This is a genomic window from Hoeflea sp. TYP-13, from assembly GCF_040932035.1.
Taxonomy (GTDB): Bacteria; Pseudomonadota; Alphaproteobacteria; order Rhizobiales; family Rhizobiaceae; genus Hoeflea_A.
Window position 1 is genome coordinate 1 of sequence record NZ_JBFRBB010000006.1, and the last position, 168,550, is coordinate 168,550.

The 168,550-nt window shown below is 57.6% G+C and carries 162 protein-coding genes, 1 tRNA gene and 2 pseudogenes; 87 read left to right on the plus strand and 78 right to left on the minus strand.

Going from position 1 to position 168,550, the window contains the following annotated elements; translation table 11 throughout:
• Positions 1-211 precede the first annotated feature (211 nt).
• Positions 212-1,462 (minus strand): NAD(P)/FAD-dependent oxidoreductase, encoded by a 1,251-nt coding sequence (locus ABVT35_RS25670; protein ID WP_368470459.1) that lies wholly within the window; start codon positions 1,460-1,462, stop codon positions 212-214.
• Between the two features lie 97 nt (positions 1,463-1,559).
• Here ABVT35_RS25670 and ABVT35_RS25675 point away from each other — a divergent pair, with 97 nt between their 5' ends.
• Entirely contained in the window at positions 1,560-2,465 is a 906-nt protein-coding gene (locus ABVT35_RS25675) for a LysR family transcriptional regulator (RefSeq protein ID WP_368470460.1), read from the plus strand.
• A gap of 71 nt (positions 2,466-2,536) precedes the next feature.
• On the opposite strand, the gene ABVT35_RS25680 is transcribed toward ABVT35_RS25675, so the two are convergent.
• Positions 2,537-4,228 carry a thiamine pyrophosphate-binding protein gene (locus ABVT35_RS25680; protein WP_368470461.1) on the minus strand — a complete coding sequence of 564 codons (1,692 nt, stop codon included), beginning with the start codon at positions 4,226-4,228 and terminating at the stop codon, positions 2,537-2,539.
• Positions 4,229-4,406: 178 nt separating this feature from the next.
• On the opposite strand from ABVT35_RS25680, the gene ABVT35_RS25685 reads away from it, so the two are divergent.
• From ABVT35_RS25685 to proC (ABVT35_RS25695), 3 genes are read left to right on the plus strand one after another with little or no spacing between them, the layout of a single operon-like run.
• Positions 4,407-5,105, plus strand: coding sequence for a GntR family transcriptional regulator (locus tag ABVT35_RS25685; protein ID WP_368470462.1), 699 nt, complete (start codon positions 4,407-4,409; stop codon positions 5,103-5,105).
• A gap of 27 nt (positions 5,106-5,132) precedes the next feature.
• Entirely contained in the window at positions 5,133-5,891 is a 759-nt protein-coding gene (locus tag ABVT35_RS25690) for an aspartate/glutamate racemase family protein (RefSeq protein ID WP_368470463.1), read from the plus strand.
• Between the two features lie 4 nt (positions 5,892-5,895).
• Positions 5,896-6,726, plus strand: a complete 831-nt coding sequence (gene proC, locus ABVT35_RS25695; protein WP_368470464.1) for a pyrroline-5-carboxylate reductase — start codon at positions 5,896-5,898, stop codon at positions 6,724-6,726.
• Between the two features lie 7 nt (positions 6,727-6,733).
• On the opposite strand, the gene denD is transcribed toward proC (ABVT35_RS25695), so the two are convergent.
• Positions 6,734-7,705, minus strand: a complete 972-nt coding sequence (denD, locus tag ABVT35_RS25700; RefSeq protein WP_368470465.1) for a D-erythronate dehydrogenase — start codon at positions 7,703-7,705, stop codon at positions 6,734-6,736.
• Positions 7,706-7,786: 81 nt separating this feature from the next.
• Between denD and ABVT35_RS25705 the strand changes: the two genes are divergently transcribed.
• The 7 genes from ABVT35_RS25705 (at position 7,787) to ABVT35_RS25735 (ending at position 13,713) form a co-directional block, all read left to right on the plus strand.
• On the plus strand, positions 7,787-8,323 hold the full coding sequence (locus ABVT35_RS25705; protein WP_368470466.1) for a TlpA family protein disulfide reductase: 537 nt from the start codon (positions 7,787-7,789) through the stop codon (positions 8,321-8,323).
• Between the two features lie 330 nt (positions 8,324-8,653).
• Positions 8,654-9,187, plus strand: coding sequence for an Lrp/AsnC family transcriptional regulator (locus ABVT35_RS25710; RefSeq protein ID WP_368470467.1), 534 nt, complete (start codon positions 8,654-8,656; stop codon positions 9,185-9,187).
• On the plus strand, positions 9,177-10,289 hold the full coding sequence (locus ABVT35_RS25715; protein WP_368470468.1) for an aromatic ring-hydroxylating dioxygenase subunit alpha: 1,113 nt from the start codon (positions 9,177-9,179) through the stop codon (positions 10,287-10,289). Before ABVT35_RS25710 ends, ABVT35_RS25715 begins: the two co-directional genes overlap by 11 nt.
• A gap of 13 nt (positions 10,290-10,302) precedes the next feature.
• On the plus strand, positions 10,303-10,728 hold the full coding sequence (gene gloA / locus ABVT35_RS25720; protein ID WP_368470469.1) for a lactoylglutathione lyase: 426 nt from the start codon (positions 10,303-10,305) through the stop codon (positions 10,726-10,728).
• Between the two features lie 13 nt (positions 10,729-10,741).
• Positions 10,742-11,143 (plus strand): cupin domain-containing protein, encoded by a 402-nt coding sequence (locus ABVT35_RS25725; RefSeq protein ID WP_368470470.1) that lies wholly within the window; start codon positions 10,742-10,744, stop codon positions 11,141-11,143.
• A gap of 55 nt (positions 11,144-11,198) precedes the next feature.
• The gene (locus ABVT35_RS25730) at positions 11,199-12,665 is read left to right on the plus strand and encodes a glutamine synthetase family protein (RefSeq protein WP_368470471.1); all 1,467 of its coding nucleotides are present in this window, start codon (positions 11,199-11,201) and stop codon (positions 12,663-12,665) included.
• Positions 12,666-12,699: 34 nt separating this feature from the next.
• Complete coding sequence (locus tag ABVT35_RS25735) at positions 12,700-13,713, plus strand: alpha/beta fold hydrolase (RefSeq protein WP_368470472.1); 1,014 nt, start codon at positions 12,700-12,702, stop codon at positions 13,711-13,713.
• Between the two features lie 40 nt (positions 13,714-13,753).
• Here the strand turns inward: ABVT35_RS25735 and ABVT35_RS25740 are convergent, their stop codons facing one another.
• The gene (locus ABVT35_RS25740) at positions 13,754-14,185 is read right to left on the minus strand and encodes a MerR family DNA-binding transcriptional regulator (protein WP_368470473.1); all 432 of its coding nucleotides are present in this window, start codon (positions 14,183-14,185) and stop codon (positions 13,754-13,756) included.
• A gap of 76 nt (positions 14,186-14,261) precedes the next feature.
• Here ABVT35_RS25740 and tmpT point away from each other — a divergent pair, with 76 nt between their 5' ends.
• Positions 14,262-14,933, plus strand: a complete 672-nt coding sequence (tmpT, locus tag ABVT35_RS25745; protein ID WP_368470474.1) for a thiopurine S-methyltransferase — start codon at positions 14,262-14,264, stop codon at positions 14,931-14,933.
• Positions 14,934-14,978: 45 nt separating this feature from the next.
• On the opposite strand, the gene ABVT35_RS25750 is transcribed toward tmpT, so the two are convergent.
• The 3 genes from ABVT35_RS25750 to ABVT35_RS25760 all read right to left on the minus strand — a co-directional run bounded on the left by ABVT35_RS25750 (position 14,979) and on the right by ABVT35_RS25760 (position 17,707).
• The gene (locus ABVT35_RS25750; protein ID WP_368470475.1) at positions 14,979-15,326 is read right to left on the minus strand and encodes a 2Fe-2S iron-sulfur cluster-binding protein; all 348 of its coding nucleotides are present in this window, start codon (positions 15,324-15,326) and stop codon (positions 14,979-14,981) included.
• Positions 15,327-15,363: 37 nt separating this feature from the next.
• Positions 15,364-16,719, minus strand: coding sequence for a selenium-binding family protein (locus ABVT35_RS25755; RefSeq protein WP_368470476.1), 1,356 nt, complete (start codon positions 16,717-16,719; stop codon positions 15,364-15,366).
• A gap of 106 nt (positions 16,720-16,825) precedes the next feature.
• Complete coding sequence (locus ABVT35_RS25760) at positions 16,826-17,707, minus strand: enoyl-CoA hydratase/isomerase family protein (protein ID WP_368470477.1); 882 nt, start codon at positions 17,705-17,707, stop codon at positions 16,826-16,828.
• A 92-nt stretch (positions 17,708-17,799) separates the two neighbouring features.
• Between ABVT35_RS25760 and ABVT35_RS25765 the strand changes: the two genes are divergently transcribed.
• Positions 17,800-18,540: an SDR family oxidoreductase gene (locus ABVT35_RS25765; RefSeq protein ID WP_368470478.1), complete on the plus strand. Its 741-nt coding sequence runs from the start codon at positions 17,800-17,802 to the stop codon at positions 18,538-18,540.
• A gap of 133 nt (positions 18,541-18,673) precedes the next feature.
• Here ABVT35_RS25765 and ABVT35_RS25770 read toward each other — a convergent pair whose 3' ends face one another.
• Complete coding sequence (locus ABVT35_RS25770; protein ID WP_368470479.1) at positions 18,674-19,201, minus strand: YHS domain-containing (seleno)protein; 528 nt, start codon at positions 19,199-19,201, stop codon at positions 18,674-18,676.
• A gap of 251 nt (positions 19,202-19,452) precedes the next feature.
• Between ABVT35_RS25770 and ggt the strand changes: the two genes are divergently transcribed.
• From ggt to cydB, 5 genes are all read left to right on the plus strand, one after another.
• Positions 19,453-21,048 carry a gamma-glutamyltransferase gene (gene ggt, locus ABVT35_RS25775; RefSeq protein ID WP_368470480.1) on the plus strand — a complete coding sequence of 532 codons (1,596 nt, stop codon included), beginning with the start codon at positions 19,453-19,455 and terminating at the stop codon, positions 21,046-21,048.
• The gene (locus ABVT35_RS25780) at positions 21,038-22,516 is read left to right on the plus strand and encodes a hypothetical protein (RefSeq protein ID WP_368470482.1); all 1,479 of its coding nucleotides are present in this window, start codon (positions 21,038-21,040) and stop codon (positions 22,514-22,516) included. Before ggt ends, ABVT35_RS25780 begins: the two co-directional genes overlap by 11 nt.
• A gap of 136 nt (positions 22,517-22,652) precedes the next feature.
• Positions 22,653-23,801 (plus strand): calcium:proton antiporter, encoded by a 1,149-nt coding sequence (locus tag ABVT35_RS25785; RefSeq protein WP_368470484.1) that lies wholly within the window; start codon positions 22,653-22,655, stop codon positions 23,799-23,801.
• Positions 23,802-23,946: 145 nt separating this feature from the next.
• A complete protein-coding gene (locus ABVT35_RS25790) occupies positions 23,947-25,359 on the plus strand; it encodes a cytochrome ubiquinol oxidase subunit I (RefSeq protein ID WP_368470485.1) in 1,413 nt (470 codons plus the stop codon).
• Entirely contained in the window at positions 25,359-26,357 is a 999-nt protein-coding gene (gene cydB / locus ABVT35_RS25795) for a cytochrome d ubiquinol oxidase subunit II (protein ID WP_368470487.1), read from the plus strand. The genes ABVT35_RS25790 and cydB overlap by 1 nt, the downstream gene beginning before the upstream one ends.
• 161 nt (positions 26,358-26,518) lie before the next feature.
• Here the strand turns inward: cydB and ABVT35_RS25800 are convergent, their stop codons facing one another.
• From ABVT35_RS25800 to ABVT35_RS25810, 3 genes are all read right to left on the minus strand, one after another.
• Entirely contained in the window at positions 26,519-29,671 is a 3,153-nt protein-coding gene (locus ABVT35_RS25800) for a hypothetical protein (protein ID WP_368470488.1), read from the minus strand.
• Positions 29,672-29,869: 198 nt separating this feature from the next.
• On the minus strand, positions 29,870-31,471 hold the full coding sequence (locus ABVT35_RS25805) for a PDZ domain-containing protein (RefSeq protein ID WP_368470489.1): 1,602 nt from the start codon (positions 31,469-31,471) through the stop codon (positions 29,870-29,872).
• Between the two features lie 162 nt (positions 31,472-31,633).
• Positions 31,634-32,164, minus strand: coding sequence for a hypothetical protein (locus ABVT35_RS25810; protein WP_368470490.1), 531 nt, complete (start codon positions 32,162-32,164; stop codon positions 31,634-31,636).
• 143 nt (positions 32,165-32,307) lie between these two features.
• Here ABVT35_RS25810 and ABVT35_RS25815 point away from each other — a divergent pair, with 143 nt between their 5' ends.
• Both ABVT35_RS25815 and ABVT35_RS25820 read left to right on the plus strand, forming a co-directional pair.
• Positions 32,308-33,048 (plus strand): STAS/SEC14 domain-containing protein, encoded by a 741-nt coding sequence (locus tag ABVT35_RS25815; protein WP_368470491.1) that lies wholly within the window; start codon positions 32,308-32,310, stop codon positions 33,046-33,048.
• A 104-nt stretch (positions 33,049-33,152) separates the two neighbouring features.
• Entirely contained in the window at positions 33,153-34,043 is an 891-nt protein-coding gene (locus tag ABVT35_RS25820) for an MBL fold metallo-hydrolase (protein WP_368470492.1), read from the plus strand.
• Here the strand turns inward: ABVT35_RS25820 and ABVT35_RS25825 are convergent.
• Positions 34,040-35,341 carry an NAD(P)/FAD-dependent oxidoreductase gene (locus tag ABVT35_RS25825; RefSeq protein WP_368470494.1) on the minus strand — a complete coding sequence of 434 codons (1,302 nt, stop codon included), beginning with the start codon at positions 35,339-35,341 and terminating at the stop codon, positions 34,040-34,042. The genes ABVT35_RS25820 and ABVT35_RS25825 overlap by 4 nt on opposite strands.
• Positions 35,342-35,619: 278 nt before the next feature.
• Here ABVT35_RS25825 and ABVT35_RS25830 point away from each other — a divergent pair, with 278 nt between their 5' ends.
• The 4 genes and pseudogenes from ABVT35_RS25830 to ABVT35_RS25845 all read left to right on the plus strand — a co-directional run bounded on the left by ABVT35_RS25830 (position 35,620) and on the right by ABVT35_RS25845 (position 39,404).
• Positions 35,620-36,444 (plus strand): SDR family oxidoreductase, encoded by an 825-nt coding sequence (locus ABVT35_RS25830; protein ID WP_368470495.1) that lies wholly within the window; start codon positions 35,620-35,622, stop codon positions 36,442-36,444.
• Between the two features lie 81 nt (positions 36,445-36,525).
• Positions 36,526-37,557: a phosphotransferase family protein gene (locus ABVT35_RS25835; RefSeq protein WP_368470496.1), complete on the plus strand. Its 1,032-nt coding sequence runs from the start codon at positions 36,526-36,528 to the stop codon at positions 37,555-37,557.
• Position 37,558: 1 nt separating this feature from the next.
• On the plus strand, positions 37,559-38,353 hold the full coding sequence (locus ABVT35_RS25840; RefSeq protein WP_368470497.1) for an SDR family NAD(P)-dependent oxidoreductase: 795 nt from the start codon (positions 37,559-37,561) through the stop codon (positions 38,351-38,353).
• 84 nt (positions 38,354-38,437) lie between these two features.
• Positions 38,438-39,404, plus strand: a pseudogene (locus tag ABVT35_RS25845) (IS481 family transposase).
• Positions 39,405-39,487: 83 nt separating this feature from the next.
• Here the strand turns inward: ABVT35_RS25845 and ABVT35_RS25850 are convergent.
• A complete protein-coding gene (locus tag ABVT35_RS25850) occupies positions 39,488-39,781 on the minus strand; it encodes a GYD domain-containing protein (RefSeq protein WP_368470498.1) in 294 nt (97 codons plus the stop codon).
• A gap of 257 nt (positions 39,782-40,038) precedes the next feature.
• On the minus strand, positions 40,039-41,010 hold the full coding sequence (locus ABVT35_RS25855) for a nucleoside hydrolase (protein ID WP_368470499.1): 972 nt from the start codon (positions 41,008-41,010) through the stop codon (positions 40,039-40,041).
• A gap of 120 nt (positions 41,011-41,130) precedes the next feature.
• Here ABVT35_RS25855 and ABVT35_RS25860 point away from each other — a divergent pair, with 120 nt between their 5' ends.
• Entirely contained in the window at positions 41,131-42,504 is a 1,374-nt protein-coding gene (locus ABVT35_RS25860) for an MFS transporter (RefSeq protein ID WP_368470500.1), read from the plus strand.
• On the opposite strand, the gene ABVT35_RS25865 is transcribed toward ABVT35_RS25860, so the two are convergent.
• Together ABVT35_RS25865 and ABVT35_RS25870 are read right to left on the minus strand one after the other, a co-directional pair.
• Entirely contained in the window at positions 42,501-43,583 is a 1,083-nt protein-coding gene (locus ABVT35_RS25865) for an NAD(P)/FAD-dependent oxidoreductase (protein ID WP_368470501.1), read from the minus strand. The genes ABVT35_RS25860 and ABVT35_RS25865 overlap by 4 nt on opposite strands.
• Positions 43,584-43,590: 7 nt before the next feature.
• The gene (locus ABVT35_RS25870; RefSeq protein WP_368470502.1) at positions 43,591-43,923 is read right to left on the minus strand and encodes an ArsR/SmtB family transcription factor; all 333 of its coding nucleotides are present in this window, start codon (positions 43,921-43,923) and stop codon (positions 43,591-43,593) included.
• A gap of 268 nt (positions 43,924-44,191) precedes the next feature.
• On the opposite strand from ABVT35_RS25870, the gene ABVT35_RS25875 reads away from it, so the two are divergent.
• A complete protein-coding gene (locus tag ABVT35_RS25875; protein ID WP_368470503.1) occupies positions 44,192-45,247 on the plus strand; it encodes an agmatine deiminase family protein in 1,056 nt (351 codons plus the stop codon).
• A 60-nt stretch (positions 45,248-45,307) separates the two neighbouring features.
• Here ABVT35_RS25875 and ABVT35_RS25880 read toward each other — a convergent pair whose 3' ends face one another.
• From ABVT35_RS25880 to ABVT35_RS25905, 6 genes are all read right to left on the minus strand, one after another.
• Positions 45,308-46,069: a HugZ family protein gene (locus tag ABVT35_RS25880; RefSeq protein WP_368470504.1), complete on the minus strand. Its 762-nt coding sequence runs from the start codon at positions 46,067-46,069 to the stop codon at positions 45,308-45,310.
• A 22-nt stretch (positions 46,070-46,091) separates the two neighbouring features.
• On the minus strand, positions 46,092-47,117 hold the full coding sequence (locus ABVT35_RS25885) for a CaiB/BaiF CoA transferase family protein (RefSeq protein ID WP_368470505.1): 1,026 nt from the start codon (positions 47,115-47,117) through the stop codon (positions 46,092-46,094).
• 6 nt (positions 47,118-47,123) lie between these two features.
• Positions 47,124-47,885 carry an SDR family NAD(P)-dependent oxidoreductase gene (locus ABVT35_RS25890; RefSeq protein WP_368470506.1) on the minus strand — a complete coding sequence of 254 codons (762 nt, stop codon included), beginning with the start codon at positions 47,883-47,885 and terminating at the stop codon, positions 47,124-47,126.
• 114 nt (positions 47,886-47,999) lie between these two features.
• Positions 48,000-49,061, minus strand: a complete 1,062-nt coding sequence (gene choV, locus ABVT35_RS25895) for a choline ABC transporter ATP-binding protein (RefSeq protein WP_368470507.1) — start codon at positions 49,059-49,061, stop codon at positions 48,000-48,002.
• Positions 49,058-49,894, minus strand: coding sequence for a choline ABC transporter permease subunit (gene choW, locus ABVT35_RS25900; RefSeq protein ID WP_368470508.1), 837 nt, complete (start codon positions 49,892-49,894; stop codon positions 49,058-49,060). The genes choV and choW overlap by 4 nt, the downstream gene beginning before the upstream one ends.
• A 130-nt stretch (positions 49,895-50,024) precedes the next feature.
• Positions 50,025-50,969, minus strand: a complete 945-nt coding sequence (locus ABVT35_RS25905; RefSeq protein ID WP_368470509.1) for a choline ABC transporter substrate-binding protein — start codon at positions 50,967-50,969, stop codon at positions 50,025-50,027.
• 166 nt (positions 50,970-51,135) lie between these two features.
• Here ABVT35_RS25905 and betI point away from each other — a divergent pair, with 166 nt between their 5' ends.
• The 8 genes from betI to ABVT35_RS25945 all read left to right on the plus strand — a co-directional run bounded on the left by betI (position 51,136) and on the right by ABVT35_RS25945 (position 59,866).
• Entirely contained in the window at positions 51,136-51,714 is a 579-nt protein-coding gene (betI, locus tag ABVT35_RS25910; protein ID WP_368470510.1) for a transcriptional regulator BetI, read from the plus strand.
• A 75-nt stretch (positions 51,715-51,789) separates the two neighbouring features.
• The gene (locus tag ABVT35_RS25915) at positions 51,790-52,377 is read left to right on the plus strand and encodes a thymidine kinase (RefSeq protein ID WP_368470511.1); all 588 of its coding nucleotides are present in this window, start codon (positions 51,790-51,792) and stop codon (positions 52,375-52,377) included.
• A 131-nt stretch (positions 52,378-52,508) separates the two neighbouring features.
• The gene (locus tag ABVT35_RS25920) at positions 52,509-52,901 is read left to right on the plus strand and encodes a cytochrome c family protein (protein WP_368470512.1); all 393 of its coding nucleotides are present in this window, start codon (positions 52,509-52,511) and stop codon (positions 52,899-52,901) included.
• Positions 52,902-53,281: 380 nt separating this feature from the next.
• A complete protein-coding gene (locus tag ABVT35_RS25925) occupies positions 53,282-54,370 on the plus strand; it encodes a hypothetical protein (RefSeq protein ID WP_368470513.1) in 1,089 nt (362 codons plus the stop codon).
• Positions 54,371-54,382: 12 nt separating this feature from the next.
• Positions 54,383-55,528, plus strand: coding sequence for a hypothetical protein (locus ABVT35_RS25930; RefSeq protein WP_368470514.1), 1,146 nt, complete (start codon positions 54,383-54,385; stop codon positions 55,526-55,528).
• Positions 55,529-55,531: 3 nt separating this feature from the next.
• A complete protein-coding gene (locus ABVT35_RS25935; RefSeq protein ID WP_368470515.1) occupies positions 55,532-57,448 on the plus strand; it encodes an AAA family ATPase in 1,917 nt (638 codons plus the stop codon).
• Positions 57,448-58,749, plus strand: coding sequence for a DUF6638 family protein (locus ABVT35_RS25940; protein ID WP_368470516.1), 1,302 nt, complete (start codon positions 57,448-57,450; stop codon positions 58,747-58,749). Before ABVT35_RS25935 ends, ABVT35_RS25940 begins: the two co-directional genes overlap by 1 nt.
• Complete coding sequence (locus tag ABVT35_RS25945; protein ID WP_368470517.1) at positions 58,742-59,866, plus strand: DUF2333 family protein; 1,125 nt, start codon at positions 58,742-58,744, stop codon at positions 59,864-59,866. Before ABVT35_RS25940 ends, ABVT35_RS25945 begins: the two co-directional genes overlap by 8 nt.
• Here the strand turns inward: ABVT35_RS25945 and ABVT35_RS25950 are convergent.
• Together ABVT35_RS25950 and ABVT35_RS25955 are read right to left on the minus strand one after the other, a co-directional pair.
• A complete protein-coding gene (locus tag ABVT35_RS25950; RefSeq protein WP_368470519.1) occupies positions 59,850-60,617 on the minus strand; it encodes a YoaK family protein in 768 nt (255 codons plus the stop codon). The genes ABVT35_RS25945 and ABVT35_RS25950 overlap by 17 nt on opposite strands.
• A 70-nt stretch (positions 60,618-60,687) precedes the next feature.
• Positions 60,688-61,149: an Lrp/AsnC ligand binding domain-containing protein gene (locus ABVT35_RS25955; protein ID WP_368470520.1), complete on the minus strand. Its 462-nt coding sequence runs from the start codon at positions 61,147-61,149 to the stop codon at positions 60,688-60,690.
• 112 nt (positions 61,150-61,261) lie between these two features.
• Here ABVT35_RS25955 and putA point away from each other — a divergent pair, with 112 nt between their 5' ends.
• Together putA and ABVT35_RS25965 are read left to right on the plus strand one after the other, a co-directional pair.
• Complete coding sequence (putA, locus tag ABVT35_RS25960) at positions 61,262-64,369, plus strand: bifunctional proline dehydrogenase/L-glutamate gamma-semialdehyde dehydrogenase PutA (RefSeq protein ID WP_368470521.1); 3,108 nt, start codon at positions 61,262-61,264, stop codon at positions 64,367-64,369.
• Positions 64,370-64,570: 201 nt separating this feature from the next.
• Positions 64,571-66,250 carry a formate--tetrahydrofolate ligase gene (locus ABVT35_RS25965; RefSeq protein WP_368470522.1) on the plus strand — a complete coding sequence of 560 codons (1,680 nt, stop codon included), beginning with the start codon at positions 64,571-64,573 and terminating at the stop codon, positions 66,248-66,250.
• Positions 66,251-66,367: 117 nt separating this feature from the next.
• Here ABVT35_RS25965 and ABVT35_RS25970 read toward each other — a convergent pair whose 3' ends face one another.
• The 3 genes from ABVT35_RS25970 to ABVT35_RS25980 all read right to left on the minus strand — a co-directional run bounded on the left by ABVT35_RS25970 (position 66,368) and on the right by ABVT35_RS25980 (position 70,054).
• Positions 66,368-68,227: an ABC transporter ATP-binding protein gene (locus tag ABVT35_RS25970; RefSeq protein WP_368470523.1), complete on the minus strand. Its 1,860-nt coding sequence runs from the start codon at positions 68,225-68,227 to the stop codon at positions 66,368-66,370.
• Positions 68,228-68,421: 194 nt separating this feature from the next.
• A complete protein-coding gene (locus ABVT35_RS25975) occupies positions 68,422-69,585 on the minus strand; it encodes an adenosylhomocysteinase (RefSeq protein ID WP_368470524.1) in 1,164 nt (387 codons plus the stop codon).
• Positions 69,586-69,736: 151 nt separating this feature from the next.
• Complete coding sequence (locus ABVT35_RS25980) at positions 69,737-70,054, minus strand: hypothetical protein (protein ID WP_368470525.1); 318 nt, start codon at positions 70,052-70,054, stop codon at positions 69,737-69,739.
• 157 nt (positions 70,055-70,211) lie between these two features.
• Between ABVT35_RS25980 and ABVT35_RS25985 the strand changes: the two genes are divergently transcribed.
• The 7 genes from ABVT35_RS25985 (at position 70,212) to ABVT35_RS26015 (ending at position 78,220) form a co-directional block, all read left to right on the plus strand.
• Positions 70,212-70,682, plus strand: coding sequence for a MarR family winged helix-turn-helix transcriptional regulator (locus ABVT35_RS25985; RefSeq protein ID WP_368470526.1), 471 nt, complete (start codon positions 70,212-70,214; stop codon positions 70,680-70,682).
• Positions 70,683-70,882: 200 nt separating this feature from the next.
• Positions 70,883-73,060 carry an anthranilate synthase gene (locus ABVT35_RS25990; RefSeq protein ID WP_368470527.1) on the plus strand — a complete coding sequence of 726 codons (2,178 nt, stop codon included), beginning with the start codon at positions 70,883-70,885 and terminating at the stop codon, positions 73,058-73,060.
• A 349-nt stretch (positions 73,061-73,409) separates the two neighbouring features.
• Positions 73,410-75,125, plus strand: coding sequence for a 2-isopropylmalate synthase (leuA, locus tag ABVT35_RS25995; protein ID WP_368470528.1), 1,716 nt, complete (start codon positions 73,410-73,412; stop codon positions 75,123-75,125).
• A gap of 45 nt (positions 75,126-75,170) precedes the next feature.
• Positions 75,171-75,968, plus strand: a complete 798-nt coding sequence (locus ABVT35_RS26000) for an alpha/beta fold hydrolase (RefSeq protein ID WP_368470529.1) — start codon at positions 75,171-75,173, stop codon at positions 75,966-75,968.
• A gap of 140 nt (positions 75,969-76,108) precedes the next feature.
• Positions 76,109-76,864, plus strand: a complete 756-nt coding sequence (locus ABVT35_RS26005; RefSeq protein WP_368470530.1) for a TetR/AcrR family transcriptional regulator — start codon at positions 76,109-76,111, stop codon at positions 76,862-76,864.
• 42 nt (positions 76,865-76,906) lie between these two features.
• Positions 76,907-77,407, plus strand: a complete 501-nt coding sequence (locus ABVT35_RS26010; RefSeq protein WP_368470531.1) for a permease — start codon at positions 76,907-76,909, stop codon at positions 77,405-77,407.
• 153 nt (positions 77,408-77,560) lie between these two features.
• Complete coding sequence (locus ABVT35_RS26015) at positions 77,561-78,220, plus strand: hypothetical protein (RefSeq protein WP_368470532.1); 660 nt, start codon at positions 77,561-77,563, stop codon at positions 78,218-78,220.
• A gap of 13 nt (positions 78,221-78,233) precedes the next feature.
• On the opposite strand, the gene ABVT35_RS26020 is transcribed toward ABVT35_RS26015, so the two are convergent.
• From ABVT35_RS26020 to ABVT35_RS26040, 5 genes are all read right to left on the minus strand, one after another.
• Positions 78,234-78,596, minus strand: a complete 363-nt coding sequence (locus tag ABVT35_RS26020) for a hypothetical protein (protein WP_368470533.1) — start codon at positions 78,594-78,596, stop codon at positions 78,234-78,236.
• Positions 78,597-78,901: 305 nt separating this feature from the next.
• The gene (gene minE, locus ABVT35_RS26025) at positions 78,902-79,165 is read right to left on the minus strand and encodes a cell division topological specificity factor MinE (protein WP_368470534.1); all 264 of its coding nucleotides are present in this window, start codon (positions 79,163-79,165) and stop codon (positions 78,902-78,904) included.
• Positions 79,162-79,977, minus strand: coding sequence for a septum site-determining protein MinD (gene minD / locus ABVT35_RS26030; protein ID WP_368470535.1), 816 nt, complete (start codon positions 79,975-79,977; stop codon positions 79,162-79,164). The genes minE and minD overlap by 4 nt, the downstream gene beginning before the upstream one ends.
• A gap of 30 nt (positions 79,978-80,007) precedes the next feature.
• A complete protein-coding gene (gene minC, locus ABVT35_RS26035) occupies positions 80,008-80,718 on the minus strand; it encodes a septum site-determining protein MinC (RefSeq protein WP_368470536.1) in 711 nt (236 codons plus the stop codon).
• Positions 80,719-80,975: 257 nt separating this feature from the next.
• Entirely contained in the window at positions 80,976-81,872 is an 897-nt protein-coding gene (locus ABVT35_RS26040; protein ID WP_368470635.1) for a metallophosphoesterase, read from the minus strand.
• 138 nt (positions 81,873-82,010) lie between these two features.
• On the opposite strand from ABVT35_RS26040, the gene ABVT35_RS26045 reads away from it, so the two are divergent.
• The gene (locus ABVT35_RS26045; protein WP_368470537.1) at positions 82,011-82,424 is read left to right on the plus strand and encodes an NUDIX domain-containing protein; all 414 of its coding nucleotides are present in this window, start codon (positions 82,011-82,013) and stop codon (positions 82,422-82,424) included.
• 2 nt (positions 82,425-82,426) lie between these two features.
• Here ABVT35_RS26045 and ABVT35_RS26050 read toward each other — a convergent pair whose 3' ends face one another.
• The gene (locus ABVT35_RS26050; RefSeq protein ID WP_368470538.1) at positions 82,427-83,410 is read right to left on the minus strand and encodes a glutathione S-transferase family protein; all 984 of its coding nucleotides are present in this window, start codon (positions 83,408-83,410) and stop codon (positions 82,427-82,429) included.
• Between the two features lie 233 nt (positions 83,411-83,643).
• Here ABVT35_RS26050 and ABVT35_RS26055 point away from each other — a divergent pair, with 233 nt between their 5' ends.
• Positions 83,644-84,159 carry a GNAT family N-acetyltransferase gene (locus ABVT35_RS26055; RefSeq protein WP_368470540.1) on the plus strand — a complete coding sequence of 172 codons (516 nt, stop codon included), beginning with the start codon at positions 83,644-83,646 and terminating at the stop codon, positions 84,157-84,159.
• 20 nt (positions 84,160-84,179) lie between these two features.
• Here ABVT35_RS26055 and ABVT35_RS26060 read toward each other — a convergent pair whose 3' ends face one another.
• The 4 genes from ABVT35_RS26060 to ABVT35_RS26075 are packed head-to-tail and all read right to left on the minus strand — an operon-like array spanning position 84,180 to position 91,008.
• A complete protein-coding gene (locus tag ABVT35_RS26060; RefSeq protein WP_368470541.1) occupies positions 84,180-86,246 on the minus strand; it encodes a hypothetical protein in 2,067 nt (688 codons plus the stop codon).
• A gap of 2 nt (positions 86,247-86,248) precedes the next feature.
• Entirely contained in the window at positions 86,249-89,068 is a 2,820-nt protein-coding gene (locus ABVT35_RS26065) for a DUF4159 domain-containing protein (RefSeq protein ID WP_368470542.1), read from the minus strand.
• Positions 89,065-89,985 (minus strand): DUF58 domain-containing protein, encoded by a 921-nt coding sequence (locus ABVT35_RS26070; protein ID WP_368470543.1) that lies wholly within the window; start codon positions 89,983-89,985, stop codon positions 89,065-89,067. The genes ABVT35_RS26065 and ABVT35_RS26070 overlap by 4 nt, the downstream gene beginning before the upstream one ends.
• A gap of 6 nt (positions 89,986-89,991) precedes the next feature.
• Positions 89,992-91,008, minus strand: coding sequence for an AAA family ATPase (locus ABVT35_RS26075; RefSeq protein ID WP_368470544.1), 1,017 nt, complete (start codon positions 91,006-91,008; stop codon positions 89,992-89,994).
• 181 nt (positions 91,009-91,189) lie between these two features.
• Between ABVT35_RS26075 and ABVT35_RS26080 the strand changes: the two genes are divergently transcribed.
• Genes ABVT35_RS26080 through ABVT35_RS26090 form a run of 3 tightly spaced genes read left to right on the plus strand, consistent with a single transcriptional unit; the run spans position 91,190 to position 93,698 of the window.
• Positions 91,190-91,801 (plus strand): DUF1285 domain-containing protein, encoded by a 612-nt coding sequence (locus ABVT35_RS26080; protein ID WP_368470545.1) that lies wholly within the window; start codon positions 91,190-91,192, stop codon positions 91,799-91,801.
• Positions 91,798-92,430, plus strand: a complete 633-nt coding sequence (locus ABVT35_RS26085; RefSeq protein WP_368470546.1) for a CoA pyrophosphatase — start codon at positions 91,798-91,800, stop codon at positions 92,428-92,430. Before ABVT35_RS26080 ends, ABVT35_RS26085 begins: the two co-directional genes overlap by 4 nt.
• Positions 92,427-93,698, plus strand: a complete 1,272-nt coding sequence (locus ABVT35_RS26090; RefSeq protein WP_368470547.1) for a CCA tRNA nucleotidyltransferase — start codon at positions 92,427-92,429, stop codon at positions 93,696-93,698. Before ABVT35_RS26085 ends, ABVT35_RS26090 begins: the two co-directional genes overlap by 4 nt.
• Positions 93,699-93,703: 5 nt before the next feature.
• Here ABVT35_RS26090 and ABVT35_RS26095 read toward each other — a convergent pair whose 3' ends face one another.
• Both ABVT35_RS26095 and ABVT35_RS26100 read right to left on the minus strand, forming a co-directional pair.
• Positions 93,704-94,114: a hypothetical protein gene (locus ABVT35_RS26095; RefSeq protein WP_368470549.1), complete on the minus strand. Its 411-nt coding sequence runs from the start codon at positions 94,112-94,114 to the stop codon at positions 93,704-93,706.
• A gap of 78 nt (positions 94,115-94,192) precedes the next feature.
• A complete protein-coding gene (locus tag ABVT35_RS26100) occupies positions 94,193-94,612 on the minus strand; it encodes a PaaI family thioesterase (RefSeq protein WP_368470550.1) in 420 nt (139 codons plus the stop codon).
• Between the two features lie 129 nt (positions 94,613-94,741).
• On the opposite strand from ABVT35_RS26100, the gene ABVT35_RS26105 reads away from it, so the two are divergent.
• Positions 94,742-95,251, plus strand: a complete 510-nt coding sequence (locus ABVT35_RS26105; protein WP_368470551.1) for a phosphatase — start codon at positions 94,742-94,744, stop codon at positions 95,249-95,251.
• Positions 95,252-95,278: 27 nt separating this feature from the next.
• Here ABVT35_RS26105 and ABVT35_RS26110 read toward each other — a convergent pair whose 3' ends face one another.
• Together ABVT35_RS26110 and hemF are read right to left on the minus strand one after the other, a co-directional pair.
• Positions 95,279-95,632, minus strand: coding sequence for a carboxymuconolactone decarboxylase family protein (locus ABVT35_RS26110; RefSeq protein ID WP_368470552.1), 354 nt, complete (start codon positions 95,630-95,632; stop codon positions 95,279-95,281).
• Between the two features lie 234 nt (positions 95,633-95,866).
• Positions 95,867-96,778 carry an oxygen-dependent coproporphyrinogen oxidase gene (gene hemF / locus ABVT35_RS26115; RefSeq protein WP_368470553.1) on the minus strand — a complete coding sequence of 304 codons (912 nt, stop codon included), beginning with the start codon at positions 96,776-96,778 and terminating at the stop codon, positions 95,867-95,869.
• A gap of 170 nt (positions 96,779-96,948) precedes the next feature.
• Between hemF and ABVT35_RS26120 the strand changes: the two genes are divergently transcribed.
• Entirely contained in the window at positions 96,949-97,209 is a 261-nt protein-coding gene (locus ABVT35_RS26120; protein ID WP_368470554.1) for a hypothetical protein, read from the plus strand.
• Between the two features lie 6 nt (positions 97,210-97,215).
• Here the strand turns inward: ABVT35_RS26120 and ABVT35_RS26125 are convergent, their stop codons facing one another.
• Positions 97,216-97,680 carry a tRNA (cytidine(34)-2'-O)-methyltransferase gene (locus tag ABVT35_RS26125; RefSeq protein WP_368470555.1) on the minus strand — a complete coding sequence of 155 codons (465 nt, stop codon included), beginning with the start codon at positions 97,678-97,680 and terminating at the stop codon, positions 97,216-97,218.
• A 472-nt stretch (positions 97,681-98,152) separates the two neighbouring features.
• On the opposite strand from ABVT35_RS26125, the gene ABVT35_RS26130 reads away from it, so the two are divergent.
• The 8 genes from ABVT35_RS26130 (at position 98,153) to ABVT35_RS26165 (ending at position 109,068) form a co-directional block, all read left to right on the plus strand.
• Positions 98,153-100,012, plus strand: coding sequence for an ABC transporter ATP-binding protein (locus tag ABVT35_RS26130; protein ID WP_368470556.1), 1,860 nt, complete (start codon positions 98,153-98,155; stop codon positions 100,010-100,012).
• 201 nt (positions 100,013-100,213) lie between these two features.
• On the plus strand, positions 100,214-102,529 hold the full coding sequence (locus ABVT35_RS26135; protein WP_368470557.1) for a mechanosensitive ion channel family protein: 2,316 nt from the start codon (positions 100,214-100,216) through the stop codon (positions 102,527-102,529).
• 40 nt (positions 102,530-102,569) lie between these two features.
• The gene (locus ABVT35_RS26140; RefSeq protein ID WP_368470558.1) at positions 102,570-104,441 is read left to right on the plus strand and encodes an ABC transporter ATP-binding protein; all 1,872 of its coding nucleotides are present in this window, start codon (positions 102,570-102,572) and stop codon (positions 104,439-104,441) included.
• Between the two features lie 175 nt (positions 104,442-104,616).
• The gene (petA, locus tag ABVT35_RS26145) at positions 104,617-105,183 is read left to right on the plus strand and encodes a ubiquinol-cytochrome c reductase iron-sulfur subunit (protein ID WP_368470559.1); all 567 of its coding nucleotides are present in this window, start codon (positions 104,617-104,619) and stop codon (positions 105,181-105,183) included.
• A 14-nt stretch (positions 105,184-105,197) separates the two neighbouring features.
• Positions 105,198-106,493, plus strand: coding sequence for a cytochrome bc complex cytochrome b subunit (locus tag ABVT35_RS26150; RefSeq protein WP_368470560.1), 1,296 nt, complete (start codon positions 105,198-105,200; stop codon positions 106,491-106,493).
• A gap of 26 nt (positions 106,494-106,519) precedes the next feature.
• On the plus strand, positions 106,520-107,356 hold the full coding sequence (locus tag ABVT35_RS26155; protein WP_368470561.1) for a cytochrome c1: 837 nt from the start codon (positions 106,520-106,522) through the stop codon (positions 107,354-107,356).
• Positions 107,357-107,447: 91 nt separating this feature from the next.
• Positions 107,448-107,993: an adenine phosphoribosyltransferase gene (locus ABVT35_RS26160; RefSeq protein ID WP_368470562.1), complete on the plus strand. Its 546-nt coding sequence runs from the start codon at positions 107,448-107,450 to the stop codon at positions 107,991-107,993.
• Between the two features lie 58 nt (positions 107,994-108,051).
• On the plus strand, positions 108,052-109,068 hold the full coding sequence (locus ABVT35_RS26165; protein WP_368470563.1) for a hypothetical protein: 1,017 nt from the start codon (positions 108,052-108,054) through the stop codon (positions 109,066-109,068).
• Between the two features lie 72 nt (positions 109,069-109,140).
• On the opposite strand, the gene ABVT35_RS26170 is transcribed toward ABVT35_RS26165, so the two are convergent.
• The 6 genes from ABVT35_RS26170 to ABVT35_RS26195 form a co-directional block, all read right to left on the minus strand.
• The gene (locus ABVT35_RS26170) at positions 109,141-109,608 is read right to left on the minus strand and encodes a MaoC family dehydratase (RefSeq protein ID WP_368470564.1); all 468 of its coding nucleotides are present in this window, start codon (positions 109,606-109,608) and stop codon (positions 109,141-109,143) included.
• A complete protein-coding gene (locus tag ABVT35_RS26175) occupies positions 109,605-110,087 on the minus strand; it encodes a MaoC family dehydratase (RefSeq protein ID WP_368470565.1) in 483 nt (160 codons plus the stop codon). The genes ABVT35_RS26170 and ABVT35_RS26175 overlap by 4 nt, the downstream gene beginning before the upstream one ends.
• 214 nt (positions 110,088-110,301) lie before the next feature.
• Positions 110,302-111,405, minus strand: a complete 1,104-nt coding sequence (gene ychF, locus ABVT35_RS26180) for a redox-regulated ATPase YchF (protein WP_368470567.1) — start codon at positions 111,403-111,405, stop codon at positions 110,302-110,304.
• A gap of 4 nt (positions 111,406-111,409) precedes the next feature.
• On the minus strand, positions 111,410-112,123 hold the full coding sequence (gene pth, locus ABVT35_RS26185; RefSeq protein WP_368470568.1) for an aminoacyl-tRNA hydrolase: 714 nt from the start codon (positions 112,121-112,123) through the stop codon (positions 111,410-111,412).
• A gap of 27 nt (positions 112,124-112,150) precedes the next feature.
• Positions 112,151-112,831: a 50S ribosomal protein L25/general stress protein Ctc gene (locus ABVT35_RS26190; protein WP_368470569.1), complete on the minus strand. Its 681-nt coding sequence runs from the start codon at positions 112,829-112,831 to the stop codon at positions 112,151-112,153.
• A gap of 257 nt (positions 112,832-113,088) precedes the next feature.
• The gene (locus tag ABVT35_RS26195) at positions 113,089-113,568 is read right to left on the minus strand and encodes a YHS domain-containing (seleno)protein (protein ID WP_368470570.1); all 480 of its coding nucleotides are present in this window, start codon (positions 113,566-113,568) and stop codon (positions 113,089-113,091) included.
• A 237-nt stretch (positions 113,569-113,805) separates the two neighbouring features.
• Between ABVT35_RS26195 and ABVT35_RS26200 the strand changes: the two genes are divergently transcribed.
• Positions 113,806-114,387 carry a TetR/AcrR family transcriptional regulator gene (locus ABVT35_RS26200; protein WP_368470571.1) on the plus strand — a complete coding sequence of 194 codons (582 nt, stop codon included), beginning with the start codon at positions 113,806-113,808 and terminating at the stop codon, positions 114,385-114,387.
• Between the two features lie 47 nt (positions 114,388-114,434).
• On the opposite strand, the gene ABVT35_RS26205 is transcribed toward ABVT35_RS26200, so the two are convergent.
• From ABVT35_RS26205 to lgt, 7 genes and pseudogenes are all read right to left on the minus strand, one after another.
• Positions 114,435-115,529, minus strand: a complete 1,095-nt coding sequence (locus ABVT35_RS26205; protein ID WP_368470572.1) for a hypothetical protein — start codon at positions 115,527-115,529, stop codon at positions 114,435-114,437.
• 138 nt (positions 115,530-115,667) lie between these two features.
• A complete protein-coding gene (locus ABVT35_RS26210) occupies positions 115,668-116,600 on the minus strand; it encodes a ribose-phosphate pyrophosphokinase (protein WP_368470573.1) in 933 nt (310 codons plus the stop codon).
• Positions 116,601-116,788: 188 nt separating this feature from the next.
• Positions 116,789-117,151, minus strand: a pseudogene (locus tag ABVT35_RS26215) (hypothetical protein); the annotation flags it as partial.
• Positions 117,152-117,462: 311 nt separating this feature from the next.
• Positions 117,463-118,614, minus strand: a complete 1,152-nt coding sequence (locus ABVT35_RS26220; RefSeq protein WP_368470574.1) for a M24 family metallopeptidase — start codon at positions 118,612-118,614, stop codon at positions 117,463-117,465.
• On the minus strand, positions 118,598-119,416 hold the full coding sequence (pgeF, locus tag ABVT35_RS26225; protein WP_368470575.1) for a peptidoglycan editing factor PgeF: 819 nt from the start codon (positions 119,414-119,416) through the stop codon (positions 118,598-118,600). The genes ABVT35_RS26220 and pgeF overlap by 17 nt, the downstream gene beginning before the upstream one ends.
• A 97-nt stretch (positions 119,417-119,513) precedes the next feature.
• Complete coding sequence (locus ABVT35_RS26230; RefSeq protein ID WP_368470636.1) at positions 119,514-120,554, minus strand: class I SAM-dependent methyltransferase; 1,041 nt, start codon at positions 120,552-120,554, stop codon at positions 119,514-119,516.
• A gap of 53 nt (positions 120,555-120,607) precedes the next feature.
• Positions 120,608-121,462, minus strand: a complete 855-nt coding sequence (gene lgt, locus ABVT35_RS26235; RefSeq protein ID WP_368470577.1) for a prolipoprotein diacylglyceryl transferase — start codon at positions 121,460-121,462, stop codon at positions 120,608-120,610.
• A gap of 142 nt (positions 121,463-121,604) precedes the next feature.
• Between lgt and ABVT35_RS26240 the strand changes: the two genes are divergently transcribed.
• The 4 genes from ABVT35_RS26240 (at position 121,605) to ABVT35_RS26255 (ending at position 123,930) form a co-directional block, all read left to right on the plus strand.
• Positions 121,605-121,919: an accessory factor UbiK family protein gene (locus ABVT35_RS26240; protein ID WP_368470578.1), complete on the plus strand. Its 315-nt coding sequence runs from the start codon at positions 121,605-121,607 to the stop codon at positions 121,917-121,919.
• Between the two features lie 330 nt (positions 121,920-122,249).
• The gene (locus ABVT35_RS26245; RefSeq protein ID WP_368470579.1) at positions 122,250-122,750 is read left to right on the plus strand and encodes a YbjN domain-containing protein; all 501 of its coding nucleotides are present in this window, start codon (positions 122,250-122,252) and stop codon (positions 122,748-122,750) included.
• Between the two features lie 19 nt (positions 122,751-122,769).
• Positions 122,770-123,585: a pyrroline-5-carboxylate reductase gene (proC, locus tag ABVT35_RS26250; RefSeq protein ID WP_368470580.1), complete on the plus strand. Its 816-nt coding sequence runs from the start codon at positions 122,770-122,772 to the stop codon at positions 123,583-123,585.
• Between the two features lie 3 nt (positions 123,586-123,588).
• Positions 123,589-123,930, plus strand: coding sequence for a tRNA-binding protein (locus ABVT35_RS26255; RefSeq protein WP_368470581.1), 342 nt, complete (start codon positions 123,589-123,591; stop codon positions 123,928-123,930).
• 172 nt (positions 123,931-124,102) lie between these two features.
• Here ABVT35_RS26255 and ABVT35_RS26260 read toward each other — a convergent pair whose 3' ends face one another.
• Positions 124,103-125,128: an adenosine deaminase gene (locus tag ABVT35_RS26260; protein ID WP_368470582.1), complete on the minus strand. Its 1,026-nt coding sequence runs from the start codon at positions 125,126-125,128 to the stop codon at positions 124,103-124,105.
• A gap of 99 nt (positions 125,129-125,227) precedes the next feature.
• Between ABVT35_RS26260 and ABVT35_RS26265 the strand changes: the two genes are divergently transcribed.
• Entirely contained in the window at positions 125,228-125,737 is a 510-nt protein-coding gene (locus ABVT35_RS26265; RefSeq protein WP_368470584.1) for a MarR family winged helix-turn-helix transcriptional regulator, read from the plus strand.
• Positions 125,738-125,920: 183 nt separating this feature from the next.
• Here the strand turns inward: ABVT35_RS26265 and ABVT35_RS26270 are convergent, their stop codons facing one another.
• The 3 genes from ABVT35_RS26270 to ABVT35_RS26280 form a co-directional block, all read right to left on the minus strand.
• Complete coding sequence (locus ABVT35_RS26270) at positions 125,921-127,303, minus strand: ATP-binding protein (protein WP_368470586.1); 1,383 nt, start codon at positions 127,301-127,303, stop codon at positions 125,921-125,923.
• A 65-nt stretch (positions 127,304-127,368) separates the two neighbouring features.
• Positions 127,369-128,067 carry a response regulator gene (locus ABVT35_RS26275; RefSeq protein WP_368470588.1) on the minus strand — a complete coding sequence of 233 codons (699 nt, stop codon included), beginning with the start codon at positions 128,065-128,067 and terminating at the stop codon, positions 127,369-127,371.
• A 55-nt stretch (positions 128,068-128,122) separates the two neighbouring features.
• A complete protein-coding gene (locus ABVT35_RS26280; RefSeq protein WP_368470590.1) occupies positions 128,123-128,605 on the minus strand; it encodes a MarR family winged helix-turn-helix transcriptional regulator in 483 nt (160 codons plus the stop codon).
• 219 nt (positions 128,606-128,824) lie between these two features.
• Between ABVT35_RS26280 and ABVT35_RS26285 the strand changes: the two genes are divergently transcribed.
• Together ABVT35_RS26285 and ABVT35_RS26290 are read left to right on the plus strand one after the other, a co-directional pair.
• On the plus strand, positions 128,825-129,715 hold the full coding sequence (locus ABVT35_RS26285) for a branched-chain amino acid aminotransferase (RefSeq protein ID WP_368470591.1): 891 nt from the start codon (positions 128,825-128,827) through the stop codon (positions 129,713-129,715).
• Positions 129,716-129,843: 128 nt separating this feature from the next.
• On the plus strand, positions 129,844-130,497 hold the full coding sequence (locus ABVT35_RS26290; RefSeq protein WP_368470592.1) for an MBL fold metallo-hydrolase: 654 nt from the start codon (positions 129,844-129,846) through the stop codon (positions 130,495-130,497).
• Between the two features lie 15 nt (positions 130,498-130,512).
• Here the strand turns inward: ABVT35_RS26290 and ABVT35_RS26295 are convergent, their stop codons facing one another.
• The 8 genes from ABVT35_RS26295 to ABVT35_RS26330 form a co-directional block, all read right to left on the minus strand.
• Positions 130,513-131,001 carry a BA14K family protein gene (locus ABVT35_RS26295; protein WP_368470593.1) on the minus strand — a complete coding sequence of 163 codons (489 nt, stop codon included), beginning with the start codon at positions 130,999-131,001 and terminating at the stop codon, positions 130,513-130,515.
• A gap of 168 nt (positions 131,002-131,169) precedes the next feature.
• Positions 131,170-131,469 (minus strand): hypothetical protein, encoded by a 300-nt coding sequence (locus tag ABVT35_RS26300; protein WP_368470595.1) that lies wholly within the window; start codon positions 131,467-131,469, stop codon positions 131,170-131,172.
• Positions 131,470-131,666: 197 nt separating this feature from the next.
• Entirely contained in the window at positions 131,667-131,882 is a 216-nt protein-coding gene (locus ABVT35_RS26305) for a cold-shock protein (protein WP_368470596.1), read from the minus strand.
• 421 nt (positions 131,883-132,303) lie between these two features.
• Positions 132,304-133,203, minus strand: a complete 900-nt coding sequence (locus tag ABVT35_RS26310; protein ID WP_368470598.1) for a DMT family transporter — start codon at positions 133,201-133,203, stop codon at positions 132,304-132,306.
• 129 nt (positions 133,204-133,332) lie between these two features.
• On the minus strand, positions 133,333-133,830 hold the full coding sequence (locus ABVT35_RS26315; protein WP_368470599.1) for a DUF1499 domain-containing protein: 498 nt from the start codon (positions 133,828-133,830) through the stop codon (positions 133,333-133,335).
• Positions 133,831-133,843: 13 nt separating this feature from the next.
• Positions 133,844-134,977: a PQQ-dependent sugar dehydrogenase gene (locus tag ABVT35_RS26320; RefSeq protein ID WP_368470601.1), complete on the minus strand. Its 1,134-nt coding sequence runs from the start codon at positions 134,975-134,977 to the stop codon at positions 133,844-133,846.
• Positions 134,978-135,001: 24 nt separating this feature from the next.
• The gene (locus tag ABVT35_RS26325; protein WP_368470602.1) at positions 135,002-135,286 is read right to left on the minus strand and encodes a hypothetical protein; all 285 of its coding nucleotides are present in this window, start codon (positions 135,284-135,286) and stop codon (positions 135,002-135,004) included.
• A 253-nt stretch (positions 135,287-135,539) separates the two neighbouring features.
• Entirely contained in the window at positions 135,540-136,346 is an 807-nt protein-coding gene (locus ABVT35_RS26330) for an EAL domain-containing protein (protein ID WP_368470603.1), read from the minus strand.
• A 153-nt stretch (positions 136,347-136,499) separates the two neighbouring features.
• On the opposite strand from ABVT35_RS26330, the gene ABVT35_RS26335 reads away from it, so the two are divergent.
• The 3 genes from ABVT35_RS26335 to msrP all read left to right on the plus strand — a co-directional run bounded on the left by ABVT35_RS26335 (position 136,500) and on the right by msrP (position 139,387).
• The gene (locus ABVT35_RS26335; RefSeq protein WP_368470604.1) at positions 136,500-137,702 is read left to right on the plus strand and encodes a pyridoxal phosphate-dependent aminotransferase; all 1,203 of its coding nucleotides are present in this window, start codon (positions 136,500-136,502) and stop codon (positions 137,700-137,702) included.
• Positions 137,703-137,871: 169 nt separating this feature from the next.
• Positions 137,872-138,183 carry a YciI family protein gene (locus tag ABVT35_RS26340; protein WP_368470605.1) on the plus strand — a complete coding sequence of 104 codons (312 nt, stop codon included), beginning with the start codon at positions 137,872-137,874 and terminating at the stop codon, positions 138,181-138,183.
• A gap of 232 nt (positions 138,184-138,415) precedes the next feature.
• The gene (msrP, locus tag ABVT35_RS26345) at positions 138,416-139,387 is read left to right on the plus strand and encodes a protein-methionine-sulfoxide reductase catalytic subunit MsrP (protein ID WP_368470606.1); all 972 of its coding nucleotides are present in this window, start codon (positions 138,416-138,418) and stop codon (positions 139,385-139,387) included.
• Positions 139,388-139,706: 319 nt separating this feature from the next.
• On the opposite strand, the gene ABVT35_RS26350 is transcribed toward msrP, so the two are convergent.
• Genes ABVT35_RS26350 through trxB form a run of 3 tightly spaced genes read right to left on the minus strand, consistent with a single transcriptional unit; the run spans position 139,707 to position 142,153 of the window.
• The gene (locus ABVT35_RS26350) at positions 139,707-140,183 is read right to left on the minus strand and encodes an acyl-CoA thioesterase (RefSeq protein ID WP_368470607.1); all 477 of its coding nucleotides are present in this window, start codon (positions 140,181-140,183) and stop codon (positions 139,707-139,709) included.
• Positions 140,184-140,234: 51 nt separating this feature from the next.
• Complete coding sequence (locus ABVT35_RS26355; protein ID WP_368470608.1) at positions 140,235-141,131, minus strand: LysR family transcriptional regulator; 897 nt, start codon at positions 141,129-141,131, stop codon at positions 140,235-140,237.
• A 56-nt stretch (positions 141,132-141,187) separates the two neighbouring features.
• Positions 141,188-142,153 carry a thioredoxin-disulfide reductase gene (gene trxB / locus ABVT35_RS26360; protein ID WP_368470609.1) on the minus strand — a complete coding sequence of 322 codons (966 nt, stop codon included), beginning with the start codon at positions 142,151-142,153 and terminating at the stop codon, positions 141,188-141,190.
• 290 nt (positions 142,154-142,443) lie between these two features.
• Between trxB and ABVT35_RS26365 the strand changes: the two genes are divergently transcribed.
• The gene (locus ABVT35_RS26365; protein ID WP_368470610.1) at positions 142,444-142,935 is read left to right on the plus strand and encodes an Lrp/AsnC family transcriptional regulator; all 492 of its coding nucleotides are present in this window, start codon (positions 142,444-142,446) and stop codon (positions 142,933-142,935) included.
• Here the strand turns inward: ABVT35_RS26365 and ABVT35_RS26370 are convergent.
• The 5 genes from ABVT35_RS26370 to ABVT35_RS26390 all read right to left on the minus strand — a co-directional run bounded on the left by ABVT35_RS26370 (position 142,932) and on the right by ABVT35_RS26390 (position 150,478).
• Positions 142,932-144,017, minus strand: a complete 1,086-nt coding sequence (locus ABVT35_RS26370; protein WP_368470611.1) for a glycosyltransferase family 4 protein — start codon at positions 144,015-144,017, stop codon at positions 142,932-142,934. The genes ABVT35_RS26365 and ABVT35_RS26370 overlap by 4 nt on opposite strands.
• Before the next feature lie 62 nt (positions 144,018-144,079).
• Entirely contained in the window at positions 144,080-144,556 is a 477-nt protein-coding gene (gene greA / locus ABVT35_RS26375) for a transcription elongation factor GreA (RefSeq protein WP_368470612.1), read from the minus strand.
• A 187-nt stretch (positions 144,557-144,743) separates the two neighbouring features.
• Complete coding sequence (locus ABVT35_RS26380) at positions 144,744-146,276, minus strand: MFS transporter (protein ID WP_368470613.1); 1,533 nt, start codon at positions 146,274-146,276, stop codon at positions 144,744-144,746.
• A 292-nt stretch (positions 146,277-146,568) separates the two neighbouring features.
• Positions 146,569-150,057, minus strand: a complete 3,489-nt coding sequence (carB, locus tag ABVT35_RS26385) for a carbamoyl-phosphate synthase large subunit (protein WP_368470614.1) — start codon at positions 150,055-150,057, stop codon at positions 146,569-146,571.
• Positions 150,058-150,256: 199 nt separating this feature from the next.
• Positions 150,257-150,478, minus strand: coding sequence for a helix-turn-helix domain-containing protein (locus tag ABVT35_RS26390; RefSeq protein ID WP_368470615.1), 222 nt, complete (start codon positions 150,476-150,478; stop codon positions 150,257-150,259).
• Between the two features lie 162 nt (positions 150,479-150,640).
• Here ABVT35_RS26390 and ABVT35_RS26395 point away from each other — a divergent pair, with 162 nt between their 5' ends.
• Complete coding sequence (locus ABVT35_RS26395; protein WP_368470616.1) at positions 150,641-151,576, plus strand: neutral zinc metallopeptidase; 936 nt, start codon at positions 150,641-150,643, stop codon at positions 151,574-151,576.
• A gap of 27 nt (positions 151,577-151,603) precedes the next feature.
• Here the strand turns inward: ABVT35_RS26395 and carA are convergent, their stop codons facing one another.
• Positions 151,604-152,806, minus strand: coding sequence for a glutamine-hydrolyzing carbamoyl-phosphate synthase small subunit (gene carA, locus ABVT35_RS26400; RefSeq protein ID WP_368470617.1), 1,203 nt, complete (start codon positions 152,804-152,806; stop codon positions 151,604-151,606).
• Between the two features lie 301 nt (positions 152,807-153,107).
• Here carA and ABVT35_RS26405 point away from each other — a divergent pair, with 301 nt between their 5' ends.
• The 14 genes from ABVT35_RS26405 to ABVT35_RS26470 all read left to right on the plus strand — a co-directional run bounded on the left by ABVT35_RS26405 (position 153,108) and on the right by ABVT35_RS26470 (position 165,938).
• Positions 153,108-153,563 (plus strand): GatB/YqeY domain-containing protein, encoded by a 456-nt coding sequence (locus ABVT35_RS26405; protein ID WP_368470618.1) that lies wholly within the window; start codon positions 153,108-153,110, stop codon positions 153,561-153,563.
• A 431-nt stretch (positions 153,564-153,994) separates the two neighbouring features.
• A complete protein-coding gene (locus tag ABVT35_RS26410) occupies positions 153,995-154,714 on the plus strand; it encodes an autoinducer binding domain-containing protein (RefSeq protein WP_368470619.1) in 720 nt (239 codons plus the stop codon).
• A 216-nt stretch (positions 154,715-154,930) separates the two neighbouring features.
• The gene (dnaG, locus tag ABVT35_RS26415) at positions 154,931-156,916 is read left to right on the plus strand and encodes a DNA primase (RefSeq protein WP_368470620.1); all 1,986 of its coding nucleotides are present in this window, start codon (positions 154,931-154,933) and stop codon (positions 156,914-156,916) included.
• 506 nt (positions 156,917-157,422) lie between these two features.
• Positions 157,423-159,447, plus strand: a complete 2,025-nt coding sequence (rpoD, locus tag ABVT35_RS26420; protein WP_368470621.1) for an RNA polymerase sigma factor RpoD — start codon at positions 157,423-157,425, stop codon at positions 159,445-159,447.
• A gap of 57 nt (positions 159,448-159,504) precedes the next feature.
• A complete protein-coding gene (locus ABVT35_RS26425; RefSeq protein ID WP_368470622.1) occupies positions 159,505-159,912 on the plus strand; it encodes a secondary thiamine-phosphate synthase enzyme YjbQ in 408 nt (135 codons plus the stop codon).
• A 44-nt stretch (positions 159,913-159,956) separates the two neighbouring features.
• Complete coding sequence (locus ABVT35_RS26430) at positions 159,957-160,607, plus strand: glutathione S-transferase (protein ID WP_368470623.1); 651 nt, start codon at positions 159,957-159,959, stop codon at positions 160,605-160,607.
• 108 nt (positions 160,608-160,715) lie between these two features.
• Entirely contained in the window at positions 160,716-161,135 is a 420-nt protein-coding gene (locus tag ABVT35_RS26435; RefSeq protein WP_368470624.1) for a ketosteroid isomerase-related protein, read from the plus strand.
• A complete protein-coding gene (locus ABVT35_RS26440; RefSeq protein ID WP_368470625.1) occupies positions 161,128-161,730 on the plus strand; it encodes a GNAT family N-acetyltransferase in 603 nt (200 codons plus the stop codon). Before ABVT35_RS26435 ends, ABVT35_RS26440 begins: the two co-directional genes overlap by 8 nt.
• Positions 161,731-162,057: 327 nt before the next feature.
• Complete coding sequence (locus ABVT35_RS26445; RefSeq protein ID WP_368470626.1) at positions 162,058-162,747, plus strand: hypothetical protein; 690 nt, start codon at positions 162,058-162,060, stop codon at positions 162,745-162,747.
• A 165-nt stretch (positions 162,748-162,912) separates the two neighbouring features.
• Complete coding sequence (locus ABVT35_RS26450; protein ID WP_368470627.1) at positions 162,913-163,497, plus strand: hypothetical protein; 585 nt, start codon at positions 162,913-162,915, stop codon at positions 163,495-163,497.
• A 338-nt stretch (positions 163,498-163,835) separates the two neighbouring features.
• Complete coding sequence (locus ABVT35_RS26455) at positions 163,836-164,564, plus strand: hypothetical protein (protein ID WP_368470628.1); 729 nt, start codon at positions 163,836-163,838, stop codon at positions 164,562-164,564.
• Positions 164,561-164,920 (plus strand): hypothetical protein, encoded by a 360-nt coding sequence (locus ABVT35_RS26460; protein ID WP_368470629.1) that lies wholly within the window; start codon positions 164,561-164,563, stop codon positions 164,918-164,920. Before ABVT35_RS26455 ends, ABVT35_RS26460 begins: the two co-directional genes overlap by 4 nt.
• Entirely contained in the window at positions 164,917-165,603 is a 687-nt protein-coding gene (locus ABVT35_RS26465; protein ID WP_368470630.1) for a hypothetical protein, read from the plus strand. The genes ABVT35_RS26460 and ABVT35_RS26465 overlap by 4 nt, the downstream gene beginning before the upstream one ends.
• Positions 165,600-165,938, plus strand: coding sequence for a hypothetical protein (locus tag ABVT35_RS26470; RefSeq protein WP_368470631.1), 339 nt, complete (start codon positions 165,600-165,602; stop codon positions 165,936-165,938). Before ABVT35_RS26465 ends, ABVT35_RS26470 begins: the two co-directional genes overlap by 4 nt.
• 12 nt (positions 165,939-165,950) lie before the next feature.
• Here ABVT35_RS26470 and ABVT35_RS26475 read toward each other — a convergent pair whose 3' ends face one another.
• Positions 165,951-166,535 (minus strand): DUF4329 domain-containing protein, encoded by a 585-nt coding sequence (locus tag ABVT35_RS26475; protein WP_368470632.1) that lies wholly within the window; start codon positions 166,533-166,535, stop codon positions 165,951-165,953.
• 199 nt (positions 166,536-166,734) lie between these two features.
• Between ABVT35_RS26475 and ABVT35_RS26480 the strand changes: the two genes are divergently transcribed.
• Entirely contained in the window at positions 166,735-167,100 is a 366-nt protein-coding gene (locus tag ABVT35_RS26480) for a hypothetical protein (RefSeq protein ID WP_368470633.1), read from the plus strand.
• A 376-nt stretch (positions 167,101-167,476) separates the two neighbouring features.
• Here the strand turns inward: ABVT35_RS26480 and ABVT35_RS26485 are convergent, their stop codons facing one another.
• On the minus strand, positions 167,477-168,199 hold the full coding sequence (locus tag ABVT35_RS26485) for an SIMPL domain-containing protein (protein ID WP_368470634.1): 723 nt from the start codon (positions 168,197-168,199) through the stop codon (positions 167,477-167,479).
• A 153-nt stretch (positions 168,200-168,352) separates the two neighbouring features.
• Between ABVT35_RS26485 and ABVT35_RS26490 the strand changes: the two genes are divergently transcribed.
• Positions 168,353-168,429, plus strand: a tRNA-Ile gene (locus ABVT35_RS26490).
• The last annotated feature ends 121 nt before the right edge of the window (positions 168,430-168,550 follow it).

Sequence of the window (168,550 nt, forward strand, 5' to 3'; positions counted from 1 at the left end):
CGCCACCGGTGCCGGTGGTGATGCATTTGGCAAACTCGGCCGCCGTCGCCGAGTGGAAGTTCGTCGCAGAATAGGCCAAAGGCATATCCCACTTCTCAGCAAAGGCGGCGCTGGCACTGACTGCCAGTGACGCCGTTATCATCAGCGTGGCTGTGTGTTTTGCGATTGATGCTTTCATTTGGTCCTCCCGGTTTGAAGCATTTGGTGGTTGTTAAAACCTGTTCGGGTCATAAGCGGAGAGGTCGAGATTCGGCCTTTCTCCATTGATGAGTCCGGCGATCAGCCGGCCTGTCTTGGGCCCACCCGTCAGCCCAATATGATGGTGCCCGAAGGCAGAAAACACGCCGGTATTTTTTATCTCGCCGATGAGGGGCAGGCTGTCCGACGGTGCCGGACGGTGACCGAGCCACTCTTCTTCGCTGGCGTAGGTCAGATCGGGAAATGTCTCTTTGACCTTTTTCTTCAACAGCTTGACCGGCGCCTTGGACGGTCCGGCTTCAATTCCGCCGAACTCCACCACACCGGCACATCGAAGGCCCATATCCATGGGTGTCGCGACGAACTTTCCGGCAGCGACCATGACCGGAGCCTTCAGATTAAAGGAAGGGTTCTTGAAGACGATATGATAGCCGCGTTCTGATTCCAGCGGCACTTTCAGTCCCAGTTTCCCGGCAAGTTCCTTGGACCAGACACCGGTGCTGAGTACGGCCTTGTCGCATTCGAACCGCCCGTTATTCGTCAGCACGGCGCTGATTTCGCCGCCGGTCAGCTCGAAGTCGGTCACCTCGGCGGTCACCAGTTTGCCGCCCATGCCCTCGAGCGTTTCGGCAAGCGCAGCGACGTAGCCGCCCGGATTGGTTACGTATCCGTGGTCGCGCATAACGGCAAGCAGCCCGACTGCCGGTCCAAATGCCGGTTCCTTTTCCCTGACGGCTTCGCCTTCGATCAGTTCGGGTTCGAACCCGGCGACCTTGCGCAATTCCCAGACATAGGCGTCATCCTCGAAAGCCGCCCTGTCCGTGTAGGCGAAGCTGTAGTCCGATGTTTTCACGTAGCGGGCTGCAGGGCCGTCTTCGACAAGCGATCTGTGTTGTTCGATGCTGTCGGACACAATCGGTGTCAGCCCATCCGCGATCCGGCGCGTGTCCTTGTCCGTGGCGTGGCTGAGATAGCGCAGAAGCCATGGTGCGAGCTTGGGAAGATAGGACCAGCGCAGGAACAGCGGAAAGTTCGGGTCAAGCAGAAATTTCGGCCCCTTGAACATCAGACCCGGCGTCGTGACGGGAACGACCGAGCAGGAAGCCAAAACGCCGGCATTGCCGAAGGACGTGCCGAGACCGGGCTTGGAACGGTCGATCAGCGTAACCTCGCAGCCGGCGCGCCGCAGCCAGATTGCCGTCGATACGCCGACAATGCCGGCACCGATGACAACGATGTGTTTCTTGTCGTGCTTGTCAGGCATGCTGTCTCCTCATCCGGAGCACAGATTGCCAGCCTGAAACCATCATTTCAAATACAAAGATATGTACATTCCATAACTTCAAGTGATATGCTTTGGCATGTCTCTTCGCTTTCGCCAGCTGCAGGCTTTTCACGCCATTGTCGAAACCGGCACCGTCACCGGAGCGGCCGAACAGCTCGGTATTTCTCAACCGGGCATCTCCAATCTGCTCTACCAGTTGGAGCGGCAGACTCGGCTGAAATTGTTTGAACGCTCGAAGGGCCGGCTGCTGCCGACGCCCGAGGCCGGTGTTCTGTTTCAGGAGGTGGATACGGTGGTGCGCGGGTTGGATCACGTCGCCCAGGCGGTGCTGGATCTGCAGAACACGCAGGCCGGCCAGTTGCAGGTGGCGTCCCAGCATGCGCTGTCCTTTGGTTTTATGCCGAAGCTCATTGCACGTTTCGCGCAGGAGCGGCCCGACATGTCGATATCGTTCCAGTCGCAATATTCGTCGAAGATCCAGGAATGGGTCCTGTCGGGGCTTTTCGAGATTGGCGTGTGCGAGATGCCGCTGATCTACGATGCCCTTGACCGTCACGCGGTTCATGTCGAGACGCTGCTCGCCATACCCGAGGGCAGTCCGCTTGCGCGCCACGATGTGCTGATCCCGCAATTGCTGGAAGGCGAACCGTTCATCGTCATGGGGCCGGACCATATGACCCATAGGCGCACCCGGGAAGCGTTCCACAATGCCGGTGTGCCGTGGCGCCCCCGGGTTCACACCCACCTGTTCAAGAACATTCTCAGTTTTGTGCAGGAAGGGATGGGCGTGGCGATCCTCGACCCGTTTTCGCTGCAATTCGATTTCGGGGGCGGGGTTGTCACACGCCCGTTCAGGCCGGCGATCATGATGGATATGGCTGTTATCACATCCCGGGCCCGGCCGCTGTCGGTGCTGGGCAGACAGTTTCTGGAGCTGCTGCTGGTTGAGCTTCGGCCCTATGAGGTTTCGCCGCCCGGCTAGGCGCCGGGCAACAGTCGGCCCTTGCGCACTGCGCGCGTGAAACACATCCATATGGCCGGGTGCGTTCATCGTCAGCCCATCCAGCGCCGCACAGGCGCGTTTGCTTCTTCGAGCGGCTGGCAAATGACGTCGACCAGGGTCGGGCCGTCATGCTCGATGGCTTCCTTGAGCACACGTTCGAGATCATCCGGATTTTCGACACGCCAGGATTTAACGCCATAGGCCGCGGCAACCGCAGCCTGGTCGGTTCTGTTGAAGTCGACATTATAGTAGCGGGCATCGGTATCAGCGTGCTGACTTGCCTTGATCCAACCGAAGTTCGAGTTGGAAAAGACGATATAGGTAATCGGTGCGCGCGAGCGGCAGACGGTTTCCAGTTCGCCGCAGGTAAAGCCGAAGGATCCGTCGCCCATCATCGCCACGACCTTGCTGGTCGGACGTCCATACCAGGCGCCGAGTGCAGCAGACAGTGAATAGCCCAATGCACCGTGCGCCCTGTTGGTGATGAAATAGCGGCCGGCCTTGGGCTGCTGATAGTAGGCCGAATAGTAGGGGCAGCTTGTTCCCGGATCGGAAAGCACCGTCGCGTCCGGCGGCAGCACTTTCATCATTGCGTCGATGACACGCTCAGGGCGCATCGGCCGGTCGCCGCTTCGGGCGATATTGTCGAAGATCTCAAACTTGCGGCGCTTGATGTCGGCGACCGCTTCCGCACCGCCGAATGTCTCACCGCCCTGATTGCGCCTGTCGAGCACATTGTTGACTTCAGTAAGCGATAAAAGCAGGTCGCCGACGACACCGACCTCGGTCGGATAGTTGGCGCCGATCACCATCGGATCATTGTCGAAATGCACAATGCGTGCTCCGGGTCCGGGCGCCTCCCACCGAGAGGTGGTGGTCGAGCCAGCGCGGCAACCCATGAAGACGACAAGGTCAGCGGCTTCCATCAGTTCCCAGGTCTCGTCGGTGCCGCCATTGGAGCCGACGACGCCGAGGCAGTTGGGGTGGGTATCCGCAAGCGAGCCCTGTCCGGAAATGGATGTCGCTACCGGTATGTCGAGCCGTGTCGCCAGCCGGTCAAGTTGATCCATCGCACCGGCGATGACCACACCGCCGCCGCAGACGATCAGCGGGTTTTTGGCTGACAGGATTGCGTCAACCGCGGCCTCTATGGAGCCCGTTTCAGGGCCTGTCCGGTAGGCAGGGTACTGCCGTTGATTGGCGTCCGCCCAGATATCGTCGGAATCCACCGCGTCATACTGGATGTCGTAGGGCAGGCCGAGATGCGCGGAACCGGAGCGGCCGGTGGTCATTGCGCGGAACGCCATGCGCACCATGCGGGGAATGTGATTGGCCCGTTTGATGACCGTGTTCCACTTGGTCAGCGGGCGCATCAGCGCTTCCTGGTCAAGCTCGGTCAGCGGGTATTTGCCGTAGGAGGCAACGGAGATGTCCGTTGTTATGCCTAGGACGGCATAAGAGGATTCGCTGGCTTCGATAAGACCGGGAATGATGTAGGTGGCGCCGCCACCGGAGGGGCCTTCGCATACGCCGGCGCGGCCGGTCACCCTGGAATAGGCGTCGGCCATATAGGTGGCGGAACGCTCGTCGCGGGTCAGGACATGGTTGATGCCGTGGTTCAGCCGGTACATGGCATCGTAAAAGGGCAGGGTGGTGTCGCCGCAGAGGCCGAATATGTGCTGGACGCCGTGCGCCTCCAGCATCCGTACCATCGCTTCCGCGCCGTTCAGGGTGTTCGTCACGCTACATTTTCCTTCAAAATATCTGCAAGCCGAGGCATTCGCGAATTCGCGCACAGTCGGTCATACAGAATTGTATACAGCAAAAAATGCAGATGTGAAGACAAAAAAATTGCAGTCGCCGGAAAAATGTGCAATCTCGGGAAAAAGTCCTGTGAGGGGCAATGACGAGGTGCGTGTAATGACCAAAGCCAGCAGCAGCGTAGACCGGGTCTATGACCGGTTGCGGCAGATGGCTGCCAACTTTGAATTCAAGCCGGATGAGCGGATCAACGAGAGCGCCCTTTCCACAAATCTGGGAGCCAGCCGGACACCGTTGCGCGAGGCGCTGAACCGTCTTGTCGCCGAAGGGTTCCTGACTTTTCAGAACGGTCGCGGTTTTTTCTGCCGCTCGCTCAGCCCGGAGCGCATCGTCGATCTCTACGAGGCGCGGCAGGCCATAGAGTGCGAAGCTTTGCGCCGCTCTGTCGCCAGGGCTGCGGATGATGAAATCAACGCGGTGGTTGACTATCTCGATGAAACCGAACCGCACTACGAGACCAGCAATTCCACAGTGGAAGTGCTTGAGATGGACGAGGATTTTCACATCCGTCTTGTGCAGCTTTCCGGGAACTCAGAACTTTTGCGCATGCTGCGCAATATCAATGACCGCATCCGATACGTCCGGCTCGTCGATCTGAAAATGCTCCTCGCCAAGAAACAGATTGCCAAGAACAAGGGCGCTAAACTATCCGCGCACAGGATCATCCTGAACGCGCTGGTGGCGCGTGACGAGGAGGCCGCCGTGGCGGCCATGCGCAACCACATTGAACGCAGGCGTGAGGAGGCGACTGAAGCCGTCCGTATCGCCTATTCCCAGCTTTATGTTCCCGCGGAATAGTCCGCGAGCCTTCCAAGGAGAAATTGCATGTCCGTCGAGTACGGTGGAAAAACGGTTTTTGGCGCCAATGTCGGCATTATGATGCTGGAAACCCGGTTTCCGCGTATCCATGGCGATATCGCCAATGCCTATACCTGGCCATTTCCGGTGCAGTACCGGATCGTGCGTGGCGCGACCCCGAACAAAGTCGTGCGCAACAACCCGCTTGAACTTGTTGATGATTTCATTGCCGCCGCGAAGGATCTTGTCGCTTCCGGTTGTGATGGCCTGACAACCAATTGCGGTTTTCTTGCGCTGATACAGGACAAGGTGTCGGAGGCCGTACCGGTGCCGGTTGCCACTTCGTCGCTCATGCAGATCCCGCTGGTCCAGCAGATGCTGCCGCGCGGCAAGCGAGTTGGTGTCATTACGATTTCCAGCACCAATTTGGCCGAAGCCCATCTGAAGGCCGCCAATGCGCCGCTCGATACGCCCATTGTCGGAACCGACAAGGGCCGCGCCTTTACCCATGGTATATTGGACGACCAGCCAAGCATCGACTTTGCCGCCTGCCGGCTCGATCTTCTCGATGCTGCCCGGGAGCTTGTCACAAATTACGATGATATCGGCGCCATCGTGCTCGAATGCACCAACATGACACCCTATGCCAGTGACATCCGCAAAATGACGGGCCTGCCGGTCTTTTCGATCTACAGCTTCGTGCGCTGGTTCCATCAGGGGCTGGTGCCGGACCGGTTCGAACTGCGGCTGGACGATCCAACGCTGGAACTTGTTGGACAAAGGTAGAGCAATGGCTGACCATATTATTGCCGTTAACGACGGTGGATTGCTTCTGCTTGGCTGCGGCAAGATGGGATCGGCCATGCTGCGCGGCTGGTTCGATGCCGGTGTTCGAGCGGATGCGGTGACAATAATCGATCCATACCCGTCTGACTGGCTTCTGTCGCTTGAAGCCGACGGTTTAAGCCTGAACCCGGATGAGCCGGGGCGGCCAAAAGTATGTGTGCTTGCGGTCAAGCCGCAAATGATGGGCGATGCAGCGCCCCGGATTGCGGCATTCGGCGATGGCGGGACAATGTTCGTTTCTGTGGCGGCCGGAACCACCATCGCGACGCTTGAGCGTCTCTTGAGCGGGCGCGCTCCGATCGTGCGCGCCATGCCCAATACACCGGCTGCGGTCGGGCGCGGTATTACGGCGCTCATCGGCAATGGGGTGTCCTCGGGTGCAGACCTGGACCTTTCGGAAAACCTGCTTCAGGCTGTCGGCAAGACAGTCCGGTTGCAGAGCGAAGACCAGATGGATGCCGTCACGGCGGTCTCGGGTTCGGGGCCTGCTTACGTGTTTCATCTCATCGAAGTTCTGGCTGCGGCCGGAGAGGCGGAAGGTCTTGATCCGGATCTTGCTCTATCGCTGGCGCGGGCAACCGTTGGCGGTGCCGGTCATCTGGCGGAACATGTTGACGACCATCCCGCACAATTGCGGGTCAATGTCACATCACCGGGCGGCACGACCGCAGCCGCGCTCGACGTGCTGATGGACGATGAAACCGGCTTTCCCGCGCTTGTTCGCAAGGCAGTCACCAGGGCGGCGGCGCGGTCGCGCGAGCTTGGGGCTGAATGAAGGCTTTCTAGTCCAGCGTTCCGCCCAGTTCGTCATCAATGTGTGTTTGTATGATGTCGTCGATGGAGGCATCCGCGGTGAAGCCGAGTTCAAGCGCGCGGGCGGCTTTGAAATTGCGCGGCCACCCGCTCACCAACCGGTTGATGAGTTCATCCGGCTCTTCCCGGATGAGGTCGGCCCGCTCCTGTCCGGCGACGCGCGCAAGCGCCTCGATCATCTCGCCGACGGTCACGGATATGCCCGGCATTGTCAGTGCGCGGCGCGGACCGACCGTTTCCAGATCGATTGTTGCCGCATGGATGAGAAAGCCCGCCGCGGTCTTGGGGCTTGCCATCCAGTGCCGGACATTGCGTGACACGGGAAGCACGGCCTCTTTGCCGGCAAGCGGTTCGCGCAAGATGTTGGAAAAGAAGCCGGAGGCCGCCTTGTTGGGTTTGCCGGGCCGCACGACGATGGTCGGCAGGCGGATTGCAATGCCGTTGAAAATGCCCTTGCGGGTGTAGTCCATCAGCAGCAATTCGCTGCAGGCCTTTTGAACGCCGTAGGATGACAGCGGCGCGCTGAGGAACTCATCGCCAATGGCTTCGGGGTAGGGGGCGCCGAAGACGGCAATCGAAGAAGTGAAAACCACGCGCGGGAAATAATCCTGCCGTCGGATCGCTTCGAACAGAAAGCGCGTGCCATCAAGATTGACGCGGTATCCCTTGTCGAAATCCGTTTCGGCTTCTCCGGAAACCACGGCGGCTAAATGAAAGATGATGTCGGGCATTTCCGACATGAGCTTTTCGCTTTCGGCCGGGTCCGACAGGTCACCTGAATGCGTGGATATTGGAAAATCTGCACCCGGCTTTTCAGGTGCAATATAATCGAACAGCGTCATGGATGTGATCTGCCTACCGCTGAGTTCACCGGCGGAACACAGGCGGTCAACGAGTTTGCGTCCGACCATTCCGGCAGCGCCGATTATCAGTATTTTCATCGTCTTCTCCACTCACCGATCACGCGCCGGTTGACGGGGTTGTGATTTGCGCCGTGATCATAGCGCGCATTAGGTTTCGACATGAACCGGATTTCACGCGCAGTCATTCTCATAGCGGTATTTTTCGCACTTTTGCCACTGGCACGGGCCAGTGATGCAGATTGGCGACAATTGCGTCCGCTTGTGGAGGCGGCATCGCCCCTTAGCAGTTCCGGGGGCATGGTGCCGCTTGAGGGCCAGCCAGTCATTGTCACCTTCTTTGCCTCCTGGTGTCCGCCCTGCACGGACGAGTTCGGTCATCTCAACACATTGGCAGCCAGCGAAGAATTCGGCGATGCGCAAATCATCGGCATCAATGTCTTCGAGGATTTCGGCGGCGTTGAAAATCCGCAGCGCATGGAGCGCTTTCTCGACAGGACGCAGCCGCAATTTCCGCTGGTTACAGGCTCGAAGGAAATCCGCGCTGCATTCGGCAATATTGACCGGATTCCGACTGTCGTCGTTTATGGAAAGTCCGGGCAGGAGGTCTGGCGTTTTGTGCATGAGCGCAATGCCACGAAGACCCACGCGACGGCCGATGACCTCATCGGTGCCTTGAAACAGGCGCAAACGCAATAAATTTCCAAAATTCATGAATCCGGATTTGGGCCGGCGTGTTTTTCGGTCGCGCTATGCGATGTCCGGCTATCTTGGGGTTTCGCTTTGCCCTTGCGCCGGTTCGCATCCCTTTGGATTCCGGTGAGCTTTTCAGTGTCCCGCGGCAGAGCATGCGGCCTGCAGGACATGTCCGCGTTTCGTCCGCATAATTGCGAAATTCGTATTTAAATATATCCACACTGTTGAATAGTGACTGTTTTAGTATCAGTATTGGCAATATCGTAAAAAATTGCGTTGATTTCTGCGAAAGTCGGAATACCATTCAGCGCGCCATGGCAGCGGAGGACAGTCATGAATGTAGCGGCAACGCAAAGGGACGCGGAACGTAAAGGCCAGCCCAACGGCATCAAATCGCCGGAAAATGACCTCAACCGTTCAATTGTCTCAATGCTGGAAAAGGACGGCCGCATGCCGTTTTCCGAAATTGCCGATGCACTCGGTGTTTCGGAAGGCACGATCCGCAACAGGGTCAATGCCATGAAGGACGCCGGTATGCTGCAGATCGTTGCGATCACCGATCCGGTTGCCGCACGCTACCAGGCCGATGCGATCCTCGGATTGCGCATTTCTCCGGGACAGACGGCAAAAGCGGTCGCCGATCGTCTCGGCGCCGATCAGCGTGTTGTCTATGTGCTGTGGGTTGCCGGCCGCTATGACCTGATGGTGGAAATCGTCAGCGACGACCGCGAGAGCTTTCTGGAGTTTCTCGAAACACAGATCCACGGCGCGACGGATATTGCCGAAGCAGAAGTTCTGCTCGGCCTCAAGAACTTCAAGAACCAGTTCCTTTTAAAACGTGATTGGGAGGGCCCTCATGACGAATGACGCAGCATTAATGACATCGTGGCTCTCCGACCCCGGATCACCGGCGCACGGTCTGCCGGCTTCGGCCTATACGGATGACGCATTCTGGCAGGCCGAATGCGATACGGTGCTATCGCAGAACTGGGTCTGCGTCGGTTTTGTCCATGAGCTGAAAAACGCCGGCGACGCGGTGCCGGTCACCGTGGCGGGCAAACCGCTGCTTCTGGTGTGCAACGGCGAGGGCGAGATTGCGGCATTTCACAATGTCTGTCGCCACCGTTGCCTGACCCTTGTCGACGAGCCGAAGAATGTCGGCAAGCTGATCCGCTGCCCCTATCACGCCTGGGCCTACGATCTTAACGGCAATCTGCGTGCTTCGCCGCATTTCGGCGGCATGAAGGACAACCGGCCGGAAGGTTTCGATCCGGCTGATAATGGTTTGAAGCCGGTTCGCATAGCTGTCTGGCACGACTGGATTTTTGTCAATCTCCAGGGCAACGCGCCCGCGTTCGAGGATTATGCCGCGCCGCTAATCAACCGGCTCGAAGGCATGGATTTTTCCAGGGTCGAACCGGTCGCATCGCTCGATTTTGGTGAGATTGCCACGAACTGGAAGTTCATCATGGAGAATTTCATCGAGCCTTATCACGTCCAGTTCGTGCATTCGACGACGACGGACCAGCCGCTTGGCGATCATTACACGATTGTCGACGGCGTATGCCTCGGCAGTGCTGTGGACCTGAAGCGTGAAATCGGCACCAGCGGCAGCCTCGGTGTCAGTTCGCGCTATCTGACGCTGTTTCCGAACTTCATTCTCGGCCGCTATTTCCCCGACCAGTTGGGTGTTTATCTCAACATTCCACTGGGTGCCGGGAAAACCGCGCAGCGGCGCGCTCTCTATACGACGGAAGGGCAGACGCTGTCAGACGCGGACGTCGAAGGGCTGAAGAAGCTCTGGTGGGATGTCCACAAGGAAGACCACGAAATGTGCGAGCGGCTTCAACTCGGACGCGCCTCGCCGGTGGCGGACGATGGCGGTCTGCTCTCCCCGCACTGGGAAGACAGCGTGCGCGCCTTTCAGGAGCTCGTCGTGCGCAACGTTGCCGGTTTTCAAGAACAATAATCAGGAGACAACAATGACCGAAGAGGCTTCGGCAAGGGGATTTCGGCTCGCTCACACCATGCTGCGTGTGCGTGACCTTGAAGCGTCGCTGAAATTCTATTGCGGGATTTTGGGCATGCAGGTGCTGCGCCGTACGGATTATCCGGAGGGCAAATTCACCAACACGTTCATAGGCTACGGGCCGGAGGCCGAGTATCCGACCCTCGAACTCACTCACAATTGGGACCAGGCCGAGCCCTACGACAAGGGCAATGGCTGGGGCCATATCTGCATCGAGACGCCTGACGTCTACAAGGCCTGCGAGGAGCTTGCGGCAGAAGGTGTGAACATCACACGCCCTGCAGGGCCGATGAAACACGGCACGCGGGTCATTGCCTTCTGCGAGGATCCGGACGGCTACAAGGTCGAGCTCAACGAATCCATTTTGAAATCCAATTAGAGGAACGATTTTCATGGGCAACAAGCCGCAACTCTACAAATTCACCGACATCGAGAACCGACTGCACACGCTGGAACCGGGCCAAACCTACATCAAGCCGTTCGTGACCAGTGAAGTCAGCGACACAATGTGTGGTGGCCTTAACTTCCTCAATCAGGTTTCGGTTCCCTGGGACCTGACCTGCGATGAGATCATCTACTGCATGGAAGGCACGTTTCGCCTGACCTGTGACGGTGAATCCTACATCTGCAATCCCGGCGATGTTCTCTACATCCCGAAGGACAATCACATTGCTTATGAGTGCGACGAGAAATGCGTGATCTTCTACGCCGCCTATCCGCACGACTGGAAGCAGCGCGCAGGCATCACCTTCGTGCCGGGGATCGATCCGGAAGATATGCCGAAGGCATCCTGAACAGGCCGAACCCGGCACCGATCCTGAAAGTGCCGGATGACGGGAGGAGACAGCCATGAAAATGGAAACGACCAGCACAATAGAAAACAGCCGCGACATGTCTGGCCGGATTTATTACGAACGCTTCCAGGATGCGATCGAACGAAATCGGCCGAAGATCGCGCCACTTCGCCAGAAACTCGAAGCAGCCGGCGTCAAATATGTCATGTCGAGCTGGATCGACCTGCACGGTATTCCGAAGACCAAACCGGTGCCGATGAGCGATTTCGAGGAACTCTGCCTCGGCAAAGGGCCGCAGTTTGCCGTCCATTCGATTTCCTATGTTCCTGAACTGACGCCGGCCGATTCCGATCAGGTCATGGTGCCCGATCTCGATGCTGTCTATATCTGCCCGTGGGATCCCTCGACGGCGATTATCTTTGCCGATCTCTTCTGGGAGGACGCGCCCTACAATGTCTGCCCGCGGCAGGCACTGAAACGGGCTGTGCAGGAGGCGCGCGATGCCGGCTATGAAGGATATGCCGGCGTCGAGCCTGAATTCATCGCCATGCGCTATGACGAGAACGGCCAGCCCGTAAAGGCGATCAATGACGATCCGGCCGATGGCGTGCAGCCGCGCCGGCAGGCTTTCGGCTATGACGTCGAATATTCGATCGATTCCATGCCATTCCTCAAGGACATGATCGATATTCTGGAGGGGCTCGGCTGGAATCTTCACGACGTGGTCGCGGAAGGCGCCTATTCGCAGTTCGAACTGGATTTCCATTTCACCGATCTTCTGGAGATGGCCGACAGGCTGGTCTTCCTGCGCATTCTGCTCAAGGAGGTTGCCAAAAAACACGGTATGTTCATCACCTTCATGCCGAAGCCAACCGTGGGCGACTGGCGTTCGGGTGCGCATATCAATTTTTCGCTACAGCGGATCGACGAACCGGGCCGCAACGCGTTCAAGGACGAGGATGGCGGCTGGTCCGAGGTCTCTCGCTATGCCGTCGGCGGGCTGATGCATCACGCCGAGGCGATCACCGCCATCACTTGCCCGACGGTCAATTCCTATAACGGCCTGGTGCCGCGCGTCGGTGGTTTCGAAGGCGGGACGGTGACTTGGGCACCGACCAACATCACCTACGGCCACAACAATCGTTCGGCGCAATTCCGCCTGCCGCAAAGCCGCCACTGCATCGAAAACCGGGCGGCCGACATGACCATGAATGTCTACTTGGCGATGGCGATGACGCTATCGGCTGCGGTCAAGGGCATCAGCGAAGAGATCGATCCAGGCGAGCCCACCGACCGCGATCTCTACGCAATGACCGAGGAAGAGTTCAAGGCCGCCGGCATAAGGCGGTTGCCGCGCAACCTGCTGCAGGCGATCGAGGCGCTGAAGGAAGACAGCCTCGCAAAACATGTGATGGGACCGGTGATGCACAGTTCCTATCTCGCCTACAAAAGCGACGAGTGGGAACGCTATCACCAGTCGGTCACCGACTGGGAAGTGCAGGAATATCTGAGGCTCTACTGATGGACTTCGGTTTCTGCATCCGCGGGAGGCTTTAATGAAGGACCACGACATTTTTGAATTGGGTGATGTCAGCCTTCTGTCCGGTGAGGTTCTGCGCTCGGCAAAGCTTGCCTACAAAACCTATGGAACGCTTAATTCCGCAGGCGACAACGTTGTGGTCTTGCCGACATTCTACACCGGTTCGCACAATCGCAATGAAGGGTATTTCGGGCAGGGCAGGGCGCTTGATCCGGCGCGTCATTTCATTGTGTCGATCAACATGTTCGGCAACGGAATTTCGTCCTCGCCGAGCAATGCGCCGGCGCCGCAGAACGGGCCGCGCTTTCCGCATGTCACGCTCTGGGACAATATTTATTGCCAGTACCGGCTTTTTACTGAACGGCTTGGCGTTTCGCGCATCCGGCTTGTTACCGGCTGGTCGATGGCCGGGTGCCAGGCCTACCAGTGGGCGGCGCAATACCCGGACTTGGTCGATGCCATATTGCCGTTTTGCGCTTCGGCTAAGACGTCGCCGCACAATTTCGTCTTTCTGGAGGGCGTGAAGGCGGCGCTCTGTGCCGATGCGGCCTTTAACAGCGGCGACTATGAGACGCCACCCGTCGCCGGTCTCAAGGCGTTCGGGCGTGTTTATGCGGGCTGGGCCTTTTCCCAGACCTTTTATCGTGAAGGCCTCTACAAAAAGATCGGTTTCGAGACGGTCGAGGACCTTTTGGTGGACTGGGAAAACGACCATGCGGAAAACTGGGATGCCAATGATCTACTCCTGAAGCTTGCGACCTGGCAGGCCGGCGATATCAGCGCCAATCCGCTTTACGACGGCGAAATCGAAAAAGCACTCGGATCGATCAGGGCGCGCACGATTTTGATGCCGTGTACGCAGGACCTTTATTTCCCGCCGGAAGACAACGCCATCGAAGCGCGGCATATTCCTGAGGCACAGTTTCGGCCCTACGATTCACCGTGGGGGCACTGCGCCGCAAATCCCGGCAATGATCCGGGTTTCGAGGCGGCGCTCGATCGGTCGATCCAGGAGTTGCTCGAAGAGTGAATGGCTTGCGGACGAACCTGATTTTCTCCGCGTTTTACCGTCATGAATTACCGCGCGTCAGTTGTAAGCGCTTCCGCTTGCGTGCAATGCGCAGCAGTTTCTGGAAATTGCCGCAGGAAAAATGGTCGTCGGCCGGACAGTGCGCGACGTGTCGCAGCAGCGCCGTCAAATCCGCGAGCCGTTTCATTTGAACTTCAAGCTCCTCCGCCTTCTGGCTGACCTTGTCGCGATCCACCCCAAAGTCGTCATTCGCGATTCCCATTTCCAGGATTTCCTGAAGCGTGAATCCTGCAGAACGGCCCAATTCTATCAATGCCAATTGATTGACTACGTTTCCATCAAAGATGCGCCGCAATCCACGCCGACCTATCGATTGGATCAATCCAAGTTCTTCATAATAACGCAATGCTGACGCCGACGTGCCGGTAAGGTGCGCGACCTCGCCAATGTCCAGGATATCGATATTCGCCACAGCTATTGACCTCAAGTTCGCTTGAAGTTGTATCAAACGATGAAACGAGAGACATAACAAGGGTACGGAGATTGAAATGGACGAGGAATTCTGGCAGCTACGCTGGCGCGAAAACAAGATTGCCTTTCACGAAAATCAGCCGAATGAATTGCTGTTGATGCATTTTCACCACCTCGGTCTTCAAGCGGGCGACACAATATTTGTGCCGTTGTGCGGAAAGACGGTCGATCTGGACTGGCTGTCCGCCCAAGGGCTCCGCGTTGTGGGCGTGGAGTTCAGCAAGCAGGCGGTCGAAGAAATATTTGCCCGGCGGAACCTGGTTCCGGAGATTGACGTCTTTGGCCAATATCTGCGCTACCGGTCCGGAGCGATTGAGGTTTTTGTTGGCGATATTTTCGAACTATCCAAAGACAGGCTGGGCAAAATCGATGCGGTCTACGACCGCGCCGCGCTGGTCGCTCTTCCAAATACCGTGCGGGGGAGGTACGCACGGCATGTTTTCGATCTGGCAAAGGGGGCGCCACAAATTCTCATAGCTTTTGATTATGATCAGAGGCAAATGCAGGGTCCGCCCTTTTCAGTCCCGAGCCACGAGATCCGAGAGCTATACGACGATTTGTACGCACCTGAGCTGCTTGCCAGCCGTGCCATTTCGGGGCCACTTTCCGAACGCTGCAATGGCAGTGAAAATACGTGGCTTCTTAAATCGAAACAGGCCACTCATTCCAAAAACAAATGGTCGGAGTGATTTCAGGATGGCCGCGGCACTAATCTGAACCCGAAGGCACTTATTCTACGGCTTGTCCAGAGGAGGCCGTGCTACAGAAAAGGGGTTCTGGTAGAGCTCGTCATGGCTCTCCACGCCAACCTCGACGACGCAGTCCTCCTTTGGGTGGGCAACGCACATCAGGATGTAGCCCGCCTGGACCTGCCGGCGGTTGAGGGCTGTGCCTTTCGGTTGCCGCACCGAGCCCGAAACAAGCCTTCCGGCGCAGGTGATGCAGCCGCCGTAACGGCAGGCGACAGGCAGCGGCATGCCGTTGGCCTCGCAAACATCGAGGATGGTTTCGTCTTCGCCTACGCCCAGCGTACGGCCGCCGCGATTGGCGACCGTAACCCTGTGGACCCTTGCGCCGCTCATGACAGCAGCGCGCAGGTGGCTGACAGGCCGGTTGCCGTCACATCCAGATATCCGATGTGACGTCACCGCCCGGATAGCGCATTTCATGGCAGCGCGCCGGCCCGTTCGGCTCCTTGCCGAAATCGACGAGGAAATCTGAATTGATGCTCATGCCGCCATTGTCGATGTCGCAGTCGACCAGGAACATCTGAGCACCCTTTTCCTTCATGCCGGGATAGAACTGGTTGTCCCAGGACGAAAACAGCGAGGTGGTGACGTAGAGCCGTTTGCCGTCCAGCGAAAGCTGGATCATTTGCGGCGCGCCCTGCACCTCGACGCCGTTGACTTCCGGCGCCCTGCCGAGCATGCCGCCGAGCCAGACCTGTCCCGTCATTTTGGGGTTGGACCGGTCTGTGATGTCGTACTGACGCAGATCGCCATGCAGCCAGTTGGCGAAGTAGATGTACTTGTCATCCATCGAAATCAGGATGTCGGTGATGAGGCTGGGCATCGGGACCGGAAAGCCTTCGACGTCAATCGTCGGAATGTCGATGACCTTTTCGAGCTGGAACGCACCGTCATCGTCCTTCCACCAGTGGAAGACATTGGACGACAGCGTTGCTGCGAAATAGCCATGGTTCGATTCCGGATCGTGCAGACCCCGTACTTCCAGCGGGATCATGCCTTCGCCGCCGAGATCGACCGATTTGGCGATGCGCTTTCCTTCAAAGTCCCAGAAATGGACCGACTGGCCGTATTTTCCGGCCGCCACGTCGTCGAGATCGAAGCCCGGCATGAAGGTGTTGGGCGCAGCCCATTCGGAACTTACCATCATGTTGTGGCGCGGCTGATACCAGAAATCGTAATTGTAGTTCATGCCGGAGTGATCGTTTTCCCACCGGCCGACGATTTCGAATTTTTCATTCAGATGAAGGAAGCCGCCCGGCGCATTGCCGTCGGCATCGCCAAGCATCGAGATGATGATGTCGGAGCCGAGACAATGGACCGTATGAGGCCCGGAAAGGTTGGTTTTAGCCTTGATTTCGTCGCCCGACACGACCTTGTGCAGCTTCGGATTTGTCGGGTCCTGCGTGTCGATGACGTTGATGTTTGAAGTGCGCACGCCCGGCATCAAAAGAAAGCGGCGGCTCTTTGACCCGTCATGGTGACAGCTCGAGCACGCATTCCATCCAGAGTGATGCAGTTCATCCCCGATCTGGGGCATTTCCGTGCGCGCCACGACGCTCGAATAGGTTGGGCTTTCGGGGTCGACGTCAACAGTTGCCAGGTAGTCCGGTTTTTCCACTCCGGTGCCGACATAGAGCGCAACGGTGTAGAGCAGCTTTTCCCTTTCGGCCTTGATCGCTTCCTGCGGCGAGGCGTAACCGGGTCCACCATTTCCATTAACTGCCATTTGATCCTCCCGTGGTTGAGTATCCCTCTCCGTCGTTCTTTTTTGGGAGTGGAATTATGACACGCACCAGGGGAGATTCAAAATGCAGGGGCGACCGATGAAGGCGCTATCGACCCTTGAACTGGGGCCGGTTTTTGTCGAGGAAGGATTCCAGGCCATGCGGGCCGTCATGGGTGCGCATCATGCCGGAGATTCCTTGCGTTTCCTTTTCCAGCTGCGTTTCCATTGTGTCGGAATAGGCAGTCAGCAGCAATCGCTTGAGACCGCCATAGGCCTTTGTCGGCCCGCTGGCAAAGTTGGCGGCGAGTTCCTCGGCCTCCTCCATCAGCCTTGCTGCCGGCACCACTTTGTTGACGATCCCCCAGGCACAGGCCTCTTCGGCGGAAAGACGCCTGTTGGTAAAAAGCAGCTCTTTGGCACGCAGCAGCCCGACATGCTTGGCAAGATAAAATGTCGATGAGCCGTCCGGCGTCAGTCCGGATGCGGTGTAGGCGGAAACGAATTTCGCCTCTTGCGCCGCAAGCACGTAGTCGCCGGCAAGGGCGAGTGAGAACCCGCCGCCGGCCGCCGTGCCGTTCACCGCCATGACGACCGGCGCATCCATATGGGCAAAGCGTGTTATGGCCGCGTGGAGGTATGTTGCCATGCGCACCACGTGGGCGGGTTTGTCTTCGCCCTGTTCATGCATGTCCTTCAGATCCCCGCCGGCACAGAACATCCTGCCGGTTCCGGTAATGACGACAGCGCGGATCTCGGCATCGTTCGCGCAATAGACAGATGCGTGAAACAGCTCCTGTGCCATCTGCGCATTGAGGGCATTGGCGTCGTCAGGACGGTTGAGCGTGATGGTTGCGATGTTCGATGTGACGTCCAGTTTGATGGTCTCGAAGTTCATGGCAAGGCTCTCGGCAGGTCTTTGCGGTTGGCGGGAAGAAGCGTTACCCGCACCCTGCCAGAGCGGAGCGGCCTGCTCAAGTCGATGCTGCATGCAGTCCCTTATCGGAGCGATTGCCACACCCTGTTCCTTGCTGTCATATGGGAATGATTTGAACGGTTACCTGCGAGGCCGGGAGGGCAGCAATGAAGGAAAAACGACCTGTAGCGCTGGTGGTCGGTGCGGGGGACTACATCGGTTCGGCTATTGCCAAACGGTTTGCCGAAGGTGGTTTTACGGTTTGTGTGGGCCGCCGAAACGGCGACAAGCTCGCGCCTCTCGTTGGCGAAATCGAGGCAGCGGGCGGAACCGCCCACGCCTATACGCTCGACGCGCGCAACGAAGAAAACGTGCAGCAGGTCTTTGCCGATATTGAGGAAAATGTTGGCCCGCTGGAAGTGGTGATCTGCAATGTCGGCGGCAATGTGCGCTTTCCCATCCGCGAAACGACCAGCCGCGTGTTCCGCAAGGTCTGGGAAATGGCCTGCCTTGCAGGCTTTCTGTGCGGCAGGGAGGCGGCAATCCACATGGTGCCGCGTCAAAAAGGCTCGATTTTCTTTACCGGTGCAACGGCGAGCTTGCGCGGAGGGATCGGGTATGGAGCCTTTGCGAGCGCCAAGGCGGGTCAGCGGGCGCTTGCCCAGAGCATGGCGCGCGAGCTCGGTCCGCAAAATATCCACATTGCCCATCTGGTTATTGATGCGGCCGTGGATACGGCCTTTGTGCGCGAGCGTGTGAAAGAGCAGGGCGGCGATCCCGACGCGCTGCCGCCTGATACGCTGATGAATCCGGAATCCGTTGGCGAAACCTATTGGAACCTGCACCAGCAGACGCGTGACGCGTGGACCTTCGAACTGGATCTGCGGCCCTACGCGGAGAGCTGGTAGGCGCGGATATTCCTGTCGGGCAGGCACGGTGTCCGCAAAGCAAAGCCCCCGGAAGATCCGGGGGCCTGCGCAAGAAGCACGATGCCATTTGACTGAATGACTTGCCGGCATCGCACTCCAGGGAGGAAGCGGTTTAATTCGTTACCGGACCGATGACACCGTCATATTGAGGGATTTCACGATCGGAAGCATTGGCCGGTTCGATTTTCGTCCAGTTTGTACCGGCGGTCGCGATGTTGCCCGGAACATCTTCTTCCCAGAAACCGACGACGTTCTTGGTGATGTTCAAATAGAGCTTGCCGTCAACGATGCGCCACAGATGCGGGTTTGCCGGCACCTTGCCACCCTGGGCCACGCCATAGGCACAGTGGCCATCGAACTGGGGCGTGTATTTGTCCGGGTTGGCTGCAAATTTTTCGCGATTTTCGGCCGAGGAAAACGCCCATTTCGCACCGTTGTGGTCGACGGTGTAGGCGGCATTGCCGCGAACGGCCGCCGGCTGGGCTGTTCCGACCGGATTCTGTTCAAGGTCGAAATAGGCAACGACATCGTAGCCTGATACCGCATAGCCCGAACTGTCGACATATTGCTCACCAGCTAGTGCCGGAAAGGCACTGCCGGCAAGGAAAGTCAGGGCGATGGCTGTTGAGCGTAATGACATGGTGTGTCTCCCGTTTGGCTGTTCCGAAGCTATAACTACGGCTGACCATGAAAGAATGCCATTCACGGCTATACACAGTGTCGTTAGAGCTTCGTGTGTGCTGCGAACCGTGTGCAGGTGGAAGGCAAAGACCCGATTGAATTAGGGTTCGGTGCTTGACAACATGCCGCATAAGACGAAGCTATGGGGCCTACCTGTGAGCGCCTCCATGGGCAGTCGACAATAAAATTCCTATTCCAACGGGGTTGAAATTGAGAGATTTATCGCGTCCCGGACGCTCGCCGGTCCACACCACAAATGCCATGGCGGCCACGTCCCACCCGTTGGCAACCCAGGCCGCCATTCAGATTCTTCAAAAAGGCGGCAACGCGATGGATGCGGCAATCGCCGCCTGTGCCGTTCAATGCGTGGTGGAACCGGAATCGACGGGTATCGGCGGTGACTGCTTTTGTCTCTATGCGCCGGAAGGCTCGGCCGACATAATCGCCTTTAACGGCTCAGGGCGTGCTCCCGCGGCCGCATCTGTCTCGGCACTTGCGGCCAAGGGTGTTACCGAAATCGAGCGGCATTCGCCCCATGCCGTAACCATACCGGGCGCCATCGATGCCTGGTCGCGGCTGCAGGCGGACCACGGGCGCCTGCAACTGGGCGATGTCCTTGCTGCGGCGATTGATTATGCGGAAAACGGCTTTCCGGTTTCGTCGCGGGTGCATGCGGATTTCAGTGCCCAGGTGGATTTCCTGAGCGGCGATCCGATCAGTGCTTCGATTTACCTTGCGAATGGCGATGCGCCTGAAGTCGGTGCGGTCCACCGCCTACCGCTTCTTGCCAACACGCTCAGGGCCATTGCCGGAGGCGGTCGTGACGAGTTTTACAATGGCTGGATCGCACGCGATATCGTCGAGCACCTGCAAAGCCTCGGCGGACTTCACACGATGGAGGATTTCACTGGGGCCCAAGGCGAATATGTCTCTCCGATTTCGTCCGAGTTTCGCGACCGGGTAATCCATCAGTGCCCGCCCAATGGTCAGGGCGTCATCGCGCTCTTGCTTTTGAACATGATGAAGCAGTTGGACATCGATCCGGGCGGTCCGCTGACCGCGGACCGTATCCACCTTGAGATCGAGGCATGCCGCCTGGCCTACAGCGCCCGCAATAGTTACGTCGGAGATCCGGCCTTTGGCGATGTCCCTGTCGACGCGCTGCTTTCGGATGCCTATGCAAAAGAGCTGGTCGCGGCAATCGATCCGGACAGGGCCACGGTGCCGCCCGCCGACGTTGCCCTGCCGCGGCATCGCGACACGGTCTACATCACCGTTGTCGACAAGGACCGCAATGCCTGCAGTTTCATCAATACCATCTTCTTCCCCTTTGGCAGCGGCATCACGGCGCCCACATCAGGCGTGTTGCTGCAGAACCGGGGGCAGGGCTTCACCCTTGAAGAGGGGCACCCAAACTGCATTGCGCCCGGCAAACGGCCGCTGCACACGATCATACCGGCGATGGCCGTGCGGGACGGGCGTGCGGACATGTCTTTTGGCGTCATGGGCGGACAGTACCAGGCGTTCGGGCATATGCAGTTCCTGACCAGGCATTTCGACTTCGGTCTCGACCTGCAGCAGGCAATGGACCTGCCACGTTACATGGCGGACCCGTTTACCGGTGTCGTCGATCTGGAAAATGCCATTGGCGATGACATCCGGGCGGAGCTTGTCCGGCGCGGGCACGACATTGCGACGCCCGCCATGCCCATTGGCGGGTCACAGGCAATTGCCATCGACTGGCGCAGCAATGTCCTGACCGGTGCGTCCGATCCGCGCAAGGACGGGTGCGCTATTGGCTACTGAGGATCCGGGCAATGCGGATGCTGCGGCGCCCGTCGTCGAACAAAGGGGCCGTTTGTTTGCCGCGGTCTGCTGCGCCCTGTGTCTTGCCGTCATCTGGGCGACGCTCAGCCAGGATGTGGCTGCAAAGGCAACGTCCGCAGTTCTGTTCGTGATCTTCTGCGTCCTCGGGGTGTTCAGTTTCAGTCTGCGGGAAAGGGCTTTGACCACGATTGCCGTTCTGGTGACGGCGATTGCTGTCTGGCGGCTGAATGCCGATGCGCTAACCCCGATCATGCTGGACCTGTCGCGCGGAGCCTATCTTGCCGCCTTCATGATGCTGATGTCGAGCCTGCGCGATGGTGCGTTCAATTCGCGCTCCGTGCTGGAGATAGGGCGCTATCTGACCAACCAGCCGCCGAGCAGGCGCTATTTCGCCCTTCACATCGGCGGTCATTTCATCGGTACGCTGCTGAATTTCAGTGCGGTCAGCCTGCTCGGGCCGCTGGTTTTGCGCGGCGCAAAGGCAGCGCAGACACCGGACAGTCCACCTGAGCTTTTTGAGATCAGACTGCGCCGTCAGATCAGCGCGCTGAGCCGCGGATTTTCCTGGTTTAACATTTGGGCGCCGACGGCGATCGCACAGGCAGTCGTGCTGACGACGGTGCCAGGATCGAAGGCAGGAATAATCGCGCCGCTCGGGCTGATGATCGCCTTCATTTTGCTGTGGGTCGGCTGGGCTGAAGATCGCGTGACCGGACACAGGGCACGCATGCGGTTCGCGCGGCTGGGCTTCCATGTAGCAAGGAGCAAAGCGCCGCCGTTTCCTTATCGCTCGATGCTGCGCTTCCTGAGCGTTGCGGCCGGACTCGTCGGTCTCGCCCTTATGCTTTACCTCGTGAGCTCGATACAATTCGTATCCGCTATCATGATTTCCGCCGTGCCGATAACCGCAATCTGGCTGACGGTACAATCCGTAACCGGGACACCCAAAACCGCCGGGTATTTGCGCGAAAAGCTCTGGAAACTGGTGCGGATTGGAGTTCCTTCCGGAAGTCCGGAGGCGGCGACCCTGGGTCTTGCAGGTTATATCGGCATCCTTGGCGCGCGCCAGGTCGACCATGCCCGGGCGGCGGACCTTCTTTTGTCTTTCAACATGGGACCGATGGTCATTTACATCGCGGTTTCAGGCTTTATTCCGCTGGCATCGTGCATCGGCCTGCCACCGATGATGATGGTCACCTTTTTGGGCGGGCTTCTTGTGTCGATCCCGCAGCTTGGTCTTGATCCATCCATGCTGGGCCTGTCGCTGCTTGTCGGCTGGGCGCTCAACCTGACCGGATCGCCCTTCAGTGCGACATCGCTGCTCCTCAGCCGCGTCGTGGCGATACCCGGCACGCTGCATGCGTGGCGATGGAACGGGCTGTTCACGATCATGTCGTGGGTTGTTGCGGCTATTGTCATCTTCGCTGCGAGCAGGGTGATCGTTTGAGTCATGGCAGAATCCGCCGCCGTTTTATTGCCCATTGCGGGTCTGAATCAGACCGCAATCGAATGATAGAGAGCGCCTTTACCGTGTTGATTTGGAATATAAAGCCGGCATTGTAATAGCCGGATACAATGGTAGATTGCTGTCGGAATCATACCGCTATCAGGGGCAGACTGTCGCTTTCATGCTCAAGTTCATCCGATCGGAATTTGCCCTGATCCTGGGCTATATCGTTACTGCCCTTGCCTATGGACCCGGCTCTTTCCTGTTCGCTGGAGAGTTCAGCCTGCCGCTTTTTCTGGCGCTGTTTGCAGCACTTTTCATTGTTATGCTGCTCTTGTCCTTTTCGGCCGTGCGGCACGCCGATCACCTGGCCGAGCTATTGGGCGAGCCCTACGGAACGCTGATCCTGACCATCGCGGTCATCACTATCGAAGTGGCGCTGATTTCCGCCATCATGCTGAGTGGAGATGCGGCACCGACGCTTGCGCGCGACACCATGATGGCGGTGCTGATGATCGTCATGAATGGCGTTGTCGGGATCGTGCTGCTTGTCGGCGGGTTCCATCACAGCGAGCAGGAATACAATCTGCGCGGGGCAGTCGCGTTTCTAACGGTTCTGGTCACGCTGGCGACCATGACACTGATCCTGCCCAATTTTACCGAATCCACGCCTGATCCGAGCCTCAACAGGATCCAGTCAGAGTGGTTTGCGCTCATTACGATCGTCCTTTATGCGACCTTTCTGGCTATCCAGACCGTGCGGCACCGCTCCTTCTTCGTTCAGCCGGGAAGGGAGGATGGCGACGAGGAGCACCATGATGTATCCGGTAGTGGATCGGTGCAATATCACGCGGTGCTTTTGGTTCTGACCCTTATTCCGGCTGTGCTTTTGTCCAAAAAACTTGCCGTGCTGGTCGATTTCGGGATTGGTACCTGGAGTTTGCCGGTCGCTCTCGGCGGTATTGTGATCGCGAGCCTCGTGCTGGCGCCGGAGGCGCTGGCCGCTTTCCACTCAGCGCGCCAGAACTACCTGCAGCGCGCCGTCAATATCTGTCTTGGTTCGGCGCTTGCGACGATCGGACTGACCGTGCCGGCGGTTCTGGTGATATCCATCTATTCCGGCCAGGAAATCCAGTTGGGTGTCGGCAATACCGATATGACGCTGCTTCTTCTGACAATGTTCGTCAGCGCGCTGACCTTTGGTGGCGTACGCACCAACATGCTGCAGGGTGCGGTGCACCTTGTCATTTTCCTGGTTTACCTCGTGTTGATCTTCAATCCCTAGGCGGATGCGGTTTACGCCGTGGAACGCGCGCGCGTGTGCGGCATAATTGCGCTGCCTCCAAAAATGCACGCTTTGCGATTGAATTCGCAAACGCTTTGCCGATAATGGCGGGCACGGTGATTTGGCTGAGATTGGGAATTTCGCGATGCTTGATTTGACTGATCCGATCATACTGGCCCGCATACAATTCGCATTTACGGTTTCCTTCCACATCATATTCCCGGCCACCTCGATCGGCCTTGCAAGCTTTCTCGCCTTCGTTCAGTGGCGCTGGCTGAGAACACGCGAAGAGGTCTATCTGACACTCTTTGATTACTGGATCAAACCCTTTGCTGTTGTCTTCGGAATGGGCGTCGTCTCCGGCCTGATGATGAGCTATCAGTTCGGAACCAACTGGAGCGTGTTCAGCGACAAGGCCGGTCCGGTTATCGGACCGCTGATCGGATATGAAGTGATGACGGCGTTCTTCGTCGAAGCAGGATTTCTTGGCGTCATGCTGTTCGGCCGCGACAGGGTCGGTCCCGGTCTGCACTTTTTTGCAACCTTCACGGTTGCAGCCGGAACGCTCATTTCGGCTTTCTGGATCCTGAGCGTCAACAGCTGGATGCAGACGCCAGCCGGTTACGGCATGAACGAGGCCGGCCAGTATATTCCGGAAGACTGGATGAAGGTCATTTTCAATCCGTCTTTCCCGTATCGTTTTGTCCACATGGTCTTTGCGGCCTATCTGACCGTGGCGCTGCTGGTCGCGGCGACAGGCGGCTATCACCTGCTGCGCAGCCGCGATAACCAGACGGCCCGCAAGATGTTCTCAATGGCCATGTGGTTCATCGCCATACTGGCGCCACTGCAGATTCTTGCCGGCGACCAGCAGGGGCTGAATACATATGAGCACCAGCCGGCCAAGGTCGCGGCGCTTGAGGGGCACTTCAGGTCGCAGGCGGCAGCGCCCGAATATCTGATTGGATGGCCGAACATGGAGACGGGTGAGATCGACTATGCGGTTTCTATTCCGTATCTTGGCTCCTGGATCTTAACGCATGACTTTAACGCCGAGATCATCGGGCTTGATCAGTTTCCAAGAGAGGACTGGCCCAATGTCCATATACTTTTCTGGTCGTTCCGGATCATGGTCGGCCTCGGGTTTTTGTTCCTTGGTCTGGGCATATGGGGCCTGGTGCAGCGCTATCGCGGGCGATTTTTCGAAAGCCCGGCTCTCGCACGCTTTGCCCTGATATTGGGGCCGGGCGGCTACATCGCGGTTCTGTGCGGATGGGTAACGACGGAGGTCGGGCGTCAGCCCTATACAATCTATGGCCTGTTGCGGACATCGGATTCCGTATCTCCTATTGCGTTGCCGGCCGTCGGCACATCGCTTGCGGCCATCGTCGTGATTTACATTTTCATCTTCGGTCTCGGCGCCTACTACACGTTGCGCCTGTTGTCGAAGGATCCGCCTGACAGCCCTGTGCCTCAGACACGCGGAATTCTGGATCAGGGTGGAAACCGCGCGGTACGGATCATCCGCCTGCTGATACCTGGTAGGGGGGCGCAGTAATGGACCTCGCACTGATTTGGGCCCTTGTCATTGCAACCGCTGTTTTTGTCTATGTTGCGCTGGATGGGTTTGACCTCGGCATCGGTATTCTCTTCCCGCTGCTGCGCGATGAAGAAGAACGCGACATGGCCATTGGCGCCATCGCTCCGGTGTGGGACGGCAACGAGACTTGGCTGATCCTCGGCGGCGGCGGCCTGCTTGCGGTGTTCCCGCTTGCCTATGCCGTTATCTTCCCGGCGCTCTACGTGCCGCTCATCGTCATGCTGCTGGCGTTGGTATTCAGGGGCGTCGCTTTCGAATACCGGGTGCATTCAGAGCGTCACAAATGGTATTGGGACCATGCTTTTTTTGGCGGATCGCTTGTCGCCGCATTTGCGCAAGGGATTTCCCTCGGTGCGTGGCTGCAGGGAATCGATGTGGTGGACCGCGCCTATAGCGGTGGCTGGTGGAACTGGCTGAGCCCGTTTTCCGTCGCCACCGGCCTGGCGCTGGTCTGCGGTTATTCGCTTCTTGGTGCGGCCTGGATCAACCTGAAAACCGAAGGCGTGCTGCACGCGCGGGCGCAGACATTCATCATGCCGCTGGCGGTCGCGACCATTGCTTTCATTATCGCGGTCAGCCTGTGGACGCCATTCCTCAATGAACGATATGCCGCGCGCTGGTTTACCTGGCCGACGATGATCTATGCACTGCCGGTGCCGTTGTTCGTCGCTGCCACCATCCTGGCCTTGTGGCAGTCACTGAAAAAGGGCTGGGCGCTGCGTGCTTTCCTGTCTGTCGAACTGCTGTTTTTGCTGTGTTATATCGGTCTGGGGGTCAGTGTTTGGCCTGATATCGTGCCCACCAGCGTATCGATTCACGAAGCTGCGGCACCCGACAAAAGTCTCGGCTTCCTGCTTGTCGGTGCCGTTGTTCTGGTACCTTTGATCCTGATTTATACGGCCGCCGCCTACTGGATCTTCAGGGGTAAGGTGAAACATGGCGGCTACACACATTGATTGGCGGCCAGGCATGAAGGACGACCAATCCCGCGCGCCCAGCGTGTCTTTATGGCGCCGGCTCTTCTGGTTCGCTCTTTATTGGTGCCTTGGTGTCGCGGCATTAGCAGCCGTCGGCTACGTGCTTCGGTCTTTGTTCTTTCCGTCGTAACTGGCGTGCCTCAGTTTGAACCGCAATGCATCTGACCGGTCGTCGGGTTGCGGTGACAATTGTTGCCGCCTCCGCCGCCGCTGCGCTGGGTGGCGATAATTCCGGTTATGATGGCGCCGGCAATCGCAGCCGCTGCGGCCGCATCCGCCGCGTTGTTACGCGAAGACGGTGTGTTTCTTCTGGCCGTATTCGCACCCTTCGGCGGATAGCAGTAGAACTGACCGTTCGACAGCAGCTTGCCCGAATACCAGCCTGCACCATACTGGCTGCGACACTGCGTATTGCGCGCCGTCTTGCCCATATAACAATTGTAGCTGCCATCCTTGCGGGCCTTGCCCGCGTAGTAGCCGCTGCCGTAATCGCGGCGGCAGGCGGCATTTCTGCCTGCTTTCGACAATTGGCAATTAAACGTGCCGTTGTATCGCACTTTCGTGGCAACCCAGCCGCCGCCCTTGTTGTTCTTGTTGCACCAGGCATTGGCCGTCGCCCGGTTCGGCAGGCAAAAGAAGCTGCCGTCCTCACCGACCTTGCCGGCGCTGTAGCCCGATCCGTATTCAGCCTTGCAATCTGCATTGGCGCGGGCTGCCACGATTTCAGGATCCTTTGCCTCGCAATCGGAGATAATGGCAGGTATTGCGGCTCCCTTGTCGATCAAGGCACGGGTTGGTTTCTTGAGCGAAGCGATCTGCGCCTTGAATTTGTTCAGCCGCTCGTAATCGCACGCTGCCATGGCGGCATCGATCTTGTCCAACGCGCCGATGACTCTTTGGACCTTGGAAATACCAACAGCAACGCGCTGGCGCTGGCCTTCGCAGCCCGCCTTGTCGCCAAGATCGTCATAGGCGGATTTGGCACGGTGCAGGTCCGAAAGGGCACTTCCCAGGCGCCCGGCCTTTACCGCCTCCTTGGCCTGCCTGAAAGATGTGTCCGCCCGTTCGACAAGGCTTTTGATACCCGTCAAATTCCGCTGCAGCGGATCAAGTGTTGGATGTTTGACGCCGGCAGCATTTTGCAAGGCTGCATTGATCACGCTGGCATCGCATGATTTTGCAGCCTTGTCCGCATTTTGCGCGATTTTGTCTACCTGCTCTGCAATGGCTGTATTGCGCGCTGCCACAGTCTCGGCAATCTCGGCGCATTCGCCCGCTTCGATCGCACCATAGGCGGTTTCAGCAGCGCCAAGGTCGCCGGCATCCAAAAGCGCGTCGGCGGCGGTGAGGGCCTCCTTCGGTGCGGCACAGGGATCGACCTTCACGACTTCAGATTTGTCACGCAGAAGTTCGGACTTGATTAGATTGCCCTTTCCTTCACGGATGTACTGGCAAATCTTGACTGCCGTAACGCCTTCCTTCGGGAAGATCTCCTTCCGGTCTATTGCGCGGGTGTAGGCAACGCAGCGTTCGATGATCTGGGCGTCGTCACGCATCTGCTGTGTTTCTCCCCCTGCCAGCTCGATCATCTTTTCGTGCAGTCCCCAGGCGGCCTGCATGCCGATATCCATGACATTGGTTGCGCCGCGGTTGATTGCCTGTCCGGTCTCGGTGTTGGCGAGCACCCATTCGCCGCCGTGGCGCGTCAGTACCCAGGTGCCGAAGGCGGCAGCGACAGGCGGATATTTTTCCATGAGTATGCCCAGCATGCCTGATTCAATGAGGGCTTGAGAGGATGCGGCCGCCTTCTCGAACAGGGCATCGGCCTCGGCTTCGGGTGTAGACGGATCCATGGCTTTGTTGATCGATTCAATGACTGTCTTGAGTTCGGAGCCGGCCATATAGACGTCGGCACCGACCCCGATACCGCCAAGGGCGGTCAATGCAGCGTTGCCCGCGGCCTTGAAGCCGTTTTTCAGTTTTGCCACCTTCGAAAGATCGTCAGCCGAACCGGCGGCCTTGCGTGCTGCGTCATCGAGCTGTCCGGCGCCCTTCAGATCGTCGGCAGCGGCGAGACCGGTCCGGCGTTTTCCGATAGCTTCGGCCACCTCATCGGCAAATCCGCTGTGCTTGCTCTTTATGCGCTCCATTGCCTTGGCGCGCTCACCCTCGGGGAGACGATCCATCAGCTCGGCAACCCTGTTGGCGGCCTGGGCTTTGAATTTCGGATTTGCCTCGGCCGCGTCGGCCAGTGTGTCCGTCATGTCGCCGATCGCCTTGGATAGTGAATTATCGGCGACCTGATAGGCGTCGCGAATGTTCTTGGAGTTCTTCCAGGAGCGCTTTGACCCCTTCTTGGCGGCTGATGCGATAGAGCGGTCGCGTGGCGGCAGTCCTTCCTGGGCGCGCAGAAAATCCTCGGCGCTTTCAATGCGTGAGATGTATTTTTGCTGTTGCGCCATGGCACGGAAGGCTTCCGCACGTTTCTTCGGATCGCTGAAATTTGAAGGATCTGAGAGCAATTTATCCAGCAACTTGCCCTTCTTTCGGCGAAAATCGTCCATTTCCTCCGTATAGGCGGTGATATGCTCCATCGTTATTTTCGGGCGCTCGTCCACTGGCATGCGGGAAATGCGTTCGTAATCGGCCGCCAGGGGGCGTTTGTATGCATCGTTGTTGAGTCTCGAGATTTCCTCGAATTGCTCTGGTGACACCTTGCTCGGATCGGCCATGAAATCGGTATCGAGCTTGTTGTGCCAGTCCTTGCGCGTCTCGTCGAGAAGCCCGTTCTTTTCCAGATAATCATTGACCCGGTTGTTGTAGCCCTCCTGCATCTGGGTGATCTGTTCGGGCCTTTCGACAACGGTAATGTAGTCGGAATCCGTTCCGGGGCTGTAGACATCCGAATTGCTCACCTGCGGAGTGAAGTCGGCTTTCGCGTCCGTTGCCGCCGCACTGGCGAAGGCCTCGTTGGTCTTCGCGTAATCTGACTGGGCGGCCTGATAGACGGAATCCGCAATTTCATCGTTCAATGCGGCAGCGTTGATGTCGTCATTGTATTTAAACAGCAGCGCCCGGTCGTAATCGGACAGGTTCGATGCGTCACCGCCGACTGCGACATTTGCATGCAGCCGCTTGAGCGCGTCATGCACGTTGGCGGGAAGTATGTTTTGAGCTGATGCAGTTGTGACCGATGCAATCTGGACGACGGCGACTGCGAACAGCACGGCAATCGCCAGCGCGACAGCCCGCGCCCATAATGTTTGAGCAATCGCGGATTTCGGATTCAACATGGCACCAGCCTCCTTCTGCCCGCAGAGGTCGGCGGCAGGGAAAGCCTACAGTGCTAATTTGGCAGGGCTTGACCCAATCCAGGCCTCATTCCAGGCACGCTGTTCATTATACAGCAGTTTGCCGGACGTGTCTTTTGCCGGCAATTCATGCCACGGCGGCTATTTTTCGATGCAAATTCAAGCGATTGCACGTGCGGCTTAATCGAGAGAGGTGAAATCCTCCAGTTCGCCGAGGCCAAGATCGTCAGCGGCAATCGCGGGCGCGCTGGAAGGTGCGGCGCCGGATGGTGCCGTATTGTCTGCAGTTCTGGCGGTTTCGCGCTCCCGTTTGCCCTTTTCCGCAGCCGCGCTGATGGCTTTGCGGGTCTGGGGTCCGAAGGCCGCATCGATCGCGCCATAGTAAACGCCGTAGTTCTTGAGCTGTTGCTGAAGATGGCGCCGGAACGTTTTTGACCAGCGGTCCGATTGGGTGGTCATCTTGTCGATGGCGAATTCGTCGCCGCTTTTGAGACTGATGAAAATGAGCTCGGCTGCCCTTTGCGAGTCTTTTGCGACCGTATTGCCGTTCTCGTACATGATGGCAAGGTTATAGGCGCTGCCGGTTTCGCCGTTGGCAAGCGCCTTTTCGTACCACTGACGGGCGCTGACATCGTCTTCAGCCGTACCCCAGCCGAGATCATAGCGGGTCGCTGTATTGACCATTGCACCGGCAAGACCGGCTTCCGCCGCCTGCTTGTACCAGTAGAAGGCCTCGCGGTCATTCTTTTGCGTTCCAAGGCCATCGCCATACATGAAAGCCACCAGTTCCATCGCGCGTGCCTGGCCCGCCTCTGCTGCCTTCAGCAGATACCGGTGCGCCTTTTGCGGGTCTTTGCCGACATTCTCATCGAAGCGGTAGAGCCAGCCGAGGCTGAGGAGGGAGGGGCCGTGGCCGAGGTCCGCGGCCCTTTTGTAAAGTTCAAGAGCCTTATCAATGTCGGTTTGCACATTATTGCCGGTGCGATAGGCGTCTCCAAGGATCCCCATGGCATCCGTATCGCCCGCATCAACAGCGGCATTGAGCCAGCGTAGCGCCTCCTGCGGGTCGGGATCGCCCACACGGCCGCTCAGATAAAGACTGTAGAGAGAGCGCATGGCATAGGTGTCACCGGCTTTTGCAGCGGCAATATTGTCGCGCAAATAGGCCCCGACTGTGACCGCAATCGTTCTTCGCTGCCCGTTTCGTATGATATTCAGTTCCAATTCGGTTCCGGCCGGGATGTCTTTGACAATATTGAGAAACCCAAGCATGTCGGCGACCGGAAAACCCCCGACTTCAAGCACCAGGTCACCAGGCCGAAGTCCCGCCCTGTCGCTCGGGCCGCCCTCGACAACGGTGCTGACCAGGGCGCCGCGCGGGGCGCCCAAACCCATCTGCCTGGCGGCGGCAGGCGTCAGGTTTGCAATCTGCAAACCCACATAGCCAATGTCATTTTCGATTGGCTGTGCCTCCGTGTCGACGGTTTCCACTCGGGGCTCGTCTGCCGGTACGCCTGCTTGTGCCGGAGTTTCGAGCGCCTGGCCGGGTGTGTCGGCTGCACCCTTTGCGGCGCCCGTCAGTTTCTTGACGCGAATGCGCGCGAGCGCTGCAAAACTGCCATCGGGAAAAGTCTCCAGATAGGCCTCGTATTCGGCGGGGTCGGTGCTGTCCTTGATGCTGTTCCAAAACGCAATTTCGGCAGCAGAGTCCTGAGCCTGAACGACGGCCGGACAGGCAGCGACGCACAGCGTTAAAGCCAGCAGTGCCGTACGGAGACGCATGATATTCGCCCCATTGTTTTTTGTATTTTGTCACCGGCGACAGTGCATTGCAACGCACGCGCCATTTCAAAAGACCTAGATAGATATGGCCTTCACCGGCATAACCAGCCGTGTAAACTGCCAGAATCTGAACGGTTCAGGGCTTTCCAATGCCGCGAAACCCTATTCGGAAAGCGCGTTCTTCCTTTCCAGAAGGGCCTGCGACAGTTTTTGCGCGTCACTGCAGTCAATGCGTTTCATCTCGCGAACTGACATGGTTGATTTGTCGGTGCCGGAATAGGTGTGGATGTAGAGCAACAGGTCCATGTCGCGCAGTCGCGCGGTATCGAGTCCGCCACCGGGATAACCGAATGTCAGCGTGCCCGACACAGGATCGTATGCGCCGTGTTGAAAGACCGGACCATTCACAAAACTCATTTGCCTGTTCCACTCGAAAAGCGAGCCGAAAACAAGGTAATCCGTGTCCTTGATGCGATTGAAAAGCAACAGGGAATTCTCATGGATGATGGTGGCGCTCTTGGGATCGGAACTGTCCAGTTCCAAAGACGTAGGGGGATAGTCCTCCGAAAGCCAGCAACCAACCATATCGTCGAGCCCATCGGCGTTTGCCGGAAAAGTCATGATTATGGCCAGAAGTGCCGCCAGCATCGGGAATTGCAGTCTTGTCTCAGTCGGCGTCCATCTGAATTTCATTCCACCTCCGGCGATGTATCAGAAAGTGTGTTGGTCCGGAAAATACAACTTTCATCATGTTTTGTCCCTTATTTTCTGGTAGTTTCACGCCGGCCATTGAATGCGGAACAAATTTTGTTTTTTGACACTCAGGAGGGCAGGGCATGATTGAGACGACCATCGACAGAGAAAACAATCTGATCATTGCCACTGCCCGTGACACGCTGGTGGAGATGGATTTCAATAATTTCTCCGACTGTATAAACGACTACATCAACTCCACCGACCGGGCCCCAAGCATTGTTTTGAATGCAGAGGAACTGCCGCACTGGAAGAATTCCGCCGCGCTCTTCGCGCACATAAAGCTAGTCCGCAATCATCAGAAAATACTGCCGAAGGTCGCGCTGGTCAGCGACAATTCGGCACTGTCGCTCATGCCTTTGCTGGTGGATCTGTTTGTCAAAGCGAAGGTCCGTCACTTTCATCAGTGCGATTTCGACAAGGCGATCGCCTGGGCGTCCAAGGTCGATGACGACCGTTCCGCCATTAAGATGATCAACGGCCTGCCGGCAGATGTGGTGGCTTATGAGGTGGTCGGTACGCTGACTTCGCGCGATTACCAGGAAATCCTGACACCGCTGGTCGACGACAAACTCAAAGTACACGACAAGATCAAGATACTGGTTGTTCTGGGCGAAGCCTTTGACGGCGCGACTGCATCCGCGATGTGGGACGACACGCGACTGGGACTGAGCCACATCACTGCGTTTTCAAAACTGGCGGTCGTGTCGGATATCGGCTGGGTTCGCCAGGGAGCCAAGATATTCGGACCGCTTATCCCGGCGCAATTGCACGTGTTTGAGAACAACAGGATCGACGATGCGAAAGAATGGATTAAATCCTGACGCGGGATTTACTCGCCGACGCGGCCAAAATTGAATATAAATATATATATGTGCCGGCTTACCTTGCCCGTCGGCGGACGATAACTGTCATGGAGGATCGCGCCATGGCGATTCCATTTAACGCCAACCTGTCGGTCATACCGGAGGTCGTTGCGTTTTTCGACGAAGACTCGAACACGATATCCTATATCGTGCGCGACCCCGGCTCACGTGCCTGCGCGATTGTCGATGCCGTGATGGAAATCGACTATGCGGCTGGCCGCCTCAGCTTTGACGGCGCGGATGCCATGATCGCCAGGATCAGGCAGGAAGACTGGGAACTCGAATGGCTGATCGAGACCCATATTCACGCCGATCATCTTTCCGGCGCGCCCTATATCCAGGAGAAGCTCGGCGGCAAGATCGGCATCGGCGATCAGGTTACCGAGGTTCAGAACACGTTCGGCAAAATCTTCAACGAAGGCACGGAATTCCAGCGGGACGGGTCGCAATTTGACCGCCTGTTTAGCGATGGCGACAGCTATGAAATCGGCGGAATGACAGCGCATGTCATGCACACGCCCGGCCACACGCCCGCCTGCATGACCCATGTGGTGGGCAATGCGGCCTTTGTCGGCGACACGTTGTTCATGCCGGATGGCGGCTCGGCCCGGGCGGATTTTCCCGGTGGCGATGCGCGCGTGCTCTACCGCTCGGTGCGACGGGTGCTGGAACTGCCAGGGGAGACACGGCTCTTCATGTGTCATGATTACGGGCCGAACGGTCGCGAAATCCGCTGGGAAACGACGGTCGACGACGAGCGTGCGCATAATATCCATGTCCGCGACGGGATTGACGAGGACACGTTTGTTGCCATGCGCGAGGCGCGTGATGAGACCCTGGCGATGCCCAAGCTGATTATCCCATCGCTACAGGTCAATATGCGGGCCGGCAAGCTGCCGCCGGCGGATGAGGAGGGCGATGTCTTCCTGAAGGTTCCGATCAACAAGCTTTAGAGTCTGTCCCTGAGCGAATAATAGAGCATGGCGAGCGCGAGCAGCGGCGTGCGCATAGCCGTTCCGCCGGGGAAACGTGGAGTGGGCACCGATGCCATGAGGTCAAACCGCGATGCGGTGCCGATTATTGCTTCGCTGGCAAGCTTGCCGCACAGCGTCGCCGTTCCAATGCCGTGGCCGGAATAACCGGACGCCGACAAAAGATTGGGCGCCAACCGGACAAGATAGGGCATTCTGTTGGGTGTTACGCCGAGCGTTCCGCCCCAGCCAAAGTCGATCCTGACGTCTTCTAGCTGGGGGTAGACGCGCAGCATGTATTTGCGCACGAAGGACTTGATATCTGCTGGAAACCTGTATCCGTAGTTTTCGCCGCCGCCGAACAGCAGCCGGTTTTCCTCCGATAACCGATAGTAGTTCACGACGTTGCGTGAATCGGCCACGGCGGCATTGTTGGCGATAAGCGCATGTGCCTGATCATCGTTCAGCGGTTCGGTCGCGATGATGAAATTGTTGATGGGCATCACGCGTTCGGCAACGGGCGGACTGAGATTTCCGAGGTAACCATTGCAGGCGAGCAGTGCGAAACGGGCTCGTACAGCACCACGATCGGTTCTGATGCGGGTCTTGTCGCCGGTGTCGATGTCAACGACTTTTGTGTGTTCAAAAATGCGCGCACCTGCATCGGCAGCCGCACGGCACAGGCCGATCGCGTAGTTGAGAGGGTGCAGATGACCGGCACCGATGTCGAGGGTGCCTCCATAGTAGCTGTTCGAGGCGACCAGAGCGCGTACTTCATCCTGGTCGATGAAGCGGATTTGCTCATAACCGTATTCATCGCGCAGCTTGTCCGCATAGTTCCTGCTGTCTTCGACATATCGGCGGCGATGGTCGAGGTACATGATACCGGCGCGGTAGGTACAGTCGATGGCGTGTTTTTCAATCAGGTCATGGACAAGCCGTTTGGCTTCTTCCGCCAGATCCCACAGCTGACGGGCCTTTTGGTGACCGAGCATTTCCTCGAGTCTTTCCTGATCCAGCCTTTGACCGGAGCCGAGCTGGCCACCGTTCCGCCCCGAAGCGCCCCAGCCGGCCCGATGCGCTTCAACAACAACGACATCGAGACCCTGCTCCGCGCAATGAAGTGCCGCCGAAAGGCCGGTGTAGCCGGCACCGACGATGCAGACATCGCAATCGATATCGCCATCAATCCGCGGATGTTCGACCATCGCACGTGCTGTTGCGGCATAATAGCTGTCCGGGTGGCGTCCCGGTTTGTCATTGGCGGTCAGAAGATCCAAATCTATTCTCGTATCAAGCTTTTCGGTGCCATGATTTTGGCCGTCTCATAGCGCAGAATGTGTGGCAAGTGGATCGCCGATTGTAAACGATCTTTAAAATTTGCCGGGCTTCGGCCGGCGCAGGTTTGAATTGACTGCAACGGTGGTTGACCGCATCGAGCTCCGATCGCGCGCACTGATTGTCATGAGGGGCTTTACATCCGGGTGCCAAACGAGACATACTACTCAGTATGTTGTAATTATAAAGCTGTGTGCGATCGCGCACCGGGGAGGCTCAAATGGGATATCTGGATAGTTTGTTTTCGGTCGCCGGAAAGACGGCGCTGGTCACCGGTGGTGCGACTGGTATCGGAAGGATGGTCGCTGCGGGCCTGGTGCAGGGCGGTGCGACCGTGCTGATCGCTTCACGCAAGGGCGAGGCCTGCGAAGCCGTGGCCGCGGAACTCAACGCGCTGGATGCTCCCGGATCCGCCGTCGGATTTGCCGGTGACGTAGGTACCGATGAAGGAATTGCAGCTTTGGTTGCCGAGGTGAAACAGCGCACCGACAAACTACACATCCTGGTCAACAATGCCGGCGTGACCTGGGGCGAGCCGCTTGGGACATTCCCGCACATGGCCTGGCACAAGGTCATGAATATCAATGTCGGCGGCCTGTTCACCCTTACGCGCGACCTGCTGCCGCTGCTTGATGCCGCCTCATCCGATGATGATCCGGCCCGTATCATCAATCTCGGATCAGTCATGGGCACCCAGCCGGTTGCCGAAGGCGCCTATTCCTATTCCGCGTCGAAGGCGGCGGTTCACCATCTGACCAGGATCCTCGCCAATGAGTTTGCGAAGCGGCGCATAACCGTCAACGCCTTTGCGCCTGGACCGTTCCAGAGCAAGATGACTGCCTTTGCGACAGCATCTGATGAACAGGCGAAAAAGGTCGGTGGTGGCGTTCCGCTCGGCCGTATCGGATCTCCGGACGACATCGCTGCGGCGACGCTGTATCTTTGCGGCAAGAGCGGATCATTCGTCACCGGAACCATTTTGCCGCTGGATGGCGGCCTTTCGGTCTACAGCAATATGGGTCTGTTCTCGCACGCTCTCGACTGAGGACGGGAACGACATATTGCCGGGAACCGGTTGTCACGGGAAACAATGCACTGTTCCCTTTGACCGGGAGGAAATGCCGACATGAATATCTCGAATGATCTTGATATCGCTCCACTGGGTGCCGAGCTCGAAGCAGCCATCGACGGGTTTTCCGGCCTGCGGGAGGTTTCCAAGTTCAATACCGGACAGTCAAACCCGACCTATCTGCTGACTGCAGACAGCGGACAGTATGTCCTGCGTTCCAAACCCCCCGGAAAATTGTTGAAGTCGGCGCACCAGGTCGACCGCGAGTTCCGGGTTATGCGCGCGCTCAAGGGAAGCGGGGTTCCGGTTCCCGGAATGCTCTATCTGTCCGCCGAAGACTCCTCCATCGGCCGGATGTTCTTTGTCATGGAGTATCTTCAGGGACGCATTTTCTGGCAACCGGATCTGCCGGAGTGCGAGCCGGATGAGCGGGGGATGATCTACGACGCCATGAATGAGGCGCTCGCTGCGCTGCACGGTGTCGATCCAGAAGCGGTCGGACTTTCCGATTTCGGCAAACCCGGGAATTATTTCGAGCGGCAGCTCAGTCGCTGGACGAAACAGTACCGTGCAAGCGAGACCCAGACGATCAGCGACATGGACCTGCTCATTCCGTGGCTTGAGGAACATCTGCCGCTGGATGAAGGGCAGGTGTCGCTTGTGCATGGCGACTACCGGATCGACAATATGATCTTTGCGCCAGATGAGCCGAAAATCATGGCCGTTCTCGACTGGGAGCTTTCGACGCTCGGCCATCCACTGGCAGACCTTGCTTATCAATGCATGCAGTGGCGGCTTCCGCACAATACTGGTTTCAGGGGCCTCGGCGGGCTCGACCGCAAAGAGATCGGGCTGCCGACCGAGGAAGAATATGTCGCTGCCTATTGTCGCCGGCGGAACATTGAAGCAATCGAACATTGGCCGTTTTATCTCGCGTTTTCGTTCTTCCGGCTGGCGGCGATCCTGCAGGGCGTTCTCAAGCGCGCACTGGATGGGAACGCATCCAATCCGCAAAGAGCCAGGGAAATGGCCATGGCCGTGCCGGTGATGGCGGCAATGGCGATGGAAATTACAAAAGGGAGGAGCTGAGTTGGCAGGTCTATTTCAAGGAGCGGTGGTGCTCGTCACAGGCGCATCCGGTGGCTTCGGCAGCGCCGCCGCACGGCGTTACGCATCCGAAGGCGCGCAGCTGGTTCTGTCCGACTACAGCAAGGAAGCGCTGGACGCGATTGCGGGAGAAATCAGCAATGACACCGGCTGCGATATTGCCACGCTTTCCGGCGATATCACCGACGAGAGCCTTTCGGAGCGGCTCGTCGCGCTTGCGATTGAACGGTTCGGCCGCCTCGACGTGGCGCTCAACAATGCCGGCATTGCGCAAAGTGCCTTTGAAAAAATGCCGAAGACCTCATCCGATGAGGCGCGCCGCATTTTCGACGTCGATCTGGTCGGCATGTTCTATGCGCTGAAATACCAGCTTCCGGTGATGGAAAAGCAGTTTCGGGAAACCGGTGCGGGCGGATCGATCGTCAATGTTGCCTCCGTCGCGGGGGTCACGGGCGCGTCCGGCCTTGCCGTCTATGCGGCGGCGAAACACGGCGTTGTCGGTCTGACTCGGTCCGTCGCACAGGAATATGCGCGGCTTGGCGTCAGGATCAATGCCGTCTGTCCGTCATTCGCACGCACGCCGATGGCAACTGAAATGCTTGGTGTCGAAGTGAAAGGTAAGGTGGTGACCGAAGAACAGATGGTGCGCGGTATTCCAATGGGGCGGCTTGCCGAGGTGGACGAGGTCGTTGAGACGTTCATTTTTGCCTCGTCGCCGGCGAACAGCTTCATGACCGGTCAGACCCTGCATGTGGATGGCGGCCTGACCGGTTACTAGATGTGAGCTTCAAATAGGTTGTCCATTCGGACCGGACCGAGGAGACTGGAGTTACCAGGCTTCAATCTTCAAGGAGAGGTCCGAATGAACATCCACAAGAATGCCCGTCTGATGCCACGCCGTCGAGAGGAAATGGCACTGTCGGTGATCGAAGGCCGTCTTTCCAAAGCCCAGGCCGCGCGCCTTTGGTGTCTCGGCGAAGATCGTGGCACGCTGGGTTGAACGCTACAGGAAGCACGGCCTTGTCGGTATGGCCGATCGCTCCTCGCGGCCACACAGACTGCGTTCCCCGGTGTCCGAAGCAACCATCGCCCGCATAATCGCGCTCAGGCGCCAACGCTGGACCGGCAAGCATATCGCCACACAGGTTGGCGTGTCGCCGGCCACGGTCAGCCGGGTGCTCAAGCGGGCCGGTCTGTCACGGCTCAAGGACCTCGCCCCGGCAGAGCCGGTGCGCCGCTATGAACGTGCCGCCCCCGGTGAGATGATCCATCTCGATATCAAGAAACTGGGCAAATTCAATCGGATCGGACACCGCATCACCGGCCATCGGCATCGGCAAAGCAATCAGCGCAACAATGGGACGGCGCCCGGTTGGGAATATGTCCACGTCGCCATTGACGACCATTCGCGGCTGTCCTTCACCCAGATCCATGCCGATGAAAAAGCCGTCAGCGCCGTGGCACATCTCAAGGCCGCCGTCGCCTGGTACCGAAGCCTGGGCATCAAGGTCGAGCGCGTCATGACCGATAACGGCTCCTGCTACAAATCCTTCGCTTTCCGCGACGCCTGCCGCGAGCTCGGCCTCAAACACATCCGCACCAAGCCCTATACACCCAGGACCAACGGCAAGGCCGAGCGCTTCATTCAGACCGCTTTGCGCGAATGGGCCTATGCGCGAGCCTACAAAACCTCAGACCAACGGGCCGCCGAACTGCCAATCTGGAACCACATGTATAATTGGCACAGGCCCCATGGCGGCATAAAAGACAAAACGCCCATCAGTCGCCTCGATCTCAACCAGGACAACCTGTTGAGGCTCCACAACTAGAGCGTCTGGATCATTATCCCTTCACGCCACAAATTCGACCATCCGGCCCCAGGGCCGGATGCTTAACACCCAACCGGATGCTTCTAACCTAGCGAGGTTACTATTTCGCGGTACTGGTCCTCGCTAAACGCTTTTAGCGTGAGGGTCCGGGTGTGTCCCTGAGCCCCGCCCTGGAGTGCGAGCCTTGCAACGGTCTCATCATCGGGCGCTTCGACAATGATAACCATGTCGTAAGGGCCCATCGTCATGTAATAAGCAGTGATCTGCGCACCATGTTCTTTACAGGCTGCTTTGAAAGAGTCGAGACGATCCGGCGAATCCTTAATGTCTCGAAAACCTTCCTTCGTCCAGTTGGCAAGCAAGATAAATGTAGCCATAAGAAATCTCCACTATACGACGTCAGATTACTATCTTTAATCCCTTTGTATTTTTCTTTTCTAAGTAACGTTTGGCGAATTGTTTTTAATTGCCTTGGATATTCTGACGCATGCAGCCTCAATTCCAAAGGAATTTCTTGATTGTGGCTATCTATGCGAGCGTCCGTAGCGCCGCCTGAAGAAACGCGGGACTGTCCGAGCGATCCGATTTTGCGGTTCAACAGCTTCAGTTTGACCGCGAAACGGTCTGGTTGGCGTCAATCGCCGATTTCCGTCGGTGACCGTCTGGCGATAGTGTCGAAATAGTGGGCGGCAAAGAAGCCCGCATCGATGTCAAGCAGCGCTATATGCTGCGGACGCTCACCCCACATCGGATCGACAGTCGGCTTGCCAGCCGGGTTGAAGATGGTCTGGCCGATGCCCGGTCCCTTGGTGACCGTTGCCAGTGCGCCGCGCTTTTGCATGTAAACGCCCGGAATTGTGAGATAAGCGAGCGCCATGACGTCATGCGGGATGCAGCCGTTAATGCCTGAGTGGCTGCGATAGAAGCGGGCGTAGAAGCGCGCCATATCCGACAACAGCTTGCCGACCTTCGGATCGGCTTCTTCCAGATCAGCAAAGAAATGCGGTGACAGAACCACCTTCGTTGTCACATCGAGCGGCGCCAGGACCACCGGCCATGAAGCGGCAAACACCTTTTCTGCGGCGTCCGGATCGTTCCATATATTGGCTTCGGCCACAGGAGAAACATTGCCCGGGCGATAAACAGCACCGCCCATGACCGATACGGTTTTCACACGCTCGGCAATTGTCGGGTCGATTTCCAGCGCCCGCGCCAGATTGGTCAGAGGGCCGACCGCACAGATGTCGATTTCGCCCGGCATTTCCTTCGTTTTTTCAATCAGATACTCGGCCGCACTTAAATCGACCGCCGAACGGGCTGATTTCGGTATCTCGACTTCGCCAAGGCCGTTTCGCCCGTGTACGAAATAGCTGTGCGGTTTCGGCTCCATGACAAGCGGCCGCGTTTCGCCCTGTGCCACGTCGGCCTGCTGTCCGAAATAGTCGAGCAGCGACAGTGCGTTTTGCGTAGACTCCTCGACGGATACGTTGCCGAAAATGGTCGTCAGCGCGATGAGATCGATATCCGGATGGGCAATGGCGTAGGCGATCGCCATCGTGTCGTCGATGCCCGGATCGGTGTCGATAATGACCTTGTGCTTCATCATATTTCCTTTTTGTTGTTTGATTGAGCAATAAGGCGCAGACGGTGAATATATAGCGGGCGCGAAGTCAAGTGATTTCGTATCGGCGCGGTGTATGCTGTCGGCCGGAGGAGAGAGCAGCGCGTGGGAGCAGGTGTATTTGGAGAAAACCGGCACTGGTGGCTGCTGGGCGCCCTGAGCGGTGTCCTTGGCCTCACTGTACTCGATGAGACGGTGGTGGGCGTCGCGCTTCCGACGATCCGCAGCGATCTTGCCATGGGCCAGATTGCCAGCCACTGGGTCGTCAACGCCTATCTTCTGACATTCACCTGTTTTGTGGCCGTCGGCGGACGCCTCAGCGATGCGCTGGGCCACGGCCGCGTGTTTTTGACCGGCGCCGTGCTGTTCGCGATCGCTTCGCTCGCTGCCGGCCTTGCGCCGTCAGGCAATTGGCTCATTGCGGCGCGAGCCTTGCAAGGCATGGGCGCGGCGATCATTTTTCCCACATCGATGGCGATGGTCACGGCGAGTTTTCCACCGGAAAGGCGCGGCACGGCCTTCGGTGTGCAGACCACGGTCGGCGGCCTCTTCATGTCGAGTGGACCGCTGCTTGGTGGGCTGTTTGCGCAGGTGCTGTCATGGCGATGGATATTTCTGATCAACCTACCCATTGTCATTGCGATCGCCTTCGTCGTCGCAATCGCCTGGAAACCGGAGGCACCGGGGTCAAAAGAGCGTTCCAAAAAGCCTTTTGATCTTGGTGGATTCCTGACGCTTCTGCTCGGGCTCGTGGCTTTGGTCGTTGTTCTCATGCAAGGCACGGACTGGGGCTGGTCAGACCGGTGGACGCTCATTCTGCTGATTGGTGGGCTGGCGGTCATGGCATGTTTCGTCGTGATCGAGGTCCGGCGCGATGAGCCGCTGATCGAACTTGATCTACTTGCCATCAAAACCTTTGCGGGCGGCACGCTTGCCTTTTTCGTCTTCCAGTTCAACAAGATCATCATCTTTGTGTTTGTCGCGCTGTTCCTGCAGGAAAAGCTCGGCCGTTCGCCCATAGAATCCGGGCTGGCGGTGATGATCGCCGTGCTGCCGACGCTGGCAACATCGATCGCCACCGGCAGGCTCACCGACCGTTTCGGTGCGAGGCCGCCGTTGATCTTTGGTTTCGCACTCAATGGCGCAGCGGTCGTCCTCATCGGCCTTCTAAGTGTTTATGAGAGCTACTGGCTCGTCCTGCTTCCGTTGGTCCTGTGGGGCGCCACGCTGCCCTTTGCATCCATTCCGGCGCGCAGAGCCCTGATGAGCGCGGTGCCGAAAGCAAAGCAGGGGCAGGCCAGCGGCATTAATCTCACGATCCAGATGTTTGGCGGCACTATCGGCATGGCATTGTGCGGCTCGATCCTTGCCGCCACGGGAAGCTATCGGGCTGTGTTCCTGCTCACCGGTGTGCTGGTGCTTGGAACGATTGGCGTGATCTGGGCGCTGGTTGAGCGTGAACGGGCCGAAACGGCTTAATCTCCGAATCTGCCCGGCCGGCATATATCAAGCAACCGGACCTCGATGTCATCGAGGATCTCTGCCGCCGAAAAACGTCCGATTGCCGGTGCCAGCGTGATGCCGGAATGCATGACCGTCAGATAAAGCCCTTTCACCTGCGGTGCGAAGCCGGCCACCGGCAGGCCATCCGCCGGTATCGGGCGCCAACCGACCTCTACACTGTCCAAAGCAACAGAGTGTGCCCCGGTAAATTCCGATCTGATCTGCAACAGGATCCGTTCGGCAACGGCGTGCGGACCGTTTTCGCCCGAGGCATCGATGTAGTTTGCCGCAGCGGCCATGGTATTCGGGGAGATTTGCCGAACCTCCATGTCCGGATTGATGATAACGGTGTTTACAAGCGGTTCGCTTGTCCTGAACCGCGCAAGGACTGCCGGAGAAGCGTCCACGGGCACTCCAGCACCGACCGAAGCGGCGAGGGTGCCTGTGCCGATGCCCGCGGCCAGAACAACAACATCCGCATTAATTGTCTTTCCGGCGATCCGCACGCCGGTGATCCTGTCGCCCTTGACGGCGAGCGCGTCTGCCCTGGCGGGCCGCAGGATTTCCGCGCCGGCCTGCCGTGCCGCCTGCAGGAGCATTTGCGTTGCTTCAACAGGTTCGATGGACCCTTCACCCACGGTGAAGGCGGCGAGGGGCGGCGGGTTTTTCAACTTGGGTTCGAGGCTTGCGATTTCGTCCCGCTCAACCAGGCGCACGTCATAACCGGCGGCCGCCTGATCGCGCACGCGTCTTTCCGTTTCCGCAGCCCCGGCCTTCCAGATGAGTGTTCCCGTCCAGTTGAGCGGGAGCGTGCCGTTGAATTCATGTTGAAGTCTTCGGTACTCCTGAAGAGAGTGGTGCCGCAGATGCGCATAGGGCGCGGCTGTACCGCTCCACGCATTGATCCAGGCAAATGATTTGCCGGTTGCGCTGTCTTCCGGGTTGCCGCCATCGATCAAGGTCACAGACGCATTTCGGCGGGCGAGGTGATAGGCGACCGATGCCCCGATGATGCCGGCGCCGACAATGACAATCTTCGGGTTGGATTGCCCCATATTGCGCCTAGGTCTTTTTCGGCGTTTCGCAGTAGAGACCGTAAAGCGTTTCCAAAATGGCCTGTACTTCGCCAGAAGCCAGTGAGTAGTAAATGGTCTGGGCGTCACGTCTCGTCTTTACGAGCTTGAGGGCACGCAGTTTTGCCAGATGCTGCGACAGGGCCGACTGACTGAGCTCGACAGTTTTGGCGAGCGATCCGACGGCCATCTCGCCACCAACCAGATTACAAAGAATGAGAAGCCGCTTCGGGTTGGCCATGGCAGCCAGAAGCTGTGCCGCCTGTTCGGCGTTGCCCGATAAATCCGCCTGTGCGGCCCGATCTTCCACTATCGGTGACATGGTCCAAGCGATCCTTCTTCGATCTAATTCCTCACATGCTTATATAAGCAAATTCGCAGATAATGCCAGCGCATTGATATGCGGTGAGCCTGTCTGAGGCACTTTGGCCGAAATTTTCTGAAATCATTGACAAGATGCTATGCTAATCCGCCGGAAATAATTGGGCATAGACCTCATCGGATGGCTCCCACAATTTCCTGGCTCCTGTAAAGTCAATATCACGGTCAGGGTGGTACAGCGCGCTGTCAGCGCAGGATTGCATTTGCCGATGGAGGGCAGGATTTTCAGACTTATCCGCGCATTCGCGACAGCCGGAGCCATGACGCTGCTTGGCTGCGCCAGCCTGTTCACGACGGTTGCCTTTGCGGGCGATGCCGAAGAAGAGTTTCTCCTGGTGATCGCTGCACCGTCGATCGGCGATACCGAGGACGATCCGCTCTTTGCGGACGTGTTTCAGAACATTGTCGACTTCGATGTCGCCTACGCGAATTCTGTCCTTGGACACGACCAAATACGGATCGTCGTGGACGAAGCAACAAGGCCATTTTTTGAAGGAAGAGTGCCTGACGAAATTCTCGTCGATGCCGAATTGCCGCATATCTGGATGCGCGACTACACTACGATCAACCCGTTCAATCCGGTTCAGTTCCGATACACGGCTGCTTCGTTTGAGGGCGACCAGGCGGAAGCCGACTACATGCAGGACGGGTTCAGCCGGTTTATAAACAATTTCGGGTTGTCTTTTGAAAAGACTGACTATGTGCTGGATGGCGGCAATATCGTCGACAACTATGCCGGGCGCGTCGTCACCACCGACCGCTTCCTAGAGGATAATGATTTATCGGAAGAAGAAGGCAGGGCGGTTTTGAGGCAATTGCTTGGTGCGCAGGAAGTCGCCATCCTGCCGCCCGACGACGACATTCTTGCCCACAGCGACGGGATGGTGATGTTCACCGAAGAGAACACGATCATCGTCAATCGCTATCCCGAGCCGCTTCGATCGGAAATTCTGGACGAATTGCAGACGGCTTTTCCGGGGATCGAGATCGTGGAAATCGAAGCGGCTCTTGACTGGGACGACAAGGAAGGCGGCGCGTGCGGAATCAATGTGAATGCGACCGTGACTGGAGACTATATTTACATGCCGCATTTCGGCGATGGCGTCAGCGACCGGGCGCTTGAGACGATCCGCGCGCATACGACAAAAACGGTCATTCCCGTGCCGGCCAACAAGGTATGCGATCTTGGGGGTTCCGTTAGATGCCTGACTTGGCAGTTGTCCGGTCCGACGGCCGTTCGGCTGCTCAGCGCCATGTCCGAATAGAACCCACTACCCGCGCATCCGTATCGAACTGCATGCTTGCCGGATTTGTGACAGGCGGACTTATCCCTGGCTTTCACGTGCGCTTTTAGCAAGTTCGGCCAGGGTTGGCGCCAGGCGGCTCGAATCTTCGAGGACGGTTTCGAATTCGACCCGGGCAAGCCGGTCGCCGCTGACCAGCTCAAAACCAGCCGCATCTATTGCGCTGATGCTCCACTTACCGGTCTTTTGTCCTGCAATGATGCGCGCGTAAATGGCGACCGCATCCGCATGGTCGTTGTTCATGTGTTCGACAGCGCTGTCTTCCAGCTCTGACAGGGAGGCGCTCGCGGGGGATTCGATCAGGATGTCTTGCGGCTGCAGGTGATAGGCCTTGCCGAAGCCGCCGTTGAGGCTGGCCGAAACAGGATTGAGCCGGAAAAAGGCAAAATCGGGAAAATCGGCATAAAGCGCAGATTTGGGATGTCGGCGCAGGAAACGCGACCGCACATGTGTATGCCGCTCATCTTCGCGATCGATTTTTTCGGCCTGGCATTGCAGCGTAATGCGTGGATGGGCCAGCGGATCGCCCTTGCCGGGCTCGCCGAGCAGCAGTGACACGCGCGGATCGTGCATCAGGCCGGATGTGTGTTCGGAAAGGGCCGATACAAGAATGACCGGCGTGCGGTCGACGTCGTTCGCGACCGCCGTTCTGCTGGCAAATGGATGCCCGCCTTTGGGTAGCAGCACGGCGAGTGAGCCGTATCGCGAACCGCTGATAAGGCGGCGCGCCAGAGCACGCGCCTCGTCGTCGGTTTCGCGGATTATCTGTTTTTTATCTACCATGGACCGCCTGGTTTGTTGACTATCAGGAAAATTTGGGCGCCAGCCCCGGCATGATATGGCCCGCAACTGTGTCAAAGCTCTGGCGGGCCGTATTGTGCTTGTGAATTGCCGCCTCCTGGGGTGTCAGAACGGGCGTTACGCAGGCGTCGCTCGCGGCAAAGACCGCAGCCCATTCATCGCGGCTCTTTGTCAGAAACGTTGCCTTGAGAAGATCCCGCAATTCGTCCCAGCATTCTCTGTCATACTGCTTTTGCGTCCAGCCACGATCAAGATCGAGGCCTTCGATCAACGCCGCGAAAAACTGCGGCTCCAGCGGAGCAACCGCAACATGGCGGCCGTCCGCCGTCTCATAGGTGTCGTAGAAAGGGCAGCCGGTGTCGAGCAGGTTCTGCCCGCGTTCACCGCCCCGCCACATGCCCGACGCCATGAAGGAGAAGATCGGCGTTGCGAGCATTGCCGAGCCCTCGACCATGGATGTGTCGATGACCTGTCCCTTGCCGGTCTGTTCGCGCGCATAGAGCGCTGACAGGATGCCCATAATGAGCACCATGGTCCCGCCGCCGTAGTCGCCGACGAGATTAAGCGGCGGCACGGGGCCTGAATCCTTGCGGCCGATCATCGACAGGACGCCGGACATGGAAATGTAGTTGAGGTCGTGGCCGGCTCGGTCGGACATCGGGCCGCTCTGGCCGTAGCCGGTCATGCGCGCATAAATCAGGCGCGGATTGGCTTGAAGCATTTCATCGGGCCCGAGCCCCAGCCGTTCCATGACCCCGGGCCGAAAGCCTTCGACCAGCACATCAGCCTCTTGAATCAGCGCAAGGGCCGCGTTGCGGTCCTCGTCGCTCTTCAGGTCCAGTTCGCATATGTTCCTGTAGAGCACATCCGGGTTGGTCTGTGGATCAAGCGGCAGGAAGACCGCGGACCTGCCCTTTGCTTCGATGCGGGTGACCTCGGCGCCGAGGCCAGCCAGCAGGTAGCAGGCAAAAGGGGCGGGGCCGAGCCCCGCCATTTCCACCAGCTTCAAACCGTTGAGCGGCTTGCTCATGGCTGCTTATTTCGGCGCGAGGCGAATGGCACCGTCGAGGCGGATGGTCTCGCCGTTCAGCATCGTGTTGTCGAGGATGTGCATGACGAGCGCGGCAAAATCTTCCGGCGTTCCGAGGCGCGACGGGAAGGGGACGGAAGCGGCAAGGCTATCCTGAACCTCCTGCGGCATACCCATAAGCATCGGCGTTCCGAAGATGCCCGGCGCGACCGTCATGACACGAATGCCGAAACGGGCAAGTTCGCGGGCTGCCGGCAGGGTCAGCGAATGAATGCCGCCCTTGGAGGCCGAATAAGCCGCCTGTCCGATCTGACCATCGAATGCTGCCACCGATGCGGTCGAGATAATGACCGCGCGCTCATTGTCGTCCAGCGCGTCAAGCTTGGACGCCCGGTCGGCAACCAGGCGAAGCAGGTTGAAGGATCCGATAAGGTTGACATTGATGACACGGGAGAAGAGTTCGAGATCGTGCGGGCCTTCGCGGCCGACGATGCGGCTTGCATTGGCAATGCCTGCACAGTTGACCAGAATTCTCGCTTCGCCATGGGCGTCTGCCGCTGCCGCAACAGCGTCTTCCGCCGCCTTTGCACTCGAAACATCGCAGGCTATGGCGATGCCGCCGATTTCGTCAGCGACGGCCTTGGCCTGTTCTTCATTGATATCGAGTACGGCGACCTTTGCGCCGGCAGCTGCCAGCATTCTGGCCGTTCCCGCGCCAAGTCCGGATCCGCCGCCCGTTACGATTGCTGCTTGTCCGTTAGCCTTCATCAAAACCTCCCGTGCCTGTCACATTAGAACCCGCCGGGTGCGTTTGTCGCACCGGCGAAACTTTATGGAAATCCCTGTTTCGGGGCGTTCGGCCGGATCAGACCGAACGTTCGGTCACTGGGTGGCAGACTGACGGTGGCTGGTCAAGCCCTTGACAATATCCTGTGCCGTGATTGTTCCGACGAGTGCCCCATTTTCCACAATGCCGACGGCGCCCGGCTTCCTGGCTATGGTATCAAGAATATCCGTCAGCGGTGTATCCGGTTTCGCGGTTCCGGAAAATTCGCCATTAGCCGCAGTTCCGTCGCCTTTGCCGGCCGTCATAACGTCCCCTGCGACCAGCATGGAGAGCGGATTCATGTTGGCGACGAAGTCCGCGACATATTCGTTGGCAGGGTTTTGAACGATTTCCTGCGGCGTGCCGCACTGGACGATCCGCCCGCCTTCCATGATGGCGATGCGGTTGCCGATGCGGAACGCCTCATCAAGGTCATGACTGACAAAGATGATCGTCTTGTGAAGCTGTTCCTGCAGTTGCAGCAGTTCGTCCTGAAGCCGGGTTCTGATCAACGGATCGAGGGCCGAGAAGGGTTCGTCCATCAAGAGGATCGGGGCGCCAGTGGCAAAAGCGCGTGCAAGACCGACCCTTTGCTGCATGCCGCCTGAAAGTTCGTTGACGCGGCGGCCGGCCCATTGTGAAAGGCCGACGAGTTCGAGCTGTTCAGTGACCTTCGCCCGGCGCTCGGACGTAGGCATTCCCGACAGCTCCAGACCGAAGCCGACATTATCGGCAACCGTTCTCCAGGGAAGCAGGCCGAACTGTTGAAACACCATCGCCACCCGCTCCATGCGCAGATGCCGAAGGTCGCGCGCCGAGCAACGCTGCGGGTCAACGTAATCATCGCCATTGTCGACGAGCGTTTCGCCGCGAATGACGGGGTTGAGGCCGTTGACGGCTCGAAGCAGGGTCGATTTGCCGGAGCCGGAAAGCCCCATCAGGACAATGATCTCGCCCTTTTGGACGTCGAGGTTCGCGCCGGCGACACCGAGCACCTGGCCGGTTTCCTGTTGGATTGTCTCGCGGCTCTGACCGTCGTCAACCAGTGGCAGGGCCGACTTCGGGTTGTCACCGAAGATGATATCCACATTCTTGAAGCTTACGACTGGCTTGCTCATTCTTCTTCTCCGGCACGGAACATCCGGTCGAGCACGATGGCCACAACCACGATGACAAATCCGGCCTCGAAACCGAGCGCCGTGTTAACCGAGTTGAGGGCGCGCACGACCGGGACGCCAAGCCCGTCGGCGCCGACAAGCGCAGCAATGACAACCATCGAAAGCGACAGCATGATGGTTTGGGTGAGGCCCGCCATGATTTGCGGCATGGCGTAGGGCAGTTCAACCTTCCACAGCAGTTGCCGCTTGGTCGCGCCAAAGGCCTGACCGGCCTCAAGCAGCGATTGCGGCGTCGACGAAATGCCCAGATGCGTCAGCCGGATGGGTGCGGGTATGACGAAAATCGCGGTGGCGATGAGACCGGGCACCATGCCGATCCCAAAAAAGACAATTGCCGGAATGAGATACACAAAGGTCGGCAAGGTCTGCATCAGGTCGAGGATCGGGCGGATTGATGTGTAGAGCCTTGGCCTGTGCGCCGCCGCAATGCCGACGGGCACGCCAAGAGCCATGCAGACGAGGCAGGCCGAAAGAACAAGGGTCAGGGTCTCGGTCGTGCGCTCCCAATATCCTTGGTTGATGATGAAGAGGAAACTGATTGCGACAAAGGCCGCCGTGGAGATCGAACGGCGCAAGGCGTAGGCCGCGGCGACAAAAACGGCGACAATCAACAGCGGTGGCGGTGTTTGCAAAATCCACAGAATTGCATCAATGGCGTTTTCGAGGCCCGTTGCCAGCCCATCGAAAAACCACCCGCCATGGTCCGTTAGCCAGTCGACAACGGCCTTTGACCATTTGCCCACCGGTATCTTGTATTCCGTCAGCCATTCCATGCTGGCTCCCCCGCGCAGTTCAGCCTCTTAATAGAGCAATTTGTAGATTGGTGCGCAATCTTCGCAGGCCTGTGCCTGCGGCAACAAAAAACCGCCCCGTGGAAAACGGGGCGGTTGTGTATGCGGCTTGTTACATGCCGAGGCTGGACTTGACAGCCGCGAGGCCGTCTGCGCCATCGGCGGTCGTCACGCCTGCAAGCCAGGCTTCGATAACCTCCGGATGCGCCTTCAGCCAGGCCTTGGCGGCCTTGGAAGGTTCTTCGCCGTCATCGAGGATCGCGCCCATGATCTCGTTTTCCATCGCGAGCGAGAATTTGAGGTTCTTCAAAAGCGCGCCGACATTGGCGCACTCATCGACATAGCCTTTGCGCACATTGGTGTAGACCGTGGCGCCACCGAAATCCGCGCCGAAATGATCGTCGCCGCCGGAAAGGTAGGTCAGTTCGAAATTCGCGTTCATCGGATGCGGCGCCCAGCCAAGGAAGACAATCGGCCTGTCGCGCTTGTCGTCACGGGCCACCTGGGCAAGCATGCCCTGCTCGGAGGATTCAACCAGCTCGAAACCTTTGAGGCCGAATGCGTCAGAGCTGATCATGTCGAGGATGATGCGGTTGCCGTCGTTGCCCGGCTCAATGCCGTAGATCTTGCCGTCGAGCGCTTCGAGCTGTGCCGCAATCTTGCTGAAATCGTCAATGCCGAGTTTTGCACCGGCCGCATTGGTGGCCAGCGTGTATTTCGCGCCTTCGAGGTTTTCACGCACGGTCTCGACCGAACCGTCTTCGCGGTAGGGCGCGATGTCGGCTTCCATAGTCGGCATCCAGTTGCCGAGGAAAATGTCGATATCGCCGTTCTTCAGCGAAGTGTAGGTGACCGGAACCGAAAGCAGCTTGATATCGGTGTCATAGCCGAGGCCTTCGAGAACGGCTGTCGTCGCGGCGGTTGTGGCGGTGATATCCGTCCAGCCGACGTCAGAGAAATTCACGGTCTTGCAGCTTTCCGGTTCGGCGGCAAAAGCCTGTGCGGAAATGGCGGCGGAAAATGCCAGCGCCAGCATTGAGGTTTTGATGGTTGTCATAGCGGACCCCCCATTTAGGATTATCATTTCGCGGTTGCTGGGCGCATCGCGCCACAAACGCGACGGTTTTGCAAGCTTTTATTGAATGAATGTTCAAAATAAATAGGTTTTTTTAGCGTTGCCTCCCCATTAATGTGTGAGTCTGGCGTAATGAAGAGGAGAAATTATGCCCAAAGTTGGGATGGAGCCGATCAGGCGGCGCTCACTCGTTGAAGCGGCGATATCGGCCATTCATGCACGCGGCTCGCTCGACATTACCATCCGCGACATCGCGCTGCGTGCAGGCGTGTCACAGGGGCTCGCGCATCACTATTTCGGCAGCAAGGATGCTCTCATCGTTTCAGCCATGCGGTATCTGCTGACCGAATACGGCAAGCAGGTGCGCCGGGAAATGAAAAAGGCCGGCACGCCGCGTGAGAGGATTTCCGCCATCATCAAGGCCAGCCTCGGCAGGGAGCAGTTCAAGCCTGAAACCGTCTCCGTGTGGCTGGTCTTTTATGTGCACGCCCAGGTTTCCGATGAAGCGCACGCGCTTTTATCCGTCTATTCCAGGCGGCTCGGTTCCAACCTTGTCTACAATCTAAGGCCGCTCGTGGGCGATCAGGCGCAATCGGTGGCGGAAGGCGTCGCCTCACTGATTGACGGGCTCTATATCCGCAAGGCGCTCGGCAGCCTTAACAAGGATGAAAGCGCCGAACGTCTCGTCGAGGATTATGTGCAAAAGCAGATAGAAGGTCGGGGATAACCGAACGGCGGTGTTCAGGTGGACCGCCGGCGACGCTAGTGTTCGTTCAAGATCAACAAGAACTCAGGCCGCGCCTTGGCTAAACTCTATTTTTCCTATTCGGCAATGAATGCCGGCAAATCGACGCTTCTTCTCCAGGCTTCCTACAATTACCGGGAACGCGGCATGCACACGCTGCGGTTCATTGCGGCGCTGGACGAGCGTGCCGGCAAGGGCAAAATCGGTTCCCGGATCGGTCTTGAATGCGAGGCTATTCCGTTTTCAACGGAAGATGATCTTTATGCCAGGATCGCCGGGGAACAGAAAGATCGCGAGATCGCCTGCGTCTTTGTCGATGAAGCGCAATTCATGACCGAAGAGCAGGTCTGGCAATTGGCGCGCACGGCCGACCGTCTCGATATTCCGGTCATGGCCTACGGGTTGCGCACGGATTTTCAGGGGCAGCTGTTTCCCGGGTCTATGGCGTTGCTCGCCATTGCCGACACCTTGCGCGAAATCCGCACCATTTGCGAATGCGGCCGCAAGGCCACCATGGTGGTGCGGCTCGGCCCTGACGGCAAGCCGCTGAAGGACGGAGCGCAGATCGTTGTTGGTGGCAATGAAACTTATGTATCGCTGTGCCGCCGCCACTGGGAAGACGCCATGGGGCGCATTACTCCTTAAAATTTGGCCTCAATTTGCCACTACTGAAGGTGCGGCATATTGCCAATTAGAATAATTGTAGGGTGCGCGCCATTGATATAGAGGTGCCATGGGCGTTAATGATGCCCCCGATAAAGAACAAGGAGGGATCCATGGGATTTCGAGTTTTTGCAGCCGTCACAGTAGCGGCAGCTGTATTTGCCGCGCCGGCACTTGCCGATGGCGATGCCAAAAAAGGCGCCAAGGTCTTTCGCAAATGCAAAGCATGCCACGTGGTGGACGATGAGAAAAACAAGGTCGGCCCGCATCTTGTCGGAATCATCGATCGTCCGATTGCCCAGGTCGAAGGTTTCAAATATTCGGATGCCATGATTGAGTTCGGCAACGACGACAAGGTCTGGGATGTCGAGACGCTGACACTTTACCTGAAAAAGCCCAAGGATCTCATCAAAGGAACCAAAATGGCTTTTGCCGGCGTGAAGAAAGATAAGGATATGGAAAACCTGATTGCCTATCTCCAGGATCCGGAAGCCGCAAAGAAATAGCGATAATTCGCATTGGAACTCAAAAAACGCGCCCCTCAGGCGCGTTTTTTGATTCAAAACCTTACCGGTCGGGAGCGGAATTAAATATTGTCTGGATATTCTATTTATTAACAATGATTTAGAAGAATATCAGGCGTTGCTTGCCGTCTGCAGGCATTTGGTGTGAATGGGTTTTCGAACCTATAGCGAAGGACCGGCAGACTTGCAGTTGCGTAGTCCAATACCAACATAGAAAATACACCTAAGCACAAAGGCTGCCGCAAATGGTGGCTGCCGTATAAATTGCAGATTTGCCGTCAACATGACAGGCAATTCAATGTATAAATGCGCCGGTCGCAGCCCGGATATCGGAGCGACTTGGCAACAATAAGGGGGCATTCATGGCAACGCTGCAGAATCTCGATTCGGAAATTGACAAGACCCGAGGCATTGTCAACGAAATGCGCTCGAAGCTCGAGCAGTCGGGTATTGTCCTGGAACAGTTCGCCAAGGCCGAGACCAAGCTCGGGGATGCCGAATTCGATATCGAGAATGCCCGCATTGAAGACGTTCTGAAGCAGCAGAAGGTCATGGAAGCCAATATTGCAGATCTGATCATCGGGCTTGAGGACGCAACAAACGTATTCGGGGCGGAATTCGAGAGCATGAAGAATTTTTCCGGCTGGGAGAAATTCATCGGCGTGTTTTCGAAACAGAGAATGCAGCGCATGCGCACCGACCGCGTCCGCAACATGTCGCTTGCCGGAAACCTGCAGGAACTGCTCGCCAAATCCGATGCCATTGTCGGCATATTGAAAGAGCAGAAAAGCATCCTCGACGATCGCTACAAGACGTCGGAGGCGAGCCTGGTTGAGGTGATCGACCGGCGCAAGGGCACCATGTCCGAGATGGAAGCCGTGCAAACGCGCATCGACGAACTCAATCCGTTGCTGATGGATCTTGAAAACCGCATTGCGGCATCGACGGACCAGAAGGAGCGGGCCGAGCTTGAGGGCGAGCGATCGCAGCTTGCAAACGAATACAACGAGGCGCAGGCCAAGGAGCAGGAACTGCTTGCCGAAAGCCAGACGCTCGAACGTTATACGTCCATGTTCCAGACCTTCGTCGATTCCCTCAACAACCAGATTGCCGCGCAAAACACGCTGATCAACAAGCTGAGCATCGACACTGAGCAGCGCATTGTTCTTTACAAGGCGCTGGAAGATTCTCTGAAGACCGCGGCGCAGCAGGATGTTGCCCACAAGATCAACACGCTTGGCAGCCAGGTCGATACCGCTGCCGAAGAGACCATGGCCGGTATCGGCTCGGCCGCGCAGCGCCATATCGGTGATCTTCTGGAGATGCATGAAAAGAATATGCTCGCGACCCAGGATATCCAGAGGCGCAAGAAACTTGCGGACGATGCTTTTGCGCGCCGCTTCTCCGAAGTGATGGAAAAGCACAATGCGGCCGACTACGTGCAGGCCTGATGCGGCGCTAAGATGGGCAGTGAAAACGGTCACGTTGAACGATATTTCGGTGCAGTTAACAGCGCCTTGAGCGGGCTCGATTCCTTTTTGGCGGATGAGAATTCGCCGCTCTACAAACACAAGTTGATCGGACGGGTCGTTGTGCCCTATGTCGAACGGCTGAGGCAGACCTTCTCATGCTGGCAGAACCGCATTGGATTTGCAGATACGTTCCGGATATCACGGGCGGAGAGCGGGTTTCCTGCTTTCCGGAATGTTCTGGAACTCGATAATGACCGCAAGAATGCTGACCAGCGGCTGAACGCCCTTCCGCCTGCCGATGAACTGAGGCAGGAAATGGTTGATCACATCCTGCGGCAGAAGGATTTCCCTAAGGCATTGCAGGCAAGGATGGCGGAACGTTCCTATCTTGAGACGATCCGAAAAGGCGAGGTGTTTGCGCCTTTCATCCTGCCGGAAACGATCAGGGTTTCGGTGAACCCAAAGACAAAACGGCCCTACTATGTCGTGCATTGGGGCATGTTTGACGGTAGTCAGTCTCTGCCGGTGGTCTACATGGCTACGATCGAGGATTCCAGCAGCAAGCTTTGCGAGATGCTTGTGCTGCCCAGCGGCAAGCTCAACCCGAAGATCACCATTCCGCTTCCCGTCGCCGGATTGCTCAATCCGGAACTTGCCAACCGCTTCGACGAGTTTGCCAAAAGCAATAGCAGCTATTCGCTGACCCCGGCGACGATTGCCGGAAATCTGGACAAGGATTTCGACGAGCTTCACCCCAAACAGTTGCGCCGCTTCGTGCTTGGCCCTTTCTATTCCGCCGGTGTGACGGAGCACAACAGCAAGGTCAGCGACATCCTGTCAAAGGTAAAAAATGCGGACAATGCCTGGATGCTGACCTGGACCGTTCAGGAGATTGTGGCTGCATCCGAGCGTCCTGCCGAGCGCGGCCTTTGGAGTTCGACGCCGGCGCGTCAGGAATTTCACATAGAGACCAGCGATCTCGAAGCCGCTCGGCAAGGGGTCAGCTACTACGAAAAACACGCACTTGTGCCGCATGACGCCTATCAGGCGCTCTATGCAAGCGGTCAAGCCGACGATGTGTTCCGTGGCTTCCAGGTGCACGTCATATCCGGCAATCAGATAACCAGCGGAGTCTAGCCGATGAGCCAGAACACAGGTCTGACCACGGTGCATGAAGACGATATCGCCAGGCACCAGAGCACCGCGCAGAGCATGGTGACGCGACTGGTCATATTGCAGCGCGACGATGGCCGCTCGCGAAGCGGCCTTGCCGGTACCGGCCGACGGTTTGTTTCCACCGTCTCCACCGGCTCGGTTCGTCGAACGCGGGAGATCGAACTCGCCAAGACTATTGCGTCGATCCACCCCGATGATCCGATGCTGTCAATTGCACAGCACAATCTGCTGTTCCGCACGCGTCGAGGGCTTGCGGTTGCGCTGGCGCTGTCCGATGTGTTTGCCAAGCAGACGCATCTTGAAACCCTGCAGGCGCAAAATGCGTCGTCGCCGCTTTCCGGGGAAGCCGCGGCACAGTTCAAAGCGCTTTTGTCGGCATCTTCCTACGTGGCGGCATTCACCTTTGCCGCTTATCTTTTGCAAACGCTCGGAACGGAAGGCGAACCGGTCAACGATTTGGAAGAGCCGGATTTTCAATTCGACACGCCGCAGGATGCCCTGAAATCGCTGCTTGCAGGGCTTGATGACGCCTTGAGCGGATCCGCGGACGATGCCACACTTACCGCGCGGGCAAAGGCCCTCGCGCGGACAGCAATTGAAGGGCTGTTGCAGCGGCGGTCGCGCTTTGCCGGTCTTTCACATTTTGCCGATGTGCATATCCGCATCGAGCAGGACGATTTCACCCTGGATGGTTTTGAGGTTGCTCCGGGAGAGCGCCGCAAGCCATTGTCGATGAGTTTCAAGCAGCCCGACGAAATCATCGGCAACCACATCGCCAAATATCAGGCCATGAAGCTTGCGAGAATGCTGATGGCTTACGATTTCGACCGGCAGATGAACCCGTTTGTCGAACTTGGCGGTTTTCTCTTCACCTTCATTGGCGACGGCATGCCGGGCACCGGCAAGACCATCCTCATCCAGATGATCGCCGGGTTGATCAACGACTACTGCCAGGTGGCCGGCTATCCCTTCCACTATGAAAATTTCGGGGTCGACCAGATCTCCTCCTATCAGGGCAAGTCGGGTCAGAACTGCAAGGCCTTTGTCGACAACGTCGTCAATCCGCGGGCGATTGGCTTCGGTACCGTCGATGACATCGATCAGATCGCTGCGCGCCGCGCCGACGACCGGGCGTCCGCAGGTCAGCATGAGGTGACGGCGGTTTTGATGGAAAGCTTTGCTGGTGCCTCGACTGTTGTCCGAGGCAACTGCGCGTTCGGTATGTTTTCCAACTATCCGGAAAATGTCGATGACGCGCTGCGCCAGCGCGCCGGGGCAAGATGGCTGGTGGATGGCCCGCAAAGCCGGGACGACTATGTCGATATCTTCGTGCTCCTTGCCGGAAGCAACCACGACATTCCGCTCGGCAAACACGATCTTTATGCCGGACAGCAGATCAAGAAGGCGGTTTCTGCTTCCTATGCGGGGCATGACAAACCGAAGGAAGACGGCCTGATTGCGGTGTGGGAAGCCTACAGGAAAGAACATGGCGACATCAAAACCATGGCCGATGTCGGCAGCTATCTCCATCGCATCAAGCTGGCCGAGCCGCGCTTTACAGGCCGGGCGATCAAGAACATCACCGATGCGATCAAGATGCGGGCGATGGACATCGAACTGCCGGATGCGTGGTTCGAAACCCCGGACGCCTTCATGCACAAGCCCTATGACGACAAGAAAGCCATGATCGAAGAACTGCGCGGGCCGTTTTCGATCGATATGGTGCTGCAGGAAATCAACCGCTATGCCGATTCCGAATTCCGTTACACGGATAAATCCGACGATGCGGCGGTGGAGGATATTATCCGGCGTGAGCGCCAAAGGGAAAAGGCTGTGCGTGAGATCGAGACGATGAAGCGTGACGGACGCTGGGACGCCTGATGGAGCTTCTTGTCAAACACGATCTGATCTACGGACAGCTGATGGAGGTTATCGAACCGCATCTCATCGAGCGCTATAACAAAGCGCTGGAAGCTTTTGGTCTTCCCGGAACAAAGCTTACCCGTTTCCGGATCGATATGACCGGCTTTTCACCCGAAATTGCCGAGGAAATGGATGACCAGCAATATCTTGATCCGAACGCGGTCAACCGCCGGTTCATCATTTTGACCCCGGCCCAGGAAAGCCTGCCGGTGGTCCATACGAGTTTTTCCAACACCGGTTCGCTGATGCATGCTTTCTTTCAGGCCAATCGGCGCGCAATCCACGCGGTGACAATTCGCGACGTGCTTTACGGCGAAATCGGAGAAGATGTCGCGCAGGTCGAAGACATCGAGGACCTCCTGTCGATCCAGGAAGTGAACTTCCATGTGCTGACCGCCGACAATATGCTGGGCAAGGCGGAAGAGCTTCGCAAGCTTTGTGACCGGCTCCTCGGATCGCCCAATGCCTGGCGCGACGATGCCATGATCGACCGCATGGTTGAGCTTGCGAAGGAAACCGGAGACATCCGCCAAAACGATCTGGTTCCCGACCAGGTCGTCTTTCGCCACGAAGCATTCTGGTCCGGTCACTTCGGCGGCATATTCGTATTTCTCGACGGCAAATCGACCACGGTGATCTGCGATCCGCAGGCTCCGGGCTTCCGTCGCTCGCGACCATGGCAGGTAAGCTATATTCCGCTGGATGATCACGAACGTATTTTTGAGTTCCTGCGGCGCACCGGCCGCATCGAACTGCCGCATGCCTCCTGGATTGAGCAATCCGGGTACATAGATCACCGCACCGACATGCTGCTTTTGTCGCTGATACGAAAACACGACCCGGATGTCCGTTTCGACCGGGTCGATGCGATCTGGCTGCAGACCTGGATTCACCGCAATGCCAAAGCCGTAACTGAAGACGGCGGCTATCCGTTTCTGCAGAGCGCGGACCGGCACATTCGGGCAGAGGGTAGCTTTCCCGTTGACGATGCGGATGCAAAGGATCTGTTTCTTTTAGTGCGGGCAAAGCCCGATCACGAGGATTGCTGGCTTACAAACCGGCTTTTGAGCGTTCTGGTGCCTTCCGACTTTGTCTCCCGTTTCGTTTTCGACAAGCAGGGCTTTTACGAACACTATGAATCCTATAGCGAAGATTTTCGCGCCCACGTCGTGAAGACACTTTCCAACACCTATCTGCGGGACAAGAAAGCGTTCCGCCGCCGTCTCTACGGTTTTGAAGAGGAAGAAAACGATGCTTGATCCTATCATTGCGTTTTTCGAACGCGTATTCACCTGGATAGGACACGGTATCGGTTTGATTATCGCGTGGATCCTGTGGCCATTTCTGGCGGCAGGGCGGTGGTATCGCAGCAAGGGCTTCATATTAAAGGCGGTCGTTGGCGGCCTGGTTCTGATCGTGGTCGTCCTCTACGCAATGTTCCTGTGGCGAGTGCTGTGGATCAGGAACTTCAATCCCGATTACGTTGCTGCCTATAGTCTTGAAGATACGAGCACCAAGGCCGGAGATCAGCCTTCGATCGAAAACAGCGGCGCTACCACCAGAACCTGCAGCCGCTCGGTGATTGTCGATGTTACCGCCGACCTCATCGACTTCAACGTCGATCAGAATTCGTGGATATCATCGACGCTGCTTTACAAGGCCGGTTTTTTTGGTCTGCCCTGGGACGCGACGCCGTTTCTGGATAACAAAGCATCGTTCCAGCGCGGCGTGCAGCAGGCCGTCCAGCGAACGTCCATCGAGCTGGTGGATGCGCTCGGACGCGTGCGCGGGACGTCAGCGGTTGACAAGGATCTCGACCGGGCACGTGGTCGCCTGCAGTATGATCTGTATACCTGGTATTTCAGCCTCACGCCTTTCGGGCCGCTTACGCCGACACCAAGCGCCTATCGCGAGGGCAGGGACCGCCTTCGTGCCTTCAACGACCGGCTGGAATCCTGCACGGCGGTCTTTGATGCACGGGCCGACAACCTCATCCGCTTTGTCGACCGGATCGCCAGCGATATCGGTTCCACCTCCGCTGCGCTCAGGGACCGCTCGGACATCAGCAATGCCGGTTGGTTCGATACCCGCGCGGACAATCAGTATTGGTTCGCCTACGGTCAGCTTTACGCCTATTACGGCATCCTGACGGCCGCGCATGCCGACTTCGGCGATGTGATCAAGAGCCGCCAGCTCGAGGACGTGTGGAACACGATGGAGGAGCAGCTTCGGGCGACGCTCGACCTCGACCCGGTAATCGTCTCCAATGGCAAGGAGGACGGCTGGATCATGCCTTCGCATCTGGCGACCGTTGGCTTTTACCTGTTGCGGGTGCGTTCCAATCTCGTCGAAGTGCGCTCTATTCTCGATCGCTAGGCGTTTCCGAACTGATGCCGCCCAGGCTTGCGAAGAATATCAAGATGAGAATGGGTACGATCAGAAAGCCGAAGCCGAAGCTGAAATAACCAAGACCGCCGGAGACACCGCCAGCGAAGAAGCCGGCAATGATCGCAAACTGGTGCCTTATGCTCTTGTGGTCGTAGCTGTCGTGTTCCCGTTCGCTTGCGTTTCGCGACGCGGTTCTGTTGTAAAAACATTCCAGAATGGTGATGCTTATCTGGGCGATGTTTCCGGTCATGATCGTGGTGTGCGGCTGGGTGATGATCTGGTGCCGCAACGTGATAATCTGAAGCGTCGTGGCGAAGACAGTCGGCGTTGCCACAAGAATGATGGCCAGCCAGTCTGATTTGCTGATTGGCGAAAAGCCCAGGGCGAGTACGAGTGCCAGAGCGAGGAAAACGGCCTGTGCCAATAGCGCACGGCGGATCGCCGTCGGTGACGGTTTTGGTGTGTCGTGGTAAAGCCAGCTCCACATAATGCAAGCAGCAATGTAGAGCGGCAGCACAAAGAGTTTGGCCAGAATTTGCGGATCATCGTCGGCAAGCTCCACACCGATCATGATCATGTTGCCGGTGATAAATGAGGTAAAGAGCTGGAACAGGCCGATGAAGCAGATTGCCTCCACCAGTGCCGAAATGAAGGCCATCGCCGAGGGAAACAGCGTGCCGTTGAAGTCGGTGAATTGATTGCGCCGTTTTGCTGACGGGCGATCATCAATGGATGACATTGGACAATCCTGTTGGCCACACAATTTTTGATCGAGTGGATTTTGCAGGACAACCGTAAAATAAGTTGCCTCAAACCGGAAGGTAGGAGGTGCTCTTTACCTCTTCCATGACCGCATAGGTGTGGGTTTCACGAACCCCTGGAAGCGTGAGGATCACATCCGACAAAAATGCACGATAGGCGGCCATGCCCTGAACCCGCGCCTTTACCAGATAGTCGAAACCGCCGGCGACCATGTGGCATTCCATGACATCGTCGCTGCGTTTGACCGCATCGGCGAAGGCTTCAAAGACATCGGCGGTCGTTCGGTCCAGCTTGATTTCCACGAAGACCAGCATGTCGCGGCCAAGTTTTGCCGGTGACAAACGGGCCGAATAACCTTCGACAAATCCTTCGCGGGAAAGGCGCTTGACCCTTTCGGCCGTGGCCGTCGGGGAAAGATGTATGCGCTCTGCAAGCTCGATGTTGGATAGCCTGCCTTCGCGCTGCAGCAAACGGAGGATGTTTCTATCGGTTTGATCGATTACTTTCATAAATCACCAGATTATATCAATATTCCAGTTGTTCATAATTATTTTTGTGCAAAATATAGTGAGTAAAACTAATCCTGTCGAGATAGAATGGGGAAAACACGGGAGAGACCGAATGAACGCTCCGCTTGCAACCGTGGTGCCCCAGTTCCAGGCACCATATGCCGCCGATGACGACGGCCTGATCGCTGAATTTGCCAAGCAACTACATCTCGATGCGCAGCAGAACGAGAATATCGACAAGCGCGCGACGCGCTATATCGAAGCCATCCGTAACAATGCCGGATCCATTGGCGGGGTTGAGGATTTTCTTCGCGAGTACGGCCTTTCAACGCCCGAAGGGCTTGCGATGATGGTGCTTGCCGAGGCATTGCTGCGCGTTCCCGACGCGGGCACGCAGGACCGGCTGATCGAGGATAAGCTCAAAGAAGGCAACTGGAGCGCACAGGAGGGCCATGGCGACACCTGGTTCGTTGCCGCATCGGCCTGGGCTCTCGGTGTGACGGCGCGGGTGATCAAGCCGGGTGAAACACCTGAATCCATGCTTCAGGGGCTGGTCAAGCGGCTTGGCCTGCCGACCGTGCGCACGGCGACGAAACAGGCAATGCGTTTTCTCGGCCATCACTTTGTGCTTGGCGAAACCATTTCGGCGGCACTCGGCCGGGCGGCCAAGAACGAGGAGCGCGGTTTCCGGCATTCCTTCGACATGCTCGGCGAGGGCGCACGCACGGCAGATGATGCGAAGCGCTACTGGCAGTCCTATGCCGATGCAATCGAGGCCATCGGCAAGGCGGCCGGCAACAAGAAACTTCCGGACCGCATGGGCATTTCCGTCAAGCTCTCCGCCTTGCATCCGCGTTATCACGCCACCCATCGCGACCGGGTTCTGTCGGAACTTGTTCCGAGCGTTCTTGAGTTGGCGCAGCGCGCGAAGGCGCACGATCTCAACTTCACCATCGATGCCGAAGAGGCCGACAGGCTGGAGATCTCGCTGGAGGTGATTGCGGCGGTGTTTTGCGATCCGTCGCTCGCCGGCTGGGACGGTTTTGGACTGGCGGTGCAGGCCTATCAGAAGCGTGCACCGGAAGTCATCGACTTTGTGGATGCATTGTGCCGTCATACCGACCGCCGCATGATGGTGCGCCTCGTCAAGGGCGCCTATTGGGACACGGAAATCAAGCTCGCACAGGAGCGGGGCCTTGACGATTACCCGGTCTATACGCGCAAGGCCGCTACGGACGTTTCCTATCTCGCCTGCGCCCGCAAGATGCTCGACGTGCGCGAGAGGATCTTTGCGCAATTTGCAACGCACAATGCGCTGACCGTGGCGATGATCCTGGAAATGGCCGGTGACAACCGGGGCGGCTTCGAATTCCAGCGGCTGCACGGCATGGGCGAAGCGCTTTATGAATCTGTCCAGGAAAACAATGTTCCGGTGCCGTGCCGTATCTATGCGCCGGTTGGCGGCTATCGCGACCTGCTGGCCTATCTCGTACGCAGGCTGCTGGAAAACGGCGCCAATTCGTCTTTCGTGGCTGTTGCCGGCGACACCAGCGTTCCCGTCAGCGAGCTTCTGGTACGGCCTCTGGATCAGCTGGGCTTTGCAAAAGGCAAAAGCGCCCGGCACAGCGATATTCCTCTGCCGCTTGATATCTACGACAACCGGAAAAACAGCGCCGGTGTCGAATTCGGTCATGAAAAAGAGCTGGATGCGCTGACGTCAGGTATGGAAAAAGCGGTGCAGGCAGTCAAAGCGCATCCGCTGATCCCAGGCGTGAAGGTCCATCGGGGCGGGGTTGATGTTTGTTCTCCGGCAGAGCCGGGCAGGGTTGTCGGCACCATTGCGCAAACGAGTGTCGAAGACATCGATACGGCAATGCTTGCTGCGCGCGGCGGCTTCGAGAAGTGGTCGCGAACCCCGGTGGATGAGCGTGCAGCTGCCTTGCGACGGGCAGGGGACATGCTTGAAGCCGAGCGTGACCGCTTTATGGCGCTGCTTTCGCTTGAAGCCGGCAAGACGCTCGACGACGGCATTGCCGAAATCCGCGAAGCGGTGGATTTTTGCCGCTATTACGGCGCGCAGGCCAATGTCCTCTTCAAGGAGCCGGAACTGATGCCCGGCCCGACAGGCGAGGAAAACCGCTATGGCTGGCGCGGCAGGGGTGTCTTTGCCTGCATCAGCCCGTGGAATTTCCCTCTGGCGATCTTCCTCGGCCAGGTAACAGCAGCGCTCGCTGCCGGAAACGCCGTCATCGCGAAGCCGGCGGAACAGACGCCGTTGATTGCCTTCGAAGCGGTGCGCATCCTGCACGAATGCGGCGTGCCAAAAGACGTGCTGATCTATCTGCCTGGCGATGGTGAGATCGGCGCCAACCTTGTTTCCCATCCGCGCCTCGACGGCGTGGCGTTTACCGGTTCGACCGGTACCGCCAGGGCCATCAACAGAACGCTGGCGGCAAAGGACGGGCCGATCGTGCCGCTGGTCGCCGAGACAGGCGGGCTGAATGCCATGATAGTCGATGCAACGGCCTTGCCCGAACAGGTCGCGGACGATGTGATCATGTCAGCCTTCCGGTCCGCCGGTCAGCGCTGCTCGGCGCTTCGCATGCTGTTTGTGCAGGACGATGTCGCTGACCGCATGCTGGAGATGATCGAAGGCGCGACTCGCGAGCTTCACCTCGGCCAGCCGCAGAAAGCCGATACCGATGTCGGGCCCATCATCGACGAGGGACAGCGGTCCATGCTCGCTGCCCATATCGAGGCAATGGGCAGGTCGCAGACCATCCGCTTTGCCGGAGAGGCGCCGAGGGAGGGCACCTTCTTTGCTCCGCATATTGTCGAACTCGACAAGCCGTCGGCCCTGAAGGAAGAGGTGTTCGGGCCGATCCTTCACGTGGTGCGGTGGAAGGCCGGAACGCTCGACACGGTGCTCGATGACATCGCGGCCACCGGCTACGGTTTGACGATGGGTGTCCATACACGCATCGAATCGCGGATTGCCAAGGTTCTTAACCGGTTGGATGTCGGCAACATCTACGTCAACCGCAACACAATCGGCGCCGTTGTTGGTACGCAGCCTTTCGGTGGCTCGGGTCTTTCCGGCACCGGCTTCAAGGCCGGCGGACCGCATTACCTGTGCCGGTTTGCCCAGGAGCAGGTGGTGTCGATCAACACGGCCGCCGCCGGCGGCAACGCCAGCCTGATGGCAATCGACGACGAATAACCCGCGTTTCGCGGGCATTTCGCGCAGTACATTTTTCTCACGACAAAGCGTCACACAAGGCCGCAGCATTTGCTGCGGTCGTCGGTGTCGTATTTGTAGCATTTTTCGGCAGTTTTTGGCCGGTCGGCAGGGCAGATGTTGCGTTTATGGTGCGCCGGGCAACCGTGGCGGTTGCGGAGCGCCAGATGAGGAAAACGAAACATGGCCGACGTCAAATCCGATATTGAAATTGCACGCGCAGCGAACAAGCAGCCGATTATGGAGATCGGGGCAAAGCTTGATATTCCAAGCGAAAGCCTGCTGCCTTACGGCCATGATAAGGCCAAGGTGTCCGCCGAATTCATCGCGGCGCAGAAGCACAAGCAGGACGGCAAGCTCATCCTGGTGACGGCGATAAACCCGACACCCGCCGGCGAGGGCAAGACTACAACGACAGTCGGCCTTGGCGACGGGCTCAACCGCATCGGCAAGAAAGCCGTCATCTGTATCCGTGAGGCTTCTCTCGGACCGTGCTTCGGGGTCAAGGGAGGTGCCGCCGGCGGCGGCTATGCACAGGTTGTGCCGATGGAGGATATGAACCTCCATTTTACCGGCGACTTCCACGCCATCACATCGGCCCACAACCTGTTGGCCGCGATGATCGACAACCACATCTATTGGGGCAATGATCTCGGCATCGACATGCGCCGCGTTGCCTGGCGGCGGGTCATGGACATGAACGATCGCGCCCTGCGCGAAATCGTCTGCTCGCTGGGCGGCGTTGCCAACGGCTTTCCGCGTGAAGCCGGCTTTGACATCACTGTCGCCTCAGAGGTGATGGCGATCCTGTGTCTGGCGACGGATTTGGAAGACCTTGAAAAGCGTCTCGGCGACATCATCATTGGCTATCGCCGCGACAGGACGCCGGTTTATTGCCGCGATATCAAGGCTGATGGTGCCATGGCCGTGCTTCTGAAGGACGCCATGCAGCCGAACCTCGTACAGACGCTGGAAAACAACCCCGCCTTCGTTCACGGCGGTCCGTTCGCCAATATCGCCCATGGCTGCAACTCCGTTGTTGCAACCACCACGGCCCTGAAACTTGGCGACTACGTCATTACGGAAGCCGGTTTCGGTGCCGATCTCGGAGCCGAGAAGTTTTTCGACATTAAGTGCCGCAAGGCAGGGCTCAAGCCTGATGCAGCTGTTATCGTCGCCACGGTGCGCGCCATGAAGATGAACGGCGGCGTGAAGAAGGAAGATCTAGGCGCGGAAAACATCGAAGCCGTCGTTCAGGGCTGCGCCAACCTTGGCCGTCATATCCAGAATGTGAAGAAATTCGGGGTCCCTGTGGTTGTTGCCATCAACCATTTCATTTCCGACACCGACGGTGAAATCGCCGCCGTTCAGGAATATGTCGAAACGCTCGGCACCGAAGCGATCGTCTGCCGCCACTGGGCGGATGGGTCCGCAGGGATCGAAGAGCTCTCTTATAAGGTCGTTGAACTGGCCGAATCCGGCGCTTCGCAGTTCGCGCCGCTTTATCCGGACGACATGCCGCTGTTTGAGAAGATCGAGACCGTCGCAAAAGGTATTTACCACGCCTCCGAGGTCATCGCCGACAAGGCCGTCCGCGATCAGCTTCGCCAGTGGGAAGAGCAGGGTTACGGCCATCTGCCGGTCTGCATGGCAAAGACGCAGTATTCTTTCTCGACCGATCCGAACCTGCGCGGCGCGCCGACCGATCACACGGTGCCGATCCGCGAAGTGAGGCTTTCAGCCGGTGCCGGCTTCATTGTGGTGATAACCGGTGCGATTATGACCATGCCCGGCCTGCCACGCGTTCCGTCGTCGGAAAAGATCCACCTCAACGAACAGGGCTATATCGAAGGCCTGTTCTAGGCACTGATCCCATCTATCCGCAGGGACAATACGGCCGCTTCGGGCTCACTGCCCGAAGCGGCCCTTTGTGGGCTTTGCGCCAAAGGGCGGGAGTGAGCGCAGAGCCGGCCAGGTGCATCATATCTTGTCGATAGCATCGCCAATGTAACCGCCTGTCTGCCTCTGCCATAGTCGGGTATACAGCCCGTCCCGTTGGAGTAGCGCCGACGGCGTTCCCTCCTCAACGATGCGACCTTCATCGAGAACGACGATCCTGTCCATACTGGAAATCGTAGATAGCCGATGGGCGATGGCAATGACCGTCTTGCCCTCCATCAAAATTCCGAGATTGTCCTGAACTGCCGCCTCAGCTTCACTGTCCAATGCAGAAGTAGCCTCATCAAGGATGAGGATTGGCGCGTCCTTAAGCAACACGCGGGCAATTGCGACGCGCTGGCGCTGGCCCCCTGAAAGCTTCACTCCGCGATCCCCGACGAAGGCATCGTAGCCGGTCCGGCCCTCGCTATCCCTGAGATCGGCGATGAATTCGTCGGCTTCGGCCAGCAGCGCAGAGTGCTGCATCTCTTCCAGCGACGCATCGGGACGACCGTAGCGGATATTGTCACCGACAGAACGATGCAGCAGCGAGACATCCTGGGTTACGACGCCAATGCTTTCTCGTATGCTGTCCTGGGTCACGTGACTGATGTCCTGACCGTCGATGAATATCGCCCCATCCTTCAGGTCGAAGAACCGGAGAAGCAGGCTTACAAGGGTGGACTTTCCGGCGCCGGACACACCGACCAGCCCCACTTTTTCGCCAGCGCGGACCGTGAGCGATAAATCGTGGATCACCTTTTGGCCCTGCTGATATTCGAATTTGATGTCTCTGAACTCGACGGCACCGGACTTGACGCTGAGGGGCACGGCATCCGACGCATCGGTTATCGTGGGTTGTGAGGTTACGACCGGCATCGCATCACGGATCGTGCCTACCGCCTGAAAGATCTGCTGCCCCATCTGCAGGAAGGCCCGTGCATTGGCAGACAGCCGCTGAACGATGGCGATCGAGGCGACGAACTGGCCGATGGTGACGAAGCCGGCGACGAGGCCCCAGAGACCTATGGCGACGTTGCCTAGCGTGAGGAAAACGTTGAGAAGAATGACATAGCTGTCGGTCGTCAGGTAGATGCGCCGTTCAAACTGCTGCGTTTCCACTGCGTTTCCCATGATGTCCCGGATCGCACCTGCCTCGCTGTCCTCGGCTGCAAAGAGTTTGACCATCTGAATGTTGCTGTAGAGATCGGTCATGGCGCCGACCACAAGACTGCGGGTGCGGGCGGTTTGGCGTGCGCGTTCGGAAAACAGAGGTACCGCCATTACTGCTATGGCGACGTTGGCCACGATCCAAATGAAGACCGGAATAGCGAGCGGCCAGGACAGCGCTGCCAGAAGAACGAGCGACCCGACAAACTGCACGGTAAAGTGCGGTACGCTCTGAAAGGCGACGACGACCTGTTGCTGCAGGGCGGATGCAACCTGCGAGATGCGTGCGGCGACCTGACCGGCGAAGAGGTCGTGAAAAAAGGCAAGGTCCTGACGTTCGACTGACTTGTGGCCCTGCCATATCATCGCTGCCGGCATGCATACGGTCACGACCTGGGAATTCAGCGTATTTGCGAAGAAAATGCAAAGCGGCAGCAACGGGAAAAAGAGAACACCCAGAACCGCAAGCAGGGGCCAGTCTTCCCGCAGGAACTCAGCGGGGCCCGTTGCGCTCACCCCGTCGACGATAACCGAAATACCCCAGATCACCGAGAGATTGATGCACTCGACAGCCACACTGAAAAGAACGATGGCGGCCAGAACACCTCGAAACATCCGTGCGAAATGCAGGACCAGAGCGAAAGGGCCCTTGGATGGCAATGGGGTATAAGGGATGTCCAACGGACGGATAAGCGTCTCAAACGGACGATATACGATATCTGAAAACGACATAGCGGCTCAATTCCAATGACCGGACAAAGGATACGCGGAGAATTAAGCACGGATGACGTGTGGCGGAAACGCGTAATTCAATCATTGGGATAGATTGCCAGTAATGTGGGCAATACGGCCGTTTACACAGTGGGTGATTCGAGGGCCTGAACAGATTACGATTCGAACCGGCTTGCCGTTTTTTTGCCGTTGGCCTAACGATTGAGCGCCAGATAGGCGTTGGCGATATCCGCGTCGATGGACGCGGGAACGGGAACGACGCAATCCGCCTCCGTCGCTTTTCCGCGCGCGATATATTCCAGACAGCGTGCCTGCAGTGCGAAACCGAGATCCATCGATTCAATCGAATTGCCGAGCGGGCGCGGCCCGGCAAGGTTGGCCATGTGACCGTCGCATATAATGTGCACGGAGCGGCCGTCATCAAGCCTGAGCGTCTCGATGCCCTGTTCCTCGAACAATTCTCTTTGGATAACTGAAGCGCTTTCCGCAAGATCACTTACAGCGATTTCCGTCGGGAAATGGCCGCCATTGATCAACAGGACACCATCCTTGAAATCCGGCAGATCATCGGCGGTAACGACATTGAAGGCTCCGGTTTCCGTGATGATCACGTCCGCATCGCGGATCGCGTCCCGCCTTTCAGGCGTTCTGAATCCATCCAGATGCGCTTCCAATGTAGTGACCGGATCGACATCGACGACACTGACCACGCTGTTTGCGTTCCTGAAATTGGCGGCAACGCCCCTGCCGCAGGCGCCGTATCCGAAAACGGTGACCCGCTTGCCGTTGGTTGAGCGGTTGGTCAGGCGCATATAGCTTTCGAATATGCTTTGCCCGACTGCATGCCGGTTTTCCGCGAACTGCTTGATCGGGCTGTCATTGATGACCAGGATCGGCTTAATCAGCTCATCGCGCATTGGCTGCAGTCGCATGCGGCCCGAGGTGGTTTCCTCGGTCCCGCCCAGAAAATTCGGGTAAGGATTCTCGGCATAACAGGCAAAAAGATCGCCGCCATTGTCGAGCAGCAGGTCCGGCTTTTCGGCGATGATCTGGTTGAGCGAGAGGTCGTGGACAGACTGATCGATGGTCTGTTCGGCAATGACCTCGATGTCGTGGGACAACAGGTAGTCCACCGTCTCAGGTTGCGTGCTGTTGAGATTGCCGGTCGCGACAACGCGCGCGCCCCCTGATTTCAGCGTGCACAGCAACACCGCCGTCTTCGGCTCGAGATGAATTCCGGTGCCGATTGTCAGGTTCTCAAAGGGCCTTGTTCTGGAAAATTCCCGCTCGATTTCCGCCAGCAGGCGGCAGCTTGAACTGACCCAGTCAATCCGCGATTTTGTCTGCCGGTTTGTCATTTTTCCATCCTGTGCTTCGGCGCCGGACATGTGATGCGCCGCACAGAGTGGAGCTTATCTTATTGGTTCAGCAAAACAAATCAGTTCTTGGGTGGGAGAAATTCGGCTGACGGATGACCCGCTGTGCGAATCATCCGGATCGGTGTCAATATTATTGAAAGTTTTCCGGATTTCCGGGCACCAGACGGGTGATTGTGCCGACCTTCTTTCCGTCTGCGTCGATATAGGTCAGAACACCGGGTTCGTAGGAAATCTGCCAATCGCCCTCCGGGCCGTTTTCCCATTTGACGTGGTAGCCGCTGGGCAGCAAATGCCAGTCGCCGTTCATCTGCGGGCCCTGCGGCAGCACCATATGAATGCGGCTTTCATCCGCATAGTAGATGACGGCGTCTTTATCCTGCCCGATGTCGACATAGTGGGTGGATCCGATTGTCAGTATTGCCAGAACGGCTTTTTCCAGTATGGCCATGAACAGCTCCTTTGATGTGAGTTTCCTGACCCATTCACCTTGGAATCAGGCATAGTTCATCCATGCCTGCCGGTTCGATCCGGCGTAGGTATCCGCGGTTGTGATAAATGGTCAAGTAACTTGACTATAGGTATTATGCATGAAAAAGTCAAGTTGCTTGACTAAAGAAAAGAACTCCATGGAGAAGGACGGAAAAGGAAAACCCGAATCCCAGTTGCCCGAGCATATTGGCTGGGACCTATGGCGTGCCCGCGACCGGTGGAAGACACGGTTTGTCGATGCGATGCAGCAAAGAGGGCACGGCTGGTTTACCGAAGCACGGGCAAACCTGCTTGGCCTGATGCCGCGAAAGGGAATGCGCCAGGCAGATCTTGTTGCACGCAGCGGCCTGAGCAAGCAGGCCATCCAGCAGTTTGTCGACGCGCTGGTGTCTGAAGGCATATTGCAGCGCAAGCGCGATCCAGACGACGCTCGGGGGAAAATTGTTGGTCTTACCGAAAAGGGCATGCAAGCCATGCACGATGCGGATGAGGTCAAGCGCACCGTGGAAGAGGAAATTGCGGCCCGGTTCAGCCCCGAGGAATATGCCGTATTTTCAAGGGTGCTGCGACAGATTGCCGAAAATTGAGGCACGCGAATTTGGAATCATAACTTGCGCTCGGTTGCATAGGGCGTTAACACGGAACCATGAAACACGCACATAACATCAACAAGATCTGGTGGTGGGTTCGCTAAGAGCGGCCGCAGCCAGTTGTGCGTAACACTTGCAAAGCCGCTGAGGACATTCCCGGCGGTTTTTTTGTGCGCGGAATTTGAGGATCGGAAGAGATGACGGCAATAAATACGGACGAAAGCGCGGAGATCTATGTCACGCGCGGTGGCGTCGAAATCAGCCGAGCGCGGGTGGATACGCCCTATGCGGAAGCGATCGAAACCTATGTGGACGGTCTCGACAGCCGGCGCGGCGCGGTATTTTCATCCAACTACGAATATCCGGGCCGCTACACGCGCTGGGATACTGCGATCATCGATCCGCCCCTGTCGATCACGGCCACCGGACGTGACATGCGTTTTGAAGCCCACAATGAACGCGGCGAAGCACTGCTCGCCATTGTCGAGCGCAGGCTTGGCAGGCTGTCGGATGTCACCGTCGGTGAAAAGACCAGACACAGCATCGCGCTGAAAGTGGCATTTCCGGACCGGTCCTTTACGGAAGAGGAACGTTCGCGCGTTCCCACCGTCTTCAGTGTTTTGCGGGCAATCACAGACCTCTTCCACAGCGAGGAAGACAGCAACCTCGGCCTCTATGGTGCCTTTGGCTATGATCTTGCCTTTCAGTTCGACAGTGTCCCGCAGCATCTCGAGCGGCCGGAGGGACAGCGCGACCTGGTGCTGTTCCTGCCTGACGAGATCCTGGTCGTCGACCACTATTCCGCGCGCGCCTGGGTTGACCGGTACGAGTTTTCGCGCCGCGACCACACGACCGTCGGCAAGGCCCGCGATACTGAGCCTGAACCGTTTGTCGCGACAGACGAAACGCCGCCGCGCGCCGACCATAAGCCGGGTGAATATGCCGACCTTGTAACCAGGGCCAAGGAGAGCTTCAAGCGCGGCGACCTTTTCGAAGTGGTTCCGGGGCAGATGTTCTTTGAGCGCTGCGTCAGCCAGCCCTCGGCAATTGCCCGGCGGTTGAAGGAGACGAACCCTTCGCCCTATTCCTTTTTCATTAATCTTGGCGAGGGTGAATATCTTGTCGGCGCATCGCCGGAAATGTTCGTCCGGGTGAGCGGCCGAAGGGTTGAGACATGTCCGATTTCGGGAACCATCAAACGTGGTGACGATGCCATTTCCGATTCCGAGCAGATCCTCAAGCTGCTTAATTCAAAGAAGGACGAGTCCGAGCTCACCATGTGTTCGGATGTCGACCGTAACGACAAGAGCCGGGTCTGTGTGCCGGGTTCCGTGCGGGTTATCGGCCGCCGGCAGATCGAGATGTATTCGCGGCTCATCCATACGGTTGACCACGTTGAAGGCCGGCTGCGCGATGGCATGGACGCATTTGACGCATTTCTCAGTCATGCCTGGGCCGTGACGGTGACCGGTGCGCCGAAATTGTGGGCCATGCGCTTTATCGAGGAACATGAAAAGAGCCCGCGCGCCTGGTATGGCGGCGCGATCGGCATGGTTAACTTCAACGGCGACATGAATACCGGCCTGACACTGCGCACCATTCGCATCAAAGACGGCATTTCCGAAGTCCGGGCGGGTGCCACGCTGCTCTTTGACTCCGTGCCGGAGGACGAAGAGGCAGAAACTGAGCTGAAGGCTTCTGCCATGCTTGCGGCAATCCGCGATGCCGGGCAGAGCAACGAGACCGCAATGGCGCGTGGCGCGGCCAAGGTGGGCGAGGGCGTCAGGATCCTGCTAGTCGATCATGAGGATTCCTTCGTGCACACGCTGGCCAATTATTTCCGCCAGACCGGTGCGCAGGTGACGACGGTACGAACGCCCGTTTCAGAAGATATTTTCGACAGTGTGGACCCGGATCTGGTTGTGCTTTCGCCCGGTCCCGGAACACCGAAAGACTTTGACTGCAAGGCAACGATCAAGATCGTGCGCAAGCGTGGCCTGCCGCTCTTCGGGGTGTGTCTTGGCCTGCAGGCGATCACCGAAGCCTATGGCGGCGAACTGCGAACGCTGGCAGTACCGATGCACGGCAAGCCGTCCCGCATCCGGGTCAACGATCCGGGCATTGTCTTCTCAGGCCTTGGAAAGGAGGCAACGGTGGGGCGTTACCATTCGATCTTTGCCGATCCCGCGACGCTTTCGAAGGATTTTTCCATTACCGCTGAAAGCGAAGACGGCACGATCATGGGTATCGAGCACCGTGACGAACCGGTTGCCGCGGTGCAGTTTCATCCCGAATCCATCATGACCCTCGGTCAGGATGCCGGAATGCGCATGATTGAAAATGTCGTTGCTCATATGGCGCGCCGGGAGAAATAGGGTCCATTTGCGTTTATCGAAGCGGCAACTGAATGACTGCAGCCGGTCAATTGACGGTTGCCGTCTTTAGAAGTCGCGGTTATAACTCCGCACATGATGACGAATATGGTCGATGCAATTTTGAAAACCGTACAGGAACGCGCCAAGGCGCGGGCCGCGTTTTCGCACGACCTACTGCTTCTCGGCCTTACTGGCGATCGCCGGGCTCGTTAGAGGAGCGTCCGGCGGTCGATCGCCGGTGGCATGAGCTCCTTTTTCCTTTACAGACGAAGACCAAAGGCCCTACAGGCAAAGCCTGCCCGGATGCGTAAAGTCCAGTGGCAAGGCTGACAGAAAAACGAGAGACAGAATGACAGTCACAGACCAATCATCAACGTCGAAGAGTAATGGCGGCATGGCCCATGCCGCGCGCAAGTATCAGCCCTATCCGCTGACCGGCCTCGAAGACCGCACCTGGCCGTCCAAACGCATCGAAAAAGCGCCGATCTGGTGCTCGGTCGACCTGCGCGACGGCAATCAGGCGCTGGTCAATCCCATGGGACACGACCGCAAATCACGCATGTTCCAGCTGCTGCTCGATATGGGATTCAAGGAAATCGAAATCGGATTTCCCTCCGCCTCGCAGACGGATTTCGATTTTGCCCGCTGGTGTATCGAGGACCATGACGTGCCGGAGGACGTGTCCCTCCAGGTTCTGGTTCAGTGCCGACCGGAACTGATTACCCGCACCTTCGAAGCGCTCGAGGGTGCGCACCGGCCGATCGTGCATTTCTACAATTCCACCAGCGAGTTGCAGCGCCGCGTGGTCTTCGCCAAGGATGTGGCCGGCATCAAGCAGATTGCCGTCGATGCCGCCAAGATGGTAACCGACATGGCCGCCAAGGCCGGTGGCGGTTACCGGTTTCAATATTCGCCTGAGAGCTTTACCGGCACCGAGCTGGAAGTGGCGCTGGAGATCTGCAATGCAGTGGCGGAAGTCGTTCAGCCCACGGCGGACAACAAGCTGATCATCAACCTGCCGTCGACGGTCGAGATGTCGACGCCGAATATCTACGCCGACCAGATCGAGTGGATGTGCCGGCAATTGGACAACCGCGAAAACCTGATCATCTCGCTGCATCCGCACAATGATCGCGGCACCGGTATTGCGGCGACCGAACTCGGCCTGATGGCGGGCGCTGACCGGGTGGAAGGCACCCTGTTCGGCAATGGAGAGCGCACCGGCAATGTCGATGTCGTAACGCTGGCGCTCAACATGTACACCCAAGGTGTTGATCCCAAGTTGGACTGCACGGACATTGAGCGGATCAAGAGCGTTTATGAATACTCCAACCAGATGGTGATCCCGGAGCGTCATCCTTATGTCGGCGAGCTGGTCTACACGGCCTTTTCAGGCTCACACCAGGACGCAATCAACAAGGGTATGAAGGCGATCCGGGCTGCCAACACTGAAATCTGGGAGGTGCCTTATCTGCCGATCGATCCGCAGGATGTGGGCCGGACCTATGAGGCGATCATCCGCATCAACTCGCAATCCGGCAAGGGCGGTATCGCCTATGTGCTGCATGAAGACTATGGGCTAAACCTGCCGCGCGCTTTGCAGGTGGAATTCCAGGGCGATGTTCAGCGCATCACCGAAGAAAAAGGTGAGGAGCTGCCCTCAAAACTCATCTATGAGCGGTTCATGGAGCGCTATGTCGAGCAGCCCGGCGCGCGCCTTGCCTATGTCGATCACCACACCTATCCGTCCACGGAGGTAAAGGGCGTGCGTGAAGTCGAAGCGATCATCAGCGACGGCGGCGAGCAGATCAAGATTACCGGGCAGGGAACCGGTCCGATCGACGGTTTCGTGCATGCGCTCTCGCAGCACGTCGGCATCGATCTGACGGTTGCCGAGTATTCCGAGCACTCGCTCCAGCACGGCGCCAATGCAGCGGCAATCTGCTACATGGAAATGGAGCATCCGGGCGGTAAACTCTTCGGTGTGGGTATCAGCACGAACATCGTTGCCGCATCGCTTGAGGCGGTGGTGTCGGCGGCGAACAGGCTGCTCTCCGGAAACTGATTTTATCACCGGCCCGCTGCGGCCGGCGGTCATGAGAGGATCATCTTGGACGCCACATCGACCGATACACTGTTTGCCGTGGAGGAAGGGCAGGGCAATGACGCCCCTATTGTCCTTCTGCACGGCTTCGGCGCCGGCGCCCATGTCTGGGCAAATGTGCAAAAGGCCCTTGCGGGCGAAATACGCACGCTTGCCTATGATCTCCCCGGCCATGGACGTTCGATCAACTGCACAGGGTTCGAACGGTCCGGCAAGATGGCCGGCGCCGTCACCGAGGATCTTGCCGGTCGCGGCATCGGCAAGGTACATCTCGTCGGTCACTCTATGGGCGGTGCCGTCGCGACCCTGATTGCGCTGCGCACCCCGGCGCTGGTTGCTTCCATGACGCTGCTTGCACCTGGCGGGTACGGTCCGGAAATCAATCACCGTCTGCTGCGCCGCTATGCTGGTGCGACCACCCATCACGAGATGCTCGGCGCGCTTGAAAACATGTTCGGCTGGAATGCCGAGATACCGGCGCCGATGGTTGAGGCTCTGGTTGAAAGCCGCAATATCCCGAACTGTGTGGACAAGCTGAAGATCATTCTCGACAAGATGCTCAGGCAGGAAGGCGCGGACCTCGTTCAAGGGACTTTCTGGCGCGGCGAGCTTGCGGAGCTGCAAATGCCCGTCAAGGTTTTATGGGGCACACAGGACCGCGTACTGCCGACGCGCCAGGCGCACCGGCTTCCACCGATGTTCGCGGCCCATGTGTTTGAGAATACGGGTCATATGCTCATCGATGAGCGCGGCGAGGACGTTGTGTCCCTTGTCCGCCAGAATATACGAGCCGCCACTGGCTAGGCGCGTATTCGCTTTTCAATTTCGGATTATTTGATGTTTCAGGTGCGATGCTGTCATTGCCGCAGCGCGCGTAATTTGACCAGATATGAGACGATATGATAGCATCTCATATCGTTTGTATCAAACAGGCAGAAATCAAAATGCAGGACGACATCGAACAGGCGGCAATCGGTTTGTTCAACGAAATTGGCGGAGGATTTACGCTTGATCAGCTTCAGGCGCGGACCGGATTGTCACGGGCAACGCTCTATCGCCGCATCGGCAGCAAGGATGCCCTGTTAAACCGGCTGTCTGATGAAAACCTTATCCGTCTCGATGACAGCCTGGATATGGACGTTCGCGTGTTCGCCGCTGCCAGAAAAGTTGTTGGCGAATACGGTTTTCTCGCCTGCACCATGGAGCAGATCGCCAAGGAAGCAGGCATAGGCATTGCCACGCTCTACCGACACTTCAAGGACAAGGAGAGCCTGCTCGGCCGTTTCGTTGCCGAAATGGGACCGAAGCTCGTTATCAGGCAGACGCTGGAAAGCAGGGACCCCGATTTAGAGCGGGACCTCAAACAGATCATCGAGATAGGCCTGCGCTTCGGCCATCACAATCAGGATATCGCGAAGATCATATTCTCGATGAAGCCGGCCGAGCGCAAATATCTGGCGGCGCTGAGACGCGATTCGGTATCCACCTTTTCGCGGCTGATCCAGTACCTGGAAAAACACCAACGGGACGGTGTGCTTCGCCGGGACGTATCCGCCGAGGATCTCGCCATGAACCTCAATGGCCTGCTTGTGCAGTATTCGGCATTCGGTCCGGCCTATCTTGACCGGCCGCTCGATATCGAAAGAGACACAGATGCGATTTTGAAGATGTTCCTGCAGAGTGCGCGCAGGGCGCCCTGAACCACAGCGGCCCATGTGCCACGACGCGGCCGAGGGGAGATCATGAAGTTTTCAATCCTGTTTTTGTTGGTACTGCTCATCGGTCTTGTCCTTTACGCTTGGACGAAGGGGCCTGAGATTTTCGTGCTCGCGTGGACGAACAGCGGCGGACAGTTGCTGCGCTTCACGCCGATCATCGTCATTGCGGTGTTGCTCGCAGGGTTCATCGAGACTGTTGTTCCGCGGGAATTCATCCAGAACTGGCTTTCCGATTCCGCCGGTTGGCGGGGGATCGTGCTCGCCTGGTTCGCCGGCATCATCACCCCGATTGCCGGTGTGTTCGGCATGCCGCTGGTGGCCGCGCTTTACAAGGCCGGTGCAGGTCTGCCGGTCATCATGACCTACCTGACTTCACTGGCAACGCTGTCATTGATCAAAGTGCCCGTGGAGGTGGGATTTTACGGCTGGAAACTAACCATGCTGCGGTTTGCGGTTTCTCTTTTGTTGCCGCTCTTCGCCGGTCTGCTGACACACGCGCTGCTTCCGATCCTGCAAACAAAATAATGCCGCTTTTGGCGGTCATGAGCTCGCCATGTGGCAAAACACGCCGAATCGTCTCGTGGCTACCGTCCCGGCGGACCTGATGCGCGATTTAATTTTGTCCGCATATACATTATGTTAAGGCTTGGTTAACCCTGTTTGACGGCGGATCACCTGATGAGCAAATCCACGGCGCCTGGCGGTAAAAGCAGACGCCTTTCCGATGTCGTGCGCGAAGCGAGGATCGCGGCGGCTGAACGCGAAGATGTTGTGGTCGATATGAGGGAAGCGCACAGGGCGCGTCTTGAACTTCTGGCGGAAGAACTTGCCCCGATTTTCGATGAGGTTCCGACCGCGGACGACCAGTTCGATTTTTACCTGTCTTCGGGTGAGCAGCCGCGCCTTTGGATCGATGCCATTGCGCATGTGCATATGGGTACGGACCGCCGTACCTACCGGTTTGTCCGCGACACCCGCTATGGCCGTGTGGTGATCGCCGAAGATGCAGACATGATGGCGCTCGCCGACAGCGTGACACGCTATGTTGCCGAGCGGATGGTCCAGCGGCAGCGCTTCCTGGAACACGACCCGCTTAACGTCGGCAAACCGGCAGAACCGGCTAGCGCTAAGGGGGCGCAGTCCGTACCGGCACGGCCGGCCAAAGCAGCCGCAGTCAGGCGCGCGCAGCCGCAAAATCCGACGCCGGCAAAGGCACCAGCCAAGGGGCTCGGCGTCTTTGCAGCCCTGTTCTGGTTTGCATTCGGATTGATTGTCGCAAGCGCCTTGATGGCGGCGGCCTTCTGGGACCAGATCGCTCCGAAAATCAGCATGCTTTAGGGCTATATGACAATTACGCCCACAAATTTGCAGCAGCTGCCAGCGCGGCGGTAATGGTTGCGTCTGCTGTAACGGAATTTATGCGGATGTAGGCTGCGACGAAAAAAAGAACCCACATCAAAACCCCAAGCCAGCCGGCTGCCGTCACGCTGCACAGAAGTGTTCCACGAGGCTCTCTTTTGAAGCCGAAAGAATTGAACCCGGTTTCGCTCGATGTGAACTTCTGAACTCTGATCGTACCGAAGCTGATTATGGGAATGAGTATTTTGGCGGTTAGGTATCCCACGACTTCCACAATAATTTCAGGACTGATTGTGAGCACGTTTTCCACTGCCCTTAGAACAAATCCGACAGTGCTTAACAACGCTTCCAGCATCTGAGCAATTCTCTCCTGCCGTGCAAATATCGTATCCGCTTATCACGGGTTGTTTAGAGAGAGATGGGGATTGGTTTTTTTGCGTGTCAAACCGGATGTCGTTGCTGTTTCGTTTTGAGCAACTTGAATCTCTTGGTTGTATTTGAGCCTGCGTCGGACCTGCCGGCAATCTCCCACTACGGAAATACCTTCAATTCATCTGGATAGTGCGGCCTGACTGCCAGGCGACATCCGTCTTGCCGCTTTGCACATCCTGTACGAACCGGTCGATGGCCCATAGGGCCGTGTCTGAGGAGCGGCAATGCTCATGCCGCTCGCGCACCTGTGTCAAACGGGATTTCGATGTCGACAGCGAGTGTCGAGACCTGTGCGCCCCGTTCCATTTTAACATGGACCCGGCGGCCCTCCATTTTCACATGTTTGGAGAGAACAGCAACGATCTCCTCGCGGAGAATCTCCACAAGGTCGGTGCCGCCCATCGACGCCCTTTCGTGTGCAAGCAACACCTGCAGCCGCTCGCGGGCCGCGGAAGCCGATTTCCGCCTACCGAATAAACGGAGTATATTCATGCAGCCTTCCTTCCAAAGAACTTGCCGAAGAAACTACGCTTTTCACCCGGCACGGTGACCGGTATGGTCTCGCCGGTCAGCCGGCGCGCGGCCTCTACATAGGCTCGTGCCGTCGCGCTGCTGCTGTTGGCCAGCGTCACCGGTGCACCGATGTTCGAGGCGCGCAGCACATCCGTGCTTTCGGGTATGATGCCGAGAAGCGGGATAGACAGGATTTCAAGCATGTCGTCCACATTCAGCATGTCACCGCTGGCGGCACGGCCAGGGTCGTACCGATTGAGAAGCAGATGCTTTTCCATGGTCTCGCCGCGTTCGGCCTTCACTGTTTTTGCGTCAAGCAGGCCGATGATGCGATCGGAGTCGCGCACCGACGATACTTCCGGGTTGGTCACGACGATCGCCGCGTCGGCGTGGCGCATTGCCATTGTCGCGCCGCTTTCGATACCGGCCGGGCTGTCGCATATGACCCAGTCGAAAGCTTTTTTCAGCGAACCGATCACCCGCTCCACACCCTCGGGAGTGAGTTTGTCTTTATCGCGCGTTTGCGATGCCGGCAGGAGGAACAGCGTTTCCAGTCGTTTGTCGCGGATCAATGACTGCGACAGTTTTGCTTCCCCCTGGATGACGTTGATCAGATCGAAGACCACCCGCCGTTCGGCACCCATGACAAGATCCAGATTACGCAAGCCCACATCGAAATCGACAACCACGACCTTTTCATTTCTCTGGGCCAGAGCAGCGCCGATCGCGGCGGTTGACGTGGTTTTGCCGACACCGCCTTTGCCCGATGTGACCACAATTACGTTCCCCATGTGCTTCTCCTCAATTGGCCGGCCGCCGGCTCAGGTCAGTGTTTCCGCCAAGATCGAATCGTCGTCGAGCCAGAGCTGTACAGCCCGTCCCCGCAGCTCGAGTTCCAGATCTTCGGCGGTCTTGTAATAGCCCGCGATCGATACGAGCTCCGCTTCAAGTTTGCGACAGAAGATACGCGCCGAAGTATTTCCCATCGAACCCGCGACGACGCGCCCGCGGATCGTTCCGTAAACATGAATTGAGCCACCGGCGATGACCTCCGCGCCGGAAGCCACCGAACCGACGACGGTTACATCGCCCTCCGATATCAGCGATTGGCCGGACCGGACCGGTTGGGTCACCATGACCGACGTATTTGGCGCGGCAGTCGTCTCCTCGTCCGGTTTGTTGTTCTGTGCGTTTTCATCCGGCGCTTCGATGTCGGAGGCCGGGAGTCCGCCAGCCAGGCTTGGTGGAATGTCACTGCCAAGCAACGAAGCGTGTGCGCCCTCGATGCCCATGATCCGGACATCCCGCTTGCCAAGCTGGCTCAGAAGTCCGCGCAATTGCGGGCGGTCAATGTCGAGACCTTCAACATTCAATACGATCGGACGCCGCAGGAAAAAGCCTGCTGAACGGGCAGCCAGATTATCAAGTCGTTCGAGCCAGTCATCGAACGGCAGCTCTGGGCTGAGAACGAGCGCAAGATAGGAGCGACCCTTCAGGCGGATAGGCTGGGTATCGGTTAGCACTTCGGTCATCTTGGTTAATATTCCGTTGCCCAAGCCTATTTGAATCGTGGTTAACGAATAGTTACCTCACAGACCTTTCGGGAGGCTGGAGAGTCGATTATTTGGTGCAATTCGTTTTCAAGACGCTCTCAGGCGTTTGCAGATGCACCGGCCGGTCAGCCAGTCGGCTGTTCAGTCCGGTGTGGATCAGACCGGGATTTCCCGTGCCATATCTTTGGCAACCGGCCAAAACCGTATCCGGTCGCCGTTACTTTCGGACGTATACCTTAAAGCGTCTGCGTGCCCAGCAGTTCGAATTTCCCGCCCTGCTGCAGGCCGTGACGGTCGAGCGTGCAGGTCCAATCGCCAGCGGTGCCATCTATCGTAAAGATGTTATATCCCGATGGCGGACGCCTGCCGCCATGCGCTTCACTGGCCGATGGCACTCCGACAACCGGAACGGTTCGATGCTTTCCGGGAAGGTGATGGAGCGTGTCCAGATGCGTGTGGCCATGCAAAATCAGCTCCGCCCCGTGACTCTTGAGGACACCGGAAAAACGCCTGATTCCCAACATGCGCTTGTGGAGCCGGGTGGCGCCGCGCACCGGCGGGTGATGGATCATGATGATGCGGAAGAGCCCTTCATTGCCGGTCTGACCGAGAATGTCGCTTAACGCGTGCGCCTGGCGACGGTCGAAGATTCCGCTGGCCATGAATGGCAGTGTTGCGCTGGCCGTGGAAACCCCGATGAGTGCCACATCACCGCGCTTGCGCAAATAAGGAAACAGATTGTCGCCGCTGGCCGATACCGAATGATCGTCACCCAGCATGAAAGGCCGCCATGCGTTGCAAAGTGTTTTGAAGGCGCCCGGCACATAAGCGTCATGGTTTCCGGGCACCACGGAGACTTTTTCCGGATCGCCCGTTTCGGCAAGCCAGCCGGCTGCCATCTCGATTTCAGCCCTGGCTGCCAGGTTCACGAGGTCACCGGTAATGGCGAGGTGGTCCGGATTGGCGGAATTAATATCTTCCAGCAATGATTCGAGGATATTGCCAAATAAGCGCTTGCGCCTGTTACGGTGCCAGTTCACATAACCCGTGATGCGCTTGGACGCGAGTTCACGTGCCGTCAGACGCGGCAGCGGGCCGAGATGGATGTCGGATATATGGGCAAGTCGAAACATAATGCGGGACATAGCCGTCCATCGGCAATTGAGCAAGAAACCGGCAACCGGGATGAACAGATTGGCGGGGATATGTGCCCGGACCGGGAAAGTTCGCTTCGGCCGGTATTTCAATGGGTGCTGAACAAGCTGTTTTTGATGCGACGGCCGCTGACTGTGGGCGTTCGCGCAGCAGCCTTTGATGCCAAAGGGCGGATTTTCCTTGTCCGCCATACCTATGTTCCGGGCTGGCACATGCCGGGCGGAGGCGTCGAGGGTGGCGAATCTGTCTATGAATCGCTGGAACGCGAACTGGCGGAAGAAGGCAATCTGACGCTGAGTGAGCCGGCTCAGCTTTTTGGCGTCTACCACAACAGATGGATCAATCGCCGCGATCACGTCGTTTTTTTCGTTTGCAGGAATGTTGCCCAACGGGATTTGCACAAGCCGGATCTCGAAATCGCCGAGGCTGGATTTTTTGCACTGGACAAACTTCCCGAAGGTATCTCGCGGGCTACGCAGCGCCGCCTTGCCGAACTTTCGGGAAATGCGGCGCCTGGGCGTTACTGGTAGGCCTATAAGCCGTCGCGGCCATGTGGGGCTTTGAGATCGATGTCCGGTCCTTTCGGGACGATGCGCGTCGGGTTCACCGTTTCATGGCTCATATAGTAGTGATTTTTAATGTGCGTCATGTTCACCGTCCCGGCAATGCCCGGCATCTGGTAAAGCTCGCGCAGATAACCCGAGAGCGCCGGGTAGTCGAAGATCCGTTGCCTGTTGCACTTGAAATGGCCGACATAGACGGGATCGAACCGCACCAGTGTCGTAAACAGGCGCCAGTCGGCCTCGGTCAACCGGTCGCCGAGAAGATAACGCCTTGTCGAAAGCCGTTCTTCCAACATATCCAGCGTTGAAAACAGGGCATCGAATGCCTCCTCATAGGCTTCCTGCGCAGTTGCGAAACCGCATTTGTAAACGCCGTTATTGACGTGGTGATATACTGGTTCGTTGATGGCGTCGATCTCGGTGCGCAGCGCCTCGGGATAAAAATCGAGATCCGCATTGACGCCCTCAAGGCCGTTGAAGGCACTGTTGAACATGCGGATGATTTCCGACGATTCGTTTGAAACGATCGTATTGGTCTTCTTGTCCCACAGAACGGGCACCGTTACCCGGCCGGTGTAGGAAGGATCGGCGGCCGTGTAGACCTGCCACATATGGTCGAAACCGTGAAGGGTGTCGGCCGTGCCGCCGTCCTTGTCGTGAAACTCCCATCCGCCGCTACCCATGAAATAGTGCACGATGGACAGGGAAATGTGCGGCTCCAGGCCCTTGAGCTGGCGGAAAATGAGTGTCCTGTGCGCCCAGGGACAGGCGTAGGAGATATACAGGTGATAGCGGCCCGATTCGCCGGCAAATCCGTCGCCGCCGGTTGGGCCGGCGCTGCCGTCTGCGGTCACCCAGTTGCGGAATTGCGAATCCGCCCGCTTGAAGCGTCCTTCGCTTTTCCTGGTGTCGTACCACACGTCCTTCCAGACGCCGTCAACGAGCATACCCATGCCATGTCTCCTTATCCTGCCTGCAAGATAGGGTGCGAAAGCAATAAGGCGAAGGCGGATTAATTGAACAGTGTGTTTTGCATTGCAATCGCTGCGCCGATTATGCTATCGGCGCTGAACGGAAAAAAGGCCAGGCCATGAACCATACCGGACAGCTGCGACGACGTTGATACCCGAACGCCCTTCGGGGTGCGTGTCCTGTTGTATCAAGCTGAAATTTTCCGGGTTCAAACATGTCTGAGATCAAGCCTGTCTATCTGAACGAAAACACCTCCCACAACGGCATCATTGCCATCATCAACGAAGAAGCATTCGGTCCGGGCCGTTTTGTCCGCGCCGCCGAACGCGTAAGGGAGCAAGGCCCGCATGATCCGGTCTTGTCTTTCGTTGCCGCCGTCGGCGACGAGATCGCCGGTTCCGTACGCCTGACGCCGGTCATGGCCGGTGGTATTGCGGGGCATTTGCTGGGCCCGCTCGCTGTCCGGCCGTCTTTCAAGAACCTTGGCATCGGTCGTGAGCTGGTAAGAATATCAGTGGCAGCAGCACATCAGGCGGGCAGCGAGGGCGTTGTTCTGGTCGGCGATCCGCCCTATTACGGCCCGCTCGGGTTTACGCCGGTGACAGCCCGTCTCGTGTTTCCGGGTCCTGTCGATCCGGCACGTATCCTGATCGCCGCCAATGGCGACTACACGCATGACCGCCTTGAGGGCAGGATCGCCTGGCGCGCCGATTCCATGGTGTCTGCCTAGTTCAATGCAAGGGCCTTGCGTCAGCGGCCTTCGCGATACCAGGTGCTTCCCAGAACAAGGAAGAGCAGGGCAAGACCGAAGAAGCCGGCGAACAGCTGGAGGCGATTGACGCCCTTCAGCTCGGTTTCGCCGGTTACTTTGAGGACCAGACGGCCGTCGGAGCCCCGCGGCGTTCCCTTGATGGGCAAAATGGACGGCAACGAAATATCCGTGCCGCCGGTGGAGACACGCTGGACCGTTCCGCCGGTTGCTTCGGCAAGCGGCCTTAAAAGCGCACCGGTTGAAACCGTCGCCGCAAATTCGGGCGCGTTCACCGCGCCGACATGGACCAGGGCGCGCATATCGCCATTTTCGATGTCGAACAGCCCGTTTTCCTCGACCGGCAATTCAGCCTGGAACAGTCCTTCCGCGGTTTCGAAGAGCGGTACGGTCAGCGTTTCGCCCGATGGTGTTGTGACCGTGGCCTCGGGAATGTCTTCAGCCATGGTCTGGCGGGTAATCGTCAGCAGATTGCCGCGCGAATTCGCGCGCAGGGATTCCTCTTCAAGTGCTGGCTCCTTCATCAGCCAGTGGGCAATGCGGCGGTAAAGCGCAACATGGGGACCGCCGCCCTCGAACCCGCGGGCCCAGAGCCAGCCGTGATCGGACATCAGCATGGCAACCCGGCCGTCGCCGACCCGGTTGAGGATCAATAGAGGCGCGCCATCCGGCCCCTCCAATATTGTGTCTTCCTTTGGGGCATCGACATCGATGGCGCGGAACCAGCGGCCCCAATGCGGCGGCTCTTCGGCGGAACCCGGCAGATCACGGGTGACCGGATGTCTGCGGCCGGCGGTGCTGAGGCGCGGGAAAAAGCCCGTCTCTGTGATTTCGCCGGTCGGTGTAGCCGGCAGAACCGGCGCAAGCGGCGTGGTGGCTATGGAATCGCGGCCCGCATGTTCGGGGCCGGCGGCAATCAGCAGCGCTCCACCGCCTTCCACATATTGGGTGATGTAGTCGTAGTAGAGCACCGGCAGCACGCCCCGGCGCTGATAGCGATCGAACACGATCAGGTCGAACTCGTTGATCTTTTCGACAAACAGCTCACGGGTCGGAAAGGCAATCAGCGACAATTCATCGATCGGCGTGCCATCCTGCTTTTCGGGTGGGCGCAGAATGGTGAAATGGACAAGATCGACCGCGGTGTCTGATTTCAGCAGATTGCGCCAGGCGCGCTCGCCGCTGTGCGGCTCTCCCGAAACCAGCAGCACACGAAGGTTTTCCCTGATGCCGTCTAGCACAGCAACGGCTCGATTGTTGGCCACAGATATTTCGCCGGGTACAGGCTCGACTTCAAGTTCAATGATATTGTCGCCCGCTCTTTCGACATCGATGAGAAGCGGCATAGTTTGGCCGATCGGCGCAAGTTCCCTGCTGTAAAGCTCACCATTGACCCGAACCGTGACCTCGGTCACTTCGGATATGCCTGTACCGTCCTGGTGAATCCGGTAGCTGATCTCCTGCGGTTCGCCGACTATTCCAAAGCGCGGCGCATTTACAAGCTCGATCCGGCGGTCGACCTCGTCCGGCGCGCCCGTAATGAGCCCGTGCAACGGCGCCGAGAAGCCGAGTTCGGAAGCAGACCCGGGAATGTCGTGGATCTGGCCGTCGGTGATCATGATGGCGCCCGCGATACGCGAAGTCGGAACATCCTCCAGAGTTGATGACAGTGCATCGAACAGCCGCGTCGAGGGGGTTTCGGTAAAACTGTCATTTCCGACCTCGACAACGCGTACGTCAAGGCGGGGAAATCTGCCTAGCTGATCCGTCAGGCGGGCGAGGGCGGCATCGGTCGCCGCCGTTCGCTGTTCGCTGGACTGGCTCTGGCTGCGGTCTACGACAACGGCGACAACGCTATCGAGCGGCTCTCTTTCCGTCTGCAGAATGACCGGATTGAGGAGCGCAAGTAAGAGCGCTGCAAGGGCACATATTCTGAATATAGCACCACGCACACTTTGCACGACGCTCAACGCCCCGAGCGCCACAGCCAACGCTGCCAGCAGGGCAATGTAGAGGACGGGTATGAGGGGAGAAAATTCGACCGACATGGCTACTGTCCCAAACGTTCCAGCAGAGCCGGCACATGCACCTGGTCGGCCTTGTAGTTACCCGTCAGCATATACATCATGATGTTGACTCCCGAACGGAAAGCGTGTTCGCGCTGCAGCGGATCGGGCGGGACCGTCGGGAAGACCGGTATGTTGTTTTCATCGATGGCCCAGGCGCCGGCAAGGTCGTTTCCGGTGATGATGATCGATGAAACGCCATCGCCGCCACGGGCAGGCCGGTTTTCCGGATTGTCGGTATCGAGTATGGCTTCAACCCATAAGGGACTGCCGCGATACCGGCCGGGAAATTCGTTGAGAATGTAAAACGCCTTCGTCAACACGTGATCCGGTGGAACCGGCTCCAGCGCCGGAATATCGAGTTCCGCGAGAATAGCGCGCAGGCGTGCGGTTTCCGGCGATACCACACCGGCGCTGCTGAGGCCGGCCAGCGCGTCTCGGGTATCGAACAGCACAGTGCCGCCATTTTTCATGAAGGTATCGATACGGCTGATGGCTTCGCGCGAAGGCGGATCTGCGTCTACCGTAATCGGCCAGTAGAGCATCGAATAAAGTGCCAACGGATCGGTTTCAATGTCGACACCGACCGGATCGCCGGGTTCCAGCGACGTGCGGTAGGTTAAAAACCGGGTCATGCCGGTAAGGCCCAAGCGGCTTGTCCTGTCTGTCCGTCGGTCGCCGGTAATCACATAGGCAAGATGTGTTCGGTCAAGGGACGCCAGAATATCTGCATCGCCCGCCTTTTCATCCGCAGCGTGTGCCATCTGCGGCATGACTGCCATTGCTGCGGCTAGCAACAGGATTGCCGCGGTTGCTCCGGCGGAAGGACGAATGTTGCGCATTGTCAGCCGCGAAAAGGCACCGGACATGAAAAGCACGATGACCGTATCGATCAACAGCAACAACATTGCCGCGGTCAAGAGATATGGCGCCAGATCGACACTTCTGCTGCGCGCGTAGCCTGACCGGTGGACCTGGCCTGAGAACTCAGGAAGTTCAAACGCTGAAAGGGTGTCGTTCGCGCGCATCAGATTGAGCGCGACAAATCCGCTTTCAGTGCCGTAAAGGCCGGGCGGATTGTCGAAACTGACCGGTGGCAGGGTTCCCGATTGAATCTTGAGCGGTTGAACCGCGCCCGAAGGGGTCGTGATTGTGCCGGTTGCCGACAAAAGCCGGTAGGGTGGCAGGATGACTTCTTCGACGACGCCCTGCGCGCCAATTGTGGATCGCGACAACAGCACGGAACGGCGCAGCATTTCAACGAAATGGCCGGAAATGGGCAGGTTCGACCAGGTCGCTTCTGCTGTGACATGAAACAGAATGATACGGCCATCGCCAAAAGCGCTGCTGGTGACCAGCGGCGTTCCGTCGGCAAGGCTTGCCCAGGTCCGCAATGCCAGATCGGGAGAGGGTTCCGCCAGGACCTGTCTGTTGACCGTGACATCGTCCGGCCGGCTCATGCCGGCAAAGGCGCCGTGCTCTGAAAACGCCGCAAGCGGCTGCGGTTCGCTCCACGACAGAGCGCCGCCAAGCGCTCTTTCGCCGCGTCTGAGCTCCACCGGCACGAACGGGTCGCTTTCATCGCCGCCGGCAAGGCGCGGCCCCGCGAACCGCAACAACAGTCCACCCTTGCTGATCCAGTCCACAAGCGTTTCTTCGACCTCATCGGGAACCGTGCCGATATCGGCCATGACGATCACTGAGGGGCGTTGCTCGACCAATTCGGAAATCGATCCTGTCAATTCGTCACTTTCCGGGACAATCAGATCGGCAAACGGTTCTAGTGCACGGGTGAGATAATAAAGCGGCGACAGGAGCGGCTGTGACAGATCCAGCGGTTCGGCGGATAACAGACCGACGCGTCGGCGCCTTGCGCTTTCATCGAGCAGATAGCGTGAGCCGGCGGTTGCCGAGCCGTCAACGGTGATGCTAGCAAAGTCGTTGCGCAGTTCGAAAGGTACGTTGAGAAGCGCCGTGCCGCGGTCAGAACCGGCCTCAAAGAACAGTTCGCCATTGGCGATCGGGCGCCCCTGGCTGTCATTGGCGGTGACAAAACGGCTTTCGGCCGCGGCGTCATCCAGCCGGCTTGCGGTGACAGCAAAACCGTTTGCCTCATTGCTTGCTGCCACGAGCGCCAGCGTTTCGGGATCGGCGTTCTGGAATATCCTGACCTCGCCCGGTGACAATGCCAGCAGGTCCTGCCACGCATCGTCCGCACTGGCCTGTCCAATGCCTGATGACAGGACGGCGAGCGTTCCGATCCGGCTGTTTTCAAATGCCGTCGTCAGGGATGACAGTGCGGCGCTCTGATCGCCATGGAGTGGTCTCGGTACCGCTGCCTGCAGACGTTCTCTTGCCCGCGCTGCCGTGTCGGCGGTGGGGCTGTGCGTATCTTCCGCGGTGAAGACGATGGAAACGGGCACGTTCTGCGTCTCCGCATCATCGATCAGTTCGGCCGCCACGGACAGCCGGTCCTGCCAGTCGCTGCCCGTCGACCACCCATTGTCCATGACAATGACAAGAGGCCCATCGCCGCTGATCTGCATTTCACGCGGATTGACAACCGGTTTTGCGAGCGCAATGACAATCAGTGCGGCAATCAGAAGCCGAAGCGCGGTCAGCCACCACGGGCTTTTGGCAGGTGTCTCTTCCTTCTTGAGTACCTTGGCAAGGATGCGGAGCGGCGGGAACAGCTCGGTTCTCGGCCGGGGAGGCGTCAGGCGCAACAGCCACCAGATCACCGGCAGCGCGGCAAGGCCGAACAGGATTGCCGGTGCGCCGAAAACGATCGGGAGCGCGTTCACGATGCTACCCCGCGAATGCCGCCGTTCGGAACACCCGACAAGTGGGTATGAAGGGCGACCAGTGCCGTCGAGGCCGGCTGGTCGGTGTGGTGGGTGATGAAGTTCCAGCCGAGGCGGCGAAGGCTTTCGGCAATGCTCTCGCGACGGGCAAGATAGGTACGGCGATAATCCTCGTGCAGGGTCTCGGCGCGGCCGGCCGTCAGTTTGCCGCCACTTTCAGGATCGACGAATTCCGTGCGGCCACGATAGGGAAACACCTCCTCCACCGGGTCGCATATCTCCAGTATGTGGCCGCGAATGCCGCGCTTTGCGATAGGAGCAAGCTTTTCAAGGACGGCTTCTGCCGGATCGAGAAAATCGGAGATCAGAACGAGATCGCTGTGACGATTGATTTGCGTGACGTCCGGAAAGGTCTGCTTGTCCTTGCGCAGATCAATGGCCGCGGCCAACCGTTCTGCGGCATTGCGCGCCGAAACCGGATCCATGACACCCGGGGAGGCAATTCGTTCGCCCGATCGGGCCAGTATTTCCGCAACGGCAAGCATAATCACCATGGCGCGGCTCTGTTTCGAAACCGGTGCAAGTGTCGATTTGAACAGCATGGATGGCGATGAATCGGCCCACAGCCAGACAGTATGGGCGGCTTCCCATTCGCGGTCGCGGACATAGGTATTGTCGTCGCGCGCAGAACGCCGCCAGTCGATACGCGAAAGACTCTCGCCCTCGACATAGGGGCGGAACTGCCAGAAATTCTCGCCAATACCGCGCTTGCGCCTACCGTGCCAGCCGGCAATGACCGTGCTGGCAACCCTGTGGGCTTCGACAAGAAGGTCCGGAACATAGGCCGCCCGCTGGCGCGCACGCGCCAATGCCGGGGTGGTTGCGACTGCCTCGCTTGCCTGTCCGATGGCCGCCACGGGCTCTTAGTCTCCGCTCATTTCTTTGACGAGTCCTGCTATCACATCCCTTACATGCATGCCTTCCGCACGGGCCGCGAAAGTCAGTGCCATGCGATGTTGCAGCACGGGCTCGGCAAGCGCATGCACGTCGTCGACCGAGGGGGCGAGCCTGCCGTCATAAAGCGCGCGCGCGCGGGCGCATAACATCATCGCCTGTCCGGCGCGCGGGCCTGGGCCCCATGCGACATGGCGGTCGGTTGCATCATTTCCGCTGCCGGGCCGGGCCGAACGCACCAGTTCAAGGATCGCGTCCACGACCTTTTCGCTGACAGGCATGCGGCGCACAAGCGCCTGAATTTCCTTGAGCCGCGCGGCTTTGATGACTGGGTTCGGTGTAACCTCCTCGATGCCTGTTGTCTCAAGCAATATCTGCCGTTCGGCATCGAGTTCGGGATAAAGCACGTCAACCTGCATCAAAAAGCGGTCGAGCTGGGCTTCGGGCAGAGGATAGGTGCCCTCCTGTTCCAACGGGTTCTGGGTGGCAAGAACATGGAATGGTTCGGGTAGATCGTGCCGCGATCCGGCTACCGTGACGTGGTATTCCTGCATCGCCTGCAGCAGCGCCGATTGGGTGCGCGGGGACGCACGGTTGATTTCATCCGCCATGAGAAGCTGGGTAAAGATCGGTCCCGGAACGAATCGGAAGGAGCGCTTTCCGTCCACATCCTGATCCATGACTTCCGATCCAAGGATATCGGAGGGCATCAGGTCGGGTGTGAATTGAATGCGGTTGTCGGAGAGACCCAGGACCGTGCCGAGGGTTCCGACAAGCTTGGTCTTGGCAAGTCCCGGAACGCCTACGAGGAGGGCGTGACCGCCCGATAGCACCGCTAATATGGTCTGTTCGACAACGTTTTGCTGGCCGAAGATGACCCTGCCGATTTCCTGCCTGATGGCTGCAATGTCATCGAGTGCCGCTTCAGCGGCAGCGATCACTGCCTTTTCATCAAGCGCGGGATCGGCGTTTTCAACGATGCCCATATAGTCATCTCCGTCTCTTTATATTCCGGACTCACTTCTCATATACCGGTCATTATCCACTATTTGGCGCGGATCGAGTAACCATCAATGGAAAATACTTATCTTTATCCCTATGAATCGCATGATCTGCGAGTGACGGTAAGTGATAATATTGTGAATAGACAGGAAGCTGGACCAGACAATGGCAAAGGGTGAAATTGCAGCGGCGGACGATGCGACAAGTCTCGAGGCGCTGATTTCAAGAGCGGCTCCTTCCGAAAAAGGCCTGCCGCCTGTCGACAAGTGGGAGCCGGAGTTCTGCGGTGATCTGGATATGGAAATCCGTGCCGATGGAACGTGGTTCTACTTGGGCACCAGAATCGGACGGGCGCCGCTCGTGCGATTGTTTTCGACTGTCTTGCGCAAGGATGCGGATGGCAAAACCTATCTTGTCACGCCCGCCGAAAAGGTTGGAATTCGCGTTGAGGATGCACCATTCATTGCCGTCGAGATGAGCGTCAGCGAACGGGACGGAGAGCAGGTTCTGACGTTCCGGACGAATGTGGGTGATGTGGTTGAAGCCGGTCCCGATCACCCTTTGCGCTTTGAAATTGCTGGTGAAAACGATGAACTAAAACCCTATCTTCATGTGCGCGGGCGATTGGAAGCGCTGGCCAGCCGTGCGCTGATGTATGACATCGTGGAACTGGGAAAGGCTCATAAAATCGAGGATACGGAAATGTTCAGTGTCAGTTCGGCCGGATCGGTCTTTCCGGTCATGCCAATGGAGCAGATTGAGGCGCAGTCCAAATGAGCGTGAAAGTGACCGACGAATTCAGCGCGGCGACCTTCCGCCGACGGGCGGCGCTGGAAAAGGGCGAGGGCGATCAGCGCGGATATGGCGATCATGTGCTAAATCCCGACATCATCACGCGCCTGTCGGGAGAGAAATTGCGGGAGGCCGCTGTTCTCGTGCCTTTGGTCGACTACGGCGAACACACGGATATCCTGCTGACGCAGCGCACGGCCCATATGCGCACCCATTCCGGGCAGGTCGCATTTCCCGGCGGAGCGATCGATCCGGAAGACGGATCACCGGAGATTGCCGCCTTGCGCGAAGCCGAAGAGGAAATCGGCCTGCCGCGTTCTTTTGTCGAACCGGTCGGTCGCCTGCCGCAATATCTCACAACAACCGGGTTCAGGATTACACCGGTGCTTGCCGTAGTGCGCAGTGACTATCCGATGATCATCAACCGGCAAGAGGTGGAGGATGCCTTCGAAGTGCCGTTTCCCTTTCTGATGGACCCGGAAAATCACAAGCGGGAAAGCCGCGTCTGGGAAGGCAAGGAACGGCATTTTTACACCATGCCCTATGGCGACAAATATATCTGGGGCGTGACCGCCGGTATTCTGCGTACGCTCTATGAAAGGCTTTATGCATGAGCAAAGAGGCTCAGGACACTTCGATTGCAAATGCAAAATGGTTCGCGTCGCACCGTCTTCACCGGGTGCTGGATCTGCTCAATGCGGATGGCGGCGAGGCGCGTATTGTTGGCGGTGCGGTGCGCAACACACTGATGGGAATTCCAGTCGGCGATATCGACATCGCAACGACCCTGCGTCCGCAAGACGTCGTAGCTCGGGCCAAAAAGGCCGGGATCAAATCCGTTCCGACCGGGATAGATCACGGCACTGTCACACTGGTCGTTGAAGGCCACCCCTTTGAGGTAACGACGCTGCGGGTCGATGTGGAAGCGGACGGACGCCATGCGACCGTGGCATTCGGGGCGGACTGGTCCATCGATGCGCATCGGCGGGACCTGACCATCAACGGCCTTTATGCGGATGCTGATGGCAAGGTCATCGATCTCGTTGGCGGGCTTGCCGATATCGAAAGCAAGACGGTTCGGTTTATCGGTGACCCGGCGACACGCATCGAAGAGGATTACTTGCGCATTTTGCGTTTCTTCCGCTTTTTCGCCCGTTACGGCGAGGGAAGGCCCGATGCGGATGGTTTACGGGCCTGCGCACGGTTGAAGTCCGGGCTTGAAAAACTTTCCGCCGAACGTGTCTGGTCGGAGCTGAAAAGCCTGCTCGCGGCGCCCGAACCGTCGCGCGCCCTGCTGTGGATGCGGCAGACCGGGGTCCTGAGCACAATCGTGCCTGAATCCGAAAAATGGGGAATTGATGCCGTATTCGGCTTGGTTGAAACCGGCGCGTCGCTGAGATGGAAGCCTGATCCGCTGCTTCGGCTGATGGCAATCGTTCCGAACGATCCGGCGCGCATCGACGCGATGGCGGGTCGGTTGCGCATGTCCAATGCCGAGCGCAAAAGGCTGGTCGGCTGGGCTCAAGAGCCTGCCGTTCCGGAGGACCTCGCCGATTCGGCGCTGAAACGACTTTTATATCGCGGCGATGCGCGGGCAATTGGCGATACCATGCGGTTGCAGCTCAGCGCGCGGCGCACAAAAGCCCAAACCGACGATAAGGCGCTGCACGACGCGGCAAAGCTGTCACGGCTGATTGGCGTTGCGGATGACTGGACCCGGCCACGCTTTCCAGTGTCGGGAAGCGATCTGTTACAGGCAGGTGTGGCGGAGGGGCCGGCCATTGGCGATACGCTCAGTGCGCTGGAAGAAGCCTGGATCGAGAGCAATTTCAACCTGACGCAAAAACAACTCCTGGACCGGGCAAGTCAGTCAGTGGACTGACATTTTCAGGTGGTCGGTGATGCAGATGCCGCATTGCCGATCCAGATTGCAGCGATGATGAGGATAATCGTCGCGACATGAAATACCACAAGTCCGTCGAGATAGCCGATCTCCTCCGGTGTGCGGGCAAACGCCTCAGGCACGTCGACGATCCACGAACGCAGTACCGTGTAGAGTACGATCTGGCTGATGGCCGCTGCAAAGAATGCGACCAGGCCGATGCGCCAGGCCAAAACAAGGCCAAGTGCAACGATAACATCAAGTATGAGATAAACGACATCGAGGACCTGCCATTTGAGCGGTGCCTGCGCCCAGTTGAAACCGCTCATGCCTGCCATGTTCATTACATGCACAAGAGCGCCGTAGGCATAGAAAGCGGCAACGATCCAAAAGATCGCTTTCGAGATCCAGATCATGGACCGAGAATAACATTTTCGGCCATCTTTCAGAACCCGACCCGCCTGAAGCCAGCAAACGCCTATGTACAGACGCTGTCACACATATGCATAGGCGCAGGTTGCGCCGGCGCAGATTTTGGGGCTGCCGGACTGGCGGAAATCGACCCTACAGGTGGCCATGCGGCGACCGTTGGATAGGATCGTGACCGTTGCCTCTATGTCGCCGGTCATCAGCGGGCGCATGAAATGGGTGGTCATATCGACGGTCGTCATGATCCGGTCGTCGCTGTTATGGGCGACGAGCGTTAAGACACCGGCCGTGTCGGCAATCGCCGAAACCGCCTGACCGCACACGATACCGCCCGTGCGGGCGAGTTCGTCACCGGCGGGTACCGTGAAGACGACACCGGTTTCCGTGATCTCCGACGGCTCGATGTTGAGGCGCTTTACCCACGGTGCAAAGTGTTCCGCCAAAAACGTTTTTACTTCGGCCACGCCATAACGTTCACCTTCCAATATTCCCTCCCGATCCTGTCTAAGGACTGCCGGACCGTATCTGCAGAAAGGTGTCCGACAGTCCCTCATTGCGGTATAATTGAACGGCTTTACCGGTCTCGACAACATGGCAATGTGGAAAATGCGATCATGACGCGGGATATTCCGTCAAGGCAGGGCATGTTCTCGATTGCAACGCTCTATCTTCAAAATGGCGGGCGCATCGGCGTGTGCGCTATGCCTGGGCGTTTCAGCGATCTTTCGTCTGACCTGCAGACGATCTCCGCATGGAGCCCGTCCATCGTCCTCACTCTGACCGAAAGAGTGGAAATGGATGCATGCGGCAGTGGCGAACTGGGATCGCTGCTCGAGCGCCGTGGAATTGGATGGAAACATCTGCCAATCAGGGACTGGGGCGGCCTTTCCGGAGACAACGCTGAAGTATGGCCTGCGCTTTCGTCCGCCCTGCACGAGGCCCTTGACCAGGGCGACGGCGTGCTGACGCACTGCAATGGCGGTCACGGGCGTTCGGGCATGATTGCGCTCAGGCTGCTGGTCGAGCGGGGGGAAGACCCGGAGACGGCCCTCAAGCGCCTTCGCCATGTGCGGCCCGGCGCCGTACAGGGGCAGAAGCAGCTCGACTGGGCGACCGGTGGTTAGGGAAATAGTGCGGTTGCGTTGCTGCCGTTAATCGGAATTGCCGGCAAACGAATCATAAGCGGCCAGCGCCTCGGCTCCGTAGATCATCGAAGGGCCACCGCCCATATAGACCGCGACATTGACCGTCTCGACGATCTCATCGCGTGTGGCTCCGTATTTCAATGCCGCCCTGGCGTGGTAGGCAAGGCAACCGTCGCATCTGGCGGTTATGCCGACGGCAAGCGCAATCAGCTCCTTGGTCTTTGAATCAAGCGCGCCGGGGCCGATAGCAGCCTTGGCCAGCTCGCCGAAGGCTTTGGCGACATCCGGAGTGCTGGAACGCACCGCTTTCATCCGCTGGTCCGTTTGCGCTAAAAAGCTGTCCCAATCTTCAACCGCCATACCAAATCCTCAGCTGTTCCGTTGCTGAGTACTCGTCGCATCGGATGCGACGGGCTTCATTGACGCAAGTCAAGCTGATCCGGCAAACCTGTCAGGCGGCCGGTCAAACGTCCTCGGACGCTTCCGCTTCCTTTTCCAGCACGTCCGCAATGAAGCGCCTTTCCTGGCACCGACAGATAGAAATTACGGGCGGCCGCTGATGGCCACCCCGACACCGGACAGAATCTGATTTTATTACGGCCAGCGAACCGCCGGCGGCATGGATGACAGGATCGAATCCACATTGCCGCCGGTCTTTAATCCGAAGATCGTTCCACGGTCGTATAGCAGATTGAATTCGACATAGCGGCCGCGCCGGATGAGCTGCTCATTGCGGTCCGCTTCGTCCCAGTGATTGTCGAAATTGCGGCGCACGATTTTGGGATAGGCGACCGTAAAGGCACGTCCGACATCCTGCACAAAGGCAAAATCCGCATCCCAGCCGCCGTCTTCGTCGCTCGAGCGCAGCCAGTCGAAAAAGATGCCGCCAACGCCGCGCGGTTCGTTGCGGTGTTTCAGGAAGAAATACTCATCGCACCAAGCCTTATAGCGCTCGTAGTCGGCCACCTTGTGCCGCATACAGGCGATTTCCATGGCCTTGTGGAAGAGCTGCGTGTCGGGATCGTCCTGAACGCGCCGGCGATCGAGAACCGGCGTCAGGTCGGCGCCGCCGCCGAACCATTGAGTGGAGGTGACCACCATGCGGGTGTTCATGTGCACGGCGGGGACATTCGGGTTGACCGGATGGGCGATCAGCGAGATGCCGGACGCCCAAAATCGGGGATCAATTTCCGCACCGGGAATCTGCTGGCGAAATTCCGACGAGAATTCGCCGTAAACAGTGGATGTGTGGACACCGACTTTCTCGAAGACCCGACCGTTCATCATCGACATGGTTCCGCCGCCGCCCTGGCCTTCATCGCGCTGCCAGTCAGTGCGGACGAATCGGCCCGGCGCATCGTCGGCAAGAGGTCCCGTTACTTCGTCCTCGATCTGCTCGAATGTCGAACAGATAGCGTCACGCAGCGTTTCAAACCATATTCTTGCTTTGGTCTTTTTCTCTTCCAGCGCAGCCGGATGGCCGAGCGGAAGGTTAGGCCTTTCCATCAGACATCGTCCCCATGTTTTCCCCGGTCCTCCATAACAGCGAAATTGACCGGATGCCATAGACTGATCACGCTAAATTACACACTTAGTGTCGCAATGTGATTGTTCCATCACTGCAGACTCGCCATTCGGTGATTTCAGGCCTATTATCCTTCCTTAGGGTACTGATAATGAAGCGAGTTCCTACAGTTCCGCCTATGGAAGGGCTGCGCCGTCACATCCGCAAAAGCCGGATGAAAAAGGGTTCGGCCAAGGGCGATTCATTTGTTCGCGAAACCTTTCGTCTGCCGCGTGGTGCGGCCCGTGCCAAAGCGCAGGAATGGTTCCGCGCGTGGCCGAAAGCGGCCTACTGGACCGAGGTTGAAAGCTGGCGGCAGCTTCCCGATGACGAGATCGAATTTACCATGCGCCGTCTGCCAAGCGCCGACTGACGCGCATCAAGCCTGTTCGATCTGGCGAATCGCTTCGCCGGTAACAAGCGCAGCCGATACAGCCAGATTGAGAGAGCGCCGGCCCTCAACCATCGGGATGAGCAGTCTCGCGTCAGCCGTGGCGTGAACATCGTCGGGGACTCCGGCGCTCTCACGGCCGAAAAGCAAAATATCGTTTAGTTTGAATGCGAACTGCCGATAGGATTGCTCAGCCTTCGTGGAAGCGAGTATTAGGCGGCGGTTTTGCTTCCGTCTCCAATCTTCGAAATACGACCAGCTGCGGTGCCGCATCAGCGCCGCCTGATCCGCATAATCCATTCCGGCACGCCGCAGCGCCCGGTCCGACATGTCGAAGCCGGCGGGTTCTATCACATCCACCGTAAGCCCGAGGCAAGCGGCCATACGCAATATGGTGCCGGTGTTGCCCGGAATGTCCGGCTGATAAAGGGCAATTCTCAAATCGGTCTGCATGGGTTCCGTATTAGTGCACGGTTTATGAAAAACAAACCACGCGAGGAAGGCGTGGCCATTGCGCAACACAACCTGTGCTTGATATCAGACGGGTACGATTTCGTCGTTCCCGAGGTGGAAATTGTTTTCGAATCGTTATACACATTTGCGTCTGGACCAATTTCAAGCAAGGGAGGGGTCACTTTGATAGTAACAATTCGACATCTCCGGCCACTTGCGCCACGCAGCGCGGCGGCAGATTCTTGGTCCGATTGCATCATGTCATGATTTGATCGCAATCCCTTTCCCGGAATATCGCTGACCCTTGGCAACCTACGCGTCTGGACGCGTTCGTTCGGGTCTTTTTCCATCGGGCAATGGCAACTCGTCAATCCTATCGATTGCGCCATATCTACATTCAGGTTTTGCGGACTGGCTATCAACGGTCCATTGCGCAGAACGTCCATTGCCCAGGCATTACAGAGGCTGAATTATGTTTGGCTGGTTTGAAAAACGCTTGAATCCCTATCCGCAGCCGCCTTCGGGAAGGCCGCCGCAGCAGATGCTTGCATTCTGTTGGCACTATTCGAAAGAGGCTGCGCCCTGGCTGGCGGTCATGTCTGTCCTGACTGCGCTGATCGCGATCGGGGAGGTGTTCCTGTTCAGCTTCCTCGGCGACATCGTCAACTGGCTGTCAGAATCATCACGCGACGAGTTCCTGGCAAAGGAAGGCACGCGGCTCATCTGGATGAGCGTACTGGTTCTTGTGGTCCTGCCGCTGATCGTGTGGGTGCAGTCGCTGCTGACGCACCAGACACTTCTCGGAAACTACCCGATGATCGGGCGCTGGCAGATGCACCGCTATCTGCTGCGCCAGAGCCTGTCGTTCTTTGCCGACGAATTTGCCGGCCGTGTTGCAACACGTGTCATGCAGACATCGCTTGCCGTGCGCGAAGCGGTGATGAAGGTCCTCGACGTTCTGGTCTACGTCGTCGTGTTTTTCATCACCATGCTTGTCATGGTGGCGGCCGCGGACCTGCGGCTGGCAGCACCGCTGCTAATCTGGATCGCGGTCTACATAGGCATGATCGTCTATTTCGTGCCGCGAATGAAACGTATCTCGCGCCAGCAGGCAGATGCCCGCTCGATGATGACCGGCCGTGTGGTCGACAGCTACACGAACATTGCAACGGTCAAACTCTTTTCCCACGCGGGAAGGGAGGAGACCTATGCGCGTTCGGCAATGTCGGAGTTCCTCGACACGGTGCATCGGCAGATGCGGCTGGTGACGCTGTTTCACGGCATTGTCTATTTCAACAACGCACTGCTGCTCTTTGCCATCGGTGCACTGTCGATCAATCTCTGGCTGGCCGATTCGGTATCGGTGGGTGCCATTGCGGCATCGATAGCGCTGGCGTTGCGAATATCGTCCATGTCGCACTGGATCATGTGGGAAGTTTCGGCATTGTTTGAAAATGTCGGCGTGGTGATCGATGGCATGTCGATGCTGTCGAAACCGCACATTGTGACCGATGCGACGGCGGCAAAGCAGTTGCATGCACGCAGGGGCAAGATCGACTTCGAGCATATCCGTTTCCACTATGGAAAGGATGGCGGTGTCATCAACGATCTGTCGCTGACGATCGAGCCTGGTGAAAAGATCGGCCTTGTCGGGCGTTCAGGTGCCGGCAAGACGACGCTGACAAACGTGCTGTTGCGGTTCTATGACCTGGAGGCCGGGCGCATCCTGATTGACGATCAGGATATTGCGGACGTCACCCAGGACAGTCTGAGGGCGCATATCGGGGTCGTGACCCAGGATACGTCGCTGTTGCACCGGTCCATCCGGGACAATATCGGCTATGGCAAACCGGACGCCACCGACGACGATATCATCATGGCGGCCAAGCGTGCCAATGCCTGGGAGTTCATCCAGGATCTTGCCGACCTGAAAGGGCGCAAGGGTCTGGATGCCCATGTCGGTGAGCGCGGCGTGAAGCTCTCCGGCGGACAGCGCCAGCGTATCGCCATTGCCAGGGTGTTCCTCAAGGATGCACCGATCCTGGTGCTTGACGAAGCAACCTCGGCGCTCGATTCGGAAGTCGAGGCAGCGATACAGGAAAACCTGTTTGCGCTGATGGAAGGCAAGACGGTGATCGCAATTGCGCACCGGCTGTCGACCATAGCTGAACTTGACCGGCTGATCGTGCTTGAAGCGGGCAATATCGTCCAGATGGGCACCCATGCCGAACTGGTCGGTTCGGAAGGGCTTTACGCCGATCTGTGGTCACGCCAGTCGGGCGGCTTCATCGATGTCGAACCGGCTGGTGAAGACAGCGCTGCTGCCGAGTAGAAGCAGCAAGCAGCCTTTAGAAGCGTCCTATCCCGGAAATTGAAGCCGGGATGGGGCATTTTCATCCGCGCAAGCAATAATCCTATCGCAAGTACAATCCTTAATGATGCGCCTGCTGTTTGCCGGTGCCTCGATTATCGGTATGTTTGCTCCCGGGGGAACTATGATTGGAGCAGGCGGTACGACTGCCGTAAGTACACTATGAAATCAGCTTTATTTGTTTTCAGGCCTTTCCTGTTGGCAATCGCCGTCGTCATAAGCGTCGGAACCGTGCAGTCCCTTGCGCAGGCCGGACTTACGAGTGTGACCGGGGGAGCGGAAGAGGAAAGCGCCGGCACGGGTGCGGTCACACTGCCGGAAGACCTCACCCCGGAAACAATTCGCCACCTTGTCTCCACCTTGAGCGACGAGCAGGTACGTCAATTGCTGCTCCAGCGTCTGGATGCCGTTGCCAGGCAGGACGCGACGGAGCAGGACGCCGACGCAGACCCGCTTGATTATATTATCAACCTGTTTGTTTCCGTCGGTGTTTCGTTCAAGAATTCAGCCTTGGGCCTGCCCCAGGTTTTTTCGGGTTTGAAGCATTCGATTACCGAATTCGTGGAACCACGCGGCATTGGGGGAGTGCTTTGGATGTTCGCGATGATGGGCGTCGCCATCATCATCGGGCTGGCTGTGGAACTCATTGTCACCCGATTTGCACGAAAATGGCGTGAGCAGATCGAGAACACAAAGGCACCCGAAAACCTGAGGGAGACGCTCGAAATCCTTGGCAAGAGACTGGTTCTGGAACTTGGCGGCCTTTTTGCTTTCTTTGTCGTTACCCGCATTTTCATCGAGATTCTCGTGCCGGTGAACGACCGGCCGATCATGCCTCTGCTTATGGTCAATCTCGTCGTGCTCCCGCGTATTTCCATTGCCATTACGCGGTTCTTGTTTGCGCCCAGCCGCCCAAGCCTGCGCCTTGTTCATACGGATGACTGGACGGCCCGGTTTATTTTTAACCAACAGCTTGGTCTGGTCATTCTCATTGGGTTTTCCAATGTGGTCATTGAATTTCAGAACATGCACGGCATTTCCTATGCTGAATCGAAAATCGGATTTTGGCTGTCCATAGCGTCGCTGACCTGGCTTTTTTATATCCTTTATCGTGCCCGCGACGGACTGACCTCCATTCTCATCGGGGCCGGCGACGACGCGACGCTGCTCGAACGGCTCATGGCGAAAGCCTATCCGTGGATTGCCATCGCCGCGATCTTTGCGACCTGGCTGGTTTTCGAGATGATCGTTGCCCAGGGGCGCATCGACCTGGTGGATGACGGCGAAGGCTATATCACTGTTATAATTTTGCTGATTGCGCCGGTGATCGACACCATGGTGCGTGCTCTCGTCAAACACCTGGTTCCGCCGATGCGCGGTGAGGGCGCGCTTGCCGAAGTGGCCTATCGGTCGACCAAACGCAGCTATGTCCGTATCGGCCGGGCGCTCGTCACTGTTGTGACAATAATGGTGATTGCGGAGGTCTGGGACATCGACTTCTCCAATCTTGCCAGTGCCGGTCTGGGTGCCCGCATTGCCGCATCCATGTTCGAGATTTTGTTCATCCTGGCTGCCGGATATCTGGTGTGGGAACTTGTTTCACTGTGGCTTAACCGCAAGCTGGCGGACGAACAGACCGCCGCCGGCCTTGATCTGGAGTCCGAAGAACCGGGCGGCGGCGAGGGCGGCGGCGTCGGCGGCACGCGGTTGTCGACGGTGCTGCCGCTGGTCAAGATGGCCGCCCAGGTTTCAATCATCACCATCACCGTACTGATCGCGCTCGGTCATATGGGCGTCGACATCACGCCGCTTGTGGCCGGCGCGGGTATTGTCGGACTTGCCATCGGTTTCGGCGCGCAGACACTGGTTAAGGACATCATGTCCGGCTTGTTCTTCCTTGTGGACGACGCCTTTCGTGTCGGCGAATACCTGGAAATCGACGGCACGGTGGGAACCGTCGAAAAAATATCGGTCCGCTCGCTGCAACTGCGCCACCATCAGGGACCGGTGCACACGATCCCCTATGGCGAGATACCGAAAGTGACGAACAATTCCCGCGACTGGGTGATCGTCAAGCTGAAATTCACGGTGCCGTTTGATACGGATGTCAACAAGGTCAAGAAGCTGTTCAAGCAGATCGGCAAGGATATCATGGAGGCTCCTTACGCCGAGGATATCATCCAGACCTTCAAGTCGCAGGGCGTTTACGACGTCAACGATGTCGGAATTGTGGTGCGCGGAAAATTCATGGCGAAGCCCGGCAAGCAATGGATGATCCGCAAGGACGTCTATGCCCGTGTGCAGAAGATATTTGCCGAAAACGGCATCGAGTTTGCGCGGCGCGAGGTGCGGGTGAAGATGCCGGAGGCAGAAGAGGGCGCTGAAAACGGCGATACGTCCCAGGCCGCTGCAGCAGCATCCCAGGCAGCGATCGAACAGCAACTGCTTGAAGAGGGGGCAGGCGGTAAATCAGGCTGACACCGTTGCCGTCTGAATAACCCAAACCTATGTTCCGCCTATGATTATTGACCGCCTATTCAGACTGTTTGAAGGCTGGATAAACCCGTTTGCCACGCAGAGCATATCCGAGTCCACAAGCGGTGCGGCGGGATTTTTGTGGCAATTCGTGCGGCAGGCGAAATGGCCTTTCATTGCCATGCTGGTGCTCGGTGGTGCGGTGGCGTTCCTGGAGGTGGCGCTTTTCTACTTTGTCGGCCGGCTGGTCGATCTTCTGGAAAGTTCCGATGCAGGTGCAGGCTGGCAGGGGCTGATCGATCAGCACGGACCGGAGCTGCTTTTCATGCTGCTGGTCGTTCTTGTCGGACGGCTGATGGTTGCGCCGCTTGTCACGCTCGTCGAGGAGCAGACCGTCGTTCCAGGGTTCTTCAATCTGGTGCGCTGGCAGGCCTATTCGCATATCGCGCGCCAGAGCCTTTCATTTTTCCAGGACGATTTTGCCGGGCGGGTTGTTGCCAAGGTGTGGCAATCGGGGCAGGCCATTGGCGATTTCATGACCTCGTTGCTGCAGGTCGTCTGGTTCATCGCGATCTATGCCGTCACCACACTTGTGCTTGTCGCCCAGCTTGACTGGCGGCTTGCAGCGGTCGTTGCCGTGTGGATTGCCGCCTTTGCTGCGATCGCCCGTCATTTCGTGCCGCGCATCAGGCACATGTCAAAAATGACAGCAGAAGCGGCATCGATGATCAATGGCCGGCTCGTCGACAGCTATTCGAATATCCAGACGCTGAAGCTGTTTGGACGCGAGGACGAAAACGACCGCTATATCAAACAGGGATTCGACCAGTTCCTCGGCGCCGTCATCCCCTTTACCCGCAATCTCACGGGGGTGCGGGTTTCGCTTGCGGCCCTTTCGGGGATCATGATTGTCGCCATCGGCTATTTTTCCATTGATTTGTGGCTGAGGGGGCAGATCAGCGTCGGTGCGGTGGCCTTCACTCTTTCCCTGGTGCTGCGCCTCAGCCTGCTGCTTGGCCGCATGATGACGCAGCTCAATGGGCTGATGCGCAATTTCGGCACCATCCAGAATTCGATGGACATGCTCAACAAGCCGATCCTGCTGCAGGACCGGCCAGATGCCCGTGAGCTTCGCATCACCAGAAGCCGTATCCGTTTCGAGGCCGTCAGCTTCCGGTACGGTGGTCGGAGCGCCGTGATCGACGATGTGTCGCTGACCGTCGAACCCGGCCAGAAAGTCGGGCTTGTCGGGCTGTCCGGTGCAGGCAAGTCAACGCTTGTCAATCTGCTGCTGCGGTTTTTCGATCTCGATTCAGGACGCATCACCATCGATGAGCAAGATATATCCAGGGTGACGCAAAATTCCCTGCGGGCCCACATCAGTGTGGTGACGCAAGACACATCCCTCATGCATCGCTCCGTGCGCGAAAACATCATGCTCGGGCGACCCGAGGCAGAGGAGGCCGATCTGATCCGTGCGGCCCGACAGGCGGAGGCCTTGCCGTTTATTCAGGGGCTGAAGGACCGGAACGGACGCGAGGGCTTCGAAGCCCATGTCGGCGAGCGGGGCGTCAAGCTCTCCGGCGGCCAGCGTCAGCGTATTGCCATCGCCCGTGTCATGCTCAAAGACGCGCCAATACTGGTGCTCGACGAGGCGACCTCTGCTCTTGATTCTGAAATCGAGGCGGCTATCCAGGAAAATCTGACAAAACTGATGAACGGCAAGACGGTGATTGCAATTGCCCACCGGCTTTCGACCATTGCCCGCATGGACCGCCTTGTGGTGATGCATGGGGGGCGGATCGTGGAGGACGGAAGCCACGAAGAACTGCTGAAATTCAACGGCCTTTACGCCAGGCTTTGGGCACGTCAGTCAGGCGGTTTTATCAACAGCTCAATGGCCGCGGAGCGCTGATATCGCCAAAAACTTGCGGCAATGTGCCTCTGGGCGGTGATGCAGGCTGGACATATTCTAAGAAGCAGCCTAGAACCCGGCCAATTATGGGGACTCTGCCGTATCTGAGGGGTGACAGGATGGTGCGGCAGACCGTTCCCTTGCCAATGAGTATGCGCAGAGGATGGTTAAAACCGTGAGTGAACACGATACAACTGCCGAGCCGACACGCCGCGATTTCCTCTATCTGACAACCGGCATGGCCGGTGTCGTTGGAGCTGGCGCTGTCGCCTGGCCATTCATCGACCAGATGCGGCCCGACGCAACGACGCTTGCCCTTTCAACCATTGAAGTCGATATATCTTCGGTCGAAGAGGGCATGTCGATCACTGTCAAATGGCGCGGCAAGCCGGTCTTCATCCGTAACCGTACCCAGAAGGAAATCGATGAAGCCAGTGCGGTTCCGCTCGAGGACCTGAAGGATCCGGCAGCGCGCAACGCCAATCTGGCGCCCGATGCACCCGCCCTCGACGTTGACCGCTCCGCCGGTGAAGACAAGGAAAACTGGATCGTCATGGTCGGCTCCTGCACCCATCTTGGCTGTGTGCCGCTTGGACAGGCCGGCGACTACGGCGGCTGGTTCTGCCCCTGCCACGGTTCGCACTACGACACCGCCGGCCGTATCCGTAGCGGCCCGGCGCCGGAGAATCTGGCGATACCGCCGTTCGAATTCATCTCCGACACAAGAATCAAGATCGGATAATAGGGGACTTACCGATGAGTGGTGGACATTCAACATATGAACCGACGAGCGGTTTCGGCAAATGGGTCGATTCACGCCTGCCGCTGCCCCGGATGGTGTATGACTCCTTTGTTGCCTATCCGACTCCGCGCAATCTGAACTACACATATACATTCGGCGCCATTCTTTCGATGATGCTCGTCGTGCAGCTCCTGACCGGTATCGTTCTGGCCATGCACTACGTGGCCTCGGTAGGTGGCGCCTTTACATCCGTTGAAAACATCATGCGCGACGTCAACTCCGGCTGGCTGCTGCGCTACATGCACTCCAACGGTGCGTCCTTCTTCTTCATTGCCGTTTACATCCACATGTTCCGCGGCATGTATTACGGCTCCTACAAGGCGCCGCGCGAGATCCTTTGGATCCTCGGCGTGATCATCTACCTCCTGATGATGGCAACCGGCTTCATGGGCTATGTTCTGCCCTGGGGACAGATGTCATTCTGGGGCGCCACGGTGATCACCGGCTTCTTCACGGCATTCCCTCTCATAGGCGAGCCGATCCAGCAGCTCCTGCTCGGTGGCTTTGCGGTGGACAATCCGACACTGAACCGGTTCTTCTCGCTGCACTATCTTCTGCCGTTCATGATTGCGGGCGTTGTCGCCCTGCACGTATGGGCGCTGCATGTGACCGGCCAGACCAACCCGACCGGTGTCGAGGTCAAATCCAAGACCGATACGGTGCCGTTCACGCCGTTCGCGACCATCAAGGATGCGTTTGCAACGGTGGTCTTCCTGGCTGTCTACGCCTATTTCCTCTTTTACCTGCCGAACTATCTCGGCCACCCCGACAACTATGTCGAGGCCAACCCGTTGGTAACACCTGCGCATATCGTTCCCGAATGGTACTATCTGCCGTTCTACGCGATCCTGCGTGCAATCACCTTCAATATCGGCCCGATCGACTCCAAGCTTGGCGGCGTGCTTGCCATGTTCGCATCGATCCTCGTGCTGTTCCTGCTACCGTGGCTCGATACGTCCAAGGTACGTTCGGCGGTTTACCGGCCTTGGTACAAGCTGTTCTTCTGGCTGTTCGTCGCCGACTGCATTTTCCTTGGCTGGCTGGGCTCCAAACCGGCCGAAGGTACCTATGTTGTGATGGCGCAGTTCGGGACGCTTTACTACTTTGCCTTCTTCTTCCCCATACTGCCGATTCTCGGCCTTGTGGAGCGACCGAGACAGGTACCCAACTCGATAACCGAGGCAGTGCTTGACAAGCATGGCGGCGGCAAACCCGAGGCGGCGACGGCCGCACCGGAAGACCGCGGTTAACCGGGCGTCAGAAAGGAACAAGAAAGATGAAAAAACTCGTCTCGACACTTCTGTCGCTTGTCATGGTTGCTGGTCTCGGCACTGCCGCTGCATTTGCGGCAGGAGACAGTGAGCATTACAAGGCGCCGAAGGAGCAGAAATGGTCCTTTGCCGGCCCGTTCGGTCTCTACGACAAAGGTCAGTTGCAGCGTGGTCTGAAGGTCTATGTCGAAGTCTGCGCCGCCTGTCACTCGCTGGAGCGCGTTGCATTCCGCAACTTTATTGATCTGGGATACTCCGAAGATCAGGTAAAGGCGCTGGCGGCCGAATATGAAGTCACGGATGGCCCCAACGAAGAAGGGGAAATGTTCGACAGGCCGGCAATCCTGGCCGACTATTTTCCCAAACCGTTTCCGAATGTCGAAGCTGCGGCCTATGCCAACAACGGTGCTGCTCCTCCCGACTTTTCGCTGATTGCCAAGGCTCGCGCGGCAACACGGGGATTTCCTCAGTTCGTTTTCGATATCTTCACGATGTATGCGGAAGGCGGGCCGGACTACATCTACTCGCTGATGACCGGGTATGAGGACGCCCCGCATGATGTGGAAGTCACCGAAGGCACCTACTACAATCCGTATTTCCTCAACGGCCTGTCGCTGGCAATGGCCCCGCCGCTTTCCGATGAGCTGGTGACCTATGACGACGGTGCGCCCGAGACGGTTGACCAGTATTCCAAGGACGTGTCGGCTTTTCTGATGTGGGCCGCGGAGCCGAAACTGGAAAACCGCAAGTCGCTCGGTTTCAAGGTGATCATCTTCATGCTGATTTTCGCCTGCCTGCTTTATCTGAGCAAGAAAGCCGTCTGGTCGCGCGTAGAGCATTGACCTGAGGCGAATATCCAATAGAAATGCGTAAGGCGGCCACGAGCCGCCTTTTGCATGTCCGACTGAGGCCTGTATCGAAGGGGATTTGGGTATGGATCGAACGCTCAAAGAAACATTGCTGAATTCCATTCGCACAATTCCGGACTATCCGAAGCCCGGAATCCTGTTTCGCGACATCACAACGCTGCTTGGCAATCCGCAGGCTTTCCGCCGATCCGTCGATGAACTTGTGCATCCCTATGCGGGGACCAAGATCGATCAGATCGCCGGTATCGAGGCCCGCGGCTTTATCCTGGGCGGCGCCATCGCGCACCAGCTTTCCGCCGGATTTGTGCCGATCCGCAAGAAGGGAAAGCTGCCTTACGACACTGTTCGGATCGCCTACAGCCTTGAATATGGCGTCGACGAAATGGAGATGCACAAGGATGCGATTTCGCCGGGTGAAAAGGTCATTCTCGTCGACGATCTGATTGCAACCGGGGGAACCGCCGAAGGCGCGGTGAAACTGCTTCAGAAAATGGGTGCCGAAATCGTTGCCGCCTGTTTTGTCATCGACCTGCCTGATCTCGGCGGGCGAAAAAAGCTGGAAGATCTTGGCGTGACGGTGCGCACGCTGGTCGAATTCGAAGGCGACTAGGCGTCAATACAGCAAAACTGCCCGAATCTTGACGCAGCTGTCTGGTTTCACGGGTTCCATGAGAAGAACAATCCGCCGGCTCATTTGGGTCGTCTTTGCCATTTCCGCTGCGGCGACAGTATTGTGGGCCGGCAAGGTCGGTTATGCCTTCACGGTGCTGTTCGGGCTGTTTGATCCGGTGCTGATTGCAGAATACCGGTTGAAGACTGCCGATGAAGCGGCCTATGTCCAGGCGATCGAGGAAGAGATCGACCAGGGCAATTATGCGACCGCCGAAAGCCTGGTGGCGCTGGCCGAAAAATATGGACACGCTGTACCGGTCGAGCTTGTTTCTGCTGCAGAGGCAACCCCATTGCGGCGCACGATCGCCACTGGCGGCAAGTTCGCCCGTGGTTTCGTCACCGGCAGCCAGGGAAGCGGCGAGGAGATCGCAGGCACGGTTGTTTCGGATTTCCTCGTTATTGGCGATATCCGCGACATCGCGGTGCAGGGTGCGAACTATGCACGCGGCGAGGACTATGATCGCATCATTCTCGGCCTGTCGGCGATCGGATTGCTGACCAGCGGCGGTGCGCTGGTGACAATGGGCGGTTCGGCGGTAATCGATGCCGGAATTTCGGTCATCAAGGCGACCTACAAAGCAGGCCGCATGAGCGGGCCGATGCTGCGGCAATTGACGCGCATTACGGGCCGGTTGTTCGATCGCAACGCTCTGGCGGCGCTCGATCTGCAAAAGATGACATCGGCCGCCGACCTGCGCACCGGCCTGAAATCCGTCATCCGGCAGGACGAGGCGGCGAAACTGGCTGCCATTGCGGCCGATGCGGGAGTAATAGTCGGCAAGGGTGGCGCGAGGGCTGGTGCCATGGCGTTTGAAATCGCAGATGATACGAAGGATCTGACGAAGCTGCGCCGCGTCTCCACGGCCTATGCGGACAAAACCGTTGCGGTATTCAAGATCGCGGGGAAGGGGCTCCTGCATCTCGCCGACATTCTCTGGCACCTGGTCAGCGCAGCAGTTTCGATGCTCACATCACTGGCACTGCTGGTGCTGAGAGTGGCAAGGCTGGTGTAGAGGCAACGGATTTGCACGGGGCGATCAGCAGATCCCGGCCTCAACACAAGACCAAGCCGGTCTCAACGGACGCTACATTCTCACCAGCACCGCATTGTCAAATTCGACGACCTTGTCGCCGTTCTGGTTGTAGCCTTCGGAAAACAGCTCGACGATCCCCCATTCGGGATTGTTCTGGCGCTGGCGTGCTGACGTGACGGTGTTGAAAAACCGGATCGTATCGTTGGCGTAAACCGGCCTGAGCCATTTCAGATTTGACAGTCCGGGCGAGGGTCCCATGACGGGAGGCGTCTTTCCCTGCGCCTTGAGTTCGGCGTCTCTCATCTCGCCGTATTCCAGGTTCTTTTTCATCCACACGGCGGTCGTATGCCAGCCGGAGGCGCACAGACCGCCGAACATGGAATTACGGGCTGCTTCTTCGTCCACGTGGAAGGGCTGCGGATCGTATTTTTGTGCGTAGGCGACAATAGCATCTGCGGTAAAGGTGTGGCTGCCGATCTCCACACGCTTTCCGATCTCAAACATGTCCAGGGCGCTCATTTGCGTTCCCCCTTGTCCCTGGACGCGAAAAAACCGGTATTTGCAGATGTACAGACAAGTTCACCGCGCTGATTGAAAAGCTCATGACTGAATTCGACCGCACCGATCCCCGGCCGGGATTTCAGCGATCTGGAAGAAAGAACGGTCGATTTGCCGTGCAGGGTGTCGCCGGCAAGCACGGGACGCTTCCAGTTGCAGTATTCGACGCCCGGCGCTCCTTGTGAGGTGGAATCCAATATGTAGCCGTCGATGAGCATGCGCATCATCATGGCGCATATGTGCCAGCCGGAGGCCGAAAGCCCGCCAAGAATGCTCGCCTTGCCCGCCTCTTCGTCCAGATGCATGGGCTGGGGATCGAATTCGCTGGCAAATTCGATGATCTCGTCGGCGCTGACCGGATAGGGTCCAAGCTCGAACTCACGTCCGGGAGTAAAGTCCTCAAGGGCGTATTTTTTCAATGCAACTGCCTGTGTGCTCATGGCGGCTCTTATGCCGCGATAGCCTCCGGCGATCAATGTGGATTTTCTCTACCGGGCTTAAATATCTGCAATCACGCCGAAAATGACCGCCGTGTTGCGGGCCGGTCGGTCCGGTCTGGCGAGCAGAGCGGCGGCCAGCAGCACATGGGTCTGTGTATTCATGGCGCCCCACTGCACCACGGTTGCAGTTGTGGCAATTCCGGCAGTTTGATGATCAGGTGTTGAACTTGAACAGCAGCACGTCGCCGTCCTGGACGACGTATTCCTTGCCTTCGTCGCGGGCCTTTCCGGCGTCTCTTGCCGCTACTTCACCACCAAGCGAGACATAGTCGTCATAGGCAATCGTCTGGGCGCGGATGAAGCCGCGCTCGAAATCAGTATGGATGACGCCTGCCGCCTGCGGCGCCTTGGAGCCGCGCTTGACGGTCCATGCGCGGGTTTCCTTCGGGCCGGCGGTGAAATAGGTGATGAGGTCGAGCAGCGCGTATCCGGCGTGAATCAGCTTGTCGAGGCCGGGCTCGTCCAATCCCAGTTCCGCGAGGAATTCGACCGCTTCATCGGTATCGAGCTGTGCAAGCTGGGATTCGATCTCCGCTGATATGACCACATATTCGGCGTTTTGCGCGGCCGCCATCTTGGCCACCGCCTCGGTTTGTTCGTTGCCGTTAGCCGCATCGGTTTCATCGACATTGCAAACATAAAGAACCGGCTTGGAGGTCAGAAGGTTGAGCGATTGCAGGAGACGCAGGTCCTCGGCTGCAATGCCGTCTAGCAGGAGACGAGCCGGTTTGCCGTTCTGGAGCAGTTCAAGCGCTTTTTCCATCATCGGCAAAATGAGGATCGCTTCCTTTTCACGGCCTGTTGCACGTTTGCGCATTTGCTCTGTGCGGCGCTCCAGGCTCTCAAGGTCGGCAAGCATCAGCTCGGTTTCGATCGTGTCGGCGTCGGCGACGGGATCGATCTTGCCTTCCACATGGGTAATGTCGTCATCCTCGAAGCAGCGCAGTACATGAACGATGGCGTCCACTTCGCGGATATTGGCGAGGAACTGGTTGCCGAGACCTTCGCCCTTGGACGCGCCCCGCACCAGCCCGGCAATATCGACAAAGGATATGCGCGTTGGAATGATCTCCTTCGAGCCTGCGATTTCAGCGATGCGCTGCAGGCGGCTGTCAGGAACGCCCACCTCACCGGTGTTGGGTTCAATGGTGCAGAACGGATAGTTGGCCGCCTGCGCAGCGGCTGTTTTCGTCAGAGCGTTGAACAGGGTTGACTTGCCCACATTGGGCAGGCCGACAATGCCGCATTTGAAACCCATTATTCTAATCCTTGTTTCCGAAGAGCTTTTTCAGCATGTCCGCCATCGGTCCTTTGGTGGGGGCTGCTGCAGGCTTTGCTGAGCGCGCAGCGCGGATATGCGACTGGCCCTTGGCCGATTTCTTTTTCGGTTCCTGATCGCCATGTGCGCCATTGCCGACGGCAAGGGCGAGCTTGTTCAAAAAGCTGGAGTCATCACCCGATACCATCAAGGCGAAGTTTTCCCCGACCGCCTCCAGCAAGGGCTCGACCCAGTCGCGGTCGGATTTGGCGAAATCCCCAAGAACGTGATTGTTGACGCGTTCCTTGACGCCGGGATGGCCGATGCCGAGGCGCAGACGCCGGTAGTCCTTGCCGCAGTGGGCGTCGATGGACTTGATGCCGTTATGGCCACCGTGACCGCCACCCGTCTTGATACGCGCCTTGCCGGGCTGCAGGTCGAGTTCGTCATAGATGACGATCAGATCTGCCGGCGAAAGCTTATAGAAGCGCATGGCTTCACCGACGGCGTCGCCTGAAAGGTTCATGAAGGTTTGCGGTTTGATCAGAAGGACCTTTTCGCCGGCCAGATGTCCCTCGGCGATTTCGCCCTTGAACTTTTTCGACCAGCTGGAAAAGGAATGGCGGCGGGCAATCGCGTCCGCCGCCATAAAGCCTATATTGTGGCGCTGGTTTGCATAGCGGGGTCCGGGATTGCCAAGGCCTGCGACAAGCAGCATTGCTCCGGTCTCCGTTGGGCAAAGCGATTATTCTTCGCTTTCGCCTTCTTCCGTTGCACCTTCTTCGCCTTCGGCCTCTGCACCTTCTGCATCGACCCCTTCTTCGGCGGCTTCTTCCGCTTCTTCCTCTTCGCTCTTCAGACCGGCCGGTGCGGCGATCGTCGCAATGGTGAAGTCGCGGTCGGTGATGGTCAGTTCGACTTCTTCCGGCAGCGTGATGCCCGAGATGTGAATGCCATCGCCCAGATCCAGACCCGTCAGATCCGCAATAAACGATTCCGGGATGCTATCTGCAGGACAGTTGACTTCGACAGTGTGACGAACGACGTTGAGAACGCCGCCGCGCTTGATGCCGGGTGACTCTTCTTCGTTGATGAAGTGAACCGGAACGTCAACGGTAACCTGGGTGTTCTTTGAAACGCGCAGGAAATCCACATGCATGGTGAAGTCACGGACAGGGTCCAACTGATAGTCCTTCGGCAGAACGCGGACCTTCTTGCCGTCGACGTCGATCGTTGCGATCGTCGTCATGAAACCACCGGCGTGGATCTTCATCGTCACTTCCTTGTAGGGAAGAGCGATGGAAAGAGGGGGCTGCTTGTCGCCGTAGATTACGGCTGGAATCATTCCGCTGCGGCGAAGTTCGCGGGCGGACCCCTTACCAACCCGTTCGCGCGCCTCGGCTTTAAGCTCATAGCTATTGCTCATGGCTTGTCCTTTCGAGGTTCATATATGGAGTGTCTTTCGGGATCTATGGCCCGTAAAAACATCGAGCGGCCACTGGCCGCCCCATCCGCGTTGCCTCCAAGGGTGTCTACGCGGACGCGCGCTATATAACCGAGGGTCCGGCGCTATGCAAGCACTATGGCGTATTTGATCATGGGTATTGCCGCCAGTGCCAAAAAGAAACCCGGGCGGATGAAAATCCGCCCGGGAAGACCTCGTGTCGAAAGGTCCTTTGGGGGTTACTGTGCCTGCAGTTCTTCAGGCGTTTTGTCTTCGATGGTGTCCCAGTTGGTGTCGGCGGCGACAATCAGGTTCGCACGGTCGGCTTCCCAGCGCTTCTGAATGCCGGGGGCAAGGTTCAGATAGAGCTTGTTGTCAACGATACGCCAAAGTTCCGGATCGCCGTCGAACTTGAAGCCCATGGCTGTTCCAAAGGCGCAATAGCCGCCATAGGCCGGTGCGTAGGCTTCCGGATTTGCAACAAAGAGGGCCTTGTTTTCTTCGTTTTCGAAACGGTAGGTCGCGCCTTTGTAGTCAGCGGTGATCTGGAAGTCGCCCGGTGTCGGAGCACCTTTTGTGAAATAGGCAACGGGATCATATCCGCGAAGCGCAAGGCCGGTGCTGGTGGCGTTGACGTCAACGCCAGCGGCAAATGCGTTGGCAAAAAGAACAGCGGAAACGGCGACGCCTGCGAGAGTTGTCCATACAGCTTTTAGCATTTCAAATTCCTCATTTTAAGGTTCAGCAAGGGTGGAGCAGGAAGCTGCCGGGCCCAACCGCGTCCTGCTCCGGGACCGGATGCCCGCGCCAGGCACCCGGTATGATTGGGTTGTATAATTAGGAACCAATTGGTACAAAACAAATGAATGTGAGCGTAACTTGATTGAAATTTGGAGCTGCGCTTCTATGACTTACAGAGACGCCCAGTGTGCGTTTTTGAATCGGAACCGAGAAATATGGCCAGACCACGCGAATTCGATATGGACGCAGCCGTAGACGGCGCGATGCAGATTTTCTGGCGGCTTGGCTATGCGGCTACAAACCTGCCGGAGTTGTTGAGCGCCATGGGTCTATCACGCGGCTCGTTCTACAAGGCGTTCGGCGACAAACACTCGGCCTATCTTGCGGCACTTGACCATTATGATCGCAACTGCATCGGAGCGGCAGTGAGGCTGCTTGGCGACCGGTCCCGTGGGGACGGGGCTGCGCGTATCGTGCAGCTTTTCGAGCAGACCGGATGCGGAGAAGGCGTCGCTCCACGCGGTTGTTTCGTATGCAATGCGATGGTGGAGCTCGGACCGCATGACCGAACCGTGGCGGCAAAAACAGCGGCTATGTCGAGCCGACTGGATGCTGCTATTTACGATGCCCTTGGCGATATCGATGATCTGAAACACGACGATACGGCGTCGCGCCACCGCAAGGCTGCAATCATCACCCGCCTTTATCTGGGCGCGCAGGCGATGAGCAAGACAGGAGACAAGGACGCCGACTGGAAAAACCTTCTCGGCGAACTGCTCGACTGCGAGATTGCCTGAGAATACAGAACCGGTTCGTGATTTAGGGCTACCCGCCGAGCCGCCAACTAGGCACCGCCGTGTTGCACCGGCTGGTTTTCGGTAGCTGCCGTCCGGCAACGCCAGTTCAGCCAAACCGCATAAACAAAGATCATCCAGGCGATGGACAGTTCACGCATCTCCGAGATTTCATGACCGGCCACAAGCCGGTGCCCCTGGAACACGTATATGAACTGACAAGCGATCATGGCTGCGAGAACGGCCACCGGCAGAAGTCTTTCCGGCCCTTTCATTCGCCTGAAAAGCGACCATGACAGCGCCAGGCCGAGAAAGAAATAGACCTGCAGCGGCACGATGCTCCAACTCTCAAACAGGAATGCAGTCAGGGGCATGGCGGCGGCGGCGAAAATAGCCGGAGGTATTACGTGTCTGTTTTTGCTGACCCAAGAAAAATTTGAGCTGTTCGCCCAGATGGGAAGCAGGCAAAACGCAATGGTGGCACCGGAATAGTAGATGAGCTCGAAACGATACGTGTAGAAATTATGGAGGTTCGTTTCATTCTGAACATTGCCGGAAAAAGTTTCGGGAGTTTGCCAACCGATATAGTGCTGGCCGTAGGAAATCTCTTCCATCAGGAGAACGAACAACACAAGCGCACAAGCTCCGGCAACAACCCGGAAGGGAATACCAAGAACCGGCTGGATGTTTGCGGACACGCGCTTAAGCGCAAGGCGGATAAATACGACAACGGCCAGCGCTATCAGGATGGCCTGGGCAATAGCCACGCCGCCTGTTTCACTGATCAGAGCACGAAACAACGGTGCGTTTGACATGGTCAGAACTGCGCCGGATACAAGAAAACCGATATTTGCGAGCCCCACCACCGCGGCCCATTGCAAATCCCGATGGGAGACTGCGACAGGTTTAGAGCTGGCGTTTTGAACAAAAATTGAGAGGATCAATCCGGCTGCAGCCGAAATTGCGATGACCGCAGTTTCAGGCAAGCTGTAGTTTGCCGGTGTCCAGTCGGGGGCCAGCTTTTCAAGCGGACGCATACCGACAATCGTGGTGTTCACCAACAGCGCGAATGCGGTTGCTGCCACACCAAATGCAAGTGCACTCCAAGCGGCGACAGCTTGCGGATTGAGAGTGTTGTTTACCATTGTCCCCGATCCCAACAAACAGCTGGATTGTTGCGAAAATTCGCAAAACCGCCAGCCATATTTGGGGTTTATGGTAAACGCTGCCAAAACAGACGCGCCGGTCACCGGGTGCGGCAATCGTCCTGATTCGGCAGAAAATCAGTCGAACAGGCTTGAAACGGATTCTTCGGAGGCCGTGCGCGTGATCGCTTCGCCGATCAGATTGGACGTCGTGATGACGCGAATGTTGTGGGCGTTCTGTACGGCGGTCGTCGGCTGGATCGAATCGGTGATCACAAGTTCTTTCAGCTTCGAGGCGGTTACCCTTGCCACGGCGCCGCCGGAAAGCACCCCGTGTGTGATATAGGCCGTGACGCTGGTTGCGCCGTTCTCCAGAAGCGCTTCTGCCGCGTTGCACAGCGTGCCACCGGAATCGACAATATCGTCGATCAGGATGCAGTCCTTGCCATTGACCTCTCCGATGACGTTCATCACTTCCGATTCGCCCGGCCTGTCGCGCCGTTTGTCGACGATTGCCAACAGTGAGTCCAGTCGCTTTGCAAGAGCCCTGGCGCGGACAACACCGCCGGTATCGGGCGAGACCACCATGACATTGGAAACGTCGTAGTTTTCCTTGATGTCGCGGGCAAGAATCGGCACAGCGAAAAGATTGTCGGTCGGGATATCGAAAAAGCCCTGGATCTGACCGGCATGAAGATCAAGCGTCAAAACCCTGTTGGCACCTGCTTCAGTGATGAGGTTGGCAACCAGTTTTGCAGAGATCGGTGTGCGCGGCCCGGGCTTGCGGTCCTGGCGCGCATAGCCGAAATATGGAAGGACCGCGGTGATGCGTCGCGCAGAAGCGCGCCGGGCGGCATCCGTCATGATCAGAAGTTCCATCAAATGGTCGTTAGCCGGATAGGCAGTCGACTGAATGATGAACACGTCCTCACCGCGAACATTCTCCTTGATCTCGACGAAGATCTCCTGATCGGCGAAACGCCGGACCGTTGCACTGCCGAGGGGAATGTTGAGGTAGTTGCAGATAGACTCTGCCAGGACCCGGTTTGAATTGCCCGAAAAAAGCTTCATGGCGGCGCTGCCTGTCTTGGTATCCCTGATGGGCGGCGTTTTAGCGGGCTTGTGCACGAATGCAAGTGCCTACAGCGCAATAATAGACTTTATTCCAAAGGAACCGGGTATTTATCCGTAATTCGAGGGCCCGCGGTAGAGATTAGAGCAAGATCGGTTCAAATGATCCCGCATAAACAAGAAATGCTCTAGCCGCCCGATTGCGCGTTCCAGCTCACATAGTCGGCGATCGTGCGCGCGGCGATGGCTTCCATCGTTGCCGCCTGGACAACGTCCCAGGGATCGGCAGCAGTGCCCTGGGCAACCTCCTGGCCCCGGATGCGATGCAACCTGTTGCCGCTGCTGTCGAGGACATCCCAGACGAATGCGACGGTTGTTTTATCGCCGTCTGCAAAGGCTGAAAAATAGCCCTTGAGAATATGATCACTGGTACCGTTGCCTGAATTGAGGATAACGAGGCCACGGGCGCGCGCCTCGGAGCCCAACTGCCGTGAGAGAGGTCGAACGGCGTTGACCGGGGCGCCAATTACCGGGGTGAAGCTGATCGTGCCCTGGCTGCGCGGTGTGGGCAGGGCTGCAGTGGTCGTTGGCGCGGGCGTATTGTTGGCCGGTGCGCTGCTGGTCACCTGTCCCGAAGGGATTGCCGGCTGATCAGATGCGATCTGTTCTACCGGAGCGCCCGGATCGTCGGGATTAACCGGCGTCGTTTCGGTCGTTGTCGGAATATCTCTGCTCGGTCGAAGCCAGGACGTGTCCACAACCCTGCCAGCGTTGCAGCCGGCAAGTGACAACACCAAAACGGTAACCAGAATCGTAACAACAGGCTTCGTACGCAAGCTTTACCGTCTCCTGATATGCGTGCCTATCTGACGATCAGATCGAGATTATGGGCCGATAGCGGCGCCGGCTCATCTTCGGTGGTCAGATAGGTATGTCCGAGCGTCATGGCCGTATTGGATTCAGAATCCATAATAATCATATGCACAAACAATGACATATCCGCTCTAATGTTTTGTTCATTGCCTGAATAGAACATTTCACGCTCCATCCAGCTAGGTGTGAACCTTGCACCGAGGGAATAGCCGCAGGCATTCAGCCGGTGCCGGGTCAGCCCCCGGTCTTCCATGACTTTCGCATGGGTAGCGAAGACATCGCCGAAATTATGGCCGGGCCGCAGCACCTGTTCGATTTCCTCAAGTGCTTCGCGGCAGACATCATAAAGTTCCAGATGCCGCTCCGTCGGCTTTCCAATGACAACCGTACGCATCATGGCAACATGGTAGTGTCCAAAGACACCTGCCCATTCCAGTGTCAGTTGATCGTTTTCCTCCAAAGTGCGCCTGCCGGACTTGTAGCGGCAAAGCAGCGCATCGGCCCCCGAGCCGATAATGAACTCATTTCCGGGGTAGTCGCCGCCGCCTGAAAACACCGCGCCCTGCATGGCTGCAAGGATATCGGCTTCATTGCCGCCTGGCTTGATGAGCGGAAGGGCGGCATCGAGGGCCGCGTCGGCAAGCCCGGCCGCGGTCTTGATCAGGTCGATTTCGGCAGGGCTCTTGATCAGCCTGAGACGGGAGACGAGGGCGGATGCATCGATCAGATCACCAAATGACTGAAGCTGATCGTCCAGCTTGCGGCAGTTGGATCCCGTCAGGCCATGGGTATCGTATTCGACGCCGATCTTGCAGCCCAGCAGATCAAGATCATTCAACAGGTTTTTCAGCTCCATCGTCGGATCCGCATTGGCGCGGTCGGTCCAGATGGAAATGTTTTCGATGATGGACGTATGGCGGGCCTGACGAAGGTCGGCCGAGCGGGTCAGAAGATTCATCGAACCGTCGGATTTGACCACCAGTGTCTGGAAGAAGCAAAAGCCGAACGTGTCGTATCCGGTAAGCCAGTACATGCTCTCCTGCGCAAACAGGAGCATTGCGTCGAGCTCGTTGTCCTGCATCGCGTCGAGAAGGCGGCGCATTCGCCAGTTATATTCTTCCCTGTCAAAGTGCTGAGCCACGATAACCTCCATCGACAATGCTTATTGCTGAAATCTGCCGCCCGTAGTCGGGCTCATTACGGTGCGTAGTGCGTCTGTAGGAATAAAACCGCGTCTCGTCCGCATAGGTGCAGTGACCGGAATAGTGCGCGGTTACGCCGGATTCGACAAGCCGGTCGAGTATATAGTTCTGCAGGTTAAAAAGCCTGTGGTTCTCGCGCGTAGACGGAATGAAATAGGTCGCATGCCGTTGGTCTTTTTCGACAAACCGATCGACAAATTCGGGACCGACCTCGTAGTTTTCGCCACTGATCGATGGGCCGAGACAGGCCGCTATCCTTCCCCGATCTGCGCCAAAGCGTTCCATGGTGCAAATGGTGTTTTCGATGATGCCATCAAGCGCACCGCGCCATCCGGCGTGCGCCGCGGCGACAACGCCGGCTTGAGGGTCTGCGAGAAGCACCGGGCCGCAATCAGCCGTCAGGACGCCTACGATTATGCCGGGAGTGGCTGAGACTACAGCGTCAGCCTTCGGCCGTTCGCCGTCATAGGCTTCATCGACCACGAAAACATCAGCCGAATGGACTTGATGGGGCGTTGCGAGATTGTCGGTGGGCAGTTCGAACCAGTTGCAGATGCGTGAGCGGTTTTCGGTGACGTGTCCCCGGACGTCCTGCGATCCGAGGCCGACATTGAGACCCTTGTAAATTCCTTCCGACACGCCCCCCTGGCGGGTGAAAAATCCGTGTCGGATCGCTGTTCCAGCACAGCTTTCGTCCAGTAGATGGCTGGTGATCGGTTCAGGTCGCCCCAGATCGAGCATGGCTGGCCTCTCAGCTTGTCATCCGGCGGGATGGTGATCAAAGTGAACGTGTCTGTCAATCACTGGATTTGAATGCTTTACAGTCAGTTGGCGCGATTTACCCATTGCCAGTGGCAAAGGGTGCAATTGACGCCGGGCTGCCTGCAATACACAACACCTTGAAAAGGTTACCCATCTGGTTATCGCCATCGCCTGCCAGCCGTTCAACCGATTGGCGGATCAATTGTTGTGTTTCCACGGATTTGTTGGCGCCAAGGGTTCCCGCGCGCTCCAGCAGTCCGAGCGCCAGCAAAAATTCGCCCTGACCCATCACCGGCCAAATGTGCGCGCCTTCGGCGTGTGCGGCCGCGCCCAGCGCCTCAAAATCCACATGGCTCGTCAGGTCGCACTCGCCGGGATTTGCAAGGACATCGGCAAAACGGTGTCTGCTGACCGCCTGCAACGTGTCGCCAAGAGCGCTTCTGGTGTGGCCGTAATCGATCGTCAGGGCAATACCTCCATTATTCACGATGCGCTCTGCGATGCGGGCCATGAGCGCCTCGCGGGCCGGCGCCATTTCTAGGATGTCACCGGATTTCGCCTTTTTTGCCCATTTGGGTGCATCAATTGTTGCCGTGCCGGCCTGGAATGCCAGTTTGTTGCCTTCCCCGATGGCGATGACCCGTTCGCGCAATCCCTCGTCAGTCATGACGAATTGACGGATCGGTATGGCGTCGAACAGCTCGTTGCTGACGAGCAGTGTGAAACCGGCGGGAACGTCATCGACATGCGTGTGCCAGCTGGTTGCGATGGCTGGGCCGCCAAGGGTCTTCTTTTGAATGGCGCTGAGGTGTTCGCTGGTCTCGACAAGATGTGCGGTGGCGGTTCTCGCCAGGTCCGGGGCGAGGCTGGAGACGACCCTTTGGATATCGGCCATGAGCGTGCCGCGGCCCGGGCCGATTTCGATCAGACGTACCGGCGCCGGCTTGCCGTGCGATTGCCAGGCCAGTACCAGGAATATTCCGATGATTTCCCCGAAGAGCTGGCTGATTTCCGGCGCGGTGGTGAAGTCACCTGCGACCCCGAAGGGCTCACGTGTTTTGTAGTAGCCATGTTCGGGATCACCGAGACAAAGAGCAAAGTAGTCCGAGACGCTCATTGGACCGTTGACTTCGATCAGCCGGCGGATTTTTTCTTCAAGCGGTGTCAATTTCACGTGCCGCTGTCTTGAATTTTTTCGCCCGCCGCCGGTTGCGCGGAATAGGCCATGGCGACAATGCCGATGATCAGCATCGGCACGGACAGAACCATGCCCATGGTAAGCCAGCCGCCGAACAGATATCCGATATGGGCGTCGGGTTCGCGGAAGAACTCGACGAATATGCGACTGGCCGCATAACCCGCCAAAAAGGCACCGCCGACAAAGCGGGGCCGGGCAAGCTTGTTGAAGCGGAAAATCAAAAGGAACAGGACAAAAAACAGAACCGGCCCTTCGAGCGCTGCCTCGTATAGCTGGCTCGGATGTCTTGGCTCGGGGCCGCCGGTCGGGAAGACAACCGCCCAGGGAACATCGCTGACACGGCCCCAAAGCTCGGAATTGACGAAATTTGCCAGCCGTCCGAGGAACAGGCCGACAGGAGCCGAAGCCGCGACCACATCGAACAGGCTCCAGACGGATATGCCGCGGTTCCTGGCGAACACCATCATGGCAATGATGGTGCCCAACAGCCCTCCATGGAAGGACATGCCGCCCTTCCAGATTTCGAACATGCGCAGCGGGTTGTCGGCGAAGGCGGCAAAATCGTAGAACAGGATGTATCCCAGTCGTCCGCCGAGCACGATTCCAACCGCTGCCCACAGCAGAAAATCATCGATGTCGGAAACGCTCATGGCCGGACGGTTATTGTGCCAAAGCCGTTGCGTGCCCGCGATGGTGCGCGCATATCGCCAACCGATGAGGATGCCCGCGACATAGGCAAGGCCGTACCAGTGGACTGCAAGCGGGCCGATGGAAAAAAGCACCGGGTCGATGTTCGGGAAAGGCAGCGCGGCCTGAACTGGGTTCATATTCGTGAGCCATATGCGTGTGACGGATGAGGCGGACCATGCAGGCGGCAACTCTCCGGGTCAAGGGTTGCATCGATCCAATTGAAAGCTTACCTGATAATACCAGAGGAACCGGAGTTCCAGGTAACAGTGAGGCGATAAGATGACCACAGGTCCAAACCGTATTCTGGATGATTTTGCCCGGCTGATGACGGATGCTGCGGGTGCTGCCCAGGGCGTGCGCAGCGAAGTGGAAACGGCTCTGCGCGCGCAGGCCGAACGGGTTTTGAACACGATGGATGTTGTCCAACGTGAGGAATTCGAGGCTGTGCGTGACATGGCCGCCAAGGCCCGCGATGAAAATGATGCGCTTTCGGCGCGTCTGGATGCGCTGGAAAAGCGCCTCGCGGCACTTGAAGGAACGCCAAAGCCCAAGGCACCGCGCCGCAAAAGCACCGGCACAAGCAAATCCGCATAAATTTTTTGCGGTTAACAATCCCTTAAGGCCGGCGGCGAAAAAACCTTTCCGCAGAATCGGTTACAGCGCCGGCCTGACGATGTGATTCAGCACGTATCCACACCGTATTTTGCCGCCGCCCCAAAATAGGGGTGGCGTGGCGACTCTGCCGTTATACACTGATTTTAAAGAATGATTCGAAGCGGACTGAAGACTGCATATGTGGGCGAGTGGCAGCAGTTCCGTTTTAGTGTGTAGTAGCAGTGGAGTGGCTTCCGGGTTCAGGTGTTTGGACGCGGCAATTTGTTGTTGCGTCTATATTAATCGAAATTCGGGTGGAGAAGGTGCGGCATGAGCCTGATGGAATTTGAATATGAACGCGAACTCAATCCAGTAGACATGATTGAGTATGTCGCGGCCAACAACGATTGGTCATTTGAGCGATCCGGCGAGGATGAGATCGCTATGACCGTTCAGGGACGCTGGTCAGACTACCATGTGTCCTTTTCTTGGATGGAGGATTTCGAGGCCCTCCATCTTGCCTGCGCATTTGATATAAAGGTGCCGGATAACCGCGTCAGTGAGGTGGTCAAGCTGCTTTACCTGCTGAACGGGCAGATCCTGATGGGTCACTTCGACTTCTGGCAGCAGGAGGACGTGGTGATTTTCAGGCAGTCCCTGCTTCTGGCGGGCGGAGCTGAACCGACCAACCAGCAGGTTGAGGTGTTGCTTTCGAGTGCGTTGGAAACCTGCGAGCTCTATTTCCAGGCCTTCCAGTTTGTCATCTGGTCGGGCATGGACGCCAAGAGCGCCACTGAAACGGTCCTGTTTGAAACCGTCGGGGAAGCCTGACGAATCAAGGAGGTCTGGCATGACATCCGGTCCCGTTGTGCTGGTTGGCGCCGGCAATATGGGCGGTGCGATGATGCGTGGCTGGCTGGCTTCCGGCATCAGCCCCGATTCCATCGCCGTTATCGATCCATCGCCGTCGCCGGCCATTGCTCAGATGATGGCGGAAAATGGTGTGGTGCACCATGCCACCGTGCCAAAAGACCTCGTGGCATCAGCGTTGATCGTTGCGGTCAAGCCGCAGATGATGGGAACGGTTCTGCCGGCGCTCAAGCCCGTAACAGGGCCAGACACCGTTTGTATTTCAATAGCCGCAGGTACGACTATCGAGACGCTTTCGCGCCACCTCGGTAAGGTGGCGATCGTGCGCACAATGCCTAACACGCCGGCCATGGTCGGGCGCGGCATAACGGGCGCTGTCACCAACGGCAATGTCAGCGCGAAGCAGCACGATCTCGCCCAATCTCTGCTGGAGGTCTGTGGGCCGGTCGAGTGGGTCGAAACGGAAGACCAGATCGACGCCGTGACCGCCGTTTCAGGCAGCGGGCCGGCCTATATCTATTATCTGGCCGAATGCATGGCCGAGGCGGGCAGAAAGGCGGGGCTCGACGCCGACCTTGCCATGCGGCTTGCGCGTGCAACCGTCGCCGGGGCAGGGGAGCTGCTTCACCGGTCCGACGAGGACGCCTCAATTTTGCGCAAGAATGTGACATCTCCAGGCGGCACAACGGCTGCTGCGCTTGACGTGTTGATGCGCGATGGTGGCATGCAGCGGATTTTCGATGAAGCGATTGCGGCGGCGAAAAAGCGCGCCCATGAACTTGCCGAACACGGGTGAAATATGACTGAAGAAATCGCGTGGTCAGATTTTGAGAAGGTTGATATCCGCGCCGGTACAATCATCGAGGCTGAACCGTTTCCCGAAGCCCGCAAACCGGCCTACAAGCTGAAGGTCGATTTCGGCCCGGAAATTGGAATCCGCAAGTCGTCAGCCCAGATCACCAAACATTATGTGCCCGAAAGCCTGGTTGGCAGGCAGGTCATGGGTGTCGTCAATTTTCCTCCGCGCCAGATCGGTCCTGTGATGTCCGAAGTGCTGGTGCTCGGTTTTCCGGATGAAGACGGCGAGGTGGTGCTTGCCGCCATCGACAAGAAAGTGCCTGATGGAGGGCGGCTTTTTTAGGATTTGGACGAATATCAGGATGTCCGTTGTTGTTCCTGAAGGGGATCAGTCTTGTATGAGTGCTGATTTCGGCTATGGCCCGGAAGGGACCTGCAGGTTTTGCTGAGTTGATGACTGGAATGCGGACGAAGCGGTTATTCGTGATTTCGAAGAATGTGTCCAGGCCACCACATCAGGTGCCTCGCAGAGTGTTAACCTGATGATCAATCCTGTCCAACTGCTCTTGCTTCTCACCGTCACTCAGGAATGACCCGGCGAAAGAGTTCTTGGCCAGCTGAATGACCTCCGTTTCGGTTAATCCAAGGTGCTTAAACACCGCTCGATAGTTGTCGTTTAAATACCCTCCGAAGTACGAGGGATCATCCGAATTCACGGTCACGAGCAACCCGGCATCAAGCGCACGTTTGACCGGGCTTGCCGACAAAGACGGGATGCCTTTCAAGCGCCAGTTGGATATGGGGCACATGGTCAGCGGCGTCTGCTGGTCAGCCAATCGCTTTGTCACCATGGGATCGTCCAACGCGTGATTGCCATGGTCAACCCGTTCGATTTTCAAAACGTCAAGCGCTTCCCGGACATTCTCCGCAGTTCCCTCTTCGCCGACATGGGCAACTGGAGTGAACCCTTCACGTCGAGCCGCTTCGAACACTCCAGCGAAAGTCGAAGGCGGGATGCCATTTTCTGTGCTGTCTAACCCCACGCCAAATATCCTGTCCTTGTGCTTGCAGGCGCATTCAAGTGCTTCAAATGCCTGTTCCTCAGGCAGGTGGCGCAGAAAACACATTATGAGTTTGGATGTGATGCCAAGTTCTCTTTTTGCGTATTCCAACGCCGAGGTAATCCCGTCCAGGACAGTTTCAAATGCTACGCCGCGGTCGGTGTGCGCCTGTGGATCGAAGAAAAGCTCTACGTGGGTCAGGCGATCAGCATGCACACGTTCGAGGTAAGCCCATGTAAGATCGTAGAAATCTTTTTCGGTCAATAGGACTGACATCCCAAGATAGTACAGGTCGAGGAAGTCCTGCAGGCAGTCAAACTGGTACGCCGCACGAACATCTTCAACTGTCTTGTAAGGCAGTTCCACTTTGTTGCGCTTCGCCATTGCGAGCATCATCTCGGGTTCGAGGGTCCCTTCGATATGCAGGTGCAGCTCGGCTTTCGGCAGGTTGTCTATTAGTGCGTAAGACAGATCGTTCATTGCCGCGTCCCCTTTCTATTTATCTTTCTAGAAAGTTATATTCCATATTTGCCTTTCTGGAAAGATAAAATATTGTGGGAGTGTGAACGGAGGTACCAAGTGTCTGACAGAATTCCAGTCCGTGTGCTTCTCGAGCGCATCAGGTCCTATTGGCCAGAGGCCGCCTCACCAGAAACAGACATTGTCTTTTCCGTTATCCGCTTCCACGAACTGATCAGGATGCGCACTGACGAAGCGTTGAGAGACTTTGGGCTTACCCATGCTGCATTTGAGGTTTTGGTTGCATTGCGTGCTCAGTCCACTCCACGCCAATTAATGCCAACAGAACTCTATCGGTCGGTCCTTCTATCATCGGGAGGAACAACAAAAATACTCATCGAACTTGAAAGACGAGGTTTGATTAGGCGGGTACCAAATCCAGAGGACGGACGCAGCAAGATCGTGCGGCTGACCATCGAAGGGGAAAAACTGGTGGAACAGGCGATGAAAATTGTCATGCAACATGACCGAGAGCATTTTACTCAGTTTGATGGGAAAACAGATGTAGCTCATCTTCGAGATACACTTTTGTTATTGATGGAAAAAATCGAATCCAACCCGAGGATCTGAAGTTTGCTTTGGGCTCGGAATGGCCGTTCGCTGCAAGCCCATTGAACGACCGCCTTTGGCACCTCGGCGACATGCACGCCGGTTCGGCTATGTCGGATAGCCTCCGCAAAATGGATGCAAAACTGGCGCACGACTATAAGTAGTTAGAGAGGGCACCGCGTAAATTTTTTTATAAAACGGCCCTCAGGCCGGTACCCTGATGACGGCCTGCAGTCCTCCCATGGGGCTTTCACCCAGAGTGATGTCACCGCCGTGGCTGCGGGCAATGTCGCGGGCGATGGCGAGACCAAGGCCGGTGCCGCTCTTGTCCTGGTTGCGCGCTTCGTCGAGGCGGAAGAACGGCTTGAAGACATCTTCGCGCAGGTCTTCCGGAATTCCCGGACCGTCATCATCGATGACGATGGTGAGCCAGCCGGTTCTGATGGTTGCCTGAACATTGATGTTCTGCGCGTGCCGGCAGGCATTGGAGCTCAGATTCATGACAAGTCGCGAAAAGGCGTTGGGTCTGACCTTGACGTTGGGCAGTCCCTTGATGGCGTGGGTCAGATGCCGGCCATGGAGCCTGGCGTGCTCTTCAAGTTTCTGGAAGAGGGCCTGCAGATCGAGTTCTCCGACATCCTCCTGCGCTTCGCCGCGTGCAAAGGACAAATACCCCTCGAGCATCGATTGCATGTCGTCGATGTCGTCGTTGAGGATCGCGGTTTCCTCCTCGTTGCCCACCAGGGCAAGCTGCAGTCTGAACCGGGTAAGGATCGTTCGAAGGTCGTGACTGACACCGGTCAGCATTGCGGTGCGCTGTTCTATCTGCCGTTCGATCCTTTCGCGCATGCGGATGAAGGCAAGTCCCGCGCGCCTGATTTCATCGGCGCCGCGCGGCCTGAACTCCTCCGGCATCCTCTGGCCCCTGCCGAAGCTTTCCGCCGCATCGGCAAGGCTGAGGATAGGCCTGATCTGGCCGCGCAAAAACAGGATGGCGATGGTCAAAAGCACCAGCGACGTGCCGACCATCCACAGCAGGAAAATATGGGTGTTCGAGGCATAGGCCTGACTGCGGCGGGCAAAGACACGCAGGACCTTGTCATCGAGCAGAATGCGGATTTCAACAAGATCGGAATCGCCGATCGTGTCGATCCAGAACGGGCGCCTGATCTGGCGGGTGATCTCTTCGCTCAAGATAGTATCGAGTATGGAAAAAAAAGGTTTTGAGCGAGGCGGCGGCAAAACGCCTTCCGGCTCGATGGCGATGTTGAGTTCAAGGCGCTCGCGCGCCATTCGGGTTATTTCTTCATAGTCCGTATCCTGAGGATAAGTATCGATGACGTCGATAATCGCGGCAATGTCGCGCGTGACTGCCTCGGAAAGGCGTTGGGTGACGGTCTGCCAGTGCCGCTCCATGAATACGAAGGCGATCACCGACTGCAGTATGACCATTGGCAGGATGATGATGAGTAGCGTTCGGCCGTAAAGGCCGGTCGGCAAGCGCCGCACGATCCAGCGCGTAAAGCGTTTGTACCCCTTTGGAGGATAGCGATCGTATTCGCGTCTTATCGAGTCAATAGTCGTCATAAAGCGATCCCGTTCGCAGGTCGCGGATCCCTCAACAGGAATCCGATACGCTGCGCGCGATCATCTTATTCGACACTGAGGCGGTATCCAATGCCCCTAACAGTCTGCAACCACATGGGATTTGCAGGGTCTTCCTCGATTTTGCGGCGCAACCGGTTGATCTGCACGTCGATTGTGCGCTCGCCGATATCGATATCTTCACCGACAAGCTCGTGCCGAGGAATGGTTTCGCCCGGACGCTGGGCGAACTGAACCATGATTTCCTGCTCGCGGTCGGTGAGACGAACCACTTCAGGGCCTTTTTTGAGTTCACGCCGTGCCAGGCCGAAAGTGTACGGTCCAAAGACGATTTGCTCGATTTTGGGGATATCGGGCGGGCCGCCGCGCTTGAGAATATTGTTTATCCGCAATACCAGCTCACGCGGGTCGAACGGTTTGGCCAGATAATCATCCGCGCCGGCCTCCAGGCCTTCCAAACGGCTGTTGATCTCGGCAAGTGCAGTCAACATCAGGATCGGAACGTCGCGGATTTCGCGCAATGCCTTCGTCAGCGCGACGCCGGTTTCTCCGGGCATCATTACGTCGACGACAAGAAGGTCGAATTCCAGGCCCTGAAGCTTGCGCCGGGCTTCCGCGGCATCGGCAGCGGTGGTTACACGAAAACCCTGTTCGCTCAGATATCGATTCAACAGATCGCGAATGCGCGTATCGTCATCGATAACAAGCAGATGCGAAGCGTTGTCTGATAGCGTCTCAGCTGTCATGCCGCCTCCTTCATGCACAATTTCAATGCCCATTGCGGATCAATCGTCTCCAGGCCTATTCCGGATCAACCATTCCCTGCAGGAACTGCCTGATCACCTTTTGCCCCTCAGAATCAATACCCCTTAGTGCTTTGGTTATGCGGCGAGACTGTGGCCGAGCCAGTTCCAGGGCTAATTCTCTGCCCTTTCGGGTCGGATAGAGGCGCCTTTGGCGGCGATCATTTGGGCCTTCGACCTGATGGATATATCCGGAATCGACCAGCTGCTTGAGCACCCGGGCAAGGCTTTGCTTGGTGATTTTCAGCGTCTCAAGCAGGTCCGCGACCGTCATGCCGGGCTGCCTGTTGACGAAATGGACAACGCGGTGATGGGCGCGTCCAAAACCGGATTCCGACAGGATTGCATCCGGGTCAGAAGTGAAATCGCGATAGGCGAAATAAAGCATCTCGATTATGTCGAAATCGATCCCGTCGCTCTCCGACATCGGCCCCGTTATGGTGTCGGCATCGGGTATTTTTCTTGCCCGCTCGGACGGCATGTCGGTATTTCCTTTCAAATATGTCAGCCTTGTTGACATAATTTGATGCTATTGATAGCCTCATTCCGCGTCAAGGATGTAAAACCCTCTATTAGGCCCGGTTTTGGCGTTTAAGCGGATTATTTCGGTCCGCCGCGCGAATTTCGGAATATTACGGGCGTTTCTCATATCCGGCGAACAACAACATCGACAAAGCGCAGTCGCGCTGGAGGTAACGCAATGGCATCGGTCCCCTTCGATCAGCTTGAGGGCCATATCTGGTACAATGGCGAATTTGTTCCGTGGAAGGACGCGAAGCTGCATGTGCTGTCGCATGGACTGCACTACGCCAGTTCCGTGTTTGAAGGTGAGCGTGCCTATGGCGGCGTGATTTTCAAGCTGCGCGAGCACACCGAGCGGCTGCATAATTCGGCCAAGCTGCTTGGGTTCGAGATTCCGTACAGTGTCGAAGAAATCGACGATGCCTGCAATGAGCTCCTGGAGCGGCAGGGTTTTGAAGATGCCTATGTGCGCCCGATCGCCTGGCGCGGTAGCGAAATGATGGGCGTATCCGCCCAGCATAACCGCATCAATCTGGCAATCGCCATCTGGCAGTGGCCGTCCTATTTCAAGCCGGAAGAACGGCTCAAGGGCATTCGATTGGACATGGCAAAGTATCGCCGGCCCGATCCGGCGACCATTCCGAGCGAGTCGAAAGCCGCCGGGCTTTACATGATCTGCACCCTGTCGAAACATGAAGCCGAAAGCAAAGGCTATGCCGATGCGCTGATGCTGGATTGGCGCGGTCAGATTGCGGAAGCCACGGGCGCCAATGTGTTTTTCGTGAAGGATGGTGTCATCCACACGCCGACACCGGACTGTTTCCTCGACGGCATAACCCGGCGCACCGTTATCGATCTTGCCAAGAAACGCGGCTATGAGATCATCGAACGGGCGATCATGCCTGAGGAAATGGAAGATTTTGAAGAATGTTTCCTGACCGGAACGGCGGCCGAGGTCACACCGGTTTCCGAAATCGGTCCTTACCGCTTCACGGTTGGCGAAGTCACCACCAATCTGGTGAATGACTATGCGCAAGCGGTACAGCCGGTCAAGGAAGCCGCTGCATAAGGGCGACAACGACAAATTCCTGTTGAACGGGCGTGCGGCCATCCGGGGCGCACGCCTTTTTATTTTGCAATGGCGGGCCGCGGCGTGGCAGGCTGCCGCCAGGCAAACAAAACAAAACGGAAAATCTCATGGGCCAGATCCAGGCAGGAATCGTTCCGGTCACCGCATTTCAGCAAAACTGCACCATTTTATTCGACAGCGATACCAAGCGCGGCGCTGTGGTTGATCCGGGCGGCGACGTACCGACGATCAGGGATGTGCTTGAGAAAAATGAAATCGGCATCGATGCAATCTGGCTCACCCACGGGCATATCGACCATGCCGGCGGGGCAATGGATCTGAAGGAGGCGCTCGATATCGAAATTATCGGGCCGCATAAGGACGATCTGCAGCTTTTGCAGGGGCTTGAGGACCAGGCGAAAATGTTCGGCGTCGAGGACGCCGTTCGCAACGTTACGCCCGACAGGTGGCTTGAGGAAGGCGAGAAAGTCTCGTTCGGCGACCATGAATTCGAGGTATATCACTGTCCGGGACATGCGCCCGGTCACGTCATTTTCTTTCACCGGCAGGCGGGGTTTGCCCATCTGGGCGATGTCCTGTTCAAAGGTTCCATCGGTAGAACGGACCTTCCCGGCGGCAATCATCAGCAGCTGCTCGATTCAATCCGGGACAAGGTCCTGCCGCTTGGCGATGAGGTCGGGTTTATCTGCGGCCACGGGCCGGGGGGGCGGATTGGGGAAGAACGCCTCACCAATCCTTTTCTCAAGGGCATCGGCGCTTAACTACCGAACTCCGCATTAGCGGGCGACGCAGAAATGGTCGTAGCCGTCATAGCCGCGGAATGTTCCGGTGGCGGGGTTGAATGATCGGTATCTGCGGGAACAGTAGCGATACCATTCATCGGTCCACGGCTCCATAGTACCGCCCGCATAGGTGGGCTGCGGTGCTGGCGGATAATAGTCTCGGGCCGGCGGAACATAGCCGGGTTCAGGTCCTGGATTATAAGCCGGCTGATTAGCCGGACCACTCAGGATCGCGCCGGTGATGAGTGCCCCGGCTGCCAGCCCGAGAACGCCGAGCAGAAGCGCATCGTCATTATTGTTTTTATCAATAATGACGGGTCCGCGATGACGCTTGTGCCGGCGATTATGATGTTTGGGACCGCCCCAGTCGTTATTGTGATAGTGCCTGTGGCCACGGTCGTGGGAATAGGCCTGGGATAGCGGCGTGATGGTTGCAACTGTAACAGCCAGAGTTGCGGCAATTGCTTTTACTGAAATTCCCATCTGTTGTTTTCCTCTCGGTACTACTTGCGTTGGGGCGCTGTCCCCGCTTGTTTGTGAGCCTAGAGTGGGCTGCCTGAACGCAAGCTGAACGAAATCCCGATCCGTGAAAATTGCAAAAAAAGAGGCGCCGGGAGGTGAAACCGGGCGCCTCTTGGGAGAGGAATTCCGCTATCTGGAGCCGTTTGCCAGCGCCCCGCCGACAATGGCGCCTGCTGCAAATCCGAGGATGCCGAGTGCAGCGCCGTTGTTCTTGCCCTTGTGAACGACATAGGGCGGCTTGTGTTTGTAGTGGCCGCGCGGATAGTGCACCTTCGGACCCTTTTTGTAGTGGTAGGGGTGGCCCTTGTGCGCATGGTGCTTGCCGCTGTCGGGAACGTTTCTCAACTGTGCAATGGCGCCGGTTACCGGAACAATAGCTGTTGCCATAATTGCTGCGGCAGCAATAGCGGTCTTTGTTATGAGGTTCATCGTGTCTGATCCTTCCAAACGTGAATGCGAGGGGACTTAACCCTCTGTTGGACAGGACACTATTGGTGTGGCGATGAATGCAAACTGAATGGAAGTGATTGAAATATTAAATAAAATTAATATTCAAATCACCGCGCAAATAGAAGCTGCCCGGCCGCCGACCGGGCAACATTAATTCTCAAATGTAGAAGACTGGATTACTCTACGACAGCCAGATTGACGGCCTTCGGTCCCTTGCCGCGGCGATCCGGTTCGGTATCGAAACTCACCTTCTGATTTTCCAGCAAGGATTCCAGGCCTGAATCCTTGACGGCGGATATGTGAACGAAGATATCCGCTTCGCCAGTGTCCGGCTTGATGAAGCCGAAGCCCTTGTCGGTGTTGAAAAACTTTACTGTGCCAGTCTCGGCCATGCTTTCAGGTCCTCTATTGTCCGCCGGCTTGCCGCCCGCGCGTCCTCGGTTTCACCCGTAAAACGGGTAAGGCAGGCAGTTCTTGAAAAATGAGGAAAGGTCCCTGTTATCGTGATCCCCACTGGCCATCCGGCCATACGCGTTTCGATCACCCGGAATTTTATGCGTCTCCGGTCCGCATTGCTATCAATAGGTTTTCCTGCGTTCGCAAATTGCCCGAACGGGCGACACAGTGCGGCAGTACGCAGAAATAAGCAAGAGAAAGTTTTATGACTGATTCGAAATACAACTTGTTTTTGGAAGTACTGAGTTGTCAAACGTTACAATGTAAGCGGCCGATATGAGAGTATTTCGTGCTGTATAGCCCGATTCATACCAGTTTCATGCCACCCAAAATGCCGGACCGTTCGTTCGCCGCTGTTTAGGAAACATTAACGTTTCGCGCATGTCTACCGGTGGTTGCGGGGACGATTTCAACCGCAAGCATTGCCGCAAAGATGAACAAACAGCCGAGATAACCCATGCCGGCAATGCGTTCGCCGAGGAAGATCGCACCGAACAATGCCGCGAACAGTGCTTCGGAGGACAGGAAGATAGCGGCCTGCGCAGAGCTCGTATAGCGCTGGCCGATGACCTGCAGGGTAAAGGCAAGGCCACTTGAGAAAATTCCCGAATACAGAATCTCGGGTGCCGCCTGAACGATCGCGTTCCATGCGATAGGTTCACTCACCAACGCTATGGCAAATGCCAGCAGGGAGCAGATGCCGAATTGAACCGCCGAAAGGGTCAACGGTCGCCCGGTGCGGGTTCCGTAGACACCGATGAGCAGAACCTGGCTTGCCCAGAAAACCGCGCACAATATTACGAGGGCATCGCCGGTGTTGAGGTCTGTCAGGTTGCCGCCGCTCAATAGCCAGATGCCGGCAAATGCCAGCAGCGCTCCCGGCCAGACCACCGGATGCGGATACTGGCGCAGGAAAATGACCATCAGAAACGGAACGAAAACGACATAGAGGCCCGTCAAAAAGCCTGCATTGGTTACGGTCGTCGTCAGGAGGCCCACCTGCTGCGCGGCCATGCCGGAAAAAAGTGCAAGACCGATCCAGACAAAACCCTTTATATCCGAATGCGATAAGCTGGTTTGCGCCTTTGCGGATTCGAGCAGAGCAAAAGGCAGGACCACAAGCATTGCCAGGAGGAAACGCAGGCTGATGAAGAGCATCGGGCCGATGGCATCCATGGCGGTGCTTTGCGCCACGAAGCCCATTCCCCAGACGGCCCCTGCCAGCAGCAGAAGCAGATTTGCCTTTGCACGACTCATGGTATCCGGCAGTCCCGTTGCGGTTGTCCCGGTTATTCCCGGAGATCAAGCATCCCGCTCTATCAGCCGCATTGAACCTCGGCAAGTGGGATTTGCCGCGAACCCGCGCAGCGGTTTGGCTAAAAGGATCTACAGACCCTCGAAGTAGCGTTCGAGCCTTGCCCTGTTGGCGCCGAAATCGAGCTTGCCAAGCTGGGCACGGGCGTAAGCGATGATGCCGGTGCGCCCATCGTCCATTTCGACGAACTCAATATTGATGAGATCGGGAAACCGCATTGTCGGAGAATAGGTTATGTATCTGAGATGATCGGGTGCCTTGCCATCGTCAACACGGCGTGCGAGCGGATCGCGTGCTTCTATCTGTCCGGCAAGCCGTTCATTGAGGTTTGCGGGTGTCTCGTCAAACGCGGGCAGGGGGATCTCGCAGTCCTCGCGCAGGCCTTGCGTACAGGCAACAGCGTCGTTGGCGGTCGGGCTGCGTTTTTGCGTTGCCAGTGTCAGTCTCCCGCGGTCGGGGGAGCCGGCTATGAGCGCCCAGCTCCTTTCGCGGCCATAGGCAAAAAAGGCCAAGGCAAGAACGACAATGATCGCCGCGACAATTGCGACAAGAACAAGAGCGATTTTCAAGGACGATCCCCGGTTATTGGCGTGTGATCCGCAAGATAACGCCATCGGGTTCATCTGTCAGGACGAGAAGCGATCCGTCGGGCGCGGCTTTCACATCCCGCATACGGCCATATTCGCCCTGCAGCAACCTTTCCTCGCCGACAATTTCACCTGACGCATTGCGGTCAAGGCGCACCAGCATCCGGTCTTTCAGTGCCGTGACGAGAAAATCGCCGTCCCACTCGGGAAACATTTCACCGCGATAGACCGCCATGCCGCCCGGGGCGATAGACGGATCCCAGTAAAATAGGGGCTGTTCATAGCCGGCTGCCTTTGTTCCCACGCCAATCTTTGCGCCGGAATAATGACGGCCGTACGAAATAACCGGCCAGCCATAGTTCTTAGCCGGCTCAGGCTGATTGATTTCGTCGCCGCCACGTGCGCCATGTTCAACGGCATACAAGGTGTTTGTTTTCCGGTCGAAGTCGATGCCCTGCGGATTGCGGTGTCCCTTGGACCACAATTCGGGAAGTACCGAGTTGCCGTCCGCATAGGGATTGTCTTTCGGTATTGAGCCGTCGGCGTTGATGCGCAGCACGGCACCGGCATGATCCATCATGTCCTGGGCACGTTTGCCGTTGCCGCGGTCGCCTATCGTGAAAAAGATGCTGCCGTCTTCGGCGATCGCGATGCGCGAGCCAAAATGCTGGCCTCTTCGGGTCTTGCGATCCATGGAGAAGATAACCTCGACATTCTCCAGGCTGGCCTCAAGTCCGTTTCGGACCAGTTTTGCCTTTGCCAGCGCCGTTCCGGTGCCGCCGCGGCCGGGTTCGGAATAGGTGAAGAACACGGTTCCGCTTTCTTCGAAGTCATCGGCAAGAGCGACGTCCAGCAGACCGCCCTGTCCGCCGACCGCGATTTTCGGCAATCCACCGACCGGCTTCGAAACTTCGCCGTTCTTGACGAGCCGGAGCCTGCCGGGGCGTTCGGTGACGAGATACGCGCCGTCCGGCAGTACCTCGATACCCCAGGGGTGCTCAAGACCGGAAGCAACGGTTTCGACCTGGATCGCCACCTTTTCCGTTGTATAGGAGCCGGCGGCTATTGCCGGAGCCGGTGCTATCGACAGCGACGTGCACACCGCCGCAACCAGTCTCAATCTACGCATTCATGCCTCGCGTGTTCATTCGTGTCATCGTCCGCGTGAACATAGTGTCTGGTCTGCGAAGTTAAAGGCCGGAGCCGGGCCGTCATGTTTTGCAGTTGGCCGGGGATCGCGTATTTCACTCGTCAGTGCGGCGGCCTGTTGCACACAGGACAGTCCGGAGACCGGGCGGACCTCAAGAGGTTTTGCCTGCGCCACAAGATCGAACAGCATGACGATGCAGGCGGTTACGGCCAGGGCCGTCAGTTTAACCCGCCACCGCGCCCGTTTGGCTTCCCTGTGTACATCCAGGTAGTCGACATCGAGTTCCATATCCGCCCTCCGAACCGTTGCGTTGGTCAGATGGCGCGCCGCTCACTGTAAGCGACCGGTCGTGGGGGGTGACCGTAAAAACAAGCGACGCGCCGTTGCCGGCAAAACCGGTTACACCAAACAAACGTTGGAAGTGGACGGGAGCGCGACCGAAATTGGGCGGCGGTGGACATTTGTCGTGGTTAAATTGTGGCCAACCTTAACGATTGGTAATTAAAGGCGAATTTCTGATCGCGGGGCGTCAGACGACGGTTCAGGCCGGAGGGTTGCCGAACAATCCGGTGAAATTTGTTGGTGCGATCTGCGGGCGCGCGAGGGCAAATCCCTGGACGAGGTCGGCGCCGGCACCCCAGGCAAGCTCGATCTGGAAACTCTTTTCAAGCCCTTCGAGAACGACGGTCGCACCGTCTTGCCGGAACCGGTCCACCGTATCTTTCAAAACAGCATACCCGCTTTGACTATCCATCAGGCGCGCGACCCAGTGCGCATCCAGCTTGATAATATCAGGGCGCACCAGATCCACCCGCCGGGCATCGGAGGATTCAGCGCCATAGTCGTCGACGGCGATCTTGAAGCCGGCCTCTCTTAGGCTGTCGATGAGGTAGACCATGCGGTTCGGCTTTGTGATCTGCTGTTCCGTCATCTCGCAGACAATACGGGAGGGAGAAAACCGGCTGGCCTTCACATCGGTCTTCAGCCGGTTGATCTGGAACGCGATCTGGCGGTTGTCCTGATATAGGCTGGGATTGAAGTTCAGGAATAGCAGGACGTTTTCGGCCGGCTCAAGTGAGGCGTTGACGAGATGAATCTGCCTACACAGCGCATCCACGGATATATGCTGGTTGCCGCCGATGCGTGCAAAGAAATCGGCGGGACTGTACGGCCTGCCGTTCTGAAAGAGACGCAGCAGTCCCTCAATCCCGCGCAGCTTAAGCTGGCCGGCCCGGCTACGGCCGAATATCGGTTGCAGGGCAGTCCTCAAAACGAAGGGACCGAATGAACCGCTGCACGATCCATCCTCCTCCAGCAGAATTCGGCCGCTATCGCTTGCGATGGCCACTATCGGCTCTCCGGAACTGCTGGCTGACTTGCGGGGACTGGAATTTGAAGATCCTGCCTGGCTTGAACTTCACGTCATGATTCGACATAGGATTATACACGATGCAGGAATCCGTCCTGATCTTGTCCATATTTAAGCATGGAGTTATCCGAAATGGCATTTCTTGCCGATGCACTCTCGCGCGTTAAACCCTCCGCAACCATCGCCGTTTCCCAGAAGGCTCGGGAACTGAAAGCCAAAGGCCGCGACATTATCGGGCTTGGTGCCGGCGAGCCGGATTTTGACACGCCGGACAATGTCAAGGACGCTGCAGTCGATGCCATTCGCAGGGGCGAGACGAAGTACACGCCCGTGTCGGGCATTCCTGATCTGCGCAAGGCGATATCCGAAAAGTTCAAGCGTGAAAACGGCCTCGACTACGCACCTGAACAGATCATCGTCGGCACAGGTGGAAAGCAGATTCTGTTCAATGCTCTGATGGCGACGCTTAATGCCGGGGATGAAGTGGTTATCCCTGCTCCCTATTGGGTGAGCTATCCAGAAATGGTGGCGATCTGCGGGGGAACGGCGGTGTTCGCCGAAACCCGGCTTGAGGACCAGTTCAAATTAACCGCCGAGGCGCTGGACGCGGCCATCACGCCGAAAACCAAATGGTTGATCTTCAACTCGCCGTCAAACCCTTCCGGCGCTGCCTACAGTGCGGACGAATTGCGCGCGATTACCGATGTGCTGTTGCGTCACCCGCATGTGTGGATCCTGACAGACGACATGTACGAGCACCTTACCTACGGCGATTTCGAGTTCACGACGCCCGCGCAGATCGAGCCGAAACTCTATGACCGCACGCTGACCATGAATGGTGTGTCGAAGGCCTATGCGATGACCGGCTGGCGCATCGGCTACGCCGGCGGACCGCTCGAGCTCATCAAGGCCATGGACCTGATCCAGGGCCAGCAGACATCTGGGACCAACTCCATCGCGCAGTGGGCAGCCGTCGAGGCGCTCAACGGGCCGCAGGATTTTGTCGTCAAGAACAAGAAGATTTTCGAGGCACGCCGTGACCTTGTCGTTTCCATGCTCAATCAGGCCGCCGGCATATCCTGCCCGACACCGGAAGGTGCGTTCTACGTTTACCCGTCCTGTGCAGGGCTGATCGGCAAGACCGCGCCGTCCGGAAAAACGATCGAGACCGATGAGGATTTCGTGACTGAGCTGCTGGAAACCGAAGGCGTTGCGGTTGTGCACGGGTCGGCCTTTGGGCTGGGGCCGAATTTCCGCATCTCCTATGCCACGTCGGAAGCCCTGCTCGAAGAAGCCTGTCAGCGGATCCAGCGCTTCTGCGCGGCCTGCAAATAGCGCTCACCAGGTGCGGCCGGCGGCTGCGTCTGACCCCGACTAGAGTCCATCTGCCTTAAATTGGTGCGCCCCCTGACCCTGCGCATTTGCATTGATCCGGTTTTTATATAACAATTGAGTTAAATAACTAGCCTGTTAACTTGTGAAGTAAAGCCCGGGAGGTAATAGCATGCCTAAATACGTATTTGCCTATCATGGCGGCAAGAAACCGGAGAGCCCTGAAGAGGGCGCAAAGGTCATGGCTGCATGGAACGCCTGGTTTGAAACGATCGGCGGCGCCATCGTCGACCCCGGCAATCCGGTCTCCGTATCCAAAACCGTGACAGCAGGCGGCGTTGCTGACAATGGCGGGGCTAATCCGCTGTCGGGTTACACAATCGTCAATGCCGATAGTATCGATGCAGCTATCGGAATGGCGAAGGGCTGTCCGATACTGGAAGACGACGGTTCGGTTGAAGTGGCTGAAGCGATGGATATGTGAACCGGTTCTTCCGGCAATCGAGCAATGTCGCTTAACCGTCCGTAAAAAACGAAGATACCTGGCGCCGGCCTGCGGGCCGGCGTCTTTCCATTCGCTGTATCCGGGGCCTTCAGCCAAACACCAGATTGTGAAAAGGGATGAGTTGTGTGCCAACGGTGCCCTTCTATGATCGGCGTCGGGGCAGGAAGGATCTATGCATAAGCGTCTCTGCTCCAAATGGAGGAGATGTTAAGTGGTCCAAATTCTACGCAAGCCGGCCTGGGCAATCAGCGAAAATCAGGCAACTTGTGAAGCCGCATTCTTAAATCGGCGGCAGCTCATCAAAGGTTGGGGGATGGCCGGTGTCGGACTTGCGGCTGCCATGGCGGTGCGGCCGGGCAGGGCATTTGGCGCGGACGATCCGACTGCCGACCTTTATCCGGCGAAGCGCAATGAATCCTATATGATCGACCGCGAACTGACGCCTGAAAAGGTAAATACCCGCTACAATAATTTTTACGAATTCGGTTCGCACAAACAGATCTGGAAAGCCGCGCAGGCACTGCAGACCAGCCCGTGGGATATCCGCGTCGACGGGCTAGTGGAGCAGCCGGTGACCATCGGATTCGAGGATCTCGTTCGCCGCATTCCGCTGGAAGAACGCCTTTACCGGCACCGCTGCGTGGAGGCATGGTCGATGACAGTGCCCTGGACGGGATTCGCGCTGTCGGAACTCGTGGCGCTGGCAAAACCGCTTTCGTCGGCCAAATATGTGCGCTTCGAGACTTTTCTTGATCCGGATGTGGCAACCGGCCAACGACAGAGCTGGTATCCATGGCCCTATGTGGAAGGCATAACGATAGAGGAGGCCGGGAACGATCTGGCATTCATGGTGACCGGTGCCTACGGCCATGCGCTGGACAAGCAGTTCGGCGCGCCGATCAGACTGGCGCTGCCCTGGAAATACGGTTTCAAGTCGATCAAGTCGATCAGCCGCATTTCCTTTACCGACACACGGCCTGTCAGTTTTTGGGAAGAAGTCGGCCCCGATGAGTACGGTTTCTGGGCCAACGTCAATCCGGGCGTTCCACATCCGCGCTGGAGCCAGGCGCAGGAACGCATCCTGCACACCGGAGAAAAAGTGGATACGCTGTTATACAACGGATACGGCGATCAGGTCGCTCATCTTTACAAGGATTTGAAGAGCGAAAAGCTCTTCATGTAACAGGCAAAAAAAACGGGCCTTGAGATTGCTCTCCGGCCCGTAGAATTCAGAAGGTTTGTAAAACGAAACCTCCAGAGGGGAACACAGCCAGCGAAGATGGAACTGGGAGGAGGAGCCCATCAGCGCTCGCTGGCTGATCCTGATATGTTGTTTTGTGCCAAATATTGCAAGGGGAAGGTGTGCATGGCAGCTATGCAGTGGGCGCAGAGCTCAACTTTGAACTGTAATCATTAGGTTTTTTCCGAAAAATACCGCATCCTGTAGACCAAAGTCGGATAAGTTTTTTTTTGCCGATTACGGTGGTGCCCGACACCAATCGTCACCCGGAATTTACACGACTCTCGCGGATTGGCCGCTTTGCGGTTCCGATTCCGGGCATATCGGTGTTGTTGCCGATCACCTCAAGGCATTTCGTTCTGGCGAACTCGGGCAGGGGACAGGCTTTGCGTTTTTCACGATCCAGATGTGCCGCGGTGAGCTCGGTTGTCGCCGACAGCGTATCTTTCTCGGCGTCATACATGTGATGAAGGAACCGAATGGTCTTGTCGGCTACCTCCAGGACAGTCGACCGGCAGACCAGCAGGTTTCCGGCCATAACTTCAGCCCTGTATTTCGTCTTTTGCTCAAGTGCGGCCATGCCGCGGTTTTCACTGCGGAAATATTCGGACGTAAGGCCCAGGGTTGAAAAGAGATGCCATGTCGCTTCGTCGAATATCGCCGTGTACCACTGCACATTCATGTGCCCCATGTGGTCCATCTGATGGGGTCGGACCACGCCGCGATAGGTTTCAATCATTCACATGGTTCTCCCGGAACTCTGGTCTGGGGACTGGTGGGCCGGGTTTCTTTAGTATTTCCAGTTTCGCGCCTTGGAAATCAGGAAATCACGAAAGGCTTTCAGCTTCGCGGAACCGCGTAACTCCTCCGGATAGCAGAAGAAACCCGAAAAGGACGGAACGTCCGCGTCGATGTCGAGTTGAACGAGCCCGGCGTCGTGGCCGACCATGTAGTCGGGCAGCATGGCGATGCCGATGCCTAGCTGGGCTGCGCGCTTGATCGACGGCATGTTGTTGATCTGCAGCAGCGGCGCGCGCGGATTGCTTGCCGACCTGCCGGCAACTTCGAGCCAATTGACGTCGAGAAGATAATTCGGGGCGGGCTCGCCAAATGTGATGATGCGGTGCTGGTCGAAATCGGAGACGTGCTCCGGCTTGCCATAACGGTTGAGATAGGACGGCGATGCGTAGACGTGCATGTGCACGGTGAACAGCTTGCGCTGAATAAGGTCGGGCTGTTGCGGCTGGCGCAGCCGTATGGCGCAGTCGGCGTGCCGCATGGTGACATCGAGCTCTTCATTGTCGAGCAGGAGCTGTACTTCAATGTCAGGATAGAGTTCGGTAAATTCCTGCATCCGATCCGTCAGCCAACCCGATCCGAGACCAACAGTTGTCGTGACCCGCAGCTTGCCGCTGGGGCTGTCGGTCGTTTCGGACAGCCGGACCCGAACGGCCTCGAGTTTCAGCAGCACGTCATGGGCGGTGCGGTAGAGAAGTTCGCCCTGCTCGGTCATGATCAGGCCGCGGGCGTGCCGGTGAAACAGCGGCACGCCGATATCCTGTTCAAGCGCACTGACCTGCCGGGAAATGGCAGATTGGGACAGATGCAGTTTTTCCGCCGCATGGGTAAATGAACCCGCCTCTGCGGCAGCGTGAAATATTCGCAATTTGTCCCAGTCCAGAGGCATTGCGGTTCTCCCCTTAACTCGCTGCGGGCCGCCGTCTGTGCGGCGGTTCCCTGTCCCTACTCGGCGGCGTCCGCCAGCGGTTCGGATTCTGCGAGATATTTCTCGGCTTCAAGAGCGGCCATGCATCCCATGCCGGCTGCCGTTACGGCCTGGCGATATATGTCATCCGTGACATCGCCGGCGGCAAACACGCCATCAACATCAGTCGCCGTCGAATCGGGCGCCGTCCACAGATATCCGTTGGATTTCTGTTTCACCTTGCCCTCGAAAAGCGAAACGGAAGGAGCGTGGCCGATGGCGATGAAGACGCCGTCGGTCGCGTGTTCGGTAATTTCACCGGTCTTGACGTTTTTCAGGCGCACTCCGGTGACCGATGGCGGTGTGGTTGTTTCACCGGTGATCTCATCAAGCTGGCTGTCCCAGATGATGTTGATGTTTTCCTTTGCCATTAGCCGCTTCTGCAGGATTTTTTCTGCACGCAACTCGTCCCTGCGGTGAACCAAAGTCACTTCAGCAGCAAGATTCGACAGGTAAAGTGCCTCTTCCACAGCGGTGTTACCGCCGCCGACGACAACGACATTCTTGCCGCGATAGAAGAATCCGTCGCAGGTGGCGCAGGCAGAAACGCCGAAACCCATGAATGTCTGCTCCGATTCAATGCCAAGCCACCTGGCCTGTGCACCCGTAGCGATGACCAGAGTGTCCGCGGTATATTCCTGACCCGAATCGGTCTTCAGCCGGAATGGCCTGACCTCAAGATCGACCTCGGTGACGAGATCGTTGACAATGTCCGCACCGACATTCTCCGCCTGTTTGAGCATCTGCTCCATCATCCACGGTCCCTGCACGGGTTCGGCATAGCCAGGATAGTTTTCGACGTCCGTCGTGATCATCAACTGGCCGCCTTGCTCCATGCCGGCAATCAGAACCGGTTCTAGCATGGCGCGGGCCGCATAAATTGCCGCTGTGTATCCTGCGGGTCCTGAACCGATGATCAGGACACGTGCATGGCGGATGGTCATGGTTGGTTTTCCCTGTTGCTCCGTGTCGCGCTGGGTCCGTGATAGGCGCTAGCCCACCTGTTGTACAAGGCCCGCAGCTGCATTTGGCCCAATGTACGTAGTCGCACAAGGCAGTTTCAAGGGGAGGTGGCCGATTTCACACAGCTGTCATCCGAGCGCGCGTGCGGGTGGGACTGTATTTTTTGCGTAATATTGACGTGCGGCGAAATATTCTTGCGTATGTACGCAATAACTGTTCAAATTGCGTTACGCTGCACAGGGTTCATGAATCAAAAGGGGAATGTGGCGTCATGCCAGTTCGTGCGGAACTCGACGATATCGACCTTAAAATCCTCCGGGAGCTTCAGGATGACGGGCGAATCACAAATGTGGATTTGTCGGAACGGGTCGGTATTTCCGCCCCGCCCTGTTTGCGGCGGCTGCGCAAGCTGGAGGAGGCGGGGATTATCGAGGGATATCGCGCGCTGCTCAATGCGCCGTCGCTTGGATATGATCTCGTTGCCTTTTGCATGATCGGACTGACACTGCAGTCGGAGGTCAATTTGCGGGCCTTTGCCGAAAAGACGCTGCAATGGCCGATCGTGCGCAAATCATGGATGGTTTCGGGGGAATCGGATTTTCTGCTGCACTGTGTCGCGGCAGATCTTGCCACGTTTCAGGACTTCGTCATCGACGAGCTGACTGCCGCAGACAATGTCGAGACGGTACGCACCATGCTGACGATCCGCCAGGTCAAGAATGAAGGGCCTATCGATCTCAGCCGTGAACCGCCCAGGGTTTAACGGTTCCCCCAAAGCTCCTCATAGACCTCGTGTATGCCGTCAACCTCTCCCTTGATTGCAAAATTCTCGACGGCACGGTTGCGGGCATTGCTGCTTTTGAGCGCCAGTTCCATCGGATTATCCAGCAGACTGCGAGCCGCCGCCGTAAGGTCTTCGGCATCCGGCTTTTCAACGACGACGCCAGCTTTGTTGTCCCCGATGAATGAGGAAAAGAAACCGGCGTCGGTGGCCACGATCGGAACGCCGCTTGCCATTGCTTCGAGCGGCGTCATGCCGTAGCCCTCGTAACGCGGCGCTGCGACCAACAGCGACAGGCCTGCAACGAGACCGGGCAAGTTTGCAGCCGCAACTTCGTCCGTAAAGATAATGCGCTGCGATAATCCTGCCGCTTCAATGCGGCCCTGAAGCTCGGTTTTGAATGGGCGGTGAGCGGCCATGGCCTTGCCGACGATCAGGGCTGTGGCATCGGGGATATCGGGAAGAAGCCTGATCATCGCATCGACAAAGACATCGGTGCCCTTTTCAGGCCGGATGCGTCCTATTGTGGCAATGCCAAGCCTGCCGGGATAACCGGTTTGCCGCCATGCGGTGTCGCGGTCCTGCGGGGGGCGGAACCGGTCGGTGTCAACGCCATGATGGACGACGGCCCTGACATTTGGCACCAGTGCCGCGGCTTCCTGCGTGGTGGCAATGACCGCATCCATGCGGGAAATAAGCCAGCGTGGAAAGAACGAATGGCGACGTTGCGCGGAGGAAGTGAAAACGATGCGCACAGGCAGTCGGAGCACATCGCGCGCCCACAGAGCCGCGCGCATTTCGTTGTTTCTGCGCACGTGCCACAGAACGTGTTTGCGGCCTTCCGCAGGCTGACGCGACAGTTTTAAAGCCTGTCTGAACGAAATTGGCTCCGGGCATTGAGGCAGGATTCCGCCCGCGAGCTGCATTTTATAGCGCTCTGCCTGCTTGCGCACGACAGCGGCCGCCGTGGCCGAAACACCGGTAAAATTCCGGTGCATGTTGGTCACTATCAGTTCGGTGCCGTTGCCCATGGTTTGCAGACTGTCGTCGCGCAGACGCGTCATTGCCCCGGTAGCGCGTGTCACGTTCGATTGAACTTACATCAAAACACGCGCGACCCCGGTGCTCAGCCCCAGCGCACCTCGAGGATTTCGTAGGCTTTTGCACCGCCTGGAGCGTTGACCTCGATGCTGTCTCCGACCTGCTTGCTGATAAGGGCACGCGCAATCGGGGAGGACAGCGAAATACGCCCTTCCTTCACGTCGGCCTCCTGATCGCCGACGATCTGGTAGGTTTTTTCCTCATCGGTGTCTTCATCCACAAGTTTAACGGTAGCGCCGAACTTAATTGTATCGCCTGACATTTTTGCCAGATCGATCACTTCGGCACGGGCCGTCAGGTCCTCAAGCTCGGCAATACGGCCTTCATTGTGGCTCTGTGACTCTTTTGCCGCATGGTATTCGGCGTTTTCCGACAGATCGCCATGCGCACGTGCTTCGGCAATCGCCTCAATGATGCGCGGGCGCTCTTCCTGCTGGCGCCAGCGCAACTCTTCGTTGAGCTTGGTAAAGCCACCTTGGGTCATTGGGACCTTGTCAACCATGTCCTTCTCCATCTTTTTTTGGCGCTTTCGACACCTGGGAGGTGGTGCGAAAGCGCAAAAGAAAACGGCCCCCGGACCTGTTGATCCGGAACCGCTCAATATCTCAATCGCGCAAACATAGCAGCAATTGGGGCAATTTTTCCAGTTTTTTCATCAGGCGGTTAATCAGGGGCTGCGAATGCCCCGACTATGCGCTGTCGGCTGCCGGCCTGGATTTGCCTGCGATCAACGGAACAAGGATGGCGCCGAGCGCACAGGTGGCTAGCAGGTACCACATTGCGCCGCCGTAACCGTCCATGAAGGAGTCCCTGAATATCGGCAGCAACTTGTCCTCAAGACCCGGGGTCAGCTCACCCAGGATTTTCTGAGCCTGGCTAGGATCCGAGAGCACACTGCGCACAAGTTCCTGGTCCTTGGCGCTTAATGTAATATTCTCCTGCGCGATCGAATTCGTAAGGCTTCGCTTGTCCAGTTCCTCGAAAATGAGGCCACCCACCGCCAGACTGACCGAGGAGCCGAAATTCCAGACCGTGTAAAGCATGCCGATGGCAAGCCCGGCGGCGGCTTTCGGGAGTGCTGATGTTGCGGCCATGGCAGATGTAGCCTGCTGAAGCCCCCAGCCAAAGCCAAACAGCCCAAATCCGAACAGGACGAAGAGGACCGGGCTTGCGGGATCAAAAAAGATCTGAACGAAAGCGGCAAGCGCAAGAAACACCTGGCCGGCGACGATAAACCGCATCGGTCCGATGCGGTCAGCCAAACCACCGATCAAGGGCGGAACAATGACAACGAGAGCGGAGATGGGCAGCAGCATCATGCCGGCAATATAGGGTTCTTCGTTGCGGACGGTCTGCAGGTAGAGCGGCGCAAGAAAATTGCCCAGTACAATGAAGCCGCCCAGCGTCAGCGCCATCACGCAGACCGCAAGGTAATGACGGTGTTTGAGAAGATTGAAGTCGACTATCGGCGAAGAAACCCGGCGCTCCACCAGGACAAATGCAACAAGAAACACAACGGCCGCGACGCCACACAAAATAGTGGCTGTTGCGTCCCAGCCCCAATTGTTGCCTTTCATGATGAAAGTCACGAGTGCGCTCATGCCGGGCGTCAGCAGAATAAGCCCGATCCAGTCGACCTTTTCGTCCTTTTGGCGCGGCGTTTCCTCGACGGTGCGCAGGGATATTAGAAACCCGATGATGACAACGGGCACATTGACATAGAACGCCCAACGCCACGACAGCAGCGATACGAACATGCCGCCGAGAAGCGGGCCGATCGCAAGGCCGAATCCGGTGATGCTCATGAAGATTGCAAGCGCCCGGCCTTGCTCCTCTTCAGGAAAATGGTGGGTGGTCAGGGCGGCGCCCAGCGTGACCACCACTGCGCCTGCTATTCCCTGCAAAAACCGGCAACCAATAAGGAATTCGGGGCTTCCGGAGGTTCCCGCCAGGAACGAAGCCAATGCAAAGACGATGACACCGGCGTAAAATACCAGCCGCCGGCCGTATATATCGCCAAGGCGTCCCATGGTGACCATGAAAACGGTCATCATCAGGATGAAGGCGTTCATCACCCATTGCAGATCATCGACAGACGCGTGGAGTTCCCGCTGGATACCGGGCAGGATCGTGTTGACGATGGTGAAATCGATGAAAACGACGAAGCTCAATATGCTGATTCCGGTCAGCGCCAGCCAGCGTTGCGGGGATGCATCTGCCATTGGACCTCCCAAGCCGGACGCGTTCCGGCCGTGCGCGTATTTCATTCCAAGTGGATGGCTGCGGCAACAGCTTAACGCGATCGCATGGGAACCGCCAGAGATTGCAATAGCCGGCTTATTTAGCAACCAGACAAGCGACTACATGTTTCGCGACTTTTGGCGCTTCCGGAAGGTGCTGGTGGAGCTTCTGCGGGCCGATAGAGTTCAGCTCCGGTGTTGCTCATAAGTTGAAGGGCGGAACAACCGGCTGGCAGGTCGCCCGGGGGTGACCTGCGCTCGCATGTAGCAGGAATTACGCTGCGAAATAGTCCTGCAATGGTTTGACTTCGAGATTTCCGGCGGTCAGCGCGGCGATCGCCCTTGCAGCGGCTTTGGCGCCGGACATCGTCGTATAGTAGGGCACTTTCTGCATCAGCGCGGCGCGGCGCAGGGATTTGGAATCCGACATCGCCTTGGCGCCGGCGGTGGTGTTGATGACCAGCTGGACTTCGCGGTTGCGGATCGCATCCTCGACATGCGGACGGCCTTCCAGGACCTTGTTGATCCGGATCGCCTCAATGCCCTTTTCCCGCAGGAAGCGTGCCGTGCCGCCCGTGGCCATGATCTTGAAGCCGCTGTCGCTCAACATCGTGGCGGCAGGCAGAACGCGCTCCTTGTCTTCATCGCGAACCGAGATGAACACCGTGCCGTCGCGCGGGAGTTCAACACCGGCGCCGAGCTGCGACTTGGCAAAGGCGAGGGCATAGTCGGTGTCGAGCCCGATTACTTCGCCGGTCGAGCGCATTTCCGGGCCCAGCAGCGTATCGACACCGGGAAAGCGGGCAAACGGGAAGACGGCTTCCTTCACCGCAATGTGGTTCAAATTTCGCGGGTCCGGCTTGTCGCCATAGGCGCCGATTGCGTCGTCCAGCTTTTCGCCGGCCATGATGCGGGCGGCGATCTTTGCGATCGGCGCGCCGATTGTCTTGGCGACGAACGGAACCGTACGCGACGCTCTCGGGTTGACCTCAAGGACGTAGATGTCCCCGTTCTTGATTGCGTATTGGACATTCATCAGGCCGCCGACATTGAGCGCCCTGGCAAGTTCAGCCGTCTGGCGCTCCAGTTCGTCGACGAGTTCCGGCGTCAGTGAATAGACCGGCAGGGAACAGGCGCTGTCGCCCGAATGGATGCCGGCTTCCTCGATGTGCTCCATGATACCGGAAACAAAGACGCTTTCGCCGTCGCAAAGGCAATCGACGTCGACCTCGATGGCGTTCGTCAGATAGCTGTCGAACAGCAGCGGGTTGGTGCCGAGAAGCGTATTGATCTGTCCGGTCTTGTCATTGGGATAGCGGGCCTTGATGTCTTCCGGCACCAGTTCGGGAACGGTTCCGAGCAGGTAGTTGGAAAGGCCGCTTTCCTCGCGGATAATCTGCATGGCCCGGCCGCCGAGAACGTAAGACGGTCGCACCACCAGCGGAAAGCCGATTTCGGTGGCGACAAGGCGCGCCTGTTCAACCGAATGGGCGATGCCGTTCTTGGGCTGACGCAGGTCGAGCTTTTTGAGCAGTTTCTGGAAACGGTCGCGGTCTTCAGCAAGGTCGATTGCATCGGGATCGGTTCCGAGGATCGGGATGCCAGCCTGTTCGAGCGCATTCGCCAGCTTGAGCGGCGTCTGCCCGCCGAACTGGACGATCACGCCGTGCAGCGTTCCCTTCTGCTGCTCGACCCGCAGGATCTCGAGCACGTCCTCGCCGGTCAGCGGCTCGAAATACAGCCGGTCGGAGGTATCGTAGTCAGTGGACACGGTCTCGGGATTGCAGTTGATCATGATTGATTCATATCCTGCATCTTCCAGCGCAAATGCCGCGTGGCAGCAGCAATAGTCGAATTCGATGCCCTGACCGATACGGTTGGGTCCGCCACCGAGAATCACCACCTTTTTGCGATCCGAAACCTCCGCTTCAGAGCGCAGCGCCCCTGCAAAAGGCACCTCGTAGGTTGAATACATATAGGCGGTCGGTGAGGCGAATTCGGCGGCGCAGGTGTCAATGCGTTTGTACACCGGATGAACATCCAGCGACTGGCGAAGCGCCGTGACCTCGCGCTCGCGCGCGCCAATCAGGCTGGCGAGCCGTGCATCGGAAAATCCCATCGCTTTGAGCATGCGTAAGTTCTCGGCGTCGTCCGGAAGGCCATGCTCGCGGATTTTGTCCTCCATATCGATGATCGCCTTGAGCTGGGCGATGAACCACGGGTCGATCTTGCAGCTTTCGTGAACAGTCTCTTCGCTGGTGCCCAGCCTCAGGGCCTGTGCCACCATACGCAGCCGGTCGGGTGTCGGTGTGCCGAGTGCGGCCTTGATGGCGTTCTTGTCGTCACCTTCTCCAAGGCTGGGAATTTCGATCTCGTCCAGCCCCGTCAGGCCGGTTTCCAGACCGCGCAGTGCCTTTTGCATGGATTCGGCAAAGGTCCTGCCAATGGCCATGACCTCGCCCACCGATTTCATCGACGTCGTCAGCAACGGCTCGGCACCGGGAAATTTTTCGAAGGCGAAACGCGGGATTTTCGTCACGACATAGTCGATGGACGGCTCAAACGAGGCCGGTGTCGCACCGCCGGTTATGTCGTTTTCCAGTTCATCGAGCGTATAGCCGACGGCAAGCTTTGCGGCGACCTTGGCGATCGGAAAGCCGGTTGCCTTGGAAGCCAGTGCCGAGGAGCGCGAAACACGCGGGTTCATTTCAATGACGACCAGCCGGCCATCTTCGGGATTGACCGCGAACTGGACATTGGAGCCGCCGGTTTCGACGCCAATCTCGCGCAGCACCGCAATGGAGGCGTTGCGCATGATCTGGTATTCCTTGTCGGTCAGCGTCAGGGCCGGTGCGACAGTGATCGAATCGCCGGTGTGGACACCCATCGGATCGATGTTTTCGATGGAGCAAATGATGATGCAGTTGTCGGCCTTGTCGCGCACGACCTCCATCTCATATTCCTTCCAGCCGAGCACCGATTCTTCAATCAGCACCTCGGTCGTCGGCGAGGCATCGAGGCCGGATTCGACAATCTCGAAAAACTCCGACCGGTTGAAGGCGATGCCCCCGCCGGTTCCGCCGAGGGTGAAGGACGGCCGGATAATTGCCGGCAGGCCGACGTGATCGAGTGCCTGTGCGGCGACGCCAAGCGCGTGGCCGATATAGCGCTGCTTGCGATCGGTTTCGGCGAGCTGCCACTCGGTTTCCAGCGCATCGAGCGCGGCGTCCAGTTCGCCGTCGTTAAAGCGCGCCTTGAGTTCTTCGCGTTTGGCCTCGTGGGCGTTTCGGTCCTGTTCCTTGACGTCGGTGGCGTTTGCCAGCATTGAGCGCGGCGTCTCAAGACCAATCGCAGCCATTGCCTCGCGGAAGAGCGCACGGTCTTCGGCCTTGTCGATGGCTTCGGGCTTGGCGCCGATCATTTCGACGTTATAGCGCTCAAGCACGCCCATGCGCCGCAGCGAGAGAGCCGTATTGAGTGCCGTCTGGCCGCCCATTGTCGGCAGCAGCGCGTCGGGACGCTCCTTGGCAATGATCTTGGCGACCACTTCGGGCGTGATCGGCTCGACATAGGTCGCATCCGCAAGGCCCGGATCGGTCATGATGGTTGCCGGATTTGAGTTGACCAGGATGACCCGGTAACCCTCTTCCTTCAGCGCCTTGCAGGCCTGTGTGCCGGAGTAGTCGAACTCACAGGCCTGACCGATGACGATCGGCCCGGCGCCGATGATGAGGATCGACTTGATATCATTGCGTTTTGGCATGTCAGTTCATCCAGCAGGCAGGCGTCACGGAAACCCCGGCGAAATGAGGGCTGTGAGCGATGTATTTTTTCAGGCTAAGGCCGCCTTATAGGGTAAAGGCTAATGCAGGGAAACCCCGCGCGGGGCTGTTTTTCATGCCTTTTTGGGGCGGAATGTCATCGCAGGAACCTGCGGCCCCTTAATTGACCGACTGGAGCGGTCAATTTTCGCTTTCGAGCTCGGAGGCATCGTAGGAGTGAACGCCGTTGGCAATGGCATAGCAGGCGAGCGCTACGGACAGCGGAATCTCCACTTCCTTTCCATCCCGCTTACCCTTTTCGTAATATTGGATGACCCTTTTCTTCAGGCCCAGGGCACGGGCGGCGTCTTTTTGGTTCAACCCCAGTGCCTTGCGCCATCGCCTGAAGTCTTCTGGTTTCAATGTTATCCGTCCGTCAGTATTGTTGAAACTACAGCACCAAATTTGTGGCGTTTTATCGTATATATGTGACAGTTATTCTAATGCGCTAGGGTCAGGGTGTCTGCACACTGTTGTGGATATGGTTGACGGCATAAAAGACCAATAAAATGAAGGGATAGCCGCATGCGGTGGAAGGGGCGTCGTCAAAGCAGCAACATCGAGGACCGGCGCGGACGCCAAACGTCACCGCGACGCCGAAGCCCCTTCGGCCGAGGCGGGCGCATGAGAATGCCGACGGGAAGGTCGAGGATCGGCGGCAAATCCGGTGGCGGAATATCGATGATCGTGCTGCTGATCATCGGCTATATCGTGCTGAAGTATCTCGGTATCGACCCAGCGCTTCTTTTGAGCGAGGGCGGCCTGGAGCCCGGCATCGAGCAGCGCGATTTAACGCGCAGCGAACGGCTGTCTCCGCAGCGGCAGGACGAGATGACGCAGTTTGTTGCAACGGTTCTGGCTGAAACCGAGGATACCTGGGGCGCCATATTCAAGGCGAGCGGCGTAACCTACCGCGAGCCGACGCTTGTTCTGTTCGAGGAACAGGTCCGGTCGGCTTGCGGCTTTGCCAGCGCTGCGTCGGGCCCGTTCTACTGCCCGTCGGATCAGAAGATCTATATTGATCTAACCTTTTACGACGAACTCGCGACCAAGTTCGATGCAGCGGGAGATTTCGCACAGGCTTATGTGCTGGCGCACGAGGTCGGACATCATGTCCAAAACCTGATCGGTGTTCTGCCGCGCTTTAACGAGATGCGTGGCAATCTCAGCAAGGCTGATGAAAACAGAATGTCAGTGCGCGTTGAATTGCAGGCCGACTGTTTTGCCGGCATCTGGGCAAACCACACGGCGCAAAAAGGACTTGTGGAAAGTGGTGATCTGGATGAAGCGCTTAACGCCGCCCATCAGATCGGCGACGATACGCTGCAGCGGCGCGCGCAGGGATATGTGGTGCCGGAAAGCTTCAACCACGGAACGTCCGAGCAGCGCAGCGATTGGTTTTCAAGGGGGTACAAGACAGGCCGCATTGACGAATGCGATACCTTCAAAGGCGACGTGTGAACAAATCCGCCGCCTTGTATACGGCCTCTATTCTGCAAGCGCTGCTTCGCCGCGCCTTTCGCGGATAAGATTAATGAAGCGGCGGAACAGGTAGTGTGAATCCTGCGGTCCCGGTGAAGCCTCAGGATGGTGCTGGACGGAAAACACCGGTTTTCCTTTTACCTGCAGCCCGCAGTTGGATCCGTCAAAAAGCGAAACATGCGTTTCTTCGACATTTTCGGGAAGTGATTCGCCATCAACGGCAAAGCCGTGATTCATGGAAACGATCTCGACCTTGCCGGTGGTGTGATCCTTGACCGGATGGTTTGCCCCGTGATGGCCCTGGTGCATCTTTGTCGTTTGCGCACCCAGCGTCAGCGCGAGAATCTGGTGGCCCAGGCAGATGCCGAATATGGGAATGCCGGTCTCGAGCAGCTTCCTGATATTGGGTACCGCATGCATTCCGGTCGCGGCCGGATCGCCCGGTCCGTTCGACAAAAAGATACCGTCCGGATTGTAGGCGAGGATGTCTTCCGCAGACGTGGTTGCCGGCACCACCGTGACGCGGCAGCCCAGCCCTGAGAAGAGCCGGAGAATATTGCGCTTGATGCCGAAATCGACCGCCACGATGTGGATGTCGCCGTCGCCGGCATTGTTTTGGCTGAAGCCCTCGTTCCAGACCCAGGGTTTTTCGGACCATTGCGAGGACTGACCGCTGGTGGTTTCGATGGCCAGGTCCAGCCCCACCAGACCATGCCACGCGCGGGCCCGCTCCTTTAGCGCCTCGATATCGAACCTGCCTGCCGGATCGTGCGCGATCACCGCATTTGGCATGCCGTTGTCGCGGATCCAAACGGTTAAGGCACGCGTATCAATGCCGCTCATTGCGATGATACCGCGTGTCTTCAGCCAGGCATCGAGGTGTTCACCGGCGCGAAAATTGGATGGATCGGTGATATCGGCCTTGAATATGGCGCCGACGGCACCGTTTCGCGCCGCCGGATTCAGATCCTCGATGTCTTCGCCGTTGGCGCCGATATTGCCGATATGCGGGAAGGTGAAGGTCACGATCTGCCCGGCGTAGGAGGGATCGGTTAGTATTTCCTGGTAGCCGGTGAGCGCGGTGTTGAAGCAGACCTCAGCTTCGATTGCGCCGGTTGCACCGAGCCCATGGCCTTCAATTACGGTTCCGTCAGACAGGACGAGAAGGGCGGTTGGCGTGCGCTTGGTCCAAGCCGATGTTTTGGTCATTTTCGTATTCGCTTCTGGCCCTGGCGGCCGTTGTCGAGGCCACGCACTTGACGAAAGCACCTGGCCACACCACGTTATCGATTACAAGCACCCAGAAATTTGGATCCGGTTGCTGCATCTGTATTTAATTGTCTATGCAGATGTGGGAACATAAACGAGGCCCGCTGGCGCGTCAATCCAGTGGCTCGGGGGGATCACAAATTTAAAACATTGTAAAATCAAATAGTTATCTCTTTTACTTTTGTTTGCAATGGCGGAGGGAACCGAATATGGTTCGCCGCAGAATGCAGGAGAAACTGTAATGCGTGAGATGTTCGCTACCTCTCTGAAGGAAGCGCTAAAAGCAAAAGATACCCGACGTGTGTCAACGATCCGGCTCATTCAAGCAGCCGTGAAAGATCGTGATATCGCCAATCGGGGCGCCGGCAAGGACCCGGTTTGTGACGACGACATCATGCAGATTCTCGCCAAGATGATTAAGCAGCGAGAGGAATCGGCTCGAATCTACGAAGACGCGGCCCGCCTCGAACTGGCGCAGCAGGAACGCGAGGAAGTGGATGTCATCCGATCCTTCCTGCCGCAGCAGCTTTCCGATGATGACGTTCGCCAGGAGTGCAAGCGTGTCGTTGAGGAAACCGGTGCACAGGGCCTGCGTGACATGGGCAAGTGCATGAATGCGCTGAAGACGAAATTTGCCGGACAGATGGACTTCTCGAAGGCCTCAGGCGTAGTGAAGGATCTTTTGCACCACGAATAGGTGGCTCGCCCAATTTTCGAAGCCGTTGCGGTTCTCCGCACATGAATTCACGACGGTAGCGATTGCGCTGCCGTCGTTGCTGATTCTGCGTTGTCAGTATTGCTTACTGATTCGCATGGGCCGTTTTCAGAACGCGTTCAACCGGTGTGGATTGGTCTTTTGTCGGTGTGTTTCGCGGCTAATTACTACGGGGGATTGAAACAGGCGGAACTGGCCGCATTTTTTGTGACCTTTGTCGCTTACTGGAGATTATTCCATGATGCTTGTCTGTTGTCTTGGGATATAAGAATGCCACTTGGGTTTTTGGCATGGCACGGATTTCGTGCGGCCAGATGATACCGGGGTGAATGCTTGGGCGGGAATGGAAATGAGCTGCGTGTGGGGAGATCGCAATAATCAAGGAAAATCGGTAGTTTATCGTCTAGAATGTAATGTCCTCTGAAATATTCAACTATGATATCCATGCAGATATCGGTGAGCTGAATACATCTTTTGATGTCTTTAAATTCCTTCGTAAAACGACGGAGAGATACGGGCTGAGATATTTTTCGGTTCTGGCTCTGCCCGGCGACATGATGGGAAGTTTCAACAACCACAGCATCATCAACAATTGGCCGCCGGAAATGATCAAGGCCTATGACAGGTTGGACCTGATCAATATCAGCCCGGTCATTTCGGCTCTCAAAAGCAAGACGACCCCGGTTGTGTGGCACATCGACGATGTGCTGACCGCGAAGATCTCCGAGACGCTCGCTTCTGTGCGCGATCCGTTTTACGAAAAGGGGTTTGTGCGCGGTGTGAATTTTCCCGTCCACGATTCGCGCAGCCTGCGCGGCTCGGTTGGATTTGCGGGCGACCGCGAACCGCTGGAACACACCGAACTGCTTGAGCTGAGCATGCTCAGCATTCATATCTTCGACCGGCTCAGCAACATCACTTTCCACAGCGAAAGGGAAGCGCCACCGCTATCGGATCGGGAACTGGAGTGTCTGCGCTGGACGGCTGCCGGAAAGACAAGCAGCGAGATATCAACGATCCTTTCCCTGTCGGAGCATACGGTCAATCACTACCTGATCAGCGCGACAAAGAAACTTGATGCGGTCAACCGGACGCAGGCCGTTGCCAAGTCTATCCGCAAGGGATGGATCTGACGGCGCAGCAATAACGGACGCCGTGGCTGTGAATAGCGGGCAAGGCGTCACAGATGCGTGGTGCCTCCTGCCGCATGAAGGTATAAGTCAACACAGCGGAGTCGCTGGTCGCTGTCGCCGCCGGCGGGCCAACGACCGACGTCCCCGCAACAAATCATCCGCTCTGCAATGGGCCGGGCATTGACGGGACATCCGTCGGCACAGGAGCAACAGTGTATGCGTTTTGACAGTTCCTTTCTGGACGAACTGCGCGATCGCGTCCCGATATCGGACGTCATCGGCAAGCGTGTCGCATGGGACAAGCGCAAGACGAATGTGCCGAAGGGCGACTGGTGGGCCTGCTGCCCGTTTCACGGCGAGAAAACCCCGAGTTTCCACTGTGAAGACCGCAAAGGCCGTTATCATTGTTTCGGTTGCGGGGTATCGGGCGATCACTTCAAGTTCCTGACCGAACTCGACGGGCTTTCCTTTCCGGAGGCCGTGCAGCAGGTTGCGGATATGGCCGGTGTTGCGATGCCGGCTCCCGATCCAAGGGCTGCTCAGCGCGAGAGGGAACGCGCGACGCTGTCCGACGTCATGGAACTTGCGACCGCCTTTTACCAGGAAAAGCTGCAGTCGGCGGAAGGTGCGAAGGCGCGGGCCTATCTGCGTGACCGTGGCCTTTCCGGCAAGACGATCGAAACTTTCCGTCTCGGCTATGCCCCCGACGGCCGCAATGTGCTGAAAGAGTTTCTGGCGTCGAAGGGTGTCGAAAAACAGCAGATCGAAGCCTGCGGGCTTGTGGTTCACGGGCCCGATATCGCCGTCTCTTATGACAGGTTTCGCGACCGGATCATGTTCCCGATCCTCAGCGCGCGGGAAAAGGTCATTGCCTTCGGGGGCCGCGCCATGTCCTCCGACAGTCCGGCCAAATATCTGAACTCCAATGAAACCGAACTGTTTCACAAGGGCAGGGTGCTTTATAATTTCACCCGGGCAAGGCGCGGCGCGCAGGGTGCGGAAAGTTCAGGAACCATCATAGCCGTTGAAGGCTATATGGACGTCATCGCGTTGCATCAGGCGGGCATCGAAAATGCCGTTGCGCCGCTTGGGACCGCGTTGACCGACAACCAGCTGGACCTCTTGTGGCGCATGACGCCCGAACCGGTGTTGTGTTTCGACGGCGACGAGGCCGGAACGCGTGCTGCCAACCGGGCCGTCGACCTTGCGCTTGCCGGATTGCGGCCTGGCCGGTCGGTCCGCTTCGCGGTTCTGCCGCAGGGGCAGGATCCGGACGATCTTGTGCGTCACGAAGGGCGTGCGCCCTTTGACGCCGTGATACGGGCGGCGCGGCCACTGGCGGATATGGTGTGGATGCGCGAAACCACGTCCGGCGTATTCGACACACCCGAAAAGCGGGCGGCGCTCGAGACGACGTTCGGGCGCGTTACCGCAACGATCGGCGATGAAAGCGTGCGCCGTCACTATGTCCAGGATATGCGCGACCGGCTGAACGCCTATTTCGAAAGCAGCAGGCCTTCCGGCAATCAGCCGGGCGGGCGGCGGCGTTTTGACGGTGATGCCGGGCGCAGGGGCTTCCGGCAGGGCGATGCCAGGAGCGCAAAGGCCGGCAAGCGGTATGCCATGACCAATCTGCTGGCTCGCTCGACAATGGTGCGCGGACAGTCGGAACTGCCGGCACTCAGGGACAGCGTTCTTGCGCTGACGCTGATTAATCATCCGGAACTCCTGATCACCGAATTCGATGAGGTGAGTTCCATTGAATTCGACAACAGGCAATTAGCGATATTGCTTGAGCAATTGATGGAAATCTGCGCCGACGGCAGCAGCCCCGACCGCGATGCCGTATTGCAGCGCCTTCAACAGTTTGGCCATGAGGAGCTGATCGACGGCCTGGACAAACAGATCCGCTACGCGCGGGTGTGGACCGCCACGAACGAGGCCGCGCTGGAGGACGCCCGTGAAGGGTTCCTGCAGGTGCTGTCCCTGTTCAAGAGAACGCGTGAATTGCGGCATCAGAAGATCGAACTCGAGCGTGACCTTGCCGAGGCCACCGAGAGCGGCGATGGAGATACCGTTCCGCAGCTGATGCGATCTCTTCAGTCGGTGCAAAACGAATATAACCGGCTGGAACAGCAGGAGGCCATCATCGATGGTTTCGGTGTTCTTTCTGGCAGGGTGCGCGGCGCCGCCGGAAAATGATCTCATATCAGCAAGAAACGCTCTACCAGCCTTGCAATAGTGGCAATGGCCCCTAAATAGACTGCCAGGCAGAATGCGGACAGGCGCTGCGGGCCTGCTCCTGAAATCAGATGAAGCTGCCGCTGCGACTCCGGCCTGCAAGCTGGAGTTTTATATTTCCGTCTGTAAGACGGCGTGTTCGGTTAAAAACAGTGTTTTTTGGTGATTTTACGCCAAAATGCATGTTTTTTGGCTGCATAAGCTTGACGGATGGAAATTTTAACGGAATCACCTCTGTGGCGAGAAGTTTCATTTGGTCAAGCAAATTGGAAAGTTGTGCACTGGCGCAGGAACAGCGGGTCGGGTGCGGCAGGTGCGGCTCACAGGCTGGGCAAAGTCACCATCCATGGTTAATCGGGAATTAAGCATCACTCCTATACTCAGTTCATAGCTGATTCGGACAGCGCGGTAAGGCAAATCTGCTTCACCGGCCCGAAGTGATGTGCTTAAGAAAGTGACGGGATTATATGGCAACCAAAGTCAAAGAAAACGAGGAAGCTGAAGCCGAGCGCGAATCCACCGGCGACGGACCGCTCCTCGATCTTTCAGACAATGCTGTCAAGAAAATGATCAAGGCCGCAAAAAAACGCGGCTACGTAACAATGGACGCGCTCAATGCCGTCCTGCCCTCCGAAGAGGTGACTTCCGAACAGATCGAAGACACGATGTCCATGCTTTCCGACATGGGGATCAATGTCGTCGAGGAAGAGGAAGAAACCGAGGAAGCGGCATCTGCCAGTGAAAGCACCGGCACCGAAGTTGCGACAACCGGCGGCACGGCCGTTGCAACGACGCGCAAGAAAGAGCCGACGGACCGTACGGACGATCCGGTTCGCATGTATCTGCGCGAGATGGGTTCGGTCGAGCTTTTGTCCCGCGAGGGCGAAATAGCCATTGCCAAGCGTATCGAGGCCGGCCGCGAGACGATGATCGCCGGTCTTTGCGAAAGCCCGTTGACATTCCAGGCCATTATCATCTGGCGCGACGAACTGATCGAAGGCGATACGCTGCTTCGCGAGATCATCGATCTGGAAACGACCTATTCCGGCCCCGAGGCCAAGGCGGCACCGCAGTTCCAGTCTCCTGAAAAGATCGAGGCCGACCGCAAGGCGGCTGAAGAAAAGGAAAAGGCGAAGAAGGCCCGTGCCTCCGACGACATCACCGATGTCGGCGGCGAGGGCACCTCCACGGAGGAAGACGACGACGAGGATGACGAATCCAACCTGTCGCTGGCCGCCATGGAAGCCGAGTTGCGGCCGCAGGTCATGGAGACCTTCGATGTCATTGCCGAAACCTACCGCAAGCTGCGCAAGCTGCAGGACCAGCAGGTCGAAGGCCGGCTGGCTGCAAGCGGCACGCTGTCGCCCGCCCAGGAGCGGCGCTACAAGCAGCTCAAGGAAGAACTGATTTCGGCTGTGAAGTCGCTGGCGCTCAACCAGAACCGCATCGATGCGCTGGTCGAGCAGCTCTACGACATCAACAAGCGCCTGGTGCAGAATGAAGGCCGGCTTTTGCGCCTCGCCGAATCCCACGGCGTCAAGCGCGAGGATTTCCTGCAGCAGTATCAGGGCGCCGAACTCGATCCGCACTGGATGAAGTCGATCTCGAACCTGACGGCCAAGGGCTGGAAGGAATTCTCGAAGGTCGAAAAGGAAACCATCAAGGCGATCCGTGGCGAGATTCAGAATCTTGCCACGGAGACCGGCATATCGATTTTGGAATTCCGCCGCATTGTCCACATGGTCCAGAAGGGCGAGCGCGAGGCGCGCATCGCCAAGAAGGAAATGGTCGAGGCCAATCTGCGCCTCGTGATCTCGATTGCCAAGAAATACACCAATCGCGGCCTGCAGTTCCTTGATCTCATCCAGGAAGGCAATATCGGCCTGATGAAAGCGGTGGACAAATTCGAATACCGCCGCGGCTACAAGTTCTCCACCTACGCCACGTGGTGGATCCGGCAGGCGATCACCCGTTCGATTGCCGACCAGGCCCGCACCATCCGTATTCCGGTGCATATGATCGAGACGATCAACAAGATTGTGCGCACATCGCGCCAGATGCTGCACGAGATCGGCCGCGAGCCGACGCCGGAAGAGCTTTCCGAGAAGCTCGCCATGCCACTTGAAAAGGTCCGCAAGGTTCTCAAGATCGCCAAGGAGCCGATCAGCCTCGAAACGCCGGTGGGCGACGAGGAAGATTCGCATCTCGGCGATTTCATCGAGGACAAGAATGCGATCCTGCCGATCGATGCGGCGATCCAGGCAAACCTGCGCGAGACCACGACCCGCGTGCTTGCCTCGCTGACGCCGCGCGAAGAGCGTGTTTTGCGCATGCGCTTCGGTATCGGCATGAATACGGACCACACGCTCGAAGAGGTCGGCCAGCAGTTCTCGGTGACCCGCGAGCGTATCCGCCAGATCGAGGCAAAGGCGCTTCGCAAGCTGAAGCACCCGAGCCGCTCAAGGAAGCTGCGCAGCTTCCTCGACAGCTAGGCAATGACAAGGGGCGGCTTTCAGGGCCGCCCTTTTGATTCAGGCAACCGGTGAGCCATGCAGACTGAAATCACGATCGAGACCAGCGGGCAGGGGCTTTACGAGTTTACCCGTGAGGCCGAACGCTTCGTAACCGGTGCCGGGGTTGAGACGGGCATCCTGACGATATTCGTGCGCCACACATCCTGTTCGATGCTGATCCAGGAAAACGCCGATCCCGACGTGCAGCGCGATCTCCACGAGTTTTTCGCCCGCATCGTGCCGGAAAACATGGAATGGCTGCGGCACACGCAGGAAGGGCCTGACGATATGCCGGCGCATATCAAGGCGGCGATGACGCAGGTCAGCCTTTCCATTCCGGTTGCCCGATCTTCGATGCTGCTTGGCACATGGCAGGGCATTTATTTGTTCGAACACCGCCGCGCGCCGCACAGCCGCAAGGTGGTTCTGCACATTTCGCCGTGACCGGCAGGTGACGAAGGCGGCTTCCGGCCTTATATGACTGGCCCATGTCGCAATTACCGATCCTCTACAGTTTCCGCCGATGCCCCTATGCGATGCGCGCGCGGCTCGCCTTGCGCTCCAGCGGGAAGCAAGTCGAATTGCGCGAGGTCCTGCTGCGAGACAAGGCGCCTGAGTTTCTCGCCGCTTCGCCATCCGCTACGGTGCCGACGCTGGTCAGCCAGGATGGCAGCGTCATCGATGAGAGCCTCGACATCATGTTGTGGGCGCTCGGCAAAAACGATCCGGAGGGCTGGCTTGAACCGGACGTCGGATCACGGGACGATATGATTTCCCTGATCGAGGAGATGGACGGACCGTTCAAGACCAGCCTCGACCGCTATAAATACGAGAGCCGTTATCCGGATGGCGATCCACTGGAAGAGCGCGGCAGGGCGGCGTCGGTTCTTGGCGGCTTGGACGCGCAATTGAAACAAACCGGATGGCTTTTCGGCAGCAGGGCAAGCCTCGCCGACATGGCGATCCTGCCCTTCATCCGCCAGTTCGCTAATGTCGACCGGGCCTGGTTTGACGGCGAGGACTGGCCTGCCGCCAAAGACTGGCTGGAGCGCTTTGAAGCTTCAGACAGATTTGGTGCGATCATGGGAAAATACCCAAGATGGAATTCCGGCGATCCGGTGACGGTATTTGGAGAGTGAATGACACCCTGTCGTCATCCTGACGTCAAATGCCGCACTAAAATGCTGGCTTGAGACCTGTTCCTGCTAAAGTTATCGCCAACCGTTGCCAATTCGAAAGGAACCCCGGTGCAGCAAGCGACGACCGAAAAGCTGATCAATGACTATCTCGATGCTTTCAACCGCAGCGACAGCGAAGGCATGCTGGCGCTTTTATCCGAGGATGTCATTCACGACATCAACCAGGGCGGGCGCGAGATCGGCCGCGACAAGTTTCGCTGGTTCAACGCCATGATGGCCGAACACTATTCCGAGGTGCTTAGCGACATTGCCGTCATGGTATCGACCGATGGCGGCCGCGCGGCAGCCGAGTTCACCGTGCGCGGCACTTACCTGAAGACCGCCGAAGGGCTGCCGCCTGCAAATGGCCAGACCTACAGCCTGCCGGCCGGCATATTCTTCGAGATCGATGACGGGCTGATCAGCCGCGTGACGACCTGCTACAACCTGACCGACTGGATCGGCCAGGTGGAGGCAGCAAGTGTCTGAGATTGAGTTCCGCAAGCTGAGGGGCGCCGAACTTGAAGCGGCACTCGACGATCTGGCGCAGCTTCGCATTACCGTTTTTCACGCGTGGCCGTATCTTTATGAAGGCGACAAGGACTATGAGCGCAACTATCTTTCGAAATTTGCTGCTTCGCCCGGCGCTGTCATTATCGGCGCCTATGACGGCGACAAGCTTGTCGGGGCGGCAACCGGCGCACCGCTTGCCGATCACTTCGACGACTTTGCCGAGCCGTTCCTGCGGGCGGGTCACAAGGCGGAGGATTTCTTCTATTTCGGCGAATCGGTGCTTCTGCCGGAATATCGCGGGCGGGGCATTGGCGTGCGTTTTTTCAAGGAACGCGAGAAGGCCGCGCGCGAGGAAGGCTTCAATCGGGTCGTCTTTTGCGGGGTGGTCCGTCCGGACGACCACCAGATGCGCCCGGCGGACTACGTGCCGCTCGACAATTTCTGGCGCAATCGCGGCTATGAAAAGATGGACGGCGTTGTCTGCGATTTTCCCTGGCGCGATATCGGTGACACGGAGGAAACGCGTAAGCCCATGCAGTTCTGGACCCGTACGCTGCCGGAAGAGGGTTGAGCGGGGGCTTGATCGTAAAATTTTCGCCGGCGCAGGCTTGCAGTATATTTGGCCGGATGTCCGAAAATACATTCGCCGTTAACGCAAGCCGGATCATCTGCTTGCAACCCTGGATTTTGCCGATAATCATTGTGCCCAACGACTGCCGGCGGGGTAGTCGGCGATTTAATGGGCGGTATCAAATGGGTTTTGTTGCGATTGTGCAGGTGTGTATGGGTCGGCTGGTACTGCGGGTATTGGCGGCGACAGTTGTAATGGCTGCTGGTGTCTCCGGTTGATTGGACCCTCAAAACATCCTCCTTTTGTTACGATGTATAGAGGCGCCAAATGAAAACGCTTGTTGCAATTATCGTTGCGATTGCCGCAACGGCTGTTGCTCTGGTCGGTGCGGCAACCATCTGGTTCTTTATGGTTTGGGACCAAGCATCTTTACGCTACCGGCTAACCTACAAGATTGACGTCAATGGCGAGGTGCACGCCGGTTCGGGCGTTATCGAGCTCACAAGCGAAGATACGAGCAATCTTCCATTGCCGGGGGTTGGGTTCAGCTCGTCGGCCAAGGGTGAGGCCGTCGTGGTTTACCTTGGCGACGGACGATACCTGTTTTCGCTTTTGAATAACGCTTCGAACCTGCCATTCAAACCGTTTGTTGCCTATTACAAGGGCAACAAAACACCAGTTGATGTCACCCGTGCCCTTCGGGCCGACAAGCCTTCCATCGAATTGACCAGCGATCAAATGCCGATGCTCGTGACCTTTGCCAATATAGATGATCCGGCCAGCGTGCGCGAGGTCGATCCAGATGATTTTGCAGCGTCCTTCGGTCCGGGCGTCGAGTTGGAAAGCGTGATGCTCGAAATCACTGACGAACCAGTCACGGTGGGCCGAGTGCAGGGAGTTCTAAGCTGGTTACAGGATCCCGACGTTATGGAAAACCCCGGTTGGTCCAAGCTGCCGCTCAAAAGTCGTAGGGCAATCGGCAAATTACTTTCCCATTTTCCTGATTTGAAAGGTTGAGAAATGGCAATCCGCCGAATTGAAAAACTGTTCTTTTCCAGGCGGTTCAGCAGTGAATCGGGCACTGGCCACTGCGCATTCGCTGGAGTGCCGGTGTGAGGGCATTGCTGGTTGCCGGGGCGCTGATTATGATCGTTCTCGGAGGCCTATTCCTGGCACCAGAAGATGACAATCACAGTGGAGGCGGACGGCAAGACCTACACCGGCTCAAGCGTGGTGCGGGTGCGCTGGCGGAAGAACGACCCGCTCAGTGCTGCCAACGGGCCGCAATGGATAACCACCGTGAGCGGCGAGGCCGTGGTTGTGGAGATTCCTGGGCGCGGGGTGTTGTTTGCTCTTTTGAATCCGCCAGATGAATACAACTATGCTACTGATCTGGCATTCAAAGCGTTGGGAGCTGGAGCTCAGCGTTTGCCGATTAATGAACTTTTTGATGTTATCGAAGCTGAACAGGGTAAGCCGCAAGTTCTCTCAAACGATCTATTTCCGTTTTTTATTACCTTTACCAATCTTGATGACCCCAACAGTGTGAAGCGCGTGGATCCAAGCAACTTTGCTGCGACGTTCGGACCGGGAGTCGGCTTGGAGAGTGTAGTGCTTGAGATAACCGATGAGCCAGTTACAGAGGGGCTGATCGATGAGGAGCTTGGTTGGATGCGAAATCAAGCTCAACTCGATGCGAGTTGGAAGATTATCGACAGGCAATACAAGAAATTAATCTTGGGTCTGCGTTACCCAATAAGACGCTAAAGCAATATTGCGCCCACTAAATTCGTGCCGCATTGAGTGGCAATCCTAAAATTACGAAATTACGGTGGAAATTATTGCGACAGTTTACTAAATCCCCAATCTAGGCAATCTGTCGGCCTTGAACGTGGCCCGAATCGCCAGTCCCGGTCGCACGGGTGAGCCCCAATGAGTGGTTCCGGGCAGCCCACACACCGGTGAAAACCATGACCGGCATTTCAGAAATTTACATTCCCGTTAACGCAAGCAGGATCATCTGCTTGCAACCCATGATTTAGCCGCTAATCATGCCGCCCAACGACTGCTGGTGGGGTAACCGGCGATTCTATGGGCGATATCGAATGGATTTTATTGCGATTGTGCGGATATGCATGGGGTGGCGTTCTGCAATTGGGCGGGGCGTTTGGCTTTTGGTCATCGTGCTGATGGCAATCGGCGCAACCGGTTGCCGCGACAGGAATGACTGGCATCAGAAGCTGACGGTCGTTGTCGATACGCCGTCGGGCCAAGTGTCCGGTTCGTCCGTCGTCGAGGTGAAATCCTGGTTCGGCCAGATACCGCCAAGCACCAACGAGGTCAGTTACAAGATCCGCGGCGAGGCGACGGTCGTCGAAGTGCTTCCCGGGCGATATCTGTTCGCACTGCTCGGGGGAAGCAAGGAGCGGTACTATTGGGCCGTGCGCGATGAACTGCCGACGCAGAACCGCGGCAAATGGCTTAAGCTCATTCCCAAGATGAGCACGGTTGCCATTCTTGAGCCGAAGAACCATGGCTACCCGATGCTTGTTACGTTCAGGGATATCAATGATCCGAAAAGCGTTCGCGAAGTGGACCCGCTGAACTTGTCAGCGACCTTCGGCCCGGGGGTGAGCCTTGATGAAATCACGCTCGAAATCACCGATGAGCCGGTGACAGAGGGTCAAATTGGAAAACTCCTTGGCTGGTGGCTCAAGCAGGCCAAAGACAATAGAGACCCACCTGCCTTTGGAGTCCCGAACCAGAGTCCGCGTGGGTACACGACCGTAGGGATACTTGAGTTTGTGCGAGGAATTGACTGGAGGCAAGAATGAGCATCTCTAAAGATCTATTTCTGGCAATATTGTCAATGGATTCATATAATCGGGGCTACAATGCCGGCATTGATTTCGCGAACTCTGATGCCTCAGATGGCTCCGCTGAGATCGGAACTGCCACAGTCTCGTATAATCTAAATGACGCAGGAATTTCTCAGGCCGCATTGGACGCTGGCTTCTACGCGGTAGCCTACACGATCTCCGGCAGCGTCAATATTCCGGAACTGAACGGCGAAACAGTCATCTCCTATCGGGGCACGGACGAGATCTCCGGCGATGAAGGCGACAGCGATGCGTGGAATGGATGGCTCATCGGGGCGGGTGTGACCAATAGCGTGTGGTGCGCTGCATGAGAGGGACACTCGTCGTCATTGTTGTTTTGTTGGCCGCAGCTGCAGGTTGGTTTTTTTCCAGTTGGGATCGTGCGTCGCTGCGTTATCGACTGACCTATGAGGTCAATGTCGATGGTGAGACACGCACAGGGTCGGGCGTTATTCAGATTGTCAGCGAGGATACCAGCAAGCTTCCGTTGTTCGGGCGTGGATTCGGTTTTTCAGCGACTGGCGAGGCCGTTGTCGTCGATCTCGGCGATGGGCGGTATCTCTTTTCGCTCCTGAATGGTGCCGGGACGCTTCCTTTTCCGCCCTTCTACGAACGCTACGATTTCGACCTCACGAGAATAACAGCGGTCGATGTGACACGTGTTCTGGCGCGGGAGAAGCCCTCCATCGAACTGACAGCCGATCAGTTGCCGATGCTGGTGACGTTCCGCAACACCGACGATCCCACGAGTGTTCGCGAGGTCGACCCGGACAATCTCGTCGCCACCTTCGGCCCGGGCGTGCGGCTGGAAAGCGTGACGTTGGAAATTGCGGATGAGTCGCTGACGGAGGGCAAGGTGGAAAAAACCCTATCCTGGCTCTGTGATTATAAAGAAAGACGAGTGAGGCTGAGTGGTCAAAAGGGGCCGATCTCTGACAATAGACTTTCCAACAACCTTGGAACCGGGGCTTTCAAGATAGGAGACTGTGGATGACTATTTCAAAGGAGTTATTCTTAGCAATTCTATCCATGGATTCCTACAACCGTGGCTACAACGCTGGACTGGGCGACGGGCAAAATGTTGTTAATGGTTCCGACATTGACGGCTTGGGTGATGCTATTGGCACGGCTATAGGTACAGCTGAAATCTCTGCCAAATCGCCGTCAGATGCTGATAGCGATGAATACGAAGCTGGCTTCTACGCCGTCGCCTACACGATCTCCGGCAGCGTCGACATACCGGAGTTGAACGGCGAAACGGTCATCTCCTATCGGGGCACGGACGAGATCTTCGGCGGTGAAGGCGGCAGCGATGCGTGGAACGGTTGAATGCTCTAACCACTAACACTCCCCCGTATCCGCAGCCTCGCGTTCGCGCAGTGTCTCAATTGTATACTCATCATCCGGCAGGAAGGCCGGGCAGGCGCGGAAATTCGGGTCGGCGTAGACGCATCCGGGGTCGCACAAGAGGACAGATACCCTTTCTTCGAGCAGGTTGAGCCAGACCCGGCCGCTCGGGGTGGCTATGTAGCCGTCGATGCCTTCCTCGAAATCGCCGAGCAGATCATCGACGGAGGGGGCTTCGGTATCGGCATCGGGCGAATAGGCGCCGTGCGTGTGATAGGAGGCGATCACCTCGAGGCCGTCCGGTTCAATGCCCGGATTGCAGCCGTCCCGTCCACCCCTGATGGCCGGTGTCGCTGCAAATTCGCCATTTTCGTCGTAACCGAAAAGCCCGCAATATTCCGCGTTGTCACGGATGGAGCGCGGCTGGATTTTGTCGAGATGACTGATGGCGAAGGTGTCGAGATCGTCCGCGGGTTCTTTTTCGGACTGCTCCTGTGCAAGCAACGGCCAGGCGATCGCGACGACGAAACAGACGCCGGGAATGGCGGGCCAATAATTTGAGATTCGTTTGCTGAACAAGGCGTCAATCCATTTGCAGCATATAGCGTTAGGCTCCGAACATACACGCATCAAAGGTGCTGGCAACGGGCCGGTCGGCTGTTTCCACGTCGATGAACGACAGATGAACGGCGAGTTCCAAATGCGTTCAGCTCCACCTTACTAAAGTTTAATCATCGCATCACAGCGATCCGGAAACCCAGAGGATGGAGAGCACAAAATGTTCGCAAAAATTGCAAAAGCAACAACGCTGGCGGCATTGATCGCCGTTGGTGCAACAGCCGTGGGTACGAGTCAGGCATCCGCCGGGCAGGTACAGTTCGGCATACAGTTCGGAAACGGCTACGGCTACGTTTACGGCCCGGGATACGGACCCCAGTGGGGACCGGGACCCTCCTGGGGAGGCCCCAGGGGCTACTGCAAGCCGCGCCGCGCCGTCAAAAAAGCCCGCCGCATGGGCGTTCGCAACGCACATATCGTGCGCAGGAACCACAGGAAGGTTGTCGTGAAGGGATGGCGCTACGGTTACAGAACCCGCGTTGTCTTTGCCAACCGCCGCCACTGCCCTGTCATTGCATTCCGCTGATCATTGAGCAAGGGGTGTCCAAGTTTGATCATTTGATGGTGGAAAACCGGTTCACTCGGCTAGGCGCGACGCGCGGAGCGATGCGGTGCATCGGGCAAGCGACGCAACAACGCCGATGGACCGGTTTTCCCCACCTGTGAGTAGAACGGATAATCAACAGCCAACATTGATTGGCCGGGCGATTTAGCCCCCTGGCGTCGTTGGCTCACTCTTTTGGTGGATTGCACCAAGGCGAGCAACCCGCCTAGCCAGCGACCTAAATCGCCTCGGTCAAATGATTAAACTTGGGCACCCCTTGCTCCTCACCACCCACACCGATCGGCGGACCTTCCCCGGCGCTGGCCAGCGTACACGCCAGCGCCGGGGATTTCTTTATCTACTGATTGATCTCGAAGGTCACGTTGACGTTGACCTGATACTGGTTTTCACCCGTAGCCACCGGCACGGCGGCATCCGCCGATTTCATCGCCATTTCAGCGCGCATCATCGGCATAGGCTGGGGAACGCTGTGCTGTTCATTGATCTGCGATATGCGGCCAAGCGAGACGCCGGCGGCTTCGGCCAGCGTCGCGGCCTTGGCAACGGCATCTTTTACCGCAGCCGTGCGGGCCTTGGAGACCGCTTCCGACGGGTCGTCATTGGTGAAGCTGATCTGACCGCCCTGGTTGACGCCGAGCGTCACCGACTTGTCGAGGATCGCGCCGAGCATGTCGAGGTTGCGGATGCGCACGGTCAGCGAGTTGGAAACGCTGTAGCCGGTGATCGTCGGCTCCACCGGCCGGGTGCCGTCGCTCTTCGGATAGAAATACTGCGGGTTGATGGAAAAGCCGGAGGTCTGCAGATCGCGCGATTCAATGCCGTCCGCCTTCATCGCCGCGAGCACCTCGGCCATCGCCGAATTGTTGGCGTCGAGCGCCGCGCGGGCCGTTTTTTCCTGACGCATGACGGTGAGCGTGATGACGGCCATGTCGGGTACCAGATGGGCGGTGCCCTGTCCGGTAACGGAAACAAGTCCGGGCTTGGGTGCATCGCTGGCGAGCGCCGGCACGGGCAGGACGGCAAGCGCCAGAGCGAATGCAAGGTTTCGGCGAGAAATCATATGGAACCCCAATTAAGTGTGTTTGGCAGACGGTTATTATGAACTCATTACGGCAATGTCTTGTCGGACGCTGCGAATTGGTTTAAGCGGGTCCGGTTCGCGCAACCATCCGCCATGGTGCGAGCGAATCGGCGGTTCCAGTATCGCCGGGTGGGGCCTGTAGCTCAATTGGTTAGAGCCGGCGGCTCATAACCGCTTGGTTGGGGGTTCGAGTCCCTCCGGGCCCACCAAATCACTTGTTGTCCGACCCGGAGACATAGGTAACAGAACGTACCTAAGACATGGGTGACAACCTCGTGCCGAACGGGTTGTCGATGGTTTGCAATGTTCTTTGCTCCAAGTCGATGTATC

What these genes read in the sequence shown, in the direction of transcription:
- ABVT35_RS25885 (WP_368470505.1), bottom strand. Translation starts at nt 47,117, where the DNA reads ATGAGCAAGCCGCTCAACGGTTTGAAGCTGGTGGAAATGGCGGGGCTC.
- ABVT35_RS25735 (WP_368470472.1), top strand. Translation starts at nt 12,700, where the DNA reads ATGAAGGACCACGACATTTTTGAATTGGGTGATGTCAGCCTTCTGTCC.
- ABVT35_RS26240 (WP_368470578.1), top strand. Translation starts at nt 121,605, where the DNA reads ATGACCACAGGTCCAAACCGTATTCTGGATGATTTTGCCCGGCTGATG.
- ABVT35_RS25990 (WP_368470527.1), top strand. Translation starts at nt 70,883, where the DNA reads ATGACGGCAATAAATACGGACGAAAGCGCGGAGATCTATGTCACGCGC.
- putA (WP_368470521.1), top strand. Translation starts at nt 61,262, where the DNA reads ATGAACGCTCCGCTTGCAACCGTGGTGCCCCAGTTCCAGGCACCATAT.
- rpoD (WP_368470621.1), top strand. Translation starts at nt 157,423, where the DNA reads ATGGCAACCAAAGTCAAAGAAAACGAGGAAGCTGAAGCCGAGCGCGAA.
- ABVT35_RS26010 (WP_368470531.1), top strand. Translation starts at nt 76,907, where the DNA reads ATGAAGTTTTCAATCCTGTTTTTGTTGGTACTGCTCATCGGTCTTGTC.
- ABVT35_RS25685 (WP_368470462.1), top strand. Translation starts at nt 4,407, where the DNA reads ATGACCAAAGCCAGCAGCAGCGTAGACCGGGTCTATGACCGGTTGCGG.
- carA (WP_368470617.1), bottom strand. Translation starts at nt 152,806, where the DNA reads ATGACCAAAACATCGGCTTGGACCAAGCGCACGCCAACCGCCCTTCTC.
- hemF (WP_368470553.1), bottom strand. Translation starts at nt 96,778, where the DNA reads ATGGAAAGGCCTAACCTTCCGCTCGGCCATCCGGCTGCGCTGGAAGAG.
- leuA (WP_368470528.1), top strand. Translation starts at nt 73,410, where the DNA reads ATGACAGTCACAGACCAATCATCAACGTCGAAGAGTAATGGCGGCATG.
- ABVT35_RS25705 (WP_368470466.1), top strand. Translation starts at nt 7,787, where the DNA reads ATGAACCGGATTTCACGCGCAGTCATTCTCATAGCGGTATTTTTCGCA.
- ABVT35_RS25725 (WP_368470470.1), top strand. Translation starts at nt 10,742, where the DNA reads ATGGGCAACAAGCCGCAACTCTACAAATTCACCGACATCGAGAACCGA.
- ABVT35_RS26020 (WP_368470533.1), bottom strand. Translation starts at nt 78,596, where the DNA reads ATGCTGGAAGCGTTGTTAAGCACTGTCGGATTTGTTCTAAGGGCAGTG.
- pth (WP_368470568.1), bottom strand. Translation starts at nt 112,123, where the DNA reads ATGCTGCTTGTCGCAGGCCTTGGCAATCCCGGACCCCGCTATGCAAAC.
- proC (WP_368470580.1), top strand. Translation starts at nt 122,770, where the DNA reads ATGACATCCGGTCCCGTTGTGCTGGTTGGCGCCGGCAATATGGGCGGT.
- ABVT35_RS25755 (WP_368470476.1), bottom strand. Translation starts at nt 16,719, where the DNA reads ATGGCAGTTAATGGAAATGGTGGACCCGGTTACGCCTCGCCGCAGGAA.
- ABVT35_RS26395 (WP_368470616.1), top strand. Translation starts at nt 150,641, where the DNA reads ATGCGGTGGAAGGGGCGTCGTCAAAGCAGCAACATCGAGGACCGGCGC.
- ABVT35_RS26085 (WP_368470546.1), top strand. Translation starts at nt 91,798, where the DNA reads ATGAGCGTGAAAGTGACCGACGAATTCAGCGCGGCGACCTTCCGCCGA.
- ABVT35_RS26190 (WP_368470569.1), bottom strand. Translation starts at nt 112,831, where the DNA reads ATGAGCAATAGCTATGAGCTTAAAGCCGAGGCGCGCGAACGGGTTGGT.
- ABVT35_RS25875 (WP_368470503.1), top strand. Translation starts at nt 44,192, where the DNA reads ATGGAGGGCAGGATTTTCAGACTTATCCGCGCATTCGCGACAGCCGGA.
- ABVT35_RS26080 (WP_368470545.1), top strand. Translation starts at nt 91,190, where the DNA reads ATGGCAAAGGGTGAAATTGCAGCGGCGGACGATGCGACAAGTCTCGAG.
- ABVT35_RS26340 (WP_368470605.1), top strand. Translation starts at nt 137,872, where the DNA reads ATGCCTAAATACGTATTTGCCTATCATGGCGGCAAGAAACCGGAGAGC.
- ABVT35_RS26260 (WP_368470582.1), bottom strand. Translation starts at nt 125,128, where the DNA reads ATGAACGATCTGTCTTACGCACTAATAGACAACCTGCCGAAAGCCGAG.
- greA (WP_368470612.1), bottom strand. Translation starts at nt 144,556, where the DNA reads ATGGTTGACAAGGTCCCAATGACCCAAGGTGGCTTTACCAAGCTCAAC.
- ABVT35_RS25890 (WP_368470506.1), bottom strand. Translation starts at nt 47,885, where the DNA reads ATGAAGGCTAACGGACAAGCAGCAATCGTAACGGGCGGCGGATCCGGA.
- ABVT35_RS25925 (WP_368470513.1), top strand. Translation starts at nt 53,282, where the DNA reads ATGGCAACGCTGCAGAATCTCGATTCGGAAATTGACAAGACCCGAGGC.
- ABVT35_RS25935 (WP_368470515.1), top strand. Translation starts at nt 55,532, where the DNA reads ATGAGCCAGAACACAGGTCTGACCACGGTGCATGAAGACGATATCGCC.
- ABVT35_RS26365 (WP_368470610.1), top strand. Translation starts at nt 142,444, where the DNA reads ATGCCAGTTCGTGCGGAACTCGACGATATCGACCTTAAAATCCTCCGG.
- carB (WP_368470614.1), bottom strand. Translation starts at nt 150,057, where the DNA reads ATGCCAAAACGCAATGATATCAAGTCGATCCTCATCATCGGCGCCGGG.
- ABVT35_RS26170 (WP_368470564.1), bottom strand. Translation starts at nt 109,608, where the DNA reads ATGAGCGCCCTGGACATGTTTGAGATCGGAAAGCGTGTGGAGATCGGC.
- ABVT35_RS26105 (WP_368470551.1), top strand. Translation starts at nt 94,742, where the DNA reads ATGACGCGGGATATTCCGTCAAGGCAGGGCATGTTCTCGATTGCAACG.
- ABVT35_RS26095 (WP_368470549.1), bottom strand. Translation starts at nt 94,114, where the DNA reads ATGATCTGGATCTCGAAAGCGATCTTTTGGATCGTTGCCGCTTTCTAT.
- ABVT35_RS26335 (WP_368470604.1), top strand. Translation starts at nt 136,500, where the DNA reads ATGGCATTTCTTGCCGATGCACTCTCGCGCGTTAAACCCTCCGCAACC.
- minC (WP_368470536.1), bottom strand. Translation starts at nt 80,718, where the DNA reads ATGACCGAAGTGCTAACCGATACCCAGCCTATCCGCCTGAAGGGTCGC.
- ABVT35_RS26150 (WP_368470560.1), top strand. Translation starts at nt 105,198, where the DNA reads ATGAGTGGTGGACATTCAACATATGAACCGACGAGCGGTTTCGGCAAA.
- ABVT35_RS25815 (WP_368470491.1), top strand. Translation starts at nt 32,308, where the DNA reads ATGATTGAGACGACCATCGACAGAGAAAACAATCTGATCATTGCCACT.
- ABVT35_RS26205 (WP_368470572.1), bottom strand. Translation starts at nt 115,529, where the DNA reads ATGGTAAACAACACTCTCAATCCGCAAGCTGTCGCCGCTTGGAGTGCA.
- ABVT35_RS26165 (WP_368470563.1), top strand. Translation starts at nt 108,052, where the DNA reads ATGAGAAGAACAATCCGCCGGCTCATTTGGGTCGTCTTTGCCATTTCC.
- gloA (WP_368470469.1), top strand. Translation starts at nt 10,303, where the DNA reads ATGACCGAAGAGGCTTCGGCAAGGGGATTTCGGCTCGCTCACACCATG.
- ABVT35_RS25940 (WP_368470516.1), top strand. Translation starts at nt 57,448, where the DNA reads ATGGAGCTTCTTGTCAAACACGATCTGATCTACGGACAGCTGATGGAG.
- ABVT35_RS25850 (WP_368470498.1), bottom strand. Translation starts at nt 39,781, where the DNA reads ATGGCTACATTTATCTTGCTTGCCAACTGGACGAAGGAAGGTTTTCGA.
- ABVT35_RS26200 (WP_368470571.1), top strand. Translation starts at nt 113,806, where the DNA reads ATGGCCAGACCACGCGAATTCGATATGGACGCAGCCGTAGACGGCGCG.
- ABVT35_RS25750 (WP_368470475.1), bottom strand. Translation starts at nt 15,326, where the DNA reads ATGAGCGGCGCAAGGGTCCACAGGGTTACGGTCGCCAATCGCGGCGGC.
- lgt (WP_368470577.1), bottom strand. Translation starts at nt 121,462, where the DNA reads ATGAACCCAGTTCAGGCCGCGCTGCCTTTCCCGAACATCGACCCGGTG.
- minD (WP_368470535.1), bottom strand. Translation starts at nt 79,977, where the DNA reads ATGGGGAACGTAATTGTGGTCACATCGGGCAAAGGCGGTGTCGGCAAA.
- ABVT35_RS26325 (WP_368470602.1), bottom strand. Translation starts at nt 135,286, where the DNA reads ATGGAACTCGATGTCGACTACCTGGATGTACACAGGGAAGCCAAACGG.
- ABVT35_RS25670 (WP_368470459.1), bottom strand. Translation starts at nt 1,462, where the DNA reads ATGCCTGACAAGCACGACAAGAAACACATCGTTGTCATCGGTGCCGGC.
- ABVT35_RS26320 (WP_368470601.1), bottom strand. Translation starts at nt 134,977, where the DNA reads ATGCGTAGATTGAGACTGGTTGCGGCGGTGTGCACGTCGCTGTCGATA.
- cydB (WP_368470487.1), top strand. Translation starts at nt 25,359, where the DNA reads ATGGACCTCGCACTGATTTGGGCCCTTGTCATTGCAACCGCTGTTTTT.
- ABVT35_RS26255 (WP_368470581.1), top strand. Translation starts at nt 123,589, where the DNA reads ATGACTGAAGAAATCGCGTGGTCAGATTTTGAGAAGGTTGATATCCGC.
- ABVT35_RS25945 (WP_368470517.1), top strand. Translation starts at nt 58,742, where the DNA reads ATGCTTGATCCTATCATTGCGTTTTTCGAACGCGTATTCACCTGGATA.
- ABVT35_RS25675 (WP_368470460.1), top strand. Translation starts at nt 1,560, where the DNA reads ATGTCTCTTCGCTTTCGCCAGCTGCAGGCTTTTCACGCCATTGTCGAA.
- ABVT35_RS26060 (WP_368470541.1), bottom strand. Translation starts at nt 86,246, where the DNA reads ATGTCGGTCGAATTTTCTCCCCTCATACCCGTCCTCTACATTGCCCTG.
- ABVT35_RS26380 (WP_368470613.1), bottom strand. Translation starts at nt 146,276, where the DNA reads ATGGCAGATGCATCCCCGCAACGCTGGCTGGCGCTGACCGGAATCAGC.
- ABVT35_RS26455 (WP_368470628.1), top strand. Translation starts at nt 163,836, where the DNA reads ATGGATTTTATTGCGATTGTGCGGATATGCATGGGGTGGCGTTCTGCA.
- ABVT35_RS25865 (WP_368470501.1), bottom strand. Translation starts at nt 43,583, where the DNA reads ATGGGGCAATCCAACCCGAAGATTGTCATTGTCGGCGCCGGCATCATC.
- ABVT35_RS26275 (WP_368470588.1), bottom strand. Translation starts at nt 128,067, where the DNA reads ATGACAGCTGAGACGCTATCAGACAACGCTTCGCATCTGCTTGTTATC.
- ABVT35_RS25950 (WP_368470519.1), bottom strand. Translation starts at nt 60,617, where the DNA reads ATGTCATCCATTGATGATCGCCCGTCAGCAAAACGGCGCAATCAATTC.
- ABVT35_RS25980 (WP_368470525.1), bottom strand. Translation starts at nt 70,054, where the DNA reads ATGGCCATACTGGAAAAAGCCGTTCTGGCAATACTGACAATCGGATCC.
- ABVT35_RS26310 (WP_368470598.1), bottom strand. Translation starts at nt 133,203, where the DNA reads ATGAGTCGTGCAAAGGCAAATCTGCTTCTGCTGCTGGCAGGGGCCGTC.
- ABVT35_RS26075 (WP_368470544.1), bottom strand. Translation starts at nt 91,008, where the DNA reads ATGGGCATCGTTGAAAACGCCGATCCCGCGCTTGATGAAAAGGCAGTG.
- ABVT35_RS26040 (WP_368470635.1), bottom strand. Translation starts at nt 81,872, where the DNA reads ATGTTTCGACTTGCCCATATATCCGACATCCATCTCGGCCCGCTGCCG.
- ABVT35_RS25975 (WP_368470524.1), bottom strand. Translation starts at nt 69,585, where the DNA reads ATGACAAACCGGCAGACAAAATCGCGGATTGACTGGGTCAGTTCAAGC.
- trxB (WP_368470609.1), bottom strand. Translation starts at nt 142,153, where the DNA reads ATGACCATCCGCCATGCACGTGTCCTGATCATCGGTTCAGGACCCGCA.
- betI (WP_368470510.1), top strand. Translation starts at nt 51,136, where the DNA reads ATGCCCAAAGTTGGGATGGAGCCGATCAGGCGGCGCTCACTCGTTGAA.
- ABVT35_RS26015 (WP_368470532.1), top strand. Translation starts at nt 77,561, where the DNA reads ATGAGCAAATCCACGGCGCCTGGCGGTAAAAGCAGACGCCTTTCCGAT.
- ABVT35_RS25805 (WP_368470489.1), bottom strand. Translation starts at nt 31,471, where the DNA reads ATGCGTCTCCGTACGGCACTGCTGGCTTTAACGCTGTGCGTCGCTGCC.
- ABVT35_RS25800 (WP_368470488.1), bottom strand. Translation starts at nt 29,671, where the DNA reads ATGTTGAATCCGAAATCCGCGATTGCTCAAACATTATGGGCGCGGGCT.
- ABVT35_RS26485 (WP_368470634.1), bottom strand. Translation starts at nt 168,199, where the DNA reads ATGATTTCTCGCCGAAACCTTGCATTCGCTCTGGCGCTTGCCGTCCTG.
- ABVT35_RS26230 (WP_368470636.1), bottom strand. Translation starts at nt 120,554, where the DNA reads ATGAGCGTCTCGGACTACTTTGCTCTTTGTCTCGGTGATCCCGAACAT.
- ABVT35_RS26175 (WP_368470565.1), bottom strand. Translation starts at nt 110,087, where the DNA reads ATGAGCACACAGGCAGTTGCATTGAAAAAATACGCCCTTGAGGACTTT.
- ABVT35_RS25690 (WP_368470463.1), top strand. Translation starts at nt 5,133, where the DNA reads ATGTCCGTCGAGTACGGTGGAAAAACGGTTTTTGGCGCCAATGTCGGC.
- ABVT35_RS26405 (WP_368470618.1), top strand. Translation starts at nt 153,108, where the DNA reads ATGCGTGAGATGTTCGCTACCTCTCTGAAGGAAGCGCTAAAAGCAAAA.
- ABVT35_RS26135 (WP_368470557.1), top strand. Translation starts at nt 100,214, where the DNA reads ATGAAATCAGCTTTATTTGTTTTCAGGCCTTTCCTGTTGGCAATCGCC.
- ABVT35_RS26280 (WP_368470590.1), bottom strand. Translation starts at nt 128,605, where the DNA reads ATGCCGTCCGAGCGGGCAAGAAAAATACCCGATGCCGACACCATAACG.
- ABVT35_RS25760 (WP_368470477.1), bottom strand. Translation starts at nt 17,707, where the DNA reads ATGCAGCATCGACTTGAGCAGGCCGCTCCGCTCTGGCAGGGTGCGGGT.
- ABVT35_RS25880 (WP_368470504.1), bottom strand. Translation starts at nt 46,069, where the DNA reads ATGGTAGATAAAAAACAGATAATCCGCGAAACCGACGACGAGGCGCGT.
- ABVT35_RS25770 (WP_368470479.1), bottom strand. Translation starts at nt 19,201, where the DNA reads ATGTCATTACGCTCAACAGCCATCGCCCTGACTTTCCTTGCCGGCAGT.
- ABVT35_RS26130 (WP_368470556.1), top strand. Translation starts at nt 98,153, where the DNA reads ATGTTTGGCTGGTTTGAAAAACGCTTGAATCCCTATCCGCAGCCGCCT.
- ABVT35_RS26465 (WP_368470630.1), top strand. Translation starts at nt 164,917, where the DNA reads ATGAGAGGGACACTCGTCGTCATTGTTGTTTTGTTGGCCGCAGCTGCA.
- ABVT35_RS26120 (WP_368470554.1), top strand. Translation starts at nt 96,949, where the DNA reads ATGAAGCGAGTTCCTACAGTTCCGCCTATGGAAGGGCTGCGCCGTCAC.
- ychF (WP_368470567.1), bottom strand. Translation starts at nt 111,405, where the DNA reads ATGGGTTTCAAATGCGGCATTGTCGGCCTGCCCAATGTGGGCAAGTCA.
- ABVT35_RS25830 (WP_368470495.1), top strand. Translation starts at nt 35,620, where the DNA reads ATGGGATATCTGGATAGTTTGTTTTCGGTCGCCGGAAAGACGGCGCTG.
- ABVT35_RS26285 (WP_368470591.1), top strand. Translation starts at nt 128,825, where the DNA reads ATGGCATCGGTCCCCTTCGATCAGCTTGAGGGCCATATCTGGTACAAT.
- ABVT35_RS25955 (WP_368470520.1), bottom strand. Translation starts at nt 61,149, where the DNA reads ATGAAAGTAATCGATCAAACCGATAGAAACATCCTCCGTTTGCTGCAG.
- ABVT35_RS26290 (WP_368470592.1), top strand. Translation starts at nt 129,844, where the DNA reads ATGGGCCAGATCCAGGCAGGAATCGTTCCGGTCACCGCATTTCAGCAA.
- ABVT35_RS25820 (WP_368470492.1), top strand. Translation starts at nt 33,153, where the DNA reads ATGGCGATTCCATTTAACGCCAACCTGTCGGTCATACCGGAGGTCGTT.
- tmpT (WP_368470474.1), top strand. Translation starts at nt 14,262, where the DNA reads ATGGACGAGGAATTCTGGCAGCTACGCTGGCGCGAAAACAAGATTGCC.
- ABVT35_RS25870 (WP_368470502.1), bottom strand. Translation starts at nt 43,923, where the DNA reads ATGTCACCGATAGTGGAAGATCGGGCCGCACAGGCGGATTTATCGGGC.
- ABVT35_RS26430 (WP_368470623.1), top strand. Translation starts at nt 159,957, where the DNA reads ATGTCGCAATTACCGATCCTCTACAGTTTCCGCCGATGCCCCTATGCG.
- ABVT35_RS26445 (WP_368470626.1), top strand. Translation starts at nt 162,058, where the DNA reads ATGAAAACGCTTGTTGCAATTATCGTTGCGATTGCCGCAACGGCTGTT.
- ABVT35_RS26210 (WP_368470573.1), bottom strand. Translation starts at nt 116,600, where the DNA reads ATGAAGCTTTTTTCGGGCAATTCAAACCGGGTCCTGGCAGAGTCTATC.
- ABVT35_RS26055 (WP_368470540.1), top strand. Translation starts at nt 83,644, where the DNA reads ATGTCTGAGATCAAGCCTGTCTATCTGAACGAAAACACCTCCCACAAC.
- ABVT35_RS26245 (WP_368470579.1), top strand. Translation starts at nt 122,250, where the DNA reads ATGAGCCTGATGGAATTTGAATATGAACGCGAACTCAATCCAGTAGAC.
- ABVT35_RS26045 (WP_368470537.1), top strand. Translation starts at nt 82,011, where the DNA reads ATGCGACGGCCGCTGACTGTGGGCGTTCGCGCAGCAGCCTTTGATGCC.
- proC (WP_368470464.1), top strand. Translation starts at nt 5,896, where the DNA reads ATGGCTGACCATATTATTGCCGTTAACGACGGTGGATTGCTTCTGCTT.
- ABVT35_RS25730 (WP_368470471.1), top strand. Translation starts at nt 11,199, where the DNA reads ATGAAAATGGAAACGACCAGCACAATAGAAAACAGCCGCGACATGTCT.
- ABVT35_RS26470 (WP_368470631.1), top strand. Translation starts at nt 165,600, where the DNA reads ATGACTATTTCAAAGGAGTTATTCTTAGCAATTCTATCCATGGATTCC.
- choV (WP_368470507.1), bottom strand. Translation starts at nt 49,061, where the DNA reads ATGAGCAAGCCAGTCGTAAGCTTCAAGAATGTGGATATCATCTTCGGT.
- ABVT35_RS25970 (WP_368470523.1), bottom strand. Translation starts at nt 68,227, where the DNA reads ATGTCGTTTTCAGATATCGTATATCGTCCGTTTGAGACGCTTATCCGT.
- ABVT35_RS26110 (WP_368470552.1), bottom strand. Translation starts at nt 95,632, where the DNA reads ATGGCGGTTGAAGATTGGGACAGCTTTTTAGCGCAAACGGACCAGCGG.
- ABVT35_RS26140 (WP_368470558.1), top strand. Translation starts at nt 102,570, where the DNA reads ATGATTATTGACCGCCTATTCAGACTGTTTGAAGGCTGGATAAACCCG.
- ABVT35_RS25855 (WP_368470499.1), bottom strand. Translation starts at nt 41,010, where the DNA reads ATGATGAAGCACAAGGTCATTATCGACACCGATCCGGGCATCGACGAC.
- ABVT35_RS26305 (WP_368470596.1), bottom strand. Translation starts at nt 131,882, where the DNA reads ATGGCCGAGACTGGCACAGTAAAGTTTTTCAACACCGACAAGGGCTTC.
- ABVT35_RS26050 (WP_368470538.1), bottom strand. Translation starts at nt 83,410, where the DNA reads ATGGGTATGCTCGTTGACGGCGTCTGGAAGGACGTGTGGTACGACACC.
- ABVT35_RS26480 (WP_368470633.1), top strand. Translation starts at nt 166,735, where the DNA reads ATGTTCGCAAAAATTGCAAAAGCAACAACGCTGGCGGCATTGATCGCC.
- ABVT35_RS26090 (WP_368470547.1), top strand. Translation starts at nt 92,427, where the DNA reads ATGAGCAAAGAGGCTCAGGACACTTCGATTGCAAATGCAAAATGGTTC.
- ABVT35_RS25765 (WP_368470478.1), top strand. Translation starts at nt 17,800, where the DNA reads ATGAAGGAAAAACGACCTGTAGCGCTGGTGGTCGGTGCGGGGGACTAC.
- ABVT35_RS25710 (WP_368470467.1), top strand. Translation starts at nt 8,654, where the DNA reads ATGAATGTAGCGGCAACGCAAAGGGACGCGGAACGTAAAGGCCAGCCC.
- ABVT35_RS26160 (WP_368470562.1), top strand. Translation starts at nt 107,448, where the DNA reads ATGGATCGAACGCTCAAAGAAACATTGCTGAATTCCATTCGCACAATT.
- ABVT35_RS26125 (WP_368470555.1), bottom strand. Translation starts at nt 97,680, where the DNA reads ATGCAGACCGATTTGAGAATTGCCCTTTATCAGCCGGACATTCCGGGC.
- ABVT35_RS25905 (WP_368470509.1), bottom strand. Translation starts at nt 50,969, where the DNA reads ATGACAACCATCAAAACCTCAATGCTGGCGCTGGCATTTTCCGCCGCC.
- ABVT35_RS26350 (WP_368470607.1), bottom strand. Translation starts at nt 140,183, where the DNA reads ATGATTGAAACCTATCGCGGCGTGGTCCGACCCCATCAGATGGACCAC.
- ABVT35_RS25835 (WP_368470496.1), top strand. Translation starts at nt 36,526, where the DNA reads ATGAATATCTCGAATGATCTTGATATCGCTCCACTGGGTGCCGAGCTC.
- ABVT35_RS26195 (WP_368470570.1), bottom strand. Translation starts at nt 113,568, where the DNA reads ATGCTAAAAGCTGTATGGACAACTCTCGCAGGCGTCGCCGTTTCCGCT.
- ABVT35_RS26300 (WP_368470595.1), bottom strand. Translation starts at nt 131,469, where the DNA reads ATGAACCTCATAACAAAGACCGCTATTGCTGCCGCAGCAATTATGGCA.
- denD (WP_368470465.1), bottom strand. Translation starts at nt 7,705, where the DNA reads ATGAAAATACTGATAATCGGCGCTGCCGGAATGGTCGGACGCAAACTC.
- ABVT35_RS25930 (WP_368470514.1), top strand. Translation starts at nt 54,383, where the DNA reads ATGGGCAGTGAAAACGGTCACGTTGAACGATATTTCGGTGCAGTTAAC.
- ABVT35_RS26425 (WP_368470622.1), top strand. Translation starts at nt 159,505, where the DNA reads ATGCAGACTGAAATCACGATCGAGACCAGCGGGCAGGGGCTTTACGAG.
- pgeF (WP_368470575.1), bottom strand. Translation starts at nt 119,416, where the DNA reads ATGCTCGATCTGGGGCGACCTGAACCGATCACCAGCCATCTACTGGAC.
- ABVT35_RS26370 (WP_368470611.1), bottom strand. Translation starts at nt 144,017, where the DNA reads ATGACGCGTCTGCGCGACGACAGTCTGCAAACCATGGGCAACGGCACC.
- ABVT35_RS26355 (WP_368470608.1), bottom strand. Translation starts at nt 141,131, where the DNA reads ATGCCTCTGGACTGGGACAAATTGCGAATATTTCACGCTGCCGCAGAG.
- ABVT35_RS26460 (WP_368470629.1), top strand. Translation starts at nt 164,561, where the DNA reads ATGAGCATCTCTAAAGATCTATTTCTGGCAATATTGTCAATGGATTCA.
- dnaG (WP_368470620.1), top strand. Translation starts at nt 154,931, where the DNA reads ATGCGTTTTGACAGTTCCTTTCTGGACGAACTGCGCGATCGCGTCCCG.
- ABVT35_RS26450 (WP_368470627.1), top strand. Translation starts at nt 162,913, where the DNA reads ATGACAATCACAGTGGAGGCGGACGGCAAGACCTACACCGGCTCAAGC.
- ABVT35_RS26155 (WP_368470561.1), top strand. Translation starts at nt 106,520, where the DNA reads ATGAAAAAACTCGTCTCGACACTTCTGTCGCTTGTCATGGTTGCTGGT.
- ABVT35_RS26410 (WP_368470619.1), top strand. Translation starts at nt 153,995, where the DNA reads ATGTCCTCTGAAATATTCAACTATGATATCCATGCAGATATCGGTGAG.
- choW (WP_368470508.1), bottom strand. Translation starts at nt 49,894, where the DNA reads ATGGAATGGCTGACGGAATACAAGATACCGGTGGGCAAATGGTCAAAG.
- minE (WP_368470534.1), bottom strand. Translation starts at nt 79,165, where the DNA reads ATGAATATACTCCGTTTATTCGGTAGGCGGAAATCGGCTTCCGCGGCC.
- ABVT35_RS25920 (WP_368470512.1), top strand. Translation starts at nt 52,509, where the DNA reads ATGGGATTTCGAGTTTTTGCAGCCGTCACAGTAGCGGCAGCTGTATTT.
- ABVT35_RS25790 (WP_368470485.1), top strand. Translation starts at nt 23,947, where the DNA reads ATGCTTGATTTGACTGATCCGATCATACTGGCCCGCATACAATTCGCA.
- ABVT35_RS26005 (WP_368470530.1), top strand. Translation starts at nt 76,109, where the DNA reads ATGCAGGACGACATCGAACAGGCGGCAATCGGTTTGTTCAACGAAATT.
- ABVT35_RS25810 (WP_368470490.1), bottom strand. Translation starts at nt 32,164, where the DNA reads ATGAAATTCAGATGGACGCCGACTGAGACAAGACTGCAATTCCCGATG.
- ABVT35_RS26295 (WP_368470593.1), bottom strand. Translation starts at nt 131,001, where the DNA reads ATGGGAATTTCAGTAAAAGCAATTGCCGCAACTCTGGCTGTTACAGTT.
- ABVT35_RS25715 (WP_368470468.1), top strand. Translation starts at nt 9,177, where the DNA reads ATGACGAATGACGCAGCATTAATGACATCGTGGCTCTCCGACCCCGGA.
- ABVT35_RS26270 (WP_368470586.1), bottom strand. Translation starts at nt 127,303, where the DNA reads ATGACGACTATTGACTCGATAAGACGCGAATACGATCGCTATCCTCCA.
- ABVT35_RS25965 (WP_368470522.1), top strand. Translation starts at nt 64,571, where the DNA reads ATGGCCGACGTCAAATCCGATATTGAAATTGCACGCGCAGCGAACAAG.